At 38.5% G+C, this 230,686-nt stretch carries 201 protein-coding genes, 2 tRNA genes and 13 pseudogenes (1 of these 216 cut by a window edge); 58 read left to right on the forward strand and 158 right to left on the reverse strand.

From position 1 onward, the window contains the following. Positions 1 to 17: 17 nt before the first annotated feature. Positions 18 to 152, forward strand: coding sequence for a hypothetical protein (locus tag N8M09_RS00005; RefSeq protein ID WP_261062869.1), 135 nt, complete (start codon positions 18 to 20; stop codon positions 150 to 152). A 469-nt stretch (positions 153 to 621) separates the two neighbouring features. Here N8M09_RS00005 and N8M09_RS00010 read toward each other — a convergent pair whose 3' ends face one another. Together N8M09_RS00010 and N8M09_RS00015 are read right to left on the reverse strand one after the other, a co-directional pair. After that, positions 622 to 969, reverse strand: coding sequence for a DUF6568 family protein (locus tag N8M09_RS00010; protein ID WP_261062729.1), 348 nt, complete (start codon positions 967 to 969; stop codon positions 622 to 624). A 110-nt stretch (positions 970 to 1,079) separates the two neighbouring features. Beyond that, complete coding sequence (locus N8M09_RS00015) at positions 1,080 to 2,798, reverse strand: phospho-sugar mutase (protein ID WP_261044764.1); 1,719 nt, start codon at positions 2,796 to 2,798, stop codon at positions 1,080 to 1,082. Between the two features lie 153 nt (positions 2,799 to 2,951). On the opposite strand from N8M09_RS00015, the gene N8M09_RS00020 reads away from it, so the two are divergent. From N8M09_RS00020 to N8M09_RS00075, 12 genes are all read left to right on the forward strand, one after another. Beyond that, positions 2,952 to 4,853 (forward strand): ABC transporter ATP-binding protein, encoded by a 1,902-nt coding sequence (locus N8M09_RS00020; protein ID WP_261062730.1) that lies wholly within the window; start codon positions 2,952 to 2,954, stop codon positions 4,851 to 4,853. Between the two features lie 2 nt (positions 4,854 to 4,855). Next, a complete protein-coding gene (locus tag N8M09_RS00025; RefSeq protein ID WP_261062731.1) occupies positions 4,856 to 5,719 on the forward strand; it encodes an Rgg family transcriptional regulator in 864 nt (287 codons plus the stop codon). A gap of 79 nt (positions 5,720 to 5,798) precedes the next feature. Continuing rightward, positions 5,799 to 6,977, forward strand: coding sequence for an MFS transporter (locus N8M09_RS00030; RefSeq protein ID WP_261062732.1), 1,179 nt, complete (start codon positions 5,799 to 5,801; stop codon positions 6,975 to 6,977). Positions 6,978 to 7,069: 92 nt separating this feature from the next. Next, positions 7,070 to 9,028, forward strand: coding sequence for an NAD-dependent DNA ligase LigA (ligA, locus tag N8M09_RS00035; RefSeq protein WP_261062733.1), 1,959 nt, complete (start codon positions 7,070 to 7,072; stop codon positions 9,026 to 9,028). A 118-nt stretch (positions 9,029 to 9,146) separates the two neighbouring features. Then, positions 9,147 to 11,426 (forward strand): type I pullulanase, encoded by a 2,280-nt coding sequence (pulA, locus tag N8M09_RS00040; protein WP_261062734.1) that lies wholly within the window; start codon positions 9,147 to 9,149, stop codon positions 11,424 to 11,426. Positions 11,427 to 11,692: 266 nt separating this feature from the next. Continuing rightward, positions 11,693 to 13,117, forward strand: coding sequence for an NADP-dependent glyceraldehyde-3-phosphate dehydrogenase (locus tag N8M09_RS00045; protein ID WP_261062735.1), 1,425 nt, complete (start codon positions 11,693 to 11,695; stop codon positions 13,115 to 13,117). A gap of 273 nt (positions 13,118 to 13,390) precedes the next feature. Then, positions 13,391 to 15,319 carry a 1,4-alpha-glucan branching protein GlgB gene (gene glgB / locus N8M09_RS00050; protein ID WP_261062736.1) on the forward strand — a complete coding sequence of 643 codons (1,929 nt, stop codon included), beginning with the start codon at positions 13,391 to 13,393 and terminating at the stop codon, positions 15,317 to 15,319. Next, complete coding sequence (locus tag N8M09_RS00055) at positions 15,309 to 16,451, forward strand: glucose-1-phosphate adenylyltransferase (RefSeq protein ID WP_261062737.1); 1,143 nt, start codon at positions 15,309 to 15,311, stop codon at positions 16,449 to 16,451. Before glgB ends, N8M09_RS00055 begins: the two co-directional genes overlap by 11 nt. Next, the gene (gene glgD, locus N8M09_RS00060) at positions 16,441 to 17,580 is read left to right on the forward strand and encodes a glucose-1-phosphate adenylyltransferase subunit GlgD (protein WP_261062738.1); all 1,140 of its coding nucleotides are present in this window, start codon (positions 16,441 to 16,443) and stop codon (positions 17,578 to 17,580) included. Before N8M09_RS00055 ends, glgD begins: the two co-directional genes overlap by 11 nt. Next, positions 17,577 to 19,010 carry a glycogen synthase GlgA gene (glgA, locus tag N8M09_RS00065; protein WP_261062739.1) on the forward strand — a complete coding sequence of 478 codons (1,434 nt, stop codon included), beginning with the start codon at positions 17,577 to 17,579 and terminating at the stop codon, positions 19,008 to 19,010. The genes glgD and glgA overlap by 4 nt, the downstream gene beginning before the upstream one ends. Before the next feature lie 58 nt (positions 19,011 to 19,068). Further along, positions 19,069 to 19,713 carry a phosphoserine phosphatase SerB gene (gene serB, locus N8M09_RS00070; protein ID WP_261062740.1) on the forward strand — a complete coding sequence of 215 codons (645 nt, stop codon included), beginning with the start codon at positions 19,069 to 19,071 and terminating at the stop codon, positions 19,711 to 19,713. A gap of 8 nt (positions 19,714 to 19,721) precedes the next feature. Continuing rightward, on the forward strand, positions 19,722 to 20,837 hold the full coding sequence (locus tag N8M09_RS00075; protein WP_261062741.1) for a glycerate kinase: 1,116 nt from the start codon (positions 19,722 to 19,724) through the stop codon (positions 20,835 to 20,837). Here N8M09_RS00075 and N8M09_RS00080 read toward each other — a convergent pair. Next, positions 20,834 to 21,280, reverse strand: a complete 447-nt coding sequence (locus N8M09_RS00080) for a YueI family protein (RefSeq protein WP_000131090.1) — start codon at positions 21,278 to 21,280, stop codon at positions 20,834 to 20,836. The genes N8M09_RS00075 and N8M09_RS00080 overlap by 4 nt on opposite strands. A gap of 163 nt (positions 21,281 to 21,443) precedes the next feature. Between N8M09_RS00080 and eno the strand changes: the two genes are divergently transcribed. Beyond that, positions 21,444 to 22,748 (forward strand): surface-displayed alpha-enolase, encoded by a 1,305-nt coding sequence (eno, locus tag N8M09_RS00085; protein ID WP_000022821.1) that lies wholly within the window; start codon positions 21,444 to 21,446, stop codon positions 22,746 to 22,748. Positions 22,749 to 22,885: 137 nt separating this feature from the next. On the opposite strand, the pseudogene N8M09_RS00090 reads toward eno, so the two are convergent. From N8M09_RS00090 to metK, 3 genes and pseudogenes are all read right to left on the reverse strand, one after another. Continuing rightward, a pseudogene (locus N8M09_RS00090) lies at positions 22,886 to 23,032 on the reverse strand (integrase); the annotation flags it as partial. Between the two features lie 258 nt (positions 23,033 to 23,290). Next, positions 23,291 to 24,361, reverse strand: coding sequence for a tyrosine recombinase XerS (xerS, locus tag N8M09_RS00095; RefSeq protein ID WP_261062742.1), 1,071 nt, complete (start codon positions 24,359 to 24,361; stop codon positions 23,291 to 23,293). A 594-nt stretch (positions 24,362 to 24,955) separates the two neighbouring features. After that, on the reverse strand, positions 24,956 to 26,146 hold the full coding sequence (gene metK / locus N8M09_RS00100) for a methionine adenosyltransferase (RefSeq protein WP_000003940.1): 1,191 nt from the start codon (positions 26,144 to 26,146) through the stop codon (positions 24,956 to 24,958). Positions 26,147 to 26,863: 717 nt separating this feature from the next. On the opposite strand from metK, the gene N8M09_RS00105 reads away from it, so the two are divergent. The 4 genes from N8M09_RS00105 to N8M09_RS00120 all read left to right on the forward strand — a co-directional run bounded on the left by N8M09_RS00105 (position 26,864) and on the right by N8M09_RS00120 (position 29,973). Beyond that, positions 26,864 to 27,151 (forward strand): DUF3270 domain-containing protein, encoded by a 288-nt coding sequence (locus N8M09_RS00105; RefSeq protein WP_219966675.1) that lies wholly within the window; start codon positions 26,864 to 26,866, stop codon positions 27,149 to 27,151. 199 nt (positions 27,152 to 27,350) lie between these two features. Continuing rightward, positions 27,351 to 28,160, forward strand: a complete 810-nt coding sequence (locus N8M09_RS00110) for a Cof-type HAD-IIB family hydrolase (protein WP_261062743.1) — start codon at positions 27,351 to 27,353, stop codon at positions 28,158 to 28,160. Positions 28,161 to 28,301: 141 nt separating this feature from the next. Further along, positions 28,302 to 29,210 carry an ATP-binding cassette domain-containing protein gene (locus N8M09_RS00115; protein ID WP_261062744.1) on the forward strand — a complete coding sequence of 303 codons (909 nt, stop codon included), beginning with the start codon at positions 28,302 to 28,304 and terminating at the stop codon, positions 29,208 to 29,210. 10 nt (positions 29,211 to 29,220) lie between these two features. Further along, complete coding sequence (locus tag N8M09_RS00120; protein ID WP_261062745.1) at positions 29,221 to 29,973, forward strand: ABC transporter permease; 753 nt, start codon at positions 29,221 to 29,223, stop codon at positions 29,971 to 29,973. 40 nt (positions 29,974 to 30,013) lie between these two features. Here N8M09_RS00120 and N8M09_RS00125 read toward each other — a convergent pair whose 3' ends face one another. Both N8M09_RS00125 and N8M09_RS00130 read right to left on the reverse strand, forming a co-directional pair. Continuing rightward, positions 30,014 to 30,892, reverse strand: a complete 879-nt coding sequence (locus tag N8M09_RS00125) for a sensor histidine kinase (protein ID WP_261062746.1) — start codon at positions 30,890 to 30,892, stop codon at positions 30,014 to 30,016. Next, a complete protein-coding gene (locus N8M09_RS00130) occupies positions 30,889 to 31,590 on the reverse strand; it encodes a response regulator transcription factor (protein ID WP_261062747.1) in 702 nt (233 codons plus the stop codon). Before N8M09_RS00130 ends, N8M09_RS00125 begins: the two co-directional genes overlap by 4 nt. A 157-nt stretch (positions 31,591 to 31,747) precedes the next feature. Between N8M09_RS00130 and N8M09_RS00135 the strand changes: the two are divergent. Then, positions 31,748 to 32,445 (forward strand): annotated as a pseudogene (locus tag N8M09_RS00135) (VIT1/CCC1 transporter family protein). A 241-nt stretch (positions 32,446 to 32,686) separates the two neighbouring features. On the opposite strand, the gene N8M09_RS00140 reads toward N8M09_RS00135, so the two are convergent. Both N8M09_RS00140 and N8M09_RS00145 read right to left on the reverse strand, forming a co-directional pair. Further along, a complete protein-coding gene (locus N8M09_RS00140; RefSeq protein WP_261062748.1) occupies positions 32,687 to 34,675 on the reverse strand; it encodes an ABC transporter permease in 1,989 nt (662 codons plus the stop codon). A gap of 1 nt (position 34,676) precedes the next feature. Then, entirely contained in the window at positions 34,677 to 35,435 is a 759-nt protein-coding gene (locus tag N8M09_RS00145; protein WP_261062749.1) for an ABC transporter ATP-binding protein, read from the reverse strand. Between the two features lie 527 nt (positions 35,436 to 35,962). On the opposite strand from N8M09_RS00145, the gene N8M09_RS00150 reads away from it, so the two are divergent. Then, positions 35,963 to 36,487: a hypothetical protein gene (locus N8M09_RS00150; RefSeq protein ID WP_261062750.1), complete on the forward strand. Its 525-nt coding sequence runs from the start codon at positions 35,963 to 35,965 to the stop codon at positions 36,485 to 36,487. Further along, entirely contained in the window at positions 36,487 to 36,684 is a 198-nt protein-coding gene (locus N8M09_RS00155; RefSeq protein ID WP_166731759.1) for a hypothetical protein, read from the forward strand. Before N8M09_RS00150 ends, N8M09_RS00155 begins: the two co-directional genes overlap by 1 nt. Positions 36,685 to 36,821: 137 nt before the next feature. Here the strand turns inward: N8M09_RS00155 and N8M09_RS00160 are convergent, their stop codons facing one another. The 3 genes and pseudogenes from N8M09_RS00160 to N8M09_RS00170 all read right to left on the reverse strand — a co-directional run bounded on the left by N8M09_RS00160 (position 36,822) and on the right by N8M09_RS00170 (position 39,577). Continuing rightward, positions 36,822 to 37,094 carry a PspC domain-containing protein gene (locus N8M09_RS00160; RefSeq protein WP_001085048.1) on the reverse strand — a complete coding sequence of 91 codons (273 nt, stop codon included), beginning with the start codon at positions 37,092 to 37,094 and terminating at the stop codon, positions 36,822 to 36,824. A 49-nt stretch (positions 37,095 to 37,143) separates the two neighbouring features. Beyond that, positions 37,144 to 37,461 (reverse strand): annotated as a pseudogene (locus N8M09_RS00165) (SprT family protein); the annotation flags it as partial. Further along, the gene (locus N8M09_RS00170; protein WP_261062751.1) at positions 37,448 to 39,577 is read right to left on the reverse strand and encodes a Tex family protein; all 2,130 of its coding nucleotides are present in this window, start codon (positions 39,575 to 39,577) and stop codon (positions 37,448 to 37,450) included. The gene N8M09_RS00170 and the pseudogene N8M09_RS00165, both read right to left, overlap by 14 nt. Before the next feature lie 572 nt (positions 39,578 to 40,149). Here N8M09_RS00170 and N8M09_RS00175 point away from each other — a divergent pair. The 5 genes and pseudogenes from N8M09_RS00175 to N8M09_RS00195 all read left to right on the forward strand — a co-directional run bounded on the left by N8M09_RS00175 (position 40,150) and on the right by N8M09_RS00195 (position 43,243). Beyond that, a complete protein-coding gene (locus N8M09_RS00175; protein WP_000268685.1) occupies positions 40,150 to 40,281 on the forward strand; it encodes an SPJ_0845 family protein in 132 nt (43 codons plus the stop codon). After that, a complete protein-coding gene (locus tag N8M09_RS00180; RefSeq protein WP_261062752.1) occupies positions 40,282 to 41,187 on the forward strand; it encodes a permease in 906 nt (301 codons plus the stop codon). Continuing rightward, positions 41,184 to 41,999, forward strand: coding sequence for a TIGR03943 family putative permease subunit (locus N8M09_RS00185; RefSeq protein WP_261062753.1), 816 nt, complete (start codon positions 41,184 to 41,186; stop codon positions 41,997 to 41,999). The genes N8M09_RS00180 and N8M09_RS00185 overlap by 4 nt, the downstream gene beginning before the upstream one ends. A gap of 247 nt (positions 42,000 to 42,246) precedes the next feature. Continuing rightward, positions 42,247 to 42,411, forward strand: coding sequence for a hypothetical protein (locus N8M09_RS00190; RefSeq protein WP_261043703.1), 165 nt, complete (start codon positions 42,247 to 42,249; stop codon positions 42,409 to 42,411). 25 nt (positions 42,412 to 42,436) lie between these two features. Beyond that, a pseudogene (locus tag N8M09_RS00195) lies at positions 42,437 to 43,243 on the forward strand (IS630 family transposase). 310 nt (positions 43,244 to 43,553) lie between these two features. Here the strand turns inward: N8M09_RS00195 and N8M09_RS00200 are convergent. The 34 genes and pseudogenes from N8M09_RS00200 to N8M09_RS00365 all read right to left on the reverse strand — a co-directional run. Continuing rightward, positions 43,554 to 43,811, reverse strand: coding sequence for a DUF896 family protein (locus N8M09_RS00200; RefSeq protein WP_000371299.1), 258 nt, complete (start codon positions 43,809 to 43,811; stop codon positions 43,554 to 43,556). Positions 43,812 to 43,853: 42 nt separating this feature from the next. Then, positions 43,854 to 45,890 carry a glycine--tRNA ligase subunit beta gene (glyS, locus tag N8M09_RS00205; protein ID WP_261062754.1) on the reverse strand — a complete coding sequence of 679 codons (2,037 nt, stop codon included), beginning with the start codon at positions 45,888 to 45,890 and terminating at the stop codon, positions 43,854 to 43,856. Positions 45,891 to 46,255: 365 nt separating this feature from the next. Continuing rightward, positions 46,256 to 47,173: a glycine--tRNA ligase subunit alpha gene (gene glyQ, locus N8M09_RS00210; RefSeq protein ID WP_000038733.1), complete on the reverse strand. Its 918-nt coding sequence runs from the start codon at positions 47,171 to 47,173 to the stop codon at positions 46,256 to 46,258. A gap of 35 nt (positions 47,174 to 47,208) precedes the next feature. Then, positions 47,209 to 47,582 (reverse strand): annotated as a pseudogene (locus N8M09_RS00215) (GFA family protein). A 268-nt stretch (positions 47,583 to 47,850) separates the two neighbouring features. Then, entirely contained in the window at positions 47,851 to 48,693 is an 843-nt protein-coding gene (locus tag N8M09_RS00220; RefSeq protein WP_261062755.1) for an aldo/keto reductase, read from the reverse strand. Between the two features lie 76 nt (positions 48,694 to 48,769). Next, positions 48,770 to 50,161, reverse strand: a complete 1,392-nt coding sequence (gene pgdA / locus N8M09_RS00225; protein WP_261062756.1) for a peptidoglycan-N-acetylglucosamine deacetylase PgdA — start codon at positions 50,159 to 50,161, stop codon at positions 48,770 to 48,772. A gap of 304 nt (positions 50,162 to 50,465) precedes the next feature. Then, complete coding sequence (locus N8M09_RS00230) at positions 50,466 to 52,016, reverse strand: ClC family H(+)/Cl(-) exchange transporter (protein ID WP_261062757.1); 1,551 nt, start codon at positions 52,014 to 52,016, stop codon at positions 50,466 to 50,468. Positions 52,017 to 52,032: 16 nt separating this feature from the next. Then, positions 52,033 to 52,812 carry a ribonuclease HII gene (locus tag N8M09_RS00235; protein ID WP_261062758.1) on the reverse strand — a complete coding sequence of 260 codons (780 nt, stop codon included), beginning with the start codon at positions 52,810 to 52,812 and terminating at the stop codon, positions 52,033 to 52,035. Next, complete coding sequence (ylqF, locus tag N8M09_RS00240) at positions 52,799 to 53,650, reverse strand: ribosome biogenesis GTPase YlqF (protein ID WP_261062759.1); 852 nt, start codon at positions 53,648 to 53,650, stop codon at positions 52,799 to 52,801. Before ylqF ends, N8M09_RS00235 begins: the two co-directional genes overlap by 14 nt. A 478-nt stretch (positions 53,651 to 54,128) precedes the next feature. Beyond that, positions 54,129 to 54,857 (reverse strand): alpha/beta hydrolase, encoded by a 729-nt coding sequence (locus N8M09_RS00245; RefSeq protein WP_261062760.1) that lies wholly within the window; start codon positions 54,855 to 54,857, stop codon positions 54,129 to 54,131. Between the two features lie 3 nt (positions 54,858 to 54,860). Beyond that, positions 54,861 to 55,172: a hypothetical protein gene (locus N8M09_RS00250; protein ID WP_000420556.1), complete on the reverse strand. Its 312-nt coding sequence runs from the start codon at positions 55,170 to 55,172 to the stop codon at positions 54,861 to 54,863. Positions 55,173 to 55,291: 119 nt separating this feature from the next. Next, positions 55,292 to 57,034 carry a glycoside hydrolase family 13 protein gene (locus N8M09_RS00255; RefSeq protein WP_261062761.1) on the reverse strand — a complete coding sequence of 581 codons (1,743 nt, stop codon included), beginning with the start codon at positions 57,032 to 57,034 and terminating at the stop codon, positions 55,292 to 55,294. Between the two features lie 176 nt (positions 57,035 to 57,210). Continuing rightward, complete coding sequence (locus tag N8M09_RS00260) at positions 57,211 to 57,702, reverse strand: phosphoribosylanthranilate isomerase (protein ID WP_023942513.1); 492 nt, start codon at positions 57,700 to 57,702, stop codon at positions 57,211 to 57,213. A 63-nt stretch (positions 57,703 to 57,765) separates the two neighbouring features. Next, a complete protein-coding gene (locus N8M09_RS00265; protein ID WP_261062762.1) occupies positions 57,766 to 58,647 on the reverse strand; it encodes a diacylglycerol/lipid kinase family protein in 882 nt (293 codons plus the stop codon). 111 nt (positions 58,648 to 58,758) lie between these two features. Continuing rightward, positions 58,759 to 58,932 (reverse strand): annotated as a pseudogene (locus N8M09_RS00270) (ADP-ribosylglycohydrolase family protein); the annotation flags it as partial. Continuing rightward, positions 58,931 to 59,548, reverse strand: coding sequence for an SAP domain-containing protein (locus N8M09_RS00275; protein WP_261062763.1), 618 nt, complete (start codon positions 59,546 to 59,548; stop codon positions 58,931 to 58,933). The pseudogene N8M09_RS00270 and the gene N8M09_RS00275, both read right to left, overlap by 2 nt. Positions 59,549 to 59,969: 421 nt before the next feature. After that, on the reverse strand, positions 59,970 to 60,707 hold the full coding sequence (locus tag N8M09_RS00280) for a CPBP family intramembrane glutamic endopeptidase (protein ID WP_261062764.1): 738 nt from the start codon (positions 60,705 to 60,707) through the stop codon (positions 59,970 to 59,972). Positions 60,708 to 60,855: 148 nt separating this feature from the next. After that, the gene (rlmD, locus tag N8M09_RS00285; RefSeq protein WP_261062765.1) at positions 60,856 to 62,211 is read right to left on the reverse strand and encodes a 23S rRNA (uracil(1939)-C(5))-methyltransferase RlmD; all 1,356 of its coding nucleotides are present in this window, start codon (positions 62,209 to 62,211) and stop codon (positions 60,856 to 60,858) included. A gap of 96 nt (positions 62,212 to 62,307) precedes the next feature. Continuing rightward, the gene (sdbB, locus tag N8M09_RS00290; protein WP_261062766.1) at positions 62,308 to 62,874 is read right to left on the reverse strand and encodes a thiol-disulfide oxidoreductase-associated lipoprotein SdbB; all 567 of its coding nucleotides are present in this window, start codon (positions 62,872 to 62,874) and stop codon (positions 62,308 to 62,310) included. A gap of 10 nt (positions 62,875 to 62,884) precedes the next feature. Beyond that, on the reverse strand, positions 62,885 to 63,592 hold the full coding sequence (gene ccdA2, locus N8M09_RS00295) for a thiol-disulfide oxidoreductase-associated membrane protein CcdA2 (RefSeq protein ID WP_261062767.1): 708 nt from the start codon (positions 63,590 to 63,592) through the stop codon (positions 62,885 to 62,887). A 268-nt stretch (positions 63,593 to 63,860) separates the two neighbouring features. Then, positions 63,861 to 64,721 (reverse strand): methionyl aminopeptidase, encoded by an 861-nt coding sequence (locus N8M09_RS00300; protein ID WP_049488763.1) that lies wholly within the window; start codon positions 64,719 to 64,721, stop codon positions 63,861 to 63,863. 15 nt (positions 64,722 to 64,736) lie between these two features. Next, on the reverse strand, positions 64,737 to 66,014 hold the full coding sequence (gene spxR / locus N8M09_RS00305) for a CBS-HotDog domain-containing transcription factor SpxR (RefSeq protein WP_261062768.1): 1,278 nt from the start codon (positions 66,012 to 66,014) through the stop codon (positions 64,737 to 64,739). Then, positions 66,007 to 66,558 carry a GNAT family N-acetyltransferase gene (locus N8M09_RS00310; RefSeq protein ID WP_049524053.1) on the reverse strand — a complete coding sequence of 184 codons (552 nt, stop codon included), beginning with the start codon at positions 66,556 to 66,558 and terminating at the stop codon, positions 66,007 to 66,009. Before N8M09_RS00310 ends, spxR begins: the two co-directional genes overlap by 8 nt. Before the next feature lie 15 nt (positions 66,559 to 66,573). Continuing rightward, a complete protein-coding gene (locus N8M09_RS00315) occupies positions 66,574 to 67,833 on the reverse strand; it encodes a UDP-N-acetylglucosamine 1-carboxyvinyltransferase (protein WP_261062769.1) in 1,260 nt (419 codons plus the stop codon). Positions 67,834 to 68,354: 521 nt separating this feature from the next. Further along, positions 68,355 to 69,344 (reverse strand): lipoate--protein ligase, encoded by a 990-nt coding sequence (locus tag N8M09_RS00320; protein ID WP_000873998.1) that lies wholly within the window; start codon positions 69,342 to 69,344, stop codon positions 68,355 to 68,357. Between the two features lie 59 nt (positions 69,345 to 69,403). After that, entirely contained in the window at positions 69,404 to 71,107 is a 1,704-nt protein-coding gene (gene lpdA / locus N8M09_RS00325) for a dihydrolipoyl dehydrogenase (protein WP_261062770.1), read from the reverse strand. A gap of 45 nt (positions 71,108 to 71,152) precedes the next feature. Continuing rightward, positions 71,153 to 72,196 (reverse strand): dihydrolipoamide acetyltransferase, encoded by a 1,044-nt coding sequence (locus N8M09_RS00330; RefSeq protein ID WP_000752717.1) that lies wholly within the window; start codon positions 72,194 to 72,196, stop codon positions 71,153 to 71,155. Positions 72,197 to 72,644: 448 nt separating this feature from the next. Continuing rightward, complete coding sequence (locus tag N8M09_RS00335; RefSeq protein ID WP_153193762.1) at positions 72,645 to 73,637, reverse strand: alpha-ketoacid dehydrogenase subunit beta; 993 nt, start codon at positions 73,635 to 73,637, stop codon at positions 72,645 to 72,647. A gap of 15 nt (positions 73,638 to 73,652) precedes the next feature. Beyond that, positions 73,653 to 74,621, reverse strand: a complete 969-nt coding sequence (locus tag N8M09_RS00340) for a thiamine pyrophosphate-dependent dehydrogenase E1 component subunit alpha (RefSeq protein WP_261062771.1) — start codon at positions 74,619 to 74,621, stop codon at positions 73,653 to 73,655. A gap of 153 nt (positions 74,622 to 74,774) precedes the next feature. Next, a complete protein-coding gene (gene pdrM, locus N8M09_RS00345) occupies positions 74,775 to 76,136 on the reverse strand; it encodes a sodium-coupled multidrug efflux MATE transporter PdrM (RefSeq protein WP_261062772.1) in 1,362 nt (453 codons plus the stop codon). 41 nt (positions 76,137 to 76,177) lie between these two features. After that, entirely contained in the window at positions 76,178 to 77,446 is a 1,269-nt protein-coding gene (locus tag N8M09_RS00350) for a dihydroorotase (RefSeq protein ID WP_261062773.1), read from the reverse strand. A 12-nt stretch (positions 77,447 to 77,458) separates the two neighbouring features. Next, positions 77,459 to 77,923: an NUDIX hydrolase gene (locus tag N8M09_RS00355; protein ID WP_001135770.1), complete on the reverse strand. Its 465-nt coding sequence runs from the start codon at positions 77,921 to 77,923 to the stop codon at positions 77,459 to 77,461. A 9-nt stretch (positions 77,924 to 77,932) separates the two neighbouring features. Next, a complete protein-coding gene (locus N8M09_RS00360) occupies positions 77,933 to 78,586 on the reverse strand; it encodes a uracil-DNA glycosylase (protein WP_261062774.1) in 654 nt (217 codons plus the stop codon). A 61-nt stretch (positions 78,587 to 78,647) separates the two neighbouring features. Further along, positions 78,648 to 78,944, reverse strand: a pseudogene (locus N8M09_RS00365) (HAD family hydrolase); the annotation flags it as partial. Positions 78,945 to 78,984: 40 nt separating this feature from the next. Between N8M09_RS00365 and N8M09_RS00370 the strand changes: the two are divergent. The 6 genes from N8M09_RS00370 (at position 78,985) to N8M09_RS00395 (ending at position 86,266) form a co-directional block, all read left to right on the forward strand. After that, entirely contained in the window at positions 78,985 to 79,362 is a 378-nt protein-coding gene (locus tag N8M09_RS00370) for a hypothetical protein (RefSeq protein WP_102211297.1), read from the forward strand. Positions 79,363 to 80,641: 1,279 nt separating this feature from the next. Continuing rightward, entirely contained in the window at positions 80,642 to 81,697 is a 1,056-nt protein-coding gene (locus N8M09_RS00375) for a DNA cytosine methyltransferase (RefSeq protein WP_102211295.1), read from the forward strand. Positions 81,698 to 81,699: 2 nt separating this feature from the next. After that, the gene (locus N8M09_RS00380) at positions 81,700 to 83,100 is read left to right on the forward strand and encodes a protein NO VEIN domain-containing protein (RefSeq protein ID WP_102211294.1); all 1,401 of its coding nucleotides are present in this window, start codon (positions 81,700 to 81,702) and stop codon (positions 83,098 to 83,100) included. Beyond that, the gene (gene dcm, locus N8M09_RS00385) at positions 83,097 to 84,137 is read left to right on the forward strand and encodes a DNA (cytosine-5-)-methyltransferase (RefSeq protein ID WP_102211293.1); all 1,041 of its coding nucleotides are present in this window, start codon (positions 83,097 to 83,099) and stop codon (positions 84,135 to 84,137) included. The genes N8M09_RS00380 and dcm overlap by 4 nt, the downstream gene beginning before the upstream one ends. 24 nt (positions 84,138 to 84,161) lie before the next feature. Next, positions 84,162 to 84,956: an abortive infection family protein gene (locus tag N8M09_RS00390; protein WP_102211292.1), complete on the forward strand. Its 795-nt coding sequence runs from the start codon at positions 84,162 to 84,164 to the stop codon at positions 84,954 to 84,956. A gap of 17 nt (positions 84,957 to 84,973) precedes the next feature. Beyond that, complete coding sequence (locus N8M09_RS00395; protein WP_102211291.1) at positions 84,974 to 86,266, forward strand: DUF6161 domain-containing protein; 1,293 nt, start codon at positions 84,974 to 84,976, stop codon at positions 86,264 to 86,266. Between the two features lie 1,017 nt (positions 86,267 to 87,283). Here N8M09_RS00395 and N8M09_RS00400 read toward each other — a convergent pair. The 5 genes from N8M09_RS00400 to N8M09_RS00420 all read right to left on the reverse strand — a co-directional run bounded on the left by N8M09_RS00400 (position 87,284) and on the right by N8M09_RS00420 (position 90,750). Next, the gene (locus tag N8M09_RS00400; RefSeq protein ID WP_261062775.1) at positions 87,284 to 87,454 is read right to left on the reverse strand and encodes a hypothetical protein; all 171 of its coding nucleotides are present in this window, start codon (positions 87,452 to 87,454) and stop codon (positions 87,284 to 87,286) included. A gap of 72 nt (positions 87,455 to 87,526) precedes the next feature. Then, on the reverse strand, positions 87,527 to 88,063 hold the full coding sequence (locus N8M09_RS00405) for a ClbS/DfsB family four-helix bundle protein (protein ID WP_261062776.1): 537 nt from the start codon (positions 88,061 to 88,063) through the stop codon (positions 87,527 to 87,529). A 56-nt stretch (positions 88,064 to 88,119) separates the two neighbouring features. After that, positions 88,120 to 88,614, reverse strand: a complete 495-nt coding sequence (locus N8M09_RS00410; RefSeq protein WP_084949820.1) for a YkgJ family cysteine cluster protein — start codon at positions 88,612 to 88,614, stop codon at positions 88,120 to 88,122. Between the two features lie 133 nt (positions 88,615 to 88,747). Then, positions 88,748 to 90,481 (reverse strand): phosphoenolpyruvate--protein phosphotransferase, encoded by a 1,734-nt coding sequence (ptsP, locus tag N8M09_RS00415; RefSeq protein WP_125410034.1) that lies wholly within the window; start codon positions 90,479 to 90,481, stop codon positions 88,748 to 88,750. A gap of 5 nt (positions 90,482 to 90,486) precedes the next feature. Further along, on the reverse strand, positions 90,487 to 90,750 hold the full coding sequence (locus N8M09_RS00420) for a phosphocarrier protein HPr (protein ID WP_000146947.1): 264 nt from the start codon (positions 90,748 to 90,750) through the stop codon (positions 90,487 to 90,489). A gap of 349 nt (positions 90,751 to 91,099) precedes the next feature. Here N8M09_RS00420 and nrdH point away from each other — a divergent pair, with 349 nt between their 5' ends. The 5 genes from nrdH to N8M09_RS00445 all read left to right on the forward strand — a co-directional run bounded on the left by nrdH (position 91,100) and on the right by N8M09_RS00445 (position 95,858). Then, positions 91,100 to 91,318 (forward strand): glutaredoxin-like protein NrdH, encoded by a 219-nt coding sequence (gene nrdH, locus N8M09_RS00425; protein ID WP_000259240.1) that lies wholly within the window; start codon positions 91,100 to 91,102, stop codon positions 91,316 to 91,318. Between the two features lie 80 nt (positions 91,319 to 91,398). Next, positions 91,399 to 93,558 (forward strand): class 1b ribonucleoside-diphosphate reductase subunit alpha, encoded by a 2,160-nt coding sequence (gene nrdE / locus N8M09_RS00430; RefSeq protein WP_261062777.1) that lies wholly within the window; start codon positions 91,399 to 91,401, stop codon positions 93,556 to 93,558. A 25-nt stretch (positions 93,559 to 93,583) separates the two neighbouring features. Then, positions 93,584 to 93,982 (forward strand): hypothetical protein, encoded by a 399-nt coding sequence (locus N8M09_RS00435; protein WP_261062778.1) that lies wholly within the window; start codon positions 93,584 to 93,586, stop codon positions 93,980 to 93,982. 3 nt (positions 93,983 to 93,985) lie between these two features. Continuing rightward, positions 93,986 to 94,948: a class 1b ribonucleoside-diphosphate reductase subunit beta gene (gene nrdF / locus N8M09_RS00440; protein ID WP_261062779.1), complete on the forward strand. Its 963-nt coding sequence runs from the start codon at positions 93,986 to 93,988 to the stop codon at positions 94,946 to 94,948. Positions 94,949 to 95,090: 142 nt separating this feature from the next. After that, positions 95,091 to 95,858, forward strand: a complete 768-nt coding sequence (locus tag N8M09_RS00445; RefSeq protein WP_261062780.1) for a DeoR/GlpR family DNA-binding transcription regulator — start codon at positions 95,091 to 95,093, stop codon at positions 95,856 to 95,858. 104 nt (positions 95,859 to 95,962) lie between these two features. On the opposite strand, the gene N8M09_RS00450 is transcribed toward N8M09_RS00445, so the two are convergent. The 29 genes from N8M09_RS00450 to gyrA all read right to left on the reverse strand — a co-directional run bounded on the left by N8M09_RS00450 (position 95,963) and on the right by gyrA (position 124,702). Further along, positions 95,963 to 96,220: a DUF3884 family protein gene (locus N8M09_RS00450; protein WP_078375044.1), complete on the reverse strand. Its 258-nt coding sequence runs from the start codon at positions 96,218 to 96,220 to the stop codon at positions 95,963 to 95,965. A gap of 42 nt (positions 96,221 to 96,262) precedes the next feature. Beyond that, complete coding sequence (lacG, locus tag N8M09_RS00455) at positions 96,263 to 97,669, reverse strand: 6-phospho-beta-galactosidase (protein WP_261062781.1); 1,407 nt, start codon at positions 97,667 to 97,669, stop codon at positions 96,263 to 96,265. Between the two features lie 337 nt (positions 97,670 to 98,006). Further along, complete coding sequence (locus N8M09_RS00460) at positions 98,007 to 99,698, reverse strand: lactose-specific PTS transporter subunit EIIC (RefSeq protein ID WP_261062782.1); 1,692 nt, start codon at positions 99,696 to 99,698, stop codon at positions 98,007 to 98,009. Further along, on the reverse strand, positions 99,698 to 100,015 hold the full coding sequence (locus tag N8M09_RS00465; protein ID WP_001078325.1) for a PTS lactose/cellobiose transporter subunit IIA: 318 nt from the start codon (positions 100,013 to 100,015) through the stop codon (positions 99,698 to 99,700). The genes N8M09_RS00460 and N8M09_RS00465 overlap by 1 nt, the downstream gene beginning before the upstream one ends. A gap of 33 nt (positions 100,016 to 100,048) precedes the next feature. Beyond that, on the reverse strand, positions 100,049 to 100,885 hold the full coding sequence (locus N8M09_RS00470) for a transcription antiterminator (RefSeq protein WP_261062783.1): 837 nt from the start codon (positions 100,883 to 100,885) through the stop codon (positions 100,049 to 100,051). 233 nt (positions 100,886 to 101,118) lie between these two features. Continuing rightward, the gene (lacD, locus tag N8M09_RS00475) at positions 101,119 to 102,099 is read right to left on the reverse strand and encodes a tagatose-bisphosphate aldolase (RefSeq protein ID WP_061439149.1); all 981 of its coding nucleotides are present in this window, start codon (positions 102,097 to 102,099) and stop codon (positions 101,119 to 101,121) included. A 1-nt stretch (position 102,100) separates the two neighbouring features. Continuing rightward, the gene (locus tag N8M09_RS00480; RefSeq protein WP_261062784.1) at positions 102,101 to 103,030 is read right to left on the reverse strand and encodes a tagatose-6-phosphate kinase; all 930 of its coding nucleotides are present in this window, start codon (positions 103,028 to 103,030) and stop codon (positions 102,101 to 102,103) included. Positions 103,031 to 103,040: 10 nt separating this feature from the next. Then, positions 103,041 to 103,556, reverse strand: coding sequence for a galactose-6-phosphate isomerase subunit LacB (lacB, locus tag N8M09_RS00485; protein ID WP_001216913.1), 516 nt, complete (start codon positions 103,554 to 103,556; stop codon positions 103,041 to 103,043). Between the two features lie 30 nt (positions 103,557 to 103,586). Beyond that, complete coding sequence (gene lacA / locus N8M09_RS00490; RefSeq protein ID WP_000029277.1) at positions 103,587 to 104,012, reverse strand: galactose-6-phosphate isomerase subunit LacA; 426 nt, start codon at positions 104,010 to 104,012, stop codon at positions 103,587 to 103,589. A gap of 285 nt (positions 104,013 to 104,297) precedes the next feature. Next, positions 104,298 to 105,194 carry an aldose 1-epimerase family protein gene (locus N8M09_RS00495; protein ID WP_261062785.1) on the reverse strand — a complete coding sequence of 299 codons (897 nt, stop codon included), beginning with the start codon at positions 105,192 to 105,194 and terminating at the stop codon, positions 104,298 to 104,300. A gap of 78 nt (positions 105,195 to 105,272) precedes the next feature. Further along, a complete protein-coding gene (locus N8M09_RS00500) occupies positions 105,273 to 105,419 on the reverse strand; it encodes a hypothetical protein (protein ID WP_261062786.1) in 147 nt (48 codons plus the stop codon). 25 nt (positions 105,420 to 105,444) lie between these two features. Then, entirely contained in the window at positions 105,445 to 106,920 is a 1,476-nt protein-coding gene (locus N8M09_RS00505) for a PTS transporter subunit IIC (protein WP_173228834.1), read from the reverse strand. A 48-nt stretch (positions 106,921 to 106,968) separates the two neighbouring features. Beyond that, on the reverse strand, positions 106,969 to 107,274 hold the full coding sequence (locus N8M09_RS00510) for a PTS sugar transporter subunit IIB (RefSeq protein WP_000590547.1): 306 nt from the start codon (positions 107,272 to 107,274) through the stop codon (positions 106,969 to 106,971). A 38-nt stretch (positions 107,275 to 107,312) separates the two neighbouring features. Then, positions 107,313 to 107,789, reverse strand: a complete 477-nt coding sequence (locus tag N8M09_RS00515) for a PTS sugar transporter subunit IIA (protein WP_261062787.1) — start codon at positions 107,787 to 107,789, stop codon at positions 107,313 to 107,315. Between the two features lie 261 nt (positions 107,790 to 108,050). Next, a complete protein-coding gene (gene lepA, locus N8M09_RS00520) occupies positions 108,051 to 109,874 on the reverse strand; it encodes a translation elongation factor 4 (RefSeq protein ID WP_261062788.1) in 1,824 nt (607 codons plus the stop codon). 78 nt (positions 109,875 to 109,952) lie between these two features. Next, the gene (locus N8M09_RS00525; protein WP_261062789.1) at positions 109,953 to 110,681 is read right to left on the reverse strand and encodes a metallophosphoesterase family protein; all 729 of its coding nucleotides are present in this window, start codon (positions 110,679 to 110,681) and stop codon (positions 109,953 to 109,955) included. A gap of 1 nt (position 110,682) precedes the next feature. After that, positions 110,683 to 112,350 carry a DNA repair protein RecN gene (recN, locus tag N8M09_RS00530; RefSeq protein ID WP_261062790.1) on the reverse strand — a complete coding sequence of 556 codons (1,668 nt, stop codon included), beginning with the start codon at positions 112,348 to 112,350 and terminating at the stop codon, positions 110,683 to 110,685. A gap of 6 nt (positions 112,351 to 112,356) precedes the next feature. Then, positions 112,357 to 112,788: an arginine repressor gene (locus tag N8M09_RS00535; RefSeq protein ID WP_101781983.1), complete on the reverse strand. Its 432-nt coding sequence runs from the start codon at positions 112,786 to 112,788 to the stop codon at positions 112,357 to 112,359. Continuing rightward, on the reverse strand, positions 112,781 to 113,596 hold the full coding sequence (locus N8M09_RS00540) for a TlyA family RNA methyltransferase (protein WP_261062791.1): 816 nt from the start codon (positions 113,594 to 113,596) through the stop codon (positions 112,781 to 112,783). The genes N8M09_RS00535 and N8M09_RS00540 overlap by 8 nt, the downstream gene beginning before the upstream one ends. Next, entirely contained in the window at positions 113,589 to 114,464 is an 876-nt protein-coding gene (locus N8M09_RS00545; protein ID WP_261062792.1) for a polyprenyl synthetase family protein, read from the reverse strand. Before N8M09_RS00545 ends, N8M09_RS00540 begins: the two co-directional genes overlap by 8 nt. Then, positions 114,461 to 114,673, reverse strand: coding sequence for an exodeoxyribonuclease VII small subunit (locus N8M09_RS00550; protein ID WP_138336453.1), 213 nt, complete (start codon positions 114,671 to 114,673; stop codon positions 114,461 to 114,463). Before N8M09_RS00550 ends, N8M09_RS00545 begins: the two co-directional genes overlap by 4 nt. After that, a complete protein-coding gene (xseA, locus tag N8M09_RS00555) occupies positions 114,651 to 115,991 on the reverse strand; it encodes an exodeoxyribonuclease VII large subunit (protein WP_261062793.1) in 1,341 nt (446 codons plus the stop codon). The genes N8M09_RS00550 and xseA overlap by 23 nt, the downstream gene beginning before the upstream one ends. A gap of 127 nt (positions 115,992 to 116,118) precedes the next feature. Continuing rightward, the gene (gene udk / locus N8M09_RS00560; protein ID WP_001181376.1) at positions 116,119 to 116,757 is read right to left on the reverse strand and encodes a uridine kinase; all 639 of its coding nucleotides are present in this window, start codon (positions 116,755 to 116,757) and stop codon (positions 116,119 to 116,121) included. 109 nt (positions 116,758 to 116,866) lie between these two features. Next, entirely contained in the window at positions 116,867 to 117,745 is an 879-nt protein-coding gene (truB, locus tag N8M09_RS00565; protein ID WP_261062794.1) for a tRNA pseudouridine(55) synthase TruB, read from the reverse strand. A 10-nt stretch (positions 117,746 to 117,755) separates the two neighbouring features. Next, the gene (locus N8M09_RS00570) at positions 117,756 to 119,030 is read right to left on the reverse strand and encodes a DUF2130 domain-containing protein (RefSeq protein WP_261062795.1); all 1,275 of its coding nucleotides are present in this window, start codon (positions 119,028 to 119,030) and stop codon (positions 117,756 to 117,758) included. A gap of 95 nt (positions 119,031 to 119,125) precedes the next feature. After that, entirely contained in the window at positions 119,126 to 120,406 is a 1,281-nt protein-coding gene (locus tag N8M09_RS00575; protein WP_261062796.1) for an O-acetylhomoserine aminocarboxypropyltransferase/cysteine synthase family protein, read from the reverse strand. A gap of 147 nt (positions 120,407 to 120,553) precedes the next feature. Further along, positions 120,554 to 121,351, reverse strand: coding sequence for a formate/nitrite transporter family protein (locus N8M09_RS00580; protein ID WP_000254773.1), 798 nt, complete (start codon positions 121,349 to 121,351; stop codon positions 120,554 to 120,556). 139 nt (positions 121,352 to 121,490) lie between these two features. Beyond that, positions 121,491 to 122,234 carry a sortase SrtA gene (gene srtA, locus N8M09_RS00585; RefSeq protein WP_261062797.1) on the reverse strand — a complete coding sequence of 248 codons (744 nt, stop codon included), beginning with the start codon at positions 122,232 to 122,234 and terminating at the stop codon, positions 121,491 to 121,493. Continuing rightward, positions 122,234 to 124,702 (reverse strand): DNA gyrase subunit A, encoded by a 2,469-nt coding sequence (gyrA, locus tag N8M09_RS00590; RefSeq protein ID WP_261062798.1) that lies wholly within the window; start codon positions 124,700 to 124,702, stop codon positions 122,234 to 122,236. Before gyrA ends, srtA begins: the two co-directional genes overlap by 1 nt. A 194-nt stretch (positions 124,703 to 124,896) precedes the next feature. Here gyrA and N8M09_RS00595 point away from each other — a divergent pair, with 194 nt between their 5' ends. After that, a complete protein-coding gene (locus N8M09_RS00595) occupies positions 124,897 to 125,883 on the forward strand; it encodes an L-lactate dehydrogenase (RefSeq protein ID WP_049499376.1) in 987 nt (328 codons plus the stop codon). A gap of 392 nt (positions 125,884 to 126,275) precedes the next feature. Here N8M09_RS00595 and pyk read toward each other — a convergent pair whose 3' ends face one another. From pyk to N8M09_RS00610, 3 genes are all read right to left on the reverse strand, one after another. After that, positions 126,276 to 127,781 carry a pyruvate kinase gene (pyk, locus tag N8M09_RS00600; RefSeq protein ID WP_261037594.1) on the reverse strand — a complete coding sequence of 502 codons (1,506 nt, stop codon included), beginning with the start codon at positions 127,779 to 127,781 and terminating at the stop codon, positions 126,276 to 126,278. A gap of 58 nt (positions 127,782 to 127,839) precedes the next feature. After that, a complete protein-coding gene (pfkA, locus tag N8M09_RS00605) occupies positions 127,840 to 128,847 on the reverse strand; it encodes a 6-phosphofructokinase (protein WP_000820862.1) in 1,008 nt (335 codons plus the stop codon). Between the two features lie 81 nt (positions 128,848 to 128,928). Continuing rightward, entirely contained in the window at positions 128,929 to 132,030 is a 3,102-nt protein-coding gene (locus tag N8M09_RS00610) for a DNA polymerase III subunit alpha (RefSeq protein WP_261062799.1), read from the reverse strand. Positions 132,031 to 132,416: 386 nt separating this feature from the next. Here N8M09_RS00610 and N8M09_RS00615 point away from each other — a divergent pair, with 386 nt between their 5' ends. Both N8M09_RS00615 and N8M09_RS00620 read left to right on the forward strand, forming a co-directional pair. After that, complete coding sequence (locus N8M09_RS00615) at positions 132,417 to 134,690, forward strand: Xaa-Pro dipeptidyl-peptidase (protein ID WP_261062800.1); 2,274 nt, start codon at positions 132,417 to 132,419, stop codon at positions 134,688 to 134,690. 18 nt (positions 134,691 to 134,708) lie between these two features. After that, entirely contained in the window at positions 134,709 to 135,179 is a 471-nt protein-coding gene (locus N8M09_RS00620; RefSeq protein ID WP_261024873.1) for an arginine repressor, read from the forward strand. Positions 135,180 to 135,612: 433 nt separating this feature from the next. Here the strand turns inward: N8M09_RS00620 and N8M09_RS00625 are convergent, their stop codons facing one another. The 4 genes from N8M09_RS00625 to N8M09_RS00640 form a co-directional block, all read right to left on the reverse strand. Continuing rightward, a complete protein-coding gene (locus N8M09_RS00625; protein ID WP_314726037.1) occupies positions 135,613 to 137,916 on the reverse strand; it encodes a DNA translocase FtsK in 2,304 nt (767 codons plus the stop codon). Between the two features lie 85 nt (positions 137,917 to 138,001). Next, a complete protein-coding gene (locus N8M09_RS00630) occupies positions 138,002 to 139,954 on the reverse strand; it encodes a PTS fructose transporter subunit IIABC (RefSeq protein WP_261062802.1) in 1,953 nt (650 codons plus the stop codon). After that, positions 139,951 to 140,862, reverse strand: a complete 912-nt coding sequence (gene pfkB / locus N8M09_RS00635) for a 1-phosphofructokinase (protein WP_261062803.1) — start codon at positions 140,860 to 140,862, stop codon at positions 139,951 to 139,953. Before pfkB ends, N8M09_RS00630 begins: the two co-directional genes overlap by 4 nt. Beyond that, on the reverse strand, positions 140,859 to 141,599 hold the full coding sequence (locus N8M09_RS00640; protein WP_000920656.1) for a DeoR/GlpR family DNA-binding transcription regulator: 741 nt from the start codon (positions 141,597 to 141,599) through the stop codon (positions 140,859 to 140,861). Before N8M09_RS00640 ends, pfkB begins: the two co-directional genes overlap by 4 nt. A gap of 161 nt (positions 141,600 to 141,760) precedes the next feature. Between N8M09_RS00640 and N8M09_RS00645 the strand changes: the two genes are divergently transcribed. Continuing rightward, positions 141,761 to 141,848, forward strand: a tRNA-Ser gene (locus N8M09_RS00645). A 425-nt stretch (positions 141,849 to 142,273) separates the two neighbouring features. On the opposite strand, the gene N8M09_RS11355 is transcribed toward N8M09_RS00645, so the two are convergent. From N8M09_RS11355 to nox, 4 genes are all read right to left on the reverse strand, one after another. Continuing rightward, the gene (locus tag N8M09_RS11355) at positions 142,274 to 142,516 is read right to left on the reverse strand and encodes a transposase (protein WP_474104141.1); all 243 of its coding nucleotides are present in this window, start codon (positions 142,514 to 142,516) and stop codon (positions 142,274 to 142,276) included. Then, positions 142,464 to 143,045 (reverse strand): pyridoxal 5'-phosphate synthase glutaminase subunit PdxT, encoded by a 582-nt coding sequence (gene pdxT / locus N8M09_RS00650; RefSeq protein WP_261062804.1) that lies wholly within the window; start codon positions 143,043 to 143,045, stop codon positions 142,464 to 142,466. The genes N8M09_RS11355 and pdxT overlap by 53 nt, the downstream gene beginning before the upstream one ends. Further along, entirely contained in the window at positions 143,046 to 143,921 is an 876-nt protein-coding gene (gene pdxS, locus N8M09_RS00655; RefSeq protein WP_000138526.1) for a pyridoxal 5'-phosphate synthase lyase subunit PdxS, read from the reverse strand. It lies immediately after the preceding gene. 151 nt (positions 143,922 to 144,072) lie between these two features. Further along, positions 144,073 to 145,452, reverse strand: a complete 1,380-nt coding sequence (gene nox / locus N8M09_RS00660) for a H2O-forming NADH oxidase (RefSeq protein ID WP_261062805.1) — start codon at positions 145,450 to 145,452, stop codon at positions 144,073 to 144,075. Positions 145,453 to 145,758: 306 nt separating this feature from the next. Here nox and N8M09_RS00665 point away from each other — a divergent pair, with 306 nt between their 5' ends. The 4 genes and pseudogenes from N8M09_RS00665 to N8M09_RS00680 all read left to right on the forward strand — a co-directional run. Continuing rightward, on the forward strand, positions 145,759 to 146,682 hold the full coding sequence (locus tag N8M09_RS00665) for an FAD:protein FMN transferase (RefSeq protein WP_101782005.1): 924 nt from the start codon (positions 145,759 to 145,761) through the stop codon (positions 146,680 to 146,682). Between the two features lie 59 nt (positions 146,683 to 146,741). Beyond that, positions 146,742 to 147,347 (forward strand): NADPH-dependent FMN reductase, encoded by a 606-nt coding sequence (locus N8M09_RS00670; protein WP_020900666.1) that lies wholly within the window; start codon positions 146,742 to 146,744, stop codon positions 147,345 to 147,347. A gap of 18 nt (positions 147,348 to 147,365) precedes the next feature. Beyond that, a complete protein-coding gene (locus tag N8M09_RS00675) occupies positions 147,366 to 148,604 on the forward strand; it encodes an NAD(P)H-dependent oxidoreductase (protein ID WP_000673651.1) in 1,239 nt (412 codons plus the stop codon). 52 nt (positions 148,605 to 148,656) lie between these two features. After that, positions 148,657 to 148,899 (forward strand): annotated as a pseudogene (locus N8M09_RS00680) (solute carrier family 23 protein); the annotation flags it as partial. 242 nt (positions 148,900 to 149,141) lie between these two features. Here the strand turns inward: N8M09_RS00680 and N8M09_RS00685 are convergent. The 10 genes from N8M09_RS00685 to N8M09_RS00730 all read right to left on the reverse strand — a co-directional run bounded on the left by N8M09_RS00685 (position 149,142) and on the right by N8M09_RS00730 (position 162,513). After that, complete coding sequence (locus tag N8M09_RS00685; protein ID WP_261062806.1) at positions 149,142 to 149,438, reverse strand: hypothetical protein; 297 nt, start codon at positions 149,436 to 149,438, stop codon at positions 149,142 to 149,144. A gap of 245 nt (positions 149,439 to 149,683) precedes the next feature. Next, a complete protein-coding gene (locus tag N8M09_RS00690) occupies positions 149,684 to 150,136 on the reverse strand; it encodes a CFI-box-CTERM domain-containing protein (protein ID WP_261062807.1) in 453 nt (150 codons plus the stop codon). Positions 150,137 to 150,149: 13 nt separating this feature from the next. Next, positions 150,150 to 153,227, reverse strand: coding sequence for a type III restriction-modification system endonuclease (locus N8M09_RS00695; RefSeq protein ID WP_261062808.1), 3,078 nt, complete (start codon positions 153,225 to 153,227; stop codon positions 150,150 to 150,152). A gap of 31 nt (positions 153,228 to 153,258) precedes the next feature. Next, positions 153,259 to 153,963 (reverse strand): SLATT domain-containing protein, encoded by a 705-nt coding sequence (locus N8M09_RS00700; protein WP_261062809.1) that lies wholly within the window; start codon positions 153,961 to 153,963, stop codon positions 153,259 to 153,261. Between the two features lies 1 nt (position 153,964). Continuing rightward, positions 153,965 to 155,653 carry a site-specific DNA-methyltransferase gene (locus N8M09_RS00705; RefSeq protein ID WP_261062810.1) on the reverse strand — a complete coding sequence of 563 codons (1,689 nt, stop codon included), beginning with the start codon at positions 155,651 to 155,653 and terminating at the stop codon, positions 153,965 to 153,967. A gap of 436 nt (positions 155,654 to 156,089) precedes the next feature. Then, positions 156,090 to 156,773 (reverse strand): DUF4391 domain-containing protein, encoded by a 684-nt coding sequence (locus N8M09_RS00710; RefSeq protein WP_261062811.1) that lies wholly within the window; start codon positions 156,771 to 156,773, stop codon positions 156,090 to 156,092. Continuing rightward, positions 156,766 to 160,023: a helicase-related protein gene (locus N8M09_RS00715; RefSeq protein ID WP_261062812.1), complete on the reverse strand. Its 3,258-nt coding sequence runs from the start codon at positions 160,021 to 160,023 to the stop codon at positions 156,766 to 156,768. The genes N8M09_RS00710 and N8M09_RS00715 overlap by 8 nt, the downstream gene beginning before the upstream one ends. Before the next feature lie 106 nt (positions 160,024 to 160,129). Next, positions 160,130 to 161,701: a signal recognition particle protein gene (gene ffh / locus N8M09_RS00720; RefSeq protein ID WP_261062813.1), complete on the reverse strand. Its 1,572-nt coding sequence runs from the start codon at positions 161,699 to 161,701 to the stop codon at positions 160,130 to 160,132. Positions 161,702 to 161,712: 11 nt separating this feature from the next. Next, positions 161,713 to 162,045, reverse strand: a complete 333-nt coding sequence (locus N8M09_RS00725) for a putative DNA-binding protein (protein ID WP_045611844.1) — start codon at positions 162,043 to 162,045, stop codon at positions 161,713 to 161,715. A 90-nt stretch (positions 162,046 to 162,135) separates the two neighbouring features. Beyond that, a complete protein-coding gene (locus N8M09_RS00730) occupies positions 162,136 to 162,513 on the reverse strand; it encodes a YwiB family protein (protein WP_261062814.1) in 378 nt (125 codons plus the stop codon). Positions 162,514 to 162,584: 71 nt separating this feature from the next. Here N8M09_RS00730 and N8M09_RS00735 point away from each other — a divergent pair, with 71 nt between their 5' ends. Beyond that, the gene (locus N8M09_RS00735) at positions 162,585 to 163,889 is read left to right on the forward strand and encodes an HD domain-containing protein (RefSeq protein ID WP_261062815.1); all 1,305 of its coding nucleotides are present in this window, start codon (positions 162,585 to 162,587) and stop codon (positions 163,887 to 163,889) included. A gap of 12 nt (positions 163,890 to 163,901) precedes the next feature. Next, a complete protein-coding gene (gene yidA, locus N8M09_RS00740) occupies positions 163,902 to 164,708 on the forward strand; it encodes a sugar-phosphatase (protein WP_261062816.1) in 807 nt (268 codons plus the stop codon). 361 nt (positions 164,709 to 165,069) lie between these two features. On the opposite strand, the gene N8M09_RS00745 is transcribed toward yidA, so the two are convergent. The 42 genes and pseudogenes from N8M09_RS00745 to N8M09_RS00955 form a co-directional block, all read right to left on the reverse strand. Continuing rightward, on the reverse strand, positions 165,070 to 165,372 hold the full coding sequence (locus N8M09_RS00745; RefSeq protein WP_261062817.1) for a hypothetical protein: 303 nt from the start codon (positions 165,370 to 165,372) through the stop codon (positions 165,070 to 165,072). A 53-nt stretch (positions 165,373 to 165,425) separates the two neighbouring features. Beyond that, positions 165,426 to 165,983 carry a CYTH domain-containing protein gene (locus tag N8M09_RS00750; protein WP_261062818.1) on the reverse strand — a complete coding sequence of 186 codons (558 nt, stop codon included), beginning with the start codon at positions 165,981 to 165,983 and terminating at the stop codon, positions 165,426 to 165,428. Between the two features lie 221 nt (positions 165,984 to 166,204). After that, positions 166,205 to 167,071, reverse strand: a complete 867-nt coding sequence (locus N8M09_RS00755) for a helix-turn-helix domain-containing protein (RefSeq protein WP_261062819.1) — start codon at positions 167,069 to 167,071, stop codon at positions 166,205 to 166,207. Positions 167,072 to 167,764: 693 nt separating this feature from the next. Then, a tRNA-Arg gene (locus N8M09_RS00760) sits at positions 167,765 to 167,836 on the reverse strand. Between the two features lie 42 nt (positions 167,837 to 167,878). Beyond that, on the reverse strand, positions 167,879 to 168,226 hold the full coding sequence (rplS, locus tag N8M09_RS00765) for a 50S ribosomal protein L19 (protein WP_001068669.1): 348 nt from the start codon (positions 168,224 to 168,226) through the stop codon (positions 167,879 to 167,881). A gap of 379 nt (positions 168,227 to 168,605) precedes the next feature. Continuing rightward, positions 168,606 to 169,973 (reverse strand): ISLre2 family transposase, encoded by a 1,368-nt coding sequence (locus N8M09_RS00770; protein ID WP_261062820.1) that lies wholly within the window; start codon positions 169,971 to 169,973, stop codon positions 168,606 to 168,608. 237 nt (positions 169,974 to 170,210) lie between these two features. Beyond that, positions 170,211 to 170,841, reverse strand: a pseudogene (locus N8M09_RS00775) (Fic family protein). Positions 170,842 to 170,882: 41 nt separating this feature from the next. After that, positions 170,883 to 171,107, reverse strand: coding sequence for a hypothetical protein (locus tag N8M09_RS00785; protein WP_261062823.1), 225 nt, complete (start codon positions 171,105 to 171,107; stop codon positions 170,883 to 170,885). Positions 171,108 to 171,159: 52 nt separating this feature from the next. Then, complete coding sequence (locus tag N8M09_RS00790) at positions 171,160 to 171,966, reverse strand: ParA family protein (protein WP_261062824.1); 807 nt, start codon at positions 171,964 to 171,966, stop codon at positions 171,160 to 171,162. 86 nt (positions 171,967 to 172,052) lie between these two features. Then, on the reverse strand, positions 172,053 to 173,729 hold the full coding sequence (locus tag N8M09_RS00795) for a relaxase/mobilization nuclease domain-containing protein (RefSeq protein ID WP_261062825.1): 1,677 nt from the start codon (positions 173,727 to 173,729) through the stop codon (positions 172,053 to 172,055). After that, on the reverse strand, positions 173,720 to 174,088 hold the full coding sequence (locus N8M09_RS00800; RefSeq protein WP_261062826.1) for a plasmid mobilization protein: 369 nt from the start codon (positions 174,086 to 174,088) through the stop codon (positions 173,720 to 173,722). The genes N8M09_RS00795 and N8M09_RS00800 overlap by 10 nt, the downstream gene beginning before the upstream one ends. 219 nt (positions 174,089 to 174,307) lie before the next feature. Then, a complete protein-coding gene (locus N8M09_RS00805) occupies positions 174,308 to 174,616 on the reverse strand; it encodes a hypothetical protein (protein WP_261062827.1) in 309 nt (102 codons plus the stop codon). A 48-nt stretch (positions 174,617 to 174,664) separates the two neighbouring features. Further along, positions 174,665 to 178,981 carry a PBECR4 domain-containing protein gene (locus N8M09_RS00810; RefSeq protein WP_261062828.1) on the reverse strand — a complete coding sequence of 1,439 codons (4,317 nt, stop codon included), beginning with the start codon at positions 178,979 to 178,981 and terminating at the stop codon, positions 174,665 to 174,667. Between the two features lie 11 nt (positions 178,982 to 178,992). After that, entirely contained in the window at positions 178,993 to 180,342 is a 1,350-nt protein-coding gene (locus N8M09_RS00815; RefSeq protein ID WP_261062829.1) for a hypothetical protein, read from the reverse strand. Continuing rightward, complete coding sequence (locus tag N8M09_RS00820) at positions 180,339 to 180,566, reverse strand: hypothetical protein (RefSeq protein WP_084946231.1); 228 nt, start codon at positions 180,564 to 180,566, stop codon at positions 180,339 to 180,341. The genes N8M09_RS00815 and N8M09_RS00820 overlap by 4 nt, the downstream gene beginning before the upstream one ends. A gap of 62 nt (positions 180,567 to 180,628) precedes the next feature. Continuing rightward, entirely contained in the window at positions 180,629 to 181,735 is a 1,107-nt protein-coding gene (locus N8M09_RS00825; protein ID WP_261062830.1) for a hypothetical protein, read from the reverse strand. A 65-nt stretch (positions 181,736 to 181,800) separates the two neighbouring features. Then, complete coding sequence (locus tag N8M09_RS00830) at positions 181,801 to 182,046, reverse strand: hypothetical protein (RefSeq protein WP_261062831.1); 246 nt, start codon at positions 182,044 to 182,046, stop codon at positions 181,801 to 181,803. Between the two features lie 17 nt (positions 182,047 to 182,063). Further along, positions 182,064 to 183,899 carry a VirD4-like conjugal transfer protein, CD1115 family gene (locus N8M09_RS00835; protein ID WP_261062832.1) on the reverse strand — a complete coding sequence of 612 codons (1,836 nt, stop codon included), beginning with the start codon at positions 183,897 to 183,899 and terminating at the stop codon, positions 182,064 to 182,066. Continuing rightward, on the reverse strand, positions 183,896 to 184,444 hold the full coding sequence (locus tag N8M09_RS00840) for a DUF3801 domain-containing protein (protein WP_261062833.1): 549 nt from the start codon (positions 184,442 to 184,444) through the stop codon (positions 183,896 to 183,898). The genes N8M09_RS00835 and N8M09_RS00840 overlap by 4 nt, the downstream gene beginning before the upstream one ends. A gap of 1 nt (position 184,445) precedes the next feature. After that, the gene (locus tag N8M09_RS00845; RefSeq protein WP_261062834.1) at positions 184,446 to 185,345 is read right to left on the reverse strand and encodes a hypothetical protein; all 900 of its coding nucleotides are present in this window, start codon (positions 185,343 to 185,345) and stop codon (positions 184,446 to 184,448) included. Continuing rightward, positions 185,338 to 185,577, reverse strand: coding sequence for a hypothetical protein (locus tag N8M09_RS00850; RefSeq protein WP_125423369.1), 240 nt, complete (start codon positions 185,575 to 185,577; stop codon positions 185,338 to 185,340). The genes N8M09_RS00845 and N8M09_RS00850 overlap by 8 nt, the downstream gene beginning before the upstream one ends. 10 nt (positions 185,578 to 185,587) lie before the next feature. Beyond that, complete coding sequence (locus N8M09_RS00855) at positions 185,588 to 186,268, reverse strand: hypothetical protein (protein WP_261062835.1); 681 nt, start codon at positions 186,266 to 186,268, stop codon at positions 185,588 to 185,590. A 12-nt stretch (positions 186,269 to 186,280) separates the two neighbouring features. Beyond that, a complete protein-coding gene (locus N8M09_RS00860; RefSeq protein ID WP_261062836.1) occupies positions 186,281 to 188,878 on the reverse strand; it encodes a phage tail tip lysozyme in 2,598 nt (865 codons plus the stop codon). A gap of 118 nt (positions 188,879 to 188,996) precedes the next feature. Beyond that, positions 188,997 to 191,360 (reverse strand): VirB4-like conjugal transfer ATPase, CD1110 family, encoded by a 2,364-nt coding sequence (locus tag N8M09_RS00865; protein ID WP_261062837.1) that lies wholly within the window; start codon positions 191,358 to 191,360, stop codon positions 188,997 to 188,999. Then, complete coding sequence (locus N8M09_RS00870; RefSeq protein WP_261062838.1) at positions 191,302 to 191,676, reverse strand: hypothetical protein; 375 nt, start codon at positions 191,674 to 191,676, stop codon at positions 191,302 to 191,304. Before N8M09_RS00870 ends, N8M09_RS00865 begins: the two co-directional genes overlap by 59 nt. A 56-nt stretch (positions 191,677 to 191,732) precedes the next feature. After that, entirely contained in the window at positions 191,733 to 192,254 is a 522-nt protein-coding gene (locus N8M09_RS00875) for a hypothetical protein (RefSeq protein WP_261062839.1), read from the reverse strand. 13 nt (positions 192,255 to 192,267) lie between these two features. Then, positions 192,268 to 192,765, reverse strand: coding sequence for a hypothetical protein (locus tag N8M09_RS00880; RefSeq protein ID WP_261062840.1), 498 nt, complete (start codon positions 192,763 to 192,765; stop codon positions 192,268 to 192,270). An 87-nt stretch (positions 192,766 to 192,852) separates the two neighbouring features. Next, complete coding sequence (locus N8M09_RS00885; RefSeq protein WP_261062841.1) at positions 192,853 to 193,602, reverse strand: conjugal transfer protein TrbL; 750 nt, start codon at positions 193,600 to 193,602, stop codon at positions 192,853 to 192,855. A gap of 9 nt (positions 193,603 to 193,611) precedes the next feature. Next, positions 193,612 to 193,839, reverse strand: coding sequence for a hypothetical protein (locus N8M09_RS00890; protein ID WP_261062842.1), 228 nt, complete (start codon positions 193,837 to 193,839; stop codon positions 193,612 to 193,614). Between the two features lie 81 nt (positions 193,840 to 193,920). Next, on the reverse strand, positions 193,921 to 194,340 hold the full coding sequence (locus N8M09_RS00895; protein WP_261062843.1) for a hypothetical protein: 420 nt from the start codon (positions 194,338 to 194,340) through the stop codon (positions 193,921 to 193,923). Positions 194,341 to 194,411: 71 nt separating this feature from the next. Continuing rightward, a complete protein-coding gene (locus N8M09_RS00900; RefSeq protein ID WP_261062844.1) occupies positions 194,412 to 198,197 on the reverse strand; it encodes an SspB-related isopeptide-forming adhesin in 3,786 nt (1,261 codons plus the stop codon). Positions 198,198 to 198,339: 142 nt separating this feature from the next. Next, a complete protein-coding gene (locus tag N8M09_RS00905; protein WP_261062845.1) occupies positions 198,340 to 200,925 on the reverse strand; it encodes an SEC10/PgrA surface exclusion domain-containing protein in 2,586 nt (861 codons plus the stop codon). A 191-nt stretch (positions 200,926 to 201,116) separates the two neighbouring features. Continuing rightward, positions 201,117 to 201,434, reverse strand: coding sequence for a hypothetical protein (locus tag N8M09_RS00910; protein ID WP_261062846.1), 318 nt, complete (start codon positions 201,432 to 201,434; stop codon positions 201,117 to 201,119). 649 nt (positions 201,435 to 202,083) lie between these two features. Beyond that, a pseudogene (locus tag N8M09_RS00915) lies at positions 202,084 to 202,359 on the reverse strand (DNA-binding protein); the annotation flags it as partial. Positions 202,360 to 202,376: 17 nt separating this feature from the next. After that, complete coding sequence (locus N8M09_RS00920) at positions 202,377 to 203,606, reverse strand: replication initiator protein A (RefSeq protein ID WP_261062847.1); 1,230 nt, start codon at positions 203,604 to 203,606, stop codon at positions 202,377 to 202,379. Next, a complete protein-coding gene (locus N8M09_RS00925; protein ID WP_261062848.1) occupies positions 203,606 to 203,788 on the reverse strand; it encodes a hypothetical protein in 183 nt (60 codons plus the stop codon). Before N8M09_RS00925 ends, N8M09_RS00920 begins: the two co-directional genes overlap by 1 nt. A 117-nt stretch (positions 203,789 to 203,905) precedes the next feature. Further along, positions 203,906 to 204,037, reverse strand: coding sequence for a hypothetical protein (locus N8M09_RS00930; RefSeq protein WP_261062849.1), 132 nt, complete (start codon positions 204,035 to 204,037; stop codon positions 203,906 to 203,908). Between the two features lies 1 nt (position 204,038). Then, positions 204,039 to 204,257 carry a hypothetical protein gene (locus tag N8M09_RS00935; protein WP_261062850.1) on the reverse strand — a complete coding sequence of 73 codons (219 nt, stop codon included), beginning with the start codon at positions 204,255 to 204,257 and terminating at the stop codon, positions 204,039 to 204,041. Positions 204,258 to 204,621: 364 nt separating this feature from the next. Next, complete coding sequence (gene crcB / locus N8M09_RS00940) at positions 204,622 to 204,969, reverse strand: fluoride efflux transporter CrcB (protein WP_261062851.1); 348 nt, start codon at positions 204,967 to 204,969, stop codon at positions 204,622 to 204,624. Then, positions 204,963 to 205,337: a fluoride efflux transporter CrcB gene (gene crcB / locus N8M09_RS00945; protein WP_261062852.1), complete on the reverse strand. Its 375-nt coding sequence runs from the start codon at positions 205,335 to 205,337 to the stop codon at positions 204,963 to 204,965. The genes crcB (N8M09_RS00940) and crcB (N8M09_RS00945) overlap by 7 nt, the downstream gene beginning before the upstream one ends. Continuing rightward, a complete protein-coding gene (locus N8M09_RS00950; protein ID WP_000362440.1) occupies positions 205,334 to 205,600 on the reverse strand; it encodes a chorismate mutase in 267 nt (88 codons plus the stop codon). The genes crcB (N8M09_RS00945) and N8M09_RS00950 overlap by 4 nt, the downstream gene beginning before the upstream one ends. 115 nt (positions 205,601 to 205,715) lie before the next feature. Further along, positions 205,716 to 206,159 carry a flavodoxin gene (locus N8M09_RS00955; RefSeq protein ID WP_001162128.1) on the reverse strand — a complete coding sequence of 148 codons (444 nt, stop codon included), beginning with the start codon at positions 206,157 to 206,159 and terminating at the stop codon, positions 205,716 to 205,718. 103 nt (positions 206,160 to 206,262) lie between these two features. Between N8M09_RS00955 and N8M09_RS00960 the strand changes: the two genes are divergently transcribed. Continuing rightward, a complete protein-coding gene (locus tag N8M09_RS00960; protein ID WP_261062853.1) occupies positions 206,263 to 207,198 on the forward strand; it encodes a DHH family phosphoesterase in 936 nt (311 codons plus the stop codon). A gap of 95 nt (positions 207,199 to 207,293) precedes the next feature. Then, positions 207,294 to 207,536, forward strand: coding sequence for a type B 50S ribosomal protein L31 (locus N8M09_RS00965; RefSeq protein ID WP_000710764.1), 243 nt, complete (start codon positions 207,294 to 207,296; stop codon positions 207,534 to 207,536). 104 nt (positions 207,537 to 207,640) lie between these two features. Here the strand turns inward: N8M09_RS00965 and N8M09_RS00970 are convergent, their stop codons facing one another. Beyond that, the gene (locus N8M09_RS00970) at positions 207,641 to 208,798 is read right to left on the reverse strand and encodes a tyrosine-type recombinase/integrase (RefSeq protein ID WP_261062854.1); all 1,158 of its coding nucleotides are present in this window, start codon (positions 208,796 to 208,798) and stop codon (positions 207,641 to 207,643) included. Positions 208,799 to 208,862: 64 nt separating this feature from the next. After that, positions 208,863 to 209,456 (reverse strand): helix-turn-helix domain-containing protein, encoded by a 594-nt coding sequence (locus N8M09_RS00975; protein WP_261062855.1) that lies wholly within the window; start codon positions 209,454 to 209,456, stop codon positions 208,863 to 208,865. 146 nt (positions 209,457 to 209,602) lie between these two features. On the opposite strand from N8M09_RS00975, the gene N8M09_RS00980 reads away from it, so the two are divergent. The 7 genes and pseudogenes from N8M09_RS00980 to N8M09_RS01010 all read left to right on the forward strand — a co-directional run bounded on the left by N8M09_RS00980 (position 209,603) and on the right by N8M09_RS01010 (position 214,653). Next, positions 209,603 to 209,881, forward strand: a complete 279-nt coding sequence (locus N8M09_RS00980; RefSeq protein WP_261062856.1) for a DNA-binding protein — start codon at positions 209,603 to 209,605, stop codon at positions 209,879 to 209,881. Between the two features lie 5 nt (positions 209,882 to 209,886). Then, a complete protein-coding gene (locus N8M09_RS00985; protein WP_261062857.1) occupies positions 209,887 to 210,216 on the forward strand; it encodes a replication initiator protein A in 330 nt (109 codons plus the stop codon). Positions 210,217 to 210,218: 2 nt separating this feature from the next. After that, positions 210,219 to 210,878 carry a hypothetical protein gene (locus N8M09_RS00990; RefSeq protein ID WP_261062858.1) on the forward strand — a complete coding sequence of 220 codons (660 nt, stop codon included), beginning with the start codon at positions 210,219 to 210,221 and terminating at the stop codon, positions 210,876 to 210,878. Positions 210,879 to 211,164: 286 nt separating this feature from the next. After that, a pseudogene (locus tag N8M09_RS00995) lies at positions 211,165 to 212,039 on the forward strand (replication initiation protein). 35 nt (positions 212,040 to 212,074) lie between these two features. Beyond that, positions 212,075 to 212,476 (forward strand): hypothetical protein, encoded by a 402-nt coding sequence (locus N8M09_RS01000; protein WP_261062859.1) that lies wholly within the window; start codon positions 212,075 to 212,077, stop codon positions 212,474 to 212,476. 317 nt (positions 212,477 to 212,793) lie between these two features. Beyond that, positions 212,794 to 214,051, forward strand: a pseudogene (gene mobV, locus N8M09_RS01005) (MobV family relaxase). A 164-nt stretch (positions 214,052 to 214,215) separates the two neighbouring features. Next, complete coding sequence (locus N8M09_RS01010; protein WP_261062860.1) at positions 214,216 to 214,653, forward strand: hypothetical protein; 438 nt, start codon at positions 214,216 to 214,218, stop codon at positions 214,651 to 214,653. 829 nt (positions 214,654 to 215,482) lie between these two features. Here the strand turns inward: N8M09_RS01010 and N8M09_RS01015 are convergent. Beyond that, positions 215,483 to 215,926 (reverse strand): annotated as a pseudogene (locus N8M09_RS01015) (imelysin family protein); the annotation flags it as partial. A gap of 185 nt (positions 215,927 to 216,111) precedes the next feature. Between N8M09_RS01015 and N8M09_RS01020 the strand changes: the two are divergent. Continuing rightward, positions 216,112 to 216,411 carry a YbaB/EbfC family nucleoid-associated protein gene (locus N8M09_RS01020; RefSeq protein ID WP_042900806.1) on the forward strand — a complete coding sequence of 100 codons (300 nt, stop codon included), beginning with the start codon at positions 216,112 to 216,114 and terminating at the stop codon, positions 216,409 to 216,411. Between the two features lie 114 nt (positions 216,412 to 216,525). Here N8M09_RS01020 and N8M09_RS01025 read toward each other — a convergent pair whose 3' ends face one another. The 7 genes from N8M09_RS01025 to N8M09_RS01055 form a co-directional block, all read right to left on the reverse strand. Next, positions 216,526 to 217,302: a potassium channel family protein gene (locus N8M09_RS01025; protein WP_261062861.1), complete on the reverse strand. Its 777-nt coding sequence runs from the start codon at positions 217,300 to 217,302 to the stop codon at positions 216,526 to 216,528. An 84-nt stretch (positions 217,303 to 217,386) separates the two neighbouring features. Beyond that, positions 217,387 to 218,196, reverse strand: coding sequence for an MBL fold metallo-hydrolase (locus N8M09_RS01030; protein WP_000004961.1), 810 nt, complete (start codon positions 218,194 to 218,196; stop codon positions 217,387 to 217,389). Between the two features lies 1 nt (position 218,197). After that, complete coding sequence (gene vicK, locus N8M09_RS01035; protein ID WP_261037607.1) at positions 218,198 to 219,547, reverse strand: cell wall metabolism sensor histidine kinase VicK; 1,350 nt, start codon at positions 219,545 to 219,547, stop codon at positions 218,198 to 218,200. After that, positions 219,540 to 220,247, reverse strand: a complete 708-nt coding sequence (gene yycF, locus N8M09_RS01040; RefSeq protein ID WP_049513644.1) for a response regulator YycF — start codon at positions 220,245 to 220,247, stop codon at positions 219,540 to 219,542. The genes vicK and yycF overlap by 8 nt, the downstream gene beginning before the upstream one ends. Positions 220,248 to 220,302: 55 nt before the next feature. Further along, positions 220,303 to 221,478: an A/G-specific adenine glycosylase gene (gene mutY, locus N8M09_RS01045; protein WP_261062862.1), complete on the reverse strand. Its 1,176-nt coding sequence runs from the start codon at positions 221,476 to 221,478 to the stop codon at positions 220,303 to 220,305. Between the two features lie 540 nt (positions 221,479 to 222,018). Further along, complete coding sequence (locus N8M09_RS01050; protein WP_001284642.1) at positions 222,019 to 222,294, reverse strand: HU family DNA-binding protein; 276 nt, start codon at positions 222,292 to 222,294, stop codon at positions 222,019 to 222,021. Positions 222,295 to 222,401: 107 nt separating this feature from the next. Then, positions 222,402 to 223,241 carry a DegV family protein gene (locus N8M09_RS01055; RefSeq protein WP_261062863.1) on the reverse strand — a complete coding sequence of 280 codons (840 nt, stop codon included), beginning with the start codon at positions 223,239 to 223,241 and terminating at the stop codon, positions 222,402 to 222,404. A 141-nt stretch (positions 223,242 to 223,382) separates the two neighbouring features. Between N8M09_RS01055 and N8M09_RS01060 the strand changes: the two genes are divergently transcribed. Continuing rightward, a complete protein-coding gene (locus N8M09_RS01060) occupies positions 223,383 to 224,231 on the forward strand; it encodes a YitT family protein (RefSeq protein WP_023942678.1) in 849 nt (282 codons plus the stop codon). 87 nt (positions 224,232 to 224,318) lie between these two features. Here N8M09_RS01060 and N8M09_RS01065 read toward each other — a convergent pair whose 3' ends face one another. From N8M09_RS01065 to N8M09_RS01080, 4 genes are all read right to left on the reverse strand, one after another. After that, positions 224,319 to 225,236, reverse strand: coding sequence for a bifunctional riboflavin kinase/FAD synthetase (locus N8M09_RS01065; protein WP_261062864.1), 918 nt, complete (start codon positions 225,234 to 225,236; stop codon positions 224,319 to 224,321). A gap of 301 nt (positions 225,237 to 225,537) precedes the next feature. Continuing rightward, positions 225,538 to 228,714, reverse strand: a complete 3,177-nt coding sequence (gene carB / locus N8M09_RS01070; RefSeq protein ID WP_261062865.1) for a carbamoyl-phosphate synthase large subunit — start codon at positions 228,712 to 228,714, stop codon at positions 225,538 to 225,540. A gap of 446 nt (positions 228,715 to 229,160) precedes the next feature. Then, on the reverse strand, positions 229,161 to 230,240 hold the full coding sequence (locus N8M09_RS01075) for a carbamoyl phosphate synthase small subunit (protein ID WP_261062866.1): 1,080 nt from the start codon (positions 230,238 to 230,240) through the stop codon (positions 229,161 to 229,163). A 49-nt stretch (positions 230,241 to 230,289) separates the two neighbouring features. After that, on the reverse strand, positions 230,290 to 230,686 hold the final stretch of the coding sequence (locus tag N8M09_RS01080; RefSeq protein ID WP_261062867.1) for an aspartate carbamoyltransferase catalytic subunit. The gene runs 527 nt beyond the window's last position; the window shows 397 of its 924 coding nt (coding positions 528-924); the start codon falls outside the window, past its right edge; it ends in the stop codon at positions 230,290 to 230,292.

The raw sequence follows: 230,686 nt of genomic DNA on the forward strand, positions 1-230,686 counted from the left end.
TAGGTGGCGAAGACACCGTGGATCTTAATACCGTAGCAAACGAGGTCATTCAAGGCCTTTGGGGCAATGGACAAGAACGTTTTGACAATCTAACAAATGCCGGATATAATGCGCAAGCAGTTCAAGATCGAGTTAATGAATTGCTATCTTAACAAACTGACTAAAAAACCGGTATAAAATCAAAAATATAGTACACTAGACCGCAGGCTCAGGCTTGCGGTTTTTTTGTTTGCTTAAAAATGGATTTAAAATCCAAGAAATGTAAATCGAATAAACGCTTTTTTGTTAAAGAGTTATAAAAGGAGTTATAAAATTAAATATGGCTTGATTTAATAATGTCTTAGAGACTCCCACCGGCTCCATTATTCCTTGGCATTCTTTCGCATTCCTTGGTAAAACGTTGTTAAATCAACGTTTTTTATTTTTGTCTTTGGTATTCTTCTGCGGAAAAGGAGTCACAGAAGGAGTCAAAAACAGACCCTAAAGCAGACCCTCTTTTTTTAAAAAGGGATACGAAAAAGGATACAACATTTGTCGCATCCTAAAAATCTATGTACTTCGCAAAGCGTTCTCCGGCTCCATTATGAGTTTTTGTGATTTTAAAACTTGTTAGCTGATTTTTTACAATCCAGCGAAATCTTTGATTTCTTGTGCTGACATTGAAGAGTCACAACGAACACTGATTTGTCCACCTGCAATGTGAATAAATCCTGGTACAGTTGGGATTCCGTAGCGTGAACGGAATTCTTGTAACTCATTCAGTTGGCTTGGTTCTTCACTGTTGATGAAGTAGATGTGGGCTTTAGTTTCAGCTACGACACCTGCTAAAGTACCTGCAAATTTACGGCAGTAAGGGCAAGTTTTGCGACCGATAAAGAAGGTTGCAGTTTCTTTTTTATCAAGAGCTTCTTGCGCACGCGCAACTGTAGTGACTTCAAGGTCTTTGATATTATCTAAAAATTGTTCCATGAGATTACCTCGCTTTCATTGATATGTCTAGTATGCCATAAAGTTTCTAAAATTGCTTAGATTTGATACGAAAAAAAGATGAGATTGGTTTTCTCATCTTTTATAGGTGTTTATTTTACAAAAGCATTGATTTCTGCTTCGATGTTAGCAATTTTAGCTTGTGATTCTTCGTTGGTTTCACCTACAACTGCAATGTAGAACTTGATTTTTGGTTCTGTCCCTGAAGGGCGAACGGCAATCCAAGAACCGTCAGCAAGTGTATATTTCAAAACATCACTTGGAGGAGTTGTTAAGTTTGTAACAGTACCGTCAGCAGCAGTAGCAGTTTGTGCCTTGAAGTCTTCTACGATAGTGATAGCTGTTGCGTTCCATTCTTTTGGAGCATTGTTACGGAATTTAGCCATAATCGCTTTGATTTGTTCAGCACCATCGACACCTGAAAGGGTAACAGAGATAGTCTTTTCTGCATAGTAGCCGTACTCTTTGTAGATTTCTTCGATGCCGTCCGCAAGTGTTAAACCACGTGAACGGTAGTAGGCAGCAAGTTCAGCAACGACAAGGACGGCTTGGATTGCATCTTTATCACGTACAAATGGTTTAATCAAGTAACCGAAGCTTTCTTCAAATCCCATCATGTAAGTGTGATTGTGTTTTTCTTCGAATTCTTGGATTTTTTCAGCGATAAATTTGAAACCAGTCAGAACGTTGAACATGGTTGCTCCGTAGCTTTCAGCGATCTTCGTTACCAAGTCAGTTGATACGATAGATTTACATAGGGCTGCATTTTCAGGAAGAGTTCCAGCGTTTTTGTGGGCTTCCAAGATGTATTTTGCCATGATAGCACCGATTTGGTTACCTGATAGGTTGAGGTAGCTACCATCTTTTTGAAGAACTTCAACACCAACACGGTCAGCATCTGGGTCAGTTGCCACAAGAACATCTGCACCAACTTTACGACCAAGTTCTTCAGCAAGGGCAAAGGCTGCTTGGCTTTCTGGGTTTGGAGATTTTACAGTTGAGAAGTTAGGGTCAGCAGTTGCTTGCGCTTCAACGACTTGAACAGAGTCAAATCCTGCTTGGGCAAGAGCACGACGAGCCAACATTTCACCAGTACCATGAAGTGGTGTGTAGACAATTTTCATGTCTTTACCAAATTCTTCAATCAAGGCTGGGTTGATGTTTACGTCTTTAACCTCTTTAAGGTATTCTACGTCAACAGCTTCGCCGATAACTTCAATCAAGCCAGAAGCTTTTTCAGCTTCCACATCAGCAACTTCTACCGCAAATGGGTTTTCGATTGCACGGATATAAGTAGTCAAAGCGTCTGCATCATGTGGAGGCATTTGTCCACCGTCTTCACCGTAAACTTTGTAACCGTTAAATGGTGCAGGATTGTGGCTAGCTGTGACCATGATACCCGCGAAACAGTTGAGGTGACGAACTGCAAATGATAGTTCTGGAGTTGGACGAAGGCTTTCAAATACATAAGATTTGATACCATGTTTAGCAAGAACTGCCGCAGATTCAAAGGCAAACTCAGGTGAGAAGTGACGGCTATCGTAGGCGATTGCGACACCACGTTCTTTTTCGTTTCCACCTTTTGATTCAATCAAACGAGCCAAACCTTCAGTAGCTTGGCGAACAACGTAGATGTTGATGCGGTTTGTACCAGCACCAATCAAGCCACGCATACCTGCAGTACCAAATTCAAGATTTGTATAGAAGGCATCTTCCTTTGTTTTTTCATCCATATTTTCCAAATCTTGACGAAGGTAGTCAGGAAGCTCCGCAAAATCAACCCATTTCTGGTAATTTTCTTGGTAAGACATTAAAATTCTCCTTTTTGTAAATTGTTTTAACCGTTCACATTATAGCACTTTTTAGCGTTTTAGTAAAACGGTAGCATAATTTTCAGAAAAGTAGTGACATATGCCTGTTTATCAAGTCTTGAATGCCTTAGGGAAACATGCTATACTACTTGTATGATTATTTTACAAGCTAATAAAATTGAACGTTCTTTTGCAGGAGAGGTTCTTTTTGATAATATCAACCTGCAGGTTGATGAACGTGATCGGATTGCCCTTGTTGGGAAAAATGGTGCAGGTAAGTCTACTCTTTTAAAGATCTTAGTTGGAGAAGAGGAACCAACTAGTGGAGAAATCAATAAGAAAAAAGATATTTCTCTGTCTTACCTAGCCCAAGATAGCCGTTTTGAGTCTGAAAATACCATCTACGATGAAATGCTTCATGTCTTTGATGACTTGCGTCAAACTGAGAAACAACTTCGTCAGATGGAATTGGAGATGGGTGAAAAGTCTGGTGAGGATTTGGATAAACTGATGTCAGATTACGATCGCTTATCTGAGAATTTTCGTCAAGCAGGCGGCTTTACTTATGAAGCTGATATCCGTGCTATTTTGAATGGATTCAAGTTTGACGAATCTATGTGGCAGATGAAAATAGCTGAACTTTCTGGTGGTCAAAATACCCGTCTGGCGCTGGCCCAAATGCTCCTTGAAAAGCCTAATCTCTTGGTCTTGGACGAGCCAACCAACCACTTGGATATCGAAACTATCGCCTGGCTAGAGAATTACTTGGTAAATTATAGCGGTGCCCTCATTATTGTCAGTCATGACCGCTATTTCTTGGACAAGGTTGCGACAATTACGCTGGATTTGACTAAGCATTCCTTGGATCGTTATGTGGGCAATTACTCTCGTTTTGTCGTGCTGAAGGAGCAAAAACTAGCTACTGAGGCAAAAAACTATGAAAAGCAGCAGAAGGAGATCGCTGCTCTGGAAGACTTTGTCAATCGCAATCTAGTCCGAGCTTCAACGACCAAACGTGCCCAATCTCGCCGAAAACAACTGGAAAAAATGGAACGTTTGGACAAGCCTGAAGCTGGTAAGAAATCAGCCAACATGACCTTCCAGTCTGAAAAAACGTCTGGTAATGTTGTTTTGACTGTTGAAAATGCGGCTATTGGCTATGATGGGGAAGTACTGTCAGAGCCTATCAACTTAGACCTTCGTAAGATGAATGCTGTTGCTATCGTTGGTCCCAATGGTATCGGCAAGTCAACTTTTATTAAATCAATCGTGGACCAGATTCCTTTTATCAAGGGTGAAAAGCGATTTGGAGCTAATGTTGAGGTGGGTTACTATGACCAAACCCAAAGCAAGCTGACACCAAGTAATACTGTACTGGATGAACTCTGGAATGATTTTAAACTGACACCAGAAGTTGAAATCCGTAACCGTCTTGGTGCCTTCCTTTTCTCAGGAGATGATGTTAAAAAATCAGTTGGCATGTTGTCAGGTGGCGAGAAGGCTCGTTTGCTTTTGGCTAAATTGTCTATGGAGAACAACAACTTCTTGATTCTGGATGAGCCGACCAACCACTTGGATATTGATAGCAAGGAAGTGCTAGAAAATGCCTTGATTGAATTTGATGGAACCTTACTCTTTGTCAGCCACGACCGTTACTTTATCAATCGTGTTGCTACCCATGTTTTAGAATTATCTGAGAATGGATCAACTCTCTACCTTGGAGATTACGACTACTATGTTGAGAAGAAAGCAGAAGTAGAAATGATTCAGGCTGAGGAAGCTTCAACTAGCAATCAAGCAAAAGAATCAAGTCCAGTTAATGACTATCAGGCCCAGAAAGAAAGTCAAAAAGAAGTTCGTAAACTCATGCGACAAATCGAAAGTCTAGAAACTGAAATCGAAGAGTTAGAAAGTCAAAGCCAAGCCATTTCTGAACAAATGTTGGAAACAAACGATGCCGAAAAACTCATGGAATTGCAGGCTGAGCTGGATAAAATCAGCCATCGTCAGGAAGAAGCCATGCTTGAGTGGGAAGAATTATCAGAGCAGGTGTAAAGATGGAACATCTTGGAAAAGTATTTCGTGAATTTCGGACAAGTGGCAATTATTCTTTAAAGGAGGCAGCAGGCGAGTCTTGCTCTACCTCTCAATTATCTCGCTTTGAGCTTGGGGAGTCTGATTTAGCAGTCTCACGTTTCTTTGAGATTTTGGATAACATTCATGTAACAATCGAAAATTTCATGGATAAGGCAAGGGATTTTCATAATCATGAACATGTGTCTATGATGGCGCAGATTATCCCACTTTACTACTCAAATGATATTGTAGGTTTTCAAAAGCTTCAAGAAGAACAACTTGAAAAGGCTAAGAGTTCTATCAATCCTCTTTATTTTGAGTTGAACTGGATTTTGCTACAAGGTCTGGTTTGTCAAAGAGATTCGACTTATGAGATGACGCAGGATGATTTGGATAAGGTAGCAGATTATCTCTTCAAAACAGAAGAATGGACCATGTATGAGTTGATTCTTTTCGGGAACCTCTATAGTTTCTACGATGTGGACTATGTCACACGGATTGGTAGAGAAGTTATGGAGAGGGAAGAATTTTACCAAGAGATTGGGCGTCATAAGAGATTGGTTTTGATTTTGGCCCTCAATTGTTACCAGCATTGTTTAGAGCATTCTTCTTTTGATAATGCTAGCTATTTCGAGGCTTATACAGAGAAGATTATTGGTAAAAACATTAGTCTTTATGAACGAAATATTTTACATTACTTAAAAGGTTTTGCCTTGTACCAAAAAGGAAAGTGTAAAGAAGGTTGTAGCCAAATGCAAGAAGCCATGCATATTTTTGACGTGCTAGGTCTTCCAGAGCAAGTAGCCTACTATCAAGAACACTACGAAAAATTTGTCAAAGATTAATTTTCCCAAATAAGGGAAAAAATAAAAAGCTCCTTTCGGTTTTGATACAATAGTTTCAAAATTTGAGAGGAGTTTTTATATGAATCGCTATGCAGTACAGTTGATTAGCCGCGGAGCTGTTAACAAGATAGGGAATATGCTCTATGATTATGGAAATAGTGTCTGGTTGGCTTCCATGGGGACTATCGGACAGACAGTTTTAGGAATGTATCAGATTTCTGAACTCGTCACATCTATTCTCGTAAATCCTTTTGGTGGAGTTATATCAGACCGTTTTTCTCGTCGTAAGATTTTAATGACGACAGACCTTGTTTGTGGGATTCTTTGTCTGGCTATTTCTTTTATAAGGAATGACAGCTGGATGATTGGAGCTTTGATTTTTGCCAATATTGTGCAGGCTATTGCTTTTGCCTTTTCTAGACCGGCAAATAAGGCCATTATCACAGAATTGGTAGAGAAGGATGAACTGGTCCTCTACAATTCTCGTTTGGAATTAGTGATGCAGGTTGTCAGTGTGAGTTCCCCTGTACTATCTTTTCTGGTCTTACAATTTGCAAGTCTTCGCATTACCTTGGTATTAGATGCCCTTAGTTTTTTTCTCGCTTTTGGCTTAGTAGCCTTGCTTCCAAAGAAAGAAGAGAAGACTTTGGGGGAGAAGAAACTTACATTCAAAGTTATTTTTTCTGATATCAAGGAGGGAGTTCACTATATTGTGAAGCAAAAGGAAATCTTCTTTTTGTTAGTCATGGCTTCAAGTGTCAATTTTTTCTTCGCAGCTTTTAATTACCTCCTTCCCTTTTCAAATCAGCTCTATGGAGTACAAGGTGCCTATGCTACTATTTTAACAATGGGTGCTATTGGGTCTATTGTTGGGGCGCTGCTAGCTAGTAAGATTAAAGCTAGTATGGAAATGCTTCTGTTTTTGTTGGCTCTGACTGGACTTGGGGTGATGATAATGGGATTTACCCTCCCATCCTATCTTACTTTTTCAGGTAATTTCGTTTGTGAATTGTTTATGACGATTTTCAATATTCACTTTTTTACTCAAGTACAAACTAAGGTTGAAGGTGAATATCTTGGTAGAGTTCTCAGTTCGATTTATACCTTAGCTATACTATTTATGCCTATTGCAACAGGTTTAATGACCTGGCTTCCAAGTGTCCATCTTTATTCTTTCTTAATTATAGGACTTGGAGTTGTCGCCTTATCCTTCTTAGCTCTAGGCTATGTACGAACTCATTTCAAAAAAGAGCTATAAGTCTGTTTGAGTTTTAAAAATAATTCCAATCTAAGTGTTTTTTCCGCCCTTCTCGTTTGTGAGGAGGGCTTACTTTATGGTAAAATGGTTTTATGAATAAAAGAATGAATGAGTTGGTCGCCTTGCTCAATCGCTATGCGACTGAGTACTATACCAGCGATAATCCGTCGGTTTCAGATAGTGAGTATGACCGCCTTTACCGTGAGTTGGTTGAGTTGGAGGCTGCCTATCCAGAGCAAGTATTAGCAGACAGTCCGACCCATCGTGTTGGTGGCAAGGTCTTAGATGGTTTTGAAAAATACAGTCATCAGTATCCTCTTTATAGTTTGCAGGATGCTTTTTCACGTGAGGAGCTTGAAGCTTTTGACGCGCGTGTTCGTAAGGAAGTGGCTCATCCAACCTATATTTGTGAGCTGAAAATTGACGGCTTGTCTATCTCGCTGACTTATGAAAAGGGGATTTTAGTTGCAGGTGCAACGCGTGGAGACGGTTCTATTGGGGAAAATATCACAGAAAATCTTAAGCGTGTTAAGGATATTCCTTTGACCTTGCCAGAAGAACTTGATATTACAGTTCGTGGGGAATGTTACATGCCACGCGCTTCTTTTGACCAGGTCAACCAAGCTCGCCAAGAAAATGGAGAGCCTGAATTTGCCAATCCTCGTAATGCGGCGGCAGGCACCCTGCGTCAGCTGGATACAGCAGTAGTTGCCAAGCGCAATCTTGCCACTTTCCTCTATCAAGAAGTCAGTCCTTCAACTCGTGATAGTCAAGAAAAGGTTTTGAAGCACCTAGAACAACTAGGTTTTGTGGTCAATCCTAAGCGAATTTTGGCTGAAAGCATGGATGAGATTTGGAATTTTATCCAAGAAGTAGGAGAGGAACGGGACAATCTGCCTTATGATATCGATGGGGTGGTGATCAAGGTCAATGACCTAGCAGGTCAAGAAGAACTTGGTTTTACCGTTAAGGCTCCAAAGTGGGCAGTAGCCTACAAGTTTCCTGCTGAGGAAAAAGAAGCCCAACTTTTATCAGTTGATTGGACGGTTGGTCGTACTGGCGTTGTGACTCCAACTGCCAATCTAACACCAGTACAACTAGCTGGTACAACTGTTAGCCGTGCGACCCTGCACAATGTGGATTATATTGCTGAAAAAGATATCCGCAAAGACGACACGGTTATCGTTTATAAGGCTGGAGATATTATCCCTGCTGTTTTACGAGTGGTAGAGTCCAAGCGGGTTTCTGAAGAAAAACTAGATATCCCTACAAACTGTCCAAGTTGTAACTCTGACTTGTTGCACTTTGAAGATGAAGTGGCTCTGCGTTGTATCAATCCGCGTTGTCCTGCTCAAATCATGGAAGGTTTGATTCATTTTGCTTCTCGTGATGCTATGAATATTACAGGCCTTGGTCCATCAGTAGTTGAGAAACTATTTGCTGCTAATCTGGTTAAGGATGTGGCGGATATTTATCGTTTGAAAGAAGAAGATTTCCTTCTTTTAGAGGGTGTTAAGGAAAAGTCTGCTGCTAAACTGTATCAAGCCATTCAAGCATCTAAGGAAAACTCTGCTGAAAAACTCTTGTTTGGACTAGGGATTCGCCATGTCGGCAGTAAGGCCAGTCAGCTTTTACTTCAACATTTTCTCTCGATTGAAAATCTGGCCCAGGCAGATCCAGATGAAGTGGCTAGTATTGAGAGTCTGGGTGGTGTGATTGCCAAGAGTCTCCAGACTTATTTTGCGACAGAAGGCTCTGAAATTCTCCTAAGAGAATTGAAAGAAGCTGGAGTCAATCTGGCCTACAAAGGTCAGACTGTAGTAGCAGATGCAGCCTTGTCAGGTTTGACCGTGGTATTGACTGGAAAATTGGAACGTCTCAAGCGCTCAGAAGCTAAAAGTAAACTCGAAAGTCTAGGTGCCAAGGTAACAGGCAGTGTGTCTAAAAAGACCGACCTCGTCGTTGCAGGTACAGATGCTGGAAGTAAACTTCAAAAGGCACAAGAACTTGGTATCGAGGTTCGAGATGAAGCTTGGCTAGAAAGCTTGTAATAATCGTTTAAAATCAGAGCTTAGATAATATAACTATGTGTGTTAATCGGGACAAAATCGATCAAGAATTTATTAGTGAACTAGAAACAAATTAAGAAGTAAAAAGGAAAAATAAAAAATGTTTAATTACCCTATTCGCATTCATTACCATCGCAAGAATGGAGAATACGACACTTGCTCTTTTGTAAAAAGTCAGGACCAGCGGATTGATTTGCTGACCTACAAAGAAGATTATTTTGGTGCTTTATTTAGTTTTGAACACCCAAGTTCTCATGCCTTAGAAAGCTTGAATTTTGTGGTTCATACAGGTCAAACCAGTAAAGAATATGCTATCCGTTTTAATCACTATCCCCTCTTAACAGAGGTCTGGATTTTGGAAGGGGATGATAGAATTTATTATTCTGAAAATCCTGCTATTGCCAGTCCTTTCTATAAAAATCAAAATCCTTTTGCCTTTGACAAGGCTATCAATAGCGCTAGTTTCGACCACCACTGGGGCTACCAAGGTGAATTGGGTTGCCGTGTAGAGGACAATCAGGCTCATTTTGCTCTCTGGGCTCCAACAGCGACAGAAGTGCAGGTTGTCGTTTATGGATCAGCTGCTAATGATGCTCCTGTTTGGAAGATTTTTGATATGGAGAGAGGCAATAGCTACTCTTATAATCATAAGGACAATACAATCGGTGTCTGGAGTTTGGATGTTGAGGAAGATTTGACTGGTAAGGCTTATCAGTATCAAGTCCAATTTCCTCACCACCAAACACTGACACGCGATCCTTACACCATCGCGACCAGTCCTGATGGCAAACGTTCAGCTATCCTGAGCCATGAAGAAAAGCAAGTTGAAAATTTCGAGGTTAAGCATGGTTCTGAGGCTACTTGGCGTTTGAAAAATCCATGTAAGGCAGTTATTTGTGAAATGCACATTCGTGATTTGACCAAATCACCGACCTCAGGTGTGGATGAACATCTTCGCGGAACTTTCTTGGGTGCTGCTCAGACTGGAACGGTTAACCAGTATGGCCAGTCAACTGCTTTTGATTACATCAAGAAGATCGGCTACAATTATGTTCAGTTGCAACCAATTGCAGACCGTCACAAAGAATATGATGCGGATGGGAATGTAACCTACAACTGGGGTTATGATCCACAAAACTATAACGCGCCAGAAACTAGTTTTTCAACTAATCCAGACGACCCAGCTCAGGTTATTCGTGATTTGAAGACCATGGTTCAAGCTTACCACGATGCGGGTATTGGTGTTATTATGGATGTGGTCTATAACCATACCTTCTCAGTTGTTGATGCACCTTTCCAAACAACTGTCCCTGATTACTATTATCGTATGAATCCAGACGGTACCTTCCAGAATGGAACGGGTGTTGGAAATGAAACAGCCAGCGAACATGAAATGTTCCGCAAGTATATGATTGATTCCCTCCTATACTGGGTACAGGAATACAATATTGACGGCTTCCGTTTTGACTTGATGGGGATTCATGATGTCAAGACTATGCAGATGATTCGTCAGAGTTTGGATGAAATTGACCCTAACATTATCCTTTATGGAGAAGGTTGGGACATGGGAACAGGTCTTGCCCCTTATGATAAGGCTAAGAAAGACAACGCCTACGAAATGCCAAATATTGGTTTCTTTAATGACAATCAGCGTGATGCTGTCAAAGGTGGAGAAGTTTACGGTGCAATTAAATCAGGTTTTGTCAGCGGTGCTGCGACAGAGCCAATTCTTGCCAAAGCAATCCTAGGCAGTCGTGAATTAGGAACCTATACACATCCAAATCAAGTACTTAACTATGTGGAAGCCCATGACAATTACAATCTTCACGATTTATTGGCAACTCTTCATCCAGACCAAAGTTCAGAACAAATCATGCGCAAGGTTGAGACAGCCACAGCTATGAACCTACTCATGCAAGGGATGGCCTTTATGGAAATCGGTCAAGAATTTGGTCGTACCAAACTAGTTGCGACTGGTGAAAATGGTGAGTTGACCCATGATGATAGAGAGCGTGCTATGAATAGCTATAATGCTCCAGACAGTGTGAACCAAGTGAACTGGGACTTGATTAATGAGCGTCAAGATAGTATTGAGTTTATCCGTCAGATGATTCGATTGAAGACAGGAACCGGTGCCTTTTCTTACCCTACTTATGATGAAATTTACCATCATGTTTTTGTTCATTCAGCAAATGAACATAGTGGTTTGATTGTCTATGAGATTCAAGGGAAAGACCATTTACTGGTTGTATTTAATGCTAAAGGACAAGACTTCCAGTTTGAAAATGCTGGAAATCTAGAACTATTGGTGACCAATAGCCATTTAAGTGATAAAGACATGGTTGGTGGCGTTAGCGCCAGCGTCTTTAAAGTCTTGTAGAAAAAATCAAAAGTTTTCAATTGTGTCGTATAATTTCTAGGATATCTTCTTGCTAAAAATTATAAAATTCAATGAAAAATAGTATAGCAAGAAAAAGGTTTAGTTCATCTAAGCCTTTTCTTCTTGTACTGACTGCTTAACAAAAGAGTTCAAATAGTTTGAAAAGTCAAGCTTGTGAAAATAATCTCAAAAATATTGTAAAAAGGGTTGTAATTTTCTGAAAATTTGGTAAAATATATCTTAATCATTTTCAGGAGGACGAGAATTTGACAAGATATAATAATTTAGTAAATGGAGAATGGAAATCATCTAAAAAAGAAATTACGATTTATTCACCAATCAATCAAGAAGAATTAGGGACAGTACCCGCTATGAGCCAAGCAGAAGTAGATGAGGCTATGCAAGCTGCGCGTGCAGCCCTGCCAGCATGGCGAGCTTTATCAGCAGTTGAACGTGCGGCTTATTTGCATAAAACAGCCGCTATTTTAGAACGCGATAAGGAAGAAATTGGTACTATCCTTGCCAAAGAAGTAGCAAAAGGGATTAAAGCAGCAATTGGAGAAGTAGTGCGTACAGCAGACTTGATTCGTTATGCTGCTGAGGAAGGTCTCCGTATCACTGGACAAGCAATGGAAGGTGGTGGTTTTGAGGCGGCAAGTAAAAACAAACTGGCTGTTGTCCGTCGTGAGCCGGTTGGAGTCGTGCTAGCTATTGCTCCCTTTAACTATCCAGTTAATCTTTCTGGTTCTAAGATTGCTCCGGCCTTGATTGCAGGTAATGTGGTTATGTTTAAGCCACCAACACAAGGTTCCATTTCTGGTCTCTTGTTGGCTAAAGCCTTTGAAGAAGCAGGGATTCCAGCAGGTGTTTTCAATACCATTACGGGTCGTGGTTCAGAAATTGGGGATTATATTATTGAGCACAAAGAAGTCAACTTCATCAACTTTACAGGTTCAACTCCAATCGGAGAACGTATTGGTCGTTTAGCTGGTATGCGTCCTATCATGCTGGAGCTTGGTGGGAAAGATGCAGCTCTTGTACTAGAAGATGCAGATTTGGAATATGCTGCCAAGCAAATTGTTGCAGGTGCCTTTAGCTACTCAGGGCAACGTTGCACGGCCATTAAACGTGTTATTGTTCTCGAAAATGTTGCAGATACATTAGTTACTTTGCTTCAAGCAGAGGTTGCTAAATTAACAGTTGGTGACCCATTTGACAATGCTGATATTACACCTGTTATTGACAATGCTTCAGCCGACTTTATTTGGGGCTTGATTGAGGATGCACAAGAAAAAGGGGCTCAGGCTCTTACACCAATCAAACGTGAGGGCAATCTTCTCTGGCCAGTGCTTTTTGACCAAGTTACAAAAGATATGAAAGTCGCATGGGAAGAGCCATTTGGCCCTGTTTTACCAATTATTCGTGTGGCTAATGTAGAAGAAGCAATTGCCTTTGCCAACGAATCTGAATTCGGCCTTCAATCCTCAGTCTTTACAAATGATTTCAAAAAGGCCTTTGAAATTGCTGAAAAACTTGAAGTGGGTACAGTTCATATTAATAATAAAACCCAACGTGGTCCAGATAATTTCCCTTTCCTTGGTGTCAAAGGTTCTGGCGCTGGAGTGCAAGGAATTAAATATAGTATTGAAGCGATGACAAATGTCAAATCCATTGTTTTTGATGTGAAATAAAATATAAAATCAGGAAATTCATTTCCTGGTTTCTTTTTTTACTTTAAAACAACAATTTTATTAGCAAAATAACGAACTTTATGATAGTATTGTAAAAAACAATTCGTTTTCATAATCTGTTTGAAAATTTCTTGATTTACAAGTGAACACATCAGTGAATTTGTTGAAGACTTTCAAAAGATTTTTTTGCAAATTCCGTAATTTACTTGAATCTTCCCTAAAAAGGTAGTATAATAAATCTATAGAAAACGCTTACAGAAAAGAGGGGGTATTATGGATAAAAGAGAAGCTTTGCGCACCTTTATGACAGGAGAAAATTTTCACCTTCAGCATTATCTAGGAGCACATAGGGAAGAACTAAATGGAGAGTACGGTTATACATTTCGTGTGTGGGCTCCCAATGCTCAGGCAGTTCATTTAGTGGGGGATTTCACGAATTGGGTAGAAAATCAAATTCCGATGGAACGAAATGAATTTGGAGTCTGGGAAGTCTTTACCAGCCTTGCTCATGAAGGCCAAATTTACAAGTATCATATCACGCGTGCAAATGGTCATCAGCTGATGAAGATTGACCCCTTGGCTGTACGGTATGAGGCACGACCTGGGACTGGTGCTATTTTAACAGATATTCCAGAAAAGAAATGGAAGGATGGTCTCTGGCTAGCTCGTAGAAAACGTTTGAGCTTTGAAGAGCGACCTGTTAATATTTACGAGGCTCATGCTGGCTCTTGGAAGAGAAATCCTGATGGCATCCCCTATAGTTTTTCTCAATTGAAAGATGAACTCATTCCTTACTTGGTTGAGATGAACTATACTCATATTGAGTTTATGCCCCTGATGTCTCACCCACTAGGTTTGAGTTGGGGCTATCAGCTTATGGGTTACTTTGCTCTAGAGCATGCCTATGGTCGCCCTGAAGAGTTTCAAGATTTTGTTGAGGAATGTCACTTAAATAATATCGGGGTTATTGTAGATTGGGTACCTGGTCACTTTACTATCAATGATGATGCCTTGGCCTATTATGATGGAACACCGACTTTTGAATACCAAGACCATAATAAGGCTCATAACTACGGTTGGGGTGCACTCAATTTTGATCTTGGAAAAAATGAAGTCCAGTCCTTCTTGATTTCGAGCATTAAGTTTTGGATTGACTTTTACCATCTAGATGGTATTCGAGTGGATGCAGTTAGCAACATGCTCTATCTTGACTACGATGATGCTCCATGGACACCTAATAAAGATGGTGGTAATCTCAACTATGAAGGTTATTATTTCCTTCAACGCTTGAATGATGTTATTAAACTAGTTCATCCAGACGTTATGATGATCGCAGAAGAAAGTTCGTCAGCAACCAAGATTACGGGAATGAAAGAGCTTGGTGGTCTAGGATTTGACTACAAGTGGAATATGGGCTGGATGAATGATATCCTCCGATTCTACGAAGAAGACCCTATTTACCGTAAGTATGACTTTAATCTGGTGACTTTCAGCTTTATGTATGTTTTCAAGGAAAACTATCTCCTACCATTCTCGCACGATGAAGTGGTTCACGGTAAGAAGAGTATGATGCATAAGATGTGGGGAGATCGTTATAATCAATTCGCAGGCTTACGCAATCTCTACACTTACCAAATTTGTCACCCTGGTAAGAAATTGCTCTTCATGGGTAGTGAATACGGCCAATTCCTAGAATGGAGATCTGAAGAGCAGTTGGAATGGTCTAATCTAGAAGACCCTATGAATGCTAAGATGAAGTATTTCACTTCTCAGCTAAACCAGTTTTACAAAGATCATCGCTGTCTGTGGGAAATCGATACCAGCTATGATGGTATTGAGATCATTGATGCGGATAATCGAGACCAGAGTGTTCTTTCCTTCATCCGTAAGGGTAAGAAGGGCGACATGCTAGTCTGCGTCTTTAATATGGCACCTGTTGAACGAAAAGATTTTACAATCGGACTACCTGTTGCAGGGATTTATGAAGAAGTCTGGAATACTGAGTTAGAAGAGTGGGGAGGCGTTTGGAAAGAACATAATCAAACTGTTCAAACGCAAGAAGGACTATGGAAAGATTATGAGCAGACCTTGACCTTTACCCTACCGGCTATGGGAGCAAGTGTTTGGAAAATCAAACGCCGCTTGAAATCTGCAAAAACCGTCACAAATAAAAACCAAAAAGGAGTAGAAAATGAAGAATGAAATGTTAGCTTTGATTCTTGCCGGTGGGCAAGGAACTCGTCTCGGAAAACTCACTCAAAACCTTGCGAAACCAGCTGTACAATTTGGCGGACGCTACCGTATCATTGACTTTGCTCTTTCAAACTGTGCCAACTCAGGGATTCACAATGTTGGAGTCATTACACAGTACCAACCTCTTGCTCTCAATAACCATATTGGGAATGGTTCAAGCTGGGGACTAGACGGTATCAATTCTGGTGTCTCTATTCTTCAACCGTATTCTGCAAGTGAAGGAAATCGTTGGTTTGAGGGGACTAGTCACGCTATTTACCAAAATATTGATTATATCGACAGTGTCAACCCTGAGTATGTTTTGATTCTGTCTGGGGACCACATCTACAAAATGGACTATGATGATATGCTCCAGTCTCACAAGGATAATAATGCTAGTTTGACAGTCGCAGTTCTTGATGTTCCTCTGAAAGAAGCAAGTCGTTTTGGTATCATGAACACAGATGCAAACAATCGTATTGTTGAATTTGAAGAAAAACCAGCTCAACCTAAATCGACCAAAGCTTCTATGGGGATCTATATCTTTGATTGGCAACGCCTTCGCAATATGCTTGTTGCTGCTGAAAAGAGCAATGTAGATATGTCAGACTTCGGTAAAAATGTCATTCCAAATTACCTTGAGTCAGGTGAAAGTGTCTATGCCTATGAATTTAAAGGTTACTGGAAAGATGTTGGTACCATTGAGTCACTTTGGGAAGCAAATATGGAGTACATTTCTCCAGAAAATGCCTTGGATAGCCGTAACCGTCAATGGAAGATTTACTCAAGAAACTTAATTTCACCACCAAACTTCCTTGGGGCAAATGCTCATGTGGAAGATTCCTTGGTTGTTGATGGCTGTTTTGTAGATGGAACTGTTAAACATTCTATCCTTTCAACAGGTGCGCAAGTTCGCGAAGGGGCAGAAGTAGTAGATTCAGTTATCATGAGTGGTGCAATTGTTGGTCAGGGAACTAAAATCAAACGTGCCATTATTGGTGAAGGTGCGGTTATTTCTGACGGTGTCGAAATTGATGGAACAGAAGAAGTACAAGTTGTAGGATATAATGAAGTAGTGGGGGTAGCAACAGATGAAGATTGATAAATATTCTGCCATTTTAGGAAATACAGTTGGTTTTCATGATATGTCAACACTGACAGACCACCGTCCAGTAGCTAGTTTGCCATTTGGTGGTAAATATCGCTTGATTGACTTCCCGCTTTCAAGTCTTGCTAATGCAGGTGTCCGTAGTATCTTTGGTATTTTCCAACAAGATAATATCAGTTCTGTCTTTGACCATATCCGTTCAGGACGTGAGTGGGGCTTATCAACTCTTCTCAGTCACTATTATCTAGGTATTTACAATACTCGTGTGGAAAGTAGTACAGTTGGAAAAGAATACTATCATCAGCTTCTTACTTACTTGAAACGTTCCGGCTCAAACCAAACGGTTGCCCTCAACTGTGATGTTTTGATTAATATCGATTTGAACCAAGTTTTCCATCTACACACTACAACAAAGGGACCTATCACTGTAGTTTATAAAAAACTCCCTAAGAAAGATATTTCAGAAGTCAATGCAATCTTGGAAGTGGATGAAACAGACCATGTTCGTTCTCATAGACTCTTTGATAGTAAATCAACAGATGAAGTTTACAATATGTCCACAGATATCTTTGTCGTTGATACACCGTGGTTGATTGAACGTTTAGAAGAAGAAGCTAAAAAAGAACATCCAGAGAAATTGCGCTATGTTTTACGAGATTTGGCTGCAAAAGAAGGGGCTTTTGCCTACGAATACACAGGTTATCTGGCAAATATCCATTCTGTAGAGTCTTATTATCAAGCTAATAAAGATATGCTTGAATCTCAAAAATTCTACTCTCTCTTCTCACCAAATCAAAAGATTTATACAAAGGTCAAAAACGAAGAGCCAACTTATTATGCTAATACATCTAAGGTAAGCACTTCTCAGTTTGCCTCTGGTAGTATCATTGAAGGTCAAGTAGCAAATTCTGTTCTATCACGTAATATTCATGTACACAAGGATAGCTTGGTTAAAGATAGCATCTTATTCCCTCGTGTTGTGATTGGAGAAGGTGCTCAGGTAGAATATGCTATCTTGGACAAGGGTGTGGAAGTTGCAGATGGCGTTGTAATCCGTGGAACTGCAGAACATCCAGTCGTCGTTAAGAAAGGTGCTAAAGTAACAGAGGATATTCATTCATGAAAATTTTATTTGTAGCAGCAGAAGGTGCACCCTTTTCAAAAACAGGTGGTTTGGGAGACGTCATTGGCGCTCTTCCCAAATCACTGGTAAAAGTGGGACATGAAGTTGCAGTGATTCTACCCTACTATGACATGGTAGAGGCTAAATTTGGCAATCAGATTGAAGATGTTCTTCATTTTGAGGTGAGTGTTGGTTGGCGCAGACAGTACTGTGGAATTAAGAAAACAGTTTTGAACGGTGTGACCTTCTACTTTATTGACAACCAATATTATTTCTTCCGTGGTCATGTTTACGGTGATTTTGACGATGGAGAACGTTTCGCTTTCTTCCAACTTGCTGCCATTGAGGCTATGGAAAGAATTGACTTTATCCCTGACCTTCTCCATGTTCATGACTACCATACAGCTATGATTCCTTTCTTGTTAAAGGAAAAATACCGTTGGATTCAAGCCTATGAGGGCATTAAAACTGTTTTAACCATTCATAATTTGGAATTCCAAGGACAATTTTCAGAAGGGATGTTATGGGATTTGTTTGGAGTTGGCTTTGAACGTTATGCTGATGGTACTCTTCGCTGGAACAACTGTCTGAACTGGATGAAGGCTGGTATTCTCTATGCGGATCGTGTTTCAACCGTTTCACCTAGCTATGCCCATGAAATTATGACCAGTCAGTTCGGATGTAACTTGGATCAGATTCTCCGAATGGAGTCTGGTAAAGTTTCTGGTATCGTGAATGGGATTGATGCTGACCTGTATAATCCTCAGACGGATGCTCTTTTAGACTATCATTTTAATCAGGAAGATTTGTCTGGAAAAGCCAAAAACAAGGCAAAATTGCAAGAAAGAGTTGGCTTGCCAGTTAGAGCCGACGTTCCACTGGTGGGAATTGTTTCTCGTTTGACACGTCAAAAAGGTTTTGATGTGGTGGTTGAAAGTCTTCACCATATCTTGCAAGAAGATGTTCAGATTGTTCTTTTGGGAACTGGCGATCCAGCCTTTGAAGGATCTTTTTCATGGTTTGCTCAGATTTACCCAGACAAGCTATCAGCAAATATCACTTTTGATGTCAAACTTGCTCAAGAAATCTACGCTGCTTGTGACCTCTTCCTTATGCCAAGTCGTTTCGAACCGTGTGGCTTGTCTCAAATGATGGCTATGCGTTACGGAACCTTGCCATTAGTTCACGAAGTTGGTGGCTTGCGAGATACCGTTCAAGCCTTTAATCCAATCGAAGGAAGCGGTACTGGCTTTAGCTTCGACAATCTATCTCCTTACTGGTTAAATTGGACTTTCCAAACAGCATTGGACTTGTATAGAAACCATCCTGATATTTGGAAAAAACTACAAAAACAAGCTATGGAATGTGATTTTTCATGGGATACAGCCTGCAGATCATACCTTGACTTGTACCATAGTTTAGTTAATTAATAGATAAAATCGTATGATGGCTTCATACGATTTTTAGGCTGTTTAGATAGGAGAACTGATGTCTCAAGTAAAAGGCTTGTGTGTTATGGATGTTGATGGAACCTTAATCCTAGAAGAAGTAATTGATCTTTTAGGGAGAGAGGCAGGTCGTGAGGAGGAAATTTCGCAGATTACGAGTAAGGCAATGCGAGGAGAGTTGAACTTTGAAAGAAGTTTACGAGACAGAGTGTCCTTGTTGGAAGGCCTTCCTATTTCGATCTTTGATACAGTTTTCAAGTCTATTCATCTAACGCCAAATGTTCAAGAATTCATCTCTATTCTCCAAAAGAATGGCATCCTAGTTGGTCTAGTGTCTGGTGGATTTATACCAATAGTTGAGAGATTAGCAAAATCTCTCGGCATTACCCATTTCTCTGCCAACCAACTTGAAGTCAAAGACGGTCTGTTAACAGGAAAATTAGTTGGACAAATTATCAGTCCCCAGGTCAAAAAAGAGACTCTGGAACAATGGAGAAAGGAACTAAAACTTCCTAAAGAAAGAACGATTGCAATCGGTGATGGGGCCAATGATTTATTAATGTTGAAGTCAGCAGGACTGGGAATTGCTTTTTGTGCCAAAGAAGTACTCAAAAAAGAAATACCACATCATGTTGACAAGAGAGATTTTTTAGAAGTTCTACCTTTGATTGACTTTTTAGAATGAGGGAAAATATGAAGATTGTAATTGCACCAGATTCGTTTAAGGAAAGCTTGACCGCTGAAGAGGTAGCTGAAGCAATAAAAAGAGGCTTCCAACAATCAATAGCAGATGTAGAATGTCTCCTCTGTCCTGTTGGTGATGGGGGAGAAGGTACTGTAGATGCTATTCGGCATTCTCTTGACCTTGAAGAAAAATGGATCCAAGTTACAGGCCCTTTTGGACAAAAAGAAGCCATGTGCTATTTTCAAAAGGGGGGACTGGCACTATTTGAAGTTGCTGATTTAGTTGGCCTTGGAAAAATTCCGCTAGAGAAACGAAATCCACTTCAAATCCAAACTTGTGGTATTGGAGAGTTGATCCGTCATCTCATTGCTCAAGGGATTAAAGATATCTATATCGGCGTTGGTGGCACGGCCAGTAATGACGGAGGAATTGGGATCGCTGCTGGTTTAGGTTATCGATTTTATGATAGGGATGGAAATGTCTTGCCGGCTTGCGGTCAATCCTTATTAAACTTAGGTTCTGTTTCAATAGAAAATCGTTATGAAATTCCTGAAGATGTTCAAATTCGTATTTTAGCAGATGTCGTGAGTCCCTTATGTGGATATCAAGGTGCGACCTACACGTTTGGCAAGCAAAAAGGCCTAGATCCTACTATGTTTGAGGCCGTAGATCAAGCGATCCAAGATTTTTATGAAAAATTCTCACCTGTAACATTGGAAATTAAAGGAGCAGGAGCTGGTGGAGGCATTGCTGGCGGTTTGTGTGCCTTTGCTCAGGCAAATATCGTGTCGGGAATTGATACCTGCTTGTACCTAATCAACTTTGATAAGAAAGTTTTAGATGCTGACTTGGTTATTGTTGGAGAAGGAAGACTAGATCGTCAAAGTTTAGCAGGTAAAGCGCCTATAGGTGTTGCAAAAAGAACCCCTGCCGGAGTTCCTGTTATTGCTATTTGTGGTAGTATTGCTGAAGATTTACCTTCCCTACCATTTGAAAATATCCAAGCGGCTTTTTCAATTTTAGAGAAAAGTAAAGCTTTAGAAGATAGTTTGAAAAATGCCAGTCTCTATCTGGAGCGCACGGCTACCAATATTGGACGTTTATTAAGTCTGAATAAGATTTAGCCAAACCATTTCTTCCATAAGGATGTTTTGGATGGTTCTTCCTTTTTAACTTCCCAAAGTTTTGCAAAAGCAAGTCGAAGATCCTTTTCTTCTACTTGAACGGGTGCATTGCTATGGATAACCAGACCGAAGGGAGAAGTAGTATGCTCTTCAGATACTATGGTGGCTTGACTATCAGTTTCTTTTGCTTCTTTTAAGTAGAAAACTTGCTTGTCAAATTCGATAGTTGGAGAAATCTTCACAAATAGTGGCTCTGCTTTTTCCTGAAGGTTTTCTAAAATAGATAAAAAGCCTTTTTCTAGCTGAGGGCTATTTGCTGTATCAATATCTGCATATCCAAGAACTCTTTCCTCAAAGGTACCAAGATAGCGTCTTTGCTCATCTGGATTTAATTTTGGCCCACCATGAGCTTTTTCAAGTAATTGTTTTGATAAATCTGTCATGAAAACAGTATATCATAAAAGTTAGAATAAAACAGACAAAAGAAAGCGATTACTTTATAAAGTTAAGGAAAATTTGCACAAAGATAACATTTTTTCTTGAAAAAGGAGGGTTTTTAAGGTATTATAGAGGTGTAAAAAATTTAACTCATAAGGAGAGTAAAAAATGTCAATTATTACTGATGTTTACGCTCGCGAAGTCCTAGACTCACGCGGTAACCCAACACTTGAAGTAGAAGTTTACACTGAATCAGGTGCTTTCGGACGTGGTATGGTTCCATCAGGAGCTTCTACTGGTGAACACGAAGCAGTTGAACTTCGCGACGGTGACAAATCTCGTTACGGTGGTCTTGGTACACAAAAAGCTGTTGACAACGTAAACAACATCATTGCTGAAGCTATCATCGGCTACGATGTACGTGACCAACAAGCTATCGACCGTGCTATGATCGCACTTGACGGTACTCCTAACAAAGGTAAATTGGGTGCTAACGCAATCCTTGGTGTGTCTATCGCTGTAGCTCGTGCTGCTGCTGACTACCTTGAAATCCCACTTTACAGCTACCTTGGTGGATTCAACACTAAAGTTCTTCCAACTCCAATGATGAACATCATCAACGGTGGTTCTCACTCTGACGCTCCAATCGCTTTCCAAGAATTCATGATCGTACCTGCTGGTGCGCCATCATTCAAAGAAGCTCTTCGTTGGGGTGCTGAAATCTTCCATGCTCTTAAGAAAATCCTTAAATCTCGTGGTTTGGAAACAGCCGTAGGTGACGAAGGTGGATTTGCTCCTCGTTTTGAAGGAACTGAAGACGGAGTTGAAACTATCCTTGCTGCTATCGAAGCTGCTGGATATGTTCCTGGTAAAGACGTATTTATCGGATTTGACTGTGCTTCATCAGAATTTTACGATAAAGAACGTAAAGTTTACGACTACACTAAATTCGAAGGTGAGGGAGCAGCTGTACGTACTGCTGCAGAACAAATCGACTACCTTGAAGAATTGGTAAACAAATACCCAATCATCACTATCGAAGATGGTATGGATGAAAATGACTGGGACGGTTGGAAAGCTCTTACTGAACGTCTTGGTGGTAAAGTTCAATTGGTTGGTGACGACTTCTTCGTAACAAACACTTCTTACCTTGAAAAAGGTATTGCAGAAGGTGCTGCTAACTCAATCCTTATCAAAGTTAACCAAATCGGTACTCTTACTGAAACATTCGACGCTATTGAAATGGCGAAAGAAGCTGGTTACACTGCCGTTGTATCACACCGTTCAGGTGAAACTGAAGATTCAACAATCGCTGACATCGCAGTTGCAACTAACGCAGGACAAATCAAGACTGGTTCACTTTCACGTACAGACCGTATCGCTAAATACAACCAATTGCTTCGCATCGAAGACCAACTTGGTGAAGTAGCTGAATACCGTGGATTGAAATCATTCTACAACCTTAAAAAATAAAATAGTTCAGTGAACTATTTTATCCCGAACCTTGAAATTCAAAAGTTCGGCCGTTGATTTAACAACGTTTATAGCCCCTCGGATTTTATCCGAAGGGCTATTTTTGTATTTAGGGGGCAAAAAAGGGGCATAACTTTTTAAAAAATCTTTTTCATCACTTTGTCCAGCACATTGACTGCTTCATCTTTCATGTTCTTTGTGATGTGGGTATAGATGGAATTAGTAACTTCAGAATCAGAATGTCCAACCCTATCCGTGATTGTTTTTAGAGGAATTTTATTTTCTTATAAAATATTGGCCATCGCAATGTGCTCAATTTGATTTATTTTTGTGGAATCCTCTTATTTTGAGATGAATACCAATTATAAGTAATTTGCATATCTAGGATATTACAAAGAAAGGCAAGCTAGTGGCCACATAAATTTTATTTCATATTCTTTAAAGCTACTTACTCTGTTAGCAATTGTATTTGATATGATCAAATAAGATTAATAGTTTATTGAATCCCTTTATTAGTTATCACATAATTTAATTTATGTAATCTATAAACTATCCAAGGCATTCTTTTGTTCATCGTTGACGATATGAGTATAGAGGTCAGTGACTTGTGTACTGGCATGTCCTAGCTGGTGACTGACTAAAACTTGTGATTTAGTTGCATCATAGAGCCTAGTTGCTAGGGTATGGCGCAGTTTATGGGGGGTTACACGAACTTTGAAGTCTTCAGAGTATTTAGCAACCATTTTTTCAACGCTGGAAGCGTCAATACGATTGGGAACACCTCGATAAAGAGTTAGAAAGAGTGCAATGTCCGTCTTTTCAGTCTTATAGCGTTGATTTCGAATGGCTAGATAATTCTCTAGATAAGGCTTAGCAAAGGCAGCGACATTGACCGAGTCACGTTTACCACCTTTTCGAGTGACATCAATAACCATCATCTTGAGATTGAGATCTCTTAGATCCAGATTAACAGCTTCAGATAAGCGAACACCCGATGCCAAGAGAAGGGCAATAATGGCCAAATCACGTTCTTTATTTTTATTAAATGATGAAAGAGCTCGATTTGAAAGTTGTTGTGGGTACTCTTGGTCGATATAATTTAGAAAACCTTCTGTTTCATCACCTAGAAAGAGCTTTTGTTTGATGTTTTCAGCTCTGGCAGCAAGTGTCTCTTTCTTTTTCTTGGTTGAAACTTTCTTCATTACATTACGATAGAAATAAGGCTCCCCCTGGTCATTTTCGACTTCTTCGGTCAGATACTTATATAGACTGGAAAGGGCTGACAAGGTCCGATTGATAGTTGTCTGTGACACGCCTTGTTTGTTTGTATTAGCATTCAGTAAAGGTCGTTCTCGTAGATATAGGATAAAGGATTCCATATCTTTCTTTGACATATTTTCCAAGACAGATAAAGGAATATCAGACATTTTATCAGCGTTTGAAATACCAGACTCCAAAACCCAGCTGAAAAATCGATCGTATTCCTTGAGGTATTCGTACAAGGTTGTAAAACTGTAAGGTACAGCCAGCTTAGATTGATAGTATTCCAAAACATACCAGGGCATGATTTGTTTTAGTTTGTCAATTCGTTCCAGTAAAATCTCACGTTTCATGTATTTTCTCCATAAATAAGTCTATAAGTAGTATAGCATAGGTTTATATATTTTTCAAGAAAATTATAGTTTTTCGGAAAGATGTTATAGGAGTTTTTTTAAAGTGATAAAAAGACTTAGACCGAAGATATAACTAAAAATTTTTTTCGTTCAAAATTGTCTAAAATGTACATTATGTATCTAAGCTTCTAAATCAAAAAATGTACTTTATCCAATCTTAAAATAAAGTACATTTAGATTATAAAGTACATTTTTAAAAGAGTGTACATTACCCCTTGAACTCAGTCGTATCAAGGGTTTATCCACTGTCTAGGTAAAAGTACAAAAATTTCCAGTTTTCGGATCTAAATCTTTGGAATTACATTGTGAATCATTATCTAGTGCTTTTTCTAGTTTCCAAATACTAAACCAGAATGAAATAGTCAACAGAATAAGGAAAATGATAAAGAACTCACCCACTAAACTTCTGTTAATACTACACAACCGAAGAGCTATATGAAGAGATATATATAGTCTTATTTTTTCCAAAGTTCAATTATTTGTATGTGAAATGTTTTATCAGTAAAAAAGAGGGGAAGTCCCCCTCTCAAGATTTTATTTGACTGCTTCTTTCAAAGCATCTACCTTGTCCAAGCGTTCCCATGGAAGGTCAATATCTGTACGTCCCATGTGTCCATAAGCCGCTGTTTGACGGTAAATCGGGCGCTTGAGGTCCAGCATTTGGATAATTCCTGCAGGGCGAAGGTCAAAGATTTGACGGGCTGCTTTTTCAAGCTTGCTTTCGGCTACTGTTCCTGTACCAAAGGTATCGATACGAACAGAGACAGGCTGCGCAACGCCGATGGCATAGGCCAATTGCACTTCTGCCTTCTTAGCCAGACCTGCTGCAACAATATTCTTAGCAATATAACGAGCCGCATATGAAGCGGAACGGTCAACCTTAGTCGCATCCTTACCAGAGAAGGCACCACCACCGTGACGAGAGTAGCCACCATACGTATCTACGATAATCTTACGACCAGTCAAACCTGAGTCTCCTTGAGGTCCACCGATTACAAAACGACCAGTCGGATTGATGAAGAATTTTGTTTGCTCATCCAAGTAAGAGGCTGGAATAACCTCTTTGATAATCTTATTAATGACATCATTGTGAATTTGTTCGTTGCTGACTTCTGGATCGTGCTGAGTTGAAATAACAACTGTGTCCACACGTACTGGACGGTCATTTTCATCATACTCTACCGTAACTTGTGATTTTGCATCTGGGCGAAGATAACTGATTTCACCAGACTTACGAAGTTCTGCCAAACGACGAACCAATTTATGACTGAGTGAAATTGGTAAAGGCATGAGCTCTTCTGTTTCATCCACTGCAAATCCAAACATGAGCCCTTGGTCTCCAGCACCAATCAAGTCAAGTGGGTCTTGATCAGCATTTCCACGGACCTCCAAGGCTTCGTTAACACCTTGGGCGATATCCGGTGACTGCTCAACAAGTGACGGATGGACTCCCACTGTCTCAGCAGAAAATCCATATTCTGTATTGGTATACCCAATCTCTGCAATGGTATCACGAACCACACGGTTAATATCCACATAGGCATTTGTAGAAATTTCACCAAAAACATGGACAGAACCAGTATATACAGCTGTCTCAGCAGCAACATGCGCCTCTGGATCCTTTGCTAAAATAGCATCCAAGATAGCATCTGAAATTTGGTCTGCAATCTTATCTGGATGCCCCTCAGATACAGATTCAGACGTGAATAATTTACGTTCTGACATAAAAATGTCCCCCCTTAAAAATAGTGTTATAGAGTTACAAAGTACTGATAGGTATTTCTGTTATCAAAGAGTTACGACGCGAAAGAAATAAAAACAACACTTTTTTATTTCTGAAGCTAGTAAGGCGCATAGGGTGGCCGCCCTATAGCGGCAACCGTAGAATGACGAACGACTTTGGAGCTGTCATTCTTTGCGAATTGCAAAGTACTGATAGGAAAACTCTTAGTGATAAATACCTACCATCTTATCGGGACTATATAACTTTACCATTATACCATTTTTAAGCGCAATTTGCAGTCTATATACTCAATAAAAATCAAAGGGTAAATTCCCAAACTAACTTCCACCATAAAAATCCGTTTTAGACTAATTTTCACTTCGGTTAGGCAAGTGGAAGTTACTTTGAGAAGTTAGCATAAAAATCAAAGAAAAGCTTTTTGATTGTATATAAAACTAACTAAATTAGTAACATATACCTAATACAAGATGACGCTAACTTGTTTTGAAGAGTATTAATGTACTGTTTCAATTTCTACTAATCTATTTTCAATAGGTGTTTAACAACCTTAATATTATGCGTACTATTATTTTCAAACTATCGTTGTCCTGAACAATAGTTTGAAAATGAAAAGGGACTTTATTCTTTTTGTAACCTTACTGTAATAATTATCCGATTAAAAAATGATAAAATAGGTATGTACAGTTAAGGAGAGAATAATGCCTGTAAGAAAATTACAATCCTATGAGGTAGACTATCAAGAAGAATTAAATCATCAGAATCCTCGCTATCAAGATTATACACCTGAAGCACAATCTAATGCCAATCTCAAGGAAATCCTATTTTTTGTTAATATTGCTGTTTTTTGTATCTGTATTGCTATCTTTAGTTTTATCTTTTTAGCATTAAAATTATCAACTGCTCTTGCATTTGTCGCAGCAATCGGATTTAGCTTACTTGTTTTAAAAGTCCAACGCTCTATTATCAAACGAAAATTTAGAAGATAAATCATACTCCACGTCTAATCAAGTTGATTTGTGAAAAATTAAGGAAAACAGAGGATTTAAGATGAAAAATGTGTTATTCATCTTAAATCCTCTGTTTTTTTGACCAGCTTGCTAAATATAATTATTTGCTTAATTGAATAACGTGTAACCTTTTCTAATATATGCTATAATAATACCAAAAGATAAAGAAGGAAGACCTATGATTAAACTACTAGCCTTGGATATGGACGGAACCCTCCTCAATGAAGCCAAGGAAATCCCACAAGCTCACATTACTGCTATTCACAAAGCCATTGAAAAAGGTGTCAAACTGGTTCTCTGTACGGGTCGCCCGCTTTTCGGTGTCCTCCCCTACTATCAAAAACTGGGACTTGATCTTCAGAATGAGTATGTGATTGTTAACAACGGTTGCTCAACTCACCAGACAAGTGATTGGAGTCTGGTTGATTGGCAAGAACTCAGTCCAGCTGACATCGAATACCTCTATGATCTAGCTGAAAAAAGCGATGTTCAGTTGACTCTTTTTGATGAGGAGCATTATTTTGTCCTCGGTGGTAAGCCTAATGAAATCATTGAAAATGATGCTAAGCTAGTCTTTTCAGACCTGACTGAAATTTCTCTTGAGGAAGCGACTAGTGGCAAGTATCGCATGTTCCAAGGTATGTTTTTGGGGACAGAGAGCCAAACAGACGATTTTGAGAAGCGTTTTGCTGAAGAGCTTTGCCAACGTTTTAGTGGAGTTCGTTCGCAGCCTGTTATTTATGAAGCCATGCCACTTGGAACGACAAAGGCTACTGCTCTTTCACGACTGGCAGAGATTCTGAAGATTGAGCCATCAGAAATCATGGCCATGGGCGATGCCAATAACGATATCGAAATGCTCCAGTTTGCAGGACTTGGCATTGCAATGGGAAATGCCAGCGATTATGTCAAATCTCTCGCGGATGCAGTTACAGCCAGCAACGAAGAAGACGGCGTTGCGCGTGCCATTGAGAAATATATTTTATAATTAAGAAGCCCAGTTCATATCAACTGGGTTTTGATATTTAAGAATTCCTAAAACTTTAGAAACTCTTTAGAAATGCTTGAGCTTTCTTTGATTTCTATGCTTTATACTAAAATTATCAAAATAAATCAAAAGGAGAGAATCATGAAAACAGTACTTGACATTCATGGATTGTCCAAAAACTTCGACAAACAAGCTATCCTTCAGGATCTTCATCTAACGATAAGAGAGGGAGATATTTATGGGCTTATCGGGAAAAACGGAGCTGGGAAAACCACATTGATAAAAATCATTACGCAACTACTGTTTGCAGATAAAGGGACTGTTTCCCTCTTCTCTAGCCAAACGGAAAATGAGTGGACCAAGGCTCTATCTCGAGTAGGTTCAGTGATCGAATCGCCTGTAGCTCATAATCACTTAACAGCCTACCAAAATCTGAAATATTACTGTATGATTCGTCATATTCCAAATGCTGATATAGTTATTCGAGAAACCCTGGACTATGTAGGTTTGGCAGATACAGGTAAGAAAGTCTTTCGTGATTTCTCGCTAGGAATGAAACAAAGACTTGGTATCGCCATTGCCCTTCTATCCAAACCTGACTTCCTGATCTTAGATGAACCTATCAACGGTCTCGACCCAATCGGTATCAAAGAATTTCGACTCATGATTCAACGGCTCAATCAAGAAAAAGGGATCATCATTCTCATCTCTAGCCATATCTTGTCAGAACTCTACCTCGTAGCCAATCGTTTTGGTATTTTAGATCAAGGTAAGATTATCCGTGAAATCAGTAAAGCTGAATTTGAAACACTAAGTGAGGATTATATTGTCCTTAAGACAGCTGATCAAGAGAAAGCTTGTCAAGTATTGAAAGAACAAATCCAGCTCCAGTTCAAGGTTGTTAATCCTGAAAACGAAATTCACATCTTTGGTCAGGAACAAGATGTCAAACAGATTCTCAAGGAATTAACCTTGGCAGATGTTGACATTGACGAGATTTACTATGCCCGTCAAAACCTAGAAGAATACTTCACTCAATTGGTCCAATAGGAGGAAAATCATGATACATACCATTCAAGCAGACCTTTACCGTCTTTTCCGCTCCAAAGGATTCTGGATTACAGAATTCATTCTCTTTGTCCTCTTGCTACTGGGTGCCACTATCGGGGCTACAGGCCATCTGATGGCAATCCAGACAGAAGAACCAGAAATTCCAACCCATGGTTGGGACGGTATTCAAGCTCTTATCAATGCGTCTAGCAATGATTCAAACCTTGTTTTTCTCTGCATTATTCTAACATGTTTAGTTCTTGGGGTCGATCTAATCGGCAAGCTTTATAAAAATAGTTTGACAGTTGGCGTTTCTCGTACAGAGTTTTTCTTCGCTAAATCCTTTGTTCTAGCAAGTATCGCTCTCTTACAACTCATCGCCAGCCTTGTGATTGCTTTTGTTCCCTCAACTCTACTAAACGGACTTGGTACGATGCCTGATGGTTTTATTGCCAATCTCCTCTTAATGATTTTCCTTCAATTTCTCTGCCTTCTCGCTTGGCTTTCGATTATTTCCTTTATTCTCTACCTGACTCATTCTTATCTTGCCGTATTTATTGGTTATCTGATTAGCTCTATCATCCTTTCTATGCCAATGATCATTTTTCCAAATATCAAATTTTTACCATATTTGTCCTTGCATTTTTCCTATGCTATGACTGCTAATAGTGAATCCATTTTCTATACCCTTATAGTTACCTTAGCTGTTATTGTAATCTTTAATCTAAGTGGACTGGCAGTTTTCAAAAAGAAAAGCCTATAAAAAATGACCTCCTCTAGCCTACAGAGGAGGTTTCTTTTCGTTAAAAATAAATGAAAACCGATAACCACTGCCCATCTGTGCTTAGTTTCATCTCTGCACCGAGAAGATGACATAATTCCTCAGTGATATAAAGGCCTAAACCAGAGGATTCTTCCGTGTCTGATAGATTTTCAGAATAAAAACGGTTACTGAGATTTTCTATTTTTTTGATGGGCTGTTTAACAAGGTTTGCAATCTCTAAAACAGGCTGTTCCCTTTCCTTTCTCAAAGATAGCCGCGCTTCTTCCTTGCCATGTTTGAGGACATTTCCGAGCAAATTTTGTAAAATTCGATCCAGCAAGTCTTCATCAGTCCTCGTTTTTAAACCAGCTTCAACCTTAAAATCAAGCGTGATATTTGCCGCCTGAAAAACATCATAATAAGCCAAAGTTTTTTTGGTAATAAAAGCGGAAAGATCCACTTCTTCCAGTTTCGGTTTGACAGCTCCTTCCATCAAACGACGATATTCTAGGAGAGCCTCCAAACGTTTGGAAACTAAATCAAGATGCTGGGCGATTTTTTGTAAGGTTTCTGCTTGCTTTTCAGGAGACTTTATCAATTGTTGGGTGTAACCTGAAGCGATAGTCAAAGGTGTCCGAATATCATGAGCGATATTGCTGATGGCCATATCCAGAGTTTGCTTTTCCCTTTTCATCACCAATCGAGATTGTTCCACTTCCTGAAATAGATTTTCAATTTGCTGGTAGAGATGTAGAAAATGTTTGGAAAAAATGCTGACTCCGACTCTTTTCATACTACCCGTGAGAATCTTGTCTTCAATTTGTTGACTCAAGTTTTTAAGTGCTATATGGTAGCGAATCAATGTAATCGATAAAATAATTAGGAGTACCAGTAGGATAAAAATTATCATGTAGGTCATTGCTTATCTCCTTTTAATCTTACCCCAACTCCCCAAATGGTTTCAATATATTCTTGAGTTGGATCCAGCTGGTTTAATTTTTTACGAAGATTACTCAAATGCGTATTGAGGGTATTATCTCCAGGTAGATAGCTATCCTCCCAGACCAATTCATAAAGTTCTTCCTTGGTGAAAATTTTCTTAGGATGTTTAAGGAGAGTTTGGAGAATCAAGCATTCTTTCTTAGCAAGGCGAATGGTTTCCTGACTATTTTTGATTTCGAAACTTTCTGCATCAAACTGGATATTTTTCAAGTTTTGTGGCAGATTTTCAGTTTTTCCTATTTTCATAGGCTGTTTTTCTACGCTTTGGCGTAATTGCACAGTAACCCTAGCAAAGACTTCATCCAAATCAAAAGGCTTGACGATGTAATCATTGGCACCGTCTAAGAGGTATTGACTGATTAACTTTTTATCGCTCAAAGCCGTTAGCATAATGACTGGAGTTTGACTTTGTTCCCTGATGGCTTTTAAAACCTGATCCCCATTTTTCCCAGGAAGCATGATATCGAGCAAAACGAGGTCAATCCCACCTTGGTCGAAACACATGATTCCTTCTGTACCAGAAAAGGCTTGAATCACCTTATGCTCCTCAGTAAGTAGTGTTCGCAAGATTTCTTGAATGTCACTATTGTCTTCAATAACCAATATCCTAGCCATAAATACCAACCTTTCTGCAACTATTATAGCATGTTTTATTGATAAAGCTTAAACAGAAAAGCCCTTTTCATTAGAATCGTGCAACTTTTTTTCAGACAGTTTTAAAAGATTGATTTCTTTATATTTTTCCTTTATACTGGATAAAAAGGAGAATAATATGTCAGAAACAAATCACGAAATTGATTCAAATTTTGCAGGTCGTTTAAATATCCTGCGTGCGGGCGTTCTTGGTGCTAACGATGGAATTATTTCCATTGCTGGTGTGGTTATCGGGGTTGCCAGTGCTACCAGCAATATCTGGATTATCTTTTTATCAGGATTTGCAGCTATCTTAGCTGGTGCCTTTTCTATGGCTGGTGGAGAATATGTTTCGGTTTCAACTCAGAAAGATACTGAGGAAGCAGCCGTTGCGCGTGAGCAAGTCTTGCTAGACCAAGATATAGAGTTAGCCAAAAAGTCTCTCTATACCGCCTATATCCAAAATGGAGAATGTGAAACCTCTGCCCAACTCTTGACCAACAAGGCCTTTCTTAAAAATCCACTCAAGGCTTTGGTAGAGGAAAAATCTGGGATTGAGTATGAAGAGTTTACTAATCTCCTTGGCATGCTGCTATCTCTAGCTTTATTTCTTTTTTCCTTGGAAGTTTGCCTCCAATGCTTTCAGTAACTATTTTTCCAAGTGAATACCGCATCCCTGCTACTGTCCTTATCGTCGGCGTGGCCCTTCTTCTCACTGGTTACACTAGTGCCAAACTTGGAAAAGCTCCAACCAAAACAGCCATGATTCGGAACCTCACTATTGGTCTTTTAACCATGGGAGTTACCTTCATACTCGGACAACTTTTCAGCATTTAATACTCTTCGAAAATCTCTTCAAACCACGTCAGCTTCGCCTTGCCGTATGTATGGTTACTGACTTCGTCAGTTTTATCTGCAACCTCAAAACAGTGTTTTGAGCTGACTTCGTCAGTTCTATCTGCAACCTCAAAGCAGTGCTTTGAGCAACCTGCGGCTAGCTTCCTAGTTTGCTTTTTGATTTTCATTGAGTATAAAATACAAGAAATACCTCGATTTTGAAGTCGAGGTATCTTTTTTTTTACATTTGCACAATTTTACGATAACTTCTAGAAGTAATCATGAAAATCAATACATAGGCGATGAGGAAGATAGCGCAGATAGACAAGGTCACAATCAACATCATATTCGTATCTATTACACCAATCACTTTTAAAATCAGACTAAGCATATGGTAGGCAAAGGCGAGATGTATGAAGGCAAAGAGCAAAGGAAGGAAGAAAACAGTTAAAACCTGTTTGTTGATGGTTTGCTTGATTTGCTTTTGATCCAAACCGACTTTCTGCAAGATAATAAAGCGCTCACGATCTTCATAGCCTTCAGAAATTTGTTTGTAATAGATGACCAGAACGGTTCCGACCATAAAGATAATGGATAGGAAAATACCGATAAAGAAGACACCACCAAAGAGGGCACTCATTTGAGCACTAGCATCTGCTAGATTGCTACCATACACATAGCTACCTTCAGTGTTTAATTGAGCATTAAACTTTTGTAAGTATTTTTCATATTCTTCAGCGACTTTGAGTTGTTCTTCTTCACTGATATTTACATTCATACCACCGTAAAGCTGATTATAGATAGCCGAATCTGGGAATTGGTCTAAAAATGCTTGCAAATTAGGGACAACAAGGTAATTGTAATCAGTAGTAAAAATATTAAACTGATTTGGGACATGGTTCACAATAAAATCTGTATTAAATTCTTCTTTGACAGAAAATTGATGATCGTTTAAAGTTAGGTTTTTCTGTCCTTTTAGTCTGTCATTCTTGGCAAATAGTCCGACCTCATTTCCTGATAGAGACAGTTTTTGACCAGTCATGTTTTCATAATCTTTTTGGTCAAATACCATGAAAACTGTTTTTGGTTGGACACGGTTTTGTCCTTTTTCAAACAGGGTTAACTTGGTTCCTTCTTGATTTGCAATACCAAAGTTACTGTAACGAAGCACTTCTTTCTCTTTGACACTATAAGCTTTGTCACTTGCAAACTGACTCAAGAGTTTGTCCAAGTCTTCTTTTTCAACATTCTGTCCAGTAATTCCAAAGTCATGCGGATTCATCACTTTTTTAAAGGATTCTGAGGCATTGAAAATACTAGTCGCTGCTGACATGGTTACCAAAACCATTGTTGACAAAATAGCGATAGTTGCTAGTCCAACCGCATTTTTCTTCATACGGAAAATCAAGTTGGAAACAGAGATGAGGTTATTTGGTTGGTAATAGTATTTCTTGTTTTTCTTTAAGATTTGAAGGAAAACGGTAATTCCTGCATTAAACAATAGATAAGTACCAAAGATAACCAGTAAAACAGCTAGGAAGAAAGTTGTTAAAGCTGTAAGAGGATCTTTTACAGTAAGGGCAAGATAATAGCCAATCCCTAAACTAATGGAACCAAGAATAGTTTGGAGAGGTAGGAAACGACCTCTTTTCTCTCCGCTTGCTTTCTCACGTGAGAGCTGGAGGGCATTCATACGAGCGATTCGAAGGGCATTCAGGAACATGAGGCCTAGGAAAATCAATCCAAAGACAACAAGTACTGCAATGACAACATTCATTTGGAAGGTAGCGACCAGCTCAACCTTCAATTTCATCAGTTTGAGCAAGAAAGCGAAAATCAACTTGTCAAACAAGGCTCCAATACCGATACCTGCTCCAACAGTTAGAATCCCAAATACCACTAACTCCTTAAAGGTCATACTGATAAGATGACGCTTCTCCAAGCCCAACATGCCATAAATTCCCAGTTCCTTGGAACGGTTCTTCATGACAAAACTATTGGCATAGAGGACGATAATGGCTGACGCAAGGGTGACGACAAACATACCAAATCCAAGTGTAGCCTGAATGGTTGTTCCTCCACGGATTTCAGCAATCTTGGGATTGAAGGTCAAAGAGTAAAAGAGATAGGTGACAGTGACTGCCAAGAGAACAGCCAGCGCAAAAGGATAATAGAGTTTGCGGTTTTTAATCAAGTTCGATACCGCTAACTTATTGGTTAATCGAAACATACTAATTCACCTCGCTTGCCATGACAGTCAAGGTATCAGAAATTTCTTGGAACATCTGACGTTCTGTCTTTTCTCCACGGTAGATTTGGTTGTAAAGAATGCCGTCTTTGATAAAGAGTACATGCTTGGCTCTGCTGGCTGCTGCTGTGGAGTGAGTTACCATGAGAATGGTTTGGCCACGTTCATTGATTTCATCAAAGACATCAAGTAAGGCTGCAGATGACTTGGAATCAAGGGCTCCTGTTGGCTCATCCGCAAGGAGAATTTCAGGTTCGGTGATGATGGCGCGTGCTACTGCTACACGCTGTTTCTGGCCACCAGAAATCTCGTAAGGGTACTTCTCTTGTAATTGGTTTATTCCCAGATTCTCAGCTGTCACCACCAATTTCTTCATCATCTCCGTAATGGGTCTTCTTGACAAGACAAGCGGAAGCAAGATATTATCTTTTACAGAGAGAGTATCTAACAAATTAAAGTCTTGGAAGACAAATCCCAGCTTTTCACGACGGAAGCTAGAAGCCTGTGAATTTTTAATGGTTGCGGTGTCAGTTCCATTCAAGTAAACCTGACCACGAGTTGGTTTATCAAGCATAGCTAGAATATTGAGCAAAGTTGATTTACCAGAACCAGACTCACCCATGATAGCAACGTAGTCCCCCTTTTCGACGGTAAAGTGAATATCCTTGAGGGCTTCTACTTGGTTGCCCTGAAAACGAGTTTTATAAATTTTTTGAACGTGTTTTACATCTAAAAGTGTCATGAGAATTTCCTTTCTTAATATCCCATCAAATGAAATGTTGCTTGCATCATAGCGCATCCTAGCTGAACACGCTCGATATCTTTGTGGCTTGGTTTTATTCTTTTCTTCTGTAAGATTTGTTTCATGATGTTACTCCTTTGTTCTTTATGAGTCTAGTTTACATCAAAAAAAGACCGCTTGCCATAACCTAACCTTACAAAAGAGACTTTAATCTTACATTTTTGTAAGATTGGGGGGAATGTAAGCAGATTTAATCTAGAGAAGTACACTGTAGCTTTTAAAATATTGTTAGAAATTGGTTTGAATTTCCCAATCAATTATTGAGTTTTTATTTCATTTCACTATGCAATAAATCACTTGACTTTTTACTATAAAAATTATATAACGTAATTATGAAAGGGCTTACTTTAGAAAGGAGAAAAAATCGGAAACTATAATTTGAGTAAGCTTATTTTAACTATCACTTTATTACCAAAATATTTCTACTAAAAATTTATTTTAGCTCTTTTCCAGAAAGTGTGGATATTATGAAAAAAATCTTGATTACTTTTTTTGCTATCCTTTCACTATTTTTCTATTCATCTGTTTTTGCAGATGATACTAATACAATAGTGAGCGAAACTATGACAGCTCAACAACTTGTGAATCAATACGCGACTGATTATGATATCACATTGGAACAAGCATCAGATTTACTTGGTATAAATTTATACGAACACTCTTCACAGACATATAGAACAATTTCTACTCAAATAACTGTTACAAACTCCTATAAACCATCTATTTCTTTCTACTGCGAAACAAGCGAATATGGAACTTATAATGGTATTATAAGAATATTAAGAACAGAAATAAATAGAAATTATAATGGAATGTCAAAACAGTTTTCTGGTTCATTGTATGTCAATTTAGAACAGGCTGATAGAATATTCTATATAATTAATGGAGATTTCTTTGATAACGGTACTACAACTTTAAGCGGAGGACTGAATATTGGAATAGTTGATAATCACTATAAATATGTATATCATGAAGGGAGAGTTCATTTTTAATGAAACACAAAGAACATATACTCATCGGACTTCTCTATCTCCTCTCTCCATTCATCGGTCAGCTCTTAGTTGAAAAGACATACTTTATCGGTACAGAATTTACAGCTACTGCTTATGCTATTTGCTGGCTATCAGTTGTTATCAGTATCCATCATTTATCAAAAAATGTATTGTCTCAGCATGAAAAATCAGATTAGAAATCTAAGTTCAAAATAATATTTTTAGTTTACAGATGAGACTGGCGAAATATTATTAAAAGTAAAAAAGCTTTAAATCAAGCAGTTTAGACTATTGATTTAAAGCTTTTTGCTTATTCCAAATCTTCTGTAGAATCTCACCAAAACCATCCTTCGTTATCGTCAATAGCTTGGGCTTCTTTGCGTTTGCGTGGGCCTGTTCCATACATTTCTGCTTCAATTTCTTCCTTAGTCGGCATGACAGAAGCTAGGATGATATAGATAATTACTCCAAGACCAAAGTTTGCGACTGTAAAAATGGCAAACAGAAAACGTACAAGGGTAACATCAAAGTTCCACTTGTCTGACAGACCTGCCAGAACTCCTGAAATCATGCGATTTCGTCTCATTTTATAAAATTTACTGTTCATGTTATTTCCTCTTTCTGCTAGGTTAGACATAGTATACCACGGGTAGGTTGGAGTTGCTATTTGGCAAGGTGGGTACAAAGCGTAATCCATCCACTGCTTTCAACAGTTCCTTAAAATCCCGATCCTTGTGTTGATAGCCCTTCCCTTGAAAATAGAGGTGATAATGACAGAGTTCATGTCGGACAATTTTCCTAAAAACATCCAGACCCAGTTCCTGATAAACCTTTGGGTTGAAATCCAAATGCCCATCTTTTGGGAAAAATCGCCCACCTGTCGAACGTAGACGCCTATTCCACTGAACATGATGGATAAAAGGTCTGCCGAAGTCTTCTAGTGAAACCTGCTTAACGTAATCAGTCAGTTTCATTTGGAGCTAGGAGCGACAGATTGACTTTTTCACGTTCAGTATCAATTTTCTTGACCCAAACGGTCACCAAATCACCAACGGATACCACTTGGCTAGGATGTTTGATAAATTTGTGACTCATATGGGAAATATGAATCAGACCGTCCTCATGAATCCCAATGTCAACGAAGGCGCCGAAGTCAACGACATTACGCACCACACCCTCTAGCTTCTGACCAATCACTAAATCCTTGATATCTAGAACATCTTGGCGGAGAACTGGAGCATCAAAGGAATCACGGAAATCTCGACCTGGTTTGAGAAGATCTGCAATGATATCTTTAAGAGTTTCTGGACCAAGGTCTAGCTCTTGCGCCATTTCCTTGACTGAAAGCGACTTGAGTTTGCCTTGGGCTTCTTCGTTTAGGTCTTTAATATCTAAACGTTTGAAGAGCTCCTTAACGGCAGCATAATTTTCTGGGTGAACTCCTGTATTATCAAGGATATTGCTACTTTCAGGGATACGAAGGAAACCAGCTGCCTGTTCAAAGGCTTTAGCCCCCAGACGAGGAACTTTCTTGATTTGGGCGCGTGAAGTGATTTTTCCTTCTTCTTCACGGTATTTGACGATATTTTCAGAGATGGTTTTATTAAGACCAGCAACGTGGGAAAGAAGAGCTGGGCTGGCCGTATTGATATTGACACCGACTTGGTTAACCACCGTGTCCACGACAAAGTCTAGACTTTCAGATAGTTTCTTTTGGCTGACATCGTGTTGGTACTGGCCGACACCGATTGACTTAGGATCGATTTTGACCAATTCCGCAAGAGGATCTTGCAAACGACGGGCGATAGAAATAGCAGAGCGTTTTTCAACTGTCAAATCTGGAAACTCCTGACGAGCAAGTTCGCTGGCAGAATAGACCGAAGCACCACTTTCATTGACGATAACATAGCTGACTTCAGGAAAATCTTTAAGAACTTCCGCCACAAAGGCTTCACTTTCACGACTAGCAGTCCCGTTTCCGATGGCAATAATTTCTACACTGTATTGACCAATCAAGTCTGCCAAATCTTTCTTGGCTTCTTCGATTTGACGAGCTGATGCTGGTTTGACAGGATAAATGACCTGTGTTGTCAGCATTTTCCCTGTTGCATCCACGACAGCTAGCTTGGCACCTGTACGAAAGGCTGGGTCAAACCCAAGAACCACGCGCCCTTTCAGTGGAGCAACCAAGAGGAGATTGCGTAGGTTGTCCGAAAAGAGTTGGATAGCCCCTTCTTCCGCTTTCTCAGTCAATTCTGTCCGAATACGGCGCTCGATAGCAGGCAAGACCTTTTTCTTAACAGATTGCTGAACTACTTCATCTATATAGGTATTCTTCACCTTGAAACGAGCAGCAAAGAAGGCAAGGATACGGTCCGTCGCATGTTCAAAACCGACCTTCAAGACACCTAGCTTCTCCCCACGATTGAGAGCCAAGGTACGATAACCCTGCATATTTCCAACTGTCTCTGAAAAATCATAATAAATCTGAAAAACCTGCTTTTCATCAAGACTTTCATCCTTGACTTGAGAAGTGAGTTTAGAGTGTCTCAGCACCTCCTGATAAGTTAGAGCGCGTAAATTGACATCTTCCGATAAGGCTTCGACCAAGATATCAACTGCACCAGCCAAGGCCTCCTTACCAGTCGCAAATCCTTCACAGACGAACTTTTCAGCTTCCTTCTCTAAGCCAGCTACATTCTGCAAAATCAAGCGAGCAAGTGGGAAGAGTCCGGCTTCACGGGCAATGGTTGCCTTGGTCCGACGTTTTTCCTTGTAAGGAAGGTAAAGTTCTTCTACGTCTGCTAATTTTTCGGCAGCTAAGATAGCTTCTTCCAATTCCTTGGTCAGCTTGCCTTGCTCTTGAATCTTAGCTAAAACAGCTTCCTTACGGTCATTGAGATTAGTCAGACTTTTATCCAAGTCGATAATAGCCTTAATAGCCACCTCATCCAGACTACCAGTCATGTCCTTGCGATAACGCGCGATAAAGGGAATAGTCGCCCCTTCAGCTGTCAAACTTAGAACGGTATCAATTTGCTTTAACGTCACTCCCAAATCCTGGGAGATTTTTTCATATTTTTTATCCATGAATCTATTATACCACAAGCTAAACGTTTCAAATTAGCTCTTACAATTTTAAAACATAAGTTGGGAAATAAATTTACTTCATTTCAATATTCTATTCATTGAGAAGGTTGCAATTTAATTCTAATAGTTTACAAAAGGATCAGTGATTAATTTCACTGTTTTTATTTTTTACAAAACGCTTTATAAAGCTATTTGTTGAAGTTAACGAATCAATTTTCAGAGCAAATAAAAAATCGCAAGCCTGAGCCTGCGGTAAGTGCAATCTATTTTGAAATTTTTAAACAAAAAAGGAGCATTTAAGCCCCTCCTTTGAAATAACGGATACTTGGCTGGTCGGTGTACACAGCATCTCAGATACTTTTTCAAGGTGCGACAGGAACCTTTCTGCCCTCAAATGTCTTTCGTTAATGTTATTCTAGCACCATCTACTTTTTTTGTCAAACTTTCTCAATCTACCAGACTTAATCAGGATTTATCAAGCTCTATGATTCGTGAGATACTCAATTTTAACTTTTCCCTTTTCCTCAAAATAATAGTATAATAGATGTAGAATTTAGAATCGAGGTACACCTATGGCTGTAAAATTTACAAAACGAGACGACTTGGACAAGATGTTTGAAGAGTTTGCGAAACTCCCTGATTTGAAGCAGGTCACTTTCCCTGATGACAAAGAGAAAAAAGCCAAAGCAGAAAAGAAAAACTAGATGACTGCTTTCCAACAACTCCCATCTAGTGTGCTTCAGACTGGGGCTATTTTTCTCTCTATAATCATTGAAGCCCTACCCTTCGTTCTGACAGGAAGTATTGTCTCAGGGCTGATTGAGGTCTATATCACACCTGACAAGGTTTATCATTTTCTCCCTCGAAATCGTTGGGGGAGAATCTTTTTTGGGACTTTTGTCGGTATGCTTTTCCCTTCTTGTGAATGTGGAATCGTCCCCATTATCAATCGTTTTCTGGAAAAGAAGGTTCCCAGTTACACGGCCGTTCCCTTTCTTGTGACAGCACCTGTTATCAATCCCATTGTTCTCTTTGCGACCTATTCTGCCTTTGGTAATTCCTTCCACATCGCCCTGTTACGAGCTCTGGGTTCCATTGTTGTGGCTGTAATACTAGGAATTTTTCTAGGATTTTTCTGGCAAGAACCGATTCAAAAAGAAAATCGGTTGGCCTGTCATGAGCATGATTTTACTCACTTAAGCCCTGCAAAAAAGGTTTTTCAGGTCTTTGTGCAAGCAATTGATGAATTTTTTGATACGGGACGTTATTTAGTATTTGGCTGCCTCTTTGCCTCTATTATACAGGTCTATGTTCCGACTCGGATTCTGACCTCTATTAGTGCAACCCCTCTTTTTGCCATCTTGCTCTTGATGCTTTTGGCCTTTCTTCTGTCGCTCTGTAGTGAGGCCGATGCCTTTATCGGGGCTTCTCTTCTCTCGAGTTTTGGTTTGGCACCAGTTCTGGCCTTTCTGGTGATTGGTCCAATGCTGGATATTAAAAATATTCTCATGATGAAAAATTACTTGAAAGCACGATTTATCAGTCACTTCATTACGATTGTGACTCTCGCCGTCTTAGTGTATTCTCTCTTGATTGGAGTCATCCTATGATTCGATTTTTAGTTTTAGCTGGCTATTTTGAATTGACCATTTACCTCCATCTGTCGGGCAAATTAAACCAGTACATCAACATGCACTATTCCTATCTAGCCTATATTTCCATGGTGCTTTCCTTTATCTTAGCAATTGTCCAGCTGTATATCTGGATGAAGCAAGTTAAAACCCATAGTCATCTGAACAGCCGATTAGCGAAGGTTACTAGTGTTGCTCTTCTGGCTATTCCTATTGTCGTCGGTTTAACTTTTCCAACTGTTAGCTTAGATTCTCAGACCGTTTCTGCCAAAGGCTATCATTTCCCCTTATCAGAAGGCACGGATCAAGCCATTCAGACCAGTGAAGGGACGACAAGCCAATATTTGAAACCAGATACCAGTTCTTATTTTTCAAAATCAGCCTATGAAAAGGAAATGCGAACTGCGGCGGATAAATACTTGTCCCAAGATAGTATTCAGATCACTAATGAAAACTATATGGAAGTCATGGAGGCTATCTACGACTATCCAGATGAGTTTGAGGGTAAGACAGTCCAGTTCACAGGCTTTGTCTATAACGATCCCAGTCATGCCAATAGCCAATTTCTGTTCCGCTTCGGCATTATTCACTGTATCGCAGATTCAGGTGTCTATGGATTGTTGACCAAGGGAAATACCCGGCAGTATGAGAACAACACCTGGATAACAGCCAAAGGAAAACTAGTCAATCACTACCATAAAGAACTCAAACAAAACCTCCCAACCTTGGAAATCAACAGCTTTACCAAAGTCGATAAACCAGAAAATCCCTATGTGTATCGAGTGTTTTAAAAAGCAAACCAAGTTCATAGAAAACTCTAAGCAGACAGAGTCTGATAACTCATGACAGAAAAAGAAGTTTATCTTATAATGAAGATGAACAATACCAATCCATGGTGCTTAATAGGGCTTTTCCTAGCCTGTACAAAAAATGGATGAACAAGAGTCGTGAAATAACTCGAATATGCCTTAAGCATGAAAATATCTTACTAGTAGCCTCTTGTTCTATTGTTCAAATAGTTAACAGGAGGTTTTTATAATGGAAGTTATGATTGAAACTTGTTGTGGAATTGATATCCACCAAAAGTCTATCGTTTGTTGTATTCTAGATGATCCACTAGATAGCAATAAACCAAAGAAAATTCAGAAGAAATTTGGGACAACTACTGTAGCTCTTCACAATTCCTTAGATTGGGTGGTATAGTTGCTTAGTTTAAAATAAGCAGCTTATAATAAAGCTATGGCATTTAGATTACATCAAAGAAGGACACAGCCATGTCGAGGCATCTAAAGTTTTTGATGTTGGCGGCAGAACTCTCTTCACGTGGGAAAAGAAAGACGTGAGCAAGGACACTTAGAGCGGAAAAAGCGAAAGATTCCTTTATAGGAATTGAAAGCCTTTGTAGAGGCTCATCTAGACGCTTTTTTACGGGAAATTGCGGTACATTTTGATTGTGCTGTTCCTTCAGTATGGACAGCTTTAAAGCAAATTCATATCACTTTAAAAAAAGACGACTAGCTTTCAGGAACAAGAACCAGAGAAAGTCGCTGAATTTCTTGATATTTTTGATAACCTAAAAAATTTACCAATCGTATATATTGACAAAACGGGAATTGATCTCTACTTCTATCGTCCTTATGCACAGGCTCCTGGAGGGGAGAAAGTATATGAAAAGATTAGCGGATGGCATTTTGAGCGGACTTCAATTGTTGCAGGACAAGTAGACGGAGAGTTTATAACTCCTATGATTTACAAGGAAAGTATGACGAGCGATTTCTTTGTGGAGTGGTTCAAAACGCGACTTCTACCTGCTTTGAAGACAACTCATGTCATTGTCATGGACAATGCTTGTTTTCATCCCAAGAACATTTTGGATGAACTGTGCATCCAAGATAAACACTTTTTCTTACTTCTACCACCTTATTCACCAGATTTGAATCCTATTGAGCAAGCTTGGGCTATCTTGAAAAAGAAAGTGACTGATTTATTAAGGGAAGTTCCAAATATTTTTGAATGTTTGGGGCGCTTTTTTTAAACTAAATGACAATAATACGAGGGATTTGATGATTTTTCTTGACGATAGAAGACTCAGCGGCCATCATTTTAGAGCATATATTTATAATGGATTGAATCTAGAATAGTATACCAATAATTCTAAAAACTGTATAGAAATTAATTTGAATTCACTAATCTTTTTGTTCGTATCCTATTTCAATTCACTATATAACTCAATCCCATAATAAAACACCTCAAAAGTTAGATTTTCTAGCTCTAACTTTTGAGGTGCAGCTCATTTATGTATGATAGTCTTTTGATTATTATTTCATTAAAAGAAAGAATATTTATTATGAATTTGGGTCATCAAGACTACGGCCATGTAAACCTTTTTCACGTTGGACTTGACGTAGTTTCTCTGGTGTAACATCGTTTCCTTCTTCGTCCACAATTTTGATCCCTTCGATGTGGTGACGAACAGTGCGACGATAACCTTCGATGTACTCCTCACGTAGTTTTGCTTGTTCTACTTTTTCTTCTGGGGTTAAGCCTTCTGTTTTTTTCTTTTTTGCAAGCTCGTTAATACGATCAATTTTTTTAGGATCCATGTTTCTCTCCTTTATGATAAGATTTAATCCGTTTAACAGATTTTATTTGGTATTGATTTGGTTAAAACGTGCAAGCTTAGCTGCTTTTTGAGTTAAATGAGACAAGATTGCCAAACGATTTTGACGGACTGCTTCATTTTCAGCCATAACCATGGTATTCTCAAAGAATGCATCAATGACTGGGCTAAGAGCAAAGAGTTGTTTCAATTGCTGACTGGCAGTCCCTGACAAAACGAGTGATTCTACGGCTTCTGCCAAGGTTTTCTCTTCTTCATTCTCAAAGAGAGCTGAATCAACTGTAGCAACTCCTTCTGCCTTCTCAGCCAAGTTAAAGGCACGAGAAAGTGATTCAACAGATGGTTTGAAATCTTCTTCCTTGCTCGCTTCTACGAGAGCACTTGCTGCTTCCAACATATCCGCCACAACAAAGTTTGATCCTGCAAGAACGGCTTCCTTGATATCTTTTGGAGTAGAACCCATCATCTTATCAACACGAGCCTTGATAAAGTCCATAACCTCTGTCTTATTTTCATAAGTCAAGCTGTCAAATTTCAAAGCATAAAGGCTATCAATCAGCTCATCCATAGCAATGTGCCAACCAAAGGCATCCAAGATACGAACTACACCTTGAGTTGCACGACGAAGAGCATAAGGGTCATTAGACCCTGATGGAATCAAGCCTACTGAGAAGAAGCTCAAAATCGTATCCAATTTGTCTGCAATGGCAAGCACTGCGCCGACCTTGCTCTCTGGAAGTTCTCCTTCAGCTGAAGTAGGCATGTAGTGTTCACGAATAGCAGCTGCCACCACTGGAGTTTCACCAGCAAGAAGGGCATATTTCTCCCCCATAATTCCTTGGAGTTCGTCAAATTCACCAACCATACCTGTCAACAAGTCAAACTTGTAAATGGCTGCTGCACGGGCTAGGTCAATCGTTTCATCCGCTGACAAGCCTGCTTTTTCTGCCAAGAGAATAGCAATCTGACCAGTACGAATCATGTGTTCACGAAGGGAACCGATTTTCTCATGGAAAGTCACATTGTTTAATTTTTCAACAAGGTCAGAAATCACCAATTTTTGATCTTCACGCCAGAAGAATTCACCGTCTTCCAAGCGGGCTACCAAGACTTTTTCATTTCCTTTGATAACATTTTCCAAATACTCTGAGTTTCCGTTACGAACAGAAATGAAGTTTGGCAAGAGTTTTCCATCTTGATCACGAACAACAAAGTAACGTTGGTGTTCCTTCATCGAAGTCACCAAAACTTCTTCTGGAACTTCAAGGTATTTGGCATCAAAGCTTCCCATAAAGGCAGTTGGGTATTCAACCAAGTTCAAGACTTCATTAAGCAAATCCGCATCAATTTCGATACGTACACCATGTTTTGCCTCAATTTCCTTGATTTGGTCAACAATCATTTGCTCACGTTCACGTGGATCTGCGATTACAAACTGCTTACGAAGGTCTTCTTCGTAGCTCAATGCTGACTGAATTTTGGTTTCTTTCCCCAAGAAACGATGACCACGACTCACACGCCCTCCCTTAATATCAAGGAAATCCAAATCAAACTCTTCTTCATCTAAAAGAACAGTTAAAGTGTGAACAGGGCGGATGTATTCAAAGGTGTTGTTAGCCCAGTGCATACTGACAGGGAAAGTCAAGGACTTCAAGACATCTACAACACCAGGAACAATGGCTTCAACTGCTTGACCGATTTCTTCCTTGGTAACATAGACATATTCTTCACCCTTGATTTCACGGAATTCGATATCTTCAACCGTCAAGCCTTTTCCACGGACAAATCCTTGAGCTGCTTTGGTAAAGTTTCCATCACTATCCAAGGCAATTTTCTTTGCTGGCCCCTTGAAATCTTCTGTCAAATCAGACTGTTTGTCTGCAAGACCAGTCACACGAACAGCTAAACGACGTGGTGTTGAGAAGGTTTGAATAGCTTCAAAAGACAGGCGATTTTCCTTGAGGAAGGCTGCCATTTTTTCGCCTAGTTGTTTTTCACTTGGTGTGACAACATAGGCTGGTAATTCTTCAAGACCGAGTTCTACTAATAAGTTTTTTGTCATGTTTTTTCCTTTACATTTTCTTCAATCTTTTTTGATATGCACCTTAGGTACTGGGGACGTAGCTAACTAACTTTGTGAGTCTGTATGGAAATCTAATGCAAAATTGATCAAGATTTCCAACAGTCTCATCAAAGTGGATTTAGCTGACTAATTTTTGAACCTAATGCTCAATGAAAATCAAAGAGCAAACTAGGAAGCTAGCCGCAGGCTGTACTTGAGTACGGCAAGGTGAAGCTGACGTGGTTTGAATTTGATTTTCGAAGAGTATAAGGTTTCAAAAATCCCCACATAACAGTACGGCGGTGCATATCCCTCTAGCAAGTCTTTGACTTGCCTTTAACGATTTTAGAGCACAATATTACTCACTATTCTGCGTCTTCTGCTAAGAGTTTAGCTCGTGTTGCTTCATCCAAAAGTGGGTAGCCTAGACGTTTTCGTTCTGCGACAAAGGTTTTAGCTACGACACGGGCCAAGTTACGGATACGAGCGATATAGCCTGCACGCTCTGTTACAGATACCGCACCACGCGCATCAAGCAGGTTAAAGGTATGTGAACATTTGAGAACATAGTCATAGGCAGGGTGCACCAATCCTTCTTCCAAAGCACGACCAGCTTCTTTTTCAAACTTATCAAAGTTTTCAAGCAACATTTCTTGATCCGAAATTTCAAATGAATATTTTGAATGCTCGTACTCAGGCTGGATGAAAATTTCTCCGTATTTTACACCATCAGCCCATTCGATATCATAGACAGAATCCACTTCCTGAATATAAGAAGCCAAACGTTCCAAACCATAGGTAACTTCTGCAGTCACAGGGCCAGTTGCCAATCCACCAACTTGTTGGAAATAAGTGAACTGAGTGATTTCCATCCCATCAAGCCAAACTTCCCATCCAAGACCAGCTGAACCAGTAGATGGATTTTCCCAGTTATCCTCAACGAAACGAATATCGTGCTCCAAAGGATTAATACCCAATTTTTCCAAAGACTCAAGGTAAAGTTCTTGGATGTTTGATGGAGAAGGTTTCATAACCACCTGGAATTGGTGGTGTTGGTAGAGACGGTTAGGGTTTTCCCCGTAACGACCGTCAGCAGGACGACGTGATGGCTCTACGTAAGCCGCATTCCATGGCTCAGGTCCGATAGCGCGAAGGAAAGTGTAAGGACTCATTGTCCCCGCACCTTTTTCATTATCATAAGCCTGCATAAGCATACAACCTTGGTCATTCCAAAATTGTTGCAAAGTAAGGATGATTTCCTGGAAAGTCAATTTTTTAGACATTGTTTTCTCCTTTAATTTATATTATCTTCTTAGATTTATTTATCAAGCAACCAAGAAAAGGCTGGGTCCTGAAAAATATGACGTTTGGGAACAGTTTGTAAATTCTGATCGCATTCATCTATTGTTCCTAATTTCAAAGCGCAGACTTCTGGTATATTTTCTTGAGCAGTGAAAATTTGACTGTGACAGTTCTGGCAGTAATAACGCGTTGTTTACCTGGAGATGAACTATAAGTAACCAAATTCTCTTTTCCATACAGTGCCAGATTTTTGCTGCTAACTTTGGCATTAACTGTGTAGGCAGACGCAGTTACTTTCCGACAAAATGAGCAATGGCAAAAAACTATTTCCGACAATTCCTCATCTAGAGTGTAGGTCACTGCTTTACATAAACAAGATCCTTTAATCATTGTGCTCCTTTCTACTTAGGCATTAGACGAATTCAAAAAGAACCGAATTTCAACACCCAAGCCTTGCGACTAGGGGCGTCAGAAACGCGGTTCCACCCTAATTTATTACTTCATTGTTTTTAAAAATACTACAGAAAGCGCCAGTTCTTTATTTTGCCCTACTTGGCTCCCACTATCCCAAGCTCGCTTGAAGAACGCCATAAGACTTTCTTTCCTGTTGACTATTATATCAAAAATTAGAACAATGTACAATTCTTTTTATGATTTTCTAAAAATCCATATCATCAACTCGTGGAGCACCAGATTGAACAGCAATCGTTTTTAAGGTTTCACGCTCCTCGTGACTCAGTTCAATTTCGAAACAATCAAGATTAGCCTGAATACGAGATGCTGTGACAGATTTTGGAAGTGGTAAAAATCCTTCTATCAAGCTCCAAGCTAAGGCTATCTGGGCAACAGACTTTTCGTGATTTGCCGCGATTTCTTGTACTTGCTTACTATCAAATAGTTCTCCCTGTCCAAAAGGCCCCCAAGCTTCCAATAAAATTCCATTTTCTCGACAGTAATCTACGACTTCCTCTTGATACACACCTGGCGCCAAGCGAACTTGATTGACCGCAGGAACGATAGTTGCAGTTTCAAGCAAGGCATCCAAATGATGGGGAAGAAAATTACTAACACCGATAGCACGGATTTTGCCTTCTAGGTAAAGATCCTCCATCGCTCTCCAAACTTCCGCATTACGAGTTTTCCATGCGTCATTTTCTCTGAGCGGTTTTGGGTTTGGCCAATGAATTAAATACAAATCCAAATAATCCAAGCCCAGCTTCTCCAAAGACTCTGCAAAAGCCTGACGAGCTTGCTCATAGTTGTGATTTGTATTCCAGAGTTTGCTGGTTACAAAAATTTCCTCCCTCGGAATACCACTATCTTGAATGGCACGACCAACGCTTTCTTCATTTTTATAAATCGCTGCCGTATCGATATGGCGATAACCTACCTTTAAAGCTTCTAAAACTGCTTTGTAGGCAATCTCTCCATTTTCAGCTTTCCAGGTTCCAAATCCTAGAACTGGAATTGTAACGCCATTATTTAAAGTGTAAGATTTCATTATTTTTCCTTTCTATGAGAAGAAAATCCAAAGAGCCAAATTTTCAAGGAAAACTTTTCTCTTTAGATTTTGTGTATTATTGATTGCGGTCGTAATAGAGTTGGTGAGGTTTAAGACGAGTATCTAACAAATCTGGAATTGTTACAAAGTCATAACCTTGCCCTTTCAAATAGTCAATAACCTTTGGTAAAGCATTCACTGTTTCAGCATGGATATCATGCATGAGAATAATAGAACCATTCTTGACTTCACGCTGAATTTCTGTCAAAATAGCTGCTTCATTTTTACTCTTCCAGTCCAGACTATCCACATCCCACATAATAAAACTCAAATCGAGGCTATTGCGAATGTCGTCTGTAATAGCTCCATAAGGGGGACGCATAAGTTTAGAGCTAGAACCCAGCACTTTAGTTAGCGCATCCTCAGTATCAGTAATTTGTTTTTTAGCCTCATCAAGAGAAAGTTTTGAAAGAACGGGATGGCTCCAACTATGGTTTCCAATGACATGACCATCTGCTTTCATACGTTTCAAAATCTCTTCATTTCCAGAAACATTCTTACCTAAAACAAAGAAAGTTGCCTTGATACCATACTTAGAAAGTGTATCTAATGCTTGATTTGTCGTCGCAGGATTTGGTCCATCATCAAAAGTCAAGGCCACTACTTTACGATTTTTCTTTTCATAATAAGCCTTATATAGTTCTGCGTCCTTATCTAATAAATAAGAGGACTGAATAACTTCAAAGAAACTAGATACCGGCAAGGCAATCTCATCCAGATTTTCAACAGGCTGACTAGGATAAATAAGAATTTGGCTATCCTTGTAATCAAAATTCCATGCAGATAAGTCTTGGTCAGAAAAGACTTTAACAAGTTGATCGACCTTTTCTTGCTCCAATTTCTTATCCTGTAAGAAAGAAGTCAGTTCTTTTATCAGTTGCTCTTTGGCCTTACTAGCATCTGAAAATAGTTGATCAAGGGTAAAAGGTTTACCATCTTCTGTCAAATGTACTTTTGCTAGACTAGTTTTTTCAGTCTCTTCAACTTTTGACGAAGTTAAATCATAGACTTGTTTCATCACACTTCGGTTGACAATCCCTTTTAAAGTCGCATCCTGTTTCTCCGTATAATAAAAAACCAGATTTTCCTTATCCTCTAGATTGTCTTTAATATCCTGTGTCATGATTCCCTTTATAGACGAAATCACTTGCTCCCCTTGGAGAGGATAATAGGCAATTACTTCTGCTTGTCCTTTACGAAAATGATCCTTCTGATTTCCCTCACTCAATTGATCATCTTTCTCTTTTTTGAGCGATTCAATCTTTTGTTCAAAACTTTGTTTTGTGTATATTTTATATCCAATTATTGAACCAAGGACACAAATACTTACTGAGAAGATAGCTACCAGGGCTATTAAACCGATTCTCTTTTTATCGTGCTCAACACGTTTTGCTCTACTTTTATCCATAGAGATATCATATCAAATTCAGGCTATAATTTCAATTATTTTAGAGGAAATAGTATATTAAAAAAGAGGAGTCTGGGACAAAAAGATTTTGATTTTAGGAATTCTTTATTATAAGTTTTTAAAATCGATAGATTAGACAAAAAAAGCGAACAAAACAGAATTCTGAGTGTCAGACAACTTTTTTTGTTCGCTTTTTATATTTAAGGTTAGACTTTTGTCCCAGACTCGATTCCATTGCTGAGAATCGGTTTTCTAAATAAATCAAGCCGGTTTTTTACGTAATATAGATTATGTAAAAAAACTCCTACAACAACAAATCCTTGACTTTCCCAATTTCACTTTTTGGAATCACTAGATGAATCATATCTCCGAGATACATTCTGGTTGAGCCGTTAACTGTTTGGCTCTTGCCATTATGAACTTGGGTTGTGATGAGGACATTGTGTGGTAAGTTGAGTTCATGAACCTGTTTTCCAGCGATTTTGTCAGATACGGGGATTTCAATGAGTGTGACTTCTCCTTCATCTGTTGCTTCTTCTGGCAGCATTTTTTCCAACATAGCCTCATAGACTGGCGCACCCTTGAGCAGATCCATAATGATATAGGCAACTAGGGTTACTAAGCCAAGTGGCATGAGATTACGAATATCTCCAACCATCTCGGTTACGAGTATCATAGCGGTTAGAGGTGCCTTGGATATTGCTCCAAAATAGCCACTCATTCCCAGAATGACAAATATAGGGAATTGCTCCTGACTGACAAGTCCAAGATTGACACAAATAACACCAACTAGGGCACCAAGTAAGGAGCCAAGCGCCAAAATGGGTAGGAAAATTCCTCCTGGAAGACCACTTCCATAACTAATCATGCTCCAGATAAAGCGAATCAAAAAGTAAGCTAATAGAACTTGAAAACTAAAATCTTGCTCAGTTAAGGAAAGAACCAGCTGATTTCCACCACCAAGGATTTGGGGTAAGAAGATTCCGACTGGTATGATGAGAATGAAGGCCAGAATTGGATAATAAGCTCTATCCAAATGGATTTTTTGACCTATCCAGTCATAAACTCTACCGACATTGAGTACAGCTTTTTCATAGAGAAAACCAGAAAGTCCTAGAAAAATTCCCATGAGGAGGTAAATCCAATACTGGTCTAGAGTCATAAGTGGGATATTATCTGGCATATCCAGTACGGGTGTTAGGCCAAATATGAGCAAAGAGACAAAGTTTGCTACGAGACTGGCTGCTAGAGTTGAGACCCAGAAAAAGCGTGAAAAATGGTGATAAACTTCTTCTACCACAAAGAGAAGTCCTGCAATAGGTGCATTAAAGGCCGCAGCTAGACCAGCGGCAGCTCCACTAGCAATCAAGGAGCGTTCCTCTACTGGACTGGATTTGAGCCATTTGGCAATTCCTTTACCACCGACTGCTCCAAGTTGAATACTTGGTCCTTCACGCCCCAGCATAAGACCGCTAGCAATAGCAAGAATTCCTAGAATATATTTTTTCCAAAGAACTCCCCACCAGTTGAGGGTCATCAGTCCCTTTAATTCAGCTTCGACTTGAGGAATTCCTGAACCTTTGATGTCTTTTTCTGACCGAGTTAATTTCGCACTGAGCCAACAAACTATTAAATAAAATAGACCAATGATAAAAAGATTGCGCACTAGGTACGCTTGATCTTGATAAAGTCCTTGTATCAGGTGGAAGCCTTTTTCGATTAAAAACCGAAAAGATCCGACGATGAGTCCGACGACGAGACCCACGATGATGCCTCGCCCAACTTGGGATAATATGGTGCTTGAGGCAAAGGCAAATTCTTTCTTGGAACTGAGTGTTTCTGACTGTTCCTCCATAATCATTCCTTCTAACTTAACTTTCTTTTTCTCCTGAAACCAGTGATTTAACGGGTTCAAAGCTGGTTCGGTGAATTGGGGTAACTCCTAGTTTTGTAAGGCCTTCCAGGTGTTTAGCTGTTCCATATCCTGCATTAGTAGCAAAATCATAGCCAGGAAATTGCTGGTCGTATTCCTTCATCAATTCATCACGTGTTACCTTGGCTACTATTGAAGCTGCTGCGATAGAGAGGGAATTAGCATCTCCTTTGATAATGGACGTTTGTGAAATGGGTAGCTCCAGTTTCATGGCATCAATCAAGAGATGCTCGGGTTGCGGACTGAGCTGAGAGATTGCTTCCTTCATGGCCAGTTTGGTCGCTTCATAGATATTGACTTGGTCGATGACCTGATTATCCATGATACCGATTCCGATTGATAAAGCTTGGTCTTGAACGGCTTGATAAATTTCCAGATGTTTCTTTTTAGGGATTTTTTTGCTATCGTTGAGACCTCTAATTTTACAATTTTTAGGTAAAATAACGGCTGCAGCGACTACAGGACCAGCAAGAGGACCACGACCAACCTCATCAACACCTGCAATTAAGGTCAATCCTTGCTTATAAAGTTCCTTTTCATAGGAAAGCATGGATTCCAAACGAAGATCCTCATCCAATTCAGCCTGAATGGCTTTTTTACGCTTGCTGATTTCCTTTTGAACTCCAGAGCGATTATCCTTTTCAAGATCTAGAAAAATAGGGCTATCAAGGTCCTTGACCGTTTCAAGGAGTTCTTTGATTTCTTTAATCGTCGCCATCGAGGTCTTCCAATGTATCTAAGGTATAGTTACCGAGTTTGCCGTCGCGGACTTCCTTCACGAAGAGACTGTAAAAACGGTCATAGTCATCACGGAAACCGAGAGCACGGGTCATGTCCATAATAATAACAGGGGCTTCTTCTTCAATTTTCATTTGTTTGAAGCGTTCGGCCAGCTTTTCTGGATAATGTTCTTTGAAATAATTGAGGCCAAAAATAGTTACCTCATCCATAGGAAGCAACTGGTCTTTGATAGCTCCAGTCAAGGCCAACTTAAGAGCTACAGTTTCATCCTCAAACTTAGGCCAAAGAATCCCCGGTGTATCCAAGATTTCAAGGTCTTTATTTGTTTTGAGCCATTGTTGCCCCTTGGTAACCCCTGGTTTATTGCCGACAACGGCAATTTTCTTACCAGCTAAACGGTTCATAAGAGTGGATTTACCAGCATTTGGAATCCCGATAATCATGGTACGCAAGGTTTCAATCTGGATACCACGTTCTTTCTGACGAGCAATCTTATTCGCCATGAGCTTTTTAGCAGCATCGGTTACAACTTTTACAGTCACTTGCTCTTTGGAGTTGATAGCTAGCGTCTGGATTCCCTGTGATTCAAAATACTGGCGCCATTCCTTGGTCATTGCTGGGTCAGCCAAGTCTGCCTTGTTTAAAATCAAGAGTTTTGGTTTGTCACCAACAATTTTGGTCAACATAGGATTTTGACTAGATAGAGGTAAGCGTGCATCCACCAAAATCGTTACAAAATCAACAAATTTTAAATTTTCCTGCACCTGTCGACGTGCTTTAGACATGTGACCAGGAAACCATTGAATAGTAGCCATTGAGTTTTTTTCCTTTCGTAGCAAGGGTTTAGATACCCTATTTTATTTTACTATCGTTTGAACATAGAGAGTTTTCAAATGAATGGTGTTCAAACAGTTCTTATTTAATTACATAGAAATCTACTTTATATTATATCATGCCTTCTCTATTTTGTCCGATGATAGCCCTTTAAGCTCCCTGAATTGAAAAAACGACTCTATAATATTTGTAGTGGGTAAATCCCCTATAGATATTATGGAGTCTATTTTGTGTAGAAAAAGTTCCATAGAAAAAATCATATGGAATCATTACTTTTTATCACAAAACCACTCGATATCAAAGACTCAAATATCAAAAAAGAAAGGACGAAATTTGTCCTTTCTAGATCTTAGCTTTTCTTCAACCTACTACAGTTGACAAAGAGCCCAAATTAATTTGATATTCCTAATCAATTTGTTCATATCTTATTCCAATCAACTATATATTGATTAGGATAATTTATTTAATAGCCCAGTGAGAATAAGAGAACCACTCATTAATTAGACTAGCGATTTCTTTAGGTGCTTCAGTATAAAGCTCATGGCCAAAGTTCTCTAGAAGAATAGTATCAAAATAGTCTGGCAATTCTTTTAGGGCGTCCTCTCTCCATGTAGCTTCATTAGGATAACAAGGACTAATAAACAAGGTATCTCCCACTTCTCTCTTAAAAGCTTTTATTTTCCTCCGTAGACGGAGGATCGCTTCTATATTTTCATAATTTATAGCTAACTCATATCTATTATACTCCGCATCCCAGTGATAGGACTGTCTTACAGCTTTCTCCATATTTTCTGACCAATGCTTTGCTTCAGATTTTTCTTTAGAAATAAGAACATCTAAGTCCGAAATAATTTGAGATTTGATATAGTTTTTAGTTTCCTCTAACTCTGTATCTAAAGGTAAAATCTTATCTAAATCTAGATAGCCACCATCCAAAAGAATCAGTTTCTTCACTTCTTGAAATTCCGATGCGAGATAACGAGTCAAATCTCCTCCAAGAGAATGGCCTATCAGATAAATAGATTTTTCCTCTACAATCTCATTTTTAAACCATGATTTCAATTCTGTTTCATCTCGAAGACGCTTTTCATATGGATTTAGAAAGTAAACCTGCGAATCTAGTTCTTGAAGAAAATCCTTGCTATGATAGACATTGCTTCCCAAACCGCCAATAAAATATTTTTTCATTCTCTACTTAATACTATGCTTATTCATCTTTTGTTCAAAGATAGTCGTAATAATCTGACGCAATTCTTCGCGTTCTTTTTCTGGAATTTCACCACTTGTTTGAGCTGCAGCGTAGAGTTCAGGGTGTTCAATTGAAATGCGTTTAATAGTACGTGTCGTAGCATGCTTTCTGACAAAAAACGGAATGCGCTTAATCAAGTCTTGTGGTACTAGTGCAAGAATCTTCTCAGCAGTTTCCTTGTCACTAATCTTAGACGTCGTAAGTCCCTTCTTAATCATTTCCTGTTCTTTTTCTGTAAAATCTTTTAATTCCATCTGATTAGTCCTCCTATTTTCTTTAAGTTAAATTATATATCATTTGTAGCAAGACGACAAATAGTCTGTTTGTAAAATGCTCTCTATACTACAATTTTCCTGTCGCTCATAATTGCTCTTTAATGAAAAATCACAAATCCATTTGAAGAGATGACAAGCTGATTTTCCAATTCTTGGCAATTGCTTGCTAGTGCTACGGTTTCTTTTTGTAAATGATAATCTTCCTTTGATTGGTTGAAAATCGCTTTGAGGATTTGCCCTTCATATTTCCACTGCAAAGCTACTACATCAGCTTTGATTTCTTGAAGACCATACTTGCCCTGCTGAATGGTTGATGACGCTTGTTTTCTAATACTAATCAGCTTCTTCATAAAGTTCAGCATATCATTGTCACTTGATACACGTTCCCAAGGCATACAACGTCGACAATCTGGATCCGGACCGCCAGTCAAGGATAGCTCGGTTCCATAATAGATGCAGGGTGTTCCCTTTTGTAAAAAGAGAAAGGCTAAGGCTGATTTAACCAGTTGAACGTCTTCATTTGCCGTCCACAAGATTCGCTCTGTATCATGCGAATCCAAGAGATTAAACATGACCTCTGAAATCTGCTGCTTGTAGTACATAGACTGGCCATTGATTTCATCGATGAACTGGTCTGTCTTCTTAACTCCTCGTAAGAAATAGTCCTTGATGCTATCAGATAAAGGATAATTCATGACCGCGTGGAACTCATCGCCATTTAGCCAAGGCTGAGACGTATGCCAGACTTCTCCTAGGATATAAAGATCAGGCTTTTTAGCTAAAACTGCCTTGCGAAAATCCTTCCAAAACTGATGGTCAATCTCATTAGCCACATCCAAACGCCAAGCATCGATATAAAACTCTTCAATCCAATAAGTCGCAACTTTTAAAAGATAGTCCTTGACCTCTGGATTGGATGTATTTAGCTTAGGCATATAGTCCTCGAAACCAAAAGCATGATAGGGTAAGTCTCTCTTATTAACTAGCTTTTCAGTTGTCACTGGGAATTGTTGAATATGGAACCAATCCTTATAAGCAGATTGCTCACCATTTTTGACAACATCTTGCCATTGAGGAGATTGCGAACCAATATGGTTAAATACCGCATCCAGCATGATTTTCATGCCACACTGATGAGCTTGCTCGACCAGTTCCCGAAAGGTCTCCTTATCTCCAAAATGACAGTCAATTTCAAAGTAATCTGTCGTATTGTATTTATGATTGCTCGTAGATTCAAAAATCGGACAGAGATAAAGACCTGTAATACCCAAGTCTTGTAAGTAATCCAGATGGTCAATAATCCCCTGTAAATCACCACCAAAGAAATCATCACTATTAGGTGTGATAGATGAATCCCAGTCTAAAGTCTCTTCTGGGTTTAATCGAGCATTTCCATTAGCAAAGCGTTCTGGGAAAATCTGATACCATACTGTGTCTGAAACCCAGTCAGGAACCTTGCAGGCATCAATCTCATGTATATAAGGCAACTTAAATCCATTTCCAATAGCATGAAGATTTTCTAGAGAATTGTCCACACACCCTTTATCACCATACAAAATACTTTGGCCTTCTGTATCCTTGAGTTCAAAGACATACTGGATACGTGCAAAGTCGACAGACACTTCAACCTGCCAATAATCAAAGATGGCGTCAGAAGTTAGCTTAGCCATTTCCTTTGTATCTTGATAAAACTCCTCCATAAAAATAAAGGGATCACCATAATGCAAGTTGATGCTTTCAATATCCCCTTTCTTAGTCCGGATACGAATGTGCATTGTCTTGTCTTTATAAAGATATGCATACTCCGACTCGGGTCTGTGGTAAATGGCTGTTAATTCCATTGTTCTGTCTCCTAATTCACTTTTATTTATCTTGTCGAGAAAACGTTTTCATAATCGTGATCCCAGTATACTACTTTCGTATTTTATTTGCAAGGTTTGCCCGTAGTTTCGAGTGGATTGTTTCTATAAATAAAAAAGCAGTCAGCCTTACAACCAACTACTTTTCAAATGATGATTCACAAATGTCTTTCCAGCCACTCTATCTTTTTAAAATCCTTATTGTTATTGTGCTCATTTCGATAAGAATCTTGGGAAGAAGCCTTGTAAATACTTAAAAACTGTTCCAAACTTGGAACGCGAAAAGTGATGTTTTCGAGATGAATCAACTCTATATCCGATTCCGAAACTCCAGCAAAATCAGGTAAAGAATCGATACTTCCGAATTCAACACTCAGACCATCTTTTTGGAATTCATGCTCATGAATATCTATTAAGGCATAGCCTAAGTGTTTCATCACTTTCATTATCTTATCCCACTCATAAATTCTGAGATGATCGGGTGCTTCCCAACCTCTAGGGTCACCAGGCACATGAATGTCAATGTCAGACGGCCCCCATTCTTCATTTGATCGGTATTCAAACCCCAAAGACCCCATGAGCGTCGGAGTGATTCCAACTTGGTTTAAATGAGAACAAATTGTTCGAAATTCATCAAATAGAGAATTCATTCCTCCTCCAATCGTTGATATAGAACTTAATTTCGTTGTGAATAATAAACTAATTTTCACCTTCTACTCTTTCGGTTTCGAAAATACTTCTACTCGCTGAGCTAGGACTTTTATTTCAACAGGTAGGTTATCCGATTTATCGCCGTCAACATCAGACTCCAATTCACTATCCGAAGAGATCTTGATATTACGAGCTCTGATATACTCAATATTATCATTGCTGACAACATCTCCTTTTAGTAAATCAGGAATAACGGATAATTTAGAGAATATAGAAGCATCTTTTAGAATCAAAATATTAGCATAGCCGTCTTTGTTTTCTTCAAAAATTTTCTTATCAGCGAAGTAATTTGTCAAGAGAACCAAAACATGACTAGCTTCACCAACATAATTTCCATTTTCTGTCTCAACCTTAATGTTAAATACCTGATCCGTCATGACAGACTTCATGGTATTTACAGCATAGGCTAAAATACCAAATTTTGTCTTGTCCTCAATCTCCACATTGTGAATCGCCTCAGGCAGAGAACCGATACTAAAGATATAACCAAAATAGTTATCATTTGCTTTACCAATATCAATCTTATTAGTTAGATTAAAATCGAGTTCATCAATAGCGCCATCGATATCTTGGTTAATTTCCAAAAGTTTTGTAATGAGGTTACCCGTCCCACCAGGGATAATACCTAACTTAGGAACGTATTCTCTCTCAGCAATACCCGAAATGACTTCGTTGACAGTCCCATCTCCACCAAAACACACCACTGCATCGTACTGCTCACGAGACGCTTCTTCAGCAAAATGTGTTGCATCTAGCGCTTTTTCAGTAATTTTGGTTTCAACATATTCAAAGTATTCTTTTGCTTTATTCTCCAGCTTTTCTTTATAATCCAAAGCCATCTCACCACCAGAGGTAGGATTGATAATTATCATTGCTTTTTTCATTGATTTTCACCTCAAAATCCGTTAGAAATGCTTACATTTCATCCTATGTAACTAAACATACTCCCATTATATAATGAAAATGCTGGAAAGAAAAATATGAAGTACTGGAGATTAATAGACTTTTATTCTATTTTCCCATCGTCTAACTACATCCTTTAAGGATTCATCCAAGTAAGAATAGAGCTTATCCTTAATCCAATCAGGAATACCATAAGCTGCCTCTGCTATGCTACCAGTGATTGCTGCGAGAGTATCACTGTCGCCACCAAGTGAGATGGCGTTTCTACTTATCATACTCTTTTATTTTATCAGCATATTCTGTCAAAAGATTCTTTGAATAAATTTTTTCATTACTTGAATTTCTAACTTCTTTCCAAAGAATAGATGCAACTTTTAGTTTATTCGAGTAGTTGTCACTATTTTCATCTGCACAGAAATCCTTTAAAAATTGATTCCATTGACAAACCGAATGATCATACTTAGCATAATCTGAATTTCCATAATAGACTTTTAGCATATCTTGGATTGTAAAACTCAAATCATTTTCTCTTTTTACTTTTCTCCAAGCTGTAGCCATATCAGCAGTAAATTTAAATGGCGAAACATCTGTTAAAGTTGAGAAATATTCTCTAAAGTGTGTATTAAAGGAGAATCCACATTCAAGTAAAGGCGTATTTAAGGTAACGACTTCTACTCGTTTCTTTTTCCTTTTTATTGATGATTTTTTAATCAAATTACCCTTAAAGTACTGCTCAATAATGTGATTGAGTTCTTGTTTAGTACCTCTATATTCAAGTTCTAATAACTTGCATATTTGCGAAAGTTCATCACGATACCAATAATATTTATTAAACTCATCAAACGAAGTGATTTTATCAAATTCTGGTCTGTTCTCTATCAATATTTTAGCTCCACAAAAAACAATTTACTTTTTCACTCAAAGAGTACCTTACTATTTGCCTGTGTTCATACTTATGATTCAAGCTCACAATCACACACTCAGCGGTTCGGACTTACCGTATCATTTCGTCGGTACCTTTCCTCATTCTACGAGTCCTATCCCATAACTTCGTTGATAGCTCAGCTCGTACAAGTAGTGATACCGCCTCAACGTGTGTTAATATTCTTCTTTTATACTAATAAACAAAAGGCAATGAAAATCATTTTAAAATGATACTGTGGAACGGAAAGATTTTCGCCACTTCCAAAAGAAACGACATTCATCACTCCACTTTAAATTATAATAGATAATTCTCTAACATAGATCATCTAATTAGCAAATCGTTACTTTCAATAATGGATATGCTGATCTAAAGTTAAAATTACTTTTCCCTACTAATTCTATTGCTAGCCAATATAGTATAAATCAAATAAACAATAAAAAGGATGATAAAAATAACATTAATTTTTAACACAAAATAGAGATTTAACAAATTTGCGAACGCATGAAATAATAGACAGTATCCCACAGATTTCGTTTGACGGTAAAGAAGCCCTAAAACAAAACTTAAAAATAATGTATATATAAAAAAGAAAATAAAAGGAAATCCTTGATGACTTTCTCCAACTATAAACCATAAAGGCAGATGCCATATCCCCCAAATTGATCCTACAATCAAATTAGATTGCCAATAAGTATATTTTTTATCAAGTAACGGTTGTAATATACCTCTCCATCCTAATTCTTCATGTCCACCACCAAAAAAAATTAATTGTATAAAGAATAGCGGCATCAGATAAATTGATACTCCGTTTAATTCTAAGGAAGATACAGAGAATAGTATCAAAATTGCTAACAAATGAATAATGAAATAAATACTACTATTTTTTCTTTTATTAAATACAAAATGTTTAAATTTTATATTATTACTTTTCAAATAAAAGCCACTTGCAATAGCTGGACCAAGTGCACCAACTATATGTAATATTCTCCCTATAAACGTATCTAATCCCAAAATATGAGATTGTGTAAATAGGGAAAGAAGTCCCCAAGCTATATAAGTAATTCCGAATGTACAATAAAGATAATTTTTTAAATTCCTTTTATCAATTTCTGTCATTTTATCTTCCTAATCTTGATTATTCTACGTATAATATTTTTTTACTGCTTCTTAGTTGCTCTCGATTATAACTACCTATATTCTATCATAAAAACACAAAAAAAGCCTTACAATCAAGGCTTTTCATTATTGAATCATACCAAGCTTTCTATGCTTTTATCAGCAAAGCTACACACTCAACGTGATGCGTTTGAGGAAAAAGATCCACCGGCTGGACTTTCTTCAACTCGTATCCCAATTCTTGGTAGAGTTTGATATCACGCGCCATGGTTGCGACATTGCATGAGATATAGGCGATGCGGTCTGCTCCTGTTTGAGCGCTTGCCTTGATAAAGCTTTCTGTGAGCCCTTTTCTTGGTGGGTCTACTAATATAACACTTGGTTGAATACCGTCTTTGAGCCAATTCTTCATGGCATTTTCAGCTGTATCACAGACATAGTGGGCGTTTGCAATATTGTTCAATTGAGCATTCTTCTTACTATTCTCAACTGCTTCTGGAATCACTTCAACACCATAGACTTCCTTGACGTGTTTCGCAACAGAAAGGCCAATCGTCCCGATACCAGAATAGGCATCAATAACCACATCATCTTCTTTTAACTCCGCAAAGTCAATGGCTGTTTGATAAAGTTTTTCAGCCATTTCAGTATTGACTTGGTAAAATGCTGGTCCAGCGATTTGGTAGTCATTTCCCAACATTTGGTCAGTGATAAAGTCTTGTCCATAAAGTGTGCGCCATTCCTTACCAAAAATAGCATTAGTGTTCTGGTCATTGATATTTTGCATAACAGACACAATCTCTGGGAATTGCTTGATTAATTGTTCAATCAATTGGTCCACACGAAAAACTTTGGGACGAGTTGTTACCAAGATAACCATGATTTGCCCTGAATAGTGTCCGCGACGCACCACAAGATTACGAATCAAGCCAGATTGTTCCTTTTCATCATAAGGTTTCAAATCATAACGGCGGAGCAAGTCACGTAGGCCTACTACTACCTCATCAATCACAGGATCTTGGATAAAGAAATCTTCTAGAGGCATGAGGTCATGAGAATTCTTACGGAAAAACCCAGTTTCCAAGATACCATTTACTCGACGAACAGGGACCTGTGCCTTGTTGCGGTACTTAACTGGATTTTTCATACCCAAAGTTTCAGCAACCTCTACATCAGCAATCCCAGCAATCTTGTATAGACTGTCTTTGACTTGCTTGGTTTTAAACTTGAGCTGCTCTGGATAAGCAAGATGCCCCAAGTCAGCGATACCTGATCGTAGATAAGCTAGGTCAAGGTCTTGGTTACGATGCGGAGAGTAAGTAAGGTATTTTTCAACTTTTCCGAAACCAATCTTTTTATTGACCTTGAGGATACGCATGAGGATTTTTTCACTCGGTAAAGCATTCTCGACAAAAAAGACCAAACCATCTACCTTGGCAACTCCTGCACCTTCATGGGTCAAATCAACAATTTCAACTTCTACAATATCATTTTTCTTTAACATTCTCTTCTCTTTCTATTGGCCGACAAAAAAGACGGCAACGTTACGGTTACCATCTATTATACCATGAAATTTGTAATCAGATTCTCTTTATCTATGCTAGTTCATTGCTTTAAATGCTGCTTCTGCATCCGCATTACTGATAGCACCAAATTGAATCTTTCCAATCTTTCCTTGGCTATCAATTAAATATTCTGTAGGAATGCTTCGGATTTGATAAGCTTGGAATGTGGTTGCTTTTGTGTCATAAAGAACTGGGATATCCTTATAACCTTGATCTTGGAACCATTGTGGGAATTGCTCGACAGTTTTTTCACCTTGAATTCCTGGAGCAATGACACTAAGAATTTCAAAATCACGATCTGGTTTCGCCGCTAGTTCCATCAACTCTGGCATACTTTTCTTACATGGACCACACCAGGAAGCCCAAAACTTCAAATAGACTTTTTTACCCTTATAATCCGATAACTTAACTTCTTTGCCATCCATAGATTGCAATGTGAAGTCTGGAGCATCTTTTCCAACAGCAATTTGTTGTACAGTCGTTTGTTGCTGTTTTTTTGGGGATTGTTGTGGAGCTTGAGTCTTTTTAGTCTCTTCCTCACCACAGGCTATCAATACGACTAATGACAAGAGGCTTAAGCCAGCAAATATTATTTTTTTCATTTGTTCTCCTTTATTCAAAAATTCCAGCTAGAACATTTACTTGTCCTAATAGTAATAAAATTCCCATTAAAATAATGAGGAAACCACCAATTTTCTTTAGTAGCATCATATGGCGCTTGATTTTACTAAAATAAGGCATCACTACTCCTGAAGCTAGTGCCAAGACCAAGAAAGGAATTGCCATCCCTAGAGTGTAAATCAAGGTATAAATAGCACCTTGCCAAGCGCCATTGCCTCCAGAAGCCGCAAGCGCTAAAACAGAACTCAAAACTGGACCGATACAAGGCGTCCAACCGAAGCTAAAGGTAATACCGAGTAAAAAGGCCGACCAATAACGATTGGCTTCTGATTTCTTAAAAGTAAAGCTTTTTTGAACCTCTAATTTCTTAAAATGAAAAATTTCCATCTGGTGAAGGCCCAAAATAATGATAATCGTACCCATGGTATAGCGAAACCAATTGGCATAGAGAATATTACCAAAGTAACCAGCACCAAATCCTAGAATAAAGAAAATGAGTGAAATACCTGCGATAAAGCAAAGCGTTCGAATCAAGCCTGACCAGGCAACTTTTCTTCCAAATAAGGAGAAGCTTTTTGCACTTTTCTGATCATCCAGCAAAATTCCAGCATAAACTGGCAGAAGTGGAAAAATACAAGGAGAAAAGAAGGACAATACCCCTGCTAGAAAAACGGAGATTGAAAATACTATCGTTTCCAATAAAGAACCAACTTTCTTAAGAATTTAAACCTATTGTACTATAAATATTAAAATTTGTATCAAGTTTGCTACGGTTAACTGTCTTTATTATTATATTATATAAAACAAACTCTTTAATAGTACACTATGTTTTCTAAAACATTATTAGAAATTGATTTGAATTTCGCATCAAAGGTGTCCAATTTTTATTTCATTCCATTATAGATAAAAGAAAAGATTGAAGAAATTTGTCCAAGTCGACTTTTTCTTCAATCTACTTTTACTTATTTTAATAAGTCCCTTCTTCACCTTGACTAGTCAAGATAACAGGTCCATCTTTCGTAATCACGAATTGGTGTTCATATTGGCAAGATAGGCCACCATCAATGGTCTTATGGGCCCAACCGGTCTTCATATCTGTATCAATTTCCCAGTCACCTGTATTGATCATTGGTTCAATAGTCAAGACCATTCCTTCACGAAGACGGAGTCCACGACCAGCAATACCATAGTTAGGAACCATTGGTTCTTCATGCATAGTTGGGCCAACACCATGACCAACCAAATCACGCACTACACCGTAACCACGACTTTCAGCGTATTCTTGAATGGCTGCACCAATATCACCAATACGGTTCCCAACAACAGCTTGCTCAATCCCCTTGTACATAGCTTCTTTGGTTACATTCATCAAGTTTTTCACTTCTTCGGACGGTGTACCAACAGCATAAGCCCAACATGAGTCTGCTAGACCACCAGAATAGCTCTGAGTGTATTTTTTCATTTGCTCAACATTGTTGAAGTTTAATTTTGAGACATTCAGGTCAGATTTGGCAATAGGACCTCCCAAAACCATATCAACTTTGAGCAAATCACCATCTTTCAAGATATAGTGACGAGGGAAAGCGTGAGCCACTTCATCATTAAGAGAGCAACAGGTAGCATAAGGATAGTCCATCATGGCACCGTCAACCCCAATCTGAAGCGGAAGGAAATTTTCTTCCTTGCAACGACGTCGGACATACTCTTCAACTTCCCACATATCTACGCCAGGCTTAATCAAATCACGTAAGCCGATATGAATACTTGCGAGGAAATCACCGGCTTTATCCATAGCTTCGATTTCACGAGCTGATTTTAATGTTATCATTTTTTCTCCTAGTTTCTAATTAATTTTAACGGTTACATTTGCTTTTGAAACAATCTGATGACCATGATAAATATCGTAATCAATAATAGCTGATCGTCTCGTATGATGGATAATACGGGCTTGAATACGCAATATATCATCTATCTGAACAGCCTGCAAAAAGTAAATTAGCATCTGCTCAATAATGAGATTTCGACCACTATTCACAACTAAATCTTGGGTCATATGAGTCAGTATCTCCGCCAATACACCATTAGCCAAAACACCATTTTTCTCTAGCATAAAGGGTTCCACTGTAATCACTACTTCATCATGGTGATAAGCGAGTTTTTGACCAATCTGCTCAGAAAAAGTCGGTAGAGCAGAAACTTGGGAACGGCTCATCTTCTCCATGACATCTCGTCGCGTCACAACTCCAAGCAAGGTTTGATTATTTCGAACAACCGGTACCATTTCAAAGTCTTCAGCGATCATCCGTTGACTCACATTGGCAATATTTGTCGATAATCCAACCAAAAACAGACTACGAGACATGACCTTGTCAATTGTGGTACTTGGTGACTTATCACCAGCGTCTCTCATGGTTACAACTCCAACAACAATCTGGTGTTGATTGATAACTGGGAAACGGCTACTACGATTCTTACGTACCAAGTCCAAATAATCTTTAACTGTATCTGTCTCTCTCAGAAAACCATATTCATGACTCGGACGATAAAGTTTCTCAACTGTCAGAATATCAGTCTTGATTTGGACATTTGACAGGGCTTTATTGATCATGGTCGCGACAGTGAAAGTGTCATGTTTGCTTCTTAAAACAGGAATTCCTTTTTGATTGGCCAGTTTAAGCACATCATCATGAACCTGAAATCCACCTGTAACCAGAACTGCATTTTCATTTTCCAGCGCTAGTAATTGAATACGGGTTCGGTCTCCGACAATCAAGAGCCCCCCATCGTGAAGGTAAGACAAAATATTTTGTTCGGTCATGGCACCGATTGAAAACTTACTAAATTCTCTCTCTAAACCTTCTTGCCCAGCCAGAACCTCAGAAGAAGTCACTTCTGCTATCTCAGCAAAAGTTAATCTTTCGATAGCAACTTTCTGGGATTTAACGCGGATAGTACCACTTCTTGGTCGAGTCTCTACAATTCCACGATTTTCAGCTTCCTTGATAGCGCGATAAGCCGTTCCATCACTGACTCCCAGATGGTTGGAAATACTACGAACACTAACCCTCTTTCCGACAGGTAATTCTTCCAAATAGCTTAGAATTTCCTGATGCTTACTCATTGAATTCTCCTTTTACATACCGAAATTCAAGATAATCCCGCATTTTTCTTGTGTAACGATCACTTCCCTTAAACTGACGAATCAAACGGAATCCAGACTTAAGGGCAACCCGTTGACTAGATTCATTTTCAAGATGGGTAATGATAGATAATTGTTTTAATCCAAATTCCTCAAAAGAAAGCTGACAAATTTTTCTAACAACTTCTGTCATAAATCCTTGCGACCAAGCATCTTTTCTCAAAAAATAGCCAAGCTCAGCTTCTTTTTTGATTTCATCTAACTTCTCAAATTTAATAGAACCAATCATTTGTTGATTTTTCTGGTCACAAATTGCCCACACTCCCAAAGGGGACTTCATAAAATAATTGGCCAGTGCATATTGACTTTCTTCCAGACTTGCCTGCGTTGGGAAAATAAATTGTAGATTTTCTGGATTCGAAGCTATCTCATGGAAGTCTTGACTATCACTAAAAAAGAAAGGACGCAAATACAAGCGATCCGTTTCAAAAAAAGAAAACATTGCTAATTTGGTCCAAATATTCATAAACACCTCTACGGTTTAATCCTCAACAAGTGTAATATCCGCTCCTAGATTACGTAATTTTTCAATAATATCAGAATAACCACGTAAGATAAACTCGATATTGGTAATTTCAGTTTTACCTTCAGCCATAAGCCCAGCAATGACTAGTGCAGCCCCAGCTCGTAGGTCAGTCGCTTTAACACTTGCCCCACGTAAATCACGTCCACCTGTGTACAAAATATGACCATTTGTTGTCGAAATGTCCGCATCCATCTTTGCTAGTTCAAAAACATGATTTACACGCTTTTCGTAAATCGTATCGACAATTGTACCACGACCATTCGCTCTTAGTAAAAGTGGGGTAATCGGTTGTTGCAAATCAGTTGCAAAGCCTGGGTAAGGAGCTGTCTTAATATTGATTGCTTTCAAATTAGACTGCTCTTCGACAAAAATGCTGTCTTCAGATACAGTCATTCTCACTCCCATTTCTTCCAGCTTAGCAATAAATCCTTCTAGGTGTTCGTAAAGAACATTATTTATACGAATCCCCTTTCCGACTGCAGCAGCTAAAGAAATATATGTTCCAGCTTCGATACGGTCTGGAATCACCTGATGACGTGTCCCATGTAATTTGTCAACACCATCAATAATGATGATATTAGTTCCTGCACCACGGATATGGGCACCCATATTATTCAAGAGAGTAGCTACATCAATAATCTCTGGTTCACGGGCTGCATTTTCAATAATGGTACGACCATTCGCTTTAACCGCAGCAATCATCGTATTGATCGTTGCCCCTACACTAACCGTGTCCATGTAAATACTTGCACCATGAAGTCCTGTATCTTTAGCAGATAACTTCATGTTATCTCCCTCGTAGCTAACAGTGGCACCCATAGCTTCAAAAGCCTTAAGGTGTAGGTCAATCGGACGAGGACCAAGATCACATCCTCCCGGTAAACCAACTGTCGCTTCACCAAAACGGCCTAATAGGCTCCCATAAAAATAGTAAGATGCACGAAGACTGTTAATTTTACCATAAGGCATTGGAATATTTTGAACACCTCTTGGATCAATCTCCAAGACATCGTCATAACGCTTAACAGTAGCTCCCATCAATTCCATAATTTCGACAAGACTGGCTACATCCGAAATATCTGGAACACAATCCAAAGTCACCACATCATCAGCCAATATGATAGCTGGAATTAAGGCCACAACGCTATTTTTAGCACCACTAATAGTGATTTCACCTTGTAGTGGTAATCCACCATTGATAACAATTTTTCTCATTCTAAGTTTTCAATACTCTTTCAAGATTTCTAATAAGGTCTTTAAAATAAAGTATATCATAAATTTATCCTTTTTTCCATCCTTTTCAATTTTATTGGATAGTAAGCAATAAATAGGGTTAAGTTGAAAGGCTACGTCTACATTTTTCTTCAACATTTTTTGATACTAAAAAGAGCCTGAATTAAAAATTATAAAATACCCCAAAAATTAGATTTTCTCTATCTAACTTTTGAGGTATCGTTCAACTATAAGAGATAATAGTCTTTTGGGATGTTAATACTATGCGGAAATCAAAAACAACTCATGTCTGTGTCACCTTACAGATAATCTACTACTGACCTTCTCATCTCTATATTCAATTGCAAATAGTCGTATTTAGTTGACTCAGAACAAACTTCCGAGTTTTTTTATTAAGCATTGGAAGTGAGTTCTTTTTGATTCTCGTTCAGCAGGTTTTAAGACTTGTCCTATCCAGATAATATCTTTTCTGCAACCCACAATGACTAACAAATAGCTTTTCTTTACTCTACTACCGCTTCAGCGATTTCTTCACGGCTAATACCAGCGAAGTAGCGTGTGATATCAATGGTTTCTAACGCTTTGAGGACATCTTCGCGTTCGTATTTCACCCCACGAAGGACATCTTCTACTGCAGCAACGTCTTCAATACCAAAGAAGTCACCGTAAATCTTGATATCTTGGATTTTTGATTCGACGACATTAGCAAAGACTTCGACCTTACCACTGGTGAATTTTGTTCCACGACGGACGTTAAATTCAGGTGATTTACCATAGTTCCAGTCCCAAGTTCCAAACTTAGTATCTTTGATACGGTTAATTTCAGCTAATTCTTCCTCAGAAAAAACGTATTCTGTCATCTCTGGGTACTCTTTTTTCATGTATTCCAAGAGTAAATCACGGAATTCTTCGACTGTGATTTTTTCTGGTAGTTCATTGACAATATTGGTGACACGGGCACGAACCGATTTCACACCTTTTGATTCAAATTTATCCTTTGAAACCTTGAGAGCGTTAGCAAGGACTGACAAATCAACGTCAAAGAGCAAGCAACCATGGTGCATGATACGGCCGTTGATATAGGCTTGAGCATTGCCACAGAACTTCTTACCATCAATCTCAAGGTCATTACGGCCTGTGAACTCAGCTTTAACCCCAAGTTGAGCCAGGGTATTGATAACTGGAGTTGAGAAGCTCTTGAAGTCAAAAGCCTTGTTTTCATCTTCTTTTGAAATGATCGTGTAGTTGAGGTTATTTAAATCGTGGTAAACAGCTCCACCACCGCTGATACGGCGGACCACCTCAATACCATTTTCTCGAACATAATCACGGTTGATTTCTTCGATGGTATTCTGGTGACGACCAACAATGATAGATGGCTTGTTAATCCAAAGTAGGAAGATTTGATCCTCATCCAAAAGGTGTTTAAAGGCATATTCTTCCAAGGCAATATTAAAGGCAGTGTCGTTTGAATGATTGATAATATATTTCATAAGATACCTTCTAATACGATAGAGACTGGAAAATAATTCCAGTCTAGTCTATCTTCGTTTTATTTTTTCTTAGGTGAATGGATAGCCATTCCAAGAACGTCTGCAAATGCTTCGTACATTACTTCAGAGTAGGTTGGGTGTCCGTGGATAGTCTTCAGCATTTCTTCAACAGTAATTTCCATTTCGATAATGCTTGACGCTTCGTTGATCAATTCAGCAGCTGCAGGACCAATGATGTGCACACCAAGAATTTCCCCGTATTTCTTATCTGCAATGACTTTTACGAAACCTTGAGCAGCATCAGAAGCAATGGCACGACCGTTAGCAGCAAAGTTGAATTTACCAATGGCTACATCGTATTTTTCACGAGCTTGTTCTTCTGTGAGACCTACTGCTGCTACTTCAGGAAGAGTGTAGATAGCTGCAGGTGTCAAATTCAATTTGGCAACAGCATGGTTTCCTTTAAGGGCATTTTCAGCAGCAACTTCACCCATGCGGAAGGCTGCGTGCGCCAACATCTTAGTACCGTTGATGTCACCTGGTGCGTAGATACCTGGAACAGAAGTTTCCATGTATTCGTTGACCTTGATGCGTCCACGGTCCAATTCAAATTCAACATCGCCAATACCTTCAAGGTCTGGCACACGACCGATTGAAAGAAGAGCTTTATTTGCGATGATATCGTCTTTTCCTTCAACCTTGATACGAAGTTGACCATTTTCCTCGATGATTTCTTGCAGTTTAGTACCAGTCAAGATGGTCATTCCTTTACGCTCAAGAATTAAGCGAAGGTTCTTAGAAACTTCCGCATCCATAGCTGGCACGATACGGTCCATCATTTCGATAACAGTTACTTTTGAACCAAATGTCATGAAGGCCTGACCAAGTTCGATACCGACAACACCACCACCGATGATAACAAGGCTTTCTGGCACTTCGTTCATTTCAAGAATATCGTCACTGGTCATGACAAGTGACGATTCCATACCAGGAACGTTGATCTTGCTGACTTTTGAACCACCAGCAAGGATGATTTTCTTGGTTTCAAGCAATTCAGAACCATTTACCAAAACATTCTTGTCTTTAGTAATAGTACCGATACCCTTATGAACAGTTACTCCATAGCTACGAAGAAGTCCTGCAACACCACCAACAAGAGTATTAACAACTTTAGATTTAGTTTCTAAAAGTTTGTCCATATCTACAGTGAAGTTTGGATTTTCAATGACGATACCACGATTTGCGGCATGACCGATATTCTCGATGATTTCAGCGTTGTGAAGGTAGGTCTTGGTTGGAATACATCCACGGTTTAAGCAGGTTCCGCCGAGTTCAGATTTCTCAACTAGAGCAACCTTACCACCGAGTTGGGCAGCTTTGATGGCTGCAACATAACCAGCAGGACCTCCACCAATCACAACGATATCAAAAGCATCATCGCTCTTACCATCATCGTTTGAGGCACTTGCTGCAGGTGCTGGGCTAGCTTCTGGCACTGCTGCCCCAGCTGTTGGGATATTTTCCCCTTCTTCACCAAGGTAACCGATAACTTCCGTTACAGGGACTGTTTCACCGTCCCCTTTAAGGATAGCAATCAAGTACCCATCTTCTTCAGCTTCCAATTCCATGCTGACTTTGTCAGTCATGATTTCCAAAAGGATTTCTCCTTCTTTTACAAATTCTCCGACTTTTTTATTCCATTGGACGATTTGTCCTTCTGTCATATCCACGCCGGCTTTTGGCATAATTACTTCTAAGGCCATGTCTTCCTTCCTTTATCTATATCTTAAAAATGAATACTCTTGCTCTTAAATCAACATTGATATTGGATTTTCAATCAATTCTTTCAAGTCCTTCATAAACTTAGCACCAGCCATACCATCTACGACACGGTGGTCAATGGTTAAACCAAGACTCATGATTGGACGAATGACAATCTCACCATTAACGACAACTGGCTTCTCGATTGTCGAACTGACGCCAAGGATAGCTGAGTTTGGTTGGTTGATGATCGGACCAAAGGACTGAACACCAAACATTCCCAAATTACTGATTGTGAATGTTGAGTTTTGCAGTTCGCTTGGAGCTAATTTACCATCCAAGGTACGGCCAATAACATCCTTAAAGGCTACAACCAGTTCTGAAAGAGTCATTTTCTCAGCATTGTAAACAACAGGTGTCATCAATCCATTATCCATTCCAACTGCCATGGCAAGATTGACATAGTTGTGAGTGATAATAGTCTTGCCATCTTCTGTCAATGAAGCGTTGATATAAGGATGCTTCATCAAGGTTTTCACAACAGCAAGTGAAAGGAGGTCTGTTACAGTAGTCTTCTTCCCAGTTGCTTCCATGATTGGCTCAAGAACCTTCTTACGAAGAGCCAACATTTCAGTCATATCAACTTCATAGTTAAGGGTGAAGGTTGGCGCAGTTAGGTAAGATTCAACCATACGTTGGGCAATAACCTTACGCATTGGTGTCATTGGAATACGCTCAATTTCACCGTATGGTGTTACATTATCAGGAACTTCTTCCACTTTTTCAATCTGAGCAGGAGACTTGATGGTATCGTTTTCGATATTTTCAGGAAGCAAGGCCAAAACATCCTTTTTCATGATTTTACCACGATGACCGGTTCCTTGGATTTCCTGCCAAGCAATGTTATGTTCGAGGGCAATTCGTTTTGCAAGTGGCGAAATGCGAACCACATTTGTGTCTTTATAAGTTTCCACGTCTTCTTTGTGGACACGACCGTTTGCACCTGAGCCAGAAACGTCGTAGAGGTTGATACCTAAATCATCCGCTAACTTTCTAGCCGCAGGAGTCGCTCTTAGCTTGTCATCAGCCATGACCTCTCCAATTCTATTTATGATACAAAGGGCGTTAAAAGTCAAAGTGAAAATAGGAAACTTGACGAAGAAACTTTAGTTTCTAGGAAAGTTTATCTTTTTCACACAGACTTTAGCCCGAATTCAATTACATGATGCAAAGGGCGTTTAAAAGCGACCGAAAAATAGGAAATCAACGTAGACTTCGATGAAGTTAAGGAGATTAATCTTTTTCCGAGCTTTTAGCCCGTGCTCAACTCTACAAGTAACTTGAACACGAAACGCGTCTCAAGTTACTACGGTTGCCGCTATTTGGCGGTCAACCTTGTAGACTTACTAATTCATTCGTCGAATATTATCGATTCGACTCACTCATGTCGCAACTCTTCAAATCATTTGAATACAAAACATATCTCAAGTTACTAAAGTTAAAACCTCTAAAACATTACATAATTTAATTTATGTAATTCTATTCTTTGTTATATGTTTTACGGATTGCATTTTTGATGCTTTCAACGGTTGGAATCATTGCATTTTCTAGGTTTTGTGCATAAGGCATCGGCACATCTTCTCCTGCGCAACGACGAATTGGTGCATCTAGATAGTCAAATGCTTCTGATTCTGAAATAATAGCTGAAATCTCTCCGATATAGCCACTTGTTTTATGGGCGTCGTTGACAAGAACAACCTTACCAGTCTTCTTAACTGAGTTTATGATGATATCCTTATCAAGCGGTACAAGGGTACGTGGGTCAACAATTTCAACTGAAATTCCTTCTTCTGCTAATTCTTCAGCAGCTTGAACCACACGGCGAAGCATTTTTCCATAAGTAACAACTGTTACATCCGTTCCTTCGCGTTTGATTTCACCAACCCCAAGTGGAATTGTGTAGTCTGGATCAACTGGCACTTCCCCTTTTTGGTTAAATTCTGACTTGTATTCAAGAATGATAACTGGGTTGTTATCACGGATAGAAGACTTAAGCAGTCCTTTCATGTCCGCAGGTGTACCTGGTGCTACAACCTTAAGTCCTGGAATGTGAGTAAACCAAGACTCTAGTGATTGCGAGTGCTGGGCTGCAGATCCAACTCCATTACCAGCAGCGCATCGAACAGTCATTGGAACCTGACCTTTACCACCAAACATATAACGTGTTTTAGCGGCTTGGTTGACGATATTGTCCATGGCAATAACTGAGAAGTCCATGAAGGTCATATCAACGATTGGACGAAGTCCCGTCATAGCTGCTCCTGCTGCTGCTCCAGAGATGGCAGCTTCAGAAATCGGACAGTCACGAACACGTTCTGGACCAAATTCTTCAAGCATTCCAACAGAAGTTCCGAAGTCTCCTCCGAAGACACCGACGTCTTCTCCCATCAAGAACACATTTTCATCGCGACGCATTTCCTCAGACATAGCAAGGATAATGGTGTCACGGAAAGACATTGTTTTTGTTTCCATTTTATCTCTTTCTCCTTAGTCTGCGTAAATATCTTCAAATGCTGATTCAAGCGGTGGGAATGGACTTTCCTCTGCAAATTTAACAGAAGCTTCTACTGCTTCCTTGACTTGCGCTTGGATTTCTTCCAATTCTTCGGCACTTGCAATAGCGTTTTCAATGAGGTAATTGCGGAGGTTTTCAATTGGGTCTTTTTGTTTCCACAATTCCACTTCTTCACGCGTACGATATTTACCAGGGTCAGATGATGAGTGACCAAGCCAGCGATAAGTTACACTTTCAATCAAGACTGGACCATTGCCACCACGAACATGGTCTACAGCTTTCTTAAATCCTTCATAAACATCGATGACATTGTTACCGTCTTCGATGAACATTCCAGGAATTCCATAAGCGGCGCTACGTTGATGGATATGTTCTACATTGGTCATTTTCTTGATATCCGCAGAGATACCGTAACCGTTGTTAATGCAATAGAAAATGACTGGCAGGTTCCAGATAGAAGCCATGTTCACTGCTTCGTGGAAAACACCTTCGTTGGTCGCACCATCTCCAAAGAAGCAGACAACGATTTTACCGGTATTTTGCATTTGCTGACTAAGAGCTGCACCAACAGCGATTCCCATCCCACCACCTACGATACCATTGGCACCAAGGTTACCAGCATCAAGGTCGGCGATATGCATAGATCCACCTTTTCCTTTACAGGTTCCAGTGTATTTACCAAGGATTTCAGCCATCATCCCGTTGAGGTCAATTCCTTTGGCAATAGCTTGTCCGTGACCACGGTGGTTTGAGGTAATTAGATCATCCGGATTGAGAGCCAACATAGCACCCACGTTAGCTGCCTCTTCTCCAACAGAAAAGTGCGTCATTCCTGGCACTTTCCCTTTCTTTACTAATTGCGCAATTTTTAAGTCCATACGACGGATTTCTTCCATCTTACGGAACATTTCTAGCAAAAGATTTTTATCTAAAGTTGACATCTTCTTGCCTTTCTAACTTTCTTCTTACCTTACTATTTTACCGTTTTTAGAAAATACTGTCAAAGTTTTTCTCAAGGAAATTTCACAAAATAAAAAAGAAAACCCTATAGGAATAAGGGATTTCCTTATCAAGAATATTTTTTCACAAACTTTTTAGCGTTTGGATTTTGCTAAAGATTCAAATCTTTTCATAATCACAGTTAAACGCCAACGGTAGAGCGCCCCACTCACGATTAGACTAATAATCAAACCGATCCAGTAAGAATAAGCTCCAAAATCTGTTAGGGAATCAAATGCCATAGCTACTGGGATTGCTACGCCCCAATAACCAACCAAACCAAGGTAAAAAGGAATAATCGTATCCTTATAACCTCGTAAAATTCCCTGAAGCGGTGCCGCAAAGGTATCTGCTAACTGGAAGAAAAGACTATAAGTCAAAAAACGCGCTGTCAAATCGATAAATTCTGGGTCGTTACCATAAAGACTGGCCACATTTCCCCTAAAAATGTAAAGGAAGGATAAGGTGAAAGCCGCAAAAATGAGGGCTGTCCATCTTCCTAGACCAATATAGGTTTTCGCATCATCAAATCGCTTGGCTCCCACTTCATAGGAAACAACAATAGCCATAGCAGATGAGATACTCATAGGAAAGGCGTACATTAGAGTTGAAAAATTCATAGCTGACTGGTGACTAGCGATAATCAAGTATGAGAACTTAGCCATAATCAATCCAACCACGGAAAAGATAGCCACTTCCGCAAAGATGGTTCCCCCAATAGGAAGACCTAGACGAACTCCTTCCTTGATTTTATCCATATTAAGCGGAATTCGTTTCTCAAGATGTAGAGCCTTGAGCTTCTCCTGTTTAAATAAAACCAGAACAGAAATCCCCAGCAAGACCCAGTAAGCCAAGGAAGTACCTAAACCAGCACCAGCACCTCCCAGTTCTGGAACACCAAATGCCCCGTAAATCAAGATATAGTTAAATCCACTATTGAGAGGAAGTAACAAAAGCATAAGATACATAGACAGTTTGGTCAAGCCCAGCGAATCCAGCAAGGAGCGAATAACACTAAAGAGCAACAAGGGGATAATCCCGATAGATAAAAGCCAAAGATAGCGAACCGCTACTGCCGCCACTGGTGCTTCTAACCCAATATGATTCAAGATTGGTGGTGCCAAGAAAAGTACCATCCCCAGTAAGGCCACAGATAGCACCAAGGCCAGATAGATGAACTGGTAAAAATCAGACGTCACTTCTTCCTTTTTGCCTCGACCAAGATGGTGACCAATGATAGGCACTAAGGCTGATACAATCCCTGTCAGGAATGTAAAGAAAGGATTCCAGATACTGGTTGCCATAGATACACCAGCCAAGTCCATGGTATTGTATTGACCAGTCATTGTCGTATCAACAAAGGAGGCAGAATAATTTGCAAATTGATAAATCAGGATAGGGAAAAATATCTTTAAAAATAAGATAAATTTGTCTTTAAAATGATGGGTCTGGTACATATTACCTCTCTATTCTTTTTGTTTACAGAGCAGACTCCCACCTAGTTTTGATAGACGATTTGTCCCTTACAGATGGTATATTTAACCTGCCCTTTTAAGGTTTCACCGATAAATGGTGAATTAGTTGCTTTCGAAGCAAAATGGGAGTCCACAAGGCGGTCAGCCTTAGCATCAAAAATAGTGATATCCGCCGGACCGTTCTCAGCCAAGTAACCCGCTTCAAAGTTATAAAGTTTGGCTGGGTTATATGTCATCTTTTCAAGCAATTCCATCAAGCTCAACTCCTCAGCTTCCACCAAGTAAGTCAAACCGAGAGAAAGAGAGGTTTCTAAGCCAGTCATGCCAGATGGCGCCTTGGTAATATCCTTGACATTTTTTTCATCCGCATGGTGAGGTGCGTGGTCAGTCGCGATAACTGTGATGACCCCTGACTTGAGACCTTCGATAACCGCACGACGGTCTGATTCCAAACGAAGCGGCGGATTCATCTTAGCATTGCTACCTTGTGTCAAAAGGAGCGCTTCGGTCTTAGAAAAATGCTGTGGCGCTACTTCTGCTGTAACTTGCGCACCCAATTTCTGAGCAAACTCCACTACTTTAACACTTTCCTCCTTAGACAAATGCTGGATATGAACATGGGCCTTAGTTGCATAGGCAATCATGACATCACGCGCCATCATAGCATATTCAGCCACGCCTGTCGCACCGCAGATATGGAAATGTTCTTTAGCAATATTTTCATTAAATCCAAGAATCCCATTCAAACCTGGATCTTCCTCATGAAGACTAATAAAGGTATTGAGTTTTTTAGCTTCCTCCATGGCTTCCTTGACAACTTTACTACTTTCAAGTGGGATACCGTCGTCTGAGAAACCAACCGCACCAGCTTCTAAAAGTGCCTTAAAGTCAGTCAAATCTTGCCCATTAAAATTCTTGGTAATGGTCGCAACCGTCTTAACATTAATCTTCTCTTTGGCAGCTGAATGGAGAACTTCTTGCAAAGTCTCTACATCTGAGATGGTTGGACTAGTATTAGCCATCATGACAACAGTCGTAAAGCCACCTGCAGCGGCTGCTAGGGCACCAGTATGGATATCCTCCTTGTGGGTTTGACCAGGTTCACGGAAATGCACATGAATATCAACCAGTCCAGGCGCAACTACAAGACCAGTAGCATCAATTATTTCTGCTCCTTCTTCCTTGACCTCAGGCGCAATTTTTATAATTTTCCCATCTTGAACTAAGACATCACACACTTGATCCAAACCAGACTTGGGATCCATTACACGACCATTTTTGATTAGTAGCATCTGCTTTCTCCTTTATTCATAGAAATCAACTTGGGTATCCAACAATTTATCCCCATCATAAACAAACTTGGCTGAAAAGAAGGGTTTATCCTCTAAAAGCCACCCAACAAAGGTATGGTCACCTTCCCAAGTCGGCTTACTCAAAACCTCGTCATAGGGAACCCATTCTAGCGTTCCCTCATTACAGTCAATCAAGTCGCCCTCAAACTCCGTCACCTTAAAAACATAGGTGTACCAGTCTAAATCTGGTGTAAATTCAGGAAAAGTGATGACACCTTTTAGAACAGGCTTAGCTTTGAGCCCTGTTTCTTCAAGGATTTCACGTGCTGCACATTCCTGTGGAGTCTCACCACGCTCCAGCTTACCACCCACACCAATCCATTTCCCTTCATGGACATCATTAGGCTTTTTATTACGATGAAGCATGAGCAGTTCTTTCCCGTTATCAATGTAGCAAATCGTCGCTAACTGAGGCATATTTTCTCCTTATCTAAGCCAATCGATTGGCTCTTGTCCTGTCTCTTTTAAGAATGCATTGGCTTTGGAAAAAGGCTTGGAACCCCAAAATCCTCTATAAACTGACAAAGGACTGGGATGGGCTGATTCGATAATCAAGTGATGAGGATTTGTAACCAAAATCTTCTTCTTGCGTGCATAAGCTCCCCAGAGTACAAAAACGACTGGTTTATCTAGATGATTGACCACCTGAATTACAGCATCAGTAAAGGGCTCCCATATCTGACCAGCATGACCATTGGCCCGTCCAGCAGGAACCGTCAAACAAGCATTAAGAAGCAAGACTCCTTGTTCAGCCCAAGCTGTCAAATCATGGGACTTCTTAACCCCGATATCATCTGACAATTCTTTCAAGATATTTTGCAAGGATGGCGGAGCTGGAATAGAGTCAGGTACAGAAAAACTCAAGCCCTGAGCTTGACCTGGCCCGTGATAGGGATCTTGTCCTAGAATCACCACCTTAACCTCTTCAAGCGGTGTTGTCAAGAGAGCCTGAAAGACCTTTTCCTGGGGTGGATAAATAGTTCCCTGAGCATAGACCTGCTCCATAAACTGATTGATTTTCCCGAAATAACCCTCAGGTAATTGCTCCTTTATCAAAGCATGCCAAGACGAATGTTCCATAGCCGACTCCTTCTTTTTTACTGCCTCTATTATAGCAAAAAGTGGCTATCTAAACCACTTTTTACAGTTTATCTAAGCAATCCAGCAAGTCTTGGAAGGAATAGACTTCGTAAGTAGGCTGGGCTTGTGTATGATTTTCTAGGTGATGAGGATTGTACCAGATAGTGTCAATTCCAGCATTGTTGCCACCTTGAATGTCGGCGGTTAGGGAATCTCCAATCATCAGCGTCTTTTCTTTGCTAAAACCTGCAATCTGTTGACCGATTTTTTCATAAAAGAGAGCATCAGGCTTTTGTGTTTGCAACTGTTCTGAGATAAAGACTTGATTGAAATACGGTGCTAGACCCGATTGAGTCATATGATGGACATGTAAAAGAAATTTAACAGATAGGAGTGATATGTATATCGATTTAGAAACTGAAATGTATCTACAAAAATTAGAAAGCAAAATACGCCAGCAAACATATTGGGGTGTTGTGCCAGAAATGCCAATTGAATGGCAACCAGACCAATTAGGATTTTATCTTAACGACCCGATATCTTTGCCCACATTTTTAACGAAACTACGAGTGTTCGAAAAAGGTTTTGCCTTCGATTATGTTGAAACTAATGTTTTTAAACGCAAAATAACAGTTTTTGCCATTAACGAAAGCAAAGAAAAGTTTATTGCGAAAATCAAAAAGTTGCTCACTTGCCAAAGTAGAGGTGAGATGTGCGAAACCTTGCTATACATTTTGGCAACACCAGTGACCTATATCGATGAGACGGTTTGTTAGCTGAAATTTATAACAAAATTGCCCCAGTTTTGCGACTGGGGTGTTTGTTTCGAATTGAAAATATAAAGAAAATTTTTTAATACAGTGTAAAAATGTCAGAAAAATTAAAAACAGTTATAAATAATACACTGCTATTGACAAAGTGTAAGGATATCGTTATATTAGTAACACCGAAGATTTCTTGTTTTGTCTAACCAACACATTTTTAATGAAAGTGAGGATGGAACAGAAAAAAATATAAAATCAATGTTGACTGCAGCAGGTACTGGTGGTATTGGTAGCGTAGTTTCTGTTCATATATTAAAAATACCGTTCGAAAATCTTACTGTGATAAGTGTAGTGATAGTCGTTATTCCACTAATCATTTGTTGCTTTGCATTCTTGGTTATCAATTCTAACAGAAGAACCAGAAATTCAAAAGAGCTGATGGCCACTTGGCTTAGAAAGGGTAATAACTATACTAAACCTAGGAATAAAGCTTCACCAAATAAAAGAAAAAATCACCACTAATAGTGGTGAAGCTAATGCAAATCAGTCTTATCGTTCTCTTGTTGGTTAACTATAAGGCTGATAACTAAAAATAAGAAATCTTCTCCCCAACGGTAGTACGATTATCGTTGGGATTTTCTTTATCTCAAAAGCATATATTTTATAGCTATCTGAGATAACTTAATCTATTATACAGACTTAAAATTATTGTGTCAACAGTTTTGTTGAAAAAAGCATTAAAATAACTAAAATTAAACTTGGCTTTGTAGTTCAATGTTTAAAACTTCGACCTTTTCTTCCTGTAATTTGCAATTCTAAACGGCAAATTCTTCCAAATCTTCCGTTTTGCAACAAGTAGTATAATATTCTTCGGCACACTCAGAATTAAGAAAACGGCAAGTATAAACCCAAGAATCTTCGTCCGTGATGGAGATTTTCAAGGGCTTAAAAACACACCCTCCACCGTGTAGTCGTGTAATTCTTCAAAAGTCGTGAGGTTAACAGTTTCGACTTTAGGAAGTTTTGGTTCAGTTTCAAAATGTTGGCTAGTGGTTGTATCTTTCCATATAAATCTCCTTTGCTTTATTGGTGTGTCCATGATAACTCTCTATAGGGGAAGAGTCAAGCACTTTTTCACGAAAAACCCAACGACTTGAAATCGCTGGGGTTAAGGGGCTAGAGTTGGTTAGTTGTTGGACTACTAGGTAAGGTGTGGACATTATTTTGCAAAGTATCTTCAAATTGTTTTCTGTGGTATAATTGAAGATAGTAATAAATTGGAGTTTACAAATTGAAAAAATATAATATCATAGATTTATTTTCAGGAGCAGGTGGCCTATCTTATGGATTCGAGATGGCTGGTTTTAATGTTCTATTGGGGATTGATAACGACGAAAAAGCTTTAGAGACATTCCAAAAAAATCATAAGAATTCAAAAATATTATGTGGAGATATTACGAATATATCCTATGAAGAAGATATAAAGCCGATAATTGGAGAACAAAAGGTTGACCTAATTGTTGGTGGTCCGCCTTGTCAGGGAATGTCGCTTTCTGGACCGAGAAAATTTGATGACCCACGGAATAAACTTTACCTATCTTACATTCGATTGGTTCAAGAAATGCAGCCGACTGCCTTTGTTATAGAAAATGTTATCGGTATTGTTAGCCTGTTTAAAGGTCAAATTAAAGATACTATTATCGAAGAATTTTCGAAAATGGGCTATAAGGTTCAGTTTAAAGTTTTGTTAGCTTCTGATTATGGAGTTCCGCAAAATAGGAAGCGTGTCATTTTTGTAGGGACAAGGAATGATGGCTTTGAGTATCCTGAATCCTTGGATAAAACTATCACGACTGAGATGGCACTTTCTGATTTACCAACATTAGAAAATGAGCTTGGTGATTTAGAAATGTCTTATATTTCAGAACCTCAAAATGACTATCAAAAACTAATGCGAAATCGTTCATCTGTTGTTTTGAATCATATCGCAGCTAAGCATTCTGAAAAAGTAACGAGCACGATAGCCCTCGTTCCTGACGGTGGAAATTATAAAAATCTACCAGAGGAATTACGAGAAACAAGAAAATTTAATGTCGCTTGGACACGATTTGCTAGTTGGAAGCCAGCTCCTACGATTGATACGGGGCATAGACATCATTTCCACTATAAGTATAATCGTGTGCCAACAGTGAGGGAATCTGCTCGTCTACAATCTTTTCCAGATGATTTTATCTTTTACGGAAGTAAAACACAGCAATTTAGACAAGTTGGTAATGCTGTTCCTCCTTTAATGGCTCAGCAAATTGCAAACAATTTATTGAAATATTTAAAAAATAACGAAGAGTAATTATGTATCAAGTTCCAGAGAAATATTATTTTAGACTACATCACCCAAGACCTCGTTTTAAAAATGATGTCGAAAATGTACTTGTTTATATGGCAACGAATATTTCTTATTTGGGAATATTGCCTAAAAATGAATTTAGTCAGCAACTAAATGACATTATCAAACAATATGCAGGAAATGCAGATAAAACAGAGAAAACAATCAATAACTGGCGAACAGAGATTTCTTCTTTGTTTGGGATGATGATTGAGAAAGATGGCTTTGTCTATTCAGGAAACAGGGCTAAGGAATTGACTGAGGACCAAGACCTTATTCGCTTTTTTAAAACCTTTTTGTATAATTTTGAATATCCTGGTGGGCATCTAAAAGATAACGAGATTGTTAAACTTTGCCAAATCGGAGTTCAATTTAAGCCAGCTCAGTATCTACTGGAACTATTTACAGAAGCCTCACAAGCTGAAGAAAAAACTATTTACCTCACCGATGAAGAAGTCGCCCATTGTATCTTTAATGATTTGAGATGCACTCGTGATAGAGAGCCTGTTTTGAAAATATGGAATCGTATCAAAGAGAATAGAGCGTCTAAAGTAGCTTACGATACTAAAGGAGATGTTATTCGATATGCCAAAGATATTTTAGATTACATGGTTATAGCGAGTTTACTAACTGTTCAAGGTGGTAGGTATAAAATAAATTCTATGGAAGAGCAAGCAATAAATGACTTTTTGCAATCAGATGCTACCTTTGATGGCTATGCTCAATTTATTGGAAATGCTTCTACAACAATTGAAGATGTTCGAAATTTTAGAAGTGCTTGGTTCGAATATGTCAATCGTGATTTAGGAGATATTGATTTTAGGACAAACTTTAATATCTACCTTCCAAGTGATATTGATTTTACTGAAGAGAAAACAGATATTATCGGACATCTAACTGAACACATCGAATACAGCGAGAAAATCTCTACCGCTGTTGTAGGGAGTTCGGGAGAAGCTATTGTTATCAATCATGAAAAACAAAAATTACGAGAACATGGGCAAGAGCAGTTGCTCCATCTGGTGAATTTTATTCCAACACAGTTTGGCGTTGGCTACGATGTTCAATCTTTTGAGTGTGATGATTCTGAGCTGAGAAAGTATATTGAAGTCAAAACAACTGTCAGCAATGCTTCTATTACTTTTAATTCGTTTCATATCACACCAAACGAATGGCGAACTGCTAAATCTGTGCGTGATAGATACTATATTTATCGTTTGCAGATTTCTAAACATAGCAAAAAATTGTTTATTATCAAGAATTTGTATGAGTTAGTCAAAAATGAGAAGATGCTTCTGATTGAGAGAAAAGATGGATATGATGTCCGTTTTTCATCGTCAGTTGGCTTTGAGGAGAATTTAATTTGAAGAAACTAAAAATTGCCTCTCTTTTTAGTGGAGGGGGTGGAACGGATATTGGTTTTGCTGGTGGATTTGATTTTTTAGGTAAACATTATGCTGACAATCAAATTGAGATTGTCTATGCAAATGATATTGAAGACAGTGCCAATAAAATGTTTGAAAAGAATTTTGGTGTTACTCCAGACAATCGAAATATCCGAGAAATAAAATCAGATGAAATCCCATATTTCGATATTTTAACGGGAGGTTTTCCTTGTCAATCATTTTCTGTTAGTGCTCAAAATCCGAAACGCTTAGGAATAAAAGACGAAAAAGGGACACTGTTTTTTGAGATGGTGCGAGTGTTAAAGGCTCATCAACCAAAAGCATTTTTTGCCGAAAATGTTAAGGGAATTTTGTCTGCAAACAATAAAGAAGCTTTTCCTCTAATTATTGAAGAGTTCGAAAAAGCTGGCTATAATGTTTCTTATAAACTTTGTGTAGCCACCAAATACGGCGTTCCGCAAAAGAGAGAGCGTGTGTTTATTGTTGGCATTCGAAAGGATTTAAATTTTACTTTTGAATTTCCTGAAGAGCCTATTCAGAATGTAGAAGATTATACACCACTAAAAGCAATTCTTCAGCAAGATATTGATGAAAAGTATTATTTTAGTGAGAGGGCTGTGCAAGGAATGTTAAATAGTAAATCTGGCAAAAAAATGAATAAAGGACGAGCACAAGACATTGAACAGCCGAGCAATACGGTTAGTTCCCACTTGGCGAAAGTGTCCTTAAATAGTACTGATCCTGTTTTATTAGAAAATGGACGTTACCGTCGCTATACTCCAAGAGAGGTTGCACGTATTCAGTCGTTTCCAGAAAACTATGAATTGCTTGGTTCGGAAGGTGCTCAATATAGAATGCTGGGGAATGCTATTCCACCAGTAATGATGTGGTATATTGCTGAAAAGTTAGTATCAGATTTACGTAATAGTGATGTAATTGCTAAGCAACAGAAACTCGAAGAAAGTTTTGGTCAACTGGATTTGTTTGAAGCGAGTTGATGTTTTAAGTGTAGGGAACTTGATATGGAATTGAATTTTCAAGATAAGAGTTTTATAAAAGTATTTTTTAATAGTGACGGTTATGTACTAAATTTTTCTAATTCCACTTTTGCTAAGTTTACTTTTAATTCAGTAGGAGTAAATATTCAAGAAAAATATGGGGGTTCAAAGGGGAAAGCTTTACAGGCTTTTATAGATAACGAACCAGATGAACTCGTCCTTAAATTAGCTTTAGATTTACTTAGATATTATGAAGACCTTCCTGACTCATATCACGAGAAAACTGAAGAGAGGAAGTCTCAGGCATTGAAATTGAAAGAGAGACTTTCGAAATATGAAGTCTCACAAATAGCCTACTTAAATAATGCTGCTAAATCTTTATCTGACTATTTTGATAGCGACTATATAGATAAGCAAATGGGGATTATGAATGAAATGATTTCTCGCTCTCCAGCGGACGCTATTGGAAAAGCTAAGGAATTGTTGGAATCGTGTTTTAAACATATTTTAGACCACGAAAAAATTGAGTATTCTAATTCTAATGATATTGCAACTTTGCAAAAGAAAGTCTTTAAATTTTTAAACTTGGATTCTAATGAAAATATTTCAGCAAAAAATAATCAAGATGTAAAGCTGGTTCTAAGTGGTTTGAATCAAATTATCAAGGGGATTAACAATCTTCGAAATGATAAAGGGGATGGTCATGGTAAGGGAGCTAACTTTATAGAATTGCCACCAAGGTATGCTTCAGTTGTTGTTGGTTCTGCATTAACGGTAGTGTCATTTGTTTGGGAAACATATCAAGATAAGAAAAAATAGTAAAGGAGAGAGGTTAAATGTCTAAAAATACTAATGCTCAGATTTCTAATTTTATGGATGAACATTTAAGATTTGAAATTAGAAATAATGGCTATAATTTAGACTATAATAGAGATGAACTAACTTTTTCGGAGCTTGAGAATATAATTAAGTCTAACTATAAGTATTGGGAAGAGAAAAGTAGTTCCTATGAAATGGCTAATCCTATTTTAAATAATTGGAAATATTGGCAAGAGAGATTGCGAAATCTCAAAGATTATTTAGAAAATCTCTCTGAATTTAATATTAATGAAGTTTATAATTTTTTGTATAGTCATTTTTCAACTTCATATACTACTATTACTTCAAGTAGTATTAGGCTTATCTATGTAGACATTAATAGTCCAATCAATAAAGATAATAATATTGTAATGCTTCGATTATTTGTTGATTTTTACTTAAAAAGTTGGGCTAAAGATTATTTATTAGAAGCAATTCAAAATTATATTACTATCGAAAATAATAAAAACTACATCGGTCAATATTTGAATTCTACTGATTCTTATAGATTGATTCCAGCGTTGTTTATATTAAACAGAGAGCTACCTAAAGCTAAAGCTCCATTTAAAAATTTTCAAAGGGAAGTTATTGATCCTGTTTCTGAAACTGTAAAGGAAATTGCTTCTGACGCTCAAGAAAACTTCAAACAAACTACTGCTTTAATTGAAGAAAAAAATGAAGCTATCCGAGAGTTGTTTAATTCACATTATCAAGAGATTAGTGACTTTAAAGAGGATTTTGAAAACTGGCAAGATGATAAAGAAAATGCGATTAAGATTTTAGAAGATACTTATAAAAATAAATTACAGCTTGAAGCTCCTGAGACATTATGGAAAGAAAGGTCAAAAAATTATAAAGTTAACAATAGGTATTGGATGGGTGGTCTTGCAGTATTTATTGTTGCTTTGATATTTTCAGCAGGAAGTTTATTGGTTAGTATTCATGAATATTTGAAAGGAACCCTAAAAGATATTCCATTTATCTCTCAATCTTTTGTATATGTTGCATTAATTTCATTTTTGATATATTTAGTTCGAGTTATGATAAAGATTATCATTTCAAATCAGCATATGGCAATGGAATATGAACAAAAGGAAGCCTTAACAAGATTTTATCAAGCTTTAGTCTATGATGGCAAAGAAGTAGAAAAAGAGGAAAGATTAATAATTTTTAATGCTTTATTTAGTAAAACTGATACTGGATTAGTTAAAACGGACAGTTCTAATGATTCGGAAGCATTACTTGCTATACTTTCTAAAATATCTAAGTAGTAAAAAAGAAATAATATCTTATTATTGAATAGTCCAATAACCAACACCACTCTAGCCCCTTTAAACCCCAGCAATTCTAAGTTGCTGGGGTTTAAAGGGGCTAGAGTTAGTTGTTGGACTGCTGGGTGAGGTGTGGACATTATACCATATGAAATAATGAACAGCTGTATATTTTTCAATTATCCAATGCCACAACTAAATTGATACTCTCCTACTGGGATTTATTTTAGATCACTATTAGGGAGATGAATTTTTGATGGGAGGGATATACTGACTGACTGATTGTGTAATACAATCAAGGTGTTGCAACTTCAGTATCATGTGCAACAAGTCCCTTAAGTCCATCCATCAAAAGTATAATTTCAGGATCCAGTTATATTTCAGAATCATATCTTGTATCTAAACCATAATGTATGGTGATTAATAACTTCACTATTTGACAATTTGTAATAATGCAAACGATTACAAAATTTATTCTAAACTTTTACTGTACAAAAAAGCCACATTGTGTGGCTTTAAATGGAGCGAAAGGGATTCGAACCCTTTGGGCTATTTGTGTTTTATAATTAATTTTAGGGATTTATTTCAAAGGTTACTCACTCCAATAAGCCCGTTTACCACCAGATTTGAAATAGAACTCTTCATTGTATTACCTCTTTCCATTGTAGCGACCGCTATAACAGTTTGAATTAAATTACATAGAAGTGAAATGTCCAAATTAATCCCAAACAAATTAAATACTACCACACACCTCAACAATCCGTTTTTGTAGATTGCTCAAGTCTATGTTCGATGATTATATTATAGCATAAAATAATATAAAAGAGAATAGTAGAATTTTAACACTAATTCGTTTTTGTAGTAAATTTAGTTATATTTTTAAGGTTTATGTAGAAATCGACCTTGCTCATTCTTCTAGTATCGTTAATTTCTGACCATATATAGTTTAAGGAGTTAAATCGAGAATCTTAAGTTAATCTTTAATCAATTCTACACTAGATAGTAAAATTTGTAGAGCTACACCCATTTTTTCTCTGTCCTCACATCAAAATTAATCCACTCAACACCTTTATAGTATCTAGCTTCATGAAGGGTAAATACTCCTGATTGTCTTGATATACTTTGTGATTTCAAATCATAATCACTTTTTACAGCAAAGAGAATTGTATCAAAAGAAGTGTTATTCATATCCAGTACTCAAATAGTGTATTATCAGCATTATCTACACAGAAGGTCTCCCTTATCGTGAGGTTCCCATCTTTATAATAAATTGCTGAATTCTAATTTAATCTTGTAGGATTTAAAATATAGACAACTTGACGTGCTACTGACAAAGTAGGAACCTAGACTTGTCCCTCCCGTCCACTGATAGATACCTTTGGCAAAGAGTTCGTCATTGCTAAAAACTTCTATCAACTCTAAAACTTCTTTATGTGATTGTTCCAAGAGTATAGTCGCTTCTTCTAAGGACGTTTTCTGGTGCTTCTTCCAAAAAGCGTCATTCATTTGTCCATAAGTTTTCCAATTATAAGATTCAGGGAGAAAAGTTCTTTCGTGACCTTTTTGATTAGAATGTACCCAAGTCAACAGTAACTGATGCCATTCATAAAGATGGATCAAGACATCCCGTAGATTTTTATCCCTTTTCCAGTGAGCTTCTTTTTTCTTTGGGTCTCTTGAAAAATCAAATGGAGTCTGTAGCTCATCTTCACTTAGTTGGGAGATGAAACGATTGAGCTTTTCATAGTTTTCCTTAGAGGCCAGCACTAGCTCCTCTTTTGTTTTCGGTCTAGGCACAGAGTTCTCCCTTCATATTGTTAGTTATTATTAGAAATTTTTTATCCTTTAAATCTCTATAACTTATCCTTTAATTTCTCAACAAAGAGATAGGCTGCTGGACAGGTCAAAGTATTCTTAATCGTCAAATGGTTGATTTGATGGATCTTTTTGCGATCTGTATGGGGGAACTCTCGACAGGCCTTTGGACGAACTTCATAGATGGAACAGAGATTATCTCCTCCTAGAAAGGGACAGGGCATGGATTTAAAAACCTTATCACCATCTTCATCTACCTGCAAAAACTCTGCTTCAAAAGCAGGTAATTTCATCTTAAAATACTTGGCGATTCGTGTAATATCCGCTTCTTTAAAGTCAGGCCCCAATGTCTTACAACAGTTAGCACAGGCAGTGCAATCAATCTCCTCAAAGACTTCTTGGTGAATCTGCTGGGCTATTTTATCCAAGTTCTTAGGTGGTTTTTTCTTTAAATTAGCTAACACTTTGCGATGCTCCTTTTGTTTTTGAAGAGCTAGCTGGTGGTAGTATTCAATATCAATTTCTTTAGACATGGTTTCTCTCTTATTCTAATTACTTTCCCCTATTATACCATGCCTCTGAACCATTGAAAAGTGGAGTTTATTAGACTATACTTTCCCAAAATGCGTCAAAAAACCTTGCAACTAGGTTACAAGGTTAATGACATTAATCGAAATTAACGTATTCTTTTTGAAGTTCAAGAACTTCTTCCATTGTTGAACACTCTGTAAGGGCACGGTTAGCGTACTCTTCCATCTTAGCAGTGTCCAATTTCTTCATCAAGCTACGTGTACGAAGGACTGATGTTGCTGACATAGAGAATTCATCCAAGCCCATTCCGACAAGAAGTGGAACAGCTTTTTGGTCACCAGCCATCTCACCACACATACCAGCCCATTTACCTTCAGCGTGAGCTGCCTTGATAACGTTGTTGATCAAGCGAAGGATTGATGGGTTATATGGTTGGTAAAGGTATGAAACTTGCTCGTTCATACGGTCTGCTGCCATTGAGTATTGGATCAAGTCGTTTGTACCAATTGACATGAAGTCTACTTCTTTTGCAAATTGGTCTGCAAGCATCGCTGCTGCAGGGATTTCAATCATGATACCAACTTGGATGTCATCCGCAACTGCAACTCCTTCAGAAAGAAGGTTTGCTTTTTCTTCTTCATAAACTGCTTTAGCTGCACGGAATTCTTTCAAAAGGGCAACCATTGGGAACATGATACGCAATTGACCATGAACAGAAGCACGAAGAAGGGCACGGATTTGTGTACGGAACATTGCATCTCCAGTTTCAGAAATAGAGATACGAAGGGCACGGAATCCAAGGAATGGGTTCATTTCATGTGGCATATCGAAGTAAGGAAGCTCCTTATCTCCACCGATATCCATTGTACGAACAACCACTGGTTTACCATTCATTCCCTCAAGAACAGCCTTGTATGCTTCATACTGCTCGTCTTCTGTTGGGAAGTCTTGAGAATCCATGTATAAGAACTCTGTACGGTAAAGTCCAACAGCTTCTGCACCGTTGTTGTTAACACCTTCAACGTCTTTTGGAGTACCGATGTTAGCAGCCAACTCGAAGTGTTTACCGTCAGCAGTCACTGTTTGAGCATCTTTCAAAAGTGCCCATTCAGCTTTTTGTTTAGCATAAGCTTCACCAGCTGCTTTAAATTCTGCCGCTTGTTCATCTGTTGGGTTGATAATCACTTCACCAGTGATTCCGTTAACAGCAAGGATATCACCGTCTTTCACCACTTCAGTGATGTTATTTGTTCCCAATACAGCTGCAATTTCAAGTGTACGTGCCATGATAGCTGAGTGGCTTGTACGTCCACCGATGTTTGTCACAAAAGCTTTTACAAAGTTTTTGTCCAATTGAGCTGTATCAGATGGTGTCAAGTCATGTGCAATCACGATTACTTCTTCATTGATAGAAGCTGGGTTTGGCAATTTCTTACCAAGAAGATTTGCCAATACACGTTTTGTCACGTCGCGGATATCCGCTGCACGTTCTTGCATGTATGGGTTGTCTTCCATACCTTCAAAGATAGTGATGAACATGTCAGTCACTTCTTTAAGACCTGCTTCTGCGTTGACTTTTTTAGCACGGATTGTTTCTTTAATCTGACCAATCAATTCTGGGTCAGAAAGAACCATCAAATGAGCGTCAAAAACTTGAGCCGCTTCTTCACCAAGCGTACCTACAGCTTTCTCACGGATAAGAGAAAGCTCGTTTTGAGAAGCTTCAAGAGCTACATCCAAACGAGCCTCTTCTGCGTTTGTATCTTCGACTGAAACAGTCTCGAATGACAAATCCGGTTGAACGAGTAGATATGCTTTTGCAACTGCAACACCGTCAGATGCTGCGATTCCTTTAAGCATTTCTGTCATTTTCCTTATGCCAATCCTTCTTTTTCCATTGTTTCTGAGATTGCAGCGATAGCATCATCTGCATCTGCACCTTCAGCTGAGATAGTTACGTCAGCACCTTGGCCAACACCAAGACTCATAACACCCATGATTGATTTAAGGTTAACTGATTTACCTTTGTACTCAAGAGTGATATCTGAAGCAAATTTGCTAGCAGTTTGTACCAACAATGTTGCTGGACGTGCGTGAATACCTGTTTCTGCCACTACGTGGAAATCTTTAGAAGCCATAGTTTGACTCTCCTTTTGTTCTTTCTTTTTTGAGTTATATGTGATAACCCTTACAATTTGGTATTATATCATCTTCTAGGATTTTTTTCAAGCATTTTATGGGATTTATTCGATTTCCTTTCAGATAACTTGCTGAAAATCTTCTATCTTATGTAACAAAACACAGGATATAGTTTTTCAAAAAACAAATTATAGGATAATTATCACTATTTTACAAAACAAACACTACATATTGTGTTTTGTTAGGTTATGTAGAAAAAAAGACCACTATATTTAGTTTTAAATCATTGACAAAAATTTATTTTCTGATATACTAGGATAGAATTAAATTTTAAAGAGGAGTTACACAATGGTAACCGTTTATTCTAAAAACAACTGTGTCCAATGTAAAATGACCAAACGTTTCTTGGACAGTAATAATGTCGCTTATCGTGAAATCAATCTTGATGAGCAACCTGAGTACATCGATCAAGTTAAAGAGCTCGGTTTCAGCGCAGCTCCTGTTATCCAAACACCAACTGAAGTCTTTTCAGGTTTCCAACCAGGAAAACTAAAACAATTAGCATAATCTTAGTACATCATCCAGAAGAAACTGCTTCTAGGGCTAACTTAGAAGCCTTTCTTTTGTAATTAGATAAGGGAAATTTTATGGGATTAAAACATCTTGAAGACGTAACTTACTTCCGTCTCAATAACGAAATCAATCGTCCTGTTAATGGACAAATCATGCTTCATAAAGATAAAGAAGCCTTGGATGCCTTCTTTAAAGAAAATGTAGTTCCAAATACTATGTTTTTTGATTCAATCAAAGATAAAATCAACTACCTCATTGAACACAACTACATCGAAACAGCCTTTATCAAGAAATACCGACCAGAGTTTTTGGAAGAATTATCGCAATTTATCAAAGACCAAAACTTCCAATTCAAGTCTTTCATGGCTGCCTATAAATTTTATAATCAATATGCTTTGAAAACAAACGACGGTGAATACTATCTTGAAAATATGGAAGACCGTGTCCTCTTTAACGCCCTTTATTTTGCTGATGGTAATGAAGCTGTTGCAATTGATATTGCCAATGAAATCATCCACCAACGCTACCAACCCGCTACTCCTTCCTTCTTGAATGCTGGTCGTGCTCGTCGTGGGGAGTTGGTATCTTGTTTCTTGATTCAGGTCACAGATGATATGAACTCTATCGGACGTTCTATCAACTCTGCCCTTCAACTTTCACGTATCGGTGGTGGTGTGGGAATTTCCCTCAGCAACCTTCGTGAAGCTGGCGCACCTATCAAAGGTTATGAAGGAGCAGCTTCTGGTGTCGTACCAGTCATGAAACTCTTCGAAGACAGCTTCTCTTACTCTAACCAATTGGGTCAACGTCAAGGTGCTGGGGTGGTTTACCTCAATGTCTTTCACCCTGATATCATCGCCTTCCTTTCAACTAAGAAAGAAAATGCCGATGAAAAAGTTCGTGTCAAAACCCTATCACTTGGTGTTGTAGTACCAGATAAATTCTATGAATTAGCGCGTAAAAATGAAGAAATGTACCTCTTCAGCCCATATTCTGTAGAACTTGAATATGGTGTGCCATTCAACTATATCGACATCACTGAAAAATACGATGAATTGGTCGCAAATCCAAACATCCGTAAGACAAAAATCAAGGCGCGTGATTTGGAAACTGAAATTTCTAAATTACAACAAGAGTCCGGCTACCCTTATGTAGTCAACATCGACACGGCTAACCGTGCAAACCCAGTTGATGGTAAGATTATCATGAGTAACTTGTGTTCTGAGATTCTTCAAGTCCAAGAACCAAGCTTGATCAACGATGCTCAAGAATTCCTTCAAATGGGAACAGACGTTTCATGTAACCTTGGTTCAACCAACGTGGTCAACATGATGACCTCACCTGACTTTGGTCGTTCTATCCGTGCTATGGTTCGTGCTTTGACCTTTGTTACTGATAGTTCTCATATCGTAGCTGTGCCTACGATTGATCATGGAAATAGCCAAGCTCACACCTTTGGTCTTGGTGCCATGGGACTTCACAGCTACCTTGCACAACAGCTAATTGAATATGGATCACCTGAGTCTGTTGAGTTTACAAGTATCTACTTTATGCTTATGAACTACTGGACTTTGGTTGAGTCAAACAATATTGCGCGTGAACGTGGTATCACCTTCCATAACTTTGAAAAATCAGACTATGCTAACGGAAGCTACTTCGACAAGTATGTAACTGGCGAATTTGTTCCAAAATCAGACCGTGTTAAAGAACTCTTCAAAGACGTCTTTATCCCAAGTGCTGCTGACTGGGCTGAACTTCGCGACAAGGTTCAAGCAGATGGACTTTACCACCAAAACCGTCTAGCTGTTGCCCCAAATGGTTCGATCAGTTACATCAATGACGTTTCTGCTTCTATCCACCCAATTACGCAACGTATCGAAGAGCGTCAAGAAAAGAAAATCGGTAAAATCTACTATCCTGCTGCTGGCTTGTCAACAGAAACCATTCCTTACTACACCTCTGCTTACGACATGGATATGCGTAAGGTGATTGATGTCTATGCAGCTGCAACTGAGCACGTGGACCAAGGACTTTCACTCACCCTCTTCATGCGTAGTGACATTCCAAAAGGACTTTACGAATGGAAGAAAGAAAACAAACAAACGACACGTGACTTGTCAATCCTTCGTAACTATGCCTTTAACAAGGGTATCAAGTCTATCTACTACGTCCGTACCTTTACAGATGACGGTGGAGAAGTCGGTGCCAACCAATGTGAAAGCTGTGTGATTTAATGAATAATATTAGGAGGATATATTTATGAAAAAACAATTAACACCAATTGAATACATATTTTGGCTTTTAATTGAATCAGTAATATTTTTATTCTTATTTAAATTTGTTATAGATTTAGTTATCTACTGGAACCCACAAACTACATTACGTGATACTTTAGTATTTTCAGTTGCTTCTTTAGGTTTTGTATATCTTATTATCAAGATTATCGCTCAAAAATACTCCAATCAAGTATTCTTATCAATGCTTCCTGTTAGTTATTTACTAGGATTTTATGTTATTTATTTTAGTATGTTTCTAGAGCACACGACTACAAGATCTGATTATACAGAACAATTAGCTCTATTTACTTTATTTTTTACCATTACAAAAATAATTGATAAGATTATAGATAACTTTATTAAAAACTCTAAGGAGAATTAGTCCGTGGAAACTTACTACAAAGCCATTAACTGGAATGCCATCGAAGATGTCATCGACAAATCAACTTGGGAAAAACTGACGGAGCAATTCTGGCTTGATACACGTATTCCCTTATCAAATGACTTGGATGACTGGAGAAAGCTATCAAATGTAGAAAAAGACTTGGTAGGAAAAGTCTTTGGTGGTTTAACCCTTCTCGATACTATGCAATCTGAAACTGGGGTTCAAGCCCTTCGTGCAGACATCCGTACACCACATGAGGAAGCTGTTTTCAATAACATCCAATTTATGGAATCTGTTCACGCTAAATCTTACTCATCAATCTTTTCTACCTTGAATACAAAGGCTGAGATTGAAGAAATTTTCGAATGGACCAATACCAATCCTTACCTACAAAAGAAGGCTGAGATTGTCAACGAAATCTACCTAAACGGTAACCCACTTGAAAAGAAAGTAGCCAGCGTTTTCCTTGAAACCTTCCTCTTCTACTCTGGTTTCTTCACTCCCCTCTACTACCTTGGTAATAACAAACTAGCCAACGTTGCGGAAATCATCAAACTGATTATTCGTGATGAATCTGTTCATGGAACTTACATCGGTTACAAATTCCAACTTGGTTTCAATGAATTACCTGAAGAAGAGCAAGAAAAACTCAAAGAATGGATGTACGACCTGCTCTACACTCTCTACGAGAATGAAGAAGGTTACACAGAGAGCCTCTATGACGGTGTTGGTTGGACGGAAGAAGTCAAAACCTTCCTTCGCTACAATGCTAACAAGGCTCTCATGAACTTGGGACAAGATCCACTCTTCCCAGACTCAGCTGATGATGTCAACCCAATCGTTATGAATGGTATTTCAACAGGTACTTCCAACCACGACTTCTTCTCTCAAGTCGGAAATGGTTACCTTCTTGGTGAAGTTGAAGCCATGCAAGATGATGATTACAACTACGGTTTAGACTAATTCAATTATCCCAGAACTAATAACATATATCATGGTTTGTTTAAAACAACCATGATATTTTTGTTTTTGTTTTCTTTTGTTTTTTAAATTGATTGATTGCATACTTTATGATAAAATAGTAATAGAAATAGAGGTGATAACGATGTTAAAGCAGGAAAAACTAGATAATATTCTAGAAACGGTAAATACAAAGGGAACTATTACTGTAAAAGAAATCATGACTCGCTTGGATGTATCAGATATGACTGCTAGACGGTACTTACAAGAGTTGGCAGACAAGGATCTACTTGTTCGGGTTCACGGTGGAGCTGAGAAAATTCGCACAGGTTCTATTTTAAATAATGAACGTTCCAATATTGAAAAACAAAGCTTACAGATTGCAGAAAAACAAGAAATCAGCCGTTTTGCAGGCCATTTAATTGATGAGGGTGAAACTATTTTTATCGGCCCAGGTACGACCTTAGAATCTTTTGCTCGTGAACTTCCAATTGATAATATTCGTGTTGTAACAAACAGTTTACCAGTATTTCTCATCCTAAACGAACGAAAACTAACAGATTTGATTTTAATTGGTGGCAACTATCGCTCTATCACTGGAGCTTTTGTGGGAACACTAACCTTGCAAAACTTAGCCAATCTCCAATTTTCTAAAGCTTTCGTTAGCTGTAATGGTATTAAAGACAATGCGATTGCGACCTTTAGTGAAGAGGAAGGCGAATCTCAACGCATCGCCCTCAACAATTCCAATAAAAAATACTTACTAGCTGACCATAGTAAGTTCAATAAATTTGATTTCTACACCTTCTACAATATCTCTGATATTGATACCATCGTTTCAGACTCTAAACTGAGCAAAGAAACGTACGATCAACTTTCGAAACAAACAAAAATTATTCTTTCTAAACCATAAAACTGAGGATTGAAAAAATATAAAATACGTCATATCAAGAAAATAAGAATCTTGATATGACGCATTTTTTGATGAGGATTTTTACAAAGAGTTTCCTATATTATTTATGATTGTTGAAACGGCATAAAATCTGAATCAAAGGAGATATTATCCCGTTCTTCAGGACTGATAAAGTTTAAAAAGATATTTTTAAATTCTTCCAGCTCATAGTCTGAATGGCAAATCCATTCTTTACCGGTAGAGACATACCATTTCCCAAGATTTTTTAGCTCCTCATTAGTCAAACAAGGTATTTGAGAACATTTATCAAAATTGATAATATAAACTTTTTCATAAATAGATTGGATAAAATCTTTGAACATCTTTTTGCCTCACTAGAATTCTATATCTAATTACTCATTCTACTACTCAATCACTTGAGTTTCCGCTACTTTCTTGTACCAGTGAGCTGATTTCTTCGGATAACGTTCTTGAGTTTCAAAGTCTACATAGAAGAGACCGTAACGTTTTTCATAACCGTTTGACCATGAGAAGACGTCCATCAACGACCAAATGAAGTAACCTTTTACATTAGCTCCATCTGCAATAGCATCAGACAAGACTTCCAAGTGTTGTTTGACATAATCAATACGACCATCATCGTAAACAGTGTTATCGACGAACTCATCTTTATAACCAAGTCCATTTTCAGTAATGTAAATCTTCTTGTAGTTCGGATAATCTTTCTTCACGCGCATGATTTGGTCATACAAACCCTGAGGGTAGATAATCCAATCCCAATCTGTACGTGGTACATAGTCAGGAGCTACACGACGACCTACACCTTTGATTTGGTATTTAGAGCTTCCTTTCTCACCCTTACCATTATGGATAATTTCTGTTTCGCCATCAAAGGCTTCCATCCAGTCACTCATATAGTAATTAATTCCAATGAAGTCATTCAAGTCTTTTGCAGCTTCTAATACTTCGAAATCTTCTTCACGAAGATCTAAGCTACCACCATTAACTGATAAAATATGGTTGACACCTTCCATCGTTTCAGCTGAATAGTGTCCAAGATAAGTTGCATCCAAGATAAATTTATTGTGAATAATGTCTTCCAACTCAGCTGCACGAACATCTGCTGGATTTTTAGGATCCAAAGGATATTTAGTAGGCAGGGCATGAACAACACCAATTTCACCTTTATAACCTTTATCTTTATATAGCTTGACTGCACGCGCATGAGACACCATCATATTGTGGTGCGATTGGAAGACTTTGGCAAGATCATACTGAATACCTGGAGGGAATTTACCAACCAAGTATTGACCATCACCGATTGGTCCAATTTCATTAAAGGTTGTCCAATAGTTTACTTCTGGGAATTCTTCAAAACAGAAAGCCGCGTAGTCTACAAAGTGTTCAATGTTTTCACGGTTTAAGAAGTCTCCATTTGAATGTAGAGCTTCTGGCGTATCAAAGTGATGAAGAGTTACAAAGGGCTCAACATGACGTTTGTGGCACTCCGAAAATAGATTATGATAAAATTCAACACCTTTAGCATTTACTTGGCCGTAACCAGTCGGGAAAATACGTGACCAAGCAATAGAAATTCGAATACCATTGACACCATACTCTTCTGCCAACTTGAGGTCAACTGGATATCGATTGTAAAAATCACTGGCTGGTTCTGCAGTGTACCAGTAGTTATCTTCAAGATATTTATCCCACGCTACTGGTCCTTTACCATCAGTATGTGTAGCACCTTCTGCTTGATAGGCAGCTGTTGCGCCACCGAAAATAAAGTCTTTTGGTAATGTTTTTGTCATTTTTTCACCTATTTCTTGTTTTAAATAAAGTAAAAGTGAGAGGAGAGGAGTCAGTGAGCCATCCTTCTCCATCTCACTTCTTGTACCAAGTCACCGAATTGTGACATGAGGAGATAAAAACAATATCTTTTTACCAACGAATTAACAAGGCGATTAGGAAATTCGCCATAGCGATTTCCGTAACGATAGGAGACTATTTTAGAGTCCCTAGCCTTAATCGAATTGTGACATGAGGAGGTAAAAACGATATCTTTTTACCGACGAATTAACAAGGCGATTAGGAAATTCGCCATAGCGATTTCCGTAACGAGAGGAGACTGTTTCACAGTCCCTATCGTTAATCGAATTGCGCTTGTACAAATGCAAGAGCACCTTTTCCATCACGAGTTAATTTGATGTATTGAGCGCCTTCTGTTTTCGCTAGTTTAATACCGAGTTTATCTGTTTCTGCCTTCATATCTTCAAAGTTTGAAGCAACTTGAGGAGCAAGGATAACTAGATCAAACTCTGGCAATATTTCACGGTGAGCACCATAGCCACCTGCTGCTGCTTTCACAGGAACATTGTATTCTGCAGCTGCCTTATTCAAAGCATTTGCGAGAAGTCCACTTGTGCCTCCACCAGCACAGAGAACAAGGACATTTGTTTCGTCTGTTATTGTATTTTGTGCTGCTTCTACACCCGCTTTCTCAAGAATAGCATCCGCTTTTGCAGTGTTGAAGTTTGCAGCAACTTTTTCTTTCAATTCATCATTAGACTTACCTGAACGTTCTTCTTCAAGAATTTGTTCATCATAGACCTTAAGGAATGGATAGTAAATGACTACGTCAACCACGATTAGAAGAGCAGCAAGAATGAATGATAGAACTTGGAAGTTAGTACCAAGGACAATCCCCAAAGGTCCAGGAGTAACCCATGGAAGGTTGGCAGTAAATGAGTTCATGCCAAGTGTTTCGATAAAGAACTTAAAGATCCATACGTTTGCAATTGGAGCAAAGATAAATGGAATGAAGAAGATTGGGTTCAAAACAAGCGGTGCACCAAACAAGATTGGTTCATTTACACCAAAGAAAGTTGGAACTACTGAAGCACGACCGATGGCACGGTTACGTTTTGATTTTGTTAACCACATGAACATGAATGGAACAACCAGTGTCGCACCAGTACCACCCATGGTAACGATAAACATTTGTGTACCAGAAGTAAGAATCTTGTCAGCGTGCATACCTTGTTGGAGAAGGTTCAAGTTGACTTCGGCATTGGCATAGGTAATAGCTGCGATAGCTGGTTCAACGATAGATGGACCATGGATACCAACAAACCAGAAGAAGGCAAAGGCACCAAAGATAATGGTAATACCTAGGTAACCATCAGCTGCAGAGAATAATGGAGCAAAGAATTTACCGATTGATTCAGCTACGCTTGCACCAACAAAATGACGAGCTAGTAAATCAAGAGCATAAAGAGAAACCACTGATAGAGTGAATGGAATCACATCTTTAAATACTTGTGAGATATTTGGTGGAACTTCGTCAGGCATACGAATAGTGACGTTGTTCTTAACACAAACCTTATAGATTGCTACAGTCACAAAGGCTGCTAGGAAGGCTGAAAGCAAACCTTTTGTTCCTAGGAATCCTGTTGCAAAGCCACCTTCAATTGGATCAGCTGCCAACATCAATAATCCAACAATAGCAGCTAATAGAGTTGACATATAGTTGATTTGGTTGGTTTTTTCCATGCTACGGTTAACAGAGTCTGTTAATGATTTAGCAGTCGTACCAGCTAGCAAAAGTGCGAGAATACCCATAGAATAGCTATAAGGTTTCATCAGAAAGGCTACAACTTCATCAGACCATTTAAAGCCCCATGAGTTTGGTACAAAGGCGATTAAGATAAAGATACTTGAGAAGAGAATAACAGGCATACCTGCAATGAAACCATCACGAATAGCACGAAGATAGATATTACGAGATAGCTTCTCAAAGAAAGGTTTTCCTTTCTCAATAAATGCAATTAGTTTATTCATTATTTAACTCCTCTCTTATAGAGTTCGATTAAGTGGTGCATCAAATCTTTTAACAAGACAGTTGTCATCAAGTGGTCTTGGCCATGCATCATGGTCACACTATAGGCTAAGTCCTCACCAGAAGCTTCCTTAGTCAATAGACTTGTTTGCGCGTGGTGAGCCTCTGCAATGCAAGAACCAGCTTCCTCGACTAAGCTATCTGCTTTCGCAAAATCACCAGCCTCAGCAGCTTTCAAGGCTTCCAATAGTTTTGAACGAGCATCGCCAGCATAGGCTACAATTTCAAAACCTAACAATGTTACTTCTTCTCTATTCATGATAGAATTCTCCTTATATAATTTTAAATAATTTTATGACAATAAACGTTGGATATGTAGAACTAGATAAACTCGTTCACTTTTATACAAATCAAGACCCGTATGTTGCGTAATCACATCATAGATCTTGGAACCAATCTCGAACGCTTTTGGATAGGATTGTTTAATGTGATCTTCCATATCCAGAAGTGATTGGTTATCATCTCTAGATCTGTCTAAATAATCCAAGAAATAATTCAAATGTATCATAAAGCGATCATAGAAATGGTTATTCTTTTTAGTTCGTTGAATTGCATAATCCTTTAGCACTTCTTCAACATTCCTGAGAATTTCTTTCCTCTTATCAATCGACTCCACAAGTTCCACTTCATTTTCACCTTCGGCATTAATGAAATGATAAGCAATCCGAATAATTTCGTCCTCAGGAAAATGATCTGCTAGCTTCTGGCGGTAAATTTCAAATGCTTCATTTGCGATTTGAAAAGCGACAGGATACTTGGCAGAAATATCTGGCAAATTACTATCCTTGTACCTTCCTTGTGTTAGAGCTTGATAAGAACAGTAAATATGATCTGTCAAGGTTACGTAGAGATACTCTTGAATCGGATAGTGATATTTCTTTGAAAGATTATCAATAATCTCATAGGTCACTGTGATAAAATCAAGCGGAACATCTTTGAGAAGAGCCATAAAGTTTTCTCTTGACTCTTCGGTCTTCATCCGAAAGATTTTCTCAACCTGATGTTCAGCAATCAAATCTCCCTTCTTCTTTCCAAATGCAATCCCCTTACCAATCACAATCACTTCTTCTCCTTTATCATTTCTGACAAGCGAGACATTGTGATTTATTGGATTTAGAATTCGATACATGTCAACCTCCTTTTATATCTTAAAGGTATATGAGTACAAAAAATGACCACAAATGAACTAGAAAATCAGCCGATTTCTAATTCACCTGTGATCATGCCTAATATTACTTAGTAACACTCACCTTGTATTAACTTGTGATTTAAGTATAGCACAAGTAAGTTATTTTGTAAACCTTTACATGCAACTTTTTTTAAATTTTTTTAGATTCATGTTCCTAAACTAGGAGGAGCTTCTTACACGCGTTCTTTCCATGAAGTCGCTGTTGTTTGAAGAACTTTGTTGAGTTCATCAATATTTTCAAAACCAGTTGTGCGAAGCCATTCGCGAGCTGCTGATTCACCATCTTTGATGTATGCTTCAACTGATCCAGCCCATGTAGCACGGCCACAAAGAACTCCGTTAAAGTTTGCACCTGATTCATGGGCAAATACAAGAGTATCTTGGAAAAGTTTAGCTGATACACCAGCACTCAAGTAGATGTATGGCAAGTTAGTTGCTTCATCTTGTGCTTTGAAGAAGGCTGCTGCTTCTTCACGTGTATAAACTACTTCACCTTCAGCGAATCCTTCAACATATTTAATGTTAACAGGAACTTCTACTTTCAAGACATCAATGTTAAAGCGTGGGTCTGAGAAGACTTTCATAGCACCGATAACTTTGTGTGGTTTTACTTTCGCGTATTCTACTGAACCTGCGTCCGCAATTTTTTCATCGTAAGCAAGGATTTCAAGGAAGAATGGGATATCTTCAGCCACACACTCAGAACCAATGCGTTCGATGTAAGCTTGTTTTTCTTGATTGAGTTCGTCTGAGCTATCTACATCATAGTAAAGCAAGAATTTAACTGCATCTGCACCTTCTTCTTTAATACGTTTTGCAGACCAAACATCCAAGCAGTCTGGCAAGCGTTTTGTACTTGTTGTATCATAACCTGTTTTTTCATAAGCAAGGAGAAGACCAGCTTTTTCATCAAGAGCTTTAGTTGCTGGAAGTCCATACTCAGGGTCAAGAAGCATAGATGAAGCGTATTTAGTCAATTCATCTGCTACCAAGACTTTGAGTTCTTCCATTTGAGCCACAGTTGGTTCTTCTGTTTGGTGTTGAGCCATAAGGCGTTTCAAAGCACCACGTTGGTCAAATGCAAGAGCTGAGATGATTCCATTTTCATCAGAAAGTTTTTCTAAGCGTGCACGTTTTTGTTCTGTTAAAGCCATTTTATACCTCTTTTACTATTAATTGATCATATAGAGCTTGATAGTTGGCCATGTTGACATGACCAGTCATTTTTTCTTGAGCATTGAGCATACCAAGGACATTTGCCTTGATGAGTAATTCTTCATCCGATTCTTTGTGAAGAAGTCCTGAAGAAATCCCTGCTACAGTAGAATCTCCAGATCCGACAGGGTTGACTACCTGAATTCTAGGAATATCTACCTTGTAGAAAGTATCGCCATGTTTGGCAAAAGCACCATTGGCACCAAGTGAAACGATAATCCATTCAATACCTGCAAACAAAGGTTCTTGAAGTACTTCTTTTAATTCATGCAAATCCTCAGAAACTTCTCTTCCAAGAAGCTGAGATAATTCCTCATTATTTGGTTTGATGACTGTTGGTTTATGTGGTGATTCAAGAACCGCCTGAAGTGCTGCACCAGAGCAATCCAAAACAACAGGTTTGCCAGCTTGATTAGAAAGTTCTACCAAGCTCGCATAGTAATCAACTGGAAGGCCAGCTGGCAGACTGCCTGAGATAGCTACTACTTCAACTGACTCTAGGAGATTTTTGAAATGTTCCAAAAAGTCTTGACCTTCCTGTTCCAATACTACAGGACCTTTTTCAAGAACTTCTGTTTGGTTGTCTCCGTGAAGAATAGCGATACAGTTACGAGTTTCTCCCTGAATTGAGAAGAAATCTTTCTTTACTTGATTATCGATATGTTCAACCAAAAACTCACCAAGTTTACCACCCACTAAACCAGTAGCAAGAACAGAATCTCCAAATTCTGAAAGTACTCGGGTAACATTGAGTCCCTTACCACCAGCCGTTTTGGTTACATCCACCACACGATTGACAGTATCAATCTTCAACTCATCCAAGGGATAGGAAATATCAATGGATGGGTTCATTGTGACTGTTAAAATCATAGGTCACCTCTTAGTCGTGGTATTCTCCGCGATCCCATTTTTCAAGGAATTCCGTGAAGAAGTTTGCATCTGTTTGTTGAGCATTGTGACTTTCAACGTGTTCAATTTTTGCAATCAATTTTTTGTTTTCTTCAGATGGTTTGTATTCAGCATGGATGAAAGCTTCGATGATGTCACACATGAGCAATTCACCAGTAATCTTGCCACCAAAACCGATAACGTTGGCGTTCAATTGTTCTTTAGCATAAAGGGCTGTTGTCATATCACGAACCAAGGCAGAACGGACACCTGGAACTTTATTTACAGCGTTGTTGATACCAACACCAGTACCACAGATACATACTCCAAGATCAGCTTGACCACTAGTTACAGCTTCCCCTACTTTTTTACCAAAGATTGGGTAGTGAGTACGTGTATGGTCATATGTACCAAAGTCAATAACTTCATATCCTTTTGATTTCAAAAATTCTGAAACCGCCATTTTTTCATCTGTTACGATGTGGTCACATCCAATTGCAATTCTCATTTTTAACTTACCTTTCTTACTGTAATCTAATTAGCACATTTTGTTCAACATGTCGACACGAATTTGGTGACGGCCACCGTCGTATTTACCGTTAACAAAACCTTTAGCGATGTTTTTAGCCAATTCATCACCAACAAGTTGTGCACCCATAGTGATCATACGTGAGTTGTTGTGGCCACGAGTCATATAAGCTGAACGTTCATCAGATACTTCTGCAGCAACCATTCCTTTGATCTTAGTTGCAACCATAAATGGACCAGCTCCATAAGCATCAATCACGATACCAAGGTTTTGTTCTTCTTTGTTTACTTCTGCAGCAACAGCAAGAGTCACATCAACAAAGTCTTGACCTTCAGCTGTAACATCCACAACATGGAAGTTTTCTTTTTCCAAGAAGTCTTTCACAACTTCTTTCAATCTCAAACCTGCAGCATCTGCACCGATAACAATAGACATATTGTATACTCCTTTTATTTTTCTAGGCTAGTAAAAACTTTTATGGTTAGCAGTTTACCTACAAAAAGTTTTCTAGCAGTTTATTGACAAATTGGATTGAATGAGATGAATGACACCTTATTCAAGTTTAGGAAATCAGTTTCCTAGAAATAATCTTTCTCCACGCAAGAGAATATAACAATCGATTATTTGTTTGTTACAAACATCATTTGTTACTTACAAACATAATATACTCCTATTTCCAGAAAAAGTCAACAGTTAATGTTTGTTTTTGTGTTTTTTTGTCTAAAAGATTTCGATATCAAAACCAATTTGATCCACTTGACCAGGTTCTAGGAGACGAACATTCTTCTTATCTTCTAGATGATCTCCTTCTTCAAGGGATGTTGACAAGCCAGACCATGGTTCAAAAGCAATGAAAGGACCTTTATTCAAAGTTGACCAGATAATGAGATTTGAGAACTCTGCGAAGTGCACTTTCAATCCCTTATCATGTTTACGAGAACGAAGGGAAATTGTTCTAGATTGCAATTCATCTAAGGTAACTGCATCTGTGCTGAAAAGATCATAACTAAGATTTATTTCTTTTTGCCCCTCTAACCATGGACTTCTATCTTGAAAATCCAGCATACCCGTTTCTGGGAAAGGACGTGGAACAGAGCAAGTCTCTTCTTTCTCAAACTCTAAATAGTAATCTTCATAGACCTCATCATCCAGTAAAGGACAATTAAATCCTGGATGTCCACCAACAAAGTAAGGCATGACCTTGCTAGTTTCTTTATTGAAAATCTTGTATTGAGTCCGTACTGTCTTTCCTGTAAGGATATAAGTGATTTCTAGGCGGAAATGATAAGGATAGTTCTGATAGCTATCTTCATCGTCTTCAATTGCAAAAGTTACACTCTTATCTGTCTGTTCAACTAATGCAAATTCTTTCTTGCGAACCAAACCATGACGAGGAATCTTTCCTTTACTTTCTTGTCCATTATCATCTATATAAAGTGCTGTATCCTCTCTCAATGAACCACAAATGGGAAAGAGAACAGGAGCTTGTCCACTCCAATAAGTAGCATCCCCTTGCCACAAATACTCAAGTCCCTCAGCATCTTTTATAGAAGAAAGAGCCCCACCAAAACTGTTAAATTGAACTCTTAATTGTTCTGATTTTAATTCAATTACCATTATTTTCTCCGATTTCTTGATAGTTTATAAAAAACTAGGCTGTCACTCCTAATGGTATGACAACCTAGTTTCAACAATTTACACTCTGCGAAAATCCAATTCAAACTTCTTCAGCGTCGCCTTGCTGTAGATATGGTCACTGACTTCGTCAGTCTTATCTACAACCCCAAAACTGTGTTTTGAGCAACCTGCGGCTAGCTTCCTAGTTTGCTCTTTGATTTTCATTGAGTTTACATTTTATAGGAGCGCTTTATTTTGCTTTTGCTGCGTACTCTTCGTTACGTTTGATCATTTGTTTTCTGTACCATGCAAAGATACCGATATAGAATACAAGGAAGACTACAGCACCAAGGATTGCTTTGATATCACCTGTTGTAGTGTTACCAATTGTCCAACCAAGAAGTTTTTCGATTGGTCCTTCAAGAGTTGAGTGAGTGATCAATTGAGTTTCGCTCACACCTGCTGGGAAGGCACCTACACCTTTAGCAAGTTCTGTTGCAAATGGTGCAATAAGTGTACCTGAAAGAAGGAAGAGTGGCAACAAGAGTGTTCCGAAGATGATCATACGGAGCAATTTACCACGAGTTACAACCAAGAGAGCTGGAGTAACACCCATTGCGATGATACCTGCAAGTGGCAAGATACCATTTCCAACTTTTGAAAGAAGCACAGCTTCAATCAACATGATTGGTGCAAGTACGTTGGCACAAGCCCAGATTTCAGCACGACCAGCGATGAATGGCCAGTCAAGACCGATGTTGAATTTACGTCCTTGAAGACGTTTAGTAGCAACGTTTGTAATACCTTGTGAAAGTGGTTCTACGGCAGCGATGAACCATGAACCGATAAGTGAGAAGAGTTCCAAAGATACACCTGCAGTCAAACCAAGAGACAACCATCCTCTGATAACAAGACGCCATTTATCTGCATCTGCAACCCCTGCAATTGGATGTGGAGTTCCCATAATACCGATAACAATACCAAGAATGAAACCGATAAAGAATTTAGATCCCCAGAAACCGATTTTCTTGTTCAATTTAGCAGCATCAAAGTCATATTTATCAAGACCTGGGAAGAATTTTTCAAAAATCTTATCCAAAACCATGATAACTGGGTTCATCATGTAGTTCATGTGAGTTGATGTCATTGGTGATGAACTTGGAGCGTTAAGAAGGTCATCAAATGTAGGTTTCATCAAGTCAGAGTTGATAATTTTCAACACACCGACAAGGACGATAGCTGCTGTAGCAATCAAGAGTGAAACCCCTTGGCTCACACCGTTGTTGTCTGCATACCATTTAATCAAAAGACCTGTGATAGACAAGTGCCAGATATCGAAGATATCAACGTCAAGTGTATCTGTTTTCTTCATGGCTAGCATCACTATGTTGACAATCAACATGATGAGCAAGAAGTATAGTGTCCAAGCAGATCCCCAAGTGATTGTTGCAAGTGGTGCCCAACCAACGTCAGTGATACTCAATTGGATACCTGTGTTTTCAACGAATTTTGCTAGTGATGCTGAGAAAGCAGTGTTTAGCATACCGATGATGGCACCGATACCTGTAAGAGCGATGGCAAGTTTGATACCACCTTCAAGCGCTTTGGAGAATTTCACTCCAAAAAGTAGAGCCAATATTGTCAAAATGATCAACATGATGACAGGACCACCCATATCTAATACGGGTGTAAAGACCTTTTTGATTAGGTCAAAGATTGCATCCATAACAGTTCCTCCCTTTTTTATGTTATATGAATGTTAACAAATTAATAATTAGCTTAATCCATGTTCTTTGATAGCTGCTTCAATATTGTCAAATACTGGAGCACTCATAGCTGGGATACGGAATAAGATTGGTCCAGCTTCGATAACTGGAATACCTGGGTCAAAACCAAGATCTGTCGCAGCAATTGGTGTGAAGATGTCATAACCTTTGATAAGGTCTTCATTAACGTCTTTGACCATGACTGCATCACAGTGAACATCAAAACCGCGGTTTGAAAGTTCTTCTTCAAGAGCACTTTTAATTTGGTGGCTTGAGTTAACACCTGCACCGCAGGCAGCAAGAATTTTAATCATATGGATTTCCTCCGATTTAATATTTTTAATAGACAAGATTAAGCAATTGCTTCAGCAATATAAGCATAGAGGGCTTCTGGTTCAGAAATTTTTGATAGGTCTTCAAGATGACCATTTCCAGTAAAGAAGTCCATCAACTGAGCAAGAATGTTTGTTTGACTTGAACTTGAGTTATTAATGATAAAGAAGAGCAAGGATACCTCTACTTCCTTATCTGGTGCAATCATATTGTGGAAAGTCACTGGCTTTTCTAATCGAACGACCACAACTTTTTCGGCTAGATTATGAACAATATCTGTGTGAGGAATAGCCACATTCGGCAAATCCTTACCCAAAAATTCCATATCTAGACCAGTTGGAAATGACTTTTCACGCGTGATCAAGGCTTCACGATAAGTTGGAGTTACGATTTCTCGTTCTTCCAATAAAGTTGCTACCTTATCAAAGAGATGTTCTTGATTATCCGCTTCTAGACAAAACACAAGGTTTTTGTCAAAGAAATGATCTAATCCCATAAGGTTTTCCCTTCTTTCCATTAACTTTATGCTATAAGTATAACACTATATGAAACCGTTGTCAACGATTTTCTGTTGTTTTTTGTCTCTTTTTTTATATTTTTGTTGTTTTTATGGTTTGTTACATAAAAACAAACACATAAACAAACATTTCAAACATTTTTTCTGTTCTAGAAACTAAAAAAGCAGACCATCTAAGCCTGCTTTACGATTAATTCTTATATAAATTTCCTATGAACAAGGAAAAGCAATTATGACAACTTATTCTTCATCCATGCTCAAGACGCTGAGGAAGGCTTCTTGTGGAACTTCTACTGATCCGATAGCTTTCATGCGCTTCTTACCAGCTTTTTGTTTTTCAAGGAGTTTGCGTTTACGAGAAACGTCACCACCGTAACATTTAGCAAGTACGTTTTTACGAAGGGCCTTGATATCAGTACGAGCCACAATCTTGTGTCCAATAGCTGCTTGGATAGGAACCTCAAATTGCTGACGAGGAATAATTTTCTTAAGTTTATCAACGATGAGTTTTCCGCGTTCGTAGGCAAAGTCCTTGTGAACGATAAAGCTGAGGGCATCCACCTTGTCTCCATTGAGAAGGATGTCCATTTTGACCAGCTTAGATGGACGATACTCTGACAATTCGTAGTCAAAGCTTGCATAACCACGTGTCGAAGACTTAAGTTTATCAAAGAAGTCGAAGACGATTTCAGCAAGTGGAATTTGATAGATAACATTGACACGATTGTCGTCAATATAATCCATCGTCACAAAGTCCCCACGCTTACGCTGAGCCAACTCCATCACTGCTCCGACGAACTCCTGTGGTACCATGATTTGCGCCTTAACATAAGGCTCTTCAATGGTCGCAATCTTGGTAGGATCTGGGAACTCAGATGGGTTAGACACATCCATTGACTCACCATCGGTCAAATTAACCTTATAGATAACAGATGGAGCTGTCATGATGAGGTCGATGTTGAACTCACGTTCCAAACGCTCTTGGATAACATCCATATGAAGAAGTCCAAGGAAACCACAACGGAATCCAAATCCAAGTGCCTGAGATGTTTCTGGTTCAAATTGGAGACTAGCATCATTCAGTTGCAATTTTTCAAGGGCTTCACGTAGGTCATTGTACTTGTTGGATTCAATTGGATAGAGACCCGCAAAGACCATAGGATTCATCTGTTTGTAGCCATGTAATGGCTCTGCCGCAGGATTGGTTGCCAAGGTAACAGTATCACCTACACGAGTGTCCTGAACCGTCTTAATAGAAGCCGCAATATAACCAACGTCACCAGTCGCAAGGAAATCACGACCAACAGCTTTCGGCGTGAAAATACCAACTTCCGTCACATCAAAGGTCTTGCCATTACTCATGAGTTGAATCTTATCACCAGGTTTAACCACCCCATCCATGACACGCACTTGGAGAATAACCCCACGGTAAGCATCGTAAACCGAGTCGAAAATCAAGGCCTTAAGTGGCGCCGTCACATCACCCGTTGGTGCTGGCACTTTTTCTACGATTTGCTCAAGGATTTCCTCGATACCAATTCCAGCCTTGGCAGAAGCCAAAACTGCTTCACTGGCATCCAAACCAATGACATCTTCAATCTCTGTACGCACGCGCTCTGGATCTGCAGCCGGCAGGTCAATTTTATTAATGACTGGCATAATTTCCAAATCATTGTCCAAGGCCAGATAAACGTTGGCAAGGGTTTGAGCCTCAATCCCTTGAGCAGCATCAACTACTAAAATCGCTCCCTCACAGGCAGCTAGCGAACGTGAAACTTCATAGGTAAAGTCAACGTGCCCCGGCGTGTCAATCAAGTGAAAAATATAAGTTACCCCATCTTTTGCAGTATAATTCAGCTCGATGGCATTGAGTTTAATGGTAATCCCACGTTCTCGCTCTAAATCCATGCTATCCAAAAGCTGGGCCTGCATTTCACGACTTGAAACGGTCTCTGTTTTTTCCAAAATGCGGTCTGCTAGAGTCGATTTCCCGTGGTCAATATGGGCGATAATAGAGAAGTTACGGATCTTCTCCTGTCGTTTTTTCAATTCTTCTAAGTTCATGATTCTCTTCCTTTCAGGGTATCTATTTATTATAAATTGTTTTTGACATTTTGACAAGACCATACCCTGCTAGGAGTACTAATCTTCAGCGACAAAGCCGTCATTTTCAATAAAGTGATGTTCTGTCATTCCTTGTTCTGTAAAGACAATCCCGTGAAGGACACCACCATAGACAGCTCCTCCGTCCATCCCAATCTTACCATCTTCTGTAGTCCAAAGCTCAGCTGTACCACACTCTTGCTGTAACAAGCCATAAACTGGTGTGTGACCAAAGACAATGGTTTTCCCAGTATGATTTTCTGCTTCGTGGAATGGTTTTCTAAGCCAGACTTTTTTATAATCTGTAGTTTCATGCCAGTCATCCAATGTTAAATCAATACCTGCGTGAACAAAGATATACTTGTCTGTTTCTACCACAAATGGCATTTGACGAATGAATTCGACCAGGTCTGCCGCTTCAGTGGCAACACGCTTGGCATCCTCAACTCCATCAACTGGTGCATCCAAGGGACGACCTAGGATAGAGTTAATGGTTGTATCTCCACCATTGCGACGATAGTGATCATAGCTTTCTTCTGGGTCATCGAGCCAAGTCAAAAACATATACTCGTGGTTTCCTGACAAACAGATTGCCCCTTGATTATCGACCAAGTCCTTGACCATTTCAAGGACACGGCGACTATCTTCACCACGGTCAATCAAGTCCCCTAGAAAGAGCAACGGGGTCTGACCATCCCAGGTTTTGAGAAGGTCTTCTAGCATCTCTGCTTTTCCATGAACATCTCCAATAACATAATAGTCTGTCATCTTATTTCTCCCTGTTTCTCAACAATTCTCTGGCTTGCGTCAGGGCTGCTTCCGTCACATCATCACCTGCCAACATCTTGGCAACTTCCTCTACTCGCTCTTCAACCGTCAAGAGACGAACAGTCGAAACTGTTGAATGGTCATTGCTAATCTTCTCAATAAAGAATTGATAATCCGCAATCGCAATCACTTGTGGCAAATGGGAAATAGCCAGAACCTGACCATGCTGGCCAATCTTGTGAATCTTCTGCGCAATAGCCTGAGCTACACGACCTGAAACTCCCGTATCCACCTCATCAAAGACAATACTAGTCTTACCTTCTTTACGTGAAAAGGCAGACTTAATAGCTAGCATGAGACGAGATAATTCCCCACCAGATGCAACCTTGACCAAGGGTTTAAAGTCTTCGCCAGGGTTGGTTGAAATGTAAAACTCGACCGTTTCATTGCCCTCACGACTGAATTTTCCCTTGCTAAAACGAACCTGAAACTGGGCTTTTTCCATATAAAGGTCTTGCAGTTCTTGTTTAATCTCAGCTTCAAGCTGCTGAGCCAAGTCATGACGTGCAGATGCAAGCTGGCCAGCCAAATCAACAAGATTGACTTCCAATTTCTTGAGCTCTGCTTCCATGTCCTCAGATGAAAGGTTATTACCTGTCAAGAGATTATATTCTTCCGTAATCTTGGCAAAATAAAGCAAAACATCATCCACAGTCCCACCATACTTACGGGTAATGGTATGAAGGAGGTCCAAACGATTCTCAACCTTCATGAGGCGATTACCATCAAAATCAAGGTCCTCAATAATAGCTTCCAGACGCTTGCTAATATCTTCTAAGACATAGTAAGTCTCAGACAGAGAGCTTGAAATTTCACGGTATTCAGGATCATACTCTTCGACACTTTCCATGTCATTCATGGCTGAACGAACATTGGCCAGACTTGAAAAGTCTTCATTGTCCAACATACTGTAGGCATTGGTCAGCGTATCCGCAATATTTTTATGGTTGAGGAGTTTCTCTCGCTCTTGATTGAGAACCAAATCTTCTCCAGCCTGCAAGCTTGCTGCCTCAATCTCTGCCATTTGAAATTCCAACATTTCGATACGTGCCTTGTGTTCCTGCTGGTTTTTCTTGACTTCCAGAACCTGCTTGCGCATTTTTCGATAGGCATCAAAACTCGTTTGATAGGTTTCTTTTAAGTCCCAAAAGGCTGTATCACCGAATTCATCCAACATTTGAATATGAAGTTGCGGGCGCATTAACTCTTCTTGGTCATGCTGACCATGAATATCCACAAGATGTTGCCCAATAGCACGCAAAACAGACAAATTAACCATCTGGCCATTAACACGACTAATACTACGACCATTTTGCAAGATTTCTCGACGGATGATAATTTCATCACCCATTTCCAAACCTTGCTCATCAAAAATTTCCTGTAAAAGACGACTATTCTCAACCGAGAAAAGCCCCTCAATCTCTGCCTTTGGCGCACCGTGACGAATAACATCTGTCGTCGCACGAGCTCCCAACATCATATTCATAGCATCAATGATAATCGACTTCCCTGCACCCGTTTCACCAGTCAGGACAGTCATCCCCTTTTCAAAATTGAGGGAAATAGCCTCAATAATGGCAAAGTTTTTTATCGAAATTTCAAGTAACATATAGACCTACCAATTTTTTACTTGTTCAAAGATTTCCTCAGCTAGACTTTCACTTCTGGCAATGACTAAAATCGAGCTATCATCAGCCAAACAGCTAAAAATCTTGTCCGCAAAAGTCTCGGTTAACTGAGCTTTTACAAAAGCCGTATTTCCTGGAATAACTTGAAGATTGATCATCTTGTCCATCAAGTCTGCCGATTCGATATTGTCTTCAGCCAGTTGCAAACTTTTTACGATTGATTTTGGTAATTCATAGACATAGGTGTTGTCTCTCAAAGGAATTTTGACAATACCTAATTCTTTGATATCTCGGGATACAGTTGCCTGAGTGGCAGTGATACCTGCTTCTTTCAAATGTTCTACGATTTCTTCTTGCGTACCGATTTGATAATCTGTCACAAATCGTCTAATTTTTTCAAGTCTCTCTTTTTTATTCATTTTTAAATTGACTATGCGCCCTCTCTACTACTTCTTCAATCTCAGCAAGAATCTGATTGCCTGCTGACTCTTCTTTTTTCAAATACGCTAAAAACTCAATATTTCCATGACCACCTTGGATAGGAGAAAAGTCCAAACCAAGGACTGAAAAGCCTTCCTCTACTGCCATAGCTGTGACAGATTCAAGGACATGTTGATGCACCTTAGCATCTCGAATAATTCCGTTTTTCCCAATCTGCTCACGTCCTGCCTCAAACTGAGGCTTAACTAAAGCCACGACCTGACCTTGATCGGCTAACACTCGGTGTAAGGCCGGCAAAATCAGACTGAGGGAAATGAAACTCACGTCAATGCTGGCAAAGCTCGGTTCCTGCTCGAAATCAGTCTTTTCAGCATAGCGGAAATTGAACTGCTCCATGCTGACAACTCGTGGGTCTTGGCGTAGTTTCCAAGCCAACTGATTGGTACCAACATCAACTGCAAAGACCAACTCAGCACCATTCTGTAGCATAACATCGGTAAAACCTCCAGTAGAGGCCCCGATATCAATCGTTGTAGCTTCTTCCACTGACAAATCAAAGACCTGCAAGGCCTTTTCCAGTTTCAAGCCACCTCGACTGACATACTTGAGCTTTTCACCTTTGAGTTTTAGCTCAGTGTCGTCTGGAATTTTCTCTCCTGGTTTATCAAAACGTTCTCCATTAAGAACTGCTACGACTAGACCAGCCATGACACCGCGCTTGGCTTGTTCTCGCGTTTCAAACAAGCCCTGTTTATAAGCTAGTACATCCACTCTTTCCTTAGCCATTGATTCTCAAACTTTCTACTACACATACAATCGATTCTGTTTCCAAGGGAACCTGCTGGGCAATTTCTTCTAATTTTGCATTAGCTTGATCCAAAGTCTGGTTGCAAAAGGCAATAGCCTCTTCCAAGCCCAACAAAGCAGGATAGGTTGATTTTTCTGCCTGTAGATCCTTTTGTGGTGTCTTACCGATTTCCTCAAAACTAGCTGTCACATCCAGTACGTCATCTCGAACTTGAAAAGCAAGCCCAATCAATTCACCTACAGTTTTAAGTTTTGCCTGAATTTCAGGAGCCAATTCGGCTATAATAGCAGCTGCTTGGAAAGGAAAGGCTAGTAGTTTTCCAGTCTTATTAGCATGAATGGTCTGAAGTTCTTCCAAAGACAAATGCTGGTGTTCACCCTCCATGTCCAAAACCTGGCCTGCTACCATGCCCAGACTTCCTGAAGCAAGCGATAAGTTGGCAATCAAGTCCACCTTGATTTGACTTGGCAAATCTGCCTGCGCGATCAAGGCATAAGGATCTAGGAACAAAGCATCTCCAGCCAAAATGGCCATAGCTTCACCGAATTTCTTGTGATTGGTCAATCGTCCTCGACGGTAATCATCATTATCCATGGCAGGAAGGTCATCGTGAATCAAGCTCCCTGTATGAATCATTTCCAAGGCCGCAGCAACCTGTGCGTGAGCAGGTTTAATAGCGATCTGCAAGGCTTCCAGAACTTCTAACAAGAGAAAAGGTCGAATACGCTTGCCACCAGCATGAATGGAATAGAGAACAGACTCTCGCAAACTAGAGGCAAACTGCTGGTCTCCATAAAAATCTTCCAAAGCCGACTCGACAAGAGCTAATTTTTCTTGCTTCTTCATTCAAAATCACTTTCTGTTCCGTCTTCTTGCATGACCTTGACCAAGGTCTTTTCAGCCTTGTCTAGCGTAGCCTGAAGCTCTTTTGACAAGACCATGCCCTTTTGAAAGGCCGCAATCGCATCTTCCAAAGCAATTTCACCATTTTCCAAACTTTGGACAATGTTCTCCAGTTCAGCTAGATTTTCCTCAAATTTCTTTTGTTTTGACATCTTTAACCTCTAATTCTACTCGACCATCTCGCATCAAAAGCGTTACTTGGTCTGTTTTCTTTAAATTCTCAACCGAATCGACTACTGAATCTTCTTTCTTGACAATTGCATAGCCACGCGCCACGATTCGACTGGTATCCAACATCAACAAGGCTTCTGAAAGTCTTTTCACCTCAGCAACCTTGGCATCATAAACCAAAGCCATTTGGCTACGGAGGAGCTTATCCAACTGGCCTAGACGGTCTTGATAACGTTGAATTTTGGTAACGGGTGATAATTGGACTAGTTGATGGGTCTTTGCTTGTACTAGCTGTTTGTTATCAGAAATCCGTGTTCGCAAACTTTGTTTCAATCGCAGTTGCAGTTGGTCCAAGCGCTGCAAATAGCCATCATACAAACGCTCTGGCTGTCTAAAGATAACAGACTGACTGCATTTTTTCAAAGCTTCTTGTTTCTTCGATAGGACATTTCGGACTGCTGTTGCCATCCGTTTTTCCTGATTTTGCAAATGAGCTAATAGATCCAACTTGGTCACAGGTGTTGCCAGTTCAGCAGCTGCTGTTGGTGTGGCAGCGCGGCGATCTGCCACAAAATCTGCCAAGGTCACATCCGTCTCATGCCCCACACTAGAGATAACTGGTAAACGAGATTCAAAAATAGCTCGTACCACAATTTCCTCGTTAAAAGCCCAGAGATCCTCGATAGAACCCCCACCACGACCAATAATCAGCAAGGCCAAATCGTCCCGTTGATTAGCACGCGCAATATTTCGAGCAATTGCTTCTGCTGCCCCTTCACCTTGCACCTTAGTTGGATAAAGCAGGATATCGACACCTGGGAATCGCCTGCTGACGGTCGTGATAATATCTCGAATCACGGCTCCACTGCGACTGGTTACTACACCAATTCTCTTAGAAAATTGGGGCAGAGCTTGCTTGAAGCGTTCTTGAAACAGGCCTTCTTCTGTCAATTTTTTCTTGAGTTGTTCAAACTGAATCGCAAGCGCCCCAACCCCATCAGGCTCAGCCTTTTCAATGATGATGGAGTAGCTACCACTCGGTTCATAGACCTGTACACGCCCAATCACATTGATCTTCATCCCTTCTTCCAGGTCGAAACCTAATTTCTGATAAATTCCAGACCAAATAGTCGCTTGAATAACTGCATGGTCATCTTTTAAGGAGAAATATTGGTGAGTAGGTCGTTTACGAAAATTGGAAACTTGACCAGTTAAATAGACCCGTTCCAAATAAGGGTCTTTATCGAATTTCATTTTCAGATACTTGGTCAAAGTTGTTACCGATAAATACTTTTCCATCTCCACCTACTATTCATTTTCTTGCTCTTTCATGGGTATTATTATACCAAAAATATGCCTAAAAATCTCCATTTATGTACCATTATGAGAGAAAAATAGAAAAAGGAGGCAAAGCCTCCACATCTGATTATTTGCTGTTTCGAGCTTCTTCCAAAATCTTAGCAATCTTGGTCGTCAAAAGGTCGATAGCCACGGTATTGCTGACTCCCTCAGGAATGACGATATCAGCATAACGCTTAGTCGGCTCGATAAACTGATGGTACATGGGTTTAACCACACCTAAATACTGGTCAATAACGCTATCAAGACTACGGCCACGTTCTTCCATATCGCGCTTGATACGACGAATAATGCGCACATCGTCATCCGTATCCACAAAAATCTTGATATCCATCAAATCGCGCAGGCGCTTGTCCTCCAAGACCAAAATCCCCTCAACGATAAAGACATCTTGAGGCTCTTGACGATAGGTCTTGCTACTTCGTGTATGCTCTGTATAGTCATAAGTCGGGATGTCCACCGGACGCCCTGCCAACAATTCCTTAATCTGCTCAATCATCAAGTCTGTATCAAAGGCAAAAGGATGGTCGTAGTTGGTTTTGACACGCTCTTCAAAGGTCAAGTGAGACTGATCCTTGTAGTATGAATCATGCTCAATCATGGAAATCTTTTCATCAGGAAAATGCGATAAAATGGCTCTTGAAACACTGGTCTTACCTCCACCAGAACCACCTGTCACTCCGATAATGATTGGTCTATTTTGCATGCTATCCTCCGTTTTTTTATCCGTGGTCTATTCTATCACATTTTTTATAAAATTTATAGTCTGATTTGGATAGTCTAGGGGAAACAACACTCCCTACACCTCAGTTAGACTAGCTAAAAACCTTCCTTGGTTTATATAGATTATCTCGTTTCTCTAGAATTGCTAGCAATTTATCATCTTCAAAGGCAGCTAATTCTTGTTCTGTTTGTTCGAGTTCGATAAAACGACCAAAGCGCACTTCTGCAGCCTCTTCTTGAGTTAAGAAAACTTTGACAAGGTCTCCTGTCCCAATCTCTAGAGGATGGAGAAAGTCCAATTGACCAGCCTCCACTTTTTCAGCAATTTCTTCCAAGGTAAGAGCATCTTCTAGTTGCAAACCAGCTGCACTAGTCCGTGTCAAATGAGACATATGAGCCGCATAGCCCAATTTTTCTCCCAAGTCAACCGATAAGGTACGAATATAAGTTCCCTTGCTACATTTCACACGAAAAGTGAATCGTGCAAGATGACCCTCATAAGAAATCGGACTTGTTCTATCAAATTGATAAATGGTCACCTGACGTTCTGGACGCTCCACTTCCTGACCTGCACGTGCATACTCATAGAGCTTGCGACCATTAACCTTAACCGCAGAGTACATAGGCGGAATCTGGGTAATAGGCCCAGTCAAGCTCGCAATTACTTCATCAACTAGCTTTTCATCCAAGGGCGACAGAACGGGTGTCTCAGCGACCACTTCCCCACTAGCATCCTCAGTTGTCGTTGAATAACCGATAGTAATCTCCCCCTCATAGACCTTGCCCTCGTCCTGCATAAACTCGACCATGCGTGTCGCCTTGCCAACTGCAATAGGTAAAACACCCACAACATCCGGATCCAAGGTCCCACCATGACCAATCTTCTTGGTTCCCAAAATCTTACGCAGTTTAAAAACCGCATCATGCGAGGTCATCCCCGCTTCTTTTTTTAAGTTGATAATACCGTTCATTTTTGCTTTCTCACTCCCCCTTCAGAGCTTCAAATTTCGCTTTCATAGTTGGATTTTTACGGGTCAATTTTTTGACGGAAACATCTTCCAGCTTATTGTTAGCTAGACGAAGTTGGTTTTCAGATGTTGTCAGGAATTTCTTAACTTCTTCCATGCGTTTGATGGCCTTGTCGATTTCATCAATAGCTTTGCCAAAGTTGGTCGAAGCAGAGTTGTAGTTCTTGGCAAAAGCTAGTTTAAAGGCGTCCAAATCTTCCTCAAAATGTGTAATATCGATATTTTGCTCTCGAACCAAGGCCAACTCCTGCTTATATTTTAGGGAATTAAGCGCTGCATTTCGCAAAAGCCCAATCAATTGGATAAAGAACTGAGGGCGAACCACATACATCTTTTCATACTCGTGGCTGACGTCAACAATCCCCGTATTAAAGTAGTCATTATCGGCCTCAAGCATAGTCACCAAAACGGCATACTCACAGTTCTTCTCCCGACGATCCTTGTCCAATTCCTTGTAAAAATCTGCATTTTTGTGCTTCTTCTCTGTTCCATCTGCTTCATTTTTCATCTCAAACATGATGGAAATGATTTCTACTCCATTTTCATCACACTCACGGAAGATAAAGTCCCCCTTAGACCCACGCGCAGAGACCTTGTTATCCTTCTCAAAGTAAGCATTTGGAAAGGCGAAACTACGGACCTTGTTAAACTCACTCTCTGCATAGTGTTCCAGACTTTCCCCAATCGCTTTTGTAGATTGTTGGGCTTTGAAATTCTTATAAAATTCGACTTGTTCACTGGCTGCTTTAAGCTGGGCTTCATAGTTTTGTTTAACAGAAGCCAAAGACAACTCATTTTCCTTTTCTTGCAATAGCAACTGATTTTTGACCTGATCTCGTTCTTTTTCAAGGTCAGAAAGGGTCTTTTGCAGTTGATTTTCATGCTCCAAACGCAAGGTCGCCAACTGGTTTTCTAAGGCCTGTACTTCCTTGTCCTTTGCTAATAAAGCCTGATGGCTTGTCTGTTCAACCTCTTTCTTGGCCAATTCTTTTTCTGTATCAAAGTTTTGGATTTGACTCTGCAATTGAGCAATTTCTTTGTCTTTTTGAGCCAGTTTAGACTGTTGTTCATTCATGGCCTTTTGCTCAGCCAAGGCCAGTTCCTGCTTCATCCGATCATGTAGTTCCTTATCAAACTCTGCTGTTCTCACTTGAGACAGAAGTTCAGCATACTGACTTTCATTTACTGTAAAGACTTCCCCACAGTTGGGGCATTTGATTTCGTTCATATCGTTCCTCTTTCTAGACTTCTGTAACCATTATATCATGCCTGAAGAAAAATCAAAAACAGCGAGTCGAAACCCACTGTTTATCTTCTTTTTCTTTAAATTTTTTCCAAGGCCAAGCGCAAGTCTTCAATCAAATCATCTACATTTTCAAGTCCAATAGACAAGCGGATTTGGTTTGGTGTGACTCCTGCTGCTTCTAGGTCTTTTTCTGACAATTGACCATGAGTGGTTGTTGCTGGATGAACAACAAGCGATTTAGCATCTGCCACGTTTGCTAGGTCAGAAAAGATTTCCAAATTATCAATTACCTTGCGGGCTTCGGCCTCCCCACCTTTAACATGGAAGGTAAAGATTGATCCCACACCTTTTGGCAAATATTTCTCAGCCAAGGTATGATAAGGACTATCAGCCAATTTTGGATAGTTAACTTTTTCTACCTTAGGATGGTTGACAAGGAAATCAACAATTTTCTCTGCATTTTGTACATGACGTTCCACACGAAGTGAAAGGGTTTCAAGTCCTTGGAGCAAGAGGAAGGCATTAAATGGTGACAAGGCTGCACCTGTATCACGGAGCAATTGAACACGAACAGCGATAATAAAGGCAGCTGCACCTACATCACGAGTATAGCTCAAGTTGTGGTAGCTTGGGTCTTCTTCAACAAATTGAGGGAATTTCCCTGAAGCTGCCCAGTCAAAACGACCGCTATCAACAATCACTCCACCAATAGTCGTACCATGCCCACCGATAAACTTAGTCGCAGAGTGAATAGCAATATCGACACCGTGAGAAAAGACATTAATCAAATAAGGTGTAGCAAAGGTATTGTCAGAAACAAGTGGAATCTGATGCTTATGAGCAATCTCTGCCAGTTTTTCCAGGTCTGGAATATTAATCAAGGGGTTACCCAAGGTTTCAATCAAGACAAGCTTGGTATTGTCATTGATAGCTGCTTCTACTTCCTCCAAATTATCCACATCCACAAAGGTTGTTGTGATCCCATAACGAGGAAGGGTTTCTTTCAAAAGATTGAAGGTACCACCGTAGATAGTTGATGCTGCTACTACATGGTCACCAGCATGGGCAAGCGCCAAAATCGTATAAGTCACTGCGGCCATACCTGATGCTGTTGCAAGAGCTCCGACACCACCTTCAAGGGCAGCAATTCTTTCTTCAAAGGCAGCTGTTGTAGGGTTGGTGATACGAGTATAAATGTTCCCTGGTTTCCTCAAGGCAAACAGATCGGCACCTTCCTGCGTGTCATCAAAAACAAAGGATGTTGTCTGATAAATCGGCACTGCACGAGACTTAGTTGCTGGATCAACTACTTGCCCAGCATGCAATTGTAAGGTTTCAAATTTAAAATCACGAGTCATAAGGCGACCTCCATATAGTTTCATTAAAGATATTGTAGCACCTTAAGGTATAGTTTACAAATATCAGTTTTCTATATTTTGATATAAGAAATAGCTATTACTCTATTTTAAAAACGAAAAAAGCACGACTCAATCGTGCTCATTTTCTTAATCTACATAAGTATCTTCGTTTTTATTGAGGAAGGCATATGGAAGACCCATCAAGAGGCCTCCTCCGATAAAGTTTCCGATGAAGGTTACCCCCCAGTGACGAAGCATATTTCCAACACCGAAGTTAGCAATTGAATCAGCAGCAACACTAAACTTAACAATTGCGAAAGAAGCAAAGTTCGCAGCAATGTGCTCGTTTGTTAAGAATACAAACATGTAAATTGCTGATAAAACTAGCCAAAGTTTGGCACCACCATCTTTGACCAAAACAAATGAAAGAATCGCAATATTTACGAAAATATTTGCCAAAATCGCCTCAAGCAAGATTAATTCATTTGAACGGCCTAACTTCATCTCAACAACCCCTGAGATGAAACTATCGTGAGTCAGATGTGCATAAGCTGCTGAATGGGCAAAGCCCCAACCTGCTATCAAAGCTCCGATAAGGTTGAACAAGGTACAGTAAAGTAAAATCTCAGCTGTTTTTCTCCAAGAGATTTTTTTCAAGAAACTACCTGCAGTTAAGAACATCATGTTTGATGTTACCAACTCGGCATTCAAGAAAACAATGTAGGCCAATCCCCAAGCAAAGACAAATGGGAAGAGGAAGCGTCCGCTACCTGGTGCAATTTTATTAATCAAGTCAGCCCCAACTGCACCAGCAGCTGTACTGAAAGTTAAGAATGCACCTGCAAACATAGAACGAATCGCATACTTAAATTTGCTTTGACTATAAAGACTTTCTTTCTTCTTACAAGCAAATTCAATCTTTGAGATAAATTCTGAAGAAACCATAATAAACTCCTAAAAATTTTTTACCTGATAATTATATCACAAACGTTAAAATTAAGGAAGCGTTTTCTGTATTTCATAAAAGTTTATTTTTATGAAAAGCTTAAAAAATCAGTGAAATCCTGGATTTCACTGATTTGTATTAATAAAATTGTTTATATGGTTGATTGAAAGCTGTTAGGATTTCATCAGATGTTTGTGAATAATCTTTTGTTTCCTTCAAATCGCCTTTTACAATAATACGTTCTGTAGCAGCAAGGTCTTCACAGGTTACTAATGTAATCTCATTGACCCCATCTCTATCATCAACTTCATCAACACGATCCGGTGTCACACGTTTTACTTCACGTATTTCATAAGTATAAACTTTATTTTTATCGGTTAGATAAATCTTCATACCATTTTTAGCGTTATCCAAAGGAGAAAATAGCATTTTATTAGCATTATTGACACCAAAAATATGATGACTAGCTAGACTATAATTTCCTTTCCCCATCACTTGATCGCGTTTCATCGTACCAGCACCATAGAAGAGATTGACATTATCAAGCCCTTTAAAAATTGGCAGATTCATTTCTAATTCAGGAACTGCAATTCCGCCAATAACTGGTAATTTTTGAGCATCCCATTGAGAAGCTAGAACCGCTTCAGAAGAGATAGCTTTGACAGAATCAAAATCAAAATTTCCTTCTGTATCCTGATTTTCTTCTATTTTTTCTTTTGATACCTGACTAACTTGGTACTTATTGGTATTCCAAACTATAAAAATATCACGAATTTTAGCATTAAAAATCAAAGCAATTGATAGTAGTATCAGAAATCCTGCTAGGATATTTGTCAGCAGATTTTTTCGTTTGTTTTTCTTTTTATTATTTTTTTGAGACATTATGCTTCACCTTCTGTTTCGTTTTCTGTCCCAACTTCTTCTTTTTCTGCCGCTGCAACCGTAGTAAAGGTTACAATTTTAGCATCTTGATCCAGACGCATTACTTTAACTCCCATAGTTGAGCGTCCTGTTTGTGAAATATTGGCAACATTGGTTCGAATCATGACACCTGTATCAGTGATAATCATCAAATCTTCATCACCTTTAACGGTCATAAGACCAGCAAGGGAACCATTCTTTTCTGTAATTTTAGCGGTTTGCATCCCTTTACCACCACGACCTTTTGTTGGATATTCGGTCGCAACTGTGCGCTTACCAAATCCTTTTTCTGTGATGATAAGAACCTCGTCTTGATCTGTAATCACACTAGCTCCAACAACTGTGTCTCCGTCACGAAGGTTAACACCTTTCACACCAGTGGCGATACGACTCATGCCACGAACAGCTGATTGATTAAAACGAACTGCATAACCAAACTTGGTACCAATGATAATATCCGTATCTTCTTCCGTCAACAAGACATTAATCAACTCATCTTCATCCTTGAGGTTCAAAGCCTTGAGACCATTCTGGCGAATGTTAGCAAATTCCTTAACGCTGGTTCGCTTCACAATTCCATGACGGGTTGTGAAGAAGAGGTAAGCATCATCACTGCGTTCAGACTCAACATTGATAATAGTCTGAATACTTTCACCTTCATCCAATTTCAAGAGATTGACTACTGGTAGCCCTTTGGCCGTCCGACCATACTCAGGAATTTCATAACCTTTCAGGCGATAGACACGTCCTTTATTTGTAAAGAAGAGTAGGTGATCATGGGTGCTAGTCGACACTAACTCACGGACAAAATCATCATCTTTGACACCTGTCCCTTGAACACCACGACCACCACGTTTTTGAGCAGTAAACTCAGCTTGGTCCAGACGTTTGATGTAGCCTTTGTTAGACAGTGTAATCAAGACATCCGATTCTTCAATCAAGTCCTCATCTTCGAGACTTAAGACTTCACCGACCATCAATTCCGTACGACGTTGGTCGCCAAACTTACGCTTGACTTCATCCAATTCGTCTTTGATGATTTGAGAAACACGTTCCGGCTTAGCAAGAATATCTGCTAAATCGGCAATCAGAGCCAAGAGATCATCATACTCAGACTGAATCTTATCACGTTCCAAACCTGTCAAACGACGAAGGCGCATATCGAGGATAGCTAGACTTTGACGTTCAGAAAGCTTAAACTTACTCATCAACTCAGCTTGTGCTTCCGCATCCGTTTCACTAGCACGGATAATACGAATCACTTCGTCGATATGGTCTAGCGCAATCAAGAGACCTTCTAAGATATGAGCACGTGCTTCCGCTTTTTCCTTATCAAAACGTGTCCGACGAACAACCACTTCTTTTTGGTGCTCAATATAAGCATCCAAAATCTGACGAAGGGACAAAATCTTCGGCACCCCATTTTGAATCGCCAACATATTAAAACCAAAATTGGTTTGCATCTGGGTCATCTTGAAAAGATTGTTGAGGATAACATTGGCTGAAGCATCGCGCTTGACCTCGATCACGAAACGAACCCCTTCGCGGTTTGACTCATCACGAACCGCTGTGATGCCCTCAATCCGTTTTTCCTGAACCAAACGAACAATATGCTCATGCACCTTGGTTTTATTGACCATGTAAGGAAATTCCGTTACAACGATGCGCTCACGGCCAGTCTTAGTTTCTTCAATTTCAGTACGAGAACGAAGGACAATAGAACCTTTACCTGTTTCATAAGCCTTATGAATGCCTGATTTCCCCATGACAAGGGCACCTGTTGGAAAATCTGGCCCAGGTAAGACTTCCATCAAGTCCTTGGTAGTCACTTCAGGATTGTCCATGACCAACTTCACTGCATCAATGGTTTCACCCAAGTTGTGAGGCGGAATATTGGTAGCCATCCCAACAGCAATACCAGTTGCTCCATTGACCAAGAGGTTTGGAAAACGAGCTGGCAAGACCAAGGGTTCACGTTCATTAGCATCATAGTTATCAACGAAATCAACCGTATTCTTATTGATATCACGAAGCATTTCCAGAGCAATCTTGCTCATGCGTGCCTCAGTGTAACGCTGGGCGGCAGCACCATCTCCATCCATGGAACCAAAGTTCCCATGCCCATCTACAAGCATGTAACGGTAACTCCACCATTGAGCCATACGAACCATAGCTTCATAGATAGAGGAGTCCCCGTGTGGGTGGTATTTACCCATGACATCCCCTGTAATACGAGCAGATTTTTTATGAGGTTTGTCTGGAGTAACACCCAATTCATTCATTCCATAGAGAATCCGACGGTGAACAGGTTTCAAGCCATCTCGAACATCAGGAAGAGCCCGCGCTACGATAACACTCATGGCGTAATCGATAAAGCTCGTCTTCATCTCCTTTGTCAGATTGACATTCACTAAATTTCTATCCTGCATTAATAAATGCCTCATTTCACTATTAGTAATTAATAATATTATACCATAATGTCCGCCATATTTCAGGTATCCAAATTAGCTAAAACGTTTACATCAAGAACTCCAAGGCATATTCGTGACAAAGCTTTTTAAAAGTGATAGAATTAAAATAACTGGGGAAATCCCTGAATAAAATTAAGGAGATGTTTAGAACAATGACTTCAACTAAACAACACAAAAAAGTTATCCTTGTCGGTGATGGTGCTGTAGGTTCATCTTACGCTTTTGCACTTGTTAACCAAGGAATTGCACAAGAGCTTGGAATTATCGAAATTCCACAATTGCATGAAAAAGCTGTTGGTGACGCGCTTGACCTTAGTCACGCCCTTGCCTTCACTTCACCTAAAAAAATCTATGCAGCTCAATACTCTGACTGTGCAGACGCTGACCTTGTTGTAATCACTGCAGGTGCTCCTCAAAAACCAGGTGAAACTCGTCTTGACCTTGTAGGTAAAAACCTTGCTATCAACAAATCAATCGTAACTCAAGTTGTTGAATCAGGCTTCAAAGGTATCTTCCTTGTTGCTGCTAACCCAGTTGACGTTTTGACTTACTCAACTTGGAAATTCTCTGGTTTCCCTAAAGAACGCGTTATCGGTTCAGGTACTTCACTTGACTCAGCTCGTTTCCGTCAAGCACTTGCTGAAAAATTGGATGTAGATGCTCGTTCAGTTCACGCTTACATCATGGGTGAACACGGTGACTCTGAGTTCGCTGTTTGGTCACACGCAAACATCGCTGGTGTAAACCTTGAAGAATTCCTTAAAGACACTCAAAATGTTCAAGAAGCTGAATTGATTGAATTGTTCGAAGGTGTTCGTGATGCAGCCTACACAATCATCAACAAAAAAGGTGCAACATACTACGGTATCGCAGTAGCACTTGCTCGTATCACTAAAGCAATCCTTGACGATGAGAACGCAGTACTTCCACTTTCAGTATTCCAAGAAGGTCAATATGGTGTTAAAGACGTATTTATCGGTCAACCAGCTGTTGTTGGTGCACATGGTATCGTTCGTCCAGTAAATATCCCATTGAACGACGCAGAAACTCAAAAAATGCAAGCATCTGCTAAAGAATTGCAAGCTATCATTGACGAAGCATGGAAAAACCCAGAATTCCAAGAAGCTTCTAAAAACTAATTTAGATAGAAATAACTCCTTGAGTACTCAGGGAGTTGTTTTTTTCTGTATTATAGTAGGTTGAAATAAGATAGGAACAAATTAATTTCTAGAAATGTTTTAGCAGCCACGGCGTACTATTCTAGCTGCAATCCACTATAAGAACTAAACATTTTATGAAATTTTCGTTCAAAAAACAACATTCCTTTAAAAGCTATCATGTCATAGCTTGAGCATGAAGACAAAAAGACTACCAATCAGATTTATACTCACATCACAAAAAGTACGGAACAAGCAACGATTTACTCTTTAGCTACAGTTGCATTAAATCAAAAGTAAAAACTTCGATCATATACAAAAAAGCCCATCATACAGGCTATACAGCTTGATACGATAGGCTATTTTTCTATTAATTAACGTACTGTACGGATACGCATTGTATTTGTACGAACAGCTTCTCCAACTGGTACACCAGCAACAATAACGATATCGTCACCAGATTCTACAAGACCTGCTTCAACTGCTCTACGTTCAGCAATTTCGAACATATCGTCAGTTGATGATGGAGCATCTGTCAACATTGGGATAACACCCCAGTTCAACATCAATCCACGTTCTGTCAATTCGTCAAATGTCAACGCCAAGATGTCAGCATTTGGACGGTATTTAGAAATCAAACGTGCAGTGTGACCTGTCTTAGTAAGAGTTACAACCAATTTAATGTCCATTGAGTTAGTAGCATCTTTAACAGCTGAAGCCATTACTTCTGTCTTAGAGTTACGTTCGAATGAATCTGAGTTCAAACGTCCATATTCGTTAAGAAGAGTTTGAGCGTTCTTATCGATTGTAGCCATTGTAGTTACTGACTCAAGTGGGTATTTACCGTTTGCAGACTCACCTGAAAGCATTGTAGCGTCAGTTCCATCGATAACAGCGTTAAATACGTCTGATACTTCTGAACGAGTTGCACGTGGTTTTTCAGTCATTGTTTCAAGCATGTTTGTTGCAGTGATAACAACTTTACCTGCAGCATTGACTTTAGTGATAATCATTTTTTGGTAAACTGGAACCATTTCGAATGGTACTTCGATACCCATGTCACCACGAGCGATCATGATACCATCAGCAGCTTCGATGATTTCATCCAAGTTATCGATACCTTGTTGGTTTTCGATTTTAGCGAACAATTGAACGTGTCCGTTTCCAGTTTCTTCACAGATTGCACGAACTTCGTTCACGTCTTTTGCAGTACGTACGAATGAAATCGCGATGAAGTTGATACCTTGTTCAAGACCGAAACGGATATCGTCGTTATCGCGTTCAGCAAGAGCTGGGAAAGGAATTTTAGTGTTAGGGATGTTCACACCTTTTTGTTTAGCGATGATACCATCGTTTTCAACTTCAACTTCAAATTCACGAGTTGCGTCATCTTTAGCAACCACACGAAGACCAAGTTTACCATCGTCAACCAAAACTTGACGACCAACTTCAACATCATCATAGATATCAAGAGCACCAGCAACGTTCAATGCAATCACTTCACGAGTTGATTTGATTCCTTGTTTAGTTGCAACACGGATTTTCTCACCAGTTTTGTATGAATACTCTTTAGCTTCACCTTCGAACAATTCTGTACGGATTTCTGGTCCTTTTGTATCAAGAAGGAAACCAACTTTTTTACCTGCAAGTTTTTCTGCAAGTTTAACAGTTGCCATACGCTCACCTTGTTCTTGGTGGTCACCGTGTGAGAAGTTGAAACGGAATGTATTAGCACCAGCTTCAATCAATTTAGCAATGTTTTTAGCTGAAGCTTCAACATCAAGTTTTTCACCCCAGTATCCGTCATCACCAAATTTTTTACCACCACGGATTTCTACCGCAGGACCCAAAGTTGCAACGATTTTTACACGTTTGTTCATGATTTTTGTGACTCCTTTATATATATGACCTTTTTGGTCTTATTAACTAAATTGTAAATTATGACAAGCTCTTATTCAAGCTAGATAGCTCAATGTCGGCTTTGTGTGGGTTATTAACCACAATCTTACCTTCTGCAGTAAGGCTAAACAATGCTCCTTCTTCTGCAGTACCAAGAATTGGATTTTCAACCATTTTTTCGTTACGGATACCAACCGCAACACCACCGATGCCTTCTTTAAGAAGTTTAACAGCATGCGCACCCATACGTGACGCCAATACACGGTCACGCGCAGTTGGAGAACCACCACGTTGAATATGTCCAAGTTCTGTCACACGAAGGTCGCTTGTATCCCCAGCTTCTTTTAGTTTTTTACCAAATTCAGCTGCTGACATCACACCTTCTGCCAAGACGATGATATTGTGTTTTTTACCACACTCATAACCACATTTAATGCTTTCTACGATATCTTCAATCTTAAATCCTTCTTCAGGAATGATGATTTCATCAGCACCAGTTGCAATACCAGCCCAAAGAGCGATATCACCAGCGTTACGTCCCATAACTTCAATAACAAAAGTACGACGGTGACTTGATGACGTATCACGAATCTTATCGATAGCGTCCATAGCAGTTGTGACCGCTGTGTCAAAACCGATTGTGAAGTCAGTACCAACGATATCGTTATCGATTGTACCTGGAAGACCGATAGCTGGGAAGCCATGTTCAGTCAAACGCATAGCGCCGTGGTAAGATCCGTCACCACCGATAACAACTACACCTTCAATTCCGTGTTTTTTCAATTGCTCAATCCCTTTAAGTTGCCCTTCAAGTTGAGCGAACTCTGGGTAACGAGCTGAGTGAAGGAAAGTACCACCACGAGAAATGATGTCTCCTACTGAAGCTGCATCTAGGGGATGAATTTCACCGGCAACCATACCAGCATATCCGTCATAGATACCAAACACTTCCATTCCTTCTGAAATTGCTTGACGAACAACTGCGCGGATAGCAGCGTTCATACCAGGGGCGTCTCCACCACTAGTCAAAACAGCAATACGTTTCATATTGGTTATGCTCCTTTTTCTTTTAACATTCTTATTAATTATACCACATTTGATTTTAAAATTCTTCTATTTTCCGTATTTTTAGCGATAAATCGTTTTCATAACGATTTCATTCAACTTCGCTTCTAATTCATTGGATTTAGCTACAAAATGATGGGGAGAAACGATTGTTTTCTGTTCCTCTTCATACCTGATGATGACTGGGATTTGGCCTTTATATTGGTCTAAAATACGTGAAATTTCTTGATCCGAATCATGATTTTTTACCTGTATCCAAAAGCGTTCAGCAACTGCTTCTCTTATTTCTTGTGCAATCATTTGCAGACGACCGTCACGTGACTGGACTTTCCCTTTAATATAGTAGAAGTCTCCCTCTTTTATTTCCTGCCCAACCTGTCGATATAAGTCTGAAAAGAGAGTAACATCCAATTTTTTCTTACTATCATCTACCTGTAAGAAGGCCATATTTTCACCCTTTTTGGTACGAATTACTTTTATTTTCTGAACTTCAACCAAAATAATAGCGTAGCTATTTTCTGACAAATTTCCAATTGGGGTAATCGGGTAAATAGCCTTACTTGCAATAGCTTGTAGGGGATGTTTGCTGACACCTATCCCTAAAAGCTCTTGTTCCATATAGAATTTTTCTTGTTCCGTCCAATCTTCCGATTCCTGCCAACTATAAATGGTATCCCAAAACAAACTTCCTAACTCTTTTACAAATTCAAATAGATTAACTAAATTATTGAATACTTTTTGACGATTTTTTTCAAATAAATCGAAAAGACCAACTTTTACCAAAGGTTCTAGCAGAGAAAGTTTCAGATAATTCTCAGGTAATTTAGCTATAAAATCTTCAATGTTAGAATAGGGTCTATTTTCAATAATCCAGAGAGCTAAATCATTACTGACTCCTTTAATCGATTTCAAACCTAGATAGATGGCCTTGTTGGCAATTTTATCGTGATAAGGAATGGTGTTGATGGACAGAGGCGCAACTTCAAAGCCTGCTTCTAAGGCATCTGTTAAGTAATCACTGTTGGCGGAAGTCAACATGACCTGATAAAAAATGGCTGGATAATGCGTTTTGAAATAAGCCAACTGGAAGGCCAAGGCTGAGTATGCATAGGCATGTGACCTGTTAAAACCATAACCTGCAAACTTCTCCATGACATCAAAGACCTGCTCTGCCTTTTCCGCAGTATGTCCAGCTTCTAATGAACCTTGAATAAAAGAAGCCCTCATCTCATGCATGGCAGAGGCATCCTTTTTCCCCATAGCTCGGCGCAAAATATCGGCTTTCCCAAGACTAAATCCAGCAAATCGCTGGGCAACCTGCATAACCTGCTCCTGATAGAGCATAATTCCGTAGGTTGGAGCCAAAATATCCTCCAGTACTGGATCCAGAACCGTCACTTCTTCCTGACCATGCTTTCTTGCCACAAAATTATTGATATAGTCACTTGCACCTGGACGATTTAAAGAAGTAGTTGCTACGACATCTTCAAAACAGACTGGCTGCACACGCTTGAGCAAGCGAATGGCACCAGGTTGTTCAAATTGAAAGATACCTTTTGTATTACCAGAAGCAAAAAGAGCTAGCGTTTCTTTGTCTTCCAAATCGATTTCTTCTATTTTCAAGTGAATGCCTTCTGTTTCAGCAAGAAACTCTTGCATTTTCTGGACAAAGGTCAAATTTCGTAGTCCCAGAAAGTCCATCTTCAAAAGCCCGCTAGCCTCAACTCCATGAGCATCATACTGAGTCAGTGGAATTTCATCCCCATGCTTTAGAGGAATGTAGTCCGTCAAATCTTGGTCACTGATCACAACACCAGCCGCATGGACAGAGGTTTGTCTTGGATACCCCTCAATCTTACAGGCAATGTCAAAGGCTTTTTGGTATTCTAACTTACTATTGATTTGCTGACGAAACTGGAGATTGCCCTCATAGGCTGACTTGAGATTGTCGCGAAAACTGATTTTCTTAGTAATTGCGGATAATTCATACTCTGGAACACCAAAGCGTTTTAAGACATCTCGTAGAGCTTGCTTGGCACCAAAAGTAGAAAAGGTAACGATTTGAGCCGCATGTTTACTACCATATTTATTGCCAACATATCTGATAAAATCCGGACGATAAATATCTGGAATATCAATATCAATATCAGGCATGGTATAGCGTTCACGATTGAGAAAGCGTTCAAAAATCAGATTTTTCTCTACTGGGTCAATCCCTGTGATATCCAAGGCATAGGAAACCAAGCTACCAACTGCAGAACCCCGTCCCATCCCCATATAATAGCCATTCGAGCGTCCAAAACGCAGCAAATCCCAAACAACCAAGAAATAATCATCAAAGCCCATATCATGAATAACAGCCAATTCTTGGTCAAGACGATCTTGATATTGTTTACTAGACAACCCCTTCTGAGCAAGCCCCAGTTCAGCACGTTCTCTCAACTCTTCTACTGCTGGTCTAGCTGGGTTAAAACGAGGCAGTTTCAAACTAGTATCCAAATCGTAAGAAATGCCTGAAATCAGCTTTTCTAAGTTTTCCAAGGCTTGAGGAAAACGCTCTTGGAATAATTTCTCTAAAGAACTTGCTGATATAAAGACATCTTGTCGTGAACGCAAGGGAACTTCTCTGAGCGGTAGATTTTCTTTAATTGCTGTTAAGACTTGTAGAACTTCTCTATCCCTGCTCTCAAAGGCATTGACCCGATAAAGGGGTAAGATAGGATGATGAAATTCGCTTTCCAGTGTTTCTGGATAAACCCCAATATAATAATCACGGCCTAGTTCTAATGACTCCAATCCATCAAAATAAGGCACAATTACCGCAATATCCTCTAGGTACTGAGATAAAACTGACCAATCTTTCTCCCCCTGCATCTTGGCTGTTGAAAGCTTCATCAACTGCTGATAGCCTACGCTAGATAGAGCTAAAAAGCGTAAATTCACTTCCTGATTATCTACAAACACAGTCATTTCAAGCCCTAGCAAAGGATGAATGCCGTATTTTTTTGTAACCTCTAGAAAGTCAAAAGCACCATAAAGATTATCAATATCCATCATAGCCAAATGAGTGTAGCCGAATTCTTTAGCTGCTCTCACATACTTGTCGATCGAAATGACGCTCTCCATAAAACTATAGACTGTTTTTGTATCTAGTTGTGCGATCAATTTACACTTCTCCTCTATCGTTCTCACTATATTATACCATTTTCAAAAAGAGAAAGACAAAAGCAATGACTCCTATCTCTATTTTATATTTTAAATAAGGCATTTTTGATGAAAAAATAACAAATATAGTTGCAGTAAAAATGTTTCTGTAAACTATTTTGAACTTTTTATCCCAATAAATGGATATCTCTTTTAAAGAAGTGAGATAAATTCACTCAAAATTCTTGTTAGATATAGTTTCATTTATGAACACTATAGAATATCACATATTATTTCATATAAATTGTATTCATTATTCTTTAATTAATTTCTTTCTCACTTAATAATTCCCTTTCTCCTATTTTTTTGATATAATAACCTTAATTATTATTTTACAAGGAGGTTTTATGCGCTTTAATCAATTCAGCTATTTATCACTTCCAAGAGATACTATTTTATATGAATTAAAAAAGTATGGATTTGATTTTCCATCTGAGTCAACAAATAAAAAGATATTGGAGTCTTTTCTAAGTCGTTTCTTTTTCACTTATCAAGATACCAACTATCCACTTTCCATCCTAGCAGCTGATAAAAAAACAGACCTGCTAACATTTTTTCAATCAGAAGATGAACTGACAGCAGATATTTTTTATACTGTTGCTTTTCAACTTTTAGGCTTTTCTTATTTGATTGACTTCGAAGACAGTGAAGCTTTTCGTAAAGAGACTGGATTTCCTATTGTATACGGTGACTTGATTGAAAATCTCTATCAGTTACTCAATACTCGCACCAAAAAGGGAAATACTCTTATCGACCAACTTGTCAGCGACGGTCTTATTCCTGAGGATAATGACTACCACTACTTTAACGGCAAGAGTTTGGCAACTTTTTCCAGCCATGATGTTATTCGAGAAGTGGTCTACGTTGAGTCTCGTGTTGATACTGACCAAAAAGGTCTACCAGACTTAGTCAAGGTTAGCATTATTCGTCCACGTTATGAGGGACAAATCCCTGCCATCATGACAGCCAGTCCTTACCATCAGGGAACAAATGACAAGGCAAGCGATAAGGCTCTCTACAAGATGGAGGGCGAGCTTGAGGTTAAACCTGCTCATAAGATTGAACTAGAGGAACCTCAACTCAATCTCGTCCAACCTCAAGGCCAAGCTGAGCTTGTGTCAGAAGCTGAGGAAAAGCTAAGTCACATCCACTCTAGCTATACACTCAACGACTACTTCCTCCCACGAGGTTTTGCCAATCTCTATGTATCAGGTGTTGGTACCAAAGACTCTACTGGTTTCATGACTAACGGAGACTACCAACAAATCGAAGCTTATAAAAATGTCATCGACTGGCTCAATGGTCGTTGCCGTGCCTTTACCGACCACACGCGCCAGCGTCAAGTCAAGGCTGACTGGTCAAATGGAAAAGTAGCCACAACTGGACTTTCCTATCTTGGAACCATGTCCAATGGACTTGCGACTACAGGCGTCGATGGTTTAGAGGTTATCATTGCTGAGGCTGGCATTTCTTCATGGTACAACTACTACCGTGAAAACGGTCTGGTGACCAACCCAGGTGGTTATCCAGGTGAGGACTTTGACTCCCTTGCTGAGTTAACCTATTCTCGTAATCTCTTGGCTGGCGACTATATCCGTGGCAATGAAGCTCACCAAGCTGACTTAGAAAAAGTAAAAGAGCAACTGGATCGCAAGACTGGCGACTACAACCAGTTTTGGCATGACCGCAACTATCTGCTCAATGCTGACAAAGTAAAGGCAGAGGTTGTCTTTACCCATGGTTCTCAGGATTGGAATGTTAAACCACTTCATGTTTACCAGATGTTCCATGCTCTTCCTACTCATATACACAAGCATCTCTTTTTCCATAATGGTGCCCATGTTTACATGAACAACTGGCAGTCCATTGACTTCCGTGAGTCCATGAATGCTTTGTTGACAAAGAAATTACTGGGACAAGATACAGATTTCAAACTTCCTACTGTTATCTGGCAGGACAATACAGCCCCTCAGACTTGGTTATCACTTGATAACTTCGGTGGGCAAGAAAACTTTGAAACCTTCTCACTTGGTCAAGAAGAGAAAGTCATTCAAAACCAGTACTCAGATAAAGATTTTGATCGTTATGGTAAGACATACCAGACCTTCAATACAGAACTCTATCAAGGGAAAGTCAATCAGATTACTATTGACCTTCCTGTGACTAAGGATCTTCACTTGAACGGTCGAGCTCAACTCAATCTTCGTATCAAATCCAGCACAAACAAGGGGCTCTTATCAGCCCAACTGCTAGAACTTGGACAAAAGAAATATCTACAACCTTATCCAGCTATTTTAAGTGCTAAAACCATTGATAATGGACGCTACCACATGTTGGAAAATCTCTGTGAATTACCATTTAGACCAAATGCACAACGAGTCGTGACAAAAGGTTACCTCAATTTACAAAATAGAAATGATTTACTGTTAGTAGAAGATATCACTGCAGATGAATGGATGGATGTGCAATTTGAACTACAACCTACTATTTACAAGTTAAAAGAAGGAGATACTCTTCGTTTAGTCCTCTATACGACTGACTTTGAAATCACCATACGTGACAATACCGCTTACCAGCTGACTGTTGATCTTGAACAGTCTACACTTATCCTACCTCACTAAAAAAGGAGTTAAATTATTATGAATAAATCTGAACATCGACACCAACTCATACGAGCTCTTGTAACGAAAAATAAGATTCACACACAAGCTGAGTTGCAATCTCTTCTTGCTGATAATGATATTCAAGTTACACAAGCGACACTTTCGAGAGATATTAAAAGTATGAACCTCTCAAAAGTACGAGAAGAAGATAACTCTTACTATGTGCTCAATACAGGTTCTATCTCAAAATGGGAAAAACGCCTCGAACTCTACATGGAAGATGCCCTTGTCTTGATGCGCCCAGTTCAACACCAAGTCCTACTAAAAACCCTTCCTGGACTGGCTCAATCATTTGGTTCTATCATTGATGCTTTGAGTTTCCCTGATGCTATCGCTACCCTCTGTGGTGATGATGTCTGCCTTGTCATCTGTGAAGATGCAGAGGCAGCCCAACATTGCTTTGAAGATCTGAAACGGTTCGCCCCACCATTTTTCTTTGGTGAATAAACAGAAACTGAACTCAACAACTGCAAAACTCTCAAAATTTTAAACAGTAGTGAATTGATGTCAGCTAACATCTAGCGAATACAATAGCTGATTCCTGCTGAAAAGTAAGCTATGCAGCTTAATAAAACACAAAAAGAAATCTATCTCATACATGAGTACAAAAGCTCCCCTTATAGTTTCTAGTGAAAAACAAATATTCACTAGAAACTATAAGGGGAGTCTTCATATATCTAAAAGAAATTCTAAATCTGTTTCAGCTTGATATAGTGTTTGAATAAAATGTGAACAAATTTATTAGGGAATTCAAATCAATTTCATGCTTTAAAAGTCGTTTCGTACTATTTTAGATTCAATTAATTATACATCATAGATAATCCGCTTCAAAAACCTCTTCAAATCACGTCAGGTTCACATTTCCGTATAAGAGAGAAATTTATTGTTGCAATACTTTTCTTGGTTTGGTACCTTCAGCTGGACCGATGACACCTGCCATCTCCAATTCTTCCATGAGGCGGGTCGCACGGTTAAATCCAACTGATAAACGACGCTGAATCATGGACGCACTGGCTTTCTGCGCCTCGATGACTAAAGCTTTAGCTTCTTCAAAAAGCGGATCCCCACCAGATTCACCATCTGAAAATTCACCTTCACTTTCAGAAACCTCACCTGGATCAAAACTCTCATCGTAATCCGCATCCGCCTGAGCCTTGATGAAGTTTACGATACGTTCGACATCATCATCCGAGATAAAGGATCCTTGCAAGCGAACTGGGTGGTTTTCATCAATCGGTTTAAAGAGCATATCTCCTCGACCAAGCAGTTTTTCTGCTCCATTTTCATCCAAAATCGTACGGGAGTCTGTCCCTGATGAAACTGCGAAAGCGACACGAGAAGGAACATTGGCCTTAACCAGACCAGAGATGACATCAACGGATGGACGCTGGGTTGCAAGAATCATGTGAATCCCAGCGGCACGCGCCTTCTGTCCTAAACGGATGATAGCATCTTCCACTTCCTTGCTGGCTACCATCATAAGGTCAGCCAACTCATCCACAATCACGACAATGAGTGGTAGCGGAATCTGCTTATACTCAGACTGGGCATTGAACTCTTCTACCTTAGCATTAAAACCTGCAATGTTACGAACTCCAACCTTGGCAAAGAGTTCATAACGATTTTCCATTTCATCCACGACCTTTTGCAGAGCCTTGCTGGCCTTGCGTGGATTGGTCACGACTGGAATCAAGAGATGGGGAATATCATTGTAAACGGACAACTCAACCATTTTGGGATCGACCATCATAAATTTAACTTGGTCAGGTCTCGCCTTCATGAGGATGCTAGCGATAATGCCGTTAACAGCTACTGACTTCCCAGAACCCGTTGAACCTGCGACGAGCAAGTGGGGCATTTTGGAAAGGTCAAAAGCTCTTGCGGTGCCATTAACCGCCTTTCCTAGAGGAATTTCCAAGAGATTTTCTGCTTTCGTTTGAGATTGTTCCCATAGTTCGCGGAAAGAAACTGTCGCAATCTCAGAGTTAGGTACCTCAATTCCCACTAAAGATTTCCCTGGGATAGGTGCTTCGATTCGGACATCCTTAGCAGCCAAGGCTAGAGCGAGGTCATCTGCTAGATTGGAAATGCGGTTGACCCGTACACCTACTGCTGGCTTAACTTCATACTTGGTCACTGATGGCCCAATTTCAGCCCGTTCAACCGTTACCTTAATACCAAAGCTAGCAAAGGTTTCTTCTAGAATTTTGATATTTTCTCGAACAATTTTCTTCTCTTTAGACTGGTCTTTGGGTTTATCAGGTGCAAAGAGTTGTAAGCTTGGAAGTTTGTATTCAAGAGCCTCCTTGGCTGAAAAATCGACCTGAACATCTTCGTCATCAGAGTTATCTCCCTGTTCAGGGAATTCAAGTTCAGCTTGAGGCAGGATGATTTCTGGTTCTACCCACTCTTCTTCTGGAACAGGTGGAACGTCAAGCACAACATCTGCTGTCAGAATTTCACCCGTTTCCATATCAACAGGAGGCGAATCAAGTAAGGCTTTTTCGGCATCTTCTTGTTCTAATCTAGCCTCTTGCTCAGCCTTTTGACGAGCTTTTTCTTCTTGTTTGACAAAGCGTTCCTCTTTTCGACGCTCATGCCCTTCTCGCCATTTGGCAAAGCCTTTACTGCAAAATTCAGCAATATCGTAAACAGACCAAGGACTGATTAGGAGAGCGCCCACTAAAATCAAGATAACTCCAATAAAGTAAGTACCGATATTTGAAAAAAGAAAGGCGGTTGGCATATAAAGAGCGACCCCAATTAAGCCCCCTCCAGCAAAACTGGTCGTTCGAAAACCAGTCAAATCCGTCACAACCTGAGCCATGGTTCCTTTTAAGACCGACTTGTCCAAACCATATTTCCAAACCAAGTAGGCCTCAAAAACCAAGAGTAAGCCAGCAAATATGGTGAAAAATCCTGATAAGAGTCCTTCCTGTTTTCGTATCCACTTGAAAAAGAAGAGGTAGAGCAGGATACTAACTATTGCCAAATAAGCTAGGCTACCTACCAGCAAGCGAATTAGATTGTAAAGGGTGATACCTGCAGCCCCTAATTTAAAGGCTGCGAAAATCAATAAAAGTGCGATTCCCAACGAAATCAACATTCGTTGAATCGCTTCTTTTCTTTCGAGTTCTGCTTTAGACGGTCTCCGTCTTGTTTTACTTGTATTCTTGTTTGCCATTCTACTATTATACCATATTTCACAGGCATTTCGAAAAGAGAAAAAGACTGCACCAAACGGTCCAATCTTTTCATTTTTCTATTTTTTATGCTTGTGGTTTGCGTAGGTAACCATAGACTACACCACTTACGATTGCTCCTACCAAGACAGAAACGAGGTAAAGGAGAGCATTTGAAGTAAGGGCGATAACAAAGATTCCTCCGTGTGGCGCCATGAGTTTGATACCAGTAAGACCAACGAGGCCACCTGCTACTGATGAACCAAGAATGAAGCTTGGGATAGCACGAGCTGGGTCAGCGGCACCAAATGGAATTGCTCCCTCAGTGATAAATGACAAGCCCATGATGATGTTTGTCAAACCAGAGTTTCGTTCTTCCTTAGTAAATTTATCTTTGAAAAGAAGAGTTGCGACAAAGATGGCAAGTGGTGGAACCATTCCTCCCGCCATAACTGCTGCCATGGCTACAGAACCTCCTGAAGAAACAGTTGCTGCAAGCGTACCTGTACCAAAGACATAAGCTGCTTTATTGACTGGTCCACCCATGTCAACAGCCATCATTCCACCAAGGACGATACCAAGAAGGACAGCTGAACCTCCTCCAAGACCGCCTAGGAAGTCATTCATAGCAGTGTTGATTGCTGCCATTGGGATATTCACAGCTAGCATGACAAATCCAGTCAAGATTGTTCCAAGAAGTGGCAATAGAAGGATTGATTTTGCACCTTCAAGTGAACGAGGAACTTTAACGTATTTCTTGATAGCAAGAACCAAAGCACCTGCGATAAATCCACCCACAAGGGCACCTAGGAAACCAGATGAGACACCTGCAAGAGTTGAAGTTGCTTCACCACCTGCGGCATAAGGAATTTTACCAAAGGCAAAACCTTCTTTGGCAATAGCACCAGCCACGAAACCTGCTACCAAACCTGGTTTTTCAGCGATAGAATAGGCAACATAACCTGCAAAGACTGGAAGCATCAAACCAAAGGCAGCTCCCCCAATTTTCATGAACATAGAAGCTAGCTCATGGTAGGAACCAAGATTGCCAAGGTTTTCATTTGGAACACCCAAAGCACCGTCAATCAAGAAGGCAAGGGCAATCATGATACCACCACCGATAACGAATGGTAACATTTGGGATACACCACTCATCAAGTGTTTGTAGAAGGCACCACCAAGGCTTTGTTTTTCGTTAGAGTCTGTTGCAGCTTTTGCACCATTAGCTGCACGGTAGACTTCCGCTTCTCCTGAAAGAGCCAAGTTAATTAACTCTTCTGTCTTACGGATACCGTCAGCAACTGGACGATTGATCAATGGTTTACCATCGAAACGATCCATTTCTACAGCCTTATCTGCTGCGATGATAATAGCTTTAGCCTTACGAATGTCTTTCGCAGTTAGTTGATTTCCAACACCGCTTGCACCATTAGTCTCAACCTTGATCCCAACACCCATTTCGGCAGCTACTTTTTGAAGGGCTTCTTGAGCCATGTATGTGTGGGCAATACCTGTCGTACAAGCTGTAACAGCTACGATAAAGTCGCTAGAGTCATTAGCAGGTGCTTGAACAGGTTCCTCAGATTTTTCTGAAGCTTGGTTAAATAGTTCGATAACTTGATCTGCAGATGTTACTTGGCGAAGTTTGTCAGCGAAACCATCTTTCATCAAGTATTGAGACAATTCTGCCAAGGCTGCTAAGTGAGTATCATTGGCACCTTCTGGAGCAGCAATCATGAAGAAGAGGTCTGTTGGTTGCCCATCCAAACTCTCGTAGTCAACACCCTTGTTTGACTTAGCAAAGAGAACCGTTGCTTCTTTGACAGCAGAGTTCTTGCTGTGAGGCATAGCAATCCCCTCACCCAAACCAGTGGAAGTGAGAGCTTCACGCGCCAAAATGCCTTCTTTAAAGGTTTCAAAATCTGTCACATAACCGTGCTCTGTCAAACTTTTAATCATCTCTTCGATGACAGCAGTTTTTTCAGTTGCCTGCAAATCCAGCAACATGACTTCTTTTTTCAATAAATCTTGAATTTTCATCTTTTTTCTACCTCAACTTTTTCATATGTTTCTTTAATAAATTCTGCTGTTGCCAAGTCATCTGAGAAGGTCGTTGCCGTTCCGCAAGCCACTCCCCATTTGAAGGCTTCTACTGCATCTTTCGATTTGACAAATTCACCTGTAAATCCGGCAACCATAGAGTCACCGGCTCCAACTGAATTTTTGACTGTTCCCTTGATAGGTTTTGCGAAGTAAGCTCCCTCAGATGTTACAAGAAGAGCACCATCCCCAGCCATAGAGATAATAACGTTTTGAGCACCTTTAGTCAGCAATTCTCGAGCATATTTCTCGATTTCATCTAAATTTTCGAGTTTCACTCCAAAGATAGCTCCAAGTTCGTGATTGTTTGGTTTGACCAAAAGTGGTTGGTAATCCAAACTATCAATCAAGGTCTGTCCTTCAAAATCACAAACGACTTGCGCACCAGTTTGGCGTGTCAAGGCAATCAAGTCCTTGTAGATAACATTCCCTAGATTTTTAGCGCTTGAACCTGCAAACACAACTGTATCTTCTGCAGTCAAACTAGACAAAATAGCTTTCAATTCTTCTAACTGAGCTGGTTCCACGTTTGGACCCGTTCCGTTGATTTCTGTTTCTTGATCCGCTTTGATTTTAACATTGATACGAGTATCTTCTGCCACTTGGACAAAACGTGTCTCGATTTCTTCCTCTGCAAGGGTATTTGTGATAAATTTACCAGTAAAACCTCCAATAAATCCCGTCGCTGTATTGGGAATATCCAAGCGTTTCAGGACACGACTGACATTGATACCTTTCCCACCAGCAAACTTATCATCACTGTCCATACGATTGACACTACCGACTTGGACTTGATCCAAGCGCACGATATAGTCAATGGATGGATTGAGTGTGACTGTATAAATCATACTTCTATTACCTCCGTTTTTTCCTTAATTGTCTGCAAGAGCTCATGCCCTTGACTTGTGATAACAATAGCTCGTTTGAGTGGAGCTACCTTGGCAAAGCAGGTTTGTCCAATTTTTGATGAATCCACCAAGACATAGGTCTGTTTGGCATTCTCCAAAATGGCTCGCTTCACAGCTCCCTCCTCCATATCTGGAGTCGTATAATAGCCATCGTCCACACCATTCATCCCGATAAAGGCACGGTCAAAGTGCAATTGGTTAATCTGGTTAAGAGCAACACCCCCGATGCTAGCATCCGTCGCCGTCTTGACGCTTCCTCCAACCATGACAGTCGGAATCTGCTTTTCAACCAACTGAGCAGCATGGTGAATGGAGTTGGTCACGACTGTAACATTCTTATTGACCAATTCATGAATCAAAAAGGCTGTCGTTGTTCCAGCATCGATAAAGATGACATCTTGTTCCTTAATCAGAGAGGCTGCCTTCTGAGCAAGCAACTTCTTCTCTTGAAGGTTTTTGACAGATTTTTCTTGAATGGTTTCTTCTTCCTGCAAAGAGTGAGGCAATTCTGCTCCACCATGCACGCGACGAAGCTTGTTTTCTGCTTCCAACTCATCCAAGTCTCTTCGAACCGTTGATTCTGACGTTTCTAGCAAACTAACTAACTTTTCTAGAGAAACTACATGATGTTGATTTAACTCCTCTAAAATCAGTTGCTTCCGCTCTGTTTTTAACACCGAATCACCTCCTGTTATCGTTTACACTATTCATTCTATCACACTTCTTTTTAAAGTCAAGCATTTTTTATCATTTTCTTTCAAATTCTATCATTTTTCTTATTTCCAGAATTTTTATTGCAAGATAAGTAGCTTTATGGTAGACTATTTGAGTAAGTATTGGAAGATTACTCAAGAGGCTTAAGAGGCCGTGTTGGAAACGCGGTAGGCGTGTAATAGCGTGCGTGGGTTCGAATCCCATGTCTTCCGTGGAGAATTACCAGGAGCTGGGCAAAAATTCAATTTCAGTAGAAAATGAAGTAAATCTTCCCACAAAAAAACGCATAGTATCAAGTTTTTCAACACCTGATATTATGCGTTTTTTTGATTTTAAAGACTTTTTCCCAGCCTCGTTTTTTGCTATTTTCGAAGTGATCTTTTTGACCAGTCCTATACATTATTTTTATACTCAACGAAAATCAAAGAGCAAACTAGGAAGCTAACCGCAGGTTGCTCAAAGTACAGCTTTGAGGTTGCAGATAAAACTGACGAAGTCAGCTCAAAACACTGTTTTGAGGTTGTGGATAGAACTGACGAAGTCAGTAACCATATCTACGATAAGATGAAGGTGACGTGGTTTGAAGAAATTTTCGAAGAGTATTAAGGAGCATAGAATAGTATTCTAACTCCATCCTCTAAAGTGCTTTCAATAAAAGATACTTGAACACCATATTCAGCATATAAGCTTTATGCCCTAAGTCAAAACAATCATTCTTTTCTAATTTATCGTAAATAAATCTAAAATCACAGAATAATGTCAAATGACTTAAACAATGATTCTTTGGAAAAAGCGAATCAAAACTTGATTTATCACTTTTTATTCCACTATCTTTTTTCTTTACACATATTAATAAAGTACTGGTGCAAGCGCACATCATCAGTCAGTTCTGGATGAAAAGAAGTTACCAGCATATTTTTTTCTTGGGCTGCAACAATTTGATCGTCAACTCTTGCTAGAATTTCTACATCTTCTCCAACACTACTGATAATCGGACCACGGATAAAGGTCATTGGAATCTGACCGACTCCCTTACATTCTGCTTCTGTATAGAAGCTTCCTAGTTGACGTCCATAGGCGTTGCGCTCAACTACTATATCCATAGTTCCCAGATGACTTTCTTCCTGAGAAGTGATTTCCTTAGCCAGCAAAATTAAGCCCGCGCAGGTTCCAAAGACTGGTAAGCCAGATAAAATTGCTTCTCGAATAGGAATCATCATATCCTGCTCACGTAAGAGCTTGCCCATGGTTGTAGACTCACCACCAGGTAATATCAAACCCGACAAGTCACTCTGATGTTGCTGAAAATCATCTAGATTTCGGATTTCGACACTAGTAACACCTAATTTATCTAGCACTTTTTCATGTTCTGCAAAGGCACCTTGCAAGGCCAATATTCCAATTTTCATCTATTTTCCTCGCTCAGCCATGAGAATTTGGATTTCATTCTCATTGATACCAACCATGGCTTCTCCTAAATCTTCAGAGATTTGAGCTAGGATTTGAGGATTTCGGAAGTTAGTCACAGCCTTAACAATAGCACTAGCCCGTTTAACAGGATCTCCTGACTTGAAAATACCTGAACCGACAAAGACACCTTCTGCCCCTAATTGCATCATCAACGCAGCATCTGCTGGCGTTGCAACGCCTCCAGCTGCGAAGTTAACAACTGGCAATTTTCCATGTTCATGAACATATTGAACCAATTCTACAGGAACTTGCAATTCCTTAGCAGCAACATAAAGTTCGTCCTCACGTAGGTTTTGAATGCGGCGAATTTCCTGATTCATCATTCGCATATGACGAACAGCTTGGACGATATCCCCTGTACCCGGTTCTCCTTTGGTACGAATCATGGAAGCACCCTCAGCGATACGACGCAAGGCTTCACCCAAATCCTTAGCCCCACAGACAAAAGGAACTTGGAATTCTTTCTTGTCCACATGGAAACGGTCGTCTGCTGGAGATAAAACTTCACTCTCATCGATATAGTCAATCTCAATAGCTTCTAAAATCTGAGCTTCAACAAAATGCCCGATTCTGACCTTGGCCATTACTGGAATACTAACCGCTTCTTGGATTTCCTTAATCATCTTTGGATCACTCATACGAGAAACACCACCAGCTGCACGAATATCAGCCGGAATTCGTTCCAAGGCCATAACAGCTGCCGCACCAGCAGCCTCTGCAATACGGGCCTGTTCAGGGTTCTGAACGTCCATGATAACCCCACCTTTGAGCATCTGCGCCAAGTTTTTATTTAATTCATAACGATTTTCAGTCATTTGTTTTATCCTCATCATTTGTATTGGTAGCTACCATTTTATTTTAAGGCAGATTAGAAGGAATCACAAGATAAAAAAAGGATAATTGTATGGGTACAGAATAGTTAAAAAACTATCTGACCTTAACTTAAGGCCAGATAGTTCATCATTTTTATTTTTCAGCTGTAAGGGCAGCCATTGTGATGTAGTTGTATGGTTTGTTGAAGTGTGGCAAGAAGAAGAGGTCTGTCAAGGCCAATTTATCAATTGTCACATGCTCTTGGATAGCAAGAGAAAACATGTGAATTCCCATGCTGATTGAAATATCATGTGAAACCATTTGGGCACCAAGAATTTCACGACTATCTTTGTCAAATACAATCTTAATCGCTACTTCATGGTTGTCATGTTTCATGAATTCTGGTTTTTGAAGATCGTTAAAGCCTGTTTCAGTCGCATTGTAACCCGCAGCTTTTGCTTTTTCAAGAGTCAAACCAGTTGAAACCATGTGAAGACCATAGATTGAGATACCGTTTGATCCTTGCACACCGATTCCTTCCAATTCATGGCCACAAGCATTGTAGGCACCAACAATACCAGTACGTACAGCGTTTGAAGCAAGAGCGATGTAGCTAGTATCTTTACGAGCATTGTCATAAACAGTTGCACAGTCACCTACAGCATAAACTCCTGGGATAGATGTTTCTTGTTTTTTATCTACAAGGAAGGCACCATTGCGGAAGAGTTCAATCTTACCCTCAGCAAGAGCTGTATTTGGACGGAAACCAACAGCAAGGATAACCATGTCTACATCGAAAGTTTCTTTATCAGTAATCAAGCGTTCAACTTTACCGTCACCTTCGATTGCTTTAACAGTTTGACCAAGCGCCAAGCGGATGTTGTGGTCTTCCAAGTTCTTCGCCATCATTTGTGTGAAGTCTTTGTCATAGTAACCGTTCAAGACAGTATCAACGATATCAACAAGGACAACTTCTTTTCCAAGACGTTCAAAGGCTTCAGCAAGTTCAACACCGATATAACCACCACCAACAACAGCGATACGATCAAGGTGTTGACTCTTATCAGCAAGCTTATTGATAACTTCTTCAGCGTTTTGGTACAATTTAACGAATTGTACGTTTTCAAGAGTTGCTTTAAATTCGCGGTTTCCTTTAACAATTTCAACACCTTCGATTGGTGGCAAGATTGGTGTAGAACCTGTAGCAAAAATCAATTTCTCGTATGATTCTTTGTGCTCTTTTCCTTCAACTTCGGCTGTAACTACTTTGTTATCATAGTCAATTGAAAGAACTGGCGAGTTCATGTAAACCTTAGCGCCTTTAGCTTCCAATTTTTCTTTATCAGAATAGAACAAGCCTTCAGCACCGTCAATTTGCTCCCCAATCCAAAGAGCCATTCCACATCCTAGGAAAGAGATGTTAGAGTTTTGGTCAAATACAACGATTTCGTTCTCATTCCCAAAATTATCCAACATAGTATTAATACATGCTGTACCAGCGTGGTTAGCACCGACTACAACGATCTTACTCATAAAAAATTTCCTACCTTCATTCTAAATTTACCCTACTAGTATAACATTTACTGTTAGCGTTTACAAGAGTTTGGCTGATTTTTCCTATTTTTTTGTAAAAAATTGTAAATAATCTGTATCTTAACACGGATTCTTGCAAATTTTCTTCATTTCCTGAGCATATTTCTTGACATCTTTACAAATTTTATTTGTGAAAACGCTGACTTTATGGTATGCTAGTATCATGGAAAGAAAATGTAAGGGGTTCATTTTTCATAAATTTACTATATTTCAACCTTCTTTTCATAAGAGAAAGGAGTTGGTAGCTTGCCTCTTAGTTCACATTCTGAACGCCTAATGGGAACCACTATCACGATTTCATTAGTGGATGAGCGAGCCGATAGCTTGCTCCAGAAATCCTTTGATTTACTCAGAGAGCTCGAATACCGCTTCAATGCCAATAGCCAAGAATCTGAGTTGATGGAAATCAATCATCAAGCTGGAATAGCCCCCGTCAAGGTTCATCCAGACCTGTTTGAACTGATTTCACTTGGGTTAGAGCATAGCCTAGCGCCCTCTAGCCATCTCAACATCAGTATTGGTCCCTTAATTCAAACCTGGCGTATCGGTTTTTCAGATGCCAAAGTTGCACAACCTCAAGAAATTAAAGAGGTGCTCCCTTTAATCAATCCTCATTATATCGAGTTAGATTCTACTACTTCCACTGTATTTCTAAAACAGAAAGGAATGAAGATCGATCTTGGTTGTTTAGCCAAGGGTTATAGTGCGGATAAGGTTGCCCAATTTCTGAGAGCAGAGGGAGTGACTTCTGCCTTGATCAATCTGGGAGGGAATATCCTGACCATTGGAAAAAATCAGGCAAGAGATAATCAACCTTGGCAAATCGGGATTCAAGACCCAGCCAATCCTCGGGGCAATCACTTAATGACCATCCCTGTTGTCAATCAATCTGTCGTGACTTCAGGCATTTATGAACGTCACCTGACAGTCGATGGAAAAGATTACCATCACATTTTTGACAGCCAAACAGGCTATCCTGTTGAAACGGAACTAGCTAGTCTGACAATCATCTCTGATAAATCAGTCGATGGCGAAATCTGGACAACTCGACTCTTTGGAGAAAGACCTGCTTCTATCCTCTGGCAAGTCGAAAGTTTGGAGGGAATCGAAGCGATTCTGATTGATAAAGAAGGTCACCTAAGCTGCTCTTCAGGAATTCCTACTCTATAGAAACAACTGTTTCAATGGAGTTTTAAATTCGTATTATGTAAAAAGAGAAAGGAAATCTCATGTTAAAACTTATTGCTATTGTTGGAACAAACTCAAAACGTTCTACAAACCGTCAATTGCTTCAATACATGCAAAAACACTTTGCGGACAAAGCTGAAATTGAACTTGTTGAAATCAAGGATATTCCTGTCTTCAACAAACCAGCCGACAAGCAAGTACCTGCTGAAATTCTAGAAATAGCTGCTAAAATTGAAGAGGCAGATGGTGTTATTATCGGTACTCCTGAGTATGACCACTCTATCCCAGCTGTTTTGATGAGCGCTCTTGCTTGGTTGTCATATGGTATTTACCCACTTTTGAACAAACCAATCATGATTACTGGTGCTTCTTACGGTACGCTTGGTTCATCACGCGCCCAATTACAACTTCGCCAAATCTTAAACGCACCAGAAATCAAAGCAAGTGTCCTTCCTGATGAATTCTTGCTTTCACATTCTCTTCAAGCCTTTAATCCAAGTGGAGATCTCGTAGATCTTGATGTTATTAAAAAACTGGATGCCACTTTTGACGACTTCCGTATCTTTGTAAAAATTACAGAAAAATTGCGCAACGCACAAGCCCTACTTCGCAAAGATGCTGAAGAATTTGACTGGGAAAATTTGTAAGATAGGAGACCAAAAAGAATGAAATTTGTTGGACTTGTAGGATCAAACTACGATCAATCATATAACCGTAAACTCTTGGAATTCATCCGTCGTCACTTCAAACTCAAATTTGAATTAGAAGTTCTCGAAATTGACGAAGTTCCAATGTTTAACCAAGACGAAAAATGGGATGAAAGTTTCCAATTGCGTCTCTTGTATAACAGAATTACTCGTGCTGATGGTGTCATTATCGCTACTCCTGAGCACAACCACACAATCTCAGCTTCTCTTAAATCTGTTCTTGAATGGCTTTCATATGAAGTTCATCCATTTGAAAACAAACCAGTCATGATTGTGGGAGCTTCTTACTACGACCAAGGTACTTCTCGTGCCCAAGTTCACCTTCGTAAGATTCTTGACGCTCCAGGTGTTAATGCCTATACGCTTCCAGGTAACGAATTCCTTCTTGGTAAAGCCAAAGAAGCATTTGACGCAGAGGGCAATATCACAAATGAAGGAACTATTAATTTCCTTGAAACATGCTTGGACAACTTTGTAAAATATGTGGGAGTCGTTTCAAAATTGAAAAAACCAAAACCAATTGCACCAGAAGATTTATATTGTACAAATTCAATTGCAACTACCATTCAAGGTGTTGACCCAGATGATCCTGAATGGGTAGAAAAAGCAGCTGAACTTGTTGGAGCTGTTTCAGGAGATACTTACGTTAAATTAGACCATGGTATCTTAACAGTTAACCAAATTGATATGTTCTTGAAAGCAATGCCATTTGAATTGACATTTGCAGACGATAATAACCAATTCTTGTACTTTAATAACGCACACCAAGATCCAAATACAATGTTTGGTAAACGTGTACGTGCTCAATCAGGAAACCGTTTAGGAACTGTACACGGTTCATTGCCAGACTCTAGAATGAAAAACGTTGAATGGGTTGTCGGCGTATTGCGTAATGGGGACCAAGAATATGTCCGTACAATTGTACCAGGAACACCAGAAGGCGTTATTAATACCCATAATTACCAAGCAATGTACTATCCAGATGGTTCATATGCTGGAATCAATGAAATCATCTTTAATTTCCAACCATGGCTTGACTGGTACCTCAATACAACTGGTCAACGTCTAGTTGGTGGAAATGCTGCAGCTCCTGCTGGAGGACATGGTGGAGCAGATGCTACATCTGGAGCTTCTGATGCAGGTGATGCTGGAGGCCACGGTGGTGGCGCAGACGCTACATCTGGAGCAAGTAACTAATAATAGTTTTAGGAACCATTTTGGTTCCTTTTTAAGTGACTCTTTATCAACTGTATTTGGTGGTATGTCTATCCTTCTCTATGGTATTATCGCAAGCAACGGTTTGAAAGTCTTGATCAAAGAACGTGTTGACTTTAGCCAGATGCGTAACCTAATCATCGCAAGTGTTATGTTGGTCCTTGGACTTGGAGGAGCTATCCTTAAACTTGGTCCAGTTACCCTTTCAGGTACTGCTCTATCAGCCATGACAGGAATCATCTTGAACTTGATTTTGCCATACGAAAATAAAGACTAATACTCTTCGAAAATCTCTTCAAACCACGTCAACGTCGCCTTGGATTATATATGTGACTGCCTTCGTCAGTCTTATCTACAACCTCAAGGCAGTGCTTTGAGCAACCTACAGCTAGCTTCCTAGTTTGCTCTTTGATTTTCATTGAGTATAAGAGTCTAAATACATCAAAAAACGAGCATTTCCAATTACGGAAGTGCTCATTTTTTGATATTTAAAAGTGAGTGTATGATTTCTACAGCGTTTTAATATGTTTCCCCTACTCTCATAGTCTCCCACTCCTTAACATCAACAGGGAAGATTATAGGGGCTTTTGTGTCCTCGTCATATACTACCACAAAGTAACCTTTGCTGTTCCAGAACTTACCTAAAATAGTACCATCATGTAAATCAGTACGCAACTTGCTTTCTTGACTTGTTGGGCTTTCTGTTTGTACTATTTTATTCTCTTCCTTGCTATTTATACCTACAGTCACAAATCTTGACCCTATAATAATAAATAGGCAAAACAATATAGCCAAAATCCCTATAAATTTAAACAAATTGTGTTCTCTTAAATCCCAAGAGGTAATAATACCCCCTTACACTCCCATCATTTTATCAAGCCATCTAGTGAAATTGGCTTCTTTTGTCTCGTCATCATACCAATCAAAATCTTCAATATAAGTTGAGTTTGTGATTAGCTTGATACGTTTGTTTTGGTATTGGGAATCTAAATAGAATTCGGGCTCCTCTGTACTATACAAGTTAGCGAGGAGCCGAACTCTTTTTGTATATTCTAATCGTTTTATTGAACCACTTTTTGAGATAGTTCTAGTGTATATGTTTTATATAATTGATGGCAAGCTTGATCCTCTCCTGCTTTAATCAAGGAAACACAAGGCAATACAAGTTCTGCCCAGATAGACTCTAGTATTTCCTCACGATTTAGATGTTCCTCTAACTTGGCAACAATCTGAGGAGCCATCTTATAGTAGGATTCAATTTCCTCCTGACCACCATCTTGCAAGGCTAGATAAGAATCCCTGAATTTTCTCAAAGTCATCAATTCATCGCAGTCATCTGCCAATCCCTTGTAAGTTACCGCTGCTTCTGTCAAATAACAACCTCTTTGTTCAATTTGATAATAAGCATCTGGTTCACCGAAAAATCCAGTTTTAGAGCGCACATATCTCTCTGCATCACTCCTACGTTGAAAAATAGCTACTTCTCTTCCCTTACGATATACAACAAATTCCATTTCTTTTTCCTCCCTATCTTACAATATTTAATAATTCCTCATAGCTAGAAACCACATCATAGATGTGCTGGTCATTAATCAATCCAGCTTGTGCTAATGCTTTAAAGTGAGCACGCGCACAGGCAATTTTTGCTTGCTCAGCTTGTTTTAATTGAAGACTAGACATAGAGCCTTTTGTTTCTGCAACAAAATAGATATGCTTGACACTTCCTTCACGGAAGGCGATTGCCCAGTCAGGATTATAGTTTCCAAGTGGAGTCGCAATACTGAACTTCCCTGGTAACTTCACATAAACACGAACATCCTCGTATTGTTCCAAAGATTCTTTAAACGTCTTCTCCGTATTTGAATCAACTTTTACAAAATTGTAAATCCCTTTTTTGGATTCAAGTAAGTGATCATCTGATCTGTTAGCAGTTTCAGGATTGTCATAAAACAAGTCCATATCATACTCTTCATTTAACACATTATACTGAATATGCTTGATAATTTGACTTGCTTTTTGTTCATTAATTAGTTTTGAAACCTTAAGAATAAACTCTTCTGGATTTTGTTTAAACTTGTCAAATTGGCAGACATAGATTTTACTTAATATTTCCGCAACCAACCTACGTGTTAATCCAGTCTGCTCAGCAACCTCCCCTAACAAATCATATTTGGTCATAATCTGCGAATCCGTTAGATACTCTTGCTGACGATCATTCTCAGCCACTGTCAGATGGAGTCCTTCTTCCTTACTCATCTCAGCAGCGCTTGCTTGAGTTATATGAAAGCTTGGTTTGCTAACGACTAATTTCTCATTGATATAGTCAACCGAATGTTTTACCAATTCCGCATCATCAAATTCTACTTGATAGCCTGTCTTACGATTGATTTGCTTCCAGAGATTTAAAAATTCTTTTCGGGCAATATTTTCTTGATTGACCTCATTTGAGAATTGAATGACTGAATGATTGGCATTTTCAATTTCATACTGTTCAGCATGATAAACGCTCTCCAATATCTCTACCAGCTTATCCTCATAACCTGCTAGTGTTTCAGACAGCTGTAACTGATGATTTTCTTTTGCAGTAAAATATTCTGTAGTCAATTGTCCTTCACGGTCTATATAGCCTTGTCGAATCAAATCAAAGTGAATCGAATCTGCTTGTTCCTTCGTAATACGTATTGTTTGACCTTCTTGATTTGTTAGAACTTTATTCGCAAAAAGAGTAGCGTCCACTTTTGCAGGACGATCTGCTAAGAGTTCTTTGATTTCTTCTTGTAGACTTCGAGCAAATTGATCATAACTTTCATTTGCAATTACTGTCAGTTTATTGATTTCATGAACGTCACTTCCTAAGAGTTCAAAATCCTGACGAATTCCGTTTTGATCAACTGCCAAACGCATACCACGACCAATTTCTTGACGTTTACGAGTCTCTGCTGAAGATTGCTTCAGCGTACAGATTTGAAAGACATTAGGATTATCCCATCCCTCTTTTAGAGCTGAGTGAGAAAAGAGGAATCGAACTGGCTCCTCAAAGCTCAACAAACGCTCCTTGTCCTTCATAATCAAGTCATAGGCATCAGTGTCATTTGAAAGATTGTTCTTCTTTTCACTGGCAGATTTATAGTCCACAAAAATGGTCTTATCTGACTTCTTCACTTTATCTACCGAAAAGTAACCAGCATGAACTAAATTTCCTTCAAGATTAGCCTCCAAATATCTACGATAAGGGGTTGGTTCCTGTGTTTGGATAAACTGATTTACTTGATTTCGGTATTCCTCTTCAAAAATCTGAGCGTATTCACCATTATAGGCATCATTATGTTCATCATATTGCTTATACTTGGCCACTTCATCGATGAAAAATAGGGATAATACTTTAATTCTTCGATTGTAAAGTTTACTTTCCTTTTCGATATGACTTTTTATAGTCTCTCGGATTTGAATTCTTCTGATGCTCGACTCATCCACTTCCCCAATCACTTCACCGACATTGAGTTCCTGAGTCACACCAACTTGAAGTTTGTTCTCTCTTGCATCAAAGTGACTAAGGGTCATTCCTTTATAAGCAGATAAATTCCCAGATTCAGCGTACAAATCAAAGGGTTCTTCCACCACCTTCAATTTCCTTTTGACACCTGACTGCATTTTTACTTCAAACTCAATTTTTGCTTTAGGTGCTCCTGATTTTTGTGGAATGATTTCTTGTAGATATAGATAGCCTTGTGTCCCGGTCGTCCCAGTTTGCTCAATAGCCTTAACGGCAATCTTCTTCACCAATTTTTGATTGTAAGCATCCATGGCATCCAATCTATAAACCATATCATGCTTTTCTTTATGGGTAGCCGAATAACGTAGCGTAAACAATGGCTTGAAATCTTTTAGTCTTTCCTTGGTTTGCTTCCCTTCAACAGACTGAGGCTCATCGATAATCATAATCGGATTCATAGCTGCCAATACATCAATCGGACGACGCCAACGGAAACTTTCCTGCTCAGAATGAATCCGTCGAGCATCTTTTCCTTTTGCATTAAAGGCTTGAGAGTTGATGACCATGATTTGAAGGTCTGACGAATTAGCAAAACTATCCAAATCACCTAAACGTGAAGAATCGTAGACAAAATAGCGTGGTTGCTTCCCATACTCCATCTGAAAGTGACTTGACATAATTTGTAGAGACTTGAGAACTCCTTCACGAATGGCTACACTTGGAACGACAATGACGAACTTAAGCCAGCCATAACGTTTATTCAGCTCCATAATTGTACGGATATACGTGTAGGTCTTCCCTGTACCCGTCTCCATTTCTATTGAGAAATTATAAGCTTCTCTCCCAGCAATCATATCAATAGAAAGACTATCAGAAGGACGTAAACCATAGCGAGTTTGCATGGCATGAACATTTTCTCGTATACTTGCTTGACTCAATTGAATCGGTGCATTTCGATAAGCATCTAAAACCAAGTCTACTTCATCTGACTTGAGACGACCTGGATCCGCCATATACTGAACTCCAGTATGTTTAGCTTGCCCTTGAAATAAATCTGCAATGGCACTCACCGCATCCAACTGGAATTGTTGTTTTTTAAATTGTAGTTTCATAATTTATTTTCTTCTTTAAAATTTCTTGCCCTCAGGATAAAACTAAATACCAGATAAGAACCAATGGAATCAATATATATTGAAACCAAATAATGATTTTATTCCAACTAAAATCATGTCGCTTGATAAATTTTTCAATATAAAGATAGGCATTTTTTAGCCAACACTTTTTCTTATCATCTTCAATTATCTCATCTATTACTTTAGATTCCATATCAGATTGCGAATCGCCTTGACCATATTTTCTCTTCTGATACTTTTTAGCATACTTGTGATCAAAATCCGAATGATTTTCATTTCCCCGTAGGCTAATTTGATACCTTGACATTATCTGTTGGTATTTATTTATTTTGTCATCATCACTAAGTGATTTTTGGAAAATAATTGATTTTAATTCAAGTAAAAAGTCTTCTAATTCTAACTGATGATAATGTAGTTTCAAAGCCCTCTCATTATAGTTCAACTTAGCAACAAAATTCTGTACAAGCAAAGAGTATATGGAAAACAAAGCCGACAAAGCTAATCTATCTTTATTTTCAGGGTTTATTAGCGAATATACTAATAAACCCGTTGACATTATACTCATTGCTAAAAAAATCAATTCCCATTTTTCAGCATATTCGTATAATCTTTTACTCATATTAATTCTAGCGGCCCTTACAGTATCAATCGAATTACATTTTAAATTAATCTCGTAGTCTATATCTCGATCTTTAAAATCTAGAATTTCTTTCATTCTACACCACCTTAACTTTGGTATGAGGTGATAATTCTTTGAAGATTTCACTTACGTTAATCTTATCTGCTGAATTGGCAAATGAGCTATCACGGAAAACGGCGCGGAGTGGTTGTGCTTGAGCGATGTGACGGATAACTTCTTCAGAGATTTCATCTTCAAAACAAGCCATGAGTGAACCTTGATCTACGTCATAGACTTCTGCTCCTGTTACTTTATCCAAATCAATAGCTAGTGATAGTTCCATCCCCCAGGTCAGCATCACTTGGAAAAGTAAGTCAAGGCCAGTACGTCCTTCCTTGATATTAGATACACTATCAAAGAGTTCTCCTTGAATAAATTGATCCGGTCGAGCTGAAACATCCTTGAAATTTGAAGAATCTAACTTATAGGCTTTGAAGCCAAAATCTTGCTTACCAGCCAACTCAGGATGCTCCTCCTGAATCTTGGCAGCAGCACGACGAATCCGCTCACGTGAAATTTGGTCAATGGTTTCATAACCTGCTTCTTTAGCAGCAGATTTTTCAGCAACTGCTTCATCCAACGTACACAAGATAAACTTACGATTTCCACCATCTTCCGCATTCAGTTGCATAATTGCATCAGCTGTCGTACCAGAACCACCGAAGAAGTCCAGAATGAGGGAAGTTTTTATACTTGCACCTAATCCTAACAAATTTAATAATAGTTTTGTTGGTTTAGAGAAATCGAATATTCTAAAATCGAATAACTTCTTAATTTCATTATTGGCACGTTGATTTGTTCCAAACTCAACATTCCAAAAATCATTAGATAGTTGACCATTCTTCATTGCATCACTTAAATATATCTTTGTTCTTGGGACTCCTCCATTTTCTGGCCAATGAATTTTATCATCTTTTAAAAGTTGGTGAAAATCTTTTTCCGAAACCATCCATGGCCCCATAAGTATTTTTCCAGCTGGGCTTACAATTTCATAATTAAACCTTCCTCGAACTTCATCACGTAGGATGCCTCTTCCATATTTTCCTTTTGAATCTTCATATGCATATTCTTTCTTAGCAGTATCTGAAAGTGGTAGACGTCCATATGTAACCCTAAAATAATCTTTTGAATACACATATATATATTCTTTAACTCTAGCAGCTTTACCTATATTAGGCTGATTATCACTTCTTCTCCAAGCAATTGTTTGAACGAGATTCTCCTCTCCAAATATCTCATCACAGATAGCTTTCAGATTAGCTTGTTCATTATCATCGATAGAGATAAAGATAACACCTGAATCTTTGAGGAGATTTTTTGCTAAGCGCAGGCGTGGATACATCATATTGAGCCAGTCTGAGTGGTAACGGGCCGATGTCTTTTCATTTTTTGTGAGCCCAACGACCTGGCGTCCTTCTTCATCCAAAAGTTCCATCTCTTCTTTCAGCTCTTCATCTGTTTTTTGGAACTTATCAGAGTATACAAAGTCTTTTCCTGTATTATATGGTGGATCGATATAAATCATATCGATTTTTCCTAGATAGGATTCTTGTAAAATTTTTAAGACTTCTAAATTATCCCCAGTAATAAAGACATTTTCACTGTTTTCAAAGTCAACACTTTCATCAAGATCTGGTCTTAAGGTTTTGGTAGTTGGTCGCCCAGCTTCTGCAATAGCTTCACGCTTTCCAACCCAAGTAAACTCATAGGATTCTCGACCATCCACAATTTCCTCTGATAAAAACTGTTTAAGCTTCTCAAAGTCAATCGCAGGACGTAATATGCCGTATTCATCCCTCTTTTCCGTCAGAACTTCAGGAAAAAGTTGACCAATTTTTGAAATATTATCTGTAAAAACATCTTTTGAAGTGAGAGTTAATTTCTCAAGTCCAGAGTTTTCACCTGTGTTCTGTGCTGTGCTGTGCTGTGCTGTGCTGTGCTGTGCTGTGCTGTGCTGTGCTGTGCTGTGCTCATGGTAGTATCCTTTCTTAGCTTTGTCAAGCTTTTGTAATTTTAATTTTATAAAAAATTAAGTGGGCTTATCCTATCTTTGTAATGCTTAATTTTTAATAAATTACAGCTTCATTTTATCAAAAATAGATTTTGAAATCAAAGAAGTTTCCTAATCTCAATTTCTGATTTTCCTTTGTCAAAACTTACAATCAATTTTGCTTCTTTAAAGCTTCTATTTCTTTCAATGTAGCCTGATAGTCTCTTTTTATTTCTATTTGTTTTCTCATTGATTTTTCAGAATACATCTTTTTCTTTAACTGTTGTGCCTTTTTTTCTAATTTATCTAATTGGTCACTGAGGTCAATAGAGTTTCTAAGATTACTTGTTTCTAAAACTTGTAGCTCTTTCTTACCAGTTTCTTTTACAAGACTCTCATAAACATCATCTAAGTCATTTCCCTCAAAGTCAATGCTTACATCATCACGCGTCTGAAAGCGACGAACAATCTTAAAGTGCTTGCCATCCTTTTCTTGACTTAAAGGCTCTTTATAATGAATAAGAAGTTCTTCTTGACCTTGTGGATATTTTAATACAAAAGCTGTGTAAATCCCTAATCTTATATCTAGCTGTTCTAATAAAGTGAACGAAACATCCATTTGTTCGAGTTCTATTTCTAAAACCATGATTTGCTTCACTTTTTTTCCAGCAGGAATATTAGTGGTACTTGTATCAATCTGATGAGTAATTTGAATTGCTCTAATCTGTTCTCTTAATTCTTTCTTTTCTTTTACAGAAACATTAAGATTATCAAAAAAATCACTATTTCCCTTTTTATGAGGCCGATATAGAACGTGAGCTTTTGATAAGGATGTATAAGATGGAAATTTAATCATCAGAATCTCCTTTCATCAATATAAAGAAACAAATTAGCTCAAAATCATCCATTCCCTCGATGCTAGTATTCATCAAATCAACTGATCCAAAGTTAAATAGGGCATCCATCGTTGAAATCTGATCATGTTCCATTAGTTGATCGATTGCCTCTTGAAGCAATTCGGAATAAACAACCATTTCTTTACCGTCTTTTGTTTGATGATTAAACTTGTCTACTATTTGACTCAATGGTTTACTTTGACCCCGACAAATGCTACTGAGGTGTTCTAATATTTTCTTGCTTTCAGACGGAGATAAAAGCAGTTCTCCATTTCTATTGATGTAGAGGATATAATATGGGTGAAGTTGATTTTGATGATTTTTTCCTTTTAACTGTTCTTTGTTTTTTAGGACGAAAATGACACCTTCTGATTCTTTATTGGAGGCAGGTAAAATAGCTTGCAATCCTTTTGGAACTCTTTCTAACTCAGGATGTTCTTCCAAATACTTAAGAAGGTCCATACGATAATCTTCTAATCCTAAATCCATAATGGAAATACCATCATTCATCTCCTCTAGATCGACTACTTCATCTCTAAGACGTTCTAATTGTTTTCTTCGGTAATTATTATCCTCTATTTCTTCACTAGATAAAACATTATCATCTGCTGTTGAAGTCAAGACAGAAATCTTCATTCTAGATTCAACCCTAGACTTGAGATCGATATACTCATCTAACTCAAGGTTCGGCCAAAAGTTAACCAATTGAATGTATTTATTTCGACTACCAATTCGATCCACACGACCAAATCGTTGAACAATACGGACAGGATTCCAATGGATATCGTAATTAACCATCATATCTGCATCTTGTAAGTTTTGACCTTCAGAAATCACATCTGTTGCGATTAAAAGATCGATTTCACTTTCATCACCAGGAAACAGAACATCACGAGATTTTGATTTAGGAGAGAAATAAGTTAGTAACGAATTGAGATCTTTATTTTTAGTTTCCAGAGTTGTTGCAAAACCTTTTGTACCTGAAATCTGAGCAGTGTAGAGACCATACTTATCCAAGACATACTGACTAATATGTTTATAAAGGTAGTTCGTTGTTGTCGCAAATGCGGAGAAAATGATCAACTTTTTATTGCCAGCATTGATTGGATTTGTTAGTTTCTCATCTATCAAGGTAAAAAGAGTCTGAAGTTTTTGGTCTTCTTGTGGTGTTATTTTACTTATTAGATTTTCTAGCTCTGTCAATACTGCAAAATCTTGTTCTAACTCGACCTTCCAACTACGATAATCCATATCTTGTAGAGCAATCCGATTTTTCTTACCGATAGAGAACTCGAAATTACTGTCTTCCAAATCAAAATCATCTTCATTAAGATGAGGGTCAACAGATAAATGATCCAAGCCTGTCAATTCATATTCCTCGATAGCCTGTAACGTCTTTTCTACATAATCTTTTACAACGTCTATTAAAGTATATCGAAAAGCTGCAACAGAACTTTCTAAACGTTTGAGCAGGTTAATCATCATCAGTTTTTTGATACCAGACTCACGACCAAACTGAGTTAAATTCCCCATTTTTCCTTCTTTACTTTTATCATATTTAACTCTCTTTGATGGGTAGATATGTATTGAAGGTTGATAGATAGTCAACTGTAGTTTATCAAGCAAGTGATATAATTTTTTATAGGTAATTCCAAGATTTGAAACTGTTAAATCCGGTTCAAAATTAAGAGGTTTTAAGCGCTGTGGAAACTCCCCAATAGCTTCTCTATCATAAAATTCGCGAATATGTTTTCTACTTCTAGCTATGGTTACACTATCTAGTACTTTAAAGAAATCAAAATCTAATGTCGATAATAGTTTATCTGTTGTTCTCTCTTCTGCAGGTAGGTCAGCCCACTTGTTGTAAGCAGATTGAGCATTTCTGAAAATATCATTTATAGATGATTTGGTTTCTAATTTACTATCAATTTGATCCGTATCACCTTCATAGGCTAGAGCAATTTGATTTTTCAAATCATTAAAACGATTATTAACAGGTGTGGCTGATAGCATGAGTACCTTTGTAGGGACACCAGACTTTATGATGCGATTCATTAAACGACTGTATCGATTTTCTCTCCCCTCGGATAAGTCATTTTCGCTAGAACCTCCATTTCTAAAATTATGGGACTCATCAATGACAACCAAATCATAAGTATGCCAATTATTTAAGGACAAATCAATTCCATTAGAGTGCCCTTTATCTCTACTAAGATCTGTATGATAAAGCACGTCATAAAGCAAATGTCTATCATAAATTGGATTATTTACATAATCATGACGATACATATTCCAGTTATTTTCTAACTTTTTAGGACAAAGTACTAAAATACGTTTGCCTCGATAAGCATAATAAGTCATGACCGCTAAAGCTGTATAAGTCTTCCCTAGACCAACCGAATCCGCTAGAATACATCCATTAAATTTTTCTAATTTAGAAATGATCGATTTCACTGCATCCTTTTGGAAATCATATAACAGCCCCCAAATCTTACTTTCTTTATAACCGACCCCTTCATTTGGTAAAAAGTCTTCATTGATATCTTCTAAAAATTCACTGAATAAATTATATAGCATCACATAGTAAATGAACTCAGGTGAATGTTCTTTGTGAGCTAGGTTTAAATTCTCCAAAAACTCTTCTGTAACATCACGAAAATAATCATCTTCTTCCCAAAGATTGTCAAATTCATCTAAATAATTTAAACTAAGTGGTGCATGATAGAGGTTTCTACTCGTTTTAAATAGAGATGCCTCATATCCTAATTCTTTGCGATCAAAGTTTTTCAAACGATCTACTGCCACTACATCATCCGAATTTTCAATTCGAATACCATTTGGCATTTCATCTGTTTCAATATTAATAGACTTAAATTGCGCTTTTCTTCGGATCCAATCAGCACATTCACGAGCAATCGCTTTTTGGGTCAGCTCATTCATCAATTTCAGTTCATACTTTCCACCAAAAATCGATTGTTCCCGTTCTTTTTTGGGTATCGTATATTCACGGAAATCTGTTTTGGTTTCATCTGTTATAAAAGTCGGATTTGTGAAAATAAATTTCAACTCTTCAATATTCTCCAATTCCTCTTTCAACTGCTGATAAGCAAACATAGAAAAGGTCGCCGCTGCAATTTTGACTCGGCTCTCTGATTTCAATTCTTTCTTTAATTCATCTCCAAGACGAATTGATCTATTATCAATTTCCATAATTCCTCCCTGTTAGACTATTTCTACTATTATATCATTCTTTGCAGATTCAAAATAGACCTTTTTTTCTTTCCAAAAAAGGAAAGCCCTGCGGCCTTCCTTTATCTTACTTACGTTTCTTCTTCGCTTTCTTCATTTTATTCGCCATGCGTTTCATAGACTGTTTCATGGCAAATTCACCGATTTTACCTTTGAGTCCGCCACCAAACATCTGGCTCATATCTGGCATTCCTGCTCCTCCGAGAGCTGACAGGTCAGGCATGCCACCTTGTCCCATCATTCCTTCAAGGGCAGACATATCCATCCCTCCCATATTTGGCATATTTTTAGGAAGGTTATTTGGATTGATACCCATTTGCTTCATCATCTTGTTCATATCTCCAGACATAACACCTTGCATGAGCTGTTTAGCCTGGTTAAAGTCCTTGATAAATTTATTGACTTCGACAAATGTATTTCCAGAACCAGCTGCGATACGACGGCGACGGCTCGGATTTAACAAATCTGGGTTTTCACGCTCTTCAGGTGTCATAGAAGACACAATAGCACGCTTGCGCGCAATCTGACGCTCATCCACCTTCATGTTTTGAAGGGCTGGATTGTTAGCCATACCTGGAATCATCTTGAGCAAGTCTTCCATTGGTCCCATGTTTTGCACCTGATCCAACTGATCGATGAAATCATTGAAATCAAAGGTGTTCTCACGCATCTTCTCAGCCATTTCAAGGGCTTTTTGCTCATCGTATTCTTGAGAAGCTTTCTCAATCAAAGTGAGCATATCCCCCATACCAAGGATACGGCTAGACATACGGTCTGGGTGGAAGGTTTCGATATCTGTAATCTTTTCACCTGTACCAGTGAACTTGATTGGTTTTCCAGTAATGTGACGAACAGATAGGGCAGCACCACCACGAGTGTCCCCATCAATCTTGGTAAGGATAACCCCAGTTACTTCTAACTGAGCATTGAACTCACGCGCAACATTGGCCGCTTCTTGACCAATCATGGCATCAACGACAAGCAGGATTTCATTTGGCTGAGCCAAGGCTTTCACGTCACGAAGCTCATTCATCAAAAGCTCATCAATCTGCAAACGACCTGCCGTATCAATCAAGACATAGTCATTATGATTAGCTTGGGCTTGTTCCAAACCTTGACGTACAATCTCAACAGCTGGTACTTCTGTTCCAAGTGCAAAGACAGGCACATCAATCTGTTGCCCCAGAGTTTTGAGCTGATCAATGGCAGCTGGACGATAAATATCCGCCGCAATCATCAAAGGACGAGCATTTTCTTCTTTCTTGAGTTTGTTGGCCAATTTACCAGCAAAGGTTGTTTTACCAGCCCCCTGCAAACCGACCATCATGATGATGGTTGGAATCTTAGGAGACTTGATAATCTCAGCCGTATCAGAACCTAAAACAGCTGTCAATTCCTCATCAACGATTTTAATAATTTGTTGCGCAGGATTAAGGGTATCAATAACCTCATGCCCGACTGCACGCTCACGAACTTTCTTAATAAAGTCCTTTACAACAGGCAAGGCAACGTCGGCCTCAAGCAAGGCCAAGCGAATTTCTTTGGTTGCCTCTTGGACATCAACCTCTGAGATTTTTCCTTTTTTACGTAGATTTTTAAAGACGTTCTGTAAACGTTCTGTTAAACTTTCAAATGCCATGTTTCTTCCTCTTATTCTCTATTATCAATGCTTGTTAAAATTTCTATCTGCTCTTGCAGAAAGTCATCATTGGGATAGCGCTCCAAAATCTGGTCAAAAATCTGACTACGGACAATGTAGTCCGAGTACATGTGCAATTTCATCTCATAATCTTCCAGAATCTTTTCTGTCCGCTTGATATTGTCATAGACAGCCTGACGACTGACACCAAACTCCTCGGCAATCTCAGCAAGACTATAATCATCAGCGTAGTAGAGCTCTATATAATTCATTTGCTTATCTGTCAAAAGCGCCGCATAAAATTCAAAGAGCGCATTCATACGATTGGTTTTTTCGATTTCCATAACTTTTATTATACCAAAAATTAGCCTAATCTACCACACTAGGGAGCCAATCCAAGAAGATAGCTAGCTAAATTTGAAAAAGACAAGAGACTAGCCCCAAGTAATTTCCAATTGATAGCTGGCAAAGGGTTGTCCCTCTTGATTTTGTAGTTGATAGTCTAAATAAATCTTTTGCCCATCAACTTGATAATGGCTCGTTTGGATGATAAACTCCTGCATGCCCATGGGTGTGGGGATATAGGCTAAACTATCACTATCCTTTAGAAAGCGCATAATTGTCTTGGGATTGGAAAAACGGGTCATCACCAGTTCTTGACCATGGAATTTAATCACTACTTTTTCTTTTTCCTCATTGTAGAAAAGCAGATAGCGATAATCTCCCTTTTCATGCACTTCAACGTCATAAAGCTGGTCAATCACTTCCAACTGCTCATCAAACTGAATCCTATTTCGCATCCGAATCTTCACATCAGGTCCTCTTTCTTGTCTCTTGTCCTACTATTTTACCAAAAACTCTAGCTTTTTGCTATAATGGTCATATGAACGAAAAAGTATTCCGTGACCCAGTTCACAACTATATCCATGTCAATAATCAAATCATCTATGACTTGATTAATACAAAAGAATTTCAGCGTTTGCGTCGAATCAAGCAATTGGGGACTTCCAGTTATACCTTCCACGGTGGAGAACACAGTCGCTTCTCCCATTGTCTTGGAGTCTATGAGATTGCACGACGCATCACGGAGATTTTTGAAGAAAAATATCCAGAAGAATGGAACCCTGCCGAGTCTCTCTTGACCATGACCGCTGCTCTTTTACACGACCTTGGGCATGGTGCCTACTCCCATACTTTTGAACATCTCTTTGATACAGACCATGAGGCCATTACTCAGGAGATTATCCAAAGTCCTGAAACGGAGATTCACCAAGTCCTGCTACAAGTGGCGCCAGATTTTCCAGAAAAGGTAGCCAGTGTCATCGACCATACCTATCCTAACAAGCAGGTCGTGCAACTCATTTCTAGTCAGATTGATGCAGACCGCATGGACTATCTCTTGCGCGACTCCTATTTTACAGGAGCATCCTATGGGGAATTTGACCTGACTCGCATTCTCCGAGTTATTCGTCCTATCGAAAATGGTATCGCCTTTCAGCGAAATGGCATGCATGCCATCGAAGACTACGTCCTCAGTCGTTACCAAATGTATATGCAGGTTTATTTCCACCCAGCAACACGCGCCATGGAAGTTCTCCTACAGAATCTTCTCAAGCGTGCCAAGGAACTCTACCCTAAGGACAAGGATTTCTTTGCACGAACTTCCCCACACCTCCTACCTTTCTTTGAAAAAAATGTGACCTTGTCTGACTATCTGGCTCTGGATGATGGTGTGATGAATACCTACTTCCAGCTCTGGATGACTAGTCCTGACAAGATACTAGCAGACTTGTCGCAACGCTTTGTCAACCGCAAGGTCTTTAAATCCATTACCTTTTCACAAGAAGACCAAGACCAACTCGCCAGCATGAGAAAATTGGTTGAAGACATCGGCTTTGATCCAGACTACTACACTGCCATTCATAAGAACTTTGACCTCCCTTATGATATCTATCGTCCCGAATCTGAAAATCCACGGACACAGATTGAGATTCTACAAAAAAATGGAGAACTGGCCGAACTCTCTAGCCTGTCTCCTATCGTCCAATCCCTTGCTGGCAGTCGACACGGAGATAATCGCTTTTATTTTCCAAAAGAAATGTTGGACCAAAACAGCATCTTCGCAAGCATTACCCAGCAATTTTTACACTTGATTGAGAATGATCATTTTACCCCAAATAAAAACTAGAAGAGGAAATTTATGAGTATTAAACTAATCGCCGTCGATATTGACGGAACCCTAGTCAACAGCCAAAAGGAAATCACCCCTGAAGTCTTTTCTGCCATCCAAGATGCCAAAGAAGCTGGTGTCAAAGTCGTGATTTCAACTGGACGCCCTATCGCAGGTGTTGCCAAACTTCTGGACGACTTGCAGTTGAGAGACAATGGTGACTATGTCGTGACCTTCAACGGTGCTCTTGTCCAAGAAACTGCTACTGGCCATGAGATTATCAGTGAATCCTTAACCTATGAGGATTATCTGGATATGGAATTTCTCAGTCGCAAGCTCGGTGTCCACATGCACGCCATTACCAAGGATGGAATCTACACTGCCAATCGCAATATCGGAAAATACACAGTGCACGAATCAACCCTCGTCAGCATGCCTATCTTCTACCGCACCCCTGAAGAAATGGCCGGCAAAGAAATTGTCAAATGTATGTTCATCGATGAACCAGAAATCCTCGATGCTGCGATTGAAAAAATTCCAGCCGAATTTTACGAACACTACTCCATCAACAAATCAGCTCCTTTCTACCTCGAACTCCTTAAAAAGAATGTAGACAAGGGTTCAGCCATTACTCACTTAGCCGAAAAACTAGGGCTGACCAAAGATGAAACCATGGCGATCGGTGACGAAGAAAATGACCGTGCCATGCTGGAAGTCGTTGGCAACCCAGTTGTCATGGAAAATGGAAATCCAGAAATCAAAAAAATCGCCAAATACATCACCAAAACAAATGATGAATCCGGCGTAGCCCATGCCATCCGCACATGGGTACTGTAAAATAATTTGAATGTAGAAAAAGCACTCCAAAAGTTAGAGATACTGTACTGACTCCAAAAGTTAGACAGAAAAAATCTTACTTTCGGGGTGCAGTTTAAGATTCAGTATTTTTGTCTCTAGTTCTATCCCCTAAATAATTATTAAACCTGAAAAAGGTAGTACATTATGTAAAACCTTTTTCAATTTTTTATTTTACTACGAATTAATATTATTTTTTCTAATGATAATTAATCCACTAATCTTCCTTTATAAATATTACAGTTCTTTTCTTAGTTAGCTTTCTTTCATAACTCTTTATAAGAATAACCAATAAACTACTTAGTAATCCCAAAATAACTAGACTTAATCTCGGGTTTAAAAGCTAATTAAAATAAGCGGCTAATATCCCTCCAAAAGGTGCAAAAATGGTAGCTATTACAAAAGAACTAGAAAGTATCTTTCCGATATTATACACAGTACTTTCTTGCTGCTGTATTGTTGTAATCGAAACAGAAGCTATTGTAATTAATCCGCTCAAAATTGAATAACAAATTCCAAAAAATATCCAATTTTCTACTATTCCACTCGCCATAATGACAAGTGGGATGGTTGCCATTGATATATTCATTAAGATAAAGGTATCCTTCTTATTCAAAAAAGTAGAAAGAAGGGTTACTGCTATCAAACTACCAAATCCAGCAATTGAGTATACAATTCCAACAAGACTATTTGATAATTTTAATTACGTCCATTTTTTTCTCTCATTAATTGGACATAGCCCTTTGTTTCTATTTTTGAATTTAAAAACGAGAACTCTCCGCACATTTTCTCATAAAAACTATTATAATCTTCTTTTGAAAAATCTCCTAAAATCTCTATCTCAAGATAAAATCCAAGACCATCAATCTTATCTAGATTAATCGTTTTATTTTCTAATGCGTCATGATAAGTCTTTCTATGTTTACTTATTGTGAAAATATTTGAAAATCCATCTTGCAAGATATTTCTTACAAATTCTAATTTTTCAGATTCCAACTCTATTTCACTTTCACTCCACATTCCTTGTTTTATCGTATCTTTTCTTGTGAAAACACATGCTTTATTATCATCTTCTTGGCGAATTCTGTAGATAAAGCTACCTACCTCATCATTTTCAAATTCTCTTCCTTTTATTTTAAAATATTCATCAACTTGCTTATTTTCACTCTTAAATTTATAAGATTTTTCTAAATATGAAATAGCGTTATTATAATCTCTCTCATCATTGAGTTCAAATCTAACTTCTAATTCATTCATTAATTTTACCTCTCAATTCTTCAAAGGATGAAGTCTCTTTACATTCACTCAGTCTATAGTAAGTTTCTGGTGATGTTTTATAGATACAAAGCCTAATATTTTCTTGCACTCATTTTAGCACTTCAATATAATACTGTCAACATTTTTTATTTATTTTCATTAAATACATATTTGTATTGTTTTGGATTAAAAAAACGATGCTTAATTGAACATCGTCTTTACTATTCTGTTATATCTGCAATGTAATGCTCGATTTTAAGAGCCATTGACATATTTCCCTCAAGCTTATATAGGAAATAAGCCGTTTCAAAGTACTCTTTTACTGCAACTTTAGAAGAAAAATTCTTACTGACATTTCCCATCAATAAATACAAATCAGCCAAAAGATATGTTGTTCTATACGTCTTACATTGCTTTATCGTATCTGTGATTTTAGTAATAGCCTCTTCAGTATTATTCTGCAACCATAGATAGCGACAAACATTATAATTAAATTTAATAGAAAGGTTTAATTCTTCGATTGTGTTTAACTTGAGTTGATTTACTTGACACTCTAACTCTTCTCGAATTTCATTAAAGCTCTCTAAATCTTCAATATCATAATAAAAATTAAATAGAGTATTTGAAACTTGAAGGTAGGTCAAGTCAGGTACACTTAACTGAGACAGTACCTTCTCCAATCTTGCCACAGCCTCCTCTTTTTGCCCATAGAAATAAAAATCAATAAGAGAGTTTATCCACTCCATATAAAACTTATCTACTAGAGACAAGCGATGTACTTTTACACTCTCTAGTTCATATATATATTTCAAAGACTCATAATTTCGATTTGTGATAAATGTCTGAGCTAACTTCTTAAACTCTGATAGCTCGTCAATCTCCTCTTCAATTTGTTCATTAAAAAAATAATCTATACTAACTTTTAACTTCTTAGACAGAGCATATAAAAAGTCTGCTCCTGGAGTAAATTCTCCATTCTCCAATCGACTAATCTGTCCCTGTTTGCATATCCCCTCAGCCAATTCTCGCTGAGACATTTTTAATTCTTTTCGTCTATTTTTTAATCTTGTTGCTAATAGTGTGCCCACGTCTGCATTTTCCTTTTCTATTTGATTTCAATTTCAATTGTAACATGATTAAATTTTAAATACAAATTAACAAACAAAAAGATACAAATTATAAATAAATAATGCCTATGTATGTTATTTTTGAAAACCTATCCCTTCTTCTTTTGAAATTTTCTTACTCAAGCGATTGATAAAACTATTAACGTTAAATGTACTAGATGTTAGACTATCACGTTTAGATTTTGCTATTGATAGATTTAACAGACCAGAAATAGTCTTTTACAACATATCAAATTCAAGGGAATAATAAGGATTTTCCACATTTTTTACGCTCTCTAGTTCATAACAATCAATTCATCTTGTCACATACCTTAGCCCGAAAAATCCACACCAAATCTTTTCGAAAGCTGTTTAAAGCTTTGTACTTGCTTTCTGACTTCATAAATCTGTATCTTTACCTCATTTGTCCCAATTCCATAATAAAAATAAGGACATTCTAATAAAGGAAGTCCTTATTTTCTAACTAATAGATGTCAAAGTTACTTTGCTGATCCACTTTATTCGGCTCTATAATCATTGACCAAAATATAATTTTTGGTCATGATTTGGTCAAAAAGACAAAAAATACTAAATTATCTTTAAAAATGAACTTGTGATAGTTGTCTTTAAATAAACATTTTGAATTTTCTTTGTCTTTCTTTACATTTCTAAAAATGCCCCCTGCAGGAATCGAACCTGCAACTACTCCTTAGGAGGGAGTTGTTATATCCATTGAACTAAGGGAGCTAGATAAAAACCCTGCTGAAAAAGCAGAGTTTTTTAGTCGAATTAACGACGGATTTCTTTGATACGAGCTGCTTTACCTTGAAGAGCACGCAAGTAGTACAATTTCGCACGACGTACTTTACCGTAACGAACAACTTCGATTTTCTCAACACGTGGAGTGTGGATTGGGAAGATACGCTCAACACCTACACCGTTAGAGATTTTACGAACTGTGTAGTTTTCTGAGATACCAGCACCTTTACGTGCGATAACAACACCTTCAAAAATCTGGATACGTTCACGGTTACCTTCGACAACTTTCGCGTGTACACGAACAGTGTCACCAGGACGGAATGATGGGATATCTGTACGAAGTTGACCTTCAGTCAAGCTTTGGATTAATGGATTCATTTTATTCTCCTATCTTTGTCAATCTTGAGGAACCTTCCTCAGCGGATAAACTGTATTTTTGTGCGTCCATTACACACAAGATACAGTTTACCAAACTTCCACAAAAAAGTAAAGAAATTTATAACAAAAGTTTGTGTCTATTTTTTTGAGGTAGTAAAAAAATACATCAAAAACGGAAATGTAAAAACAAGGCTAAACAATTTTACTTGCTCAGCCTTGACATCTACTAAAATTTCTGATAGTATTAATCTTACTGATAAACAAGACCCAATTGTTTATCTTTATGAGAGGTACGTTGTTGCGTGCCTCTTTTTTATTGATAAGGTTATTATACAATTTTTACTACTATAAGTCAAGAGTTTACTGAGTTTATGACATCTTATTTATTGATTTTTTTCCCTGCAAAACGTTGTTTGTCTCTCTGTTTTCGGCCCTTCCAAGAAGCATTTACAATCGTTCCTAAACTTCTTGGAGCTTGATCGATCTTTTTGCGTACTTTTGCACTGCTCATTCCTTCTGAGTGGTATTTTTCATATTCATTTCTCCAATTACCAAAAAATAAATCTCGTAGTTCTTGATTGTAAGACAGCAAAATAAGATGCGACATCGCATCGGCATGGTTTAATGACCAATACATCCCTCTATTTTTCATCCGATAACTTATTTTCCTATGCTGGCTTTCCATAATTCCTAAACTTGCTGTTTCTAGATTCCTCTGCTCAGGAGGTTGCGTATATTTAAAATTACCAAGAATTCTATTCTTAAAAACCTTAAAAATATCAATCTTCTTTTCGTTCTGATTAAGCAGGACGAATGATTCTAATGTATCAATAGCTGTTTTCAATTTCTGCTTGCAGTGGCTATCTATGGCTTTCATAAATTGATCTAGTAACTCTTCGGAATACGGTTTGACCAACTTTTTTATTTCTTTGTTTAGATGGTACCTATCCCAAAAATGTTGATGGTGCTTAATTCCTAGATCTTTTGATATCTCTTTAAATAAACGTGGAGTATATCCGTGCCCCATATCTGAATTAGTCACAAGTAGAGTATCTGACGTAATTTTAAAATGATTATAAATATAATCTACTACTCTTTTCCTTGCTATTCGATTATTGGGAGACACAATTTCCACCTTATCTTTTAAAATTTTCCTATTTCCATACTCCTCCGTTCCGGTATGAATGACAAAATGAGATAATTCTTTATTCTGTTGTTCTTTTTCTCTTCCACTGACCTTTATCCAAACACCATCTCCTTCAAGATAAATGACAGGTGCCTCAATTTTCTTGACAACTACCTCATCACTATAGTAACGATAATCTTCTTTTTCATTTAACAACTGACTTGCTAGTTTAATTGCTTTTAACACTGTGTCTTTAGTAATATAAACCTGGTACATCAGTTCAATAACTTCCACAACTTTTCGATAAGGTAACATTGTAGCTAGTTTGGTGATCTGATACAGCAATTCTTTCGAATAGGCAATACGTTTCTCCAGACCTAACTTTTCATCTACTGGAATCCTACATTTTCCATTTTTATACCAGCGCCTTCTTGAAAAAGTTACCTGGCCAAACGTAAATGTAACGGTTCTCTCAGCATAGTTTACAAATTTGTAACCTCTAGCTCTCATTATGGGAGCAATATAGTTGTCATAGTCACTTACAAATTTATGAAATCCTTGTAGATTTTTCTCTTTAAATTTCTCTACAAATTCTCTTTCATCAATAATTTTTGTATCCAAAATAAAAACACTCCCAACTAAAATCATAATAAAAAAGTATAAAGATTTTAGTTCGAGAGTTCAAATGTTTTTTGTCAGCAAAGATAAAAGCCTGGTATTAAACCAGACTTTAGGTAGTTAACAGTAGTATCATCTCATAACTAATATGACTCATTTACAACAAAAGCAGTAAGTTAAAATAAATGCAAAGTGTGATTATAATTATATTTACAATTACATTTATAGTTATATTTGTATTTATAAATATAAACCTGTTTCTTCTCTGAATTGTTTTTTTTGATGATGATTTTCTTCTGCCTTTTGCTTAAACTGTTGCAATTTTGTTGAGAATTTATCTGACTTTTTTATGAAGTCTCCCTCTTTTTCATCATTGATAGCTCCTTCAAATCCTTTATTTTTAAGATAATTCGTATAAAAAAGTTGCTCAAATCGAAAATAATCAAATAATGGCTGTCTGTTATCGTGAACCTGAAAGGCTTCAAGTGCTGAATAATAAGTTGCCTTATTCGTATCGTCCACAATAAAGGGGGTAATTCCTTCCTTCAAGCACTGTTTATACAAAAGCAATCGACCTATTCGACCATTGCCATCTGCGAAAGGATGAATCCTTTCAAATTGTGCATGAAATCTTGTTAAGTAATTCAAATCTTTCTGCTGTTTTAAGTTATAGCCAATTATCAATTTTGATTCCTTTTGCATCAATATTTGCGATAGTCTTTGTCTCATAAATTAAGCTAGTCTGCTCTTCTGTCAGACGACTTCCTTCAATTCGGTTAGAATTATAAGCAAAGCGTTTCTGTGTGATATCATAAATACCACCATGTACTTTTCCTTCTCTCTCTGCTAAGAGTCTCGTGATTAAATCCATAATTTCTCCTCGTAGCAATCAGATATAGTTATATCTGTTTTTTATTGTAAACTTTCTAGCCACCTATCAAGATAATCTGATGCAGACTTTGCTCCGGCTGCTTTAGCAATCTCATCTAATTTTTTCCGATTGCTTGGTTTCAAAGTAAACTGAAATTGTTTCTTACGTTCAAAACTTTCAAAGCTGGCTACATCTGAAATCTGCTCAGGTTGATGGGTTGCTTCGATAATCTGCGAAATCTCTTTTTCTTTTGGTGTGAATGCCATGACAATCTCCTTCTAATTATATTTATAATTGTATTTGTGTTTATAAATATAATTATATTGTATCATAAATTTTTGAAAAAGTCTGCTCCAGCTCAGTAAAAAACTTTTTGTGTTTTTGATAAAGCTCAGGATTCTCCTTCATATCTGCAATAGAGACCTTATCAATTGTAGAATGATTGAATAACTCTTTTGCTGGTACAATTCCTAGAAGGTTATCTGTTCCCTTTTCTTTGGCTTCAAGTCCCAGGGCTTCCAGTAATTCTCTCGATGATCCATAGTTTGGTCGGATCATATTTGCTAGAAAATATAACTCAGCAGTAATGTAGGACTCTCTGGTACGATAATCGATTACATCCTTTCTGAATGCTTCTAACCGAGTTGATAGATTGAATTTGGCGTTATAACCAAACTCTGAAGGAGTCAAGGGACTAATAATAGCGTGACTGACCGCAACAGCATTTTTTGTAGCGGTCGCAAAGTCTGGTCTACAATCAATCAAGATATAGTCAAACTGACCCAACTTCTTCTTTTCGTAGTTATCTTCTAACCAAAGATAAAGTAGCATATTTTTCTTATCGCTGTTCTCCAGATCTCGTTCTACAGTGTCAAGTTGAACCGATCCTGGAATTAGACTGATATTTTCCTTGACTTGCTTAATATCCACGTCACCTCCTTTGAAGGCATTCGCAATTGTATTCTTGCTTTCGTAAATATTGTAGCACTGAGTCAGATTACACTGATGGTCTAAATCTATAAAGAGAACTTTATGACCTTTCTTAGCCAACCATTCCCCATAATTAAAAGTTAAAGTTGTTTTCCCAACACCACCTTTGATAGCGGCAAATGTGATAATTTTCATTTGATATCCTCCTGTTTTTCTATACTTCTATTATACCATTATAATTATATTTGTCAATATGTTTATAATTATATTTATAATTATTTTTACAATGAAGTTTCTTTATACTTACGCTGCTCGACATTTTTCTCAATGTCTTGATGTAGCTTATAATCTTTTGTAATTGCTTCTACCCGTTGATACAAAGCCTGGCGCTCAAATGTAGCCTCTTTAACAAGTTTATCAATCTCAGATTTACGAGTGCTAGGATCTACTCTCAAGTCTTTCATAATAGCAATAGCTAGTTTTACTTCCTGAGGATCGCTAGATTCCAATGCAAGAAATGCAGACTGAATTTTATTAAGCTCACCCAAGCGTTGATCTAATTTATCAAGCAAGTTATCTACTTCTTCTAGTTCTTCTTCAAAACGATTTAACAATTCATCAAATTGCTGTCCTTCTGTCACTCCATGAGCGGATAGATAGTTATATTCACGAACAAGCTGATCCAAAGTTGAGATTTTAGGATTTTTTCGGATAATCATTTCTCCATTATCATACGACAACTGGGAAGCGACTGTTTCTCCCTTCATGTACCGATTCTTATCAGCGTGTTCAAGATTAACAAAATAATAGAAATCATTTTTTCTGATAAAAATTTCATAAGATCCATCTTCTGCTTTTTCAATCTGATGAGCAGGAATCAGAATAGTTCCCTTATTTCTAATCCCAAATTCCATTTCAAGATAGATTCCATTTTTCGTTTCTTCCATCACCTGCCATTCTTCAACTGTGATTCTCATTTCAAAATCATCTTCTCGTTCTGCCACCATCTTTTCATATTCAGATTTTATTTCATCAACAGATAAGGTTACCTCGTTAGCAACCACTCTCTCAGAAATTTTCTCTAAAGAATAATTTCCTTTTTTTGATAAAGTGCGATCCCTAACATTTCTGGTTTGATCTTGGTCAGTCAGACGATACTTTATTTCCTTTCCTGAAGTATCAACTATCAGATTTAAAGCTCGTGCCTTAGACTTGAAATCTTCTAAGGAGCTTGAATGTTTTAAAAGGAAATCTAAACGAGATTTAATTTCATAACGAAATGAATTTTTCTTTCGGTAAGCATGATACGTTTTTCGATTAGTCCATAATCTCTCTTTGAGAATTTTAGCTCCAGCCAAATCTGCATACTTATCTGAGATATTCTCTAAACTTTTTTTCGTTCCTTTTTGCCAACGAAATTTTTTCAATGTGACAGAATTAGTAGAATTGAAAATGATGTGATTGTGGATATGACCCTTATCCATGTGAGTCGCTATGACAAATTCATGTTGTCCACCAGTTAATTCTAAAATTGTTTTACGACCAATCTCATGAATTTCTTGTGGAGTCAAATCATCTTCAGGCGAAAATGATTGGATGATATGATGAGCCAAAACTCGATTAGAATTTTGAATATCCGATAATTCCTTTGTTCCTGCTCGCTGAGCTGCATTCTTTTTGGTCAAAAGAAATTCTTCTGTCGCCGTGCTAGCATCTGTAATTCCATAAGTAGATACAAGTTGCTTGACTACTCGGCCATCTTTAACCACGGCTGGAAATTCAAGCTGTTCATCTTGTTCTAAGAAACTCGTTTTAGATGGATTCTCGATATAGCGTAAAGCATTATTTAAACTTTTTGTATCAGTCAGCTCGACCGTCTTTGCTTCATCCTCAATATATTTTGTAGAGCGACCCAAAGAAGCCACTCCTTTTATCTGCAGGACTTTTGTTACAACCATCTGTCTTGTTCCTTTGTTTGATTTTCTTGTTTTTGAATAAATTGATTGACTGTATCTTTCAAATCTTTTTGCAACTCAAGAATCTGACTCAATTCATTGAGACTAGCTTGATCATCTTCGTTTACCCTTTTTGCGATCTGATTTATATTGACACCTATTCGATTTATTTCCTTACGCAGTTCTCTCAATTCTTCAAAATTTAAGATTTTGACCTCGCCCATAATCAACATGATTCGAGCAAAGGCATTAAAATTAGTCATTCCAGATTCTGCAATTTTAGTTGATATAAACCGAGCTTCCTCCTCCGTCAAACGGATTTTTTTCTGAATCATCCGTTTTCGTTTTTCTCCATTTTTCAAAAATCATCACCTCTGTTCTGCTGTTTCTTGATTGAGGGGCTCAGCCCCTTTTCTTCTGGCAAGCATAGCACTTGGGTACCCAAATGCTGTTTTTAAAAAGGTCAAAGATAGTCAGGGTGTTACCCCTGACCATTCTTGACTTTTTAAATTTTTGGGGAAATCCCCAATCCCCTAATCCCTGCAAGCAGGAATTTAATTATTTCGAGGAGAAAAGTTTGATTAAACTTTTAAAGTTTCCAAGAGAAAATCCATCCCATCAATCAAGTTCATTTTTAAGATTTCATCTCTAAGTTGCTCAAATCTTTCGTCACTCATTTCCTCGATTTCTTTAAGTGCAATGGGATACATTTCTACTTCTTCTAGTTCATAGGTTGTTTTAATTCGCATATCTCTACGAAGAATGTAGAGACATTCTTTGCGTGAAATATGCTGGTTAACTTCATTCACTTTTGGCGAATCTGTAGCCTCATCCTCAAAAAATATCTCCATCAAAATATCAAAAGTTTCTTGTCTTAGATTTTCAATCATCTTCTGTTTCTCCTTTTTTGTTTTTCTTCCGACGAGTTAGTGCCTCCATTATTGAGGGCTGCTCAGGGACTTTTTTTCTTCCACCTGCATTACAGCCTCCGCCTTTTGACTACCTAACTGTTCAGATTTTTCTTTTGCCTGTTTCAGTTTATCTGCAAACTTATCTTTCGTCACAGTTTTATTTTTCACTAATTCTAACTTAGCATCCATCCGATCAATCAAACTTTTTGCTTCCTTCTGAACAACCTGCAGTTGTTCTACCATATCTTCAAAACCATTTTTATCTTTCGCCCAAATAGCCAAATAGCCAAAACTGTAGCTACTCGTATCAAAACCAAAATGATTAGCCACGACATAAGCGACACTTTCAGCTTGTAATTCTTGCTTACGATATTGGTCGTCCCCATATTGGGCATTGCTTCCTCTATGTAAATCTGCATGAGCCATTTCATGAAAAATGGTTTTTAAAATCTGTTCTTGACCCTTTAATCCTTTTGAAATAACAATTCGATTTTCATCTGGAGAGTAATAACCATTTGTGCTCTCTCTTTTAATTTCTTCAAAACTGATAGGAACCTGATTATCCATTGAAACAGCTTTGGCTGCTCGGTACAAATCTTCATAATCTTTAACATCTCCAGTTAATTCATTAATTGCTTTTGGCAATTCTTTTCCTTCTGTTTGAGATACGTCAAAGACATTCCCTAACTTAAATCGAGTAACTGTGACTTCCTTCTCTTCCATCTCATTCTCAGATGGTGAAAAACTCAACTCATTTTGATTAGCAGAAATTTTAGTTTTCACTTGATACGGAACCCAAATCTTCAGAGCTTTTGAGCCCTTTTTAACTGTCCTGTCAAAATCCGCTTTCCATTTATTAAAACTTGCAACACGGGAAACATTAGGATTTTGCATCTTCAGCAAATGAATATTGTTGAGTGAGTAGTTGTGAAACTTACTCATCGTATCCAAGAATGATTTAAACTGTTCTGAATCTAAATAGTTCTTCATTCCCTCTTTCAAGTGTTCAGCTAAAGCTTTTGTATCTTTATTTGCGACTAACTGGGAAATGGTTTGTTCTGAACTTTTAGTAGCAATTGCATCTGTTATAATAGCTCCAGTTTCAGCTTCAACATCTGTCCTTCTTTCTCTATCTTCCTGTTTTTTATGAAGGTTAGAAGCGCCGTTGTATGGATCTGTTCCCTGTAACATCTCATCAGAATTGGAAATACCATCACCATCCAAATCACGATCCCTCTCATCTTTTCGGTTATACTGATAAATTTTTTCGTATCGATTATCTAGTGTCTCTTGCGAATCTTTGACTTGTAATTTTTCAAATTCTTCTCGAACATTGGCAATAGTTTGTTCAACTTTTTCTGATAAATCATTCACTTCTTTTTGCCATTTTTCTACAAGAGCTACTTGTTCTTGAGGCGAATCTCTAACTCCCAACTTCTCAAACCAAGCAGATAAATTTTCAACTTCAACGCTATCCCTTCCATCAAAAGAGATAAAACCAAGACGACTATCATGACTACTATCCGAAAAACCAATCGGACTGTTTTTTAAATCTCCATAAGGAAGTTGAGATAATAGTTGATCTGTATAAGGAGTATCTTCCAAAGCGTAACTGAACTGAGAAATATCTAGTTCACTCGCTAATCTCTCCAGATGATACTGATTAAATAATGTCCCATCTATCTTCATCAGCTCTGGATGCTCTCTCATTTCTCGTGTACCAAGTCTTTCTTTATGAGCGATTGGATTAATCTCCTCACCAATATTGTAACGGATACCATCCTGAATCAGTTCACCATCAGGAGCGTAGATACTAAACTGGATCTTAGTTGGAGAGATGTAGGCTTCTGGATGACCACCAGTCACTTGTTCTAGCCCTTCCTGATGTAGCTGATAGAAGTCCTGATTGGCTTTGTAAAGCTCTCTAGCAAAATCTTGATAAGATATCAGATCTGTTTCGCTAAAAGGTAAAATTGGCCCATCTTTATGCTTTTCTGCCCATTGAAGGCGGACATTGTAGGTCGTATTTTCTTTTGAGAGTTCTTCATACTGCTTATTATTCAAAACTGATAGCATTTCTGCACCTTTGTCTTTAACATATTCTTCATTGATTGAAAGTTGCTCGATGTGACCTTCTCTTTCTCTATAGACACCGAGAATTGTGCCAGTATCTATATCTTCCAGTTGTTTACTTAAATCCCCCTTCACTCTCATTAAAGATGCAGGGACATGAGTAAATTCCTTTTCTTTGAATAACAATAACAAATCAGTATCTTCTGGTCTAATTGCTTTTGAAAGATCCAGATTATTAAATTTCTTTACAGATGAAAGATCGTTAAACACAAAGGAGTCTGACTCTATCACCTCAGGTAATAAGTTCAAAACTTTTAGTTTATCCGACATTCCATTCGCAAATTTTAAATCTTTGAAATGCCCTTTCCCAGCTGCAACATCTTCAACGAATGACTCAGACAAATGTTCTACCCACTCATTATATACAGGTGTTACTCCAGTTAAGTGCATCCAATTTTTCTTGTCAAATTTAACATTTAAAATTTGGAATTGCTTTTCTTCTGGATTCTTATAAACATAATAGATACTTGTCCCTGACATTTCTTTTAGATACCATTGAGCTGAGTCCCTCATTGCGTTTGCATATAAATTTAACGTCCGCATGTTTTTTCTGAATTTTTTATTTGACATTCGATCCTCATCGATGGTAAAATGAAGACGAACATTGGCAGGAAAATCAGGTTGAGAATTTTTCTCAACGGGCTGCGGTGCTGTCCCTGGAGTTTCTACTCCTAAAGAACTGGAATTGCGATTCAATAGTTCGCCCCCAGTGTTAGTCTCTTGATAATTATCAAGGGACTTTTCTTTTTCTTCTGAAGCTGTAGTTGGTTCAACGAGTCTAGTTGACTGAACAGAAAAACCTATATTATTCCAGTTTTTCTTTAGCCATTCCGCATCGTACGGAGATAAATGACTAGTATCTACGTTCAATACAGAACTTTGATCATCTTCTAGGACTACTTCATCTTGCTTTTTTTGTTTGGACAGTAACTTATTTACTAAATCTTCTTCATGTTCACTGCTATTCTCATGCAATTTCGACATACTATCTTTTCTCCCTCTTTCTTGATTAATGATTGTTTGATATTCTTGACGGACTTCTTCCTTTGTCAATTGCCTATCTGACACAAAGGCTTTTACATCATCTGCAGTTAGCTCTTGCGCTTTTGCAAGAGCTAGTTCCTTCTCAAAAAAACCCTGGTAATGCCAGGACTTTTCATCTGCTGTGTAAACGTGCGCCAGCTCCTTAGGAGCTTCATTCCCCCTCTTCAGGAAATCATTCCAATCTTCCTTTTCCTGGTTAAGTTGAACGATAGGCGGAATCGCAATCTGGACTGGAATCCCCTTTTCCTGCAGACTAGTTATAAATTTATGGCCAGCCATATCATTATCTACAGCTAAGGTAATCATATCCTGATGCTGACCATCTTTAAAATAATTCGTTGTTCTAGCGACAGTTTCTAGTTTTTTTCCAACATTCTGATCTACTTGATAGGATTTATCATTTATCTCTGCATACAATTCCATAAACCGTCTACTAATGATTCCTTCTTTTACTCCATCCATAGCTACTAAGCGGACATCCTGAAGACTATCTTTATGAAGCTCATAGTAGCTCATTAGATCGATTGGAGCTTCCGCAAATACTAAACGTTTAGGATTCCCAATATCAATTGAAAAGCCTAATTGTCCGTCTGAATTTCTCATAATTTGTTTTAGACGCCCACGTTCAGGATAGTGCTCCCGATTCTCTACTATTCCCTGAAGACTCGCTCCAGCTAAAAAGCCTGTATTATCTTTATACTTAAAGACAATCACAGGCTCAAAATAGTCTCCTTTTTTTCGGATTGCTTCCGCTATACTGCCTTGGCTAATAAAGAAGTTAATCGTATCATCTGAAAGGCCTCTCTGTGCCTTCAAATAGCTTCTAGAAGCGTTGAAATTCTGATGCTCATATCTTTCCAAGTGATAACTAAAAGGCTCTTTTGAAGCCGTCTGAGCTTCTACATCTACTGCCTTAAATTCTCCAGTTTCTAAAAAATGCATCGCTTCTTTGTAAGAAACTCCTTTTATGGATTGAACTAACTGAATGACATCTCCAAATTCAGTTCTTGAGTTCCAGTAAAATTCATTTTTCTTTGCATCTATTACAAATGAATCATGTTCTACCCAGTTATAGCTATAGCTACCTGTACGCTTTAACTCCATGCCTAGTTTCTCTGCAACAGAAATAATAGATAATCTTTTGGCTTCTTCTTTGCTTAACACCATTTGTTATCCCCCTACAATGAAAATTCTGGCTCTTCTTTTTCTGCTACTATATCTTGTGTCTGTTCTCTCTCAAGTTCTTCTGCTTCTACAAAGCGTTTTAAATCAGGAATATGAAGTTGGGCTTGTTTGAGCTTATCATGAATCAACAAGTTCTCATCGATATGATAGACCGCTTCCTGATGGCCATTAAATCCCTTATCTAAATCAATATCCTCAAAGCGGATAACAGCCAACTCTGTTAAACTTCCCTTATACCAAGCTCCAATCTCACTTTCAAGATAGAATCGAACAGATTCTCTATCTTCCGTCTTTGTATCCCGTAAATAAGCTAGTTCCCAGCTTTCTCCTTGAGAATAACCAACGACCTCTTGAATGATTAACTCCTGATTATTCGTTCCTAAAATCTGGTTAATATCTCCTAAACGTGCTACTAGAATTTCCTGAGCTAGTGAGACGGCTTCTGTACGATAGTTGAAAAACTCATATTGTTCTCTATCTTCTACATAGTTCCTAACGAAATCTGAATAATGAGGGAAACTCTCCTGAAAACTATGTGAAATCATTCCATAGATATAGGCTTGTTTTACTGTTTCAAACTGGGCTATTTGATAATATGAGGGGTCAAGCTTGCCCTCTTGATTCAATAGTTCCTTGATATTTTCTGGAAGTTGAATCGGTTCTGAATCTGGCCAAGTTTTCTTAGAATAGTTGATTACTTCTTCGTAAAGAATGGTATCGATCTCTGGATTCTCCATTTTAAGTAAAGTATCTACAATTTGAGCATATTCTGAAAGATTGGAACGATAATCGGAGATCAAGCCATCTTTACGAACCTCCCATTCCTCAACCTGAGCATTTTCTGGAGTTCGTAGTAACAATACCTCTTCAGCTTCCAGATCCACTCCAATAACTTGATCGCCATTTGGTAATTGATCCATCTCCAATTCCCGAATTCTTGCATCTAATTGATTATTGACCTGAAGCAAGTCTTGCTTCAAGTGAAATAATTCTTCTGCATTGGCCTTTAATTCCTCAAAGTACTCTCTGGAGATCTTCACTGATCGAACCAATAAATCTTTCTCTCGTTGCTCTCGAGGGTAAGAAAACAAGTAGGGAGCGACTTCTTTGAAGTCCTGGTAGTTCATCCATTTTATAGATTCAGTAACAATCATATTTTGGACATCAACAACATCTGTATGAGGAGTAATCCAACCAGCTAAAGCCAACTCTTTTACGGCTTCAGATAGGGAGTAAGAAGGGATATGTTCTAAAATCCCCTCAAAATAACTAATCCCTAGAGCAGTTTCTTCCTCAACTTCACGCTTCATTCGTTTAAATTGTTTTTGTGGTAGTGTATTCATTCTGTTTCCTTCCCTTTCTTTCCATTATCTGGGCCGTAAAAAGTGTCTACAATACCTGCGGAACGTACAGCCGATTCCAATGCCGATCTCGCTAGCTCAGAAGCTGCAATCGTTCTCACTTTCACTTCCCATAGTTCTTCTTCCTTCTTTTTAATTAAGCCATCCGCCCACTCATTATCTTTAATCAGCTCATCTCGTCGTTGCTTCAATTGTTCTAAATCCATTTGATTATCCTTTCATCAAAAAAACAGCTCTGTTTTTAGAACTGTTTCATTACCTGCTATTTTTATTTATTGAAAAGTCTTTGCCAGAACGATCGTCTTTGTAAAGACTCTATCTTCTCTTCTGCTACATTTTTCAATCTACGTAAACGTTGTGATTCATTGGTTAGACGTTGATTTTCAGTGAGAATCTCTCCTTTTTCCTGCCTCAGTTTTCGTTTATCTTCTTCTAGTTTTTGATTATCCTTTTCTAACTTCTTGTAATACTCCTCCTCTTTGTGATACTTTCTCAAGAGTGTTTCGGCCTGCTTGATGTCTTCTGAAAGTTGTTTCACTTTTTCAAATTTTTCATCGTAGGATGATTTCAACAGCTTAATTTCATCCTTAAGTTCTTGGCACTGTTCCTCATAAGTTTTCAAAGTTTGGTACTTCCTTTCGTTATCTGGTGTTATCATGTGTTCTTTTTGAAAACGTCCATAGAGTTTATAATCTCTATCTTGATAAGTGGTTCGAATTTCTTTTGCAATAGTTGCTAGTTCCTCAGGATTTTCAAACTCCTCCGGAAGACTTTCCTGAATCCACTTTGGAAAGAAGGCCTTGGCTTCAAAAAGAGGGATGCCCTTTCTAGCTAACTCTGCACGTTTCAGACGACTTGGTTTTCCAGACACATAGAACTCAATTGCTAAAATACCATTAAATCGATAATATGCCGAATAAGGATAGGTTTCCTCCAGCTTCATATAAAACTTTAAAATAGAATACCCACCGTCTGGAAAAGGCACCCTTTGAAGTTTAGCAATACGCTCTGGAAAAATCATAATGGTCGTCTCCCCCTCCTGAATTTGAAACTTCTGAATTACTTCAAAGGCAGAAAGAAAAGCAATTAATTCAGGCGTATAGGAGAAGCTCCCCAGCTTGTCCCTTAATGGGCTTGATTCTCCAGTAAAATATCGGAAAAAAGCCTGACCACGTTTTCGAGTTTTCAAATTTGTGCGACCGTTAGATGGGCTTACTTTTAGCTCAGTTTCCAAGTCGTAAAATACACCGTTAGTCTTATCTGTAGGATAATGCCAAGGATCGTCCTCAGCTAGTTTAAGAGCTTCAAATGCGTTAACAACACGTTTCTGACCGTCTTTTGTCTTAGCAACAGCATAAAATTTTGAAACTGCCATGGGTTACCTCCCTTTGGTATTTGTCTTTATTATACCATAAGAAAAACTAAGACAGACTGTACTTTCTAGTTCTTAGTTTCGATATATTCAAGTTCATCTGTAGAAAAACCAACAATCTTATAGAAGCCTATGGCTCCAAAAGTTTCTAATAAATGAGTTTCCGCTACCCTTTTAGCTGTATTAAAATCACGAAAAAAACCTGCATGAGCAAAATTTTCATGCCAGGTTATTTTTTCGCCTTCCTGATACAGCCACACATACTGATCCCAATTTATAGCAATCAAAACGCAATAAGAGTCATAAAATTCCATTAGATTTCCTTTCTTTCCTAACTCACTTTGAGAGGAACTTCCTCCACTTCCTTAATCCCAATATGAATAACATTTTCTTCCCCAACCTGGTCTTTCCACTCATCAATATCACTCAGATAGCGCTTGTATCGATACCAATTGTCATCGTTTGGGCCATTGCTTAGGAGATTGGCTCTTGGATGCGTATCCAGATTAAATTTTTGATCTCGAAAGACATTTTGTTTGGATAGAAAGAGTAGGGCTTCTGTTGTTCCAATCGTGGCAACCTCATGCGGTGTCAACAGTTCTCGACCAATTTTGGAGTTTTGCTTAGAATTGCTGGCATTTCTTCCTCTGCTCTCACTATAATTCTGATCATTCAAAGTTTGCTTCCCTGATCGCTCAGATAGATACTTAATCGTATCTAAGTCATTGGAACCTAAATAAAGAATAGCACCACAGTTATTGATAATCGTCTTCGTATTTTCTTTACCGTACAATACTTCAATCTGACTTTGAGATTGCACCATCATCTTGATAGAAATCTCTCGAGAACGAATAACAGAGATAATTGGCGGTAAATTAGGAATCTTCCCAATCTGACCAAACTCATCTGCCCACACTTGTAGATGTAATAGATCTTCCTTAGTCTTTGTTGGATGCTCACCTAATATAACTGCATCTGCAGTTTTTATTAGCACATCGAAAATGGTACTAAAAAGAAGGGCAGATAAGAACTGATAAGCTGGATCCACTTCTGGAATATGAATAAAAACTGCTGTTTTCTCAATATTCCATTTTTCAATCTCCAGTGTATCCTTTTCAATAATCTTTCTTAGTTGCTCATGATCAAATACTGAGAAAGTTGTTGCAAAAATGGCATAAACAGAAGCCCGCGTTTGGCCATCAAAGTTTTTATTGAATAAATCCCACTGCCTGCAGGCATAATTCCCTGGGCTCCTTCTCTCCAAATCTTCAAACATCAATTCAACCGGACTCTCCGCTTCTGGATGATTCCGTCTCAATTCTCGAACCATATCTGTAATCTGCCCTAAATTAGGTAGATAGTGATCAAGCTGACCATCAAAATAAAGATAGCCAATTAGAGAACGCATCAAGAGTTTATTTGCTGCAGGCCAAAAAGGATCACTTTCATGACCATTTCTGTTGAGAGACTCTGTAATTGCCTCTGCCACTCGGTCTATATCCATTTCATTATGAATATATCTAAAAACGTTGAATCCATCTGAATTCAGGAAAGTAATCAAATCAAAAATCTTCATCTTATAGCCTTTTTCTACAAGTGATTTCCCTGTTTCATGAATCAAAATCCCTTTAGTATCTGTAGTTACAAAACTAGAGTTAGCTTGTAATATATTCGGTTTTACAGCACTACGTGTCTTCCAGTCACCCGTACCTCCATATACCAGAATATTTTTATTAATCTGATTTTCAAACCTCAAGCGGTTATTAAATAGTCCCATCTGACTGTTCTGGGTAAAAATCATATTCTTTTCAGGTTCTTCGTCTCGGAATCTCATCAACTCTTCTCTTGTCGCAAAACGAGCTGATCCATGTTCTTCTCCATAACGGTAAGTCCCTGTATCCGATACTCTCAAATACAGCAGAAAAGCAATCAAAAATCCGCCCATACCAATTAATAAAGAAGCTGGAGTAAACTGAAAATCGAACCAAGATTTATCGTTTAGATGGTCATTCATCCAGTTAAGCTTTCCAAATCCAAATACATCCGTTACTGAATCAGTATCTGGTGCTAACAGCCACAGTTTAAAGAGCCAATGAAAGAGATAGAATAGACCAATGCCTAACAACAAATACGGTCTAAGTCTTCGTTTCTTCTTTTCTGTAATCACTTCATTTTTCCTCCAATCTGTGGTTCGATATTTTCCGGAAGAACAAACTCCTTCGTATGAATATTTACCTGAAGCGAGTTAATTTTCTCTTGTTCAACTGCTTTGAAATGTTGCAATTTCTCCTCAAAAGAAGTCGTTTTCCCATTTTTTAGGTTTCGCTCATTGAATCCTTTTGGATCTCTTGTGATGCCTTCTAAGACATCCTTAAAAGCTTGTTCGACAACTCCTTTATCTTTTGCATTGAAAGCAAGAGTTGTCTTACCATCAGGGTGTGTATAAAAAGAAAAGCCAATCCCGTATTGGCCAAGTTCTTTTCGAACTGCCTCGAGATTGACTTCATTATGTAGTAATTGCTGGACTTCTTTCGTATCTGCCGTTGCCATGAATTTATTCCAGTCTGTCTCACCAGTAAAGAGGACATTTTCCCCTCTGGCTTGATACATTTCAACTGCCTTAGAGCTAGCCAGGAAGAGTCCTTTTAAGATGATTTCTCCTGTCACAAGAGTTGCCCGTCCTAATTGGGCTACCACTTGTTCTTGTTCCATTTTAGCTCACCTCTTCAATTTTAAAATAAAGATCCTTCAGTTGACTAGCTTGTTTCTCTTTGGCAAGAATCTGTTGTCGCAACTCATTGATTTTGTTTTGGCACTCATTAATTTCCTCGTTTGCTTCCTTAATAAACTCTTCGTTAGACTGAATTTTATGTTTAATAGATTGCTTATAAGTAACCGTCTGAGCCTCAAAACTATCAATAACCTCTGAAGGTAAATTTACTGAAGTTACGTGAGAAAGGGAGAAGGAAGGCTCAACGTTGCCCTTATCTTCTTGTTTAACAGGAAGAGATCTATTTTCTTCCTGACTTGATTTTTCAATACTAGAAACTACTTCTTGTGTAGGCATATCTTGTGTAGGTTCTACTCGTTCTTCCTGTACCGCCTCTGTTTCATCCAGTCTACTGAAGTCTTCTGTAGTCCATTCACTAGAAGAATAGGTAATTTTATCTTCCAAAGGTACTTCATCTTGAGGCTTCTGAGAAACTAGCTCAGCAATTCTTTGACGAGCCATATTCGCCTCTTTCTTGACCGTTAGATCTTCTAGTTCAGGATCTGGTTCTGGTTGGAATTCGAGTTGGGGTTGAGGCTCTGATGTTCCTGGTGAGTTGTTCTTTTCTTTATGTTTTGCTAAAAAATGAAGAAAACCTCTCTTTTTCTTCCCAACACTCGTACCAAAATTTTCCAGCAACTGATCAATGATTCCAATAAAAGGTATTTCAAGATTAAGTTCTTGTAAAATTTCACCTTCAGAATTAAGAGAATAAAGCCGATAGGTTCCGGTTGTTTTATTACTCTTCATTCGCTCATTGATGATTTCTAGCCTTGATAACAAGTCATCTCGGTGCTCAAATGTTTCCTCTTGATTAGTCAATTGATTAATAATTTTATACATGGTTCACTCCTTGGTTACTTGATTGTGATGGAAGAATGAGTTCCTTCATTTCCTGATAGGATAAGCCACTCTCTTCTGATATAGCGACGAAAAGTTGTGCTTCCAAATCTTTTTCTTGATTTATGTAATTCTTGATTTTTTTATCTGTTTCTTCTTTTTGTCGTTGCGCTTTTTCCTTATCTTTCCTAACTTTCTCAAGCTTACCTTCAAGTTGTTCTATTTTTTTATTCATTCAATTCTCCTTATTGGTTACTACTAGTTGCGGTTATTGGTTCAGAAGATGTAGGTGTTGCCGTTGATGTAGATGAAACTGGAGTCGAGCTTGAACTGCTAGTATCTGAATAGGTGCCTATACTTTGCCCCTTTGCCTCAGTCAAGACAATAGGCTCTATTTTATTGATCAATAGTTTCCCTGCTTTTTCTACATAGGTCAACCGAATTGTAGCTTTAGTGCTACCAGTAAGCCCCTTAGAAGCTCTATTATCTTTCTCTGTTAAGGTAGTACTAGTATATTGAACCTGAGCTAATGCAATTTTATGTTGTTTATCAATGTAGATAGAGCCTGATTCAAAAGCTTGATCAACCACATACCCCTTATAGGTCTGGTTGACTGGTTTTTGTTCTTCTTGAACAGTTTCCTGATACATAGAATCAGTCATAAAAGGCTTATAGCGTGGGCGATTCTCTTCTAAATCCTTCTTGGTATAGTAAGCAATTAGAAAGTCCTCGACCTGCTGTTCAGTAAGAGATAGTTGTTCCTGTTGTTTCTCTTCTGGTTTCTGCTTTGCCTCTTCCTGAACTTGACTATTCTGTCTCAAATTCTGCTGTACTCGGGCAATAGAATAGCCCAGGACAATACATAAAATAGCAGCGACTCCCATAAGGAATCCCTTTACCATTTTGATTAACTTTTGATTATACATTCTTTTCCTTTCTTATTTAGGGGTAACAAAGTATATGCCTGATTGTGGTGTCAAGGTTCGCCAAGTCGATAGGTATAAACCACCAAAGTTCATTTCTGACATTAAGAAGCTACCATCACTATTAACATACTCACAGAATCCCACGTGACCATAAATTGGTGATGCTCCAGCTACACCATTCATGAATACAACTGCAGAACCTGGTTTAGGAGTCGTTGAAATTTCATATCCTTGAGCTTGACCGCTATCAACCCATTGATTGGCATTTCCTAAATACGGATAAATTCCTATTCCAATCTGAGCAAAGCGATTATAGACGTACCACGTACAATTGCCTAGTTCATAAGCGTTACCTGAATATCCTTGTCCTTCTAAAAGTGCTTGATCGGTAGGTAGTCCATAAGGTAGCTTATCTTTATATTCTGCTGGAACTTGCTTGCTAGAAACACCTGTCGAACCTCCTCCTTTATTTTTTAAGAAATTCAACCATTGACGGGCTGCAGATTGCCGTTCTAAAAGCTTATTTCCTGGGACTCCTAACCAAGCGTTCAAGAAGTCCTCCGCAAGAGTTTCTACGGAACCAGTTGAGGTTACAATTCTTCTGAATGCTACACGTCTAGTTGGATCATCTTCCTCCAGAAGAAATTTTGTTTGAACTTCTGCAGACCAAATATCTCCATTCACAGATTTTGCAAAATTCCACAATGCAAGAGCACGAGGGCCAGTAAATTGACCAATCCCAATTCCGATATAGTGTAAACCATTGACCAGGTACTCTTTTTTATTTAAACGTAGATTTGGATACATAGCTTGGAAAGCATCCCAGTTACCAACTAGATTTTCTGCAGTTGGCTCTTTAGCAATTTTATCAAACTGATTATTGGTTAGATAGTCTGTTTCATAGCGTTTAAAAGTTATGGAACTCTCAATATCAAATCCTCCCAAAACAGCTGCAATTCCTTCATCTGTTGCTTCTGGTATATTTTTTTTGATTGCATCCGCAAAAGCTCTTGCACGTTTTCCTTTCTCTCCAGATGTTTCAATGCTACTCACAACAGATGTTGCTTGTGTGTACTCTACACGCTGGAAGTAAAAACCGACATTGACATAAGTCCAACTCTTTTCAACATTACCATCTTTGTCTTTCTTATTTGATCGATCAGGTTCTAGTTTTTGATAATAAACCGTTTGATTTCCTTCAGATGCTACCTTTCCTATGATATCTCCAGATTTGACATGATCTCCTGTTTTGTAACGAATCGTATCTACATTCTTATACAGGAACTTGGAATTCTCATCACTGATTTCTATATCATTACCATTTACTTCAACTTTCCCATCTAGAACTGCTAATAGAGTTTGCCCACCTGTGGCTTGCAAAACAGAACCATTAAAGATCTCCTTCTTAGTTTTATAACCAAAACGCTCAATAATCTGAAGAGGGGCTTGTGATTCAGGTTGTTCTTCTGTATAAAATGGATTATCTAGCTCTTGTAGCAACATATATTTTCCGCGATCTCTAGCAATTTCTAAGAGTTGTTTATACTCTTCTAGTTCGTCCTTATCAAGCTTATAGAGATTATTTTTGGTATAAAGCTCTTCCATCGTTTTAAGATTGTCTTTATCCCCATTCAAATTCTTCCATAAGGTATCTAAGTAAAGTTTCCCACGATTATTTTGCGAAAAATACTTGTTCCCGTCTATACGAAGTTTATCTGAAATATCATCATACTTATAATTCAAGTACAAAAGTGGATCATCAATTTTTGTCCAATAATCTACCTTGTCATTCGATTTTTCACGATCCAATTTTGAAAGATACAACCAGGTATCATTCATGTCAAACTCATCTTGACGAGTAATTCCTGAACTACCTATACCAAGTATAGCTAGAAACAAAAGCAGACCAAAAGCAATCAGATACGCCTTTAAGCTAAATGGATTTTTGATAATAGCTTTAATCGGTTTATAACCTACACGGTAGACCTTCCTAGCCTTCTTGGCAACTTTCCCTATTTTAGATTTAGCCAAACGTTTCTTATAATCCTGAATACGACGAGAGAGTTTTCCTTCCCAAGAAAATTCTCTTGGAGTTCGGGTGAAGCCCCTACCCTTAGCCTTATTGTAGACTCTATTTCCAAGGCTATAGCTCGATTTAACCATTCCTTGGCCAAGTTTACCACTATATTTCCCAATCGTTTTGATCCGTTTCCCTTGAATCTGAATATCCTGATACTGATATTTAGCTCGTGCTATATCTGATAGTGTATCATCCTGATGCGCTGCAGAACTAGCTTGTTGACTCGCAGAACGTTCTAAAGCCTGTTTAGTAGCACGATAAAACTTCTTCTTACGTGAACCACCGTTAGCCTCTTGAGCTACTTTGAAGACTTTTTTAGCAACTCTCTTCTCTAGTTTTGCCTTATCCAGTTCTTTCTTGAGTGACGCTAACTTTTTAGCACCTTCTGGAGTTAATGATTTTCCTTGTTTCTGTAAACTTTTATATGCCCTTTTTAGAGATTTTACCTTGGCCTTTGAAGCTCTAAATTGTTTACGACTCTTCTTCACTATAAGGCGCTTAGAACGTGTTTGTTCTTTTAGCTCCTTCATTTACTTAGCACTCTCTTGTTGAACCGTTCGGTAATTATTCCGAACCGTCTCCAGTTTTTGATCTAACTTATGACCGATTGTGTTTGGTCTGCCTTGATCCTGATTCATAATGAGACTCCTAAGCGTCTGTTGCGACTAAGTTATACAACTTAGTATTCTTTGGTATTGGATTTTCAAAAGGTACCACAACTGGCCCAGCTACGATTAAGCCAGTACCTTTAGCTTTTGGCCGTGCTAAGTAGCGAATCTGTTTATCAGTCAGATTGACAATCTCTTTTAGGATAGCCAAATCTTGGGGTTTTTGTTTGAGTAAAATCATAAACTCACTATTTGAGAGCAATTTCCGACCTTCTTCAACAGCAGCTAGCGTTTCTACGTTCTGTGTAATTCCTGTTGGAATCGCACCGTATTTCCGAATCCGTGAATACAACGTAGTAAAGAAGTCTGCTTGAGCCTTATTTTTAAATAGAATCTGCATCTCATCAAAGTAAACCCATGTAGTACATTTCCCTTGATTCTCTACAATTTGATTCCAGATATAATCCTGAATCACCATCAAAGCAAACGGCTTCAATTTGTGCGACAACTTCTTCAGATTAAAGATAACAAAGCGATGATTGAGATCTACGTTGGTATTGTGAGCAAAAATGTCTTGAGAACCAGTTGTATAGGTCTCTACTGCTAAAGCTAAGTCTTGTGCTTCGGGTTCGGGTTGTTCTTTCAAGACCTGGTGCCACTCTTTTAAAGTTGGAGTATAATGGTCTGTTAAATAACGCTCGTAAGTCATTCCTGTCACTCGGTCAATAATCCCAATCTGTGCATCTGTCACCTCAGATAGAATCGATTCAAACAGTCCCATTAACAAGTTTGCCTTATCTCCAATCGGATCGTCATCCTCATCGTCCAAACTATCCAAGTCTGGTAAATCTAAAAGATTGATATGTGTTTTAGAACCAATCGAAATATCCACCATCTGAGCACCGAAAGCACGGCCAATATCAGAATATTCATCTTCGGGATCCACAATGATTACTCGATCTTTTGGATATTTCAGTAAAGTTGGAATAACTTCTCCACCCTTGATTGTCGTAGATTTACCAGATCCTGAAGAACCTAACACAACACCTGAACCCGTGTTCAAATCACGTTTTCGATCTAGTGTAATGATATTGTTTGATAACTGATTTTGGCCATAGTAGCGAGCAAATGAGCTTTCAGACTTCAAGTCCACGTTAGTAAATGGAACTTGCGTAGCAATATTAGCTGTTGTCATCTTTCTCATGAAATTCTTCTTCACATTCAAGAAGCACTCTCCAATAGGTAGAATCGTATTCAAAGCCTCTTCTTGATAATAATAAAGATCTTCAAACTCTACCCCTAATTTACGGCCAGCACGCTTAATCTTCTGCTCATTACGTTGTAATTCCTCTTGGCTCTCTGCCTTAAAATACACTGCAATCAAACCAGAGAAGATTTTCTGATCATACTCAGTAATCTCGTCTCGCCACTTCTTGGTAGCTTCTGAAATTTCTTGGTCACGACCAGCCACAACCGCATCATCAAAGATACCAGATTGAGCGGCCTTACGTTTAGAACGTAACTTCCCAATTTCAGCATCTGTTTCTGCATCGTCAATCTTCTCTAAGATTTCAACGTTCTCATAAGGTTCTGCATGGATAGTAATAGCTAGTTCAAATCCTAGTGTTGTTAAATCACGAATGAGACGATCAGACATCCAGTTTGGATAGCGATGTGCATAAAGTACCTTGACCCAACTATCATCTATAATCATGCGTTTTTCTTGAAATTCAATCCTGTTTGGCGCAATAAATGATTTAGTGGATAAACCTGTCAAAGCAATTTCTTTGTAATCGAAATTGACATACGGGTTACCTCGTAGTAGCTCAGAAAAGACTTTTAGACGATCCAAACCATTCATATCCCTAAAATTAATATCAGATTCCTGGAACTGAGTCCCAAGGGAAACTCCAATATCTTGTAGTAACAACTGCGCCTGTTTTCGATCATCAGCGTTCGTTGAAATGGTCACATACTTATGTACCTCGAAGTTGTTAGCGTGTGTTGTAAATCGCTCCTTGATCATCTCATTTAGCTCCTCACGATAGTCGTCAAAACCATCATTTGTTTCTTCAAACAAGATATTCTGTAAGGAGTTATCCGATACTCGACGGTTAATGACTAAGAGCTGGTAGTTACTTCCCTCATCCAGTGAATTAAGAGCATCCATCGTTGTATCGATGATACTCTCTTTTTCATCTTGTTGAGCAGTCGAGTAAGAAGCATCTCCCAACATAAAGCTACGAGAATACTTCTCACGAGCAATGTGCATCAATCCATCTTCGTGTAGATGTGTGTAATTGATCGTGTTTTGCGTTGTAGGTTTCATCTGGCGACGCAAACGATCAATTTTTTTCTTTTCTGCTTTTTCTAGTTTTTCTCTTTTGCTTTTGAATAAACTCATCTTTCGTATACATTCCTACCTTTCCAAATTCTGTCTCATAGGTTCGTTGTTGGATTCGGAAAAAGAAATTGATTTTTTCTTTAATCCGCATTCGCTTAGTCATTCCCGTACCGTACATTCCTCCAGGAACAACAAATAGAGCATCCCAAAGATAGATGTACCAATCAGGTAGACCAAAGAAGTATATAGCAATTGTCCCTGAGACAGCTATTATCAAACATACGTAGAGAACAATCATTCTACCTGTCAATCCAAATAGAATAGGTCTATCCTCTGTTTCAAATTCTCTTAAAAATTCTGATCCAATTTTTTTCAATTAGTTTCCTTCCCATCAAAAAAACAGTCCGTTTAGAACTGTTAGTGTTATGTCATTTATTTATCACGTTCCTTTACAAGCATAGCTACAGGAATCTCATCAAGCGAAATTCTTCCATCTGTGATAGAAAAACCAAATTTTTGGTACAAATGATCTCGACGTTGATGATTCACCTTGTCTACTTCGTCTACAAAAGACAACTTTCCAACAATTTTAGTCTTTACTCCAAATAATTGACTAATATGAAGAAGAGATTCCCTTAATAATAGACTGCCATATCCTCTATTAGGATCTCTTATAAGAAAATCCCTTATTACCAATTGTTTAAATAATCCATCATGATTACCATAGAGGGCTTGAAGTTGTAACTGATGAGCGTATTTAGTCTTTCCTTGACCATCATCCGAGCTAAAATAAAGCATCTCAACCTGTTTTTTATAATTTAGGTTATAGCGCACCGTGATAATAATACGTCTATTCTGAATAGTCTTACTAAAAAGAATCATTCTTTCACTATAATTCGATTCTTCAATTCTTGGCAAATCTCTATTAAGAATGCTTAACTGTTTCTTTAACAATTTGATTTCATTCTCATAACCCCTCAGTATCGAATAGGCTTCTGTTAGCCGCTTTTTGTTCCTGAAAATAGCGTTCAAAGTTTTCATCTCCTTTGAAAGCCATTTTACCACGATCCATATATTTAATCCACTGTTCCAAACGGTAAACATACTCTGTTTGACTGATACTATCGGCTATAACACAGTGCTTTATATCTTCCTGAAGAAGGGTAAGAATTCTCATGCCATAAAAAGCATCTTGCTTAGCTTCTGCATAGCGCCAAGCATAAATATATAGTTCATTACCATAACTACTCATCCGAACAGCACGAGGGATTTCATCTATCTTAACCCTACCATCCAATATCCACTCCAATAAAGGCTCCGATAATAATTCATGTTCATAGGCAAACCAAGAAAGACGTGTAATTTCTTGTTCAAGAGAAGTTATTTTATCCTTCAACTCTCTTGTCCCATGTTGCTTTTGTAAATCATTAAATTGTTTATTTCCTATCTCCTTTAACGTTTCCATTGATAGTCACCTCTTTCTATAGAAGACATCCACACGATTCTCTAAACATAGGTAACATCGATTAATTCTAATTTTTCTACACATAGATTACACTCCTAAAAGTTGCTTGGCTTTTCGACTAGATCCAACCATTACAAAGATATAGATAACCCCCTTAGCAATTGAAGCAAAGGCTGTTCCCCATGAATCACTGGAACCAGTCGTAACCTTAAGGATATCTGCTGCAACAATCGAATCATATACAACAGAAACAATAATTAGGATGACACCAATAAGGGCAGAGGCCGCAAAGTATTTCAAGAAATTAATCGTAACAGATCGTAACGAGTCCATCATAAAGAACGCTACTAACAATGGAGCTATAGCTTTAAGCATATACAAATCCAAGTAACGTAGGAAAACAATAATCCCTAAAATTATGTTAGCCACTCCACTTATAGCTTTTCCGACTAAGGTAATGATAGCTTTTTCAATCATTCCTTTCCCACCAGAAATATTAGAATCAATGGTTGTTTTAACGGTAGGTGTTACATGAGCAATCACTTTCACAACAATATTAAGTAATTCCAAAATGGCATCACAAATCTGAGATGAAGCAGAGATCATAATGAAAGCAAATAAATATTTCATTAAAGCCTCTAACCAAATCTTCTGTGTTAATGCACCTCCCCTTGACTTGACCATTTGTGACCACGATGCCATTTCAAACCAGAAAAAAAGACCTAAAAGGATATACCCAATAGGTCTAACGGCATCAGCCATCATATTTACAGCTTGGTTTGTTGCAGAGCTATAACTAGAAAGAGAGCTTGTTAGCTCTCTAATATCTAAATTCATAGGCTACTCCTAAAATTTTATCTGAGATAATGTTGCAACGATTGCGGCTGCAATACCCGCAGAAGCTATGGCCAGATATACACCATTAGTCATAGAATCAGACCCATCATCTTGTCTTTGCTTATCTTTGTTCTTTCTTCCTTGAATAAAATCGACCGAACCAGTCCAGATCCAGAAAAGACCCGTAACTGTTCCAACTCCACCGAGACCAGTAATAATTTTTGTAATAATTTCCATTTTGTTTTACCTCTTTTAATTTCTTTTTTTATAACAAAAGGCACTGCAGAGATTTCTACAGTGCCAAACACAATACTATTTTTATAATTCTTCAAATTCTTCACGATAAATCGTCCGAACAGTAGCTACTAGAATACTGAGGCCAATAATAATTGGAACTTCAAAATTCGGATATGGGAAAAATAACCCTCCTCCTTTTGGTGCATCAACTACTTGACCAGCAGTAATAAGTGAATCATGGGGCATTCCTAATATATGCGGTGTATACCATCCAAAAATACTATCAATTATGTTTTCGCTTGGAAAATTGAATAGATGATGAATAATTGCCATTCCGCCAATCAATACGATTGTTATACATACTTTAGCTATAACCCACAGAACAAACATACCAATAGTAGATTTCACAACATTAATACACCAAAGAATGATATAAAAGGGAGCTGTAAAAATCCTAATAATAGCTACCCATAACCAGGAAAAATCACTTCCAAATTTCATAATCCTAATCCTCCACGATTTACCGTTATTATACCATAAAAATAGCTTATTTCAAAGGTTCCTAGAGTATTCTAAGCCTCTTTTTTCTTACGCTTGCTGTAGAGCAAACCTGTAGCAAGGCCTCCCATTGCCAGACCAGCTAACAACAATTCTACAGAATCCTGCTCACCTGTAGATGGCAAGCTTCGTTCTGGTTGTTGCAGAAGTTCTTCAGGAGTTTTTGGCTCTTCTGGAGTATGAGTCACAACCGTATTGGAAACAACTTCCACACCATTAACTGTATGATAGTAAGTGTTTTCTACTGTTCCTGACTGAATGCGTGTCATTTGTAGATATACTTCTGCTTGAAACTCTGATGTCTCTAAAATTGACTTCAAGAAAGCATCATCAAAGCTAATATCTACTTTACCTTTAGCCTTGTCTACTACTTGACTTGTGAACTTGGTTAATTCATCACCAGCTTTAAATTTTTGACCATCACTTGTTTCAAAATCTACAGTCGCAAACACTTGATAGATACTCTGATAATCATCATGTGTTTCATCGTAGTCATCTCTAAACTTATATTCAAATAACTGTTCTGAGCGATCTTTTGGTATCAAGGAACCAACTAATTTATAATTAAACGTTTGATTCAGCTTGACATCTTTGCCATCTAAACTTTCTTTACTTAGATGGTCAATCACCACATCTTTCTTAGGTTCAATCTTCGGAACATTATTGACTACAGTTTCAGTTACATAAGCCATACCAAAATCAACTTGATAAGCTGTATTCTCATACTTACCACCTGTTTGACCCAATTCCTTCTTAACAGTCATTGGATTGGTAATCGTCAGAACTTCTCCAGTTTGAACGTAGGTCTTGTAGAACTCCTCTGGATTCTCCGCCTCGAATACTTGAATCGACCCTTTCGGAGTGAAATGGCTAGATTTCATAGCTTCTTGGACACCTGTTGGTGCCTTATCCAGACTTTCATAAAGAGCCATTTTCAAACCTTTAACTACTTGACCTTTAGAATCAGTCACTTGAACACCATCTTGATTGATGGTAACAGCTTCTTCTGGGTAATCATCAACGATATAGAACCCTTTGGCAATACGGTCTTTATCCGCTTCAATGCCCTTGTATTGGCTATAATCTGCAGTTACCGTGTAGTAGTTGACAGAGCCTGCCAAGACTTGTTTACCATCGATGTTCACACCTGCTTTGTTCAGATTCTTCTTGGTTGGTTTAACAGTAGGAACATTATTTACAACTGTATCAGTTTGATATCCGTTACCGAAATCAACTTGGTAAGCTGTATTCTCAAATGATTTTCCTGTATTTCGCAGTTCTTCCTTAGTTACCATTGGATCAATAATTGTAACAGATTTTCCTGCTTTGATATATTGCTTAAAATAAGCTTCCGGATCATCCACTAAAAATACTTGGAAAGCTCCCTTAGGCTTAATTTCAGAACTCTCTAGAAAGGCTTTAACCTTATCATTATCAACAGCTTCAATAGAATCGTACTGATACACTGAAATACCAGAAACCTCTTTTCCTTCACTATCAATATAACGAATATCTGATTTATTAATAGTTACTGCCTCTTCTGGATAATCATCAATCGCACCAAAGCCTTTTAGAATAGCAGATGGATCTGCCTTTATCCCTTTATACTGATCATAATCCAATGTTATATGGTAGTAATTCGTTGAACCAGCTAGAACTGTCTTTCCATCGATGATAACACCATCCTTGTTATGATTGTGTTTAAGAGGCTTGATTAAGTTGTTATTCGGATTGTCTGGATCATTCGGTTTACCTGGGGTTGTTACCTTAACAATATTTGAATAAGACTCAAACTCATTGTTTAAGTTCAAACGGAAGTTGTTCTTATAGGTTGCACCATCATTTGTTACTGTACCATAAACCTTAAGAACTGGAGCTTTATAGGCTTTACTTAAATCAGTATTTACTTTCACTAAACCTTCAGCTTTAAGTGAACCTTTCAACTGATGCTTATCTTTATCGTAAGTTACAGTAAAGTCTTGGTTTTGAGCAACAGTTTTTGCTAAATCAAGTAGATACCCTTGAGGTAAGTTGTCCGTTAACTCATAGATTGTAGTTTCTTTTCTGTTTGCTGCAAGAGGTTTAGTTTCCAACTCCCAAACAACTTCTGATAACTTAGGCACTGACGAATTATTCACATTTGTACCTGCAGAGTTCTTAACTAACTTTTCTACAGTAGGCGTAGTTCTCAAGCGAGTGTACGTAACCTCAACTACTCTTGGTGTTGTAGACTCAATTGGTTTAAATGGTGGTTTTGGTTCCTCTAATTGATTAATGATAGAACGACCACCCCAAAGTTGGAAGGTGTAACCAGCTGCGAAGATTTCATCATCGTTATCATCTTGTTGCCCGTTAGCTCTACGCTCATCATTCCAATACTTACGGTAAGAAGCTGATTGTGATTCTGTGTATGTATGTAAAGGTTTATCTCCGCGCGCTAAGTAAGTTAAGTGTTGGATAGAACCGTGACCTGCACTTATAATTGTGCCTTCTGGAGTTGATCTGTAATCATCTACATCGATATAATCAGGATCGCCAATTTTATAACGTTCCAACCCACTTGGATCATTATGTTTGTAAACCCCATCAGTTTTTACACCCATCCAATGTGTTTGTCCATTGACTGTAGTTTCCTTAACCAGAGAATCCGTTGGGTTGATTACAACACCTACCCCATTGTCCCCATAAGTATGTCGCACTGCCTGTGCGTAATCTAAATCAGAGTAAATATTAATAAGCCCTAAATCAATAGGTTTACCTGACTTCTCATCAAAATAATGAATATCCCATTCAACATTAAAGTAATTATATGGGTTAAAGTTAACTGAAAAAGTCTCCGTATCAGTTTTAGCTTTATTCCACCAAACATTCAAACGAGTATAAGTTGAAGGGTTGCCTGCAATTTTATGCTCTGGTATAGGATTATTACGAGCCACAAATCTTGCAGAAATTGTTTTTCCCGTTTTTGTTTTACCAACATTATGTAAAGTGAAGGTAGAACCTTGTTTGATACCTGTAATTACAGAACCACCATAAGTTCCTTTAGAATCAGAATGTCCATAAAAGTCTTTATTCTCTAAGCGATCATGTTGCAAATCCTTATCTAAACTCATAGTTGTGTTAGCATTCGCACCTAAAGCACCATCCACAACTTCCAATTCTGGATTGGCATCGAATACTGCTGTTAGTTTAGAATAGTAATCCAATGAGCCACGTTTCGACTCATCAAATTCACCATAAATAGCAACACCATTTGTACTACCTTGAACTCTCTGACCTCTTAGCTCAGCTAACTTGCGATTGTACTCAGCTAAGTCTTTATCATACTGATCTTTAGCTTTGTCATAAGAGTCTTGCTTTTCCTTTTTACGAGTTTCTACTTTCTCATACTCGTCTACAATAGTGGTTGCTTGCTTGTCGTAACTAGACTCAATTTCAGCAGTTTTCTTAGCTAACTCATCAGAATTATTCACCAAACCACCATCAACTTCAGTTTCTTTTACAATTAAACCTGCTTTTTTTGCAGCAGATACCGCAGACTCTACTTTTTCTCGGTTAACAGTAACTTCAACAGAACCTGTTGATTTTTCTGCACTACCTTGGTCTTTTGTAGAATCCACCGTTGGGGAGTCTTGTAAACTTTTCGCATTTGTAGCAGGATTTGGATTTACTCGTTCATCTGCTCTAACTGGACTAGTCATCAATCCTAAGGTAGCTAGACCAAGAATCACTCCACATGTTCCCCATCGTCGTGTTTTTCGGATTGAACCGAAAGCTCGTGTCTCATTATTAAATTTCATTTTTTCTCCTTAATTTTTAATATAGTATTCAATATTATTCACTTTCGACATAATTTGAAGGAGCTCTCGCCCTAAAATATATAATTTCCATTTCTTTCTCCAACAAAAAAGTCACCAAGAAACCTTGATGACTTTACTTAATTTAATTTTCCTTAGATTCTCGTTTGATTTTCAACAAACTTAAAAGTGAAATAGTTAACATTCCAAAGAACCAAAGACTAGAAGCTTTTTCTCCTGTCTTAGGTAATTCGTATCCTACAGCAGGTGCTTGATAAACTGGATCTTTGACTTTTGCAACTTGTTCGTGCACATACTTCGTAGTCTTACCATTTTGAACTACTGTAGTAGAATTAATTCCATCTTGTTCAATACTTGCTTGCTGAACTGTCAACTCTTTTTGATTCTTAATTTCTTGCTGTGCTTCCAGATAATCATGATAAGCCGACAACAACTCTTTATGAGCCTCTAATACCTTTCTTTGTTCTGCTTTTGCAGTTTCTAGTTTTGCTAGTGCTAACTCAAGAACGGATTTCTTTTCTTTCAAAACTTCTTGAGCAGATTCAAGATTCAGTTTTGCCTTTTTTAAGAGTTGTGGGGCATTTTGCAAAACTTCCACTCGCTCTTTTGATGCCTTCAAGACTTCAGTTGATTCTGAAAGTAAGGCTTGACGACTGAGGACAAGTTCTTTAATTCGAGTAAGTTCACCTTGTTTAGCAATCAATGCCTCTTTCTCAGCAGTCAAAGCTTCATTCAGTAATTTCCATTCAGTTTGTTTTTCAGCTAGTTTATCTTTAGCTAACGCAAGTACTTCACGTTTGTTTTGTACATCCGCATTCAACTGTTCCAAAGCCTCTTGCGCTTGTTTATTTTCTAATCCAGCTTTTTTAAGGTTTGCTTCTGCCTGCTTCAACTTAGCTTCTGCTTCAGGAGTTTTTAAAGCAATATTCTGAATATCATTACGATTAGTCACTGCATTTTGCGCAGTAACTTCTGCTTGAGTATATTCTGTCTGTGCTTGTTCTTTTCTAGCTTGTGCATCCTTACGATTCGTTTCCGCAGTATCATAAGTATCCTGAGCCTGTGCCACAGAATTTCTAGCTACTTGAATTCTTTCCTGAAGACTAGCTAGATTGTTCTTAGTATCAATTTTAACATTTTGATGGAAACCATTTTTCAGCAAATCAATTATTTTAGAATCTGTTCCAACATAGTGCATCGCAATCAGACCATGATCTATCTTTCGGGTTGCTACACCAATATACTGCATCGTGACTGACTTACGATCAAGTCCTGCAAAGTTTAAAGCATGGCCCCAATTAGCATGCTTATCATAAAACAGCATCATAATCACGTTTTCGTATGCCTGTTGTTTCAGATCAGCTAATGTTACTACATTACCTGCATTTTGAAAGCCTATGTTTTCAGCAAGCAGACCTTGATTACCTTGATTTAAACCAACTTCTCTAGCAACAGTGTTCAAAGCATCTAGGTCATGCCCGTCCTGATTAGTTGATAGCTGAGTTGCTTTCTGTGCCACTTTCTGCATATCTCGATTCACTAAAACTGGAATATCATCTGTTCCCATCAATCGACGGAAATCATTAATCAAATGTGCATTGAAAATGGCAAGTTCATCTTGAACTTCAGCAGATAAATGATTGACATCAGCAATCACAGTCTTTTTATCTGCTTCACTGGGCTTAAATGGAGAGTTTGTATTACCGTAATAAGTCTCACCACCATCTGGAGAGCTAAATCCAGCAGCAGTCATTCCTTTCTTGGCAATTTCATGTAATTTATTTGAATTTTCTTCAGTCGGGTTATTGAAGTAAGTCTTTAAAGCTTCAGCATAGCCAGCAGGATAAGTGATAGAGGTTGTTGTCAAACTATCCAGAATACTTTGAGCCTTAGATAGATTTTCTTTAGCTACTCGATACTGATTTTCAGAGTTAGTAGCTTTAGTAATCGCTTGATCTAACTCCTGCGCTTTCAACAACCTAGTTCTTTCTGTACTCGTTACCTCTGCTTCTGCCTGTTTCAGTTTAGAGGCACGTTGTTCATCCGCTTTTTTAGCAGTCACCAAATCTTCTCGAGCTTGTGATGTAACTTTTTCGCTCATTTCTAAGTTTCGCTTAGCTGCTTCAGCATTGGCAACAATGCCTGCAACTCCAGTGCCGTCTAAAATAGCTTGTTTTTCAGCTACAATTTGTTCTGCAACTGTAACTTCTTCTTTTTTGTCATCAAGCTTTCTCGTAGCTTCTATGACATTTGCTTCCTGATCAGTAACATTCTTTTCAGCTAGCTTTTGTTGCTCTTTAGAAGTAGATAATGCTTCTTTAGCTTTCTTCTCAGCAGCCTCTTTTACAGAAACATCTTCTTTTGCATCTTGGATATTTTTAGGAGTAGCTTCCTTGACAGCTTTCTCCGCTTGAGTGACAGCTTCTGTAGCTTCTCCAACTACTTTCTCTGCATCGTTTACCTCGTTTTGATTAGATTTTACAATCTCCTCCTGGTTTTTTACAACTGTGTTTGCCTGTTCTACATTTGCTTGAGAGAGTGCGACATCAGTTTCTGTAACTGTTTTTTGAGTTACTGTCTTTTGTTGGTTCTCTGAAATTTGGTCTGAAGGTTTTACCTCTTCTGCAGTAACTTGCGTCGTTACTCCAACACTTGCAGTTGCGATAACACTAGCCAACATAACTTTCTTAACTTCATTCATGATTTCCATTTGATTTCTCCTTTTTGTTTAAAAACGTTCTTAAAATATTTATTTTATGCTTTTATTTTACTATTTTTAGAGTTTTTTCTCAATTTTTTTTCTTGATTTTCATTCATCTATCCGCTTAATCAAAGATAGGATATTTAGAACATATCAAATCTCCTCTCCTTGATGAAACAGATAGATGAGGACTCTATCTGTTAAATTTTACCGCTAGGTCGGTGATAACCTTTACCGGTTAGCTGTAAGATTGATTTATTTCCTTGTTTAATTCGTCTAGCAACTAAAATGTCTCCACGTTTAATAGTGCGTATATCTCTATAGATTTTAGAGTAATCTGCAATCATTTCAACGATTTGAAGTTTTCCTGCCACATATCCTTTTTTAGGAATAAGACCATACTTACTAGTTAATTTCATTTCTTCACCACTTGCAAGTCGTGCGGTTGCATCACCTTGCAAACCTAGTCGTCTTAAATCAGTGAGTGTAACCTCACTAGTTGATTTTATTTGATTCATATTGTCCTCCTTTTTGAATCAAAGGCTGATTTACAGCCATGCCGAGTTGATGCCGTACATCTCTACTGTGTTTTTTACGCACGATTTATAGTTTAGAAATCGCAAACTCTTTCGTCTTACGGGACAAGTCAACCGTGACTTTACATAATGCAGTCAGCACTAGATATACTTTCTAGATACACACCGCCCCTATTCTTCTTTTTATGCCTAGACTGCGCTAATCGAGACAGTGGGGATATTCAATTTTCAAAGGTCATGAGTAGTTTTATGACTTGCTCAGGTCAAGAGTTTAGTTGTCAGACGATTTTGTATAAATCGTCGTACTATTTTACTTTTCCTTCAACAACTTACTCATCTGCTTTTTTATCTGAGCTTATTATTGAGTCAGAGAGACCTCTGTCTCAGATAATCCCACATCATTTGAACATGCCCCTAGAACTACAAGGGAATTAACAAGTAAGATTGTTGCCAATAGTTTTTTATCGTTTTTCTTTGTCTAGTCATCAGACACATCTAAAACAGCCTGAATCAAACATTCCAACGTTTCTTCCGTCCAATTTCCTCTTGAACAAGTATGCTCACCAAGCTCATTTGGCAACATTCTAAAAGTGAAATCAAATCTGTTGCACTTATCCCACAAAGAGTCCCCTCTTTCATATTGTTGTAACCATTTTCTGACTTGGTGTTTATCGTAGAGTGTGACCCCATCAACAACAATATGAGGCATTCCTGCCTTTTGCCATTTAACAATAGTTGTATTTTATACATCAAGCCAACGGCAGAGACCAGCCATGCGTATCATTGGTTTGTAAAGTTCTTGTTCCGTAAAAGCTTTTTCAATAGCTTCTTGAACCATACCATCGTAGCGTGCAAGTAATTGCTTTTCTGTAATCTTAGGAAGATTGATAGTGAATTGTTCTTGCATCGTTTTACCTCTTTCTTTTAACAAGTCACAGTGTCTTTAGACAACTCAGCTAAAAAGTGATTCAGTTTAATAATTTCTGATAGTTTGTCTGGATAATAATGTGCAACCACACTAGGACACTCTTCAGGAAATTTTCTAGCATACTCACTTTGTCCTGATAGCTCAAGGAAACCATGTTCTTTTTCAATTAGCAAAGCCATCTTCCAAAAATGAATCATCATTTTGTAGAAGTATGCTGGGATATTCTGGATTATTTTCCCTTCAACCTCTCCTGTTTTGATTTTGAAAATCAATTTATCAAGCTCACGTTCAAGATCCTGCAGCCACACCTCTCCATAAATTTCTTGATTAGATAAGAGGTTCTTGTAATCTGTCTCAACTTTACGTTTTGATTGATAAATCTTATTTTCAAGAATTTTTGCATCTTTTCCAAACAAACTGAGTTTCTGAACTAGTTGAGGAGAAAGAAAACCATGTTGCCCCATTTTAAATGCTTCAGAAATTGATAAATCAGATAAAGGAGATTCGTTCTCGTATCGATTAGTATCGTATGAAGATTCTGTCTTACTCCTCTCTATATTTATTCCGTTTAAATTCTGACCGTCCGGACGGTCAGAACCTATCCGTCCACTCTCTAAATTTGGACGGTCAATTTTTAGTTGTCCATTCATATCATCATTTTGAAGACTTGTTTCTGCCTTGAAAATTACATTTCCTAAATGGTTCAATGTCACAATATGACGAAAATTAAATTCATGAACTATTTTTACTTTTCCTTTAACTTTTCGTTCTTTTTTCTTTCTTAATGCCTCGTATTTTTCGTGAACTTCACGACTGGCCTCAACATTTTGTAGATAAATTCGATTTGGCTTATTAGATCCCTGCTTAACTTCTCTTAACAATCCATTTTCTGCTAACTCCTTCTTGATTTTCTGTACCGTAGCCTTTGATTTATCCAATAAATCCATTAAGTCCTCGACCGTATAAACCAGAAAAACTGAACCATTCTCATCCACGTAATCAATTTTTCCTTCTTGATACGAGCGAATACTCAACATGCAACGATTATAAAGAGCACCATATGCTATTTTTGCATCATTAGACATTTTTGCATAACTGCTAGTATGTTTCGTTTTAAATCGCAATCCTCCTTTTTTATCGTAAGTTTTTTCAACTCTAGTAAAGAAAATCTGAGGAATTTGATAAAAATTTTGGGTAGTTAATTGATCTACATGTATATCCGCCATTAGTACCCTCCTACAACTTGTAACCTCAAGCCACCTGCTTCAGGAAAATAGACAAGATGAGTTTGTTCTAACTCTTCAATAGCTGCAATAGCACGACTTCTAGTCCATCCCATTGTATTCATCAAATCGAAAATCATTACGTCTCTAGTCAAATTTGAGACATTTGTTTTATGTTGTTTCATATGTAATCCTTTCTTTATGTGTCGAACTACTTTATAGTCATCCTTGAAGTATTTAATTTTCTCTTTTACTAAGATGTGAGTTAATAAATTAATTCATGAATGATATTACGAAATTTTCTAAAGTTCTATGAAATTTAAAAATCTTTGATATGCATCGGGTTGAAAAGCTACCCAAGCGACAATTATTACCACTACTATTCCCAGAGCCAAAAAAGCAGCATAAAACAATTTAATATCTTCCTCATCCATATCAATCCACCTGTTTATACTTTCTAGGTAAAGAACTAGCGTAATGTTTTGAATCATTAACCTTTGCATTATAAAAAATCATATTATTCCCAATAATTTCTTGCCATTTAGGAATCTCCTCACGATAAATGCGATTAAGTCCATAAAAGTTCCTTACAATAAATCTAACGGCTCCAATATGATCTCCTAAACCAACCACACACAACACATCATGTTCCATATCATATACCCAATGACTTTTTGAATTTGTCAGTATTTCTCAAGCAAATTCCCAATCTCTCTCAAGCCAATCATGTCCTGGTCTGTAATAAACTTTTGTCTGACAAGAGTCATCATTAAATCCATAAAAACAGTGACTAAACAGCGTTCTATTTTTATCTACCCACCAGCAAGTACCATACTTTTCATTGATGCAAGGTGTAACCCAGTTGCAAGAACATCGTCTACAAATTCCAGTTTCCATGCTTTACTCCTTCCCACCTAGACACATCCATTACAATTTCAATATTATCTGACATTTTTTCTCCTAAAATACAAAAAAGAGCTAACGGAATTTTCCGTTAACTCAATATTTTCTATTTACCTCAAAACACTAGACACTTACATAACAAAATTCCTAAAAAAATCGCAACTAAACCACCTAGGTAGGTCAAAGTCAGGTAAGAATAAAATACCTTCTTATCACTTAACAGTCTTTGCAGTTCGTCATTCAAGGTCGAAAAAGTTGTTAAACCTCCGCAAAATCCTGTTGCTAGAATAGCATAGACTTCCTTAGACTCCACATAATTGTAGAATAAGCCAATCAAAAAGCACCCTAAAAGATTGGCTATGAGAGTTCCAACTGGCAATTTAGAAGCTTGATTATATCGGGAAAAGAAATACCGTACTAGGGCTCCGCAGCCACAAGCAATTGCAAGATAAATGATTACCATTTCTTCCTCCCTAAATAGTAAGCTAAAAGCAGGCCTCCTCCGATGCTCAAAAGTAAATACAGAACCAAACTAAGATAACGCCCTGTATCAAGCAGTTTCACAGCATCAAGCATGAGGCTGGAAAAAGTTGTTAAACCTCCGCAAAAACCTGTTCCCAGCGCTAAAACCAAGCCCTTACTAGTCCCCTTATAGACCAGATAGCCCTTGACAAGATAAACCAAGCAGAAAATGCCCAGATAGTTGACGAGGAGGGTACCCCAAGGAAAATCTGGACTGGCTGGTAACCAAGTAGAAACTAGATAGCGAACCAATCCGCCCACCATGGCAGCTAGAAAAATTCCTAGCGGATAAAATTGTTCTTTTTTCATTTGATGTTTTGATCCTGATAATCACGCGAACGTTTGAGTATGTCCGAAAAAGTTGCGACAATAGTTTCCTGATAGCGCTTGTCCTCTACACGACTTCTAACCTTTTCAAAAATAACTTCTTCTCTCTTAGTATCTAAAATCGGTTTTCCTGATGCTTTCTTATAAGCAACTACACCCTCAACCAAATGCATTCGTTCTTCTAACAGTTTGACAATCTGGTCGTCGATTTGATCAATTTCTTGACGAATAATATCTAAATCCATACAGTCTCCTCCTTTATTTGAATTATTGTATCAAAAAGCCAGCAAATAGGCTAGTAAAATCCCAACTCACGATAAGAAAAATGCACTGATTGATTACATCAGCGCATTCTTATGCTTATCCAACTTTAGCAGCCAATTCTTCTGCGAATTGTTCCAAGCGTTCAATATCTTCTTCTTCGGCAGAAAGGTCAACTTTGACACACTCTGAACCTTTTTCTGCTCCTGTTGACACAAAGACACGATCAAAGTCATCAACAGCCTTACAGAATTCATCGTAGAAAGTATCTCCTGAGCCGACCACTCCGTAGATTTTGCCATTCAAGTTGAGGTCTGCTAGGTCTTCGTAGAAGTCCATCATCTCATCTGGCAATTCTCCATCGCCATAAGTATAAGTCGCAACGATAGCGATGTCTGCTTCCAAGAAGTCTGAAGCGTCAACAGTTGTACATTCATCAACATCGACATCCAAGCCCAAGTCACGTAATTTGTCTGCTACAATATCTGCAATTTCTTCGGTATTACCGGTCATACTGGCAAATACAATTTTTGCTAATGCCATATCGTCCTCCTCAATTTATCTTTCTCCATTATATCACATCTTTTTCATTTTAAAAATAAAAATTCTTGTGCTACAATGAAATGAGAAAGAATTGAGGTTATTTATGGACATTTGCCATCAAATTTTAGAAAAAATCAAAGAATACGACACGATTATCATTCACCGTCATATGAAACCAGACCCTGATGCCTTAGGAAGTCAGGTGGGATTGAAAGCCTTACTGGAACATCATTTCCCAGAAAAAACCATCAAAGCTGTCGGTTTTGATGAACCAACTCTTACTTGGATGGCTGAAATGGATCATGTTGAAGATAGTGCCTACCAGGGAGCACTTGTCATCGTCTGTGATACGGCGAATACTGCTCGTATCGATGATAAACGCTATAGTCAAGGTGATTTTCTCATTAAGATTGACCACCATCCAAATGATGATGTATATGGTGACCTATCTTGGGTGGATACTAGTTCAAGTAGCGCTAGCGAGATGATTACCTTATTTGCCCAAACAACTCAACTGGCCTTGTCAGATTGCGCTGCTGAGTTGCTCTTTGCAGGAATTGTTGGTGATACAGGTCGCTTCCTTTATCCTTCTACGACTGCACGGACTCTTCGACTGGCCGCTTATTTGAGAGAACATAACTTTGACTTTGCGGCTCTCACCCGCAAAATGGACACTATGAGTTACAAAATTGCTAAACTGCAAGGCTACATCTACGACCATCTGGAAGTGGATAAAAATGGTGCAGCTCGCGTTATCCTGAGTCAGAAAATCTTAAAACGATTCAATGTCACCGATGCTGAAACTGCAGCCATTGTCGGTGCACCTGGGCGTATTGACAGTGTGAGTCTCTGGGGAATTTTTGTGGAACAGGCTGATGGCCACTACCGTGTCCGCTTACGCAGTAAAATCCATCCTATCAATGAAATTGCCAAAGAACATGATGGTGGAGGCCACCCTCTAGCAAGTGGTGCTAATTCCTATAGCCTAGAGGAAAACGAAATCATCTACCAAAAGTTAAAAAACTTGCTTAAAAACTGATAAAATACTTGCCAAACTTTTTAGAATCTGATAGACTAGTATGGTAACAATCTATGGCTCGCAAAGAGACCATGGCAGAAAGGAAATATTGCAAAATGAAAAAAGATATCCATCCAGAATATCGCCCAGTTGTCTTCATGGACACAACTACTGGTTACCAATTCCTTAGCGGTTCAACAAAACGCTCTAACGAAACAGTTGAGTTCGAAGGCGAAACTTACCCATTGATCCGTGTGGAAATTTCATCAGACTCACACCCATTCTACACTGGACGTCAAAAGTTCACTCAAGCAGATGGACGCGTGGATCGTTTCAACAAAAAATACGGTCTCAAATAATCAACCGCATTTATTGCTTAAAAACGTTGATACAAAGCCTTTTCCAAGAAATTGGAATTGGCTTTTTTTGTTTTTAGTACCGTTTTTGGTACCGTCTTGGAAAACTAACCTTTTGCGCTATCCAGATAATCTACAAATTTTGTGATAGCTTTCTTCTCTCCTGCTACTGTAGAATGGCTATAAGTATCCAGGGTCATCTGACTACTTGCATGACCTAATCTTTTGGCCGCATTGACAGGGTCAACCCCTACTTCAATCATCAAGGTTGCATGAGTATGTCTGAAGCCATGAGGAGTTATCTTCTTCAAGCCATGTTTCCTGATGATCCGCTTTAGAACACTATTGATATAATCCTGATATAAAGGTTCTATCTTTCCGTCTCGATCAACAAACGTAAACATATAATCGCTATCAATCAATGGGGTAACTGACAGTTGCCCCTTTTCTCTTCTGCTCTTTTGTTTCCACTCTTTCAAAATCGAGATTGTCTCAGTATCTAAAGGGATTTGCCGTATGGAAAACCTGTTTTTGGTGCTTTTCTCAACGGCTTTCCCCTTGATTCTACCTAGGTTTTTACTGATAGAAAGTAATTGATTATCAAAATCAATATCAGACCACCTCAAAGAATACAGCTCCCCTTTCCTTAAGCCACTATAGGCCAACAAACGAAATAAGGCATAGTTTTTATAAGGCTCTTCTGCCTTAATAATATCTAAAAATTCATGCAACTCCTCAACGCTAAAGAAGTTATCTGACTTCTTCCGCTCTCTTTTTGGGAGTATCGTTTGCTTCATTGGGTTGTCTGTAATCAATTTCATTTTCAAAGCAAAATCAAACACTTGGCTAGTATAAGATTTTACCTGTTTGATATTTCTAAAAGTCTGACCTTTTTCGGTAATAAAGTCTTGGCAGTGCCAAGGAGTAATTTTGGAAATTTTCATCTTTCCAAGAACTGGCAAGATATGGATTCTAAACAAATCATCTGTACGGACGCTTGTCGTCCTCTCTACTGTGTTTTGATAAGTTTTGAACCATTCTTCAAAAACTTCATCAAAACGTCTCTCAGAGACTCTCAGAAGCCCTGAGAGGTCTCCTGACGCTTTTTTGTGGTAAATCATAGCTTCATACTGTCTAGCCTCTCTAAGGCTCTTAAAACCGCTTTTAAAGAAGTCCTGACGTTTGCCATCAATCACCCTGTAGATTCTGACCTTATAAAGATACCCTGATTTAGACTTTTTAGCCTTATATTTAATAATAGACATTCTAATTTCTCCTTTATTTTTTAAGGTTTCGGAGCTTATAAAATAAAGAAATCATGATTGTCAGTTATTTCTTACGCTTTTTCTCTTCTTGCCGTCTCTTGTATTCAGGAGTCTCTACCCATGCCTCCCAGACATAATGATAAGGGGAGTCTTCTGCTCCTGATTTGTTAATCAGGAAAGGAATAAGGCCTTGTTTCTCATCAGCTATAAATTCTTTAATAGCTTTAACCAAAACAGGGTTAAAGCCTTTTTTACTTGCTAGAAAATCAATGTAATCAGACAATGCCTCTGATTGATTGAGCTCTGCAAGTATAATAGCAAGATCTTTTCCAAAAGGAGTCCATTCGGTGATTTTATTTTCAATCGTACTTTTTCCCTGAAGCACTTTGGCGAAGCCTTTAAAAATTTCCTTGGCTGATCCTGGATTGACTAATACAGGGTTATCATCAAGCCCCAACAAGTAAGGGATAGACACGCCAAAATATTCTGCAAGAATTTCTGCGTTTTCTTTTTTAGGAGTACGTAGATTTTTTTTATATCCTGAGAGAGTTGTTATTGGTATATCCGTATCATCACTAACCTTTTTTAGTGTGTAATTATTTTTTTGCATTAGTATCTCTAACCTATTTTCAGGTTTGTCAAATAAAAAATTATTCATATTTTCACCTCTAAAAATATTTTAACACTTTTTCTCAAATATGAGTAAAAATAAGTTGACATTACTCATAAAAGGGTATATAATCGTGACATACTCTTAAATGAGTAAAATTTCGGAGCTTATAAAATTAAGAAAGGGGCCAGAATATGACAGAAAATTTTACCATCCACCTCCCAAAAGCAACAGAAAAGAAGTTACTTGCTCGCTACGATAACATGCTTCAAAAAGCTATCGAAAAAGCCCTTGAGGACCAGGAACTCTATAAACCTATAGTTCGTATGGCAGGTTTGTGCCGTTGGTTGTCAGTCTCAACCACTACGATAGTGAAATGGCAGCGTGAAGGCATGCCTCACATGGTCATTGATGGAGTGACCCTGTACGATAAACACAAGGTAGCTCAATGGCTACAACAATATGAAAGGTGAGAAATATGATTGATTATGAAAATAATTATTACTTAATACCTAAAGTCTTATATACTGACCCTCACTATATTTTTCTTTCAGATAAGGCAAGATTGACTTATGCCATTTTATGTGATGAGCAACGAAAAGCAGCTGAAAGAGGACAGTTTGATGAAAATGGAGATGTCTATATAGACTTCTCTAACAAAGACCTTTTACGGATATTACAGTGTAGCAAGCCTACATTTATCTATTATCGTAACGCTTTAGAATTATGTGGATTAATAGAATGTGAACAACGTATATCTGAAACAAGAGGAAGTTTACCGACAAGAATTTATATCAAGGAGATTTAAACATGCTAAACCTATATTTTGATAATAATGCCGTAAGACGTCATAACATAGAGCAATGGCTACTGAAGCATCACATTCTATTTCAGAGTTATAGTATTGATGAATTGACTCAAGACGATCTTCTTCGTTTTTTTACAAAAACAGAAGACTGTTTTAGCTTGCTCAAACGAACAAGTTGGCACTATAAGCTAGATAATAAGACTACTATGAAAAGCTTTATAGATACGATTTTGATGGACAAGAAGAAATACTTAGATTTACCTTTGCTAGAAACAGATAGTCATATTTTAAGTAATATTTTGGTTGATGACTTAAGTCAGTTTTTGACACGACAGCAGAAAGAACATGAAAGGAAAGCACTGCTTAGAAAAGCTAATGAAATTTCTCTAGGTCGCACATTTTGGAATAATGTTTCCTTTTATCGCTCTAAATACAACATAAGATACCTAGACCTTTATCAAAATATCTTTAATCGGACGCATACCATAGAAACAACCGCTATGGACTTCAATAGATTCTGTAACAAATTAAAAAAATATCGCAGTTTATCACTTCTCCCTCCTCAAAATTGGATTGAAGCTATAACAGATATTTTTGAAGTCGATATCAATGAGCTTTTTGAAGAAAAAGATACAGACATTTTTACTGTCCAGATGAGTTAAGACATTTATGAAAATGACTATGAAAATATTTTGAAAACGAGTTTTTGAGGCTAAATTTTTGAGCTTTCTCAAAATTTATAACGCGGGCTCCTCTAACAGCCCGCTATGTTCCCATTTCGTGGGATTTTACTGCACCCATTTTTTGGCAAGTTTGACCGTAGCAAAATGAAAATGGTCCGACGAAGTCGGCTTGGGGTTGCTCCCCCAAGAATGTCATTTTACGGAGGTCTTTGCGCAGACAAAAAAGAGGCGCCGATAGGCGACCTCTACAAGAAAGGATGTTGATTTGGAATTAAAAGTTAGCTTGGACAACATCACTATTACAGCTTATATCAAACCTATCAAACTCCTTGATCTCAAAAGTTTGATAGAAAGTCATACAGCCATTATCGTCCAGACTGCAATGACTGATATGTTTAGAGCAATCACTCGGGACGGAAGTCACGTTAGACTCCTCCTAGACTACGACAAATTAAAAGGACAAGCCTTTAATGCTCGCCCTTTCAGGATAGAGTTTAACCCCAATAAACTCCGACAGATTGATATTAATATCTTAGGTACAATTATACCATATCTTGAAGATATTGCAATCTCTCGAGTCGATTTAGCTTTTGATATATTTGAAGTTGATTGTAGTGAGTTTATTCTTGAAAAGAAAGGCCGCCCTACTGCTACCAAAGAATGGAGAGACCAGAATGGAAAACTAGAAACTAAATATCTAGGCGCCTCCAGGTCAGAAAAGCAAATCAGACTCTATAACAAAAAAGTTGAACAATTAGAAAATGGCTCTGATGAAGACAAGAAATTTGCTCAGCAGTTCCAGCATTGGTGGCGCTTAGAATTTCAGCTCCGCAGCCGCTCGGTTGAAGAAATATTTGAAGTCATTGACTCTGTTATCTTTAAACCGTTTAACTTTGAAGGTTTAGGCATAGAGGCTCAACTTTACTTACTTGCCCTTACTCGTGATAAAGGAATCTGGAACAAAGTCAGTAAAAACACACGTACAAAATACAAGAAACTTTTACAGACCTATAAAACATCTGATATTGACTATCTGAAATTGATGAAAGATTTATTAAAACATGAACGACCAATATTAGAAAAACAGCTTGCTTATTATGGGGGAAGAGAAACGAAAATAGCTTTCAACCATTTGGTTGAAAATCCAGTATTAACAAGGAGTTACGAGGCCTAAAATGAGAATAAAAGACTACGCTGATAGCCTGGGAGTTAGTAGTCAATCCATCTATAAACGGATACGCTCTCCAAAATATAAAGAGAGGTTGAAAGGTCATTTATACCTAGACAACCAAAAGGTTGAAAACCTTGATTTAATAGGCATTAGAATACTTGAAGATTATCATTTTGAAAATGATGTGATTAAACTTGAGAAAGAATTAGAGGAGGCGAAAGAACAAGGCAAGCAACTAGAACAAGATTTGCAACTATTGAGAGGCTATCGGAAGAGTGAACAGCAAAACTTAAAAGCTTGGGCAGATTATGCTGAACGATTGGAACAACATCGATTTTACTTAATGCTTGCACTCACTACTGTATCTATAGCTTTCCTTGTAGCTTTAGCCTTTGCCGTCTTCTGACGGCATTTGTCGGACAATGCGAAGCGTCCGACCCTGGGGCACCGACAGGGTGCCCTACTCGCTTCGGCGAGTATAGTCGAAACTCCTCTTGTGGCTCGAGAGGTGGTTCGATGTCGCTCCTGTATTCGGAGCGATGTGCCGTCTGCAAGACCCTTCGGAGAACGCACATTTACGGAGTAAAGTGTAGTGCGTTACACTTTACATGGAAGTCGTGCCGATTCTTCAGGAAAAAATCTACCCTATGGGTTACTTAGTCCTGGTGGCAATCTTCCGCCACCAGCTCGGCGACCCTTTGAGCCGAGAAAGGAGAACAAACTATGAGTTATGCAGTAGCTAGGATGCAAAAAATGAAATCTGGAAATCTTGGTGGTGCCTATCGTCACAATGAACGAATTTTTGAAAATCACTCGAACAAGGATATTGACCCAGAAAAGACTCACCTAAACTATGAATTAACCGACCGTGACCGCTCTATCCCATACGATAGGCAGATTAAACAATACATCTACGATAATAAGATATCCAAACGTGCTCTACGTAAAGATGCCGTTTTGTGTAATGAATGGATTATTACATCAGATAAAGCATTTTTTGAAAATATGAGTTCGGATCAGATTAAGGACTTTTTTGAAACAGCAAAAAATTTCTTTGCTGAAAGATACGGTAATAGTAATATCGCTTATGCTATGGTACATCTTGACGAGAGTACGCCACATATGCACTTAGGACTTGTGCCTATGCAAAATGGCAAGTTAAGCTCGAAGTCATTATTTGGCAGTCGTGACCAACTGAAAGAGATCCAGGAGGCTTTTCCTAAATACCTGAATGAACATGGCTATAATTTGCAACGTGGGGAGTCTGATAGCAAGAAGAAACACCTCGAAACAGCAGAATTTAAAGAAAAGCAACGCTTACTAGATGATACTGATAAAAAGATAGTTGATAAAACCCAAAAACTAAGGCAACTAGAAAAACAGGAAAAGCAAACTACAGGAAAAGCAAACTACAGAAAAAATCAAGCAACACGAAAAAGAGAAAGATGCTTTACTAGATGATATAGCTGTCTTGGAGTCTCTTCAACCTCTACAGATTGAAGAAATGAAAAAAGACAAATTAGTCAGACGTACATTTGACGGTAAACTAAAAATGGATAAAGCAACCTATGACAGACTCTTTCATACAGCCTCTCGAAATGCCCTAGATAATAATAGGCTAAGGCACGAAAACAGCAAACTTGAACATCAATTACAGCAATCACTTTCTAAACAAAATAACTTAGCTAAAAAACTGATGAAGAGTGATCACATATTATCTGAAAATCGTACGCTAAAATCAGAAGTCGATAAACTAAAACACGCAAATAAAAAACTCAATGAAAGTATAAAACGATTAGGTGAACAATTAAATGCCGTAAACAAAAAACTTGCACTTTGGCGCAAAACAGCAAGGAATTACATGCATCCTAAAGAATTTAGCAAAATGTTACATGTCATAAATCAAATACGACCACCAAGAATAACCATTATGTCAGTCGCTCGAAGTGTTAAAAATATGATTGAAAAAAATATATTTTAAGCACTTTATGCCGTGAAAGTCTCTTGATAACAAGCTAGTCGACTTTAGACTAAAGACAGTCGAGTCGTCAGGCTGAAAAGCTGACGACCGATTGCCAAAGGCTAAAAAAGACTAGGTTACTTGTTGTCAAGAGAACCATGGAATAAATAAACAAGGAGAAAAAGATGAACAATATTAACAAACCTTTAGTACACAAAATTAAACAACCTGATACATTTTCTGGAAAAACATTACTGGGCTTTCTACAGTCAGTTTTTAAAGAAATCACTGGTAACTATCTACCATCAGCCTACCCACTCAGCATTATTGAGCCTTATTTTACCTCAGATGAACAGGGAGAATCGTTTTGGTCAAATGCCCTGGCTATCAATGTTTTAGAAATTCGTCTCAAGGATAACTATAACATCCATCTAATACAAAAATCACCTTATATTCTTCTTGTTATTGTGGATATTGATAGCTTTAAAACTGGAGTTATTAAACTCTTTAATGACTTACTTGACCCTGATAAAAAGTATCTGATTTATCGTGATTTTATCAAAACATATCGCAATATGACTCCGATTGAAAAAATCGAATTTTTCAAAAAGAAGACCGTCTAGGAAATCGCAGCTAAAAAATAAGCTGTGGTATACTATTTAGTGAGGAGGTAACACTATGAGAAAAACACTTTTTGGTTGGATGCTTGCATTTTCTGCATTACGCTTTCTTGACCGCTCTGTACGGCAGTCAACTAAAGCACTACGACGATTTTTAAGATAAATTATAAAAGGCTCTAGTTTAGAGTCTTTTATTGTGATATAATACAAATTGCTGAAGCTACCTTCCGCAAATTAATGCGAAAGGAGGTGTTATTCTATGAGTTACTTCTTCGAGCTCTTACTCGGAATCACGGTTGAGATACTGGCTCACTATCTCATCAAGTGGCTAGATGACGAGGACAAACGCTAAGGCTAGCCCAAAACACCACAAAAAACCCTCGAGAGACCTGGCCGTCCTCGGGGGTTTGGTGTATCTATGAGATACTTCTTCGTGTTTTTATTATCTCATTCATTACAAAAAAAGTCAATAAAAAAAGCCCAAATACTTGAGACAACTTTCATTATTTTATAAGCTCCGAAACATTAATTTTTGGTACCTTTTTGGTACCGTCTTGGTTTAACAATACGGTATATATATAATATTTTACAGCTATATCCCCTTTAGAAACATTGATTTAATAAGGATTTAAACATTATAGAGTATATCTTTGTAAAATACGGTCTCAAATAATGATAAAAAGACAGCTTCGGCTGTTCTTTTTTATTTCTTGAAATCAACTGCTGTTTTCATGTTCCAAACTCAAAAAAACTTTGCACTCTAGCTAGCCGCACGATGATTTCTAGAGTACAAAGTTTTTTTATTAGAGCAGATTTACTCTTCCTTATCTTGACTTTCAGTTCCTTTAGTTGTATTGTCTTCCCAAAGGATACGCTCAATACGGTGGAAACCTGACCAACCTTCTTCTGTCTTATTTTCGTCCATATAGTCTGCCAAACGGAAGTCAATTTTTACATCTGACTCACCAAAACTCTCGGCAATCGGTTCTGAGCGCTCATAGGACATACAAATCAGTGGATAAACCTTCTTAGCTTCTTCTAACTTACCTTCTTTCAACAGTTTGACAAAGCCTTCCGTATCTGTCAATAGCTTATCGATTTGCTCTTGCACAAAAGTCTTATAGTCAGCAGTGGCCTTATCAAGCATTTTTTGCTTGTCTTCAGACAAAGCTGTCACCTTAGATGAATCGCTTGTATCTGCTGATTTTTCAAATCTAACAGCACAAGCTGTCAATAGCAAGGCTGAAGATAAAAGGACAAAACCTAGTTTTTTCATTGTTTACTCCTATCGGTTCAGGAAACCTGAATTAATTTTACGTCTCATTATACCACGTTTCCACTCATTTTTTAATAAATTCTCAGAAAATTTAATGTTGGGGGATTTATACTAACAATAGACTTTTAACCCCAAAATTGATAAAATAAGAAGGAAAATAAGATAAAAGGAAACTATAAATCACCATGATGAACATGCAAAACATGATGCGTCAAGCACAAAAGCTTCAAAAACAAATGGAACAAAGCCAAGCAGAACTTGCTGCTATGCAATTTGTTGGCAAATCTGCTCAAGACCTTGTTCAAGCAACCTTGACTGGAGATAAGAAAGTTATCAGCATTGACTTCAATCCAGCTGTCGTTGACCCAGAAGACCTCGAAACCCTTTCTGATATGACCGTTCAAGCCATCAACTCCGCTCTTGAACAAATTGATGAAACGACCAAGAAAAAACTGGGTGCTTTCGCAGGGAAATTGCCATTCTAATAAAAATCACAAAAACGCATAATATAAGGTGCCAGATGTACTGACCTTGATATTATGCGTTTTATTATATCAAGACTTACTTGATTTCTCCTCGAATCAAGTTTTGTCTCACCTTTATGATATTTTTTCAACTAAGTCTTTTATCATTCGATGTAGTTCTTCTATCTTTTCAGATTGTTTCTCTATTAATATTCTCTGACTAGATAATTCATCTTGGAGTTTATCAAATTGTATCTGTTCATCTGGATTCTCCTTTACAAAAAAGTTCGTTAAGGTACTTGTTAACATTCCTATTGTACTAATCCCTACCAACATTAATAAAACAGCTATCCATTTCCCAAAAAGGGAAACTGGAACAATATCACCATAACCAACAGTGGTTACTGTCACAAGAGCCCACCAAAGACTATCTGAGAATGATTTTTCTTCAACTACAGATAAAATTGAACTTCCTACTAGCACGATAAAGATATTAACATATAAGATATAAATCAGACCATTTGTCCGTAAGAATCTACTAATTTTTCTTTCTAATTTACCTGTAAGTCCAATTATTCTAAGTAAACGAGTCAGTTTCAGTAATTTTGTCAGCCTTGCTAAGCGAAAGATACGCCCTAATCGAAATACTGTAAAAATAGCATTTAAAGGGAGAATAGCCAATAAATCAAAAATATTTTCAAGAATAAAGCGCCATTTTCTTTTAGTAGTAAAAAAGCGCCAACTATAATCAATTACAAAAACACCCCAAAGTAGTAAATCAATAATATTGTACGGAGGATTGTCCAAATCAACCATCTCAGCAAATCCAAGCAAGACTAGAACAACAGATATCAACGCAAGTATGATAATCGATGTGTCATAGTAATCCTTAAATAACCATTTTCTTTTCACACTATTTCTCCTATATCATTTTTGAACATTATACCACAACAAATATCTACTAATTTATAAAAAAGAAGGCCCCCGCCTTCTCTTTTATATATCTGTCAATGGTGTTGCGGTATCTGGTGAGGTATCGTAAACCTTAAAGTCTACTCCTACACCTAGATCAGCTTGCGCTAACTGGTTGACCATGGTCATGTGAGCCAGCTCCTTGATATTGTTTTCCTTAGATAAATGCCCAAGGTAGATCTTCTTAGTGCGGTTTCCTAATGTACGAATCATGGCTTCGGCACCGTCCTCGTTAGAAAGGTGACCCAGATCCGATAGGATTCGTTGTTTGAGTCGCCAAGCGTAAGAACCTGCTCGCAAAATCTCTACATCATGGTTGGACTCGATAAGATAGCCGTCCGCATTTTCAACAATTCCTGCCATACGGTCACTGACATAACCTGTATCTGTCAAAAGGACAAAACTTTTATCATCTTTCATAAAGCGATAGAACTGCGGTGCGACTGCATCATGGCTTACACCAAAACTCTCGATGTCAATATCTCCAAAGGTTTTGGTTTTGCCCATCTCAAAGATATGTTTTTGCGAAGAATCCACCTTACCAAGATACTTGCTATTTTCCATAGCCTGCCAGGTCTTTTCATTGGCATAAAGATCCATACCATACTTGCGAGCCAAAACTCCTACTCCATGGATATGGTCAGAATGCTCATGCGTAATCAAGATGGCGTCCAAGTCTTCTGGCTTGCGATTAATTTCAGCAAGTAGGCTAGTAATCTTTTTACCAGATAAGCCTGCATCCACTAAAAGTTTCTTTTTTGGTGTTTCCAGATAAAAGGAATTTCCACTGGAACCCGACGCTAAAATACTGTATTTAAAGCCTGTTTCACTCATTCTAGTCTTCTACTTCATCCTCCCATACTTCTTCTTTCACTGCATCCTTATCATAAGGGAGCACAATGGTAAAGGTTGATCCCTTACCGTATTCACTCTTGGCCCAAATAAAGCCATTATGTTGTTTGATAATTTCTTTGGCAATAGACAGTCCCAGACCTGTTCCACCTTGGGCACGACTTCTAGCACGATCCACACGATAAAAACGGTCAAAAATACGTGGTAAATCCTGCTTTGGAATACCCAAACCTTGATCTGAGATGGATAAAATCATCTGATCATCAGTTGTCTTCATGGTCACTGTGATTTTCCCACCATCTGGTGAATACTTGATGGCATTGTTGAGAATATTATCAATCACCTGTGTCATCTTGTCTGTATCAATTTCAATCCATACCGAGGTAATTGGGTAATCTCTCACCAGTTCGTATTTCTTATCTTCATCCTGCCCTCTTATCTGATCAAAACGGTTGAGGATAAAAGTAATAAAGGCAGTAAAGTTAATCAGTTCCACATCTAGGTGACTGGTTGCATTATCAATACGTGAAAGATGGAGAAGATCTGTCACCATGCGCATCATACGATTGGTTTCGTCTAGAGATACCTTGATAAAGTCTGGTGCTACGGTTTCACACAAAGCTCCCTCATCCAAGGCTTCAAGATAGGATTTTACGCTGGTTAAGGGTGTCCGTAGCTCATGACTAACATTGGAAACAAAGAGTCTCCGCTCGCGTTCTTCCTTCTCCTGCTCCGTCGTATCATGCAAAACAGCAACCAGACCCGAAATAAAGCCAGACTCTCGACGAATCAAGGCAAAGCGAACACGAAGGCTCAGATACTCACCATTAGCATCCTGGGAATCAATGATGAGCTCAGGAATTTGGGTAATCAAATCACGAAGTTCATACTCATCTTCAATCTTAAGCAATTCTAGAATACTTTTGTTTAGAACATCTTCTTTCTGAACACCTAACTGTTTCTTAGCCATGTCATTAATCATGGTAATCTTGCCACGACGATTGGTCGCAAGGACTCCGTCGGTCATGTAAGATAGGATACTATGTAATCGTTTACTCTCTTGTTCCAGATTTTCTTGGGTTAAACGAATTACTTCTGATAAATCATTGAGATTATTAGTAATATTAGTAATTTCAGAGCTTCCCTGCATATCCAATACCTGAGAATAATCTCCTGCAATCAGGTCTTTTACCTTTTGATTGATTTGCTTCAACCGAATATTATCCCGACGATTTTCTAGCAAAAGTAAGGTCACTACTAAAATAAAGCCAAGTAGAATGAGGATAAAGATAAAATCACTGGTTAAAACTGTGTCTTTAATTAGTTTAATCATTATTTCTCATATAATAACCAACACCCCGACGTGTTAGGATATACTCAGGACGACTTGGTGTGTCTTCAATCTTCTCACGCAAACGTCTGATGGTTACGTCAACTGTTCGAACATCTCCGAAATAATCATACCCCCATACCGTTTCAAGCAAGTGTTCACGCGTAATTACTTGACCGATATGAGAAGCCAAGTGGTACAAAAGCTCAAATTCACGGTGAGTTAAATCTAGTTCTTCACCGTATTTCTTAGCCACATAGGCATCTGGCACAATCTCCAAGTCCCCAATTTGCAAAGGTTGAGTTTTATTTTCATCTGATTCTTGATTATCTACAGAAGCCAAGTCCGTGCGACGAAGGAGAGCTTTAACACGCGCCTGCAACTCACGATTTGAGAAGGGTTTGGTCACATAGTCATCCGCCCCAAGCTCTAAACCAATAACCTTATCAAATTCGCTGTCTTTAGCTGAAAGCATGATAATAGGTACACTACTTGTCTTGCGAATAGTCTTCGCGACTTCTAAACCATCAATTTCTGGAAGCATCAAATCCAGAATAATAATATCTGGATGCTCTGCTTCAAATTGCTCTAGCGCTTCACGACCGTTAAAAGCAGTTACAACCTCGTAACCTTCCTTGGTCATATTAAACTTGATAATATCCGAGATTGGTTTTTCGTCATCTACAATTAATATTTTTTTCATATGTTCACCTTTTTCTCTACTATTATACCAAAAAAATAGCAAGAAGACACAATAGCTAGTCTTTGCTACTGTCTAAGTTGGCTTTTGCATAAGCCTGCCAGATTTTTTGTTGGGGTTTGGCAAGTGGAACATCCTTGAACTCTTCTGGTGAAAGCCAGCGAACTTCCCTATCTGAAAAATCATGGAAGTCACTCACTTGACCTGCTACAATTTGAACATGCCATTTACGATGACTAAAGACATGCTTGACAGTCTCAAAATAAACATTAAGCCAATCAACATCTAGGTCATAGTCCTGCTGGAAACTCTCCTCTGGACTGGGACCAAAGTTCACACTTTCTTCTGCAACCTGATGGAAGAGGTCAAACTGCTCCTCTTCCGAAAAGTCATCTACTTCTACCAGTGGGAAATGCCAAAATCCTGCCAACAACTTTTCACTTTCATTTTTTTCAAGTAAAAATTGTCCCTGAGAATTTTTCACAACTAAGGCTTTAAGATAAATTGGGACAGGCTTTTTCTTGGGAGCCTTAATTGGATAACGGTCCATTGTACCATTCTGATATGCCGCACTGAAGTCCTTAACTGGGCTTTCTTCTGGCCTGGGATTTACAGGAGCCTCAATATCAGACCCTAAGTCCATCAAGGCTTGATTAAAGTCACCCGGACGCTCTGGGTCAATCAGAATTTCCATCATTGCCTGAAAAATTTTGCGATTACTTGAAATACCAATATCGTGGTTGACTTCAAATAGACGCGCCAAAACTCGCATGACATTACCATCTACAGCTGGCTCAGGCAAGTTAAAAGCAATACTGGAAATCGCTCCTGCAGTGTAAGGACCAATCCCTTTCAAGCTGGAAATTCCTTCATAGGTATTTGGAAATTGACCACCAAAGTCTGTCATAATCTGCTGGGCAGCAGCCTGCATATTACGAACTCGAGAATAATATCCCAGTCCCTCCCAAGCCTTCAACAAACCTTCTTCAGGTGCAGTTGCCAAACTTTCCACTGTCGGAAACCATTCCAAGAAGCGTTCATAATATGGAATAACCGTATCCACCCTGGTCTGCTGGAGCATGATTTCAGACACCCAGATATGATAAGGATTTTTACTTCTACGCCACGGTAAATCTCTTTTGTTTTCATCATACCAAGCGAGAAGTTTCTCACGGAAAGAAGTAATCTTCTCCTCCGGCCACATGACAATACCGTATTCTTTCAAATCTAACATATCTCTAGTATAACACAGAAGGTTTCACCTGTCTTTTTATCTGATTTATAATATTTTCAATAGACAGTATATGACTTTTCTTTCTACTTAAATATTTTTAATATGACTTCAACTGAAAATCAATAAAATATCATAGAATGCGATTATCCATCTTCATGGTTTGATTTTGAGACAAATAATACTCAATGAAAATCAAAGAGAAAACTAGGAAGCTGGCCGCAGGTTGCTCAAAGCACTGCTTTGAGGTTGTAGATAAGACTGACGAAGTCAGTCACATATATAATCCAAGGTGAAGCTGACGTGGTTTGAAGAGATTTTAGAAGAGTATAAGCTAGAAATACAGTATTATTTAAAATAGTCGATCATCCTACGGATAAACAATAAAAACTCATCACTCTTAGAAAATAACGAAAATGCTGGTTGATATCATCCTAAAACAAGTGAAAAAATAGTATTTTGCCCCTTTTTTGCCCCCTATACACAAAAAAAGCCTACTGACCAAGCTAGAAAGCTTGATACAATAGGCTTTTTAAAGACTAATTATTTAACAGCGTCTTTAAGAGCTTTACCAGCTTTGAATGCTGGAACTTTAGAAGCTGCAATTGTGATTTCTTTACCAGTTTGTGGGTTGCGACCTTTACGTGCAGCACGCTCACGAACTTCAAAGTTACCAAAACCGATCAATTGAACTTTTTCACCAGCTGCAAGGTAGTCAGCTACTGCTGAAAATACAGCTTCAACTGCTGCTGCTGAGTCTTTCTTAGTCAATTCTGTAGCTTCTGCTACTTTAGCGATCAAATCTTGTTTGTTTGCCATGTTAATGATTCCTCCAATTTAATTTCTAATTAACAAATATAATCATATCCTAAAATCCCTTATAGGTCAAGTTAAAAACGCTGTTTATTCGCATTTTCTTTATTTTTTTAGGAATGGTAACGTACCAAAATAGCCCACGCATTCTCACCTGTATGAGTCTGAATAATAGAACCGGTTTCTAAAACAGAAATTGGTTTTTCAACATAGGCTTGTAAACTTTCTTTCATCTCTTTTGCCCAGTCAGCATTACCAGAATATGAAATTCCAATCTCTGCTACAGAACGTTCAGAGAGAGATGTTGTCAACTCATCTAACCATTTTTTAAAGGTTTTAGCTCCACGACCTTTAACAATTGGCTGCAATTCATGGTCTTTCATTTGCATGACAACACGGATATTGAGAAGTGAGCTCAACAATCCAGTTACACGGCCAATTCGTCCACCTTTTACTAGATTTTCTAGAGTAGAAACACCAATATAGAGCTCTGTATGTTTTTTTACCTCTTCAACGTGAGATAAAATTTCCGCCATATCTTTGCCTTCTTGTGCTAATTTCGCAGCCTCAACAACTTGGAATTTCAAGGCTTGGTCAGTAAATGAACTATCGATAACTGTCACGTCGGCAGTAGATAGGCTGGCACCTTGGCGTGCTGCTTCTACAGTCCCCGAAAGAGCATGGGACATATGAATAGCAAGAATCTGGCTACCATCTTTGCATAGGTCCTCAAAAACTTCAGCGAAGACACCTACAGGTGGTTGACTTGTCTTAGGAAGATTCTTACTTGCTTGCATCAACTGAAGAAATTTACCTTCTTCTTTCAAATCCGCATCAGAATAAACAACATTATCAATCATTACAGATAATGGAACAATTGTAATATCTAATTGTTTTACTAGTGCTGGTTCAATAGTAACAGATGAATCGGTTACAATCTTAATTTTTGTCATAGTATCAATCTTTCTATTTTAGGATTCAGATTGGTTTTCTTACTTCTAATTATATCAAAAAAAGATTAAAAATCCTAATGGAGTCAATCAAATTTTCCGTAAAAATTTGATATAATCATCTTATAAGAAAAGAGGTGTCCTATGATTAAAAAAATTTACCCCATTTTTACCATTTTACTAGGTGCTGCTATTTATGCTTTTGGACTGACTTATTTTGTAGTTCCTCATCATCTCTTTGAAGGAGGGGCGACAGGTATTACCCTTATCACCTTTTATCTTTTTAAAATCCCTGTTTCGCTCATGAACTTGCTGATTAACATTCCCCTTTTCATCCTAGCTTGGAAAATATTTGGAGCAAAATCTCTCTATTCTAGTTTGCTTGGAACCTTAGCTTTGTCAGCTTGGTTGGCTTTTTTTGAGCGTATTCCCCTTCATATTGATCTTCAAGGTGATTTACTGATTACTGCACTTATAGCGGGAATTCTATTGGGAATTGGTCTTGGAATTATCTTTAATGCTGGAGGTACAACGGGCGGAACTGATATTCTAGCTCGTATTCTCAATAAATACACTCATATATCCATGGGGAAACTGCTCTTTATCTTAGATTTTTGTATTCTCATGCTCATTCTCCTAATCTTCAAGGACTTGAGATTGGTTTCTTACACGCTCTTATTTGATTTTATCGTTTCTCGTGTCATTGATTTGATTGGAGAAGGTGGTTATGCTGGTAAAGGCTTTATGATTATCACAAAACGTCCTGACCAACTTGCTAAAGCGATTAATGATGACTTAGGAAGAGGCGTTACTTTTATTTCTGGTCAAGGCTACTATAGTCAAAAAGATTTGAAGATTATCTACTGTATTGTCGGTAGAAATGAGATTGTGAAAATGAAGGAAATGATTCATCGAATCGATCCTCAAGCCTTTATAACCATTACAGAAGCCCATGAAATCCTTGGAGAAGGATTCACCTTTGAAAAAGAATAAAAAGAGGTAGTGTAGTGACCTCAAAAGTTAGACTTATTCATCTATCTTTTGGGTTACAGACAACCTCTTTTTTAATTACTCAAACACTTAAGACCAATTGCGAGCTACTTCTTCATCAGCCTTTAACTGATCCACTAATTGGTCAACTGAGTCAAATTTAGTCATATCTCGAATGCGATCAAGCCAATAAACCATGACGGTTTCCCCATAAATATCTTGATTAAAATCAAAAATATTGACTTCAAAACGTGCTTCTTCTCCATCAAAGGTCACATTTTTTCCAACACTAGCCATGGCACGATACTTCTGTCTTTGAATCTCAACATCAACGACATAAACACCATCTGCTGGCATATAAGTACGATCTAAAAGCACTAAATTAGCTGTTGGATAACCAATCGTACGACCACGAGCACTGCCATGAACCACCATCCCTCTTGATGGAAGCGGTGCCCCCAAAAGTTCTCCTGCTTCTTTCACATTTCCATCTAAAATAGCTTGACGGATACGAGTTGAACTAATCTTTCCTTTCTCATCTTCTACAGGTGGAACGATAATGACTTCTCCATCAAAGTAATCCTTTAAGTCTTCTGCCGTTTTTTGGTCAGAACCAAATGTATAATCAAAACCTGCAACAATAATTTTGGCATTCATAGCCTTGATATAAGTTGCAAAAAATTCTTCTGCCGTAAGACTAGCGAATTGACTACTAAAATCAAGAAGATATAATTCTTCTACGCCTTCACGCTTTAATTTCCTCTCACGTTCAGCAGGGTTCAAAATATGTAAAAACAGATCAGGATGATAAGGCTCTAAAGCGATCTTTGGAGATTCATTAAAGGTCATAACAACGATAGGCAATAAGTCCTTTCTCGCAGCCTTATTGGCAACACGAAATAATTCTTGATGCCCCTTGTGTATACCATCAAAATAGCCGAGAACAACGACTGAATCAGATGGTGTGCCAATATCTTTTTGGTTTTTTATAGGAATAGTAATAATCATAAAATAATTATATCATAGCGATAGCTATTTCTGGAACAGAAAATCTGAAATGTCGTTTTTTTAACCTGAAATAGCCATTTTTGCAAAAGGAGTAGCATGCAAATATATATTGACTCTGATATACTAGAATTACAAAAAAGGTGAACGATTAACATCATAAGCCATTCCCAATTTATTCTTATCGTATCACAATTCATAATCATCCTTGAGTGAAGAACTGATAGTTGAATAGCCTGCACTAATATCGCAAAAGCCAGCGTTTTCTGACGCTGGCTTTTAAACTGTGAAAAACTTTTCTAAACTAAATTGCTTCTGTGACAAAACTACGGCTTTCCAATACTTTGAGCATGGCGTTAGCTGTATCTAAGGCTGTAAAGAGGGGCACACCGTGTTCAATGGCTGAACGGCGAATCTGCTCACCATCTTCGTCAGCAGTTCGTTTTGTTCCTACTGTGTTAATGATAGCTTGAATTCTTCCTTTGCGTACAAAGCTTGGAATATCCTTATCGTCATCACCAATCTTACCAACAGGTTGAGCTTGTAATCCATGACTAGCAAAGAAGGCTGCTGTCCCTTCTGTCGCGAGGATTCCATAGCCAATATTTTGGAAACGACGAGCTAAGTCCAAGGCTTCTTCTTTTGCATCATCAGCAATGGTGAAGACTACATTTCCAAAAGTTGGCAAGTGGAGGTAAGAAGCTTCAAAGGCTTTATAGAGAGCTTTTTCCAAAGTCGTATCAGAACCCATAACTTCCCCTGTTGACTTCATTTCAGGACCAAGTAAGCTGTCTACCTTAGCCAGTTTCGTGAAGGAGAAGACTGGTGCTTTAATATGAACGCGAGTGCTTTCAGGGTAAAGTCCATCTTGGTAGCCAAGTTCTTCAAGGTTTTGACCAAGAATGAGCTTAGTAGCTACCTGAGCCATAGGAATATTAGTTACTTTTGAAAGGAAAGGTACCGTACGGCTGGCACGTGGATTGACCTCAATAACGTAAACTTTTTCATCCTTGATAACAAACTGGATGTTCATCATACCAAGACAGTTAAGACCGATTGCTAGGCGTTTCGTATAGTCTGCGATTGTTTCTTGCACCTTTTGCGACAAGGTTTGTGGTGGGTAAACGGCCATCGAGTCACCTGAGTGGACACCAGCACGTTCGATATGCTCCATGATACCAGGGATAAGAACATTTTCTCCGTCTGAAATGGCATCAACTTCACACTCTTGTCCAACGATATAAGAGTCTACAAGGACTGGATGGTCAGGACTAGCCTTAACCGCTGTACGCATGTAAGAACGAAGGTCTTCTTCGTTTTCAACGATTTCCATAGCACGACCACCCAAGACATAAGATGGGCGAACGAGGACTGGGAAACCAATCTTGCGAGCTGCAAGTACTGCTTCTTCTTCATTGGTAGCAGTTTGTCCTGGTGGCTGTGGAATATCCAAATCTTTAAGAGCTTGCTCAAAGAGGTCACGGTCTTCAGCTCGGTCTAGGTCAGCAACCTGTGTCCCAAGGATGGTCACACCTGCTTTTGCCAATGGCTCCGCAAGGTTAATAGCTGTTTGACCACCAAACTGAACGATAACCCCTTTTGGTTGCTCCAAGTCAATGACATTCATAACATCTTCGAATGTCAATGGCTCAAAGTAAAGCTTATCTGATACAGAGAAGTCTGTAGAAACGGTCTCTGGGTTTGAATTCATGATAATGGCTTCATAGCCAGCCGCCTGAATAGCCTTAACTGAATGAACAGTTGCGTAGTCAAACTCGACTCCTTGACCGATACGGATTGGACCGGAACCTAGGACTAGGACAGATTCCTTATCAGACTTGATAGACTCATTTTCCCAACCATAGGTTGAATAGAAGTATGGTGTTTCAGAGTCAAATTCTGCCGCACAAGTATCTACCATCTTATAAACTGGAACAATCTTGCTTTCCAAACGAAGCTGGCGAACTTGGTCAGCTGTCGTTTCCCATAGTTCAGCAATCTTACGGTCTGAGAAACCATTAAGTTTAGCTATTTTCAAAACTTCAAGATCTTGTGGATGGGCACCCAACTCCTGCTCAATTTCAAAGATATGTAGGAGTTTATCGAGATAAAAGATATCGATTTTTGTAAGCTCTGCAATTTCTTCTGGTGTGTAGCCACGACGAATTGCTTCTGATACGTAGAAGAGACGGTCATCCTGGGCTTTGACTACTTTTTCAATCAAGGCATCATCAGAAACTGCTGCAAGTTCAGGCATTTCATTGTGGTGCACCCCAATTTCAAGAGAGCGACAGGCCTTAAGGAGAGATTCTTCAATGTTTCGACCGATAGCCATGACTTCTCCAGTGGCCTTCATCTGTGTCCCAAGACGGCGCTCACCTTTTTCAAACTTGTCAAATGGGAAACGTGGAATCTTGGCAACCACGTAGTCGAGAGCTGGCTCAAACATGGCATAGGTTGAACCTGTAACTGGGTTGATGACCTCATCCAAGGTCAAACCGACGGCAATCTTAGCAGCCAATTTGGCAATTGGGTAACCTGTCGCCTTAGAAGCAAGGGCTGACGAACGCGACACACGAGGGTTTACTTCGATGACATAGTACTTGAAGCTGTGTGGATCAAGGGCCAGCTGAACGTTACATCCCCCTTCAATCTTAAGGGCACGAATAATGCTCAAGCTCGCGTCACGTAGCATTTGGTTTTCATAATCTGACATGGTTTGGGCAGGGGCAAATACAATGGAATCCCCTGTGTGAATCCCAACTGGGTCAAAGTTTTCCATGTTACAGACAACCAAGGCATTGTCAGCTGAATCGCGCATCACTTCGTATTCAATTTCCTTGAAACCGGCAATCGAACGCTCAATCAAACATTGGGTCACAGGTGACAATTTCAATCCATTTTCAGCGATTTCACGCAATTCTTCCTCGTTGGCACACATACCACCACCAGTACCACCAAGTGTAAAGGCTGGACGAACGATGACTGGGTAGCCAATTGTTGCTGCAAAGGCAACAGCTTCTTCGACTGTGTTAACAATTTCAGATTCTGGAATTGGTTGGTTGAGCTCTTCCATCAATTGTTTAAATAGGTCACGGTCCTCCGCTTGGTCAATGGCAGATAATTTGGTACCCAGAAGTTCAACACCAAGCTCATCTAGGATACCATTTTTAGACAATTCCATGGCCATATTAAGACCAGTTTGCCCACCAAGTGTTGGAAGCAAGGCATCTGGACGTTCCTTACGAAGAATACGCGTTACAAACTCAAGTGTAATCGGTTCGATATAGACCTTGTCCGCAATCTCCTTGTCCGTCATGATGGTTGCAGGGTTTGAGTTAACCAAGACAACCTCATAACCTTCCTCTTTCAACGACAAGCAAGCCTGGGTCCCAGCGTAGTCAAACTCAGCAGCCTGACCAATAATAATCGGACCAGAACCAATCACCATAATTTTTTGAATATCAGTACGTTTAGGCATAGTTTATGATACAAAGCCCGTAAAAAACACAGTGAAAATAGGAAACTCGGTGCAGACGCCTTCAGCGTCAAGACGATGTTTATCTTTTTCACACAGTTCTTAGGGCGTGTTCACTTCCGCGAACAATGTATCTTCTCCTTTCTATTCGTCGCCTCACAGAGCGACATTAAATAAATTCTCCGACGATTTTTAGCGAAACGATACTTTTCGGTAAAAAATCTAGTGCAGGGAGTTTTTAGTTCGCCTGATAGCGACTAAAAGAAACGACCTGCCTTTCTATTCGGCAACTATCAGGTTGCCATTAAATAAGATACAAAGGACGAATAGAAAGCGATTGAATTTTAGGAAACCAAGGAAGGATTGACAATCCAAGTTGGTTTCTCTAAATTCCGAGCTTTCCGTCCGTGTTCAGTTACATAAATTCTCCGACGAGCTTTTACTCGTTCTTAGTTTGATTGTTTAAAAGCTTCCATCATCTCGATAAACTCGTCAAATAAGTAGCTTGCATCGTGTGGACCAGGGGCTGCATCTGGATGGTATTGAACAGAGAAAGCAGGTTGGTATCTGTGACGAACTCCTTCAACTGACTTGTCATTGATTTCTTCGTGGGTGATAATCAAATGCTCTGGCAAATCCTCACGGCTGACTGCATAACCATGGTTTTGACTTGTAAAATCCACACGTCCTGTAGCAATTTCACGTACTGCATGGTTAAAGCCACGGTGACCAAACTTCATCTTGTAAGTCTTAGCCCCGTTTGCCATTGCGAAGAGTTGGTGCCCCATACAAATACCAAAGATTGGAATTTTTCCTTGCACACCACGAATCATCTCGAGTGCTTGTGGAACATCTTCTGGGTTACCTGGACCGTTTGACAACATAACTCCGTCAGGATTGAGATGGAGAATTTCTTCTGCCGTTGTCGAATAAGGAACAACCGTCACGTTACAATTACGCTTAGAAAGTTCACGTAAGATTGAGTGCTTGAGACCAAAGTCCACTAGCACCACGCTCAAACCAACTCCTGGAGCTGGATAGGATGTTTTAGTAGAAACCTGCTTGATATTGTCTGTTGGCAAAACTGTTGCTTGGAGCTGATCCGTTACATGGTCCATACTGTCCCCAACATGAGTCAAAGTTGCACGCATAGTACCATGCTTACGGATAATCTTGGTAAGAGCACGCGTATCAATCCCTGAAATACCTGGAATTTTCTTGGCTTTCAAAAATTCATCCAGCGTCATTTGGTTGCGCCAGTTGCTTGCTCTACGCGCTTCTTCAAAAACAACAACTCCCTTACAAGTTGGAATGATGGATTCGTAATCATCACGGTTGATTCCATAATTTCCTACCAAAGGATAAGTAAAGGTCAAGATTTGTCCATTATAAGACTGGTCTGTAATGGATTCTTGGTAGCCGGTCATGCCTGTATTAAAGACAATTTCACCAGTTACATCAATATCTGCTCCGAAGGCCTTGCCTTCAAAAACTGTGCCATCTTCTAATACTAGAAGTCTTTTTGTCATATTTTCACCTCTCGTGGACGCTCACTGGCGTCTTTTAACGTCTTGTGTTTTAGTTGGCGTTTCTACTCGCCAGTACGGATTCTAAGATTGCCATTCGAACAAAGACACCATTGGTCATTTGTTGGACAATCCGTGATTTTGGTGCTTCAACCAAGTGATCTGCAATTTCTACATCACGATTGACTGGAGCTGGGTGCATGAGGATTGCTGTTTCTTTCAAGCAATCATAACGTTCTTGAGTCAAGCCATGTTGGGCATGGTAGTCTTCTTTTGAAAAGACAGCTCCACTATCATGACGTTCATGTTGCACACGGAGAAACATCATGACATCCACCTGATCAATGATTTCATCAATAGTTACAAACTGTCCATAGTCTGCAAACTCTTGACTTCTCCATTCCTCAGGTCCAGCAAAGTAAAGTTCAGCTCCCAAGCGTTTCAAAATC

The organism is Streptococcus mitis, assembly GCF_946190375.1.
GTDB lineage: Bacteria > Bacillota > Bacilli > Lactobacillales > Streptococcaceae > Streptococcus > Streptococcus mitis_CJ.

Bases quoted from the DNA above. Each gene is read 5' to 3' on its own strand.
- N8M09_RS00010 (WP_261062729.1), bottom strand. From the start codon at position 969: ATGGAACAATTTTTAGATAATATCAAAGACCTTGAAGTCACTACAGTT.
- N8M09_RS00015 (WP_261044764.1), bottom strand. From the start codon at position 2,798: ATGTCTTACCAAGAAAATTACCAGAAATGGGTTGATTTTGCGGAGCTT.
- N8M09_RS00020 (WP_261062730.1), top strand. From the start codon at position 2,952: ATGATTATTTTACAAGCTAATAAAATTGAACGTTCTTTTGCAGGAGAG.
- N8M09_RS00025 (WP_261062731.1), top strand. From the start codon at position 4,856: ATGGAACATCTTGGAAAAGTATTTCGTGAATTTCGGACAAGTGGCAAT.
- N8M09_RS00030 (WP_261062732.1), top strand. From the start codon at position 5,799: ATGAATCGCTATGCAGTACAGTTGATTAGCCGCGGAGCTGTTAACAAG.
- ligA (WP_261062733.1), top strand. From the start codon at position 7,070: ATGAATAAAAGAATGAATGAGTTGGTCGCCTTGCTCAATCGCTATGCG.
- pulA (WP_261062734.1), top strand. From the start codon at position 9,147: ATGTTTAATTACCCTATTCGCATTCATTACCATCGCAAGAATGGAGAA.
- glgB (WP_261062736.1), top strand. From the start codon at position 13,391: ATGGATAAAAGAGAAGCTTTGCGCACCTTTATGACAGGAGAAAATTTT.
- N8M09_RS00055 (WP_261062737.1), top strand. From the start codon at position 15,309: ATGAAGAATGAAATGTTAGCTTTGATTCTTGCCGGTGGGCAAGGAACT.
- glgD (WP_261062738.1), top strand. From the start codon at position 16,441: ATGAAGATTGATAAATATTCTGCCATTTTAGGAAATACAGTTGGTTTT.
- glgA (WP_261062739.1), top strand. From the start codon at position 17,577: ATGAAAATTTTATTTGTAGCAGCAGAAGGTGCACCCTTTTCAAAAACA.
- serB (WP_261062740.1), top strand. From the start codon at position 19,069: ATGTCTCAAGTAAAAGGCTTGTGTGTTATGGATGTTGATGGAACCTTA.
- N8M09_RS00075 (WP_261062741.1), top strand. From the start codon at position 19,722: ATGAAGATTGTAATTGCACCAGATTCGTTTAAGGAAAGCTTGACCGCT.
- N8M09_RS00080 (WP_000131090.1), bottom strand. From the start codon at position 21,280: ATGACAGATTTATCAAAACAATTACTTGAAAAAGCTCATGGTGGGCCA.
- eno (WP_000022821.1), top strand. From the start codon at position 21,444: ATGTCAATTATTACTGATGTTTACGCTCGCGAAGTCCTAGACTCACGC.
- xerS (WP_261062742.1), bottom strand. From the start codon at position 24,361: ATGAAACGTGAGATTTTACTGGAACGAATTGACAAACTAAAACAAATC.
- metK (WP_000003940.1), bottom strand. From the start codon at position 26,146: ATGTCAGAACGTAAATTATTCACGTCTGAATCTGTATCTGAGGGGCAT.
- N8M09_RS00105 (WP_219966675.1), top strand. From the start codon at position 26,864: ATGCCTGTAAGAAAATTACAATCCTATGAGGTAGACTATCAAGAAGAA.
- N8M09_RS00110 (WP_261062743.1), top strand. From the start codon at position 27,351: ATGATTAAACTACTAGCCTTGGATATGGACGGAACCCTCCTCAATGAA.
- N8M09_RS00115 (WP_261062744.1), top strand. From the start codon at position 28,302: ATGAAAACAGTACTTGACATTCATGGATTGTCCAAAAACTTCGACAAA.
- N8M09_RS00120 (WP_261062745.1), top strand. From the start codon at position 29,221: ATGATACATACCATTCAAGCAGACCTTTACCGTCTTTTCCGCTCCAAA.
- N8M09_RS00125 (WP_261062746.1), bottom strand. From the start codon at position 30,892: ATGACCTACATGATAATTTTTATCCTACTGGTACTCCTAATTATTTTA.
- N8M09_RS00130 (WP_261062747.1), bottom strand. From the start codon at position 31,590: ATGGCTAGGATATTGGTTATTGAAGACAATAGTGACATTCAAGAAATC.
- N8M09_RS00140 (WP_261062748.1), bottom strand. From the start codon at position 34,675: ATGTTTCGATTAACCAATAAGTTAGCGGTATCGAACTTGATTAAAAAC.
- N8M09_RS00145 (WP_261062749.1), bottom strand. From the start codon at position 35,435: ATGACACTTTTAGATGTAAAACACGTTCAAAAAATTTATAAAACTCGT.
- N8M09_RS00150 (WP_261062750.1), top strand. From the start codon at position 35,963: ATGAAAAAAATCTTGATTACTTTTTTTGCTATCCTTTCACTATTTTTC.
- N8M09_RS00155 (WP_166731759.1), top strand. From the start codon at position 36,487: ATGAAACACAAAGAACATATACTCATCGGACTTCTCTATCTCCTCTCT.
- N8M09_RS00160 (WP_001085048.1), bottom strand. From the start codon at position 37,094: ATGAACAGTAAATTTTATAAAATGAGACGAAATCGCATGATTTCAGGA.
- N8M09_RS00170 (WP_261062751.1), bottom strand. From the start codon at position 39,577: ATGGATAAAAAATATGAAAAAATCTCCCAGGATTTGGGAGTGACGTTA.
- N8M09_RS00175 (WP_000268685.1), top strand. From the start codon at position 40,150: ATGGCTGTAAAATTTACAAAACGAGACGACTTGGACAAGATGTTTGAA.
- N8M09_RS00180 (WP_261062752.1), top strand. From the start codon at position 40,282: ATGACTGCTTTCCAACAACTCCCATCTAGTGTGCTTCAGACTGGGGCT.
- N8M09_RS00185 (WP_261062753.1), top strand. From the start codon at position 41,184: ATGATTCGATTTTTAGTTTTAGCTGGCTATTTTGAATTGACCATTTAC.
- N8M09_RS00190 (WP_261043703.1), top strand. From the start codon at position 42,247: ATGGAAGTTATGATTGAAACTTGTTGTGGAATTGATATCCACCAAAAG.
- N8M09_RS00200 (WP_000371299.1), bottom strand. From the start codon at position 43,811: ATGGATCCTAAAAAAATTGATCGTATTAACGAGCTTGCAAAAAAGAAA.
- glyS (WP_261062754.1), bottom strand. From the start codon at position 45,890: ATGACAAAAAACTTATTAGTAGAACTCGGTCTTGAAGAATTACCAGCC.
- glyQ (WP_000038733.1), bottom strand. From the start codon at position 47,173: ATGTCTAAAAAATTGACTTTCCAGGAAATCATCCTTACTTTGCAACAA.
- N8M09_RS00220 (WP_261062755.1), bottom strand. From the start codon at position 48,693: ATGAAATCTTACACTTTAAATAATGGCGTTACAATTCCAGTTCTAGGA.
- pgdA (WP_261062756.1), bottom strand. From the start codon at position 50,161: ATGGATAAAAGTAGAGCAAAACGTGTTGAGCACGATAAAAAGAGAATC.
- N8M09_RS00230 (WP_261062757.1), bottom strand. From the start codon at position 52,016: ATGGAGGAACAGTCAGAAACACTCAGTTCCAAGAAAGAATTTGCCTTT.
- N8M09_RS00235 (WP_261062758.1), bottom strand. From the start codon at position 52,812: ATGGCGACGATTAAAGAAATCAAAGAACTCCTTGAAACGGTCAAGGAC.
- ylqF (WP_261062759.1), bottom strand. From the start codon at position 53,650: ATGGCTACTATTCAATGGTTTCCTGGTCACATGTCTAAAGCACGTCGA.
- N8M09_RS00245 (WP_261062760.1), bottom strand. From the start codon at position 54,857: ATGAAAAAATATTTTATTGGCGGTTTGGGAAGCAATGTCTATCATAGC.
- N8M09_RS00250 (WP_000420556.1), bottom strand. From the start codon at position 55,172: ATGGAATTAAAAGATTTTACAGAAAAAGAACAGGAAATGATTAAGAAG.
- N8M09_RS00255 (WP_261062761.1), bottom strand. From the start codon at position 57,034: ATGGAATTAACAGCCATTTACCACAGACCCGAGTCGGAGTATGCATAT.
- N8M09_RS00260 (WP_023942513.1), bottom strand. From the start codon at position 57,702: ATGAATTCTCTATTTGATGAATTTCGAACAATTTGTTCTCATTTAAAC.
- N8M09_RS00265 (WP_261062762.1), bottom strand. From the start codon at position 58,647: ATGAAAAAAGCAATGATAATTATCAATCCTACCTCTGGTGGTGAGATG.
- N8M09_RS00280 (WP_261062764.1), bottom strand. From the start codon at position 60,707: ATGACAGAAATTGATAAAAGGAATTTAAAAAATTATCTTTATTGTACA.
- rlmD (WP_261062765.1), bottom strand. From the start codon at position 62,211: ATGTTAAAGAAAAATGATATTGTAGAAGTTGAAATTGTTGATTTGACC.
- sdbB (WP_261062766.1), bottom strand. From the start codon at position 62,874: ATGAAAAAAATAATATTTGCTGGCTTAAGCCTCTTGTCATTAGTCGTA.
- N8M09_RS00300 (WP_049488763.1), bottom strand. From the start codon at position 64,721: ATGATAACATTAAAATCAGCTCGTGAAATCGAAGCTATGGATAAAGCC.
- spxR (WP_261062768.1), bottom strand. From the start codon at position 66,014: ATGAGTAAGCATCAGGAAATTCTAAGCTATTTGGAAGAATTACCTGTC.
- N8M09_RS00310 (WP_049524053.1), bottom strand. From the start codon at position 66,558: ATGAATATTTGGACCAAATTAGCAATGTTTTCTTTTTTTGAAACGGAT.
- N8M09_RS00315 (WP_261062769.1), bottom strand. From the start codon at position 67,833: ATGAGAAAAATTGTTATCAATGGTGGATTACCACTACAAGGTGAAATC.
- N8M09_RS00320 (WP_000873998.1), bottom strand. From the start codon at position 69,344: ATGAAATATATTATCAATCATTCAAACGACACTGCCTTTAATATTGCC.
- lpdA (WP_261062770.1), bottom strand. From the start codon at position 71,107: ATGGCCTTAGAAGTAATTATGCCAAAAGCCGGCGTGGATATGACAGAA.
- N8M09_RS00330 (WP_000752717.1), bottom strand. From the start codon at position 72,196: ATGGCTGATGACAAGCTAAGAGCGACTCCTGCGGCTAGAAAGTTAGCG.
- N8M09_RS00335 (WP_153193762.1), bottom strand. From the start codon at position 73,637: ATGGAAACAAAAACAATGTCTTTCCGTGACACCATTATCCTTGCTATG.
- N8M09_RS00340 (WP_261062771.1), bottom strand. From the start codon at position 74,621: ATGTCAACTTTAGATAAAAATCTTTTGCTAGAAATGTTCCGTAAGATG.
- pdrM (WP_261062772.1), bottom strand. From the start codon at position 76,136: ATGTACCAGACCCATCATTTTAAAGACAAATTTATCTTATTTTTAAAG.
- N8M09_RS00350 (WP_261062773.1), bottom strand. From the start codon at position 77,446: ATGCTACTAATCAAAAATGGTCGTGTAATGGATCCCAAGTCTGGTTTG.
- N8M09_RS00355 (WP_001135770.1), bottom strand. From the start codon at position 77,923: ATGCCTCAGTTAGCGACGATTTGCTACATTGATAACGGGAAAGAACTG.
- N8M09_RS00360 (WP_261062774.1), bottom strand. From the start codon at position 78,586: ATGGAACATTCGTCTTGGCATGCTTTGATAAAGGAGCAATTACCTGAG.
- N8M09_RS00370 (WP_102211297.1), top strand. From the start codon at position 78,985: ATGTATATCGATTTAGAAACTGAAATGTATCTACAAAAATTAGAAAGC.
- N8M09_RS00380 (WP_102211294.1), top strand. From the start codon at position 81,700: ATGTATCAAGTTCCAGAGAAATATTATTTTAGACTACATCACCCAAGA.
- N8M09_RS00390 (WP_102211292.1), top strand. From the start codon at position 84,162: ATGGAATTGAATTTTCAAGATAAGAGTTTTATAAAAGTATTTTTTAAT.
- N8M09_RS00395 (WP_102211291.1), top strand. From the start codon at position 84,974: ATGTCTAAAAATACTAATGCTCAGATTTCTAATTTTATGGATGAACAT.
- N8M09_RS00400 (WP_261062775.1), bottom strand. From the start codon at position 87,454: ATGAATAACACTTCTTTTGATACAATTCTCTTTGCTGTAAAAAGTGAT.
- N8M09_RS00410 (WP_084949820.1), bottom strand. From the start codon at position 88,614: ATGTCTAAAGAAATTGATATTGAATACTACCACCAGCTAGCTCTTCAA.
- ptsP (WP_125410034.1), bottom strand. From the start codon at position 90,481: ATGACAGAAATGCTTAAAGGAATCGCAGCATCTGACGGTGTTGCAGTT.
- N8M09_RS00420 (WP_000146947.1), bottom strand. From the start codon at position 90,750: ATGGCTTCTAAAGATTTCCACGTAGTGGCAGAAACAGGTATTCACGCA.
- nrdH (WP_000259240.1), top strand. From the start codon at position 91,100: ATGGTAACCGTTTATTCTAAAAACAACTGTGTCCAATGTAAAATGACC.
- nrdE (WP_261062777.1), top strand. From the start codon at position 91,399: ATGGGATTAAAACATCTTGAAGACGTAACTTACTTCCGTCTCAATAAC.
- N8M09_RS00435 (WP_261062778.1), top strand. From the start codon at position 93,584: ATGAAAAAACAATTAACACCAATTGAATACATATTTTGGCTTTTAATT.
- N8M09_RS00445 (WP_261062780.1), top strand. From the start codon at position 95,091: ATGTTAAAGCAGGAAAAACTAGATAATATTCTAGAAACGGTAAATACA.
- N8M09_RS00450 (WP_078375044.1), bottom strand. From the start codon at position 96,220: ATGTTCAAAGATTTTATCCAATCTATTTATGAAAAAGTTTATATTATC.
- lacG (WP_261062781.1), bottom strand. From the start codon at position 97,669: ATGACAAAAACATTACCAAAAGACTTTATTTTCGGTGGCGCAACAGCT.
- N8M09_RS00460 (WP_261062782.1), bottom strand. From the start codon at position 99,698: ATGAATAAACTAATTGCATTTATTGAGAAAGGAAAACCTTTCTTTGAG.
- N8M09_RS00465 (WP_001078325.1), bottom strand. From the start codon at position 100,015: ATGAATAGAGAAGAAGTAACATTGTTAGGTTTTGAAATTGTAGCCTAT.
- N8M09_RS00470 (WP_261062783.1), bottom strand. From the start codon at position 100,885: ATGTATCGAATTCTAAATCCAATAAATCACAATGTCTCGCTTGTCAGA.
- lacD (WP_061439149.1), bottom strand. From the start codon at position 102,099: ATGGCTTTAACAGAACAAAAACGTGCACGCTTAGAAAAACTTTCTGAT.
- N8M09_RS00480 (WP_261062784.1), bottom strand. From the start codon at position 103,030: ATGATTTTAACAGTCACAATGAACCCATCCATTGATATTTCCTATCCC.
- lacB (WP_001216913.1), bottom strand. From the start codon at position 103,556: ATGAGAATTGCAATTGGATGTGACCACATCGTAACAGATGAAAAAATG.
- lacA (WP_000029277.1), bottom strand. From the start codon at position 104,012: ATGTCTATTGTTATCGGTGCAGATGCTGCAGGTTTGAGATTGAAAGAA.
- N8M09_RS00495 (WP_261062785.1), bottom strand. From the start codon at position 105,194: ATGGTAATTGAATTAAAATCAGAACAATTAAGAGTTCAATTTAACAGT.
- N8M09_RS00500 (WP_261062786.1), bottom strand. From the start codon at position 105,419: ATGAAAATCAAAGAGCAAACTAGGAAGCTAGCCGCAGGTTGCTCAAAA.
- N8M09_RS00505 (WP_173228834.1), bottom strand. From the start codon at position 106,920: ATGGATGCAATCTTTGACCTAATCAAAAAGGTCTTTACACCCGTATTA.
- N8M09_RS00510 (WP_000590547.1), bottom strand. From the start codon at position 107,274: ATGATTAAAATTCTTGCTGCCTGCGGTGCAGGTGTTAACTCAAGCCAC.
- N8M09_RS00515 (WP_261062787.1), bottom strand. From the start codon at position 107,789: ATGGGATTAGATCATTTCTTTGACAAAAACCTTGTGTTTTGTCTAGAA.
- lepA (WP_261062788.1), bottom strand. From the start codon at position 109,874: ATGAACTTAGAAGAATTGAAAAAACGACAGGAGAAGATCCGTAACTTC.
- N8M09_RS00525 (WP_261062789.1), bottom strand. From the start codon at position 110,681: ATGACAGACTATTATGTTATTGGAGATGTTCATGGAAAAGCAGAGATG.
- recN (WP_261062790.1), bottom strand. From the start codon at position 112,350: ATGTTACTTGAAATTTCGATAAAAAACTTTGCCATTATTGAGGCTATT.
- N8M09_RS00535 (WP_101781983.1), bottom strand. From the start codon at position 112,788: ATGAATAAAAAAGAGAGACTTGAAAAAATTAGACGATTTGTGACAGAT.
- N8M09_RS00540 (WP_261062791.1), bottom strand. From the start codon at position 113,596: ATGGCTAAGGAAAGAGTGGATGTACTAGCTTATAAACAGGGCTTGTTT.
- N8M09_RS00545 (WP_261062792.1), bottom strand. From the start codon at position 114,464: ATGAAGAAGCAAGAAAAATTAGCTCTTGTCGAGTCGGCTTTGGAAGAT.
- N8M09_RS00550 (WP_138336453.1), bottom strand. From the start codon at position 114,673: ATGTCAAAACAAAAGAAATTTGAGGAAAATCTAGCTGAACTGGAGAAC.
- xseA (WP_261062793.1), bottom strand. From the start codon at position 115,991: ATGGAAAAGTATTTATCGGTAACAACTTTGACCAAGTATCTGAAAATG.
- udk (WP_001181376.1), bottom strand. From the start codon at position 116,757: ATGCAAAATAGACCAATCATTATCGGAGTGACAGGTGGTTCTGGTGGA.
- truB (WP_261062794.1), bottom strand. From the start codon at position 117,745: ATGAACGGTATTATCAACTTAAAAAAAGAAGCGGGGATGACCTCGCAT.
- N8M09_RS00570 (WP_261062795.1), bottom strand. From the start codon at position 119,030: ATGAACGAAATCAAATGCCCCAACTGTGGGGAAGTCTTTACAGTAAAT.
- N8M09_RS00575 (WP_261062796.1), bottom strand. From the start codon at position 120,406: ATGACTCGTGATTTTAAATTTGAAACCTTACAATTGCATGCTGGGCAA.
- N8M09_RS00580 (WP_000254773.1), bottom strand. From the start codon at position 121,351: ATGGTTTCTTCAGAATTTATCTCAAAGATTGAATTTGCTTGTAAGAAG.
- srtA (WP_261062797.1), bottom strand. From the start codon at position 122,234: ATGTCTCAAAAAAATAATAAAAAGAAAAACAAACGAAAAAATCTGCTG.
- gyrA (WP_261062798.1), bottom strand. From the start codon at position 124,702: ATGCAGGATAGAAATTTAGTGAATGTCAATCTGACAAAGGAGATGAAG.
- N8M09_RS00595 (WP_049499376.1), top strand. From the start codon at position 124,897: ATGACTTCAACTAAACAACACAAAAAAGTTATCCTTGTCGGTGATGGT.
- pyk (WP_261037594.1), bottom strand. From the start codon at position 127,781: ATGAACAAACGTGTAAAAATCGTTGCAACTTTGGGTCCTGCGGTAGAA.
- pfkA (WP_000820862.1), bottom strand. From the start codon at position 128,847: ATGAAACGTATTGCTGTTTTGACTAGTGGTGGAGACGCCCCTGGTATG.
- N8M09_RS00615 (WP_261062800.1), top strand. From the start codon at position 132,417: ATGCGCTTTAATCAATTCAGCTATTTATCACTTCCAAGAGATACTATT.
- N8M09_RS00620 (WP_261024873.1), top strand. From the start codon at position 134,709: ATGAATAAATCTGAACATCGACACCAACTCATACGAGCTCTTGTAACG.
- N8M09_RS00625 (WP_314726037.1), bottom strand. From the start codon at position 137,916: ATGGCAAACAAGAATACAAGTAAAACAAGACGGAGACCGTCTAAAGCA.
- N8M09_RS00630 (WP_261062802.1), bottom strand. From the start codon at position 139,954: ATGAAAATTCAAGATTTATTGAAAAAAGAAGTCATGTTGCTGGATTTG.
- pfkB (WP_261062803.1), bottom strand. From the start codon at position 140,862: ATGATTTATACAGTCACACTCAATCCATCCATTGACTATATCGTGCGC.
- N8M09_RS11355 (WP_474104141.1), bottom strand. From the start codon at position 142,516: ATGATGTGCGCTTGCACCAGTACTTTATTAATATGTGTAAAGAAAAAA.
- pdxT (WP_261062804.1), bottom strand. From the start codon at position 143,045: ATGAAAATTGGAATATTGGCCTTGCAAGGTGCCTTTGCAGAACATGAA.
- pdxS (WP_000138526.1), bottom strand. From the start codon at position 143,921: ATGACTGAAAATCGTTATGAATTAAATAAAAACTTGGCGCAGATGCTC.
- nox (WP_261062805.1), bottom strand. From the start codon at position 145,452: ATGAGTAAGATCGTTGTAGTCGGTGCTAACCACGCTGGTACAGCATGT.
- N8M09_RS00670 (WP_020900666.1), top strand. From the start codon at position 146,742: ATGTTAAAACTTATTGCTATTGTTGGAACAAACTCAAAACGTTCTACA.
- N8M09_RS00675 (WP_000673651.1), top strand. From the start codon at position 147,366: ATGAAATTTGTTGGACTTGTAGGATCAAACTACGATCAATCATATAAC.
- N8M09_RS00690 (WP_261062807.1), bottom strand. From the start codon at position 150,136: ATGGAATTTGTTGTATATCGTAAGGGAAGAGAAGTAGCTATTTTTCAA.
- N8M09_RS00695 (WP_261062808.1), bottom strand. From the start codon at position 153,227: ATGAAACTACAATTTAAAAAACAACAATTCCAGTTGGATGCGGTGAGT.
- N8M09_RS00700 (WP_261062809.1), bottom strand. From the start codon at position 153,963: ATGAAAGAAATTCTAGATTTTAAAGATCGAGATATAGACTACGAGATT.
- N8M09_RS00710 (WP_261062811.1), bottom strand. From the start codon at position 156,773: ATGATTAAATTTCCATCTTATACATCCTTATCAAAAGCTCACGTTCTA.
- N8M09_RS00715 (WP_261062812.1), bottom strand. From the start codon at position 160,023: ATGGAAATTGATAATAGATCAATTCGTCTTGGAGATGAATTAAAGAAA.
- ffh (WP_261062813.1), bottom strand. From the start codon at position 161,701: ATGGCATTTGAAAGTTTAACAGAACGTTTACAGAACGTCTTTAAAAAT.
- N8M09_RS00725 (WP_045611844.1), bottom strand. From the start codon at position 162,045: ATGGAAATCGAAAAAACCAATCGTATGAATGCGCTCTTTGAATTTTAT.
- N8M09_RS00735 (WP_261062815.1), top strand. From the start codon at position 162,585: ATGAACGAAAAAGTATTCCGTGACCCAGTTCACAACTATATCCATGTC.
- yidA (WP_261062816.1), top strand. From the start codon at position 163,902: ATGAGTATTAAACTAATCGCCGTCGATATTGACGGAACCCTAGTCAAC.
- N8M09_RS00750 (WP_261062818.1), bottom strand. From the start codon at position 165,983: ATGAATGAATTAGAAGTTAGATTTGAACTCAATGATGAGAGAGATTAT.
- rplS (WP_001068669.1), bottom strand. From the start codon at position 168,226: ATGAATCCATTAATCCAAAGCTTGACTGAAGGTCAACTTCGTACAGAT.
- N8M09_RS00785 (WP_261062823.1), bottom strand. From the start codon at position 171,107: ATGGCATTCACACCAAAAGAAAAAGAGATTTCGCAGATTATCGAAGCA.
- N8M09_RS00790 (WP_261062824.1), bottom strand. From the start codon at position 171,966: ATGAAAATTATCACATTTGCCGCTATCAAAGGTGGTGTTGGGAAAACA.
- N8M09_RS00795 (WP_261062825.1), bottom strand. From the start codon at position 173,729: ATGGTTGTAACAAAAGTCCTGCAGATAAAAGGAGTGGCTTCTTTGGGT.
- N8M09_RS00805 (WP_261062827.1), bottom strand. From the start codon at position 174,616: ATGATTGAAAATCTAAGACAAGAAACTTTTGATATTTTGATGGAGATA.
- N8M09_RS00810 (WP_261062828.1), bottom strand. From the start codon at position 178,981: ATGGTGTTAAGCAAAGAAGAAGCCAAAAGATTATCTATTATTTCTGTT.
- N8M09_RS00815 (WP_261062829.1), bottom strand. From the start codon at position 180,342: ATGAATACACTACCACAAAAACAATTTAAACGAATGAAGCGTGAAGTT.
- N8M09_RS00820 (WP_084946231.1), bottom strand. From the start codon at position 180,566: ATGGATTTAGAACAATTGAAGCAACGACGAGATGAGCTGATTAAAGAT.
- N8M09_RS00825 (WP_261062830.1), bottom strand. From the start codon at position 181,735: ATGGCAGTTTCAAAATTTTATGCTGTTGCTAAGACAAAAGACGGTCAG.
- N8M09_RS00830 (WP_261062831.1), bottom strand. From the start codon at position 182,046: ATGGAATTTTATGACTCTTATTGCGTTTTGATTGCTATAAATTGGGAT.
- N8M09_RS00840 (WP_261062833.1), bottom strand. From the start codon at position 184,444: ATGGAACAAGAACAAGTGGTAGCCCAATTAGGACGGGCAACTCTTGTG.
- N8M09_RS00845 (WP_261062834.1), bottom strand. From the start codon at position 185,345: ATGTATAAAATTATTAATCAATTGACTAATCAAGAGGAAACATTTGAG.
- N8M09_RS00850 (WP_125423369.1), bottom strand. From the start codon at position 185,577: ATGAATAAAAAAATAGAACAACTTGAAGGTAAGCTTGAGAAAGTTAGG.
- N8M09_RS00855 (WP_261062835.1), bottom strand. From the start codon at position 186,268: ATGTATAATCAAAAGTTAATCAAAATGGTAAAGGGATTCCTTATGGGA.
- N8M09_RS00860 (WP_261062836.1), bottom strand. From the start codon at position 188,878: ATGAAGGAGCTAAAAGAACAAACACGTTCTAAGCGCCTTATAGTGAAG.
- N8M09_RS00865 (WP_261062837.1), bottom strand. From the start codon at position 191,360: ATGAGTTTATTCAAAAGCAAAAGAGAAAAACTAGAAAAAGCAGAAAAG.
- N8M09_RS00880 (WP_261062840.1), bottom strand. From the start codon at position 192,765: ATGGAAACGTTAAAGGAGATAGGAAATAAACAATTTAATGATTTACAA.
- N8M09_RS00885 (WP_261062841.1), bottom strand. From the start codon at position 193,602: ATGAATTTAGATATTAGAGAGCTAACAAGCTCTCTTTCTAGTTATAGC.
- N8M09_RS00890 (WP_261062842.1), bottom strand. From the start codon at position 193,839: ATGGAAATTATTACAAAAATTATTACTGGTCTCGGTGGAGTTGGAACA.
- N8M09_RS00895 (WP_261062843.1), bottom strand. From the start codon at position 194,340: ATGAAATTTGGAAGTGATTTTTCCTGGTTATGGGTAGCTATTATTAGG.
- N8M09_RS00900 (WP_261062844.1), bottom strand. From the start codon at position 198,197: ATGAAATTTAATAATGAGACACGAGCTTTCGGTTCAATCCGAAAAACA.
- N8M09_RS00905 (WP_261062845.1), bottom strand. From the start codon at position 200,925: ATGGAAATCATGAATGAAGTTAAGAAAGTTATGTTGGCTAGTGTTATC.
- N8M09_RS00910 (WP_261062846.1), bottom strand. From the start codon at position 201,434: ATGAATCAAATAAAATCAACTAGTGAGGTTACACTCACTGATTTAAGA.
- N8M09_RS00920 (WP_261062847.1), bottom strand. From the start codon at position 203,606: ATGGCGGATATACATGTAGATCAATTAACTACCCAAAATTTTTATCAA.
- N8M09_RS00925 (WP_261062848.1), bottom strand. From the start codon at position 203,788: ATGAAACAACATAAAACAAATGTCTCAAATTTGACTAGAGACGTAATG.
- N8M09_RS00930 (WP_261062849.1), bottom strand. From the start codon at position 204,037: ATGGATGAGGAAGATATTAAATTGTTTTATGCTGCTTTTTTGGCTCTG.
- N8M09_RS00935 (WP_261062850.1), bottom strand. From the start codon at position 204,257: ATGGAACATGATGTGTTGTGTGTGGTTGGTTTAGGAGATCATATTGGA.
- crcB (WP_261062851.1), bottom strand. From the start codon at position 204,969: ATGGTAATCATTTATCTTGCAATTGCTTGTGGCTGCGGAGCCCTAGTA.
- crcB (WP_261062852.1), bottom strand. From the start codon at position 205,337: ATGAAAAAAGAACAATTTTATCCGCTAGGAATTTTTCTAGCTGCCATG.
- N8M09_RS00950 (WP_000362440.1), bottom strand. From the start codon at position 205,600: ATGGATTTAGATATTATTCGTCAAGAAATTGATCAAATCGACGACCAG.
- N8M09_RS00955 (WP_001162128.1), bottom strand. From the start codon at position 206,159: ATGGCATTAGCAAAAATTGTATTTGCCAGTATGACCGGTAATACCGAA.
- N8M09_RS00960 (WP_261062853.1), top strand. From the start codon at position 206,263: ATGGACATTTGCCATCAAATTTTAGAAAAAATCAAAGAATACGACACG.
- N8M09_RS00965 (WP_000710764.1), top strand. From the start codon at position 207,294: ATGAAAAAAGATATCCATCCAGAATATCGCCCAGTTGTCTTCATGGAC.
- N8M09_RS00970 (WP_261062854.1), bottom strand. From the start codon at position 208,798: ATGTCTATTATTAAATATAAGGCTAAAAAGTCTAAATCAGGGTATCTT.
- N8M09_RS00975 (WP_261062855.1), bottom strand. From the start codon at position 209,456: ATGAATAATTTTTTATTTGACAAACCTGAAAATAGGTTAGAGATACTA.
- N8M09_RS00980 (WP_261062856.1), top strand. From the start codon at position 209,603: ATGACAGAAAATTTTACCATCCACCTCCCAAAAGCAACAGAAAAGAAG.
- N8M09_RS00985 (WP_261062857.1), top strand. From the start codon at position 209,887: ATGATTGATTATGAAAATAATTATTACTTAATACCTAAAGTCTTATAT.
- N8M09_RS00990 (WP_261062858.1), top strand. From the start codon at position 210,219: ATGCTAAACCTATATTTTGATAATAATGCCGTAAGACGTCATAACATA.
- N8M09_RS01000 (WP_261062859.1), top strand. From the start codon at position 212,075: ATGAGAATAAAAGACTACGCTGATAGCCTGGGAGTTAGTAGTCAATCC.
- N8M09_RS01010 (WP_261062860.1), top strand. From the start codon at position 214,216: ATGAACAATATTAACAAACCTTTAGTACACAAAATTAAACAACCTGAT.
- N8M09_RS01020 (WP_042900806.1), top strand. From the start codon at position 216,112: ATGATGAACATGCAAAACATGATGCGTCAAGCACAAAAGCTTCAAAAA.
- N8M09_RS01030 (WP_000004961.1), bottom strand. From the start codon at position 218,196: ATGAGTGAAACAGGCTTTAAATACAGTATTTTAGCGTCGGGTTCCAGT.
- vicK (WP_261037607.1), bottom strand. From the start codon at position 219,547: ATGATTAAACTAATTAAAGACACAGTTTTAACCAGTGATTTTATCTTT.
- yycF (WP_049513644.1), bottom strand. From the start codon at position 220,247: ATGAAAAAAATATTAATTGTAGATGACGAAAAACCAATCTCGGATATT.
- mutY (WP_261062862.1), bottom strand. From the start codon at position 221,478: ATGTTAGATTTGAAAGAATACGGTATTGTCATGTGGCCGGAGGAGAAG.
- N8M09_RS01050 (WP_001284642.1), bottom strand. From the start codon at position 222,294: ATGGCAAACAAACAAGATTTGATCGCTAAAGTAGCAGAAGCTACAGAA.
- N8M09_RS01055 (WP_261062863.1), bottom strand. From the start codon at position 223,241: ATGACAAAAATTAAGATTGTAACCGATTCATCTGTTACTATTGAACCA.
- N8M09_RS01060 (WP_023942678.1), top strand. From the start codon at position 223,383: ATGATTAAAAAAATTTACCCCATTTTTACCATTTTACTAGGTGCTGCT.
- N8M09_RS01065 (WP_261062864.1), bottom strand. From the start codon at position 225,236: ATGATTATTACTATTCCTATAAAAAACCAAAAAGATATTGGCACACCA.
- carB (WP_261062865.1), bottom strand. From the start codon at position 228,714: ATGCCTAAACGTACTGATATTCAAAAAATTATGGTGATTGGTTCTGGT.
- N8M09_RS01075 (WP_261062866.1), bottom strand. From the start codon at position 230,240: ATGACAAAAAGACTTCTAGTATTAGAAGATGGCACAGTTTTTGAAGGC.